The 166,896-nt window shown below is 55.7% G+C and carries 155 protein-coding genes, 3 tRNA genes, 1 rRNA gene and 1 other RNA gene; 82 read left to right on the forward strand and 78 right to left on the reverse strand.

The genetic code is table 11. The features are described 5' to 3' along the window. Nucleotides 1–8 precede the first annotated feature (8 nt). A tRNA-Thr gene (locus E0L20_RS18550) sits at nt 9–84 on the forward strand. Between the two features lie 43 nt (nt 85–127). Next, nucleotides 128–243 (forward strand): 5S ribosomal RNA (rrf, locus tag E0L20_RS18555). Between the two features lie 106 nt (nt 244–349). Here the strand turns inward: rrf and E0L20_RS18560 are convergent. The 7 genes from E0L20_RS18560 to E0L20_RS18590 form a co-directional block, all read right to left on the reverse strand. Then, nucleotides 350–1,108 carry an amino acid ABC transporter ATP-binding protein gene (locus E0L20_RS18560; protein WP_131635242.1) on the reverse strand — a complete coding sequence of 253 codons (759 nt, stop codon included), beginning with the start codon at nt 1,106–1,108 and terminating at the stop codon, nt 350–352. A gap of 7 nt (nt 1,109–1,115) precedes the next feature. After that, nucleotides 1,116–2,219, reverse strand: a complete 1,104-nt coding sequence (locus E0L20_RS18565) for an amino acid ABC transporter permease (protein ID WP_131635243.1) — start codon at nt 2,217–2,219, stop codon at nt 1,116–1,118. Nucleotides 2,220–2,228: 9 nt separating this feature from the next. After that, entirely contained in the window at nt 2,229–3,410 is a 1,182-nt protein-coding gene (locus tag E0L20_RS18570; protein ID WP_131635244.1) for an amino acid ABC transporter permease, read from the reverse strand. A gap of 67 nt (nt 3,411–3,477) precedes the next feature. Next, nucleotides 3,478–4,503 (reverse strand): amino acid ABC transporter substrate-binding protein, encoded by a 1,026-nt coding sequence (locus E0L20_RS18575; RefSeq protein ID WP_131635245.1) that lies wholly within the window; start codon nt 4,501–4,503, stop codon nt 3,478–3,480. Between the two features lie 472 nt (nt 4,504–4,975). Next, entirely contained in the window at nt 4,976–5,197 is a 222-nt protein-coding gene (locus tag E0L20_RS18580) for a lipoprotein (protein WP_006178893.1), read from the reverse strand. Between the two features lie 247 nt (nt 5,198–5,444). Continuing rightward, complete coding sequence (locus tag E0L20_RS18585; protein WP_131635246.1) at nt 5,445–8,558, reverse strand: efflux RND transporter permease subunit; 3,114 nt, start codon at nt 8,556–8,558, stop codon at nt 5,445–5,447. Between the two features lie 11 nt (nt 8,559–8,569). After that, nucleotides 8,570–9,709, reverse strand: a complete 1,140-nt coding sequence (locus E0L20_RS18590; RefSeq protein WP_131635247.1) for an efflux RND transporter periplasmic adaptor subunit — start codon at nt 9,707–9,709, stop codon at nt 8,570–8,572. A gap of 392 nt (nt 9,710–10,101) precedes the next feature. Here E0L20_RS18590 and envR point away from each other — a divergent pair, with 392 nt between their 5' ends. After that, nucleotides 10,102–10,803: an acrEF/envCD operon transcriptional regulator gene (gene envR, locus E0L20_RS18595; protein WP_131635248.1), complete on the forward strand. Its 702-nt coding sequence runs from the start codon at nt 10,102–10,104 to the stop codon at nt 10,801–10,803. Here envR and E0L20_RS18600 read toward each other — a convergent pair. The 14 genes from E0L20_RS18600 to acuI form a co-directional block, all read right to left on the reverse strand. Next, complete coding sequence (locus tag E0L20_RS18600; RefSeq protein ID WP_131635249.1) at nt 10,719–12,800, reverse strand: putative bifunctional diguanylate cyclase/phosphodiesterase; 2,082 nt, start codon at nt 12,798–12,800, stop codon at nt 10,719–10,721. The genes envR and E0L20_RS18600 overlap by 85 nt on opposite strands. 129 nt (nt 12,801–12,929) lie before the next feature. Beyond that, nucleotides 12,930–13,094, reverse strand: coding sequence for a DUF2556 family protein (locus E0L20_RS18605; protein WP_131635250.1), 165 nt, complete (start codon nt 13,092–13,094; stop codon nt 12,930–12,932). Nucleotides 13,095–13,273: 179 nt separating this feature from the next. Then, nucleotides 13,274–13,570, reverse strand: a complete 297-nt coding sequence (fis, locus tag E0L20_RS18610) for a DNA-binding transcriptional regulator Fis (protein WP_000462905.1) — start codon at nt 13,568–13,570, stop codon at nt 13,274–13,276. Nucleotides 13,571–13,593: 23 nt separating this feature from the next. Next, nucleotides 13,594–14,559, reverse strand: coding sequence for a tRNA dihydrouridine synthase DusB (gene dusB / locus E0L20_RS18615; RefSeq protein WP_006812176.1), 966 nt, complete (start codon nt 14,557–14,559; stop codon nt 13,594–13,596). A 330-nt stretch (nt 14,560–14,889) separates the two neighbouring features. Continuing rightward, nucleotides 14,890–15,630, reverse strand: a complete 741-nt coding sequence (locus E0L20_RS18620) for a carbonic anhydrase (protein WP_131635251.1) — start codon at nt 15,628–15,630, stop codon at nt 14,890–14,892. 138 nt (nt 15,631–15,768) lie between these two features. Beyond that, entirely contained in the window at nt 15,769–16,650 is an 882-nt protein-coding gene (gene prmA / locus E0L20_RS18625) for a 50S ribosomal protein L11 methyltransferase (protein ID WP_131635252.1), read from the reverse strand. Nucleotides 16,651–16,661: 11 nt separating this feature from the next. Beyond that, entirely contained in the window at nt 16,662–18,113 is a 1,452-nt protein-coding gene (panF, locus tag E0L20_RS18630) for a sodium/pantothenate symporter (RefSeq protein ID WP_131635356.1), read from the reverse strand. Then, entirely contained in the window at nt 18,103–18,345 is a 243-nt protein-coding gene (locus E0L20_RS18635; protein ID WP_006178860.1) for a YhdT family protein, read from the reverse strand. The genes panF and E0L20_RS18635 overlap by 11 nt, the downstream gene beginning before the upstream one ends. A 108-nt stretch (nt 18,346–18,453) precedes the next feature. Beyond that, nucleotides 18,454–19,803: an acetyl-CoA carboxylase biotin carboxylase subunit gene (gene accC / locus E0L20_RS18640; protein ID WP_131635253.1), complete on the reverse strand. Its 1,350-nt coding sequence runs from the start codon at nt 19,801–19,803 to the stop codon at nt 18,454–18,456. 10 nt (nt 19,804–19,813) lie between these two features. Next, complete coding sequence (gene accB / locus E0L20_RS18645) at nt 19,814–20,281, reverse strand: acetyl-CoA carboxylase biotin carboxyl carrier protein (RefSeq protein ID WP_131635254.1); 468 nt, start codon at nt 20,279–20,281, stop codon at nt 19,814–19,816. A gap of 21 nt (nt 20,282–20,302) precedes the next feature. Then, on the reverse strand, nt 20,303–20,755 hold the full coding sequence (gene aroQ, locus E0L20_RS18650; protein ID WP_131635255.1) for a type II 3-dehydroquinate dehydratase: 453 nt from the start codon (nt 20,753–20,755) through the stop codon (nt 20,303–20,305). Nucleotides 20,756–20,989: 234 nt separating this feature from the next. Further along, nucleotides 20,990–21,589 carry a protein-methionine-sulfoxide reductase heme-binding subunit MsrQ gene (gene msrQ / locus E0L20_RS18655; protein WP_131635256.1) on the reverse strand — a complete coding sequence of 200 codons (600 nt, stop codon included), beginning with the start codon at nt 21,587–21,589 and terminating at the stop codon, nt 20,990–20,992. Beyond that, nucleotides 21,590–22,591, reverse strand: a complete 1,002-nt coding sequence (gene msrP / locus E0L20_RS18660; protein ID WP_131635257.1) for a protein-methionine-sulfoxide reductase catalytic subunit MsrP — start codon at nt 22,589–22,591, stop codon at nt 21,590–21,592. It abuts the gene before it with no gap. Nucleotides 22,592–22,668: 77 nt separating this feature from the next. Continuing rightward, nucleotides 22,669–23,643: an acrylyl-CoA reductase (NADPH) gene (gene acuI, locus E0L20_RS18665; RefSeq protein ID WP_131635258.1), complete on the reverse strand. Its 975-nt coding sequence runs from the start codon at nt 23,641–23,643 to the stop codon at nt 22,669–22,671. A gap of 179 nt (nt 23,644–23,822) precedes the next feature. On the opposite strand from acuI, the gene csrD reads away from it, so the two are divergent. From csrD to tldD, 8 genes are all read left to right on the forward strand, one after another. Next, entirely contained in the window at nt 23,823–25,763 is a 1,941-nt protein-coding gene (csrD, locus tag E0L20_RS18670) for an RNase E specificity factor CsrD (protein WP_131635259.1), read from the forward strand. A gap of 280 nt (nt 25,764–26,043) precedes the next feature. Continuing rightward, nucleotides 26,044–27,087 (forward strand): rod shape-determining protein MreB, encoded by a 1,044-nt coding sequence (gene mreB, locus E0L20_RS18675; RefSeq protein WP_000913396.1) that lies wholly within the window; start codon nt 26,044–26,046, stop codon nt 27,085–27,087. Nucleotides 27,088–27,148: 61 nt separating this feature from the next. Further along, nucleotides 27,149–28,153: a rod shape-determining protein MreC gene (gene mreC / locus E0L20_RS18680; protein ID WP_131635260.1), complete on the forward strand. Its 1,005-nt coding sequence runs from the start codon at nt 27,149–27,151 to the stop codon at nt 28,151–28,153. Beyond that, nucleotides 28,153–28,641, forward strand: a complete 489-nt coding sequence (gene mreD / locus E0L20_RS18685) for a rod shape-determining protein MreD (RefSeq protein WP_131635261.1) — start codon at nt 28,153–28,155, stop codon at nt 28,639–28,641. The genes mreC and mreD overlap by 1 nt, the downstream gene beginning before the upstream one ends. A 9-nt stretch (nt 28,642–28,650) precedes the next feature. Next, nucleotides 28,651–29,244, forward strand: a complete 594-nt coding sequence (locus E0L20_RS18690; protein ID WP_131635262.1) for a Maf family protein — start codon at nt 28,651–28,653, stop codon at nt 29,242–29,244. Next, nucleotides 29,234–30,703 carry a ribonuclease G gene (gene rng, locus E0L20_RS18695; RefSeq protein ID WP_131635263.1) on the forward strand — a complete coding sequence of 490 codons (1,470 nt, stop codon included), beginning with the start codon at nt 29,234–29,236 and terminating at the stop codon, nt 30,701–30,703. The genes E0L20_RS18690 and rng overlap by 11 nt, the downstream gene beginning before the upstream one ends. Nucleotides 30,704–30,745: 42 nt before the next feature. Continuing rightward, a complete protein-coding gene (gene yhdP / locus E0L20_RS18700) occupies nt 30,746–34,546 on the forward strand; it encodes an AsmA2 domain-containing protein YhdP (protein ID WP_131635264.1) in 3,801 nt (1,266 codons plus the stop codon). Nucleotides 34,547–34,630: 84 nt separating this feature from the next. Further along, nucleotides 34,631–36,076 carry a metalloprotease TldD gene (gene tldD, locus E0L20_RS18705; RefSeq protein WP_131635265.1) on the forward strand — a complete coding sequence of 482 codons (1,446 nt, stop codon included), beginning with the start codon at nt 34,631–34,633 and terminating at the stop codon, nt 36,074–36,076. A 49-nt stretch (nt 36,077–36,125) separates the two neighbouring features. Here the strand turns inward: tldD and E0L20_RS18710 are convergent, their stop codons facing one another. Together E0L20_RS18710 and aaeR are read right to left on the reverse strand one after the other, a co-directional pair. After that, nucleotides 36,126–36,740, reverse strand: coding sequence for a YagU family protein (locus E0L20_RS18710; RefSeq protein WP_131635266.1), 615 nt, complete (start codon nt 36,738–36,740; stop codon nt 36,126–36,128). 218 nt (nt 36,741–36,958) lie between these two features. Continuing rightward, complete coding sequence (gene aaeR / locus E0L20_RS18715) at nt 36,959–37,885, reverse strand: HTH-type transcriptional activator AaeR (protein WP_131635267.1); 927 nt, start codon at nt 37,883–37,885, stop codon at nt 36,959–36,961. 179 nt (nt 37,886–38,064) lie between these two features. Between aaeR and aaeX the strand changes: the two genes are divergently transcribed. The 5 genes from aaeX (at nt 38,065) to E0L20_RS18740 (ending at nt 43,015) form a co-directional block, all read left to right on the forward strand. Further along, nucleotides 38,065–38,268: a p-hydroxybenzoic acid efflux pump operon protein AaeX gene (aaeX, locus tag E0L20_RS18720; RefSeq protein ID WP_003860416.1), complete on the forward strand. Its 204-nt coding sequence runs from the start codon at nt 38,065–38,067 to the stop codon at nt 38,266–38,268. A 7-nt stretch (nt 38,269–38,275) separates the two neighbouring features. Further along, nucleotides 38,276–39,208 carry a p-hydroxybenzoic acid efflux pump subunit AaeA gene (aaeA, locus tag E0L20_RS18725; RefSeq protein WP_131635268.1) on the forward strand — a complete coding sequence of 311 codons (933 nt, stop codon included), beginning with the start codon at nt 38,276–38,278 and terminating at the stop codon, nt 39,206–39,208. A gap of 5 nt (nt 39,209–39,213) precedes the next feature. Further along, nucleotides 39,214–41,181, forward strand: a complete 1,968-nt coding sequence (aaeB, locus tag E0L20_RS18730; protein ID WP_131635269.1) for a p-hydroxybenzoic acid efflux pump subunit AaeB — start codon at nt 39,214–39,216, stop codon at nt 41,179–41,181. A gap of 88 nt (nt 41,182–41,269) precedes the next feature. Then, nucleotides 41,270–42,724 (forward strand): NAD-dependent succinate-semialdehyde dehydrogenase, encoded by a 1,455-nt coding sequence (locus E0L20_RS18735; RefSeq protein WP_131635270.1) that lies wholly within the window; start codon nt 41,270–41,272, stop codon nt 42,722–42,724. An 18-nt stretch (nt 42,725–42,742) separates the two neighbouring features. Then, on the forward strand, nt 42,743–43,015 hold the full coding sequence (locus E0L20_RS18740; RefSeq protein WP_131635271.1) for a barstar family protein: 273 nt from the start codon (nt 42,743–42,745) through the stop codon (nt 43,013–43,015). Between the two features lie 60 nt (nt 43,016–43,075). On the opposite strand, the gene yhcN (E0L20_RS18745) is transcribed toward E0L20_RS18740, so the two are convergent. From yhcN (E0L20_RS18745) to argR, 3 genes are all read right to left on the reverse strand, one after another. Next, nucleotides 43,076–43,342 carry a peroxide/acid stress response protein YhcN gene (gene yhcN / locus E0L20_RS18745; RefSeq protein WP_131635272.1) on the reverse strand — a complete coding sequence of 89 codons (267 nt, stop codon included), beginning with the start codon at nt 43,340–43,342 and terminating at the stop codon, nt 43,076–43,078. 108 nt (nt 43,343–43,450) lie between these two features. Next, nucleotides 43,451–43,714 (reverse strand): peroxide/acid stress response protein YhcN, encoded by a 264-nt coding sequence (gene yhcN / locus E0L20_RS18750; RefSeq protein ID WP_131635273.1) that lies wholly within the window; start codon nt 43,712–43,714, stop codon nt 43,451–43,453. A 375-nt stretch (nt 43,715–44,089) separates the two neighbouring features. Continuing rightward, nucleotides 44,090–44,560: a transcriptional regulator ArgR gene (gene argR, locus E0L20_RS18755; RefSeq protein WP_003860428.1), complete on the reverse strand. Its 471-nt coding sequence runs from the start codon at nt 44,558–44,560 to the stop codon at nt 44,090–44,092. A gap of 389 nt (nt 44,561–44,949) precedes the next feature. On the opposite strand from argR, the gene mdh reads away from it, so the two are divergent. After that, nucleotides 44,950–45,888 carry a malate dehydrogenase gene (gene mdh / locus E0L20_RS18760; RefSeq protein ID WP_131635274.1) on the forward strand — a complete coding sequence of 313 codons (939 nt, stop codon included), beginning with the start codon at nt 44,950–44,952 and terminating at the stop codon, nt 45,886–45,888. Nucleotides 45,889–45,944: 56 nt separating this feature from the next. Here mdh and degS read toward each other — a convergent pair whose 3' ends face one another. From degS to zapG, 3 genes are all read right to left on the reverse strand, one after another. Continuing rightward, the gene (degS, locus tag E0L20_RS18765) at nt 45,945–47,012 is read right to left on the reverse strand and encodes an outer membrane-stress sensor serine endopeptidase DegS (protein WP_131635275.1); all 1,068 of its coding nucleotides are present in this window, start codon (nt 47,010–47,012) and stop codon (nt 45,945–45,947) included. A gap of 92 nt (nt 47,013–47,104) precedes the next feature. After that, complete coding sequence (gene degQ, locus E0L20_RS18770) at nt 47,105–48,472, reverse strand: serine endoprotease DegQ (RefSeq protein WP_131635276.1); 1,368 nt, start codon at nt 48,470–48,472, stop codon at nt 47,105–47,107. Nucleotides 48,473–48,643: 171 nt separating this feature from the next. Continuing rightward, on the reverse strand, nt 48,644–49,042 hold the full coding sequence (gene zapG, locus E0L20_RS18775; RefSeq protein WP_006178827.1) for a Z-ring associated protein ZapG: 399 nt from the start codon (nt 49,040–49,042) through the stop codon (nt 48,644–48,646). A gap of 189 nt (nt 49,043–49,231) precedes the next feature. Between zapG and zapE the strand changes: the two genes are divergently transcribed. From zapE to nanQ, 10 genes are all read left to right on the forward strand, one after another. Continuing rightward, a complete protein-coding gene (gene zapE / locus E0L20_RS18780; RefSeq protein WP_131635277.1) occupies nt 49,232–50,356 on the forward strand; it encodes a cell division protein ZapE in 1,125 nt (374 codons plus the stop codon). Between the two features lie 351 nt (nt 50,357–50,707). After that, nucleotides 50,708–51,136 carry a 50S ribosomal protein L13 gene (gene rplM, locus E0L20_RS18785; protein ID WP_131635278.1) on the forward strand — a complete coding sequence of 143 codons (429 nt, stop codon included), beginning with the start codon at nt 50,708–50,710 and terminating at the stop codon, nt 51,134–51,136. Nucleotides 51,137–51,151: 15 nt separating this feature from the next. After that, complete coding sequence (gene rpsI, locus E0L20_RS18790; RefSeq protein ID WP_003860436.1) at nt 51,152–51,544, forward strand: 30S ribosomal protein S9; 393 nt, start codon at nt 51,152–51,154, stop codon at nt 51,542–51,544. Nucleotides 51,545–51,852: 308 nt separating this feature from the next. After that, a complete protein-coding gene (gene sspA, locus E0L20_RS18795; RefSeq protein WP_003860438.1) occupies nt 51,853–52,491 on the forward strand; it encodes a stringent starvation protein SspA in 639 nt (212 codons plus the stop codon). 5 nt (nt 52,492–52,496) lie between these two features. After that, on the forward strand, nt 52,497–52,994 hold the full coding sequence (gene sspB / locus E0L20_RS18800; protein WP_131635279.1) for a ClpXP protease specificity-enhancing factor: 498 nt from the start codon (nt 52,497–52,499) through the stop codon (nt 52,992–52,994). A gap of 102 nt (nt 52,995–53,096) precedes the next feature. Further along, a complete protein-coding gene (nanR, locus tag E0L20_RS18805; protein ID WP_063442144.1) occupies nt 53,097–53,879 on the forward strand; it encodes a transcriptional regulator NanR in 783 nt (260 codons plus the stop codon). Between the two features lie 122 nt (nt 53,880–54,001). Beyond that, the gene (nanA, locus tag E0L20_RS18810; protein WP_063442146.1) at nt 54,002–54,895 is read left to right on the forward strand and encodes an N-acetylneuraminate lyase; all 894 of its coding nucleotides are present in this window, start codon (nt 54,002–54,004) and stop codon (nt 54,893–54,895) included. A 71-nt stretch (nt 54,896–54,966) separates the two neighbouring features. Continuing rightward, the gene (locus E0L20_RS18815) at nt 54,967–56,451 is read left to right on the forward strand and encodes an MFS transporter (RefSeq protein ID WP_131635280.1); all 1,485 of its coding nucleotides are present in this window, start codon (nt 54,967–54,969) and stop codon (nt 56,449–56,451) included. Further along, nucleotides 56,448–57,308 (forward strand): N-acetylmannosamine kinase, encoded by an 861-nt coding sequence (gene nanK, locus E0L20_RS18820; protein ID WP_131635281.1) that lies wholly within the window; start codon nt 56,448–56,450, stop codon nt 57,306–57,308. The genes E0L20_RS18815 and nanK overlap by 4 nt, the downstream gene beginning before the upstream one ends. Then, a complete protein-coding gene (gene nanQ / locus E0L20_RS18825) occupies nt 57,305–57,772 on the forward strand; it encodes an N-acetylneuraminate anomerase (RefSeq protein ID WP_131635282.1) in 468 nt (155 codons plus the stop codon). The genes nanK and nanQ overlap by 4 nt, the downstream gene beginning before the upstream one ends. 35 nt (nt 57,773–57,807) lie before the next feature. Here nanQ and E0L20_RS18830 read toward each other — a convergent pair whose 3' ends face one another. Then, nucleotides 57,808–59,226: a glutamate synthase small subunit gene (locus E0L20_RS18830; protein WP_119936799.1), complete on the reverse strand. Its 1,419-nt coding sequence runs from the start codon at nt 59,224–59,226 to the stop codon at nt 57,808–57,810. 9 nt (nt 59,227–59,235) lie between these two features. Further along, nucleotides 59,236–63,696: a glutamate synthase large subunit gene (gene gltB, locus E0L20_RS18835; RefSeq protein ID WP_131635283.1), complete on the reverse strand. Its 4,461-nt coding sequence runs from the start codon at nt 63,694–63,696 to the stop codon at nt 59,236–59,238. A 687-nt stretch (nt 63,697–64,383) separates the two neighbouring features. Here gltB and mnmL point away from each other — a divergent pair. After that, nucleotides 64,384–65,325 (forward strand): tRNA modification radical SAM protein MnmL/YtqA, encoded by a 942-nt coding sequence (mnmL, locus tag E0L20_RS18840; RefSeq protein WP_131635357.1) that lies wholly within the window; start codon nt 64,384–64,386, stop codon nt 65,323–65,325. Here mnmL and E0L20_RS18845 read toward each other — a convergent pair. After that, nucleotides 65,305–66,807 (reverse strand): helicase HerA-like C-terminal domain-containing protein, encoded by a 1,503-nt coding sequence (locus E0L20_RS18845; RefSeq protein WP_131635284.1) that lies wholly within the window; start codon nt 66,805–66,807, stop codon nt 65,305–65,307. The two genes, mnmL and E0L20_RS18845, sit on opposite strands and share 21 nt — an antisense overlap. Before the next feature lie 137 nt (nt 66,808–66,944). Here E0L20_RS18845 and E0L20_RS18850 point away from each other — a divergent pair, with 137 nt between their 5' ends. Further along, nucleotides 66,945–68,591, forward strand: coding sequence for a glycerone kinase (locus tag E0L20_RS18850; RefSeq protein ID WP_131635285.1), 1,647 nt, complete (start codon nt 66,945–66,947; stop codon nt 68,589–68,591). 92 nt (nt 68,592–68,683) lie between these two features. On the opposite strand, the gene ahr is transcribed toward E0L20_RS18850, so the two are convergent. The 5 genes from ahr to pepA form a co-directional block, all read right to left on the reverse strand. Further along, nucleotides 68,684–69,703, reverse strand: coding sequence for an NADPH-dependent aldehyde reductase Ahr (gene ahr, locus E0L20_RS18855; protein ID WP_131635286.1), 1,020 nt, complete (start codon nt 69,701–69,703; stop codon nt 68,684–68,686). Between the two features lie 83 nt (nt 69,704–69,786). After that, nucleotides 69,787–70,290, reverse strand: coding sequence for a GNAT family N-acetyltransferase (locus E0L20_RS18860; protein WP_131635287.1), 504 nt, complete (start codon nt 70,288–70,290; stop codon nt 69,787–69,789). Between the two features lie 123 nt (nt 70,291–70,413). Further along, nucleotides 70,414–73,269 carry a valine--tRNA ligase gene (locus tag E0L20_RS18865; RefSeq protein ID WP_131635288.1) on the reverse strand — a complete coding sequence of 952 codons (2,856 nt, stop codon included), beginning with the start codon at nt 73,267–73,269 and terminating at the stop codon, nt 70,414–70,416. After that, a complete protein-coding gene (gene holC, locus E0L20_RS18870; RefSeq protein ID WP_131635289.1) occupies nt 73,269–73,712 on the reverse strand; it encodes a DNA polymerase III subunit chi in 444 nt (147 codons plus the stop codon). The genes E0L20_RS18865 and holC overlap by 1 nt, the downstream gene beginning before the upstream one ends. A 117-nt stretch (nt 73,713–73,829) precedes the next feature. Then, on the reverse strand, nt 73,830–75,341 hold the full coding sequence (gene pepA, locus E0L20_RS18875; protein WP_010436084.1) for a leucyl aminopeptidase: 1,512 nt from the start codon (nt 75,339–75,341) through the stop codon (nt 73,830–73,832). A 266-nt stretch (nt 75,342–75,607) separates the two neighbouring features. Between pepA and lptF the strand changes: the two genes are divergently transcribed. The 5 genes from lptF (at nt 75,608) to mtgA (ending at nt 81,866) form a co-directional block, all read left to right on the forward strand. Next, a complete protein-coding gene (lptF, locus tag E0L20_RS18885; protein ID WP_131635290.1) occupies nt 75,608–76,708 on the forward strand; it encodes an LPS export ABC transporter permease LptF in 1,101 nt (366 codons plus the stop codon). Next, a complete protein-coding gene (gene lptG, locus E0L20_RS18890) occupies nt 76,708–77,790 on the forward strand; it encodes an LPS export ABC transporter permease LptG (RefSeq protein ID WP_131635291.1) in 1,083 nt (360 codons plus the stop codon). Before lptF ends, lptG begins: the two co-directional genes overlap by 1 nt. 135 nt (nt 77,791–77,925) lie before the next feature. Beyond that, entirely contained in the window at nt 77,926–80,259 is a 2,334-nt protein-coding gene (gene arcB / locus E0L20_RS18895) for an aerobic respiration two-component sensor histidine kinase ArcB (protein WP_131635292.1), read from the forward strand. Nucleotides 80,260–80,490: 231 nt separating this feature from the next. Then, entirely contained in the window at nt 80,491–81,144 is a 654-nt protein-coding gene (gene elbB / locus E0L20_RS18900; RefSeq protein WP_131635293.1) for an isoprenoid biosynthesis glyoxalase ElbB, read from the forward strand. Then, the gene (mtgA, locus tag E0L20_RS18905; RefSeq protein ID WP_131635294.1) at nt 81,141–81,866 is read left to right on the forward strand and encodes a monofunctional biosynthetic peptidoglycan transglycosylase; all 726 of its coding nucleotides are present in this window, start codon (nt 81,141–81,143) and stop codon (nt 81,864–81,866) included. Before elbB ends, mtgA begins: the two co-directional genes overlap by 4 nt. A 39-nt stretch (nt 81,867–81,905) precedes the next feature. Here the strand turns inward: mtgA and npr are convergent, their stop codons facing one another. The 11 genes from npr to E0L20_RS18960 form a co-directional block, all read right to left on the reverse strand. Continuing rightward, on the reverse strand, nt 81,906–82,178 hold the full coding sequence (npr, locus tag E0L20_RS18910) for a PTS phosphocarrier protein NPr (protein ID WP_003861872.1): 273 nt from the start codon (nt 82,176–82,178) through the stop codon (nt 81,906–81,908). Continuing rightward, entirely contained in the window at nt 82,175–83,029 is an 855-nt protein-coding gene (gene rapZ, locus E0L20_RS18915) for an RNase adapter RapZ (RefSeq protein WP_131635295.1), read from the reverse strand. Before rapZ ends, npr begins: the two co-directional genes overlap by 4 nt. A 45-nt stretch (nt 83,030–83,074) precedes the next feature. Beyond that, nucleotides 83,075–83,566: a PTS IIA-like nitrogen regulatory protein PtsN gene (gene ptsN, locus E0L20_RS18920; RefSeq protein WP_131635296.1), complete on the reverse strand. Its 492-nt coding sequence runs from the start codon at nt 83,564–83,566 to the stop codon at nt 83,075–83,077. Nucleotides 83,567–83,648: 82 nt separating this feature from the next. Next, the gene (gene hpf / locus E0L20_RS18925) at nt 83,649–83,936 is read right to left on the reverse strand and encodes a ribosome hibernation promoting factor (RefSeq protein WP_119936816.1); all 288 of its coding nucleotides are present in this window, start codon (nt 83,934–83,936) and stop codon (nt 83,649–83,651) included. A gap of 22 nt (nt 83,937–83,958) precedes the next feature. Beyond that, the gene (gene rpoN, locus E0L20_RS18930; protein WP_131635297.1) at nt 83,959–85,392 is read right to left on the reverse strand and encodes an RNA polymerase factor sigma-54; all 1,434 of its coding nucleotides are present in this window, start codon (nt 85,390–85,392) and stop codon (nt 83,959–83,961) included. Between the two features lie 47 nt (nt 85,393–85,439). After that, a complete protein-coding gene (gene lptB, locus E0L20_RS18935; RefSeq protein ID WP_131635298.1) occupies nt 85,440–86,165 on the reverse strand; it encodes an LPS export ABC transporter ATP-binding protein in 726 nt (241 codons plus the stop codon). A gap of 6 nt (nt 86,166–86,171) precedes the next feature. Then, nucleotides 86,172–86,726, reverse strand: a complete 555-nt coding sequence (gene lptA / locus E0L20_RS18940) for a lipopolysaccharide ABC transporter substrate-binding protein LptA (protein ID WP_131635299.1) — start codon at nt 86,724–86,726, stop codon at nt 86,172–86,174. Then, nucleotides 86,695–87,270 carry an LPS export ABC transporter periplasmic protein LptC gene (gene lptC, locus E0L20_RS18945; protein WP_131635300.1) on the reverse strand — a complete coding sequence of 192 codons (576 nt, stop codon included), beginning with the start codon at nt 87,268–87,270 and terminating at the stop codon, nt 86,695–86,697. Before lptC ends, lptA begins: the two co-directional genes overlap by 32 nt. Further along, on the reverse strand, nt 87,267–87,833 hold the full coding sequence (gene kdsC / locus E0L20_RS18950; RefSeq protein WP_131635301.1) for a 3-deoxy-manno-octulosonate-8-phosphatase KdsC: 567 nt from the start codon (nt 87,831–87,833) through the stop codon (nt 87,267–87,269). The genes lptC and kdsC overlap by 4 nt, the downstream gene beginning before the upstream one ends. A 14-nt stretch (nt 87,834–87,847) precedes the next feature. After that, nucleotides 87,848–88,834 carry an arabinose-5-phosphate isomerase KdsD gene (gene kdsD, locus E0L20_RS18955; protein ID WP_131635302.1) on the reverse strand — a complete coding sequence of 329 codons (987 nt, stop codon included), beginning with the start codon at nt 88,832–88,834 and terminating at the stop codon, nt 87,848–87,850. A 13-nt stretch (nt 88,835–88,847) separates the two neighbouring features. After that, a complete protein-coding gene (locus tag E0L20_RS18960) occupies nt 88,848–89,825 on the reverse strand; it encodes a calcium/sodium antiporter (protein WP_131635303.1) in 978 nt (325 codons plus the stop codon). A gap of 227 nt (nt 89,826–90,052) precedes the next feature. Here E0L20_RS18960 and mlaF point away from each other — a divergent pair, with 227 nt between their 5' ends. From mlaF to murA, 7 genes are all read left to right on the forward strand, one after another. After that, complete coding sequence (gene mlaF, locus E0L20_RS18965) at nt 90,053–90,865, forward strand: phospholipid ABC transporter ATP-binding protein MlaF (protein WP_131635304.1); 813 nt, start codon at nt 90,053–90,055, stop codon at nt 90,863–90,865. 7 nt (nt 90,866–90,872) lie between these two features. Beyond that, nucleotides 90,873–91,655: a lipid asymmetry maintenance ABC transporter permease subunit MlaE gene (gene mlaE, locus E0L20_RS18970; protein ID WP_131635305.1), complete on the forward strand. Its 783-nt coding sequence runs from the start codon at nt 90,873–90,875 to the stop codon at nt 91,653–91,655. 4 nt (nt 91,656–91,659) lie between these two features. Beyond that, the gene (gene mlaD, locus E0L20_RS18975) at nt 91,660–92,208 is read left to right on the forward strand and encodes an outer membrane lipid asymmetry maintenance protein MlaD (RefSeq protein ID WP_131635306.1); all 549 of its coding nucleotides are present in this window, start codon (nt 91,660–91,662) and stop codon (nt 92,206–92,208) included. 18 nt (nt 92,209–92,226) lie between these two features. Then, nucleotides 92,227–92,862 carry a phospholipid-binding protein MlaC gene (gene mlaC, locus E0L20_RS18980; protein WP_131635307.1) on the forward strand — a complete coding sequence of 212 codons (636 nt, stop codon included), beginning with the start codon at nt 92,227–92,229 and terminating at the stop codon, nt 92,860–92,862. After that, complete coding sequence (gene mlaB, locus E0L20_RS18985) at nt 92,862–93,155, forward strand: lipid asymmetry maintenance protein MlaB (protein ID WP_131635308.1); 294 nt, start codon at nt 92,862–92,864, stop codon at nt 93,153–93,155. The genes mlaC and mlaB overlap by 1 nt, the downstream gene beginning before the upstream one ends. Before the next feature lie 125 nt (nt 93,156–93,280). Further along, nucleotides 93,281–93,535, forward strand: coding sequence for a BolA family iron metabolism protein IbaG (ibaG, locus tag E0L20_RS18990; RefSeq protein WP_014071941.1), 255 nt, complete (start codon nt 93,281–93,283; stop codon nt 93,533–93,535). A 49-nt stretch (nt 93,536–93,584) separates the two neighbouring features. After that, entirely contained in the window at nt 93,585–94,844 is a 1,260-nt protein-coding gene (gene murA, locus E0L20_RS18995; protein WP_131635309.1) for a UDP-N-acetylglucosamine 1-carboxyvinyltransferase, read from the forward strand. A gap of 63 nt (nt 94,845–94,907) precedes the next feature. On the opposite strand, the gene sfsB is transcribed toward murA, so the two are convergent. After that, nucleotides 94,908–95,195, reverse strand: coding sequence for a DNA-binding transcriptional regulator SfsB (gene sfsB, locus E0L20_RS19000; protein ID WP_131635310.1), 288 nt, complete (start codon nt 95,193–95,195; stop codon nt 94,908–94,910). Nucleotides 95,196–95,422: 227 nt separating this feature from the next. Continuing rightward, a complete protein-coding gene (ispB, locus tag E0L20_RS19005; protein ID WP_131635311.1) occupies nt 95,423–96,394 on the reverse strand; it encodes an octaprenyl diphosphate synthase in 972 nt (323 codons plus the stop codon). 257 nt (nt 96,395–96,651) lie between these two features. On the opposite strand from ispB, the gene rplU reads away from it, so the two are divergent. The 4 genes from rplU (at nt 96,652) to cgtA (ending at nt 99,495) form a co-directional block, all read left to right on the forward strand. After that, on the forward strand, nt 96,652–96,963 hold the full coding sequence (gene rplU / locus E0L20_RS19010) for a 50S ribosomal protein L21 (RefSeq protein ID WP_095284390.1): 312 nt from the start codon (nt 96,652–96,654) through the stop codon (nt 96,961–96,963). 19 nt (nt 96,964–96,982) lie between these two features. Then, nucleotides 96,983–97,240: a 50S ribosomal protein L27 gene (gene rpmA, locus E0L20_RS19015; RefSeq protein ID WP_004385076.1), complete on the forward strand. Its 258-nt coding sequence runs from the start codon at nt 96,983–96,985 to the stop codon at nt 97,238–97,240. Nucleotides 97,241–97,335: 95 nt separating this feature from the next. Next, on the forward strand, nt 97,336–98,304 hold the full coding sequence (locus E0L20_RS19020) for a DMT family transporter (protein ID WP_131635312.1): 969 nt from the start codon (nt 97,336–97,338) through the stop codon (nt 98,302–98,304). 15 nt (nt 98,305–98,319) lie between these two features. After that, nucleotides 98,320–99,495 carry an Obg family GTPase CgtA gene (cgtA, locus tag E0L20_RS19025; protein ID WP_131635313.1) on the forward strand — a complete coding sequence of 392 codons (1,176 nt, stop codon included), beginning with the start codon at nt 98,320–98,322 and terminating at the stop codon, nt 99,493–99,495. A gap of 34 nt (nt 99,496–99,529) precedes the next feature. On the opposite strand, the gene pmrB is transcribed toward cgtA, so the two are convergent. From pmrB to dacB, 3 genes are read right to left on the reverse strand one after another with little or no spacing between them, the layout of a single operon-like run. Then, complete coding sequence (gene pmrB, locus E0L20_RS19030; protein WP_131635314.1) at nt 99,530–100,573, reverse strand: two-component system sensor histidine kinase PmrB; 1,044 nt, start codon at nt 100,571–100,573, stop codon at nt 99,530–99,532. After that, nucleotides 100,570–101,232 carry a two-component system response regulator PmrA gene (gene pmrA / locus E0L20_RS19035; protein WP_006178770.1) on the reverse strand — a complete coding sequence of 221 codons (663 nt, stop codon included), beginning with the start codon at nt 101,230–101,232 and terminating at the stop codon, nt 100,570–100,572. The genes pmrB and pmrA overlap by 4 nt, the downstream gene beginning before the upstream one ends. Before the next feature lie 2 nt (nt 101,233–101,234). Then, nucleotides 101,235–102,668, reverse strand: a complete 1,434-nt coding sequence (dacB, locus tag E0L20_RS19040) for a serine-type D-Ala-D-Ala carboxypeptidase (RefSeq protein WP_131635315.1) — start codon at nt 102,666–102,668, stop codon at nt 101,235–101,237. A gap of 227 nt (nt 102,669–102,895) precedes the next feature. On the opposite strand from dacB, the gene greA reads away from it, so the two are divergent. Beyond that, the gene (gene greA, locus E0L20_RS19045; protein WP_131635316.1) at nt 102,896–103,372 is read left to right on the forward strand and encodes a transcription elongation factor GreA; all 477 of its coding nucleotides are present in this window, start codon (nt 102,896–102,898) and stop codon (nt 103,370–103,372) included. 151 nt (nt 103,373–103,523) lie between these two features. On the opposite strand, the gene yhbY is transcribed toward greA, so the two are convergent. Then, nucleotides 103,524–103,817 (reverse strand): ribosome assembly RNA-binding protein YhbY, encoded by a 294-nt coding sequence (gene yhbY / locus E0L20_RS19050; RefSeq protein WP_003861814.1) that lies wholly within the window; start codon nt 103,815–103,817, stop codon nt 103,524–103,526. A gap of 127 nt (nt 103,818–103,944) precedes the next feature. Between yhbY and rlmE the strand changes: the two genes are divergently transcribed. The 6 genes from rlmE (at nt 103,945) to E0L20_RS19080 (ending at nt 109,539) form a co-directional block, all read left to right on the forward strand. Further along, a complete protein-coding gene (gene rlmE, locus E0L20_RS19055) occupies nt 103,945–104,571 on the forward strand; it encodes a 23S rRNA (uridine(2552)-2'-O)-methyltransferase RlmE (protein ID WP_010436004.1) in 627 nt (208 codons plus the stop codon). Between the two features lie 102 nt (nt 104,572–104,673). After that, nucleotides 104,674–106,608: an ATP-dependent zinc metalloprotease FtsH gene (ftsH, locus tag E0L20_RS19060; protein ID WP_010436002.1), complete on the forward strand. Its 1,935-nt coding sequence runs from the start codon at nt 104,674–104,676 to the stop codon at nt 106,606–106,608. A gap of 99 nt (nt 106,609–106,707) precedes the next feature. Further along, a complete protein-coding gene (gene folP / locus E0L20_RS19065) occupies nt 106,708–107,556 on the forward strand; it encodes a dihydropteroate synthase (RefSeq protein ID WP_131635317.1) in 849 nt (282 codons plus the stop codon). Continuing rightward, nucleotides 107,549–108,886, forward strand: a complete 1,338-nt coding sequence (gene glmM, locus E0L20_RS19070) for a phosphoglucosamine mutase (RefSeq protein ID WP_131635318.1) — start codon at nt 107,549–107,551, stop codon at nt 108,884–108,886. The genes folP and glmM overlap by 8 nt, the downstream gene beginning before the upstream one ends. A gap of 224 nt (nt 108,887–109,110) precedes the next feature. Next, on the forward strand, nt 109,111–109,443 hold the full coding sequence (gene secG, locus E0L20_RS19075; RefSeq protein ID WP_003861803.1) for a preprotein translocase subunit SecG: 333 nt from the start codon (nt 109,111–109,113) through the stop codon (nt 109,441–109,443). 9 nt (nt 109,444–109,452) lie between these two features. Then, a tRNA-Leu gene (locus tag E0L20_RS19080) sits at nt 109,453–109,539 on the forward strand. 151 nt (nt 109,540–109,690) lie between these two features. Here E0L20_RS19080 and argG read toward each other — a convergent pair. Next, a complete protein-coding gene (gene argG / locus E0L20_RS19085; RefSeq protein WP_006178761.1) occupies nt 109,691–111,037 on the reverse strand; it encodes an argininosuccinate synthase in 1,347 nt (448 codons plus the stop codon). 286 nt (nt 111,038–111,323) lie between these two features. Here argG and E0L20_RS19090 point away from each other — a divergent pair. The 12 genes from E0L20_RS19090 to mtr all read left to right on the forward strand — a co-directional run bounded on the left by E0L20_RS19090 (nt 111,324) and on the right by mtr (nt 125,120). After that, nucleotides 111,324–111,400 (forward strand) — tRNA-Met (locus E0L20_RS19090). Nucleotides 111,401–111,607: 207 nt separating this feature from the next. Then, nucleotides 111,608–112,060 carry a ribosome maturation factor RimP gene (rimP, locus tag E0L20_RS19095; RefSeq protein WP_014071903.1) on the forward strand — a complete coding sequence of 151 codons (453 nt, stop codon included), beginning with the start codon at nt 111,608–111,610 and terminating at the stop codon, nt 112,058–112,060. A gap of 28 nt (nt 112,061–112,088) precedes the next feature. Beyond that, nucleotides 112,089–113,591: a transcription termination factor NusA gene (nusA, locus tag E0L20_RS19100; RefSeq protein ID WP_131635319.1), complete on the forward strand. Its 1,503-nt coding sequence runs from the start codon at nt 112,089–112,091 to the stop codon at nt 113,589–113,591. A 24-nt stretch (nt 113,592–113,615) separates the two neighbouring features. Further along, nucleotides 113,616–116,303, forward strand: a complete 2,688-nt coding sequence (gene infB / locus E0L20_RS19105) for a translation initiation factor IF-2 (protein WP_131635320.1) — start codon at nt 113,616–113,618, stop codon at nt 116,301–116,303. Between the two features lie 212 nt (nt 116,304–116,515). Continuing rightward, entirely contained in the window at nt 116,516–116,920 is a 405-nt protein-coding gene (gene rbfA / locus E0L20_RS19110; RefSeq protein ID WP_003024988.1) for a 30S ribosome-binding factor RbfA, read from the forward strand. Then, nucleotides 116,920–117,870, forward strand: coding sequence for a tRNA pseudouridine(55) synthase TruB (gene truB / locus E0L20_RS19115; protein WP_131635321.1), 951 nt, complete (start codon nt 116,920–116,922; stop codon nt 117,868–117,870). Before rbfA ends, truB begins: the two co-directional genes overlap by 1 nt. Before the next feature lie 155 nt (nt 117,871–118,025). Further along, entirely contained in the window at nt 118,026–118,295 is a 270-nt protein-coding gene (gene rpsO / locus E0L20_RS19120; RefSeq protein WP_003861789.1) for a 30S ribosomal protein S15, read from the forward strand. Between the two features lie 242 nt (nt 118,296–118,537). Next, nucleotides 118,538–120,673: a polyribonucleotide nucleotidyltransferase gene (gene pnp, locus E0L20_RS19125; RefSeq protein ID WP_131635322.1), complete on the forward strand. Its 2,136-nt coding sequence runs from the start codon at nt 118,538–118,540 to the stop codon at nt 120,671–120,673. 108 nt (nt 120,674–120,781) lie between these two features. Then, complete coding sequence (nlpI, locus tag E0L20_RS19130) at nt 120,782–121,666, forward strand: lipoprotein NlpI (protein WP_131635323.1); 885 nt, start codon at nt 120,782–120,784, stop codon at nt 121,664–121,666. A gap of 107 nt (nt 121,667–121,773) precedes the next feature. Next, complete coding sequence (gene yrbN, locus E0L20_RS19135) at nt 121,774–121,854, forward strand: protein YrbN (protein ID WP_097397692.1); 81 nt, start codon at nt 121,774–121,776, stop codon at nt 121,852–121,854. After that, nucleotides 121,847–123,733: a DEAD/DEAH family ATP-dependent RNA helicase gene (locus tag E0L20_RS19140; RefSeq protein ID WP_131635324.1), complete on the forward strand. Its 1,887-nt coding sequence runs from the start codon at nt 121,847–121,849 to the stop codon at nt 123,731–123,733. Before yrbN ends, E0L20_RS19140 begins: the two co-directional genes overlap by 8 nt. Nucleotides 123,734–123,875: 142 nt before the next feature. Next, complete coding sequence (gene mtr, locus E0L20_RS19145; protein WP_131635325.1) at nt 123,876–125,120, forward strand: tryptophan permease; 1,245 nt, start codon at nt 123,876–123,878, stop codon at nt 125,118–125,120. 89 nt (nt 125,121–125,209) lie between these two features. Here mtr and E0L20_RS19150 read toward each other — a convergent pair whose 3' ends face one another. The 3 genes from E0L20_RS19150 to ubiU all read right to left on the reverse strand — a co-directional run bounded on the left by E0L20_RS19150 (nt 125,210) and on the right by ubiU (nt 128,177). Beyond that, a complete protein-coding gene (locus E0L20_RS19150) occupies nt 125,210–126,217 on the reverse strand; it encodes a luciferase-like monooxygenase (RefSeq protein ID WP_125915249.1) in 1,008 nt (335 codons plus the stop codon). Between the two features lie 78 nt (nt 126,218–126,295). Continuing rightward, on the reverse strand, nt 126,296–127,174 hold the full coding sequence (locus E0L20_RS19155) for a U32 family peptidase (protein ID WP_121424757.1): 879 nt from the start codon (nt 127,172–127,174) through the stop codon (nt 126,296–126,298). A 7-nt stretch (nt 127,175–127,181) separates the two neighbouring features. Beyond that, nucleotides 127,182–128,177, reverse strand: a complete 996-nt coding sequence (ubiU, locus tag E0L20_RS19160) for a ubiquinone anaerobic biosynthesis protein UbiU (RefSeq protein WP_131635326.1) — start codon at nt 128,175–128,177, stop codon at nt 127,182–127,184. Between the two features lie 220 nt (nt 128,178–128,397). On the opposite strand from ubiU, the gene ubiT reads away from it, so the two are divergent. Next, nucleotides 128,398–128,922 carry a ubiquinone anaerobic biosynthesis accessory factor UbiT gene (gene ubiT, locus E0L20_RS19165; protein WP_131635327.1) on the forward strand — a complete coding sequence of 175 codons (525 nt, stop codon included), beginning with the start codon at nt 128,398–128,400 and terminating at the stop codon, nt 128,920–128,922. Beyond that, on the forward strand, nt 128,916–129,419 hold the full coding sequence (locus E0L20_RS19170) for a GNAT family N-acetyltransferase (RefSeq protein ID WP_131635328.1): 504 nt from the start codon (nt 128,916–128,918) through the stop codon (nt 129,417–129,419). The genes ubiT and E0L20_RS19170 overlap by 7 nt, the downstream gene beginning before the upstream one ends. Here E0L20_RS19170 and E0L20_RS19175 read toward each other — a convergent pair. After that, nucleotides 129,406–129,735 (reverse strand): GIY-YIG nuclease family protein, encoded by a 330-nt coding sequence (locus E0L20_RS19175; protein ID WP_131635358.1) that lies wholly within the window; start codon nt 129,733–129,735, stop codon nt 129,406–129,408. The two genes, E0L20_RS19170 and E0L20_RS19175, sit on opposite strands and share 14 nt — an antisense overlap. 14 nt (nt 129,736–129,749) lie before the next feature. On the opposite strand from E0L20_RS19175, the gene E0L20_RS19180 reads away from it, so the two are divergent. Next, nucleotides 129,750–130,184, forward strand: a complete 435-nt coding sequence (locus tag E0L20_RS19180) for a YhbP family protein (RefSeq protein ID WP_131635329.1) — start codon at nt 129,750–129,752, stop codon at nt 130,182–130,184. Here E0L20_RS19180 and E0L20_RS19185 read toward each other — a convergent pair. After that, nucleotides 130,164–130,682 carry a type 1 glutamine amidotransferase domain-containing protein gene (locus E0L20_RS19185; RefSeq protein WP_131635330.1) on the reverse strand — a complete coding sequence of 173 codons (519 nt, stop codon included), beginning with the start codon at nt 130,680–130,682 and terminating at the stop codon, nt 130,164–130,166. The genes E0L20_RS19180 and E0L20_RS19185 overlap by 21 nt on opposite strands. A 128-nt stretch (nt 130,683–130,810) precedes the next feature. Between E0L20_RS19185 and E0L20_RS19190 the strand changes: the two genes are divergently transcribed. Both E0L20_RS19190 and E0L20_RS19195 read left to right on the forward strand, forming a co-directional pair. Beyond that, nucleotides 130,811–131,455 carry an NAD(P)H-binding protein gene (locus E0L20_RS19190; RefSeq protein WP_131635331.1) on the forward strand — a complete coding sequence of 215 codons (645 nt, stop codon included), beginning with the start codon at nt 130,811–130,813 and terminating at the stop codon, nt 131,453–131,455. 40 nt (nt 131,456–131,495) lie between these two features. Next, the gene (locus E0L20_RS19195) at nt 131,496–132,533 is read left to right on the forward strand and encodes a permease (RefSeq protein ID WP_131635332.1); all 1,038 of its coding nucleotides are present in this window, start codon (nt 131,496–131,498) and stop codon (nt 132,531–132,533) included. A gap of 50 nt (nt 132,534–132,583) precedes the next feature. On the opposite strand, the gene dolP is transcribed toward E0L20_RS19195, so the two are convergent. The 4 genes from dolP to E0L20_RS19215 are packed head-to-tail and all read right to left on the reverse strand — an operon-like array spanning nt 132,584 to nt 136,257. Beyond that, entirely contained in the window at nt 132,584–133,159 is a 576-nt protein-coding gene (dolP, locus tag E0L20_RS19200; protein ID WP_131635333.1) for a division/outer membrane stress-associated lipid-binding lipoprotein, read from the reverse strand. A gap of 9 nt (nt 133,160–133,168) precedes the next feature. Beyond that, nucleotides 133,169–133,759, reverse strand: coding sequence for a DnaA initiator-associating protein DiaA (gene diaA, locus E0L20_RS19205; protein WP_006178740.1), 591 nt, complete (start codon nt 133,757–133,759; stop codon nt 133,169–133,171). A gap of 21 nt (nt 133,760–133,780) precedes the next feature. Further along, nucleotides 133,781–134,176, reverse strand: coding sequence for a YraN family protein (locus E0L20_RS19210; protein WP_131635334.1), 396 nt, complete (start codon nt 134,174–134,176; stop codon nt 133,781–133,783). Beyond that, on the reverse strand, nt 134,134–136,257 hold the full coding sequence (locus E0L20_RS19215; protein WP_131635335.1) for a penicillin-binding protein activator: 2,124 nt from the start codon (nt 136,255–136,257) through the stop codon (nt 134,134–134,136). Before E0L20_RS19215 ends, E0L20_RS19210 begins: the two co-directional genes overlap by 43 nt. Nucleotides 136,258–136,319: 62 nt before the next feature. Between E0L20_RS19215 and rsmI the strand changes: the two genes are divergently transcribed. Both rsmI and E0L20_RS19225 read left to right on the forward strand, forming a co-directional pair. Continuing rightward, a complete protein-coding gene (gene rsmI, locus E0L20_RS19220) occupies nt 136,320–137,183 on the forward strand; it encodes a 16S rRNA (cytidine(1402)-2'-O)-methyltransferase (protein WP_131635336.1) in 864 nt (287 codons plus the stop codon). A 5-nt stretch (nt 137,184–137,188) separates the two neighbouring features. Beyond that, a complete protein-coding gene (locus tag E0L20_RS19225) occupies nt 137,189–138,169 on the forward strand; it encodes a Fic family protein (protein ID WP_131635337.1) in 981 nt (326 codons plus the stop codon). A gap of 19 nt (nt 138,170–138,188) precedes the next feature. Here E0L20_RS19225 and E0L20_RS19230 read toward each other — a convergent pair whose 3' ends face one another. The 9 genes from E0L20_RS19230 to kbaZ form a co-directional block, all read right to left on the reverse strand. After that, nucleotides 138,189–140,078 carry an alpha-galactosidase gene (locus E0L20_RS19230; RefSeq protein ID WP_131635338.1) on the reverse strand — a complete coding sequence of 630 codons (1,890 nt, stop codon included), beginning with the start codon at nt 140,076–140,078 and terminating at the stop codon, nt 138,189–138,191. A gap of 19 nt (nt 140,079–140,097) precedes the next feature. After that, a complete protein-coding gene (gene kbaY, locus E0L20_RS19235; RefSeq protein WP_045134778.1) occupies nt 140,098–140,970 on the reverse strand; it encodes a tagatose-bisphosphate aldolase subunit KbaY in 873 nt (290 codons plus the stop codon). A gap of 12 nt (nt 140,971–140,982) precedes the next feature. After that, complete coding sequence (locus E0L20_RS19240; protein WP_131635339.1) at nt 140,983–142,131, reverse strand: SIS domain-containing protein; 1,149 nt, start codon at nt 142,129–142,131, stop codon at nt 140,983–140,985. Nucleotides 142,132–142,377: 246 nt separating this feature from the next. Continuing rightward, nucleotides 142,378–143,511: an N-acetylglucosamine-6-phosphate deacetylase gene (nagA, locus tag E0L20_RS19245; RefSeq protein ID WP_131635340.1), complete on the reverse strand. Its 1,134-nt coding sequence runs from the start codon at nt 143,509–143,511 to the stop codon at nt 142,378–142,380. Next, on the reverse strand, nt 143,508–143,942 hold the full coding sequence (gene agaF / locus E0L20_RS19250) for a PTS galactosamine/N-acetylgalactosamine transporter subunit IIA (RefSeq protein WP_131635341.1): 435 nt from the start codon (nt 143,940–143,942) through the stop codon (nt 143,508–143,510). Before agaF ends, nagA begins: the two co-directional genes overlap by 4 nt. Before the next feature lie 16 nt (nt 143,943–143,958). Continuing rightward, nucleotides 143,959–144,837 (reverse strand): PTS N-acetylgalactosamine transporter subunit IID, encoded by an 879-nt coding sequence (gene agaE, locus E0L20_RS19255; protein ID WP_010435942.1) that lies wholly within the window; start codon nt 144,835–144,837, stop codon nt 143,959–143,961. Next, nucleotides 144,827–145,606, reverse strand: coding sequence for a PTS N-acetylgalactosamine transporter subunit IIC (agaW, locus tag E0L20_RS19260; protein ID WP_010435940.1), 780 nt, complete (start codon nt 145,604–145,606; stop codon nt 144,827–144,829). Before agaW ends, agaE begins: the two co-directional genes overlap by 11 nt. A gap of 10 nt (nt 145,607–145,616) precedes the next feature. Beyond that, nucleotides 145,617–146,090 (reverse strand): PTS N-acetylgalactosamine transporter subunit IIB, encoded by a 474-nt coding sequence (agaV, locus tag E0L20_RS19265; protein ID WP_010435938.1) that lies wholly within the window; start codon nt 146,088–146,090, stop codon nt 145,617–145,619. Between the two features lie 19 nt (nt 146,091–146,109). Continuing rightward, nucleotides 146,110–147,417 (reverse strand): tagatose-bisphosphate aldolase subunit KbaZ, encoded by a 1,308-nt coding sequence (gene kbaZ, locus E0L20_RS19270; protein ID WP_131635342.1) that lies wholly within the window; start codon nt 147,415–147,417, stop codon nt 146,110–146,112. Nucleotides 147,418–147,656: 239 nt separating this feature from the next. On the opposite strand from kbaZ, the gene E0L20_RS19275 reads away from it, so the two are divergent. Beyond that, a complete protein-coding gene (locus tag E0L20_RS19275; protein ID WP_131635343.1) occupies nt 147,657–148,460 on the forward strand; it encodes a DeoR family transcriptional regulator in 804 nt (267 codons plus the stop codon). A 113-nt stretch (nt 148,461–148,573) separates the two neighbouring features. On the opposite strand, the gene garD is transcribed toward E0L20_RS19275, so the two are convergent. Further along, nucleotides 148,574–150,145, reverse strand: a complete 1,572-nt coding sequence (garD, locus tag E0L20_RS19280) for a galactarate dehydratase (RefSeq protein ID WP_131635344.1) — start codon at nt 150,143–150,145, stop codon at nt 148,574–148,576. Between the two features lie 414 nt (nt 150,146–150,559). Here garD and E0L20_RS19285 point away from each other — a divergent pair, with 414 nt between their 5' ends. The 10 genes from E0L20_RS19285 to pflB all read left to right on the forward strand — a co-directional run bounded on the left by E0L20_RS19285 (nt 150,560) and on the right by pflB (nt 162,788). Continuing rightward, nucleotides 150,560–151,894, forward strand: a complete 1,335-nt coding sequence (locus tag E0L20_RS19285) for an MFS transporter (protein ID WP_131635345.1) — start codon at nt 150,560–150,562, stop codon at nt 151,892–151,894. A gap of 15 nt (nt 151,895–151,909) precedes the next feature. Next, a complete protein-coding gene (gene garL, locus E0L20_RS19290) occupies nt 151,910–152,680 on the forward strand; it encodes a 2-dehydro-3-deoxyglucarate aldolase (protein ID WP_131635346.1) in 771 nt (256 codons plus the stop codon). Nucleotides 152,681–152,700: 20 nt separating this feature from the next. Further along, the gene (gene garR, locus E0L20_RS19295) at nt 152,701–153,591 is read left to right on the forward strand and encodes a 2-hydroxy-3-oxopropionate reductase (protein WP_131635347.1); all 891 of its coding nucleotides are present in this window, start codon (nt 152,701–152,703) and stop codon (nt 153,589–153,591) included. 76 nt (nt 153,592–153,667) lie between these two features. Beyond that, entirely contained in the window at nt 153,668–154,813 is a 1,146-nt protein-coding gene (garK, locus tag E0L20_RS19300; protein ID WP_131635348.1) for a glycerate 2-kinase, read from the forward strand. Nucleotides 154,814–154,845: 32 nt separating this feature from the next. Continuing rightward, nucleotides 154,846–155,222, forward strand: an RNA gene (rnpB, locus tag E0L20_RS19305) — RNase P RNA component class A. A 664-nt stretch (nt 155,223–155,886) separates the two neighbouring features. Further along, nucleotides 155,887–156,807, forward strand: a complete 921-nt coding sequence (gene tdcA / locus E0L20_RS19310; RefSeq protein ID WP_131635349.1) for a transcriptional regulator TdcA — start codon at nt 155,887–155,889, stop codon at nt 156,805–156,807. Between the two features lie 100 nt (nt 156,808–156,907). Then, on the forward strand, nt 156,908–157,897 hold the full coding sequence (tdcB, locus tag E0L20_RS19315) for a bifunctional threonine ammonia-lyase/L-serine ammonia-lyase TdcB (protein WP_131635350.1): 990 nt from the start codon (nt 156,908–156,910) through the stop codon (nt 157,895–157,897). 10 nt (nt 157,898–157,907) lie between these two features. After that, nucleotides 157,908–159,239, forward strand: a complete 1,332-nt coding sequence (gene tdcC / locus E0L20_RS19320) for a threonine/serine transporter TdcC (protein ID WP_131635351.1) — start codon at nt 157,908–157,910, stop codon at nt 159,237–159,239. 30 nt (nt 159,240–159,269) lie between these two features. After that, entirely contained in the window at nt 159,270–160,478 is a 1,209-nt protein-coding gene (gene tdcD / locus E0L20_RS19325; RefSeq protein ID WP_131635359.1) for a propionate kinase, read from the forward strand. A gap of 15 nt (nt 160,479–160,493) precedes the next feature. Further along, on the forward strand, nt 160,494–162,788 hold the full coding sequence (pflB, locus tag E0L20_RS19330; RefSeq protein ID WP_131635352.1) for a formate C-acetyltransferase: 2,295 nt from the start codon (nt 160,494–160,496) through the stop codon (nt 162,786–162,788). Between the two features lie 39 nt (nt 162,789–162,827). On the opposite strand, the gene E0L20_RS19335 is transcribed toward pflB, so the two are convergent. From E0L20_RS19335 to E0L20_RS19350, 4 genes are all read right to left on the reverse strand, one after another. Next, a complete protein-coding gene (locus tag E0L20_RS19335; protein WP_131635353.1) occupies nt 162,828–163,799 on the reverse strand; it encodes a DUF3396 domain-containing protein in 972 nt (323 codons plus the stop codon). 12 nt (nt 163,800–163,811) lie between these two features. After that, nucleotides 163,812–165,026: a DUF3396 domain-containing protein gene (locus E0L20_RS19340; protein WP_131635354.1), complete on the reverse strand. Its 1,215-nt coding sequence runs from the start codon at nt 165,024–165,026 to the stop codon at nt 163,812–163,814. A 12-nt stretch (nt 165,027–165,038) separates the two neighbouring features. Further along, nucleotides 165,039–166,316: a VRR-NUC domain-containing protein gene (locus tag E0L20_RS19345; RefSeq protein ID WP_131635360.1), complete on the reverse strand. Its 1,278-nt coding sequence runs from the start codon at nt 166,314–166,316 to the stop codon at nt 165,039–165,041. After that, a partial coding sequence (locus E0L20_RS19350; RefSeq protein ID WP_131635355.1) for a DUF2345 domain-containing protein occupies nt 166,316–166,896 on the reverse strand: 581 nt, incomplete at its 5' end. The genes E0L20_RS19345 and E0L20_RS19350, both read right to left, overlap by 1 nt.

Below are 166,896 nucleotides of genomic sequence, written 5' to 3' on the forward strand. Positions count from 1 at the left end.
TTTAGCGTGCTGATATGGCTCAGTTGGTAGAGCGCACCCTTGGTAAGGGTGAGGTCCCCAGTTCGACTCTGGGTATCAGCACCACTTTATACTTAGGTTAAAGTTCGGCAAGAAGTAAAAGAATTTGTCTGGCGGCTTTAGCGCGGTGGTCCCACCTGACCCCATGCCGAACTCAGAAGTGAAACGCCGTAGCGCCGATGGTAGTGTGGGGTCTCCCCATGTGAGAGTAGGGAACTGCCAGACATCAAATAAGTGAGAAGGCCATCCAAAAGGATGGCCTTTTTGCGTTTGTGCGCTGAAAAAACGGTAGGCCGGGTAAGGCGGAGCCTCCACCCGGCAGAGCAAACGGCTAATGAATCACCTGCGACAGGAATGCTCGCGTACGTTCTGACTTCGGATGCGCAAAGAACTCATCCGGCGGTGCCTGCTCAACAATCTCCCCGCGATCCATAAATATCACCCGGTCGGCCACGGTTCGCGCAAACCCCATCTCATGCGTAACGCAGAGCATTGTCATTCCGGATTGTGCCAGCCCAATCATGGTATCCAGTACCTCTTTTACCATTTCCGGATCAAGCGCAGAGGTTGGCTCATCAAACAGCATAATTTTAGGTTTCATACACAATGAACGGGCGATAGCTACGCGCTGCTGCTGACCGCCGGATATCTGGCCGGGGAACTTATTGGCATGTTCTGCGATACGCACGCGTTCCAGGTAATGCATTGCCAGCGCCTCAGCTTCCTTTTTCGGCATCTTTTGTACCCAAATTGGTGCCAGCGTGCAGTTCTGCAGAACGGTAAGATGCGGGAACAGATTGAAGTGCTGAAAGACCATTCCCACCTCCTGACGTACACGTTCGATATTGCGGATATCTTCATTCAATTCGATACCATCAACAACGATACGTCCTTGCTGATGTTCCTCAAGATGGTTAATGCAACGAATGGTTGTTGATTTTCCCGAACCTGATGGTCCGCAAAGAACAATTCTCTCACCCTGCCTGACCTTGAGATAAATGTCTTTCAGTACGTGAAACTGCCCGTACCATTTATTGACGCTTTCCAGCGTAATCATCGCGTCGGCAGGTGTCATAGTAATCTGGCTCATAATATCCTCAATGCGGTGTACGCCCGGTGTTAAAGCGCTTTTCCAGATGCTGGCTGTAGCGCGACATGCTAAAACAGAAGATCCAGTAGACCAGCGCAGCAAAGACATATCCCTCGGTGGACATACCCAGCCAGACGGGGTCAACGGTCGCCTGTTGCACGCTGCTGAAGAGATCGAATAATCCGATGATGATCACCAGACTGGTGTCCTTGAAGAGGGCGATTATCGTGTTGACCAGACCTGGGATAACCAGCTTGAGCGCCTGAGGCAGGATGACCAGCCCCTGCGTTTTCCAGTAACCCAGCGCCAGAGATTCTGCCGCTTCGTACTGCCCTTTTGGCAATGCCTGCAGACCGCCACGAACCACTTCAGCAACATAGGCGGACTGGAACAAAATCACCCCGACCAAAGCGCGGATCAGTTTGTCGATGGTGGTACCTTCTGCCATAAACAGCGGCAGCATGACCGAAGACATAAACAGAACGGTGATAAGCGGTACGCCACGCCAGAACTCGATAAAGATGACGGAAAGTATACGGACCACCGGCATTTTTGAACGCCGTCCCAGGGCGAGTAAAATTCCCCAGGGAAGCGCACCTGCGATCCCCACTGAAGCGATAATCAACGTTAGCGTCAACCCGCCCCACTGGCGCGTTTCAACGCGTTCCAGTCCCAGGAAACCGCCATACAACAGCGCCCAGACAATAATCGGATAAACCACTGCCCAGGCGGCGATATAGCGTCCACGATGAGGCAATTTTTTCCAGAACATGACCGCGATAGAGGCCAGGCCAATAACCAACGCCAGATTAATCCGCCAGCGCTGTTCGTGCGGATACAATCCATACATGAACTGACCAAAACGCTCGTGAATAAATACCCAGCATGCACCCGCTTTAGTACAGTCAGCGCGGGTAGAACCTACCCAGTTAGCCTGCAGGAAAGTCCAGTTCAGTAGCGGTGGGATCAGTTCCCACATAAGCCACAGACAGACAATCGTCAGCAGGCTATTCCCCCAGCTGGAGAACAGATTTTTACGCGCCCAGAGAATAAAGCGTCCACCCGTCGAGCGGGCAGGACGCTGAGAGTACGACAATATTGCTTTTGTCATCATTGATCCTTAGCGCTCAACCAGGGCGATACGACGGTTATAAAGATTCATTACCAACGAGATTGCGAGGCTGATAACCAGGTAGACCGACATCGTGATCGCAATGGTTTCAATAGCCTGTCCCGTCTGGTTAAGCACGGTCCCGGCGAACAGCGACACCATATCGGGGTAGCCAATTGCGGCCGCCAGAGATGAATTTTTGACAATATTGAGATACTGACTGGTCAGTGGTGGAATGATGACGCGCAAAGCCTGCGGAATGATGACCTGACGAAGCGTCACCGTATGGGGTAAGCCCAGTGACCGCGCAGCCTCGTGCTGCCCATGGGGCACGGCCTGGATCCCGGCACGAATGATTTCAGCGATAAATGCAGAGGTATAAATTGAAAGCGCAAGCGTCAAAGCAGCCAGTTCCGGGATTAATACCATTCCTCCCTGGAAGTTGAAGCCACGCAGATGTGGGATTTCCCAGTGTAGCGCTGCACCAAATACCCAGTGCGCCAGTAACGGCAGGCCGATGATGAGGATTGTTGCTGTCGGCCAGGTCTTGCGGAGTTGCCCGGTTTTAACCTGATGCCTGCGATTATAGCGGTATAGCCCGGTGGAGATGGCACAGGCAACCATAACAGCGGCAATGAACGCGAGCACGCCCTCGGCTATCTGCGGAGAAGGAATATACAATCCGCGGTTGCTCAGGAAGAACAGATCGAATGCGTCAACGGCCTGGCGCGGTCCCGGGAGGTTACGCAGCACGGCGAAATACCAGAAGAAAATCTGCAGCAGGGGCGGGATATTACGAAACGTCTCAATGTAAACAGTGGAGAGTTTCCGCAGCAGCCAGTTTTCTGACAGCCTGGCCAGACCAATGAAGAATCCCAGTATCGAAGCGAAAACGATACAAAGCGCCGAAACCAGCAGCGTGTTGAGTAAACCCACGACAAATACGCGTCCATACGTATCGCCTTCCTGGTAATCAATAAGATGCTGAACAATGCCAAAGCCCGCGCTGCGATCCAGAAAGGCAAAGCCGGAGGTTATGCCGCGATTATTCAGGTTGGTGACGGTGTTGTGTATTAAATAAACGGCGACGACCACAACCGCGATGACGGCAATAATCTGGAATAGCCAGGCGCGGACCGCGGGATGAGAAAAGGATAGCGATCCTTTTACGGTTGAGCGGCGATGGGGCATAAAGAAACCTCGGTAACCATGACTCTGGACTGGGCATTGCAAATGCAATGCCCGTTACAGCGAATACTTAACGTACTGGCGGTGCGTATTGAATGCCGCCGTTGTTCCAGAGATTGTTCTGGCCGCGTTTGATCTTCAGCGGGCTTTCCGATCCCACATTGCGCTCAAAGATCTCAGCGTAGTTACCGACCTGCTTAACGATGTTATAAGCCCATTTATTATCCAGCTTCAGATCCTTGCCAAAATCACCTTCTTTACCCAGCAGGTGTGCCATATCAGGTGTAGAAGGATTCGCGGCTTTCTCATCGACGTTTTTCGAGTTGATGCCCATCTCTTCAGCGTTCAGCATCGCGAACAGGGTCCAGCGAACGATAGAGAACCAGTCTTCATCGCCACGACGGACGACCGGCCCCAGAGGCTCTTTGGAAATGACTTCAGGCAGGACAATCCATTCTGCAGGATTGCTTAGCTTGATACGCAATGCGTACAGCTGTGACTGATCGGATGCCAGCGTATCGCAGCGGCCAGACTCCAGGGCTTTAGCCGATTCATCGGAGCGATCGAATGTGACGGGGGTATACTTCATGTTATTCGCTTTGAAGTAATCCGCGACGTTAAGTTCGGTATCAGTACCGGCCTGAATACACACGGTCGCTCCATCCAGCTCTTTGGCACTTTTCAGGCCTGCTTTATTGTGCGTGAGGAAGCCGATACCGTCGTAATAGGTCACGCCGGTAAACGACATGCCCATGCCTGCATCACGGGAGGAGGTCCAGGTAGTATTGCGAGAGAGCATGTCAACCTCGCCAGACTGCAGCGCGGTGAAACGTTCCTTCGCCGTCAGCGGGGTATATTTCACTTTACTGTCATCGCCAAACACTGCAGCAGCGACGCCACGGCAGACATCAACATCAATACCGGTAAATTTGCCGTTCGCGTCGGCATAAGAGAAGCCAGGCAAACCGTCACTGATACCGCATTGTACAAAGCCTTTCTTTTTAACCGCATCCAGCGTCGTGCCTGCATGGGCCTGACCGGCTACTGCAAACAATACGCCTGCGGCGGCCAGGCTGGCTATCATCGTCTTTTTCATAATGCATCCTGTGTGGCGAAATTTATCGTTATAGAGGCGTTTTAATACGCTTTTACCTGTCTGTGGCTTTGGCCAACGTTTATAAAGCAAACGTAATGCCAGGTTTGCGCTCGATAAAATAAAGAACAAGTGAACGCATAATGCTGAGTGTAGACAGGGTTAAATAAATCGAATGCCCTCAAACGGTGCGAAATTCCAACCTGCGCCACAAATTAGAGCAAAAGTGAGATTAACGATAAGAAAAAGATGAAAGATAGTTTCTGACGTAATTATTGGCAGGGTATTAAATGTATTTAATAGGTGAAAATCATCACGCTAAATTATGAAAGTAAAATAGTTAAGCAAAAAGGCTGTGACCGAAAACTTAAATGGAATGAGCCGAGGGGGCGGAGAAATTAATTTTACTTATCTGAAATAATGCATGCTGGAAAGAGCAAAAGCGCGGACGGCGCCGCGCTTTCAGTGGATATTCTTATTTGGTCAGGGCGACGATACCCAGCGTCAAACCTGCGATAGCAGCGGCCCCGCCGGCAATCGCACCGGCCGTTTCCCAGTTATCCTGAGTGGTACCCTTCATACAGGTATTGGTATGAACCAGTCGGCCCTGATCGTCGTAAACCGGTACACAGGGAGAATCGTGCGCGCAACCAGCAAGCAGCGCAGCGAGTAGTGCAACGGAAATGAATCTTTTCATGATGTTACCTCAGTGTTTTTTCGCATTCGCTATAAAGCCTGAGCGGCTATTAACGAATTGATGACTATTTTACCACCGGTATAAGCTCACGCTGCATGGGGAATAATCTCAAATTATGTGGATTGTAAAAATCATGGAGAAAAGAGAGCTGTTCGAATCAAATCATGGAGAAAGTGTGGCGTCCGGGGATATTAATTCATTGAACCTGATAATAAAAAAGGCACCAAAGGTGCCTTTAAGTTATTCATTATTCCTTATGCCGGGTAAATCGGCGACGGACCACCACAAAGAAAACAGGCACAAAGAAAATGGCCAACAGAGTGGCGGAAAGCATCCCGCCCATCACGCCGGTGCCGACAGCGTTTTGCGCACCGCTCCCCGCGCCGCTGCTGATCACCAGTGGCATGACCCCAAGAATAAATGCGAGAGATGTCATCAGGATAGGACGCAAGCGCATACGTGAGGCTTCAAGCGTTGCTTCGATGATCCCCTTGCCCTCTTTATCCATAAGATCTTTGGCAAACTCAACGATCAGGATGGCGTTCTTGGCAGACAGGCCGATCGTTGTCAGCAGGCCAACCTGGAAATAGACGTCATTGTTCAATCCACGCAGAGAGGCTGCGAGGAGAGCACCAATGACACCCAACGGCACAACCAGCATGACCGAGAAGGGAATGGACCAGCTTTCATACAGCGCTGCCAGACACAGGAATACGACAATCAGCGAAATGGCGTACAGCGCAGGCGCCTGATTGCCGGAAAGTCGTTCCTGGAATGACATGCCCGTCCAGTCATAGCCGATGCCGGAAGGCAGTTTTGAGGCAAGGCTTTCCATCATGACCATGGCCTCACCGGTACTTTTACCCGGGGCGGATTCGCCAAGGATTTCCATCGATGGCATCCCGTTGTAGCGTTCCAGGCGAGGCGAGCCGTACACCCAGTGAGAGGTGCTAAAGGCTGAGAACGGCACCATTTCACCGTTTGCGCTGCGCACATAGAGATTATTGATGTCCCCAGGCAACATACGGAAGTGGGCGTCAGCCTGGACGTAAACTTTTTTCACACGCCCATGGTCGATAAAGTCATTCACATATGTTCCGCCGAGTGCCGTCGAGATCGTTTGATTGACGTCCGAAATACTGACGCCCAGCGCCTGTGCTTTCTCCTGATCGACATCCAGTTTGAACTGTGGGGTATCTTCCAGGCCGTTGGGACGCACGCGCACCAGCAGGTCAGGATGCTCTTTAACCATGCCGAGCAGCGTATTTCGCGCCTGAGTCAGCTGCGTATGCCCCAGGTTAGCCTGATCGATCAGCTCGAAGTCAAAGCCCGTTGCCGTACCCAGTTCGATAATGGCAGGCAGGTTAAATGGAAATACGAGTCCATCCTTTATCTGGCTGAACGCTTTAGTCGCGCGGCTAACAATCGATTCAACGCTGTTAACCGCGCCCGGACGCTCTTCCCAGGGTTTCAGGCTGACAAAAGCGATACCGGAGTTTTGACCCTGGCCGCTAAAGCTAAAGCCGTTAACGGTGAAGACGGATTCAACATTCGCCTTCTCTTTTGTCAGATAGTAGTCCTGAACCTGATCGAGCACCTGTTGGGTTCGCGTTTGCGTCGCACCGGCCGGGAGCTGCACCATCGTCATAAAGACCCCCTGATCCTCTTCAGGCAGGAAGGAGGTCGGCAGACGCAGAAACAGCACCGCCATACCGCCTACGATGATCACATATACCACCAGGTATCGCCCGGTTTTGCGAAGAATACCGCTCACGCTGTTGCTGTAATGCTCCACGCTCTTGTCAAAGAGCGCGTTAAACCAGCCAAAGAATCCCCCTTTTTTCTCGTGATGATCGCTGGAAACCGGTTTAAGCAATGTTGCGCAAAGAGCAGGCGTCAAAATCAATGCCACCAGTACGGACAGCGCCATCGCGGAGACGATAGTGAGCGAGAACTGGCGGTAAATCGCCCCCGTTGATCCGCCAAAAAAGGCCATCGGGATAAAGACCGCTGAAAGCACCATGGCGATACCCACCAGGGCGCCCTGAATCTGCTCCATCGACTTCTGCGTCGCTTCTTTAGGCGGCAGATTGTCCTCGACCATCACGCGCTCGACGTTTTCAACCACCACGATGGCATCGTCGACCAATAGCCCGATCGCCAGCACCATCCCGAACATCGTCAGGGTATTGATGGAGAAGCCAAACGCCGCCAGCACCGCAAAGGTCCCCAGCAGGACAACCGGCACCGCAATGGTGGGGATAAGCGTTGCCCGCAGGTTTTGCAGGAACAGATACATGACCAGGAAGACGAGAATGATTGCCTCAAACAGCGTTTTCACGACCTCATGGATAGATATTTTGACAAATGGCGTGGTGTCGTAAGGGTAAACAACCTTCAGCCCCTGCGGGAAGAACTGTTGGAGCTGTGCCAGTTTGCTCTTGATGGCCGCAGCGGTATCCAGCGCGTTCGCCCCGGTTGCCAGCTTAATTCCAAGACCGGTTGCCGCCTGACCGTTGATCTTGGTGACCATGTTGTAGTTTTCGCCACCTAACTCAATGCGCGCCACATCTTTCAAATGAACCATAGAGCCATCCTGGTTCACCTTCAGCGTTACGCGGCCAAACTCTTCCGGCGACTTCAGGCGGGTCTGCGCAATGATAGAGGCGTTCAACTGCTGACCCGGGACGGATGGGGTCCCGCCTAGCTGGCCAGCCGCTATCTGGTCGTTCTGCGTTTTCAGCTGGTTGATCACATCCAGCGGCGTCAGCTGGTATTTGTTCATGGCATTGCTGTCGAGCCAGATGCGCATCGCATACTGGGCACCAAACAGCTGGACATCACCTACCCCAGTGGTTCGGCTGATCGTATCCTTCACGTTAGAAGCGACATAGTCTGAGATGTCGTCCTGAGTAAGGTTTTTATTATCTGAAACAAAGCCTGCAACCAGCAGGAAGCTGCTGCTGGACTTCTCTACACCGATCCCTTGCTGTTGTACTTCTTGCGGCAGCAGCGGCATGGCGAGCTGAAGTTTGTTCTGAACCTGAACCTGGGCAATATCCGGATCGGTACCTGACTGGAAGGTCAGCGTAATCGTGACGCTGCCCGAGGAGTCGCTGGTGGAGGACATGTACATCAGGTTATCGATACCGTTCATATTCTGCTCGATAACCTGCGTAACGGTATCCTGTACCGTCTGTGCATCAGCGCCAGGGTAAGTCGCTGTTATGGCAACGGCGGGCGGTGCGATGGTCGGATACTGCGCGATAGGCAGTTTGAGAATAGCCAGCCCGCCCGCAATCATCAGAATGATGGCGAGAACCCAGGCAAAAACCGGCCTTTGAATAAAGAAATTAGCCATGCTGTCGCCCCTTAACTGGCTGGAGTAGCTGCGGTGTCGGGTGTCGCCACCACGGTGGCGCCAGGTCTGGCTTTTTGTAATCCGCTGACAATCACGCGATCACCGTTTTTCAATCCTTCCGTCACCAGCCAGCGATCGCCGACTGCCTGTGGGGCAACAACCGTACGTGACTCCACCTGGTTTTTATCGTTAACCACCAGAACGGTTGCGTCGCCGCGCGGTGTACGGGTCACCCCTTGCTGCGGAACCAGAATGGCATCCGGCTGTGTGCCTTCATCAATACGAGCCCGGACAAACATGCCTGGCAACAGCATGTGCTGCGGATTAGGGAAAATTGCGCGAAGGGTAATGGAGCCGGTGCTTTGGTCTACGGTGACGTCAGAGAACTGCAGCGTGCCCTTCAGGGGATAAGGCTGGCCATTTTCCATCAACAGCTCAACGGTACGGGTACCATCCCCTTTTTGCAGGCTCGTCTGCTTAAGCCGCATAAAATCGTTGCTGGACTGGGTGACGTCGACATAAATCGGATCAAGCTGCTGTACCGTTGCCAGCGCGGTTGCCTGCCCATTGGTGACAAGCGCGCCCTCGGTCACGCTGGATTTGCCAATACGACCATCAATTGGCGAGGTGACTTTGGTATAGGCGAGATTGATGCGTGCGCTTTCAACGCCAGCCCGTGCAGCCACGACGCTGGCATCGGCCTGCTGAGCGGTTGCCACCGCCTGGTCATACTCTTGCTTGCTGACATACTGCGTGCCGACCAGCGGGACGTAACGTTTCACCGTCAGATGGGCAATATTGGCTGCAGCCTGCGCCTTAACCAGTTCACCTTTGGCGTTGTCATACGCAGCCTTATACGTCGCAGGATCGATCTGGTAAAGGGAGTCACCCGCTTTTACATCGCTTCCCTCAGTGAAGTTACGACGCAGAATAATACCGCTTACCTGAGGACGAACCTCCGCAACACGGAATGCATCAGTCCTGCCCGGAAGCTCAGTTGTGACAGCCAGCGGAGCGCTTTTCACAATATGTACGCTGACCTGAGGCGCCTGCGGTTGTTGCTGTTGGTTTTCCTGCCCATCGCATCCTGTGAGCAGCGCGGCGCAGACAATAAAACCGGATATGGGTAAGAGTCTGAAATGATTCGTCATTACTGTTCCTTTAAATACCCATTAACCGATATTTCCGTGAATCGGTGACAGGGCAGGGGGACAAAAACAAAAATGTAGCTGCACATAATAATGAGGGTAATTAATGTTTTTTAATTTATACGTGCGAATGAATAGGAAGGAATGTAAAAATAGGAATCAGGCTCGACACATTCAGCCGGGGTCTTCTGGTAAACGAATCAAATAAATGGCGTGTGATAAACGTGATTCATATGTTTGGTGTATTTATTGCGATTGATATATTCGTCTAAATTATAAATTAAGTGAATTGACGTTTTTTGTGCAAAATTAAAACCTGTTTTGGTGAATACTTCATTCGACCCCACTGTATTTTCTGAGAATGCAGTCACCCTGTGAGTAACGAGTAGCATTTTATGGCGCGGAAAAAGAAAGAAGAGGCTCAAAAAACCCGGCAGCAGCTGATTGAAGCGGCTATCGGGCAGTTCGCTGCACGCGGCGTCGCTAACACCACGCTTACGGATATCGCCGATGCTGCCCAGGTTACGCGCGGGGCGGTTTACTGGCATTTCACCAGTAAATCAGAAATATTTAATGCTATCTGGGAACAGCAGTTACCGCTTCGTGAAATTATTCGTGACAGGCTTTTGCTATCAGAAAATGATAATCCCTTGTTAATGCTTCGTGAGCTGTTCATCACTGCATTGCAGTATATTGCGCGTGAGCCCCGTCAGTGCGCACTGTTGCAAATTTTGTATCATAAGTGTGAATTTAATAGCGATATGATTTCAGAGTGTGAAATCAGAAAACGCATTGGTTTCAACTTCAAGCATCTGCGCGCCATTTTGGAAAAATGTATTTCACATAACATCATTTCCTCTCAGGTCAACGTTGATCTTACGCTTATCGTTTTTCATGGTTTTTTTAGCGGAATAATTAAAAACTGGTTAATGAATAGCGACAGCTTCAATCTCTACCAGCAGGCACCCGCTTTGGTCGATAACATCCTGGCGACACTTCCGCTGACTGATGATTATGAGTCCGCGCCGGGCACCATTTCTCCCTGCGCGCAAAGCGCATCAATCGTCTCTGCGCTAACCGGTTTACCTAACAGATAGCCCTGAAGGGTGTTACAGCCAAGCTCCGTTAAAAACGTTTGCTGCGCTTCGGTTTCTACGCCCTCAGCCACGACTTTCAGGTTCAGCGTTTTTGCCAGCGCGACGATGGCTGAAACAATAGTGGCGTCATCACTTTCCCCGCTCAGCTCCTGCACGAAGGCACGATCGATTTTCAGCTCGCAGGCGGGCAAGCGTTTAAGGTACAGCAGGCTTGAATACCCTGTACCAAAGTCATCAATGGAGGCTTTTACACCGGCATTCGTAAGCTCTGTCAGCACCCGTACGCTTTCGTCAGGGTTGCTCATGGCCGTTGTCTCCGTGACCTCCAGGATGAGCATTTCCGGCGGCACGTGGTGACGCGCCAGACAGTCAAGCACCGTCTTAACCAGCGAGGGCTGCTCGAACTGCAGCGTCGACAGATTCACCGCCATTGACCAGTCCTGATGCCCCTGAAGATGCCATTCTCGTAACTGGCGACAGGCTTCGTTGATCACCCAGTTGCCAATGGGGATGATCTGGCCGGTTTTCTCAGCCAGAGGTAAAAACAGGTCCGGCGTCAGTAATCCCTGCTTCGGATGCTGCCAGCGTAAGAGCGCCTCAAAGCCGAGGACCGGGCCTGCCGGGGCATGGAATTTAGGTTGATAGACCAGGCGAAGCTCATCGCGCTCGATCGCAAGCCACAGGTCATTCATCAGCTGAAGGTGAGTCTGCGCCAGGGTATTCATGGAGGGCTGGAAAAAATGGTAGCCGTTTCGACCCATATGCTTGGTGTGGTACATCGCCGCATCTGCGTTAAACATCAGTTCGCGATCGGTTGTACCGTCGTGTGGGTAAAGCGCGATCCCAATACTGAGGGTCACGACCAGCTCATAAGGTTCTAGGCTGAAAGGGCTGTCTATGGCGCGAACCAGTGAGTTAGCCAGTGAGGCGGCATCGTCAGGGCCTTCCCCTTCTGCCAGCAGAACAAATTCATCACCGCCGATACGTGCAAGCGTGAACTGGCCCTTCAGGTGCTGCAGCAAGCGCTCCGTCACGGCGACCAGTAACTTATCACCCACATCGTGGCCGTAGGCGTCATTGATCGCTTTAAACCCGTCGAGATCCATGAACATTAGCGCAAACTGCGCATTTTCTCGTTCGGCCTTACTGATGGCCTGATCGAGACGGTCCTCCAGCAGGATACGATTCGGCAGGCGGGTTAACGTATCGTGCAGTGCCAGCTGAGCCAGTTCCCGGTTTGCTTCGGCAAGAGACGAAGCCAGTAATGAGGTGCGCGCCTGCAGGCGAGCATCCAGCATTGAAACGAGCAGTGAAATCCCTAGAATGGACAGGGCGACCACGCTGACCAATACGGCCAGCCAGCTGCCGTTAATGCCGTGGTGATGAGCCATGGTCGACATCGGAAACTGGGCGGCCTTCATGCCGGCATAGTGCATGCCGGCAATAGCGAACCCCATAGTGAGTGCGGCACCCAGACGCATCAACGCGACCCTGGCGGCCTCATGTCGAAGGCGGAACGTGAGCCAAAGGGCAACGAGTGAAGCCGCTAGCGCGATGGCGACAGAAATGACCACCCAGGTCGTATCCCAGATGATACCGGGCGTGACCTCCAGCGCCGCCATGCCGGTGTAATGCATCGCCACAATCCCGGTTCCCATCACCAGCGCCCCCGGCAGCAGTCGGCGTAAGCGCAACTGCTCGCAGCTGACAAGCCACAGGGCAAACATTGATGAACCAATGGCGATAACCATTGAGAGTACCGTCAGCGTGGCGTTGTAGCTCATGCTCATGGAGAGATCCATCGCCAGCATGCCGATAAAATGCATTGCCCATACGCCGATACCCATCGCAATGCCACCGCCGGCCAGCCAGATGCGGGCTGCAATACCCTGGCTCCCCGCGACGCGCGCGGCCATATTCAGCGCGGTATAGGCGGCAAGGATGGCGACAATAAAGGAGATGACTACGAGGATTTGGTTGTATTGGCTAACCAGCATGGTCTGTTCAACTCGAGTGTGAGGTTACGCAAGAGCGGTTGGGAAGGGCGAGACATTATCACCGTAAGATAATGACTAAAAGGGATTTAAATCCCTGTTTTTACTGGGTGATACAGGGGTGTCTACGGCTTAATCAAGCGCTGAGCAATTGACTAATTTTAGCGGATTCACGGAATTCATGTTGCGGCACTTGTCAGTTTCGGTGCTCATCAGCTCTATCCACTGCATCAGCAGCGCGTCGAACAGGAAAACTGAGATAGCAAACACAACCAGCCACCAGTATTTACGAATCATAGTGTCATTCCGGGAGAAGAGAGCCTGTAGGGTGGTGGAAATATACACGAAAAGCCGCGCTTGGAAAGCGGCGGAGGAGAAGGTTTACAAAGCGTTGACGGTTGCGGGCGAGGGGAATAAAAAAGGCGCTTCCCCATGCCGAAGAGCGCCTTTTTAAACAAGCATTTAACTGATTAGTATCAGTTCATGCCGTATTTTTTCAATTTCTTACGCAGAGTACCACGGTTGATACCCATCATCAGCGCAGCGCGGGTTTGGTTACCGCGGGTGTATTGCATCACCATGTCCAACAGTGGCTGTTCAACTTCAGCCAGTACCAGCTCATACAGGTCATTAACATCCTGACCGTTCAGTTGAGCAAAATAGTTCTTCAGTGCCTGTTTAACCGAGTCACGCAGGGGCTTTTGAGTCACCTGATCCTGGGAGTTAACGGTGGAAACGGTCAGTACGTCAGAATTTACGCGTTGTTCGAACATAGTTCTGTCAGCTCTTTATTTCATTACGCAAGATTTTCGAAGTATGCCTCCAACGCCTCCAGCTGTTCGCTGGCATCCTCTATGGCGTTGAATGTGCGCCGAAACTGGTCATTTGGAGCGTGCTCCTGGAGATACCAGGATACGTGTTTACGCGCAATTCGGTACCCTTTTGCCTGGCCGTAGTGGTCATGCAATTCCCGAACATGCGAACAAAGCAAGCGCTTAACCTCTGCCAGTGGCAGTGGGGCAAGCAGCTCCCCAGTGTCCAGATAATGCTGGATTTCCCGAAAGATCCAGGGTCTTCCCTGAGCTGCACGTCCTATCATCAGAGCATCAGCTCCCGTATAGTCGAGCACAGCTCTGGCTTTAAGCGGGTCAGTAATGTCACCATTCGCGATAATCGGAATGGAAACTTTCTGCTTAACTGCCCGAATGCTGTCGTATTCAGCTTCACCATTGAACAAACAGGCGCGAGTGCGTCCATGAATGGTCAGGGCCTGAATGCCACAGTCTTCGGCCAGTTGGGCAATCTCTACACAGTTACGGTGTTCCGGCGACCAACCCGTGCGAATCTTTAACGTAACAGGAACGTCCACCGCGCTGACAACCGCCGTCAGGATAGACTTCACCTGGTCGGGGTATTGCAGAAGGGCTGAACCTGCAAGCTTGCGATTCACTTTCTTGGCCGGGCAACCCATATTGATATCAATAATTTGGGCGCCACTTTCCACGTTGATACGCGCGGCATCTGCCATCTCTTCAGGTACGCTTCCGGCAATTTGCACGGTACGAATACCTGGTTCATCAACGTGCACCATCCGCAAACGTGACTTATCGCTTTCCCATACCTGCGGGTTAGACGACATCATCTCGGAAACGGTTAAACCTGCTCCCATCTCATAGCACAGCGTCCTGAACGGCCGGTCGGTAATACCTGCCATTGGGGCTGCGATCAGGCGATTTCTGAGCTGGTGGTGTCCGATGCGCATGAGTTAAGAAATGACCATACTGTGACTGCAAGGCGGCGTATATTACGCATTTTTTGCACGAGATGAAAGGCCAAACTTTGAACAATCCTCTGTTGTAGATCAAGGAATCGCCGGTCAATCATTCTGTTGAGAATTATTCACTATTTAAATCATTATGTTATACGAAACAGGTTATTTTATGGGCGCTTACAATTTCCCGTAACTTCTCATCATTTCTGAATAAATGCATCACTTGAGCGGCATAATCTGCTGTTTTTAGCAGCAGATTATGCCGGTTCTTTGCGATCTGTGTCGCATTTTAGAACATCATCTCAGTTCAGAAAATGGACATTATTCAACGACAACGCGGCCATGAAGTGACTGTACCGGACGGTTATTATCGTGATGCATCGTATGGGTGAATTTTGCCAGCTGCTCGGCCGAAAGCGTCAGCGGATGTTTGAGGACAATCCATGTCACCCCCTCTGAGCACGGCGGTGTGGTCAGGGAGCCGCTAAAGCGCCAGTAGGTTTTCTCTTTTGGCAGCAGCTTGTTGAGATCGAGATCCTGCGTAATGGAGACGTTCTGCTCCGCCTGCTGAGGCATGACCGCCCACAGCTTTTCAAGCTCAGGGTTCGCGGCACCTTTATCAAACATCACCGCAACGACCGCCAGTTCGCCGTTGGCATTTTTATGCACCAGATGCATTTCCATCGCGTATTTTTTACCGTGAACGGTGTTTTCGCTCGGCGCGTGGAAATGGAGCTGTTGTAACGTCCAGCTTTGCTTGTCGAGCGTGATGCTATCGCGCGTGTCGGCTTTTTCGCTCGCCTGGATCGTATGGCCATTGTTCGTCAGCGTCACGGGACCATCGCGGTAAGCCGTTTTCAGCGGGGAGAGATGGGCTTTGGCAGTCGAATCAATATTGATGGGGGACTGGTTCATCCCGCTTTGACAGGTCTTGTAGGCCTCATCCAGTTCGCCCCAGTGCTCCGGTGCACCTTCGCCTTCGTAGCTCCAGTGTGATGCGAAAGCAGAAGCCGAGATCATACTCAGCGCGAGCAGCGCTGCCTTGCCGGTAAAGTGATTCATAATATTCTTCCAGTGAATTGTTGTAATTCAAATCATGATTTATCATTATGATTTGTAGGGTTATTTTACCGGAGAATGGCTGGGGAAGTGAGAGATATCAGAGGAAAACAGGCGTGGTCAGATGACCACGCCAAATGCTTACTTTTTACGACCGGTAATGCGGCACCACTCTTCTTTCTCAACAACGGGGTCGAGTGCGAACAGCTCGGCATAGGCTTCACAGACGCTGTCTGCCTGGCTTGCCAGGATACCCGAAAGACCCAGCAGACCGCCCTCAACGGGCAGCACGCTGATTAACGGTGCCAGTTCACGTAACGGGCCTGCCAGAATATTCGCAACCACCACATCGGCTTTCATGGCTTCTGGCTGCGCATCCGGGAGATAAAGCTCCAGGCGCTCGGACACGCCGTTGCGCTCGGCGTTATCGCGGCTGGCCTGAATGGCCTGCGGATCGATGTCGATCCCGATGGCTTTTGCCGCGCCCAGCTTGAGTGCCGCAATGGCAAGGATCCCGGAGCCACAGCCAAAGTCGATCACCGTCTTGCCTTCCAGATCCAGGCCATCCAGCCATTGCAGGCAGAGCGAGGTTGTCGGGTGAGTGCCGGTACCAAAGGCCAGGCCCGGGTCGAGCATCACGTTGACCGCATTCTCGTCCGGGACGTCGCGCCAGCTCGGGCAGATCCACAGGCGCTTGCCGAACTGCATCGGGTGGAAATTATCCATCCACTCGCGTTCCCAGTCTTTGTCTTCCAGCTGTTCGATTTTGTGCACAAAGCCCGCGCCCAGCAGAGGATGATTTTCCAGAATCGCGACAACCTCTTTCATGTCGGTTTCCGCATCGAACAGGCCGATAACGTCGGTATCACCCCACAGGCGGGTTTCGCCCGGCAGCGGCTCAAAGACCGGCGTGTCATGCGTGTCCTGGAAGGTGATAGAAACCGAACCGGCCTCCATCAGCGCATCGCTCAGCTCTTCGGCGTTCGCGCCGGTTGTATTCAGTTTTAGTTGGATCCACGGCATGGCAAAACTCTTTATTTATCAGTAGAAATCATAGCGGGTTGCGGAACGGGCTGACCGAAACGGTTCCCCACCACAAACGCCAGTAAACTTAGCAGTAATGAAGGCACAATCGGATGGAAGCCCAGATACTGAATTTTAAATGTTGCGAGCACGGCGTAAAGCACGCCGCCGACAATCATGGCGCTCAGCGCGCCGGCAGCATTGGCGCGTTCCCAGTAGAGCCCCAATACCAGCGGCCACAGGAAGACGGCTTCAAGGCCGCCAAACGCGAGCAGGTTCAGCCAGATGATCATCTCCGGCGGACGCCATGCGGCAAGCAGAAGCAATGCGCCCAGAACCAGGGTAATCACCGCAGACATGCGCTTTAAGCGGCGTTCGTTTTCAACCTGCTCCGGGCGCAGGTTCAGGTAGAGATCTTTAATGATCGTAGCGGAACTTTGCAGCAGCTGAGCGTTAATTGTCGACATAATGGCGGCCATGGGCGCGGCGAGGAAAATCCCCGCGGCAAACGGCGGAAGCACCTTGACCATCAGGGTCGGGATCACCAGATCCGGCACGGTGAGGTCAGGAATAACCGCGCGCCCCAGCGCGCCGGCCAGGTGCATACCAAACATCAGGATGGCAACCACGATGGTGCCGATGATGATGCCTCTGTGTACGGCTTTGCTGTCTTTGTAAGAGATACAGCGCACGGCGGTATGCGGCAGGCCAATCACGCCAAAGCACACCAGCACCCAGAATGAGGTCATAAAGGTCGGAGAAAGAATGTCGTCCGCCGCCTGAGGAGAGACCAGTTTCGGGTCAATGGCTTCCAGCGTTTCGACGGCGTGGCTCAGGCCACCTGCAGCATGCACAATACCCACCAGCAGCACGATGGTGCCGATAAGCATCACCATACCCTGCATCGTATCGTTCAGCACGCTGGCTCGGAATCCACCAAACGCGGTGTAGAGGGCGATGCTCACCCCAAAGATAATCAGGCCTGTCTCGTAAGGTATCCCGGCGGCCGTTTCCAGCAGGCGTGCCCCGCCGATAAACTGTACCGTCATCGCGCCAATGAAGGCCACCAGCAGGCTTAAGCTTGCCAGCCACACCAGTAAACGGCTCTGATAGCGGGCAAACAGCATATCGTTCAGCGTCACGGCATTGTAGCGACGCGCCAGGATAGCGAATTTTTTGCCCAGGATGCCCAGGGAGAGCCAGACGGCGGGAAGCTGGATCATCGCCAGCAGCACCCAGCCTAGCCCGTATTTGTAGGCCGCACCGGGGCCGCCGATAAACGAGCTGGCGCTGATGTAGGTCGCGGTCAGCGTCATGGCCAGCACGACGCCGCCCATCGAGCGGCTGCCGAGGAAATACTCGTTCAGGAAACTACCTGTCGTGCGTTTTCGCATGGCGTAAACGGACAAACCAAACACCACTAACAGGTACGCGATAAGCGGCAGAATGACTTCAAGCTGCATCATCGTCCTCCAGCGGAATGTCGCGATAGATAAATTTCACCATTGCCCAGCAGAGCAGGATAAAGACCAGCGGTACCAGCAGGCAGGCCATTTCAAACCAGTGCGGCAGGCCGGTAATGCCAATAGCGGAGTCAGGTAAGTAAGCAGTTACTAACCATGCAGCAAGATAGAGAAGGGTCAGCCACAGCGCCCAGCGCGCTTCTTTATGGGCCTGAACAAAACGCTTGTCCATTTTTTGTCCCTTGTGGATGAAGAAAGCGGGGATTGTACATGATGGGGTGCGGCAATCCCCAGAAATAAAAAAGGCCGGATAATCCGGCCTTTTAGCGTCAATGCAATCTTACTTCTCGTGCAGACCGAGTTTTTTCTCAAGATAGTGGATGTTGGTGCCACCATTCTGGAAGTGCTCGTCGCTCATGATGCGCATCTGCAGATCGACGTTGGTTTTGATACCGTCGATGATCAGCTCCTGCAGGGCGTTCTTCATGCGGGCAATCGCCACGTCACGGTTCTCGCCGTAGCAGATAAGCTTACCGATCATTGAGTCATAGTACGGCGGTACGGTGTAACCGGCGTAAATATGAGACTCCCAGCGCACACCAAAGCCACCCGGCGCGTGGAAACGCGTGATTTTACCCGGGCTAGGCAGGAAGGTATTCGGGTCTTCGGCGTTAATACGGCATTCTACCGCATGGCCTTTCACCACAACTTCTTCCTGTTTGAGGGACAGAGGCTGGCCTGCAGCGATACGCAGCTGTTCTTTGATCAGGTCAACGCCGGTGATCATTTCGGTAACCGGGTGTTCAACCTGAATACGGGTGTTCATCTCAATGAAGTAGAACTCGCCGTTTTCGAACAGGAACTCAAAGGTACCTGCACCGCGATAGCCGATGTCGACACACGCTTTGGAGCAACGCTCGCCGATGTAGCGACGCAGTTCCGGAGTAATGCCCGGTGCTGGCGCTTCTTCGACCACTTTTTGGTGACGACGCTGCATGGAGCAGTCACGTTCTGCCAGATAGATCGCGTTACCCTGACCGTCAGCCAGCACCTGAATTTCGATGTGGCGTGGGTTTTCCAGGTATTTTTCCATGTACACCATGTCATTGCTGAAAGCCGCTTTCGCTTCAGCTTTGGTCATGGAGATGGACTGCGCCAGTTCAGCATCGCTGCGCACAACGCGCATACCGCGACCGCCGCCGCCGCCGGACGCCTTGATGATAACCGGGTAGCCAATGCGTTTAGCATGAGCACGGTTAGCATCCATGTCGTCGGTCAGCGGGCCGTCAGAACCAGGAACGGTTGGAACACCGGCTTTCTTCATGGCGGTGATTGCAGACACTTTGTCGCCCATCAGGCGGATGGTGTCGGCTTTCGGGCCGATGAAGATAAAGCCAGAGCGTTCGACCTGCTCGGCAAAGTTGGCGTTCTCAGAGAGGAAGCCGTAACCCGGGTGAATAGCCACCGCGCCGGTGATTTCAGCGGCACTGATGATAGCCGGGATATTCAGATAGCTTTTTACGGACGGAGCCGGGCCAATACAGACCGTCTCATCCGCCAGCAATACGTGTTTTAAATCACGATCCGCGCTTGAGTGCACGGCCACGGTCTTGATGCCCAGCTCTTTACAGGCACGAAGAATACGCAGTGCAATCTCGCCGCGGTTGGCGATAACAATTTTATCCAGCATGTGCGCCTCGTTACTCGATGACGACCAGCGGCTCGTCAAATTCTACCGGCTGACCACTTTCGACCAGAATCGCTTTCACGGTACCTGACTTGTCAGCTTCGATCTGGTTCATCATTTTCATGGCTTCAACGATGCACAGGGTATCGCCTACATTGACTTTCTGACCCACTTCGATGAACGCTTTCGCGTCCGGGCTCGGGGTGCGGTAGAAAGTACCAACCATTGGGGAACGTACGATGTGACCACTGATTTCTGCAGCTGCTGCAGGTGCGGCTTCTGCTGCTGGTGCAACGGCTGCGGCAAGCGCAGGCTGTTGTTGCATCATCGGCGCAGCGTAAGCTTGCTGCATTACCGGGAAGCTAGCGGCTGGGGCTGCACGGCTGATGCGTACAGACTCTTCGCCTTCAGAAATTTCCAGTTCGGAGATGCCTGATTCTTCAACCAGCTCGATCAGTTTTTTAATCTTACGAATATCCATGAGTGGGTTCCGTACTCTTGTTTAGTGTGATTGTGACAGGCGTTTTACCGCTGTCTGTAAAGCGTATGAATAACCGTCCGCACCCAGTCCACAGATTACGCCAGCAGCGATGTCTGACAGATAGGAGTGGTGGCGGAACGGCTCACGGGCGTGCACGTTGCTCAGGTGGATCTCGATAAACGGGATATTCACCGCAAGCAGTGCGTCGCGTATAGCAACACTGGTGTGCGTAAACGCGGCCGGATTGATCAGGATATAGTCCACATTGTCTTTAGCCTGATGAATACGGTCGATGATTGCGTACTCCGCGTTAGACTGAAAATGATCCAAATCCACATCCAGCGAGGCTGCTTCCGTACCCAGACGGTTAACAATTTCGCTCAATGTCAGCGTGCCGTACTTCTCTGGCTCACGGGTTCCGAGCATGTTCAGGTTCGGTCCGTTTAAAACTAAGATCTGGAATTTATCAGCCATTGTGCCGCTATCTCCTGCGATTCTCCGGTAAAAAACAAAATATACCTAAGAAGCGCGATTGTCACCTTTTCAGAGGCCAAAAACCCCTGTCAGGAAAACCAAAGTCGCACATTATAACGATTTCGTAGCATTTAGCAGCTAAATACTGGTCTTATCAGGGAAGATTATCAACCGCATTCCGCAAAAGATTCGCGGTTGATAAGTAATCTGCGGGAAAACGCACAGTTTCGCGTACTATCGGAACCACTGGCGGAACTTCTTGTAACGCCACGCTAAAAGCGCCACGGCCAGCAGCGCGTAAAGGATTGGCTGCGGGGATAAGATCTTCACTGACCATAGGTAATGAATGGGAGCGAGGATCGCGACAAGATAGACGACGTTGTGCAAAAGCTGCCAGCGTCTGCCCATTTTTCGCTGTGCATACTGCGTGGATGTCAGCGTAAGCGCCAGTAAAATCACCCAGCTCACGATACCCAGCGTCAGATAAGGGCGAGTCACCAGTTCGCGACCCAGCAGCGCCAGATTGTTAATACCCAACTCCAGCAGCGCGTAGCTGGTTAAGTGTATCGTTGCCCACGCAAAGCACCATAGCCCTAACAGGCGGCGGGTGCGTATCAATAATGGCTGCTTAGCGTAACGCGCCAGCGGTGAAACCAGCAAGGTTGCCAGTAAAAATTTCAGAGCCATCCTACCCGTAAAATGCTGGATATCCTTCGCCGGATCTGCGCTAAACGCACCGTGGCTGACGGCCCAGAAGAGCCAGATAAAAGGAAGCAACCCGGCCAGGTGCAGCAACACCTTCAGCCAGGTTATCTGCTTTGCGGTTAAGCGCACTTAGAAATTCTCCCGTAAATTCAGCCCTCGGTAGAGCGATGCCACTTCATCCGCATAGCCGTTAAACAGCAGCGTCGGCTGACGCTTCACGTCCAGCGCGCCGCCGGCGCCAATAAAGCGCTCCGTGGCCTGCGACCAGCGCGGATGGTCCACGTGCGGGTTCACGTTGGCAAAAAAGCCGTATTCGCCCGGCGCCGCCAGGTTCCAGGTGGTAGGCGGGCGCTCGCGGGTGAGCTTGATGCTGACGATGGATTTGATCCCTTTAAAGCCATATTTCCACGGCACGGTCAGGCGGACAGGCGCGCCGTTCTGCGGCGGGAGCGCTTTACCGTATACGCCAACGGTCAGCAGGGTGAGAGGATGCATTGCCTCGTCCAGGCGTAAACCTTCGACATAAGGATACTCAAGCCCGCCGCCGATAAACCTGTCCTTCTGGCCCGGCATTTCGTCCGGGGCGTAACGCGTCTGGAAGGAGACATATTTTGCGTTGCTGGTGGGTTCAACCATTGCCAGCAGCTTATGGAGCGGGAAGCCCACCCAGGGGACCACCATCGACCAGGCCTCAACGCAGCGCATGCGGTAGATGCGCTCTTCGAGCGGGAAGCGCGTGGTGAGATCGTGATGATCCAGCGTCAGCGGCTTCGCGACTTCACCGTCAATCTTCAGCGTCCAGGGATCGGTTTTCATACTGCCGGCGTTGGCGGCAGGATCGGCTTTATCAAGGCCAAATTCGTAGAAGTTGTTGTAGCCGGTCACTTTATCTTCCGGCGTCAGCGCCAGCGTGTTTTGCCATTGAGCCGGTTTCGTAAAGGTGAGCGGCGCGCCCGACGGCGCTTTCGGACGGTCGTTGCCCTTAAACCAGTCGAGCAGGTCGGCGTGAGCCGCAGGGGTAAGCGTCAGTGCCGTGGCGCTGATGCCAAGCATCTTCAGGATCTGGCGGCGCTGTAGCATAAAGACAGATTCGGACGTTACGTCGGCTTCCGTCAGTTTTGGGGTTTTCATGGCATCCTCCGTCAGGCGTTTTTCTAAGCATGACGGAGGAGAAGGGTTAGCGCGAATATGTCACGAAAATTTGAAGATTACGCCACTTTCACCAGCGCACGGCCGTGGAACTGGTTGTCCATGATCTTGCTGGCATATTCAGGAGCCTGGCTAAGGGTGATTTCGGTTGCGCTCTGCGCGTAAAACGATTCCGGCAGATCGCGCACCAGACGTTCCCAGGCCATCGTGCGGCGCGCTGCCGGGGTCATCACGGAATCGACACCCTGCAGGCGGACGTTGCGCAGGATAAAAGGCATCACGGTAGTCGGCAGGGCAAATCCGCCTGCCAGACCGCATGCCGCCACACAGCCGCCGTAGTTCATCTGCGCCAGCACTTTCGCCAGCACTTTGTCGCCAACGGTATCGACCGCGCCGGCCCAGAGCTGTTTTTCCAGTGGACGGGTTTCGGCAAACTCTTCGCGCCCCAGAATCCGGTTTGCGCCCAGCTGGCGCAGATAGTCATGGGTGCTTTCGCGGCCAGAGACGGCGACGACCTGATACCCCAGCTTATGCAGCAGCGTTACCGCGGTGCTGCCCACGCCACCGCTGGCACCGGTAACCACGACCTCGCCTGATTCAGGACGGATGCCGGCATCTTCCAGCGCCATTACGCACAGCATGGCGGTAAAGCCCGCCGTACCGACGATCATCGCTTTGCGGCCATCCATACCTTTTGGCATCGGCACCAGCCAGTCGCCCTTAACGCGGGCCTGCGTTGCCAGTCCGCCCCAGTGGTTTTCGCCTACACCCCAGCCGGTGAGCAACACCTGCTGTCCGGCATGGAAACGAGGATCTTCACTGCTATGCACGTGCCCAGCAAAATCGATCCCTGGAATCATTGGGAAATTTCGGATGATTTTACCTTTGCCCGTAATGGCCAGCGCATCCTTATAGTTCAGACTTGACCAGTCGATATCGACGGTCACGTCGCCTTCGGGCAGACGGCTCTCTTCAACGGCTTGCACCGAGGCAAGGGTTTTACCGTCCTGCTGTTCTAAGATCAAAGCCTGCATACGGGATCCTCATTACTCTGATTGGAAAATAATTTCTGAAGACTATACTCGCAGAATGAAACGTTATGCCGATTTAACGCAATAAATTGCCAGATACACCAGCTTTGGTAGTATGTCGCATCTTAAATGCAAGTTAGCGCTTACTCGCTACCCCATCAACCCACGGAGTAATCTCAAGGATGCGATTAACGACGAAATTCTCAGCGTTTATTACCCTGCTGACGGGACTGACGATTTTCGTCACGCTGATTGGCTGCTCCCTGAGCTTTTACAACGCCATCCAGGACAAACTGGTCAACCGGGTACAATCCGTTGCGTCGGTGATTGATACGCGTCTGATTACCACCTCGTTCCCGGAACTCTCCCGCGAGCTGGATGAGCTGATGGTGCCCGTTGATATTGTGCAAATAGACATTACGCAGGGGCAGCACAAGGTCTTCAGCCATGTACGCCAGAGCAGCTATCGGCCCGCAGGGGCGGTGAATCAGTACCGGGACGTGACGGTTCATTCGCTTAAAAATCCTGGGCTTGCGATACATATGGTCTACCTGGACCCTATGGCGAGCTACTTCCATTCGATGCTGACCACCGCGCCTCTTACCCTTGCCGTTGCATTCATTATTGTGCTGATTTTTCTGGCGGTTCGCTGGCTGCGTCGGCAGCTCTCCGGCCAGGAGCTGCTGGAGACCCGCTCCGTGCGGATCCTCAACGGCGAGCGCGGCCCGCAGGTGCGCGGCTCGGTCTATGAATGGCCTTCGCGCACCAGCAGCGCCCTGGATGTACTGCTCTCCGAAATCCAGTTTGCCAGCGACCAGCGTAGCCGCATGGACACGCTAATCCGCTCTTACGCCGCGCAGGATAATAAAACCGGCCTTAATAACCGTCTCTTCTTTGATAATCAGCTGGCCACGCTGCTGGAAGATCCTGAAAAGGTGGGCACGCACGGCGTTGTGATGATGCTCCGCCTGCCTGATTTCGATCTGCTGCGCGACACCTGGGGCCGGCGCGTGGCGGAAGAGAACCTCTTTACCCTCATAAACCTGATCTCCACCTTTATTATGCGCTATCCGGGGGCGCTGCTGGCACGCTATCACCGCAGCGATTTTACCGTGCTGCTCCCTCATCGCACCCTGAAGGAGTCGGAAAGCATTGCCAGCCAACTTCTCAAGGCCGTAGATGCGCTCCCGCAGAGCAAAATGCTCGACCGTGATGATATGGTGCATATTGGCATCTGCGCCTGGCGCGGCGGCCAATCGACAGAACAGGTGATGGAACATGCCGAAGCGGCCACCCGCAACGCCGTGTTGCAGGGCGCGAACGGCTGGGCGGTATATGACGATTCCCTGCCGGAAAAAGGGCGCGGGAACGTGCGCTGGCGTACCTTGATTGAGCAAATGCTGAGTCGCGGCGGGCCGCGCATTTATCAAAAACCGGCCGTCATGAAAAATGGCAATGTGCATCACCGCGAGTTGATGTGCCGTATTTTCGACGGTAACGAAGAGGTTATTTCTGCGGAATATCTACCGATGGTGATGCAATTTGGTCTTTCCGAAGAGTATGACCGTCAGCAAATTACGCGCCTGATACCGTTTTTATCGTTTTGGCCTGACGAAACCCTGGCATTACAGGTGACCGTCGAGTCGTTAATTCGCCCGCGTTTTCAGCGCTGGCTGCGCGATACGTTAATGCAATGCGAAAAATCGCAACGTAAACACATTATTTTTGAACTTGCCGAGGCAGATGTAGGTCAACACATCAGTCGGTTACGTCCGGTGGTTCGTCTGATCAATGCGCTCGGCGCACGCGTAGCCGTGACGCAGGCCGGTTTAACCCTTGTCAGCACCAGCTGGATCAAGGAGCTGGACGTGGAGCTATTAAAGCTTCACCCAGGGCTGGTAAGGAATATCGAAAAGCGTACGGAAAACCAGCTGCTGGTGCAGAGTCTGGTGGAAGCGTGCAAGGGAACGCAAACACAAGTATTTGCCACGGGCGTGCGCGCCCGAGGCGAATGGCAGATGTTGACAGAGCGCGGTGTTACGGGTGGTCAGGGGGATTTTTTTGCCTCCTCTCAGCCGCTTGACACCAATGTGAAAAAATATTTGCAAAGATACTCTGTTTGACCTGCCGTTTACTTTGTTTTCACGTAGAATATCGCGCCTGTAGCTTTGAGTATGACGAGCAAAAAGCCAGTGAACGACCTTTAACGGGTTACAAATGAAAGTGAGGGACGCACTGTTTACTCAGCCCTGAGGGAATCAGGGGATTAATTTGTAACAAAGGAAACGTACTGCACTAATTTTCACCGTAGCAGATGATTTTTGCGCCTTGTCGCTGCTGCGTGTGGTTGGTAAAGTAAGCGGATTTTGTTTTCCGCCCCAGCTTTCAGGATTATCCCTTAGTATGTTGAAAAAATTTCGTGGCATGTTTTCCAATGACCTGTCCATTGACCTGGGTACCGCGAATACCCTTATCTATGTAAAAGGACAAGGCATCGTATTGAATGAGCCTTCCGTTGTGGCCATTCGTCAGGATCGTGCCGGCTCGCCGAAAAGCGTAGCCGCGGTGGGTCATGACGCGAAGCAGATGCTGGGTCGTACCCCTGGCAACATCGCCGCAATCCGCCCAATGAAAGACGGCGTTATCGCTGACTTCTTCGTGACTGAAAAAATGCTTCAGCACTTCATCAAGCAGGTTCACAGCAACAGCTTCATGCGTCCAAGCCCGCGCGTTCTGGTGTGTGTGCCGGTGGGAGCAACGCAGGTAGAACGTCGCGCCATTCGCGAATCTGCTCAGGGCGCAGGCGCCCGTGAAGTGTTCCTGATTGAAGAACCAATGGCTGCGGCTATCGGTGCGGGTCTGCCAGTCTCCGAAGCAACCGGTTCGATGGTTGTGGATATCGGTGGCGGTACCACTGAAGTGGCCGTCATCTCCCTGAACGGCGTGGTGTACTCCTCTTCCGTGCGTATCGGCGGCGACCGCTTCGATGAAGCCATCATTAATTATGTGCGCCGTAACTACGGCTCTCTGATCGGTGAAGCCACCGCAGAGCGTATCAAGCACGAAATCGGTTCTGCCTATCCGGGTGATGAAGTTCGCGAGATCGAAGTTCGCGGCCGTAACCTGGCGGAAGGCGTTCCACGTGGCTTTACCCTGAACTCCAACGAAATCCTGGAAGCGCTGCAAGAGCCGCTGACCGGCATCGTCAGCGCGGTAATGGTCGCCCTGGAGCAGTGCCCGCCGGAACTGGCATCCGATATCTCCGAGCGCGGTATGGTTCTGACCGGTGGTGGTGCGCTGCTGCGTAACCTCGACCGCCTGTTAATGGAAGAGACAGGTATTCCTGTCGTAGTTGCAGAAGATCCACTGACTTGCGTCGCCCGTGGTGGTGGCAAGGCGCTGGAAATGATCGACATGCACGGCGGCGACTTGTTCAGCGAAGAGTAGTCATTGTGAAAGGGTAGCGCATCGCTACCCTTTCTCTCTGACGCGAGAATACGCATAGCCTATGAAGCCAATTTTTAGCCGTGGCCCATCGCTACAGTTTCGCCTTATTCTGGCGGTTCTGGTTGCGCTTGGGGTCATTATTGCCGATAGCCGCCTCGGTACGTTCAGCCAGATCAGAACGTACATGGATACCGCCGTCAGTCCTTTCTACTTTGTATCAAATGGTCCCCGTGAATTACTCGACTCCGTTTCTCAAACGCTGTCTTCGCGTGACCAACTCGAACTCGAAAACCGGGCTTTACGCCAGGAACTGCTGCTGAAAAACAGCGAACTGCTGATGCTGGGGCAATACAAGCAGGAAAACGCGCGTCTGCGCGAGCTGCTCGGTTCACCGCTGCGTCAGGATGAGCAGAAAATGGTGACGCAGGTGATCTCCACCGTAAACGATCCTTACAGCGATCAGGTGGTGATCGACAAGGGTAGCGTTAACGGTGTCTATGAAGGTCAGCCTGTTATCAGCGATAAAGGCGTTGTGGGCCAGGTCGTTGCTGTTGCTAAACTCACCAGCCGCGTGCTGCTGATTTGCGATGCCACCCATGCGCTGCCGATTCAGGTGCTGCGTAACGACATTCGCGTGATTGCAGCCGGTAACGGCTGTACGGACGATCTGCAGCTTGAGCATCTGCCGGCCAATACGGACATTCGCGTGGGCGACGTGCTGGTCACGTCCGGCCTGGGCGGACGCTTCCCTGAAGGCTACCCGGTAGCGGTTGTCTCCTCCGTGAAGCTCGATACTCAGCGCGCGTATACGGTGATTCAGGCACGCCCAACGGCGGGTTTACAGCGTCTGCGCTATTTACTGCTGCTGTGGGGGGCCGATCGTAACGGTTCCAACCCGATGACGCCGGAAGAAGTTCATCGCGTGGCAAACGAGCGCCTGATGCAGATGATGCCGCAGGTTCTGCCCGCGCCGGACTCCATGGGGCCGCCTGCGCCCGTGCCGGCGCCCGCTACGGGCATAACGGATGCGCCGCCACCGCCTAAAGTCTCGACTGGAGGGCAGTAGTGGCAAGCTATCGTAGCCAGGGGCGCTGGGTTATCTGGCTCTCGTTTCTCGTTGCCCTGCTCTTGCAGGTTATGCCCTGGCCGGACGACATCCTCGTTTTCCGGCCAAACTGGGTGTTACTCATTTTGCTCTACTGGATCCTTGCCCTGCCGCACCGCGTAAATGTCGGCACAGGTTTTGTGATGGGTGCCATACTGGATCTCATTAGCGGCTCTACGCTTGGCGTACGCGCGTTATCCATGAGCATTATTGCGTATCTCGTCGCACTCAAATTCCAGCTCTTTCGTAACCTTGCGCTCTGGCAACAGGCGCTGGTGGTGATGTTGTTGTCGCTCGCTGCGGATATCGTTGTTTTCTGGGCAGAGTTTTTAGTGATCAACGTCTCTTTCCGACCGGAAGTGTTCTGGAGTAGTGTAGTGAACGGTGTGCTCTGGCCATGGCTGTTCCTGCTGATGCGTAAAATTCGCCAGCAGTTTGCTGTGCAATAAAAGGTTTCTATGACGTCTTTGTATCTTGCTTCCGGCTCTCCGCGCCGTCAGGAACTCCTGACCCAGCTGGGCGTATCTTTTGAACGCATCGTTACCGGCATTGAAGAAAAACGTGCTGAGGGCGAAAGCGCTCAGCAGTATGTTTCCCGCCTGGCGCGTGAGAAAGCGCAGGCCGGCGTGGCGCAAACGCCGCGTGACCTTCCGGTGCTGGGGGCAGATACCATCGTTATCCTTAACGGTGAGGTGCTTGAGAAACCGCGTGATGCAGACCATGCGGCGCGAATGTTGCGCAAAATGTCCGGACAAACGCATCAGGTAATGACCGCCGTCGCGCTGGCGGACAGCCAAAACGTGCTGGATTGCCTGGTGGTAACGGACGTGACGTTCAGAGTGCTTACCGACGACGAGATTGCCGCTTACATTGCCAGCGGTGAACCGATGGATAAAGCAGGTGCATACGGTATTCAAGGGTTGGGTGGCTGTTTTGTCAGGAAGATAAATGGCAGCTATCACGCCGTAGTCGGCTTACCGCTGGTGGAAACGTATGAGTTGCTGAGCAATTTTAACTCACTGCGTGAGGGAAGGGATAATAATGACGGCTGAATTGTTGGTAAACGTAACGCCCTCGGAAACCCGTGTGGCCTATATTGATGGTGGCATCCTTCAGGAAATTCACATTGAGCGTGAAGCGCGGCGCGGAATCGTAGGCAATATCTACAAAGGTCGTGTCAGTCGTGTCCTGCCGGGTATGCAGGCGGCTTTTGTAGATATTGGGCTCGATAAGGCGGCCTTTTTACACGCCTCCGACATCATGCCGCACACCGAGTGCGTCGCAGGCGAAGAGCAAAAGCAGTTTGCCGTGCGCGACATTTCCGAGCTGGTGCGTCAGGGCCAGGATCTGATGGTGCAGGTGGTGAAAGATCCCCTCGGCACTAAAGGTGCCCGCCTGACCACCGACATCACGTTACCTTCCCGCTATCTGGTCTTTATGCCTGGCGCATCGCACGTTGGCGTCTCCCAGCGTATTGAGAGCGAAACCGAGCGCGAGCGCCTGAAAAAAGTGGTTAGCGCCTACTGCGATGAACAGGGTGGTTTCATCATCCGCACCGCGGCGGAAGGGATCAGTGAAGACGATCTGGCGTCCGACGCCGCCTATCTCAAGCGCGTCTGGACCAAGGTGATGGAGCGTAAAAAACGCAACCAGACCCGCTACCAGCTGTACGGCGAGCTGGCGCTCGCGCAGCGTGTCCTGCGCGATTTTGCCGACGCGCAGCTCGATCGCATTCGCGTGGACTCCCGCCTGACGTATGAAGCGCTGCTGGAGTTTACCGCCGAGTACATCCCGGAAATGCCCGGACTGCTTGAACACTACTCTGGCCGTCAGCCGATCTTCGACCTTTTTGATGTCGAAAACGAAATCCAGCGCGCGCTGGAGCGCAAGGTTGAGCTGAAGTCCGGCGGCTATCTGATTATCGATCAGACCGAAGCGATGACCACCGTCGATATCAACACCGGCGCGTTTGTCGGCCATCGCAATCTGGATGACACCATTTTCAACACCAACATTGAAGCGACGCAGGCCATCGCACGCCAGCTTCGTCTGCGCAATCTGGGCGGCATTATCATCATCGACTTTATCGATATGAATAATGAAGATCACCGCCGCCGCGTGCTGCACTCCCTGGAGCAGGCGCTGAGTAAAGATCGCGTAAAAACCAGCATCAACGGCTTTTCACAGCTGGGTCTGGTGGAGATGACCCGCAAGCGCACCCGCGAAAGCGTGGAGCACGTGCTGTGTAACGAATGCCCCACCTGCCACGGTCGTGGCACGGTAAAGTCGGTAGAGACGGTCTGCTACGAAATCATGCGTGAAATCGTGCGCGTCCATCACGCCTACGACTCAGACCGTTTTCTGGTCTATGCTTCCCCTGCGGTGGCTGAGGCGCTGAAAGGTGAAGAGTCGCACGCGCTGGCGGAAGTGGAAATTTTTGTCGGCAAACAGGTAAAAGTGCAAATCGAGCCGCTCTATAACCAGGAGCAGTTTGACGTCGTGATGATGTAAGACGCAGTTCGCTGCAAGACCAAGGCTGACAAGGAGAGATGCGTGAGGCGATTGCCGGGGATTTTACTGCTTACAGGGGCAACGCTGGTCGTGATTGTCGCGTTGCTCGTGAGCGGGCTGCGCCTCGTTCTCCCACATCTGGACAGCTGGCGTCCGCAGATCCTCGCAAAAATCGAATCTGCCACCGGCGTGCCGGTGGACGTCAGCCAGTTAAGCGCGAACTGGCAGAACTTCGGCCCGACGCTTGACGTCCGGGATATCAATGCCAGCCTGAAAGACGGCGGCTTTGTGAAAATTAAGCGCGTGACGCTGGCGCTGGACGTCTGGCAAAGCCTGCTGCATTTGCGCTGGCAGTTTCGCGACCTGACTTTCTACCAGCTTCAGTTTCTGACCAATACGCCGCTGCGCGGCGGTGACAGCAATCAGGGGCTGGAGACCAACCGCATCAGCGATCTCTTCCTGCGCCAGTTCGATCATTTCGATCTGCGCGACAGCGAAGTGAGCTTCATTACCCTTTCAGGCCAGCGCGCCGAGCTGGCCATCCCCCAATTGACATGGCTTAACGGCAAAGACCGCCACCGCGCCGAAGGGCAGGTGAACCTCTCCAGCCTGAACGGGCAGCACGGCGTAATGCAGGTGCGGATGGATCTGCGGGACGATAATGGCCTGCTTAACAACGGCAAGGTCTGGCTGCAGGCCGACGATGTGGATGTCAAACCCTGGCTCGGCGACTGGATCCAGCAAAACATGCAGCTGGAAACCGCCCGATTTAGCCTGGAAGGCTGGATGACCCTGACCGATGGGGAATTTTCCAGCGGCGATGTCTGGCTAAAGCAGGGGGGCGCGAGCTGGAAAGGTGAAAATCAGCAGCATCAGCTTTCCGTGGATAATCTCACTGCGCATGTGACCCAGGTGAAAGAAGGCTGGCAGTTTGCCATTCCGGATACGCGCATCACGATGGACAGTAAGCCCTGGCCACGCGGTGCGCTGACCCTGGCGTGGATGCCGGAGCAGGACGTGGGTGGCGTGGGCAGCAAACGTAGCGATGAGCTACGCATTCGCGCCAGCAATTTGGATTTGACCGCGATAGAGGGGCTGCGCTCGATGGCGGCAAAGATTTCTCCCGATCTGGGTGAGATCTGGCTGGCAACGCAGCCGAAAGGGCAGATCGATACCCTGGCGCTGGATATTCCGCTGCAGGCGACGGAAAAAACGCGTTTCCAGGCCGCGTGGAAAAGCCTTGCCTGGAATCAGTGGAAGCTTCTGCCGGGGGCCGAGAACTTCAGCGGCAAGCTGGAGGGCAGCGTTGAAAACGGCAGACTTACGGTCGATATGCATAACGCCAAAATGCCATATGAGACCGTGTTCCGCGCGCCGCTGGAAATTGAACAGGGGAACGCAACGCTTAACTGGCTGAAAAATGATAAAGGTTTTCAGCTGGACGGCCGCCATCTTGATGTGAAAGCCAAAGCGGTACACGCGCGTGGGGATTTCCGCTATCTGCAGCCTGAAGGTGAAGAGCCGTGGCTGGGGATTCTGGCGGGGATCAGCACCAGCGACGGTTCACAGGCGTGGCGCTACTTCCCGGAAAACCTGATGGGGAAAGCGCTGGTGGACTACCTGAGCGGCGCAATTCAGGGCGGTCAGGCGGATAACGCCACGCTGGTCTACGGCGGCAATCCGCATCTTTTCCCGTACAAGCATAACGAAGGTCAGTTCCAGGTGCTGGTGCCGCTGCACAACGCCACCTTTGCCTTCCAGCCGGACTGGCCCGCGCTGAAAAATCTCGATATCGAACTCAACTTTATCAATGACGGACTGTGGATGAAGGCCGACAGCGTTGCGCTGGGCGGCGTGACGGCCAGCAATCTGACGGCAAACATCCCGGACTACTCCAAAGAGAAGCTGCTTATCGATGCGGATATCAATGGCCCGGGCAAGGCGGTTGGGCCGTACTTTGAGGATACGCCGCTCGATGATTCGCTGGGAGCGACCCTCCAGCAGCTGCAGCTAGATGGCGATGTGAATGCTCGCTTACATCTGGATATTCCGCTGGACGGCGAGATGACCACCGCGAAAGGCGATGTTCGTCTCAACAATAATAGCCTGTACATCAAACCGCTCGACAGCACGCTGAAAAACCTCACTGGACAGTTCAGCTTCGTGAACGGCAACCTGAAGAGCGAGCCGCTCAAGGCCAGCTGGTTCAATCAGCCCGTCAATATTGACTTTTCCACCACCGAAGGGGAAAAGGCCTATCAGGTGGCGGTCAACCTGGACGCCAGCTGGCAGCCTGCCAGAATGGACGTTTTGCCGAAGCCAATCGCGCAATCGGTCGACGGTGCCGTTTCCTGGAACGGCAAGGTGGCTATCGAACTGCCTTATCACGCCGGAGCACGCTATAAAGTCGATATTACTGGCGACCTGAAAAACCTCAGCAGCCAGCTCCCCGCACCGCTGGACAAAAAGGCCGGGCAGCCGCTGCCGTTGAAGCTCAACGTTGACGGCAACCTCAATAGCTTCGAACTGACCGGCAGCGCAGGTGGAATGAACCATTTCAACAGCCACTGGCTGCTTAACCGCAAGCTGACTCTCGACAGAGCCATCTGGACGAGCGACAGTCGCACCACGCCGCCGCTGCCTGAGCAGAGAGGCATTGAACTTAACCTTCCGGCGATGGATGGTGCTGAATGGCTGGCGCTGTTCCAGAAGGGCGTGGGGCAAAACGTCGATCAAGCCGCCCAGTTCCCGCAGACCATCACCCTGCGCACGCCTGCGCTGACCCTGGGCGGACAGCAGTGGAACAATCTTAGCATTGTCTCTCAGCCGACGAGCAACGGCTCGAAGGTTGAGGCGCAGGGCCGGGAAATTAACGCCACGTTAAATATGCGCGATAACGCCCCGTGGCTGGCCGCGATCCGCTATCTCTACTACAACCCGACAGCCGCGAGCGGTAAAGACCCGGCGGCTGGCTCGTCGCCGTTCAGCAACGCTTCCCGCGTGGATTTCAGCGGCTGGCCCGATCTGCAGTTGCGCTGCGCCGAATGCTGGCTGTGGGGGCAAAAATACGGCCGTATTGACGGGGATCTTGCTATCAAAGGCAATACGCTGAGCCTGACCGGCGGGCTGGTCGATACCGGTTTTGGGCGCCTGACGGCTGCGGGCGAGTGGGTCAATAACCCAGGCGAGCAGCGCACCTCGCTGAAGGGCGACATTAAGGGTAACAGGCTGGACGCAGCGGCTAACTTCTTTGGCATCAGCACACCGCTTCGCGGCTCGTCATTCGACGTGAATTACGATCTTCACTGGCGCGCGGCGCCGTGGAAGCCAGATGAAGCGTCGCTCAACGGCATACTGAAAACCAACTTTGGTAAGGGTGAAATTGCCGACGTGAGTACAGGGCGCGCCGGGCAGATCCTGCGCCTGCTGAGCTTTGATGCGCTGCTGCGCAAGCTGCGCTTCGACTTCAGCGATACCTTCAGCGAAGGTTTTTACTACGATTCCATCCGCAGTACGGCGTGGATCAAGGACGGCGTGCTGCATACTGACAACACGCTGGTCGATGGCCTGGAAGCGGATATCGCGATGAAAGGTTCGGTGGATCTGGTGCGCCGCGAGCTGGATATGGAAGCGGTGGTGGCTCCGGAAATTTCCGCCAGCGTAGGCGTTGCGGCAGCCTTTGTGGTGAACCCGATCGTCGGTGCGGCCGTGTTTGCCGCCAGTAAAGTGCTGGGGCCGCTCTGGAGTAAAGTCTCAATCCTTCGCTACCGGATTACCGGGCCGATCGATAAACCGCAGATTAATGAAGTGCTGCGCCAGCCGCGCAAAGATGCACAGCAATGATTTGACGTGGGCAGGTAATTGCCTCACTCTCAATAAATACGATTTTTATACCGCCACGGGCGGCAACGAACGAGTAGCAATACGATGAGTCTGAACCTGGTAAGTGAACATTTGCTCGCAGCGAACGGCCTGAGCCATCAGGACCTGTTCTCCATTCTTGGTCAACTGACCGAACGCCGTCTCGACTACGGCGATCTCTATTTCCAGTCGAGCTATCACGAATCCTGGGTTTTAGAAGACAGCATCATCAAAGATGGCTCTTATAACATCGATCAGGGCGTTGGCGTGCGCGCCATCAGCGGCGAGAAAACCGGTTTTGCCTATGCTGACCAGATTAGCCTTGCCGCGCTGGAGCAGAGCGCGCAGGCCGCGCGTACCATCGTGCGTGACGCGGGCGATGGCCGCGTGAAAACCCTGGGCGAAGTGCAGCATTCTGCACTCTATACCAGCATCGACCCGCTGCAGAGCATGAGCCGCGAAGAGAAGCTGGACATCCTGCGTCGCGTGGATAAAGTGGCGCGCGCGGCGGATAAACGGGTGCAGGAAGTGTCTGCCAGCCTGAGCGGCGTGTATGAGCTGATTCTGGTTGCGGCGACCGACGGGACGCTGGCCGCCGACGTGCGCCCGCTGGTGCGTTTGTCTATCAGCGTGCAGGTCGATGACGACGGCAAACGCGAGCGCGGCTCAAGCGGCGGCGGCGGTCGTTTTGGCTATGACTGGTTCCTGGGCGATGTTGACGGCGAAGCACGCGCTGACGCATGGGCAAAAGAAGCCGTGAGCATGGCGCTGGTAAATCTTCATGCTGTCGCGGCGCCGGCGGGTTCATTCCCGGTCGTTCTGGGCGCGGGCTGGCCGGGCGTGCTGCTGCACGAAGCGGTCGGTCACGGTCTGGAAGGGGACTTTAACCGTCGCGGGACCTCCGTGTTCAGCGGTCAGATGGGGCAGCTCGTCTCTTCTGAGCTTTGCACCGTCGTGGACGATGGCACCATGCTGGACCGTCGCGGCTCGATTTCTATCGATGACGAAGGCACGCCAGGCCAGTACAACGTGCTGATCGAAAACGGCGTGCTGAAAGGCTACATGCAGGACAAACTCAATGCGCGCCTGATGGGCGTTGCGCCAACGGGCAACGGTCGCCGTGAATCTTACGCGCACCTGCCGATGCCGCGCATGACCAATACCTATATGCTGCCGGGCCAGTCCACGCCGCAGGAGATTATCGAATCCGTTGACTACGGTATCTTCGCGCCAAACTTTGGCGGCGGTCAGGTTGATATCACCTCCGGCAAGTTTGTGTTCTCAACCTCAGAAGCCTATCTGATCGAGAAAGGCAAAGTCACCAAAGCGGTAAAAGGCGCGACGCTGATTGGCTCCGGTATTGAGGCTATGCAGCAGATCTCAATGGTCGGTAACGATCTGAAGCTGGATAACGGCGTGGGCGTCTGCGGTAAAGAGGGGCAGAGCCTGCCGGTTGGCGTGGGCCAACCTACGCTGAAAGTGGATAACCTGACGGTCGGCGGTACCGCCTGATCTGAAAAAGCATGAAGAATGGCGCTACTTTCGGGGAGCGCCATTTTTTTTAGCGTAAATTGCCCAGCGGAATTTCAGGGTCCGGCTCGTGGGTAATGCGATTGCGTAAATCACGACGAATAATTTCGATCGACCAGAACCAGATCAGATGCCCTACGATCTCTGATACGTGCTCATACCACGGCAGCTCAAAGAGCGGCGGCGTCAGCCCCATGAGCGGGAAGGAGATCATATGGACAAAGAGCTGAGCTAATGCACCGGCCAGCAAGCCCTGCCACAGTTTAATTTTCGGGAAGACTTCAGCGACAACGCAATACCCTACGGCAAAGACGATAGAGAAAATAATATGCGTCACGCCGACGCTGTTAAATATATGCCCGGCGAACGTATAAACGGCGGCATTAGGATCGGCAATGCCCAGCCAGTCGCGCAGAAATATATAGGGAGGATTAAGGAAGTTGCGTGAGCAATCGATCTGGCCTGCCGCTCTCAATAATTGTTCCGGCCCACACGCGGCGGTGAATAAATCCGTCGGGCTACGTGGAGGCAGCGGCACTTCGGCTCCCCATTTGACAAAGGCGGAGACAACCCCTGCGATCAAGCCAATGAATGCAGCGAGACCGTAGCGTCTGCGCGAACGCGGTGTTTGTTCAAATAGATTCATTTCTTTTCCTTGTTTAACGTCATCCTGCTAAATACATTTTATTTTTCATGTTGGTAACAATAAAATAACAGCCTGAATATCAGGCTGCTTATACGGTAAAGGGCGGATGATAACGGTGTCAATTCGCTATTGTTGATAGTCAGCCGGTTTAAATGCTTAATTTGCGGAGGCTGTGCCCGGAAATATTCATGCCAAATATTATTCCCGGGACGATCTTATTATTCTTTTCGTCGACCTCGCATCCCCTGAAATAGCTCTGCGACGTCTACAAAATACTCGGTCAGATAGTTAATACAGACCTGCACCTTAAGCGGCAGTTTGTCCTTTTCGGTATACAGGGCGTAAACCGGGCGCGGATCGGACTGGTAGCGCGGGAACAGGATCTCCAGCTCGCCGCTGTTGATTTCGTTGATCACCCACATTAACGGCACGTAGGCGATCCCGGCGCCGGCAACCAGCCAGCGGGAGATGGTCATGGGGTCGTTTGTCACAAACCTGCCTACCGGCAGCAGTTTGGTGGAAAGCCCTTCCGGGGCGATCAGTTCAAACTCGTTATCCGGACGCACGCTGTACTCCAGCCAGGAGTGATTACTGAGATCGGCGGGTTTCTCAGGGATGCCATACTGCGCGAGGTAGCTTTTGGAGGCGCAGACCACCATCGGCATACTGCCCAGCCTACGCGAGAACAGGCTGGAATCCTGCAACGCGCCGACGCGGATCACCACGTCCAGCCCGTCGGCAATCAGGTCCGGAGCCGGGATGCCCGTCACCAGATTCACCGTTAACCCCGGATACTCTTTCAGCATATCTGCCGTCATGGCAGCGAGAACATTTTGTGCCATAGTTGAAGAACACCCGATGCGCAGCGTGCCGATGGGGGTGTTGTTAAAGGCGTAGAGCTGTTCGTGAACGTCCTGCACTTCAAGCAGCATTCGCCGACAGCCCTGATAGTAAATTTTACCCGCCTCCGTGAGGCCGATGCTGCGGGTACTGCGGTTGAGCAACTTCACCTGTAGCTCATCTTCCAGCTTCGAGACGGTCTGGCTGATGGAAGAAACGCTCATCTGGAGCTGGCGAGCGGCGGCGGTAAATGAGCCGAGTTCAACCACTTTGGCGAAAACGGACATGCGCTTTAAACGTTCCATTGTTAACTCTGGCTTAAAAGTGATTTAGATCACATATTATAGATAACAGCATAACAGTTACGTTAATATATTATTAATTACATAACGGCTGCGCCACTCTCGCCCGGCATTTCTTGCTCTCCTGCGGCGGCGCGTGCTTAAAAATTCTGTAGCCTGCACTCTCTCTAATCAAGGTCAACATGAGTCTGTTTCCCGTTATCGTGGTGTTCGGTCTGTCGTTCCCACCGATATTCTTCGAGCTTCTTTTATCACTGGCGATTTTTTGGCTGGTGCGCAAGGTGCTGGTCCCTACCGGGATCTACGATTTCGTCTGGCATCCTGCATTGTTCAATACCGCGCTGTATTGCTGCCTGTTTTACCTGATATCGCGCATGTTTGTCTGAGGTTGATGTGAAAACGCTAACAAGAAAAATCTCCCGCACTGCCATTACGATGGCGCTGGTCGTCCTGGCGTTCATTGCTATTTTCCGCGCCTGGGTTTATTACACTGAATCCCCCTGGACGCGCGATGCGCGGTTCAGCGCGGATGTCGTGGCGATAGCGCCCGACGTCGCCGGGCTTATCACCGCGGTTAACGTTCACGATAACCAGCTGGTGAAAAAAGATCAGGTGCTGTTCACCATCGACCAGCCTCGCTATCAAAAAGCGTTAGAAGAAGCTGAGGCGGACGTGGCCTATTACCAGGCGCTGGCTGCCGAGAAGCGTCGTGAAGCTGGACGTCGTAACCAGCTAGGCGTGCAGGCGATGTCTCGCGAAGAAATTGACCAGTCTAACAACGTGCTGCAAACCGTTCTGCACCAGCTTGCAAAAGCCGAAGCGACGCGGGATCTGGCGAAGCTCGATCTGGAGCGTACGGTGATTCGCGCGCCGTCCGACGGCTGGGTGACCAACCTCAACGTCTATACCGGGGAATTTATCACCCGTGGCTCTACCGCCGTGGCGCTGGTCAAACAGAACTCCTTCTACGTGCTCGCCTATATGGAAGAGACCAAGCTGGAAGGCGTGCGTCCTGGCTATCGCGCTGAAATCACGCCGCTGGGCAGCAATCGCGTTATTAAAGGCACGGTTGATAGCGTCGCCGCTGGCGTAACCAACTCCAGCAGCAGCAATGATTCTAAAGGCATGGCGACCGTCGATTCCAATCTGGAGTGGGTGCGTCTGGCCCAGCGCGTGCCGGTACGTATTCACCTTGATGAGCAGCAGGGCAACCTCTGGCCTGCGGGCACCACGGCGACCGTGGTGATCACCGGCGAGAAAGACCGCGATTCAAGCCAGGACTCTTTCTTCCGTAAAATGGCCCATCGCCTGCGCGAGTTTGGTTAATCGCCATGGGTATTTTCTCCATCGCCAGCCAGCATCTCCGCTTCGCCGTGAAGCTGGCGTGCGCCATCGTGCTGGCGCTGTTTATCGGCTTTCACTTCCAGCTGGAAACGCCCCGCTGGGCGGTGCTGACGGCCGCGATTGTTGCAGCAGGCCCCGCCTTTGCGGCAGGCGGTGAACCCTACTCTGGCGCAATCCGCTACCGCGGGATGCTGCGCATTGTCGGGACGTTTATCGGCTGTATTGCGGCGCTCACCATTATTATCCTGATGATCCGCACGCCTCTGCTAATGCTGATGGTGTGCTGTATCTGGGCGGGCTTCTGCACCTGGGTTTCTTCCCTGGTGAAAGTTGAAAACTCCTACGCCTGGGGTCTGGCTGGCTATACCGCGCTGATTATTGTCATCACCATTCAGTCCGAACCGCTGCTTGCCCCGCAGTTTGCCGTAGAGCGCTGCAGCGAGATCGTGATTGGTATCGTTTGCGCTATCGTCGCTGACCTGCTTTTCTCGCCGAGATCTATCAAACAGGAGGTGGACCGTGAGCTGGACGCGTTCATTGTTGCGCAGTACCAGCTGATGCAGCTTTGCATTAAGCACGGTGACAGCGAAGAGGTCGACAAGGCCTGGAGCGGCCTGGTGCGTCGCGCCCAGGCGCTGGAAGGCATGCGCAGCAACCTGAACATGGAGTCTTCGCGCTGGTCCCGCGCGAACCGCCGCCTGAAGGCCATCAACACCGTTTCGCTAACGCTGATCACCCAGGCGTGTGAAACCTACCTGATTCAAAACACCCGTCCTGAAGCGGTGACCGACACCTTCCGCGAGCTGTTCGATGAGCCGGTTGAAACGGTGCAGGACGTACACAGGCAGCTTAAACGCCTGCGCCGGGTTATCGCCTGGACGGGGGAGCGCGACACGCCGGTAACGATTTATACCTGGGTTGGCGCTGCGACGCGCTATCTGCTGCTGAAACGCGGCGTGATCGGCAATACTAAAATCAGCGCGGCAGAAGAAGAGGTGCTGCAGGGCGAGGTGGTGATCAAGGCGGAATCCGCCGAGCGTCACCATGCCATGGTTAACTTCTGGCGCACCACGCTGGCCTGTATGCTCGGCACGCTGTTCTGGCTGTGGACCGGCTGGACGTCCGGCAGCGGCGCAATGGTGATGATTGCCGTTGTGACCGCGCTGGCGATGCGTTTGCCGAATCCGCGCATGGTCGCCGTCGACTTCCTGTACGGGACAATAGCCGCACTTCCGCTCGGGGCCTTCTATTTCCTGGTGGTTCTGCCTTCGACCCAGCAGAGCATGCTGCTGCTCTGCATTAGCCTGGCGGTCATGGCGTTCTTTATTGGTATCGAAGTGCAAAAACGCCGTCTGGGATCGCTGGGGGCGCTGGCGAGCACCATCAATATTCTCGTTCTGGATAACCCGATGACGTTTCACTTCAGCCAGTTCCTCGACAGCGCGTTAGGGCAGCTGGTGGGCTGTTTCCTGGCGATGATGGTGATCCTGCTGGTTCGCGATAACTCTCAGGCGCGGACCGGACGCGTGCTGTTGAATCAGTTTGTGTCGGCTGCCGTATCGTCGCTGACCACCAACGCCGCACGCCGCAGGGAGAACCATCTTCCCGCGCTGTATCAGCAGCTGTTTTTACTGTTGAACAAATTCCCCGGCGACATCGCAAAATTTCGTCTGGCGTTAACGATGATCATTGCGCACCAGCGTCTGCGAAACGCGCCAGTGCCGATCAACGACGATCTCTCTGCGTATCACCGCCAGCTGCGGCGCACTGCTGACCATGTGATCTCCGCCTCCAGCGATGACAAACGCCGCCGCTACTTCACGCAGCTGCTGGAAGAGCTGGATATCTATCAGGAGAAGCTCAAGGTCTGGGAGGCGCCGCCTCAGGTGACCGAGCCGGTAGAGCGGCTGGTGTTTATGCTGCACCGCTACCAGAACGCCCTGACGGATAACTGATGATGGTAAAAAACCGACGCCAAAAGCGTCGGTTTTTTTGTGGCTATACTTAGTTCTGCATGCTCTTACATTCAGAAAGGGAGGACACATGACAACCCAGGCTCTGCAGGACAACATCCTTTTTCAGACCGGCTATCTGGTTAATGGCTTATGGAAAACGCTGGATACCACCTTTGACGTGCTGAATCCGGCAACCGGTGAGGTTGTTGCGAAAGTGGCAAAAGCGGGTAAAGCGGAAACCGAAGAAGCGATTGCCGCGGCGGCTAAAGCCTTCCCGGCATGGCGTGCCAAAACCGCCAAAGAGCGTTCGACGACCCTCTATCGCTGGTATGAACTGATTATTGAGAATAAAAGCTGGCTTGGCCGGTTAATGACCACCGAACAGGGCAAGCCCCTGAAGGAAGCGGAGGGCGAAGTCGAGTACGCTGCCAGCTTTATTCAATGGTTTGCCGAGCAGGCCAAGCGCGCCAACGGTGAAATTATTCCCCCCATTAAGCCCGGCTCCCGCATTCTCGCGACCCGCGAACCCGTCGGCGTGGTGGCGGCGATCACGCCGTGGAACTTCCCGATGGCCATGCTCACCCGTAAATTAGGCCCGGCGCTTGCCGCAGGGTGTACGGGGGTGATTAAACCCGCCAACAACACGCCGCTTAGCGCCTTTGCGCTGCTCACGCTGGCTAAACAGGCTGGCGTACCGGATGGCGTGCTCAACGCCGTGGCGGGCAATACGCATGAAATCAGCGACGCCATTATGGCGAGCCACGACGTGCGCAAGATCTCCTTTACCGGATCAACCTCGGTAGGCAAAACGCTGGTGCGTAACGCCGCAGAAACGATGAAAAAAGTCTCGATGGAGCTGGGAGGAAATGCCCCGTATATCGTCTTTGAAGATGCGGACATTGATGCCGCGGTGAAAGGGGCAATCGCCAACAAATTCCGTAACGCCGGGCAGGTCTGCGTCAGCGTTAACCGCTTCTATATCCAGGAAACCGTTTACGATAAGTTTGTGAATCAGCTTGCCGATGCGGTGAAGGCGCTGAAGGTGGGGAATGGCGTGGAAGAGGGCGTGGTGGTTGGTCCGCTGATCGAGTCCGCTGCCGTCGATAAAGTCCGCGAGCATGTTGAAGATGCCGTGGCCAAAGGCGCGACGGTGCTGGCCGGCGGTAAGCCACACGATCTTGGCGGAAATTTCTGGATGCCAACCGTGCTCGGCGATTGCCATGAGGGCATGAAGCTGGCAGAAGAAGAGACGTTTGGCCCGGTCGCGGCCTGCTTCCGTTTCACCTCGGAAGATGAAGTTATCCAGCGGGCTAACAATACGCCTTTCGGGCTGGCGGCCTATTTCTACACTCAGAATTTATCTCGCGTTTTTCGCGTCTCACAGGCAATTGAGAGCGGCATGATCGGCATTAACGAGTGCGCGGTTTCAACGGAATTGGGGCCGTTTGGCGGTGTGAAAGAGTCCGGGCTGGGCCGTGAGGGTTCGGTATTGGGTCTGGACGAGTTTCTGGAAGTCAAAACCCTTCACATTGGAGGGCTGTAATGGACAGGGCGGCTGGCAATGAAAATCTATACCTTTGATTTTGATGAAATCGACAGTCAGGAAGCGTTCTATCGTGAATTTGTCCGCGTGTTTAACCTTGAGCGGGAAAGCGTTACCAATCTGGATACGCTATGGGACGTGGTCACCGGCAATCAGTTACCGTTACCGCTGGAGATAGAGTTTATCCATCTGCCCGACAAGCTGCGCAGGCGCTTCGGCGCGCTGGTTTTATTATTCGATGAAGCGGAAGAAGAGCTGGAAGGTCAGCTGCGTTTTAACGCCCGGCATTAGTAAAAAAAGCCCCTGACCGGGAGGTCAGGGGCAAGTCGTATGATGAGATACGACGAGGGTTTATTTATACAGCTCAGCGGTTGCGTGCCAGTGATCGCCCTGATTCAGCTCGGTAACGCGATAGCTGCTTGCGCCCGCTTTTTCAGCTTTTGCTGCCAGTTCCTGACGGATATCCATCGGAGCGCCGGTAACGGACGTTACGGATACACTACCCATAGACTGCAGATTCTGTGCCTGGTCGGCATTTACCTGTTGTACGGCTGCGCTCGCGCCGAAAGAAAGAACGGATGCCAGGCCGAGGGTTGCGATGATTAATTTGGTTTTCATAGTCTTTGCTCCTGAAAAGGGTGTTCTCAACGGCGAGAAGGGTTGAACTGCTATTTTTATGCCTGGTGCCGTTGAGTGGATAATTAGGTCTTCTGGTATTACTAAAACTTATTTGTACAGCTCAGCGGTTGCGTGCCAGTGGTCGCCGGAACGCGCTTCGATGATGCGATAAGATGATGCACCCTGTTCATCCGCTTTTTTGTTCAGCATTTCATGCATGTCCATCGGAGAGGTGCTCACCGCGCCGACAGAAACAGTGCCGATTGCCTGGCGGGATTGCGCCTGATCCGCGTTAATAGAGTCAGCCGCAAACGCACCGAATGACAGGACAGACAGGACGCTCAGCGCCGCTACAGTAGTTTTCATGTTCATGATTCTTTACCTCGTCGAATTTTTTAGTGGGGTCTTGTTTCGTGACCCTCATCACAAAATCAAGTATACACTAATCACGCTAAAAATTAATACCAGACTAATTGTTTCACAGGTAATTACGTGTTAACGGCGGTAATTTTTATAACAAAAATGCATAAAAGTGGACGTTTTTTCGACATAATGTTGCTGTATATCTAATTAAATCATATGGATATGATAATTTGATTTTTTGTGCGATTTGTTGATTTGGCATTCATCAAATGAATGTTAATGGATGGTAAAAAGCACTATTTGTTAAAGTCAGAAGGGGAGAAAGCAGGGGAAAACCTGGCGGGAGCAGAACAAACCCCGCAGCTGCGCCACGGGGGGAGAGGATTACAGTTCCTGTTCGAACAGGACCAGAATCGCTTCGTAGAGATCTTTCACGGAGAAACCATTCGCTGGGGTTGTAAAGATGGTGTCATCGCCGGCGATGGTACCCAGAATGCCTTCCGCTTTACCTAATGAGTCCAGCAGGCGCGCGATAAGCTGCGCAGCACCAGGGCTCGTGTGGATCACCACCACGGCATCGTTATAGTCGATATCCAGCACCAGGTTTTTCAGCGGGCTGGAGGTGGTCGGCACGCCAAGTTCAGCAGGCAGGCAATAGACCATCTCCATTTTGGCGTTACGCGTACGCACCGCGCCAAATTTGGTTAACATGCGGGAGACTTTCGACTGGTTGATGTTATCGAAGCCTTGTTCCTGCAGCGCCTGAACAATTTCTCCCTGAGAACTGAATTTCTCTTCTTTGAGCAGCGCCTTAAACGCCTTCACTAATTCTTCTTGCTTAGACGAGCTTCGCATAAGTCACCCGGAATATGACGATAGAAACAACATTATTATGCATGTGGATGAATTTTTATGCAAATTATCTACCGAGCGGTAGGCTGAAATAATGTTATGAAAGGGAGTGATTTTATCAGAATTCGTTATCGGAAAACATGCCTGAGTCACGCCGCGCAAATAAGCTTAAAAGTAAATTAAATGTTATCAAAATGATGTTGTTTTGGTGGCTGGGCAGGGTGTATTGTAACCACCTCTTGATTCGTCACCCCCGACTGAACGTTTACGAGGGTGAAAAGCGTGTGACCTCTAATTATTTAGCTACGAAAATTGTAATTATTTACCTGCTGAATTATGGTCGCCGCAACGGAGTTGAAGATAATTAAGTTAACCATAATAAGGAGTTTAGGATGAAAGTCGCAGTCCTCGGCGCTGCTGGTGGTATCGGCCAGGCGCTTGCCCTACTACTGAAAACCCAACTGCCTTCAGGCTCAGAACTCTCCCTGTACGATATTGCCCCGGTTACCCCAGGTGTGGCGGTTGACCTGAGCCACATTCCGACAGCTGTGAAAATCAAAGGCTTCTCCGGTGAAGACGCGCGTCCTGCGCTGCAGGGTGCAGACGTGGTGCTGATCTCCGCAGGTGTTGCACGTAAGCCTGGCATGGATCGTTCAGACCTGTTCAACGTCAACGCGGGTATCGTGAAGAACCTGGTGCAGCAGATTGCAGAAATCTGCCCGAAAGCCTGCATCGGCATTATCACTAACCCGGTGAACACCACCGTAGCTATCGCGGCAGAAGTGCTGAAGAAAGCGGGCGTTTACGATAAAAACAAACTGTTCGGCGTCACCACGCTGGATATCATCCGTTCCAACACCTTCGTTGCTGAGCTGAAAGGCAAACAGCCAACTGAGGTTGAAGTGCCGGTTATCGGTGGTCACTCAGGCGTGACGATCCTGCCTCTGCTGTCGCAGATCCCGGGCGTGAGCTTCACCGAGCAGGAAGTGGCTGACCTGACCAAACGCATCCAGAACGCGGGCACCGAAGTGGTGGAAGCGAAGGCCGGTGGCGGTTCTGCAACGCTGTCTATGGGTCAGGCGGCGGCACGTTTCGGCCTGTCTCTCGTTCGCGCGCTGCAGGGCGAGAAAGGCGTTGTTGAATGCGCTTATGTAGAAGGCGACGGCGAACACGCCCGCTTCTTCTCTCAGCCGCTGCTGCTGGGTAAAAACGGTATTGAAGAACGTAAGTCTATCGGTACGCTGAGCGCGTTTGAACAAAACGCGATGGAAGGCATGCTGGATACGCTGAAGAAAGATATCACCCTGGGCGAAGAGTTCGTTAACAAGTAAAACGCACTTTCCCCGGTATAAAAAAACGGAGCTTATTGCTCCGTTTTTTATGGCCGTCAGTTGGTCGCCGGGTACTCCTGGATCGTCACCTGAATCGTCAGCTTCTTATCGTTACGCATAACTTCGACCGGGATAATTGAGCCTGGGCGTATTTCTGCCACCTGGTCCATGGTCTCGAGCGCCGATACCGCAGGCGTGCCGTTCACCGATACGATGACATCGTTGACCTGAATACCCGCGTTGGCCGCCGGTCCGCCCGGGGAGACTTCGTTAACCACGATCCCCTGAATCTGATCGATACCGCCGCCCTGCGTGTGCATCGGCGCAATCTCACGCCCGCCAATGCCGATATAACCGCGGATGACGCGGCCATCGCGGATCAGCTTATCCATAATCTTCGTCGCCAGCTGGAACGGGATCGCAAAGCCGATACCTTCCGGCGTCTCGCCGTCGTTGCTTTTATCGAAGGAGAGGGTGTTGATACCCATCAGTTCGCCCAGCGAGTTCACCAGCGCGCCGCCTGAGTTGCCGTGGTTGATAGATGCATCGGTTTGAAGGAAGTTCTGCCGCCCTGACGGGTTCAGGCCAATTCGACCGGTGGCGCTGATAATGCCCTGGGTGATGGTCTGGCCGAGGTTATACGGGTTACCGATCGCCAGCACCACGTCGCCAATGTGCGGCGTACGCTTGCGGTTAATCGGGATAGTCGGCAGACCGCCGGTGGCGTTGATTTTCAGCACGGCCAGGTCGGTCAGGCTATCGGAGCCGACCAGCAGGGCCTCAAACACGCGACCGTCCTGCAGCGCGACGATAATCTGGTCGGCATCGTTAATCACGTGTTTGTTCGTAATGATGTAACCGCGCTCGTCCATAATCACCCCGGAGCCGAGCGTGCGGATCTCCAGCTGATTATGGCTCGAACTATTAAGACCGCGGTTATAGACGTTAACCACGGCAGGCGCCGCACGGCGGACGGCCTGGTTATAGGTGGCCGGCGTTTCATCCGTGCTGTCAAACTGAGGGGCAGTCAGCTTGTTGAACTGGCGTAAAGAGGGCATAGCCACTAACAGCAGGCCAGCAACAATCAAACCGATAGCAATAGAACGAAAGAGCTTTAAAAGCATGATGCGCGTGTCGTTAATAAAGGAACGGTTTGCAGCATAGCATGAGTTATCCGGACATCACACGCAGCGGCGATGCCCGGCGTCGCAAATGCCTAGCGTAATAAAATATAGATAGAGTCGTTGCCGCGCATAATCTGCAGGGCAATGACCGTCGGTTTACCTTCCAGCACCTTGCGCATCTCCGCGATAGACTGCACGCGATTGCGGTTCACACCGATGATAACGTCATCCTGGTGCAATCCCGCCTGCGCGGCAGGGCTGCTCTTCTCGACGGTATCAACGGTAATCCCCTTGGTGCCGTCTTTTAGCTGGCCGTCGCTCAGCGTCGCCCCCTGCAGGGTCGGAGCGATAAGCTCCGCGCTGGCAGAGGAAGAGGTGCTCTTGTCCAGCGTGACCTCAACATCCAGCGGCTTGCCGTCGCGAATCAGGCCCAGCTTCACTTTGGCACCCGGTTCCGTGGTGGCAATACGGGAGCGCAGTTCGGCGAAGCTGCTCAGCGGCTTGCCGTTAAGGCTGACGATGACATCACCGGATTTCACGCCGGCTTTCGCCGATCCGGAATTGGGCAGCACTTCACTGATAAACGCCCCACGCTGCACATTGATGTTGAACGCCTTGGCGATATCCGCGCTCATCTCCATCCCTTTAATCCCCAGCAGCCCGCGTTTGACTTCACCAAACTGGATGAGCTGCTGAGACAGCGTTTTGGCCATATTGCTGGGAATGGCAAAGCCAATTCCGACGCTGCCGCCGCTCGGGGCGAGGATTGCCGTGTTAATGCCGATCAGTTCACCGTTGAGATTAAGCAGCGCACCGCCGGAGTTACCGCGGTTAATAGAGGCATCGGTCTGAATAAAGTTTTCCAGCCCTTCCAGATTCAGTCCACTGCGCCCCAGCGCGGAGACAATGCCTGAGGTGGCGGTCTGGCCGAGGCCGAACGGGTTACCGACGGCAACGGCAAAGTCGCCGACGCGCAGCTTGTCGGAGTCCGCAATGGCAATTTGCGTCAGGTTGCTCGGGTTTTGCACCTGCAGCAGCGCAATGTCGCTCTGGTCGTCGCCGCCGATCAGCCTGGCATCGAATTCACGCCCGTCATTCAGCTGGACGCTGATTTTATCCGCCTGGCTGATCACGTGGTTATTGGTCAGGATGTAGCCTTTAGCCGCATCAATGATGACCCCTGAACCGAGCCCTTCAAAAGGCTGCGCCTGCTGGTCGGGAGCGTCATCACCAAAATATTTTTTCAGTTCTTCAGGGACGCGCTGGCTTTGTCGCGCCGTGCCTTCCACCTGGACGCTGACCACGGCGGGCAACACTTTTTCCAGCATCGGCGCCAGGCTCGGAATGGCGGCTTGTCCGGGTACCTGCGACGGCAAAGCCGCACCCGCAGGGTAGGATGCCGAGAGAGATAACCCGACACTTAACGCTAACGCGCTCAACAGCTGGTTTTTTTTCTTCATTGATGCTGACTCTCGTATCCTGGAATGAAAGAAGAACGGCCCCAAAAACATCCTGATGTTATTGAATTTTAAACCGCTGAACAATGAGGTGTTTGACTAAATAATAGCTGGGGACGGAAAGAAAGGACGGGCGCAGTCGCTGCGCCCGTAAAATAAATTCAGGTTGTGCGATTAATCGCGTTTTGCACCACCGCGCAGCAGGCCTGACGCGCCGTCAGAATAGTCGCGAGGCATCTGAACAGGGGCCTGATCGTTACCGGCTTCTGAATCTGCCAGACGGTTGCGGAACGGGTTGGTTTCCGCCGTCATTTCCGGCAGCAGGCTGCTGGAGCTTTTCGCCATATGTTGGTACAGCTGACGATAGTCTGTCGCCATATTGTCCAGCAGCTCGGCGCTACGGGCAAAGTGGCTGACCAGCTCTTCGCGATACTCTTCCAGCTCGGCTTTGTTCTTTTCCAGTTCGTACTGCAGAGACTGCTGCTGACGCAATTTGCGATTACCGAAACGCATCGCCACAGCACCAATGATGATGCCGACGACTAAACCGATTAGCGCATATTCCCAGGTCATGAACTTCTCCCGTTGTCTTGTTGTTCCGTAGGGTGTTGGCTCGGCTCCTGCCTGTGCCTGATATTGCCACTATAACCGCTATTTCTGCAGAAGTGGAATCCTGACGTATCATCGCGTAGTGTAGAACGGCCTTTTTTTCATCAGTCACGCCTGCTGGTGAGGTTTAATTGAAGGAATAACAACAAGATTATGCAAAGCCTGTCCCCCGCATCGCGATACCAACACGCCCTGAAAGAGGGTTCACACCAGCCGGATGACGTTCAGCGTGAAGCGGTAAATCGTCTGGAATCGATTTACCAGTCGCTCACGGCCCAGCCCGCAGAAACCGTGCAGGGCGGGGGGCTGAAGGCCGCGTTTGGTCGCTTCCTCGGTAAGAAAGAGCCGCAGAAGACGCCACCTGTTCGCGGCTTATATATGTGGGGCGGCGTTGGGCGCGGTAAAACCTGGCTGATGGACATGTTCTATCAGAGCCTGCCCGGTACGCGTAAGCAGCGTCTGCACTTTCACCGCTTTATGCTGCGAGTGCACGAAGAGCTGACGGCATTGCAGGGTAAAAGCGATCCGCTGGAGATTGTGGCCGACCGCTTTAAGGCCGAAACGGACGTGCTTTGCTTTGACGAATTTTTTGTCTCCGATATTACAGACGCCATGCTGCTGGGCGGGCTGATGAAAGCGCTGTTTGCGCGCGGCATTACCCTGGTGGCGACGTCAAATATTCCGCCGGACGATCTGTATCGCAACGGTCTGCAGCGCGCGCGATTCCTGCCCGCTATTGATGCCATTAAACAGCACTGTGACGTGATGAACGTTGATGCGGGTGTGGATTACCGTCTGCGCACGCTGACCCAGGCCCACCTGTGGCTTTCGCCGTTGAACGCTGAAACTACCGCTCAGATGGATAAGCTGTGGCTTGCGCTGTCAGGGGCAAAACGTGATAACGCCCCGGTGCTGGAGATTAACCACCGTCCGCTGCAAACGCTGGGCGTAGAAAATCAAACACTGGCCGTCTCTTTTGCCACGCTCTGCGTAGATGCCCGCAGCCAGCATGATTACATTGCGCTCTCGCGCCTGTTCCACACCGTGATGCTGCTGGATGTTCCTGTCATGACGCCGCTGATGGAGAGCGAGGCGCGGCGATTCATTGCGCTGGTGGATGAATTCTACGAACGCCACGTTAAGCTGGTGGTCAGCGCAGAAGTTCCTTTATATGAGGTGTATCGGGGGGAGCGACTCAAGTTTGAGTTCCAGCGCTGCCTGTCGCGCCTGCAGGAGATGCAAAGCGAGGACTACCTCAAGCGCGAGCATATGCCGTAATAAATGCCGCCCTCTCCCCGTGGGAGAGGGGCTGGGGATGAGGGCATCAGGCCTTAACAAACGCCACCCTCTCCCTGTGGGAGAGGGGCTGGGGGTGAGGGCACCAGACCGCACCGTCTACCACCCCCGAAAAACCCATTCCAAATCACATTTAAGGGTCGATCTTTGACCTCAACTTCTCTATAATCTTGCGACCCCACGTTACGAGAAGGTTTTTTTCCCAAAACTTTCTATGTGTCGGCATTTGCTATTCGAAGGGGTAGGTTTGCCGGACTTTGTCGTGTGAGCCTCAACTGACTAAACGTTTGGGTGTTCACCAACGTGTAACTTATTTATTTGGGTAAGCTTTTAATGAAAACTTTTACAGCTAAACCAGAAACCGTACAACGCGACTGGTATGTTGTTGACGCGACCGGTAAAACTCTGGGCCGTCTGGCTTCCGAACTGGCTCGTCGCCTGCGCGGTAAGCACAAAGCGGAATACACTCCGCACGTTGATACTGGTGACTACATCATCGTTCTGAACGCAGAAAAAGTTGCTGTAACCGGCAACAAGCGCGAAGACAAAATGTACTACCATCACACCGGCCACATCGGTGGTATCAAAGAAGCGACCTTTGAAGAGATGATTGCTCGCCGTCCTGAGCGTGTGATTGAAATCGCGGTTAAAGGCATGCTGCCAAAAGGCCCGCTGGGTCGTGCTATGTTCCGTAAACTGAAAGTTTACGCAGGTAACGAGCACAACCACGCGGCACAGCAACCGCAAGTTCTTGACATCTAATCGGGATTATAGGCAATGGCTGAAAATCAATACTACGGCACTGGTCGCCGCAAAAGTTCCGCAGCTCGCGTGTTCATCAAACCGGGCAGTGGTAAAATCGTAATCAACCAACGTTCTCTGGAACAGTACTTCGGTCGTGAAACTGCCCGCATGGTAGTTCGCCAGCCGCTGGAACTGGTTGATATGGTAGAAAAACTGGATCTGTACATCACCGTTAAAGGTGGTGGTATCTCCGGTCAGGCAGGTGCGATCCGTCACGGTATCACCCGCGCTCTGATGGAGTACGACGAATCCCTGCGTTCTGAACTGCGTAAAGCTGGCTTCGTTACTCGTGACGCGCGTCAGGTTGAACGTAAGAAAGTGGGTCTGCGTAAAGCACGTCGTCGTCCACAGTTCTCCAAACGTTAATCACTTTCTGCTTACGCAGAACGATTGGCGAAAAACCCGCTTCGGCGGGTTTTTTTATGGATAATGCGCAGGTTATCCACAAAATCCATTCATCTATCTTCTCTTTTTCCACATTTCCAGAATCCCCTCACCACAAAGCCATCAAAATCTGGTAAACTATCATCCAATTTTCTGCCCAAATATCGGTGAATACTCGATTTTTGTTCGATTCTTGAACAATGTGTCTTCTCTGGGATGGGCGATATTTCATCTGGCTGGCCCCTGTTGGGCCGGTAGCAGTAAAATTCTGAATATACCTGGAGGTTTTCATGGCTGTCGCTGCCAACAAACGTTCGGTAATGACGCTGTTTTCTGGTCCTACTGACATTTATAGCCATCAGGTTCGTATCGTGCTGGCCGAGAAGGGTGTCAGTTTTGAGATCGAGCATGTGGAAAAGGATAACCCACCTCAGGATCTGATCGATCTCAACCCGAGCCAGAGCGTACCGACGCTGGTGGATCGCGAGCTGACCCTGTGGGAATCCCGCATCATTATGGAATACCTGGATGAGCGTTTCCCGCATCCGCCGCTGATGCCTGTTTACCCGGTTGCGCGTGGCGAAAGCCGCCTGTACATGCAGCGCATCGAAAAAGACTGGTACTCGCTGATGAACGTTATCGTCAACGGTTCCTCCTCTGAAGCCGATGCCGCACGTAAACAGCTGCGTGAAGAGCTGCTGGCAATTGCCCCTGTGTTTGGTCAGAAGCCATTCTTCCTGAGCGACGAGTTCAGCCTGGTGGATTGCTACCTGGCACCGCTGCTGTGGCGTCTGCCTACGCTGGGCGTTGAGTTCAGCGGCCCGGGCGCAAAAGAGCTGAAGGGCTACATGACCCGCGTATTTGAACGCGATTCTTTCCTGGCATCTCTGACTGAGCCAGAACGTGAAATGCGTCTTGGCCGAGGCTAATAACTGTGGAAATGTCACAACTTTCTCCACGCCGTCCGTATCTGCTGCGCGCCTTCTATGAATGGCTGCTGGATAACCAGCTCACGCCGCACCTGGTTGTGGATGTGACGTTGCCGGACGTGCAGGTTCCTATGGAATACGCACGTGACGGACAGATCGTGCTGAACATTGCACCGCGCGCGGTGGGTAATCTGGAGCTGGCCAATGACGAAGTGCGCTTTAACGCGCGCTTCGGCGGCGTGCCGCGTCAGGTTTCGGTTCCACTGGCTGCGGTACTGGCGATCTACGCACGTGAAAACGGTGCTGGCACCATGTTCGAGCCTGAAGCGGCGTATGACGAAGACGTTGCCAGCCTGAACGATGACAACGCATCCGATGAACGCGAAAGCGACACCGTGATGTCTCTGATCGACGGTGATAAACCGGATCATCACGACGACAATGACCCTGATGACGATCCGCCTCCGCGCGGTGGCCGTCCGGCGCTGCGCGTAGTGAAATAATCAAACAGGCCCTCAGGGCCTGTTTTGCTTTCTGCCCCTTTTCGCCCCCTCTAATTTCCTGTGTTATGATGAGCCGTTTTCCTTCTATGGCACCGGACTGCAATGAAACCGACCGATCTTAAAGCTGAAAACTCTGATGAAACTATTGGCCGCAGCCTGCATCGTCGTCCGCTGACGCGCAAAAAGCTGTCCGATATGGTGGAGGAAGAGCTGGAGCAGATGATCCGCCGCAAGGAGTTCGCCCAGGGAGAACAACTGCCCTCCGAACGCGAGCTGATGGAGTTTTTCAACGTGGGCCGCCCTTCGGTGCGTGAGGCGCTGGCGGCGCTAAAGCGCAAAGGGCTGGTGCAGATCAACAACGGTGAACGTGCCCGCGTCTCCATGCCTTCAGCCGATACCATCATCAGCGAACTTTCAGGCATGGCGAAAGATTTCCTGACCCAGCCCGGCGGCATTGCCCATTTTGAGCAGCTACGCCTGTTCTTTGAATCCAGCCTCGTTCGGTTTGCGGCTGAGTTTGCCACTGACGATCAAATCGCTCAGCTGACAAAAGCGCTGGAGATCAACAGCCAGTCTCTGGATGATAATGCCCTGTTTATTCGATCCGACGTCGATTTCCACCGCGTGCTGGCGGAGATCCCCGGCAATCCAATCTTCAACGCGATCCACGTTGCGCTGCTCGACTGGCTGATCGCCGCGCGTCCAAAAGTGCCGGATGCCGAGCTGTATAAGCATAATGAAGTCAGCTATCGCCAGCATATTGCGATCGTCGATGCGATCCGCCGCCGCGATCCGGATGAGGCCGATCGCGCGCTCCAGACCCACCTCAACAGCGTTTCTGCCACCTGGCACGCTTTCGGCCAACATTCAAAAGCCAAAAAATAACGATCCTTTAGTGAAGCAGATCGCAATATAAGCGTTCTGTATTCCACTGCTGCTTAATTGATCTGGTATAACAGGTATAAAGGTATGTCGTTATAACAAACACACGATTGATTGAGGTAACTATGGCAACGCAATTACGCGGCGTAATGGCCGCACTCCTGACCCCGTTTACTCAGCAGCAAATGCTCGATAAAGAGAGCCTGCGCCGTCTGGTGCAGTTCAATATTGAGCAAGGCATCGACGGGCTTTATGTGGGTGGCTCAACGGGAGAGGCTTTTGTGCAAAGCCTTTCAGAACGCGAGCAGGTAATGGAGATCGTGGCGGATGAGGCGAAGGGGAAAATTACCCTCATTGCCCATGTTGGCTGCGTCAGCACCGCAGAAAGCCAGCAGCTGGCAACTGCCGCCGCCCGCTTTGGGTTTGACGCCGTGTCCGCCGTCACACCGTTCTACTATCCCTTCAGCTTTGAAGAACACTGCGACCACTATCGTGCAATTATTGACTCCGCTGATGGTTTGCCGATGGTGGTCTACAACATTCCTGCGCTGAGCGGCGTTAAGTTAACGCTGGAGCAGATCAACACGCTGGTGACGCTGCCGGGCGTCGGCGCACTGAAGCAAACCTCTGGCGATCTCTTCCAGATGGAGCAGATCCGCCGCGCGCATCCGGATCTGGTGCTCTACAACGGCTACGACGAGATCTTCGCCTCCGGACTGCTGGCAGGCGCTGACGGAGGGATCGGCAGTACGTACAACATTATGGGCTGGCGCTATCAGGCGATCGCTAAAGCGGTTCGGGAAGGGGATAACGCCACCGCGCAGCGCCTGCAAGGCGAGTGCAACAAGGTTATCGACCTGCTGATCGGCGCCGGCGTCTTCCGTGGTCTGAAAACGGTGCTGCACTATATGGACGTGGTCTCCGTACCGCTGTGTCGCAAGCCGTTTTCACCCGTGGACGAAAAATTCGTGCCCGCGCTTAAAGCCCTGGCAGAGCAGCTCATGGCGGAAAAACGCTAACGCATTACGTAGGCCGGACAAGGCACAGCCGCCGTCCGGCAAAACGACAGAGAAATCGTCGGGAGAGTGAAATGAGTATATCTACCCAAAGCATCCCGTGGTACCGCCATCTTAGCCGCCCGCAGTGGCGCGCATTCTCCGCTGCCTGGCTGGGATATTTGCTAGATGGCTTCGATTTTGTACTGATTGCCTTAGTTCTGACGGAAGTGAAAAGCGAGTTCGGCCTGACGACGGTGGAAGCTGCGAGCCTGATTTCGGCGGCCTTTATCTCACGCTGGTTCGGTGGCCTGCTGCTGGGGGCGATGGGCGATCGCTATGGCCGCAAGCTGGCGATGATTACCAGCATTGTTCTTTTCTCCTGCGGCACCCTGGCCTGCGGGTTTGCGCCGGGCTACGTCACCATGTTTATCGCCAGAATGGTGATCGGCATGGGGATGGCGGGCGAATACGGCTCCAGCGCAACCTACGTAATCGAAAGCTGGCCAAAGCAGCTGCGCAACAAGGCGAGCGGCTTTTTGATTTCCGGTTTCTCCGTGGGGGCCGTCATCGCCGCGCAGGTCTACAGCCTCGTGGTCCCCGTCTGGGGCTGGCGCGCGCTGTTCTTTATCGGCATCTTGCCTATCGTTTTTGCCCTGTGGCTGCGCAAAAACATCCCGGAAGCCGAGGACTGGAAGGCGAAGCACGCTGGCAAAGCGCCGGTGCGCACGATGGTCGATATTCTGTATCGCGGTAAGTACCGCGTCATCAATATTGCCATGACGCTGTTTGCCGGCGCAGCGCTGTGGCTCTGCTTTGCCGGAGAGCTAAACAACGTTGGGATGGTGGTTATTCTGGGGCTGCTGTGCACCGTCGTTTTTATCAGCTTTATGGTGCAAAGCAGCGGCAAACGCTGGCCCACTGGCGTAACGCTGATGGTTGTGGTGCTGTTTGCCTTTCTCTATTCGTGGCCGATTCAGGCGCTGCTGCCAACCTATTTGAAAACGGAGCTGGCCTACGATCCGGCTACGGTGGCCCGGGTGCTGTTCTTCAGCGGATTTGGCGCGGCGGTGGGCTGCTGCGTAGGCGGTTTTCTTGGCGACTGGCTGGGCACGCGTAAAGCGTACGTCTGCAGCCTGCTGGCCTCGCAGCTGCTCATAATTCCGGTGTTTGCGATCGGCGGCGCGAATATCTGGGTGCTCGGGCTGCTGCTCTTTTTCCAGCAGATGCTGGGTCAGGGCATTTCCGGGATCTTACCTAAGCTCATCGGCGGCTATTTCGATACCGACCAGCGGGCGGCCGGGCTTGGATTTACCTATAACGTCGGCGCGCTGGGCGGCGCGCTTGCACCGGTGATTGGCGCTCTGCTGTCCCAGCGGATGGAGCTGGGAACCGCGCTGGGATCGCTCTCCTTTGGCCTGACGTTTGTCGTGATCCTGTTGATCGGCCTCGATATGCCTTCCCGCGTTCAGCGCTGGATCAGGCCGGAAGCGCTGCGTACTCACGACGCCATCGACGGTAAACCGCTGAGCGGAGCCTTTCCTGCGGGCGCGGTCAAACGCGAGGAGGTGATGAAATGACGACGCTGGCAATCGATATTGGCGGCACGAAGCTCGCTGCCGCCCTGGTTGAAGGGGACGTTATGTCGATGCGCAGGGCGTGCCCGACCCCCGGCAGCCGGACGCCGGGCGCGCTTGAGGAGGCGCTACGTGCCCTGGTTTTACCCCTGGTTAAGCACGCCGGGCGCGTGGCGGTGGCGTCGACAGGGATTATTCATAACGGCGTGCTCACCTCCATCAATCCGGCCAACCTGGGCGGCCTGGAGCACTTTCCGCTGGTCGCCTTTCTGGAAGCCGCCACGCAATTACCGGTCATGGCGGTTAACGACGCTCAGGCCGCCGCATGGGCAGAGTTTTGCGCCTTGCCCGAGAGGGACGATATGGTGTTCCTGACGGTTTCAACCGGCGTGGGCGGCGGCGTTGTACTCAATGGAAAACTTCAGACGGGCAGCGGCGGGCTGGCCGGGCATCTTGGGCATACGCTGGCCGATCCCGCCGGGCCGCTTTGTGGCTGTGGACGACGAGGATGCGTTGAAGCCATTGCCTCAGGCCGGGGCATTGCCGCTCAGGCGCAGGGCGAACTGGCAGGGCTGGATGCGAAGGCGATATTCAGCCGGGATACGCCGCAGGCCCGCGGGCTGGTGGCTAGTTCGGCACACGCGCTGGCGCGACTGATCGCCGACGTGAAAGCCGTTACCGACTGTCAGGTTGTCGTGGTCGGCGGCAGCGTGGGGCTGGCGGAGGGGTATCTACCCCTGGTGAAAGCCTGTTTATCGCAGGAGCCAGACGTGTATCAGGTGCCCCTTCGGGCGGCGCATTATCGCCACGACGCCGGGCTATTGGGCGCGGCGCTGTTAGCTACAGGAGACGCGTTATGATGATGGGAGAGCTGCAGTCACTGGCATCGTCGGGCCTGCCCGCCGCACTTGTGAATGCTCTCACGCTGGCGGTTGCCGCCCGGCCGCAGGAGAAAGCGCCGGGTCACTACGCACTGCAGGGTGATGATATCTTTATGAATGTTATGCAGTTTTCTACACAAGCTCCGGAGCTGAAAAAGGCAGAGCTGCACGCGGAGTATATTGATATCCAGCTCCTGTTAGCCGGTGAAGAGCGGATTCTGTTTGGCGTTGCGGAGTCCGCGCGCGGGTGTGAGGAAATGCATAGCGCCGAGGATTATCAGCTTTGCAGCCGCATCGAAGGGGAGCAGTCGGTAGCGTTAAGACCGGGGATGTTCGTGGTGTTTATGCCGGGGGAACCGCATAAGCCAGGGTGTATCACCGACTCGGCGGGAGAGATTAAAAAGGCCGTGGTGAAGGTTCGCGCCAGCCTGTTAACCGCATAAAAAAAGCCGGATGGTTTTCCATCCGGCTCGATCTTTTACACTTCCAGGTAGTTAAGAATACCGTCAGCCGCTTTGCGCCCTTCGGCAATCGCCGTCACCACCAGGTCGGAACCGCGAACGATATCGCCACCGGCGAAGATTTTCGGGTTGCTGGTCTGGAAAGCGTTATCGCTGCCTTCTGGCGCAATCACGCGGCCCTGCGAATCCAGCTCGACGCTGTGCTTCGCCAGCCACTCCATGCTGTGAGGACGGAAACCGAACGCCATCACCACGGCATCGGCAGGGATCACATGTTCAGAGCCTGCCACGATTTCCGCGCGACGACGGCCCTTCGCATCCGGCGCGCCCATCTCCGTGCGCGCCATCTTCACGCCGCTCACTTTACCGTTGGCATTCACTTCCACGCCCAGAGGCTGAATGTTGAACTGGAACTCCACGCCCTCTTCACGCGCGTTTTTCACCTCGCGCTTAGAGCCCGGCATGTTTTCTTCATCGCGACGGTAGGCGCAGATCACGTGGGCCGCGTTCTGGCGAATAGAGGTACGCACGCAGTCCATCGCGGTATCACCGCCGCCCAGCACCACCACGCGCTTGCCTTCCATGCTGACGAACGGCTCTTCGGCGGTTTCGCCGTAGCCCATAATCTGCTTGGTGTTGGCAATCAGGAACGGCAGAGCGTCAAACACGCCGGGCGCGTCTTCGTTCTCCAGGCCGCCGCGCATGGACTGATAGGTGCCCACGCCCAGGAACACGGCATCGTAATCCTTCAGCAGATCGTCGAGCTGCACGTCGCGGCCCACTTCCACGTTCAGTTTGAACTCGATGCCCATGCCGGTGAAGATTTCACGGCGACGGGTCATGACCTCTTTTTCCAGCTTGAAGGCCGGGATACCGAAGGTCAGCAGGCCGCCGATTTCCGGATGACGGTCAAAGACCACCGCCTTCACGCCGTTGCGGGTCAGCACGTCCGCACAGGCCAGGCCCGCCGGGCCCGCGCCGATGATGGCCACGCGCTTGTCGGTTTGACGCACGCCGGTCATATCCGGACGCCAGCCCATCTCGAACGCTTTATCATTGATATAGCGCTCGATATTGCCGATGGTCACCGCGCCAAACTCGTCGTTTAGCGTACAGGAACCTTCACACAGACGATCCTGAGGACACACGCGGCCGCACACTTCCGGCAGGGTGTTGGTCTGGTGAGACAGCTCGGCCGCTTCAAAAATACGTCCTTCGTTGGCGAGCTTCAGCCAGTTTGGGATGTAGTTGTGTACCGGACATTTCCATTCGCAGTAAGGGTTGCCGCAGGACAGGCAGCGGTCTGCCTGCGCTTTGGCCTGGCCTTCTGAAAACGGCTCGTAGATTTCAACAAATTCAATTTTGCGGATCTTCAGCGGTTTCTTTGGCGGATCAACACGCTGCAGGTCGATAAACTGGTATACGTTCTGGCTCATCTGAATTCCTTACTGCGCCTGCACGCGCAGCTCTGCTGCGCTACGACTACGGTGACCCAACAGGGCTTTAACATCGCTGGACTTCGGCTTAACCAGCGCGAATTTCGCAGAGAACGCCGGCCAGTTCGCCAGGATCTCTTCGCCGCGCGAAGAACCGGTATGCTGCACGTGTTCGGTAATCAAACCGCGCAGGTGTTCTTCGTGGATAGCCAGCGTATCAACGTCCAGCACTTCCACCAGCTCCGGGTTCACGCGCTTGCGGAACTCACCGTCTTCGTCCAGGACGTACGCAAAACCGCCCGTCATGCCCGCGCCGAAGTTCACGCCAGTTTTACCCATTACGCAAACAATCCCGCCCGTCATGTATTCACAGCCGTTATCGCCAATGCCTTCCACCACGGTGATAGCACCAGAGTTACGCACCGCAAAACGCTCGCCCGCACGGCCTGCTGCGAACAGGCGACCGCCGGTCGCGCCGTACAGGCAGGTGTTACCGATGATGCTCGCTTCGTGGCTGCGGAAGGCGGAGCCAACCGGAGGACGCACCGCCAGCAGACCGCCCGCCATGCCTTTCCCGACGTAGTCGTTGGCATCGCCGGTCAGGTACAGCTCAACGCCGCCTGCGTTCCACACGCCGAAGCTCTGGCCCGCCGTCCCGCTGAAGTGCGCGGTAATCGGGTCGGCAGCCAGCCCCTGGTCACCGTGCGTTTGCGCGATGTAGCCGGAGAGCGACGCGCCCACGGAGCGGTCGGTGTTGCGGATATCAAACCAGAACGTTTTGCTCTGCTTGTCGTCTACGTACGGCTTCGCCTGCTGAAGCAGCTGCGCGTTCAGCACGCCGTTGTCGAACGGCGGGTTCTTCTCGGTGCAGTAGACCGCTTTGCCAGGGTGCGGCTGCGCGGTTTCCAGCAGCTTGCCCAGATCCAGCTTCTGCTGCTTAGCGGTAAACCCTTCCAGCTCTTTCAGCAGGTCGGTACGGCCAATCAGGTCTACCAGGCGCTTCACGCCCAGCTGCGCCATCAGCTCGCGGGTTTCGCGGGCGATGAAGTCAAAGTAGTTGGTCACTTTGAACGGCAGGCCGTGATAGTGGTTCTTACGCAGCTTCTCGTCCTGGGTTGCCACGCCGGTTGCGCAGTTGTTCAGGTGGCAAATACGCAGGTATTTACAGCCGAGCGCAACCATCGGGCCGGTACCGAAGCCGAAGCTTTCCGCACCGAGGATCGCCGCCTTGATGATGTCGAGGCCGGTTTTCAGGCCGCCGTCCACCTGCAGGCGGATCTTGTGGCGCAGACCGTTAGCCACCAGCGCCTGCTGGGTTTCCACCAGGCCAAGCTCCCACGGGCAGCCCGCGTATTTCACGGAGGAGAGCGGGCTTGCGCCGGTACCGCCGTCGTAACCGGCGATGGTGATGAGATCCGCATAGGCTTTCGCCACGCCGGTAGCGATGGTGCCGACGCCCGGTTCGGAAACCAGCTTCACGGAGATCATCGCCTTCGGGTTGACCTGCTTCAGGTCGAAAATCAGCTGCGCTAAGTCCTCGATAGAGTAAATATCGTGGTGCGGCGGCGGGGAGATCAGCGTTACGCCCGGCACGGAATAGCGCAGTTTGGCGATGTACGGGGTAACTTTATCACCCGGCAGCTGACCGCCTTCGCCCGGTTTCGCACCCTGAGCGACTTTAATCTGAATCACGTCGGCGTTGACCAGGTACGCAGGCGTTACGCCAAAGCGGCCGGATGCCACCTGCTTGATGCGGGAGACCTTGTTGGTGCCGTAACGCGCAGGATCTTCGCCGCCTTCGCCGGAGTTGGAGTTGCCGCCGATGCTGTTCATGGCTTCCGCCAGCGCCTCGTGGGCTTCCGGGCTCAGCGCGCCGATGGACATCGCCGCGGTATCAAAGCGTTTGAACAGCTCGGTTGCAGGCTCTACGTCGTCAATGCTGACGGCTTCGTCACCCGGGTTCAGGGCGATAAGGTCGCGCAGCGTCGCCGCCGGACGGTTGTTCACCAGCTCAGCGTACTGCTGATAATCGCCGTATTCTCCGCTCTGAACCGCCTGCTGCAGCGTGCGCACCACGTCCGGGTTGTAGGCGTGGTATTCGCCACCGTGAACGTATTTCAGCAGACCGCCCTGATCCAGCGGCTTACGTGCCAGCCAGGCGCGTTTTGACAGGTTCACCAGATCCTGCTGGAAGTCAGCAAAACCGGCGCCGCCGATGCGGCTGATCACGCCCTGGAAGCAGAGGTTGGCGACATCGTCATGCAGGCCGACCGCTTCAAACAGCTTCGAGCAGCGGTAGGAAGCAATGGTCGAGATGCCCATTTTGGACATGATCTTATACAGGCCTTTGTTGATGCCGTTACGGTAGTTCAGCATCACCGCGCGGTAGGCTTTGTCGATGGCGCGGGTATCCACCAGACGGGCCAGCGTTTCATAGGCCAGGTACGGGTAGATCGCCGTCGCACCGAAGCCTAACAGCACCGCAAAGTGGTGCGGATCGCGGGCGCTCGCGGTTTCTACAATGATGTTGGCATCGCAGCGCAGGCTCTTGTCGACCAGACGCGTCTGGATTGCACCTACCGCCATTGGCGCAGGCACCGGCACGCGGTTTTTCGCGATATTACGGTCAGACAGCACCAGCAGCACGGTGCCGTTACGCACCATCTGTTCGGCTTTGTCACACAGCGCATTCACCGTCTCTTCGAGGGTCGCTTCGGTCACGTCGAAGGTAATATCGAGCGTGTCGGCGCGGTAGTGCTCCTCTTTCATGGTGGTGAGCTGCTTGAAATCGGAGTACAGCAGGATCGGCGATTTAAAGGTCAGACGGTGCGCCTGGCCTTCGGCCTCGCAGAAGACGTTCATCTCGCGGCCGATGCTGGTCGCCAGCGACATCACGTGCGCTTCGCGCAGCGGGTCGATCGGCGGGTTGGTCACCTGCGCAAACTGCTGGCGGAAGTAGTCGTAAATAATGCGCGGCTGGCTGGAGAGCACGGCAAACGGGGTATCGTCACCCATAGAGCCGACCGCTTCCTGGCCGTTTTCGCCGAGCACGCGGATAACAGAGTCCAGCTCTTCCGCACTGTAGTTAAACTGTTTCTGGAAGCTCGCGAGGGTGTCGTCGTCCATTTCGCGGCTGCCCACCTCTTCGTCCGGCAGGTCCTCGAACGGCACCAGGCGACGGACGTTTTTCTCCATCCACTCTTTATACGGATGACGGCTTTTCAGATCGTGATCGGTCTCGGCGGAGTGCAGGATGCGGCCGCCGCGGGTGTCGATAACCATCAGCTCGCCCGGGCCGACGCGGCCCTTCTCGACCACTTCGTCAGGCTGGTAATCCCAGATCCCGACCTCAGAGGCGCAGGTGATGAGCTTGTCTTTGGTGATGACGTAGCGTGCCGGACGCAGGCCGTTACGGTCCAGGTTACAGGCAGCGAAGCGACCGTCGGACATCACGATGCCCGCCGGGCCGTCCCACGGCTCCATGTGCATGGAGTTAAAGTCGAAGAACGAACGCAGCTCGGGGTCCATATCCGGGTTGTTCTGCCAGGCCGGCGGCACGAGCAGACGCATGGCGCGCACGATGTCCATCCCGCCCGCCAGCAGCAGCTCCAGCATGTTGTCCATTGAGCTGGAGTCAGAGCCGGTTTCGTTTACGAACGGCGCGGCATCGTGCAGGTCAGGGATCAGCGGCGTCTGGAACTTATAGGTACGGGCGCGGGCCCACTGGCGGTTACCGGTGATGGTGTTGATCTCGCCGTTGTGCGCCAGATAGCGGAACGGCTGTGCCAGCGGCCAGCGTGGAACGGTGTTGGTGGAGAAGCGCTGGTGGAACAGGCAAATGGCCGATTCCAGACGCAGGTCCGCCAGGTCCAGGTAGAAGCGCGGCAGGTCAGCCGGCATACACAGACCTTTATAGATGTTTACCAGGTTCGAGAGGCTACAGACGTAGAACTCTTTATCCTCCTGGAGACGTTTTTCAATGCGGCGGCGGGCGATAAACAGGCGGCGTTCCATATCGCGTGGACGCCAGCCCGCAGGCGCGTTGACGAAAATCTGTTCAATGCGAGGCAGCGAGGAGAGGGCGATTTCACCGAGCACCCCTTCGTTGGTTGGCACATCGCGCCAGCCGACAATAGACAGGGTTTCACGCTGAAGTTCTTCTTCGACGATGCGGCGTGAGGCGGCAGCCTTTTCAGTGTCCTGATTCAGGAACAGCATGCCGACAGCGTAGTTTTTGGCTAAACGCCAGCCGCGCTCTTCCGCCACGATGCGGAAGAAACGATCCGGTTTTTGCAGCAGCAGGCCGCAACCGTCGCCGGTTTTACCATCGGCAAGGATGGCACCACGGTGCTGCATACGGGCCAGTGCGTGAATAGCGGTACGCACTACCTTGTGGCTAGGTTCGCCTTCTATGTGGGCGATCAGGCCGAAACCACAGTTATCCTTCTCAAGGGATTTATCGTACAACATATCAGTGAACCTCCCCAGGCTCGTCGGGCTTCCCACTGAACTTTACCGTGGCGCACAGGCACAGAAAGAGCATGGCGACGGGGTTTGCGTTTCATACGCGGACCTCGCATTCGCCCTCTTAATATCCTTTTCGCGCAGGTAAACAAGTTTGAGGACTTGCTTCAGAGGGAATCTCAATTACTGCATAAATATGATGAGCAGGCTGCTCATCCAGAAAGCTTCCAGCGGATTTCCAACTTATCGGGAATTGGTACACAGGTCAAATGGCAATCTTATTTATACAAAAATGTGCTAAAGAGGTATTAACTATTTGTATTTAAAAGATATTTAACTATTTTTACAACCAGCAAACGCCCTGAAAAGAGCCTGCGTAGTGTGATCTGACTCACTATATGAAAGCGGTATTATCGATGTAGCGTGCTGAATAGCGGTTTTATGACAGAATAATAATCTGGATGGTGCTTCAGACCCGCATAAAATCACTGTTTTTCAGTGTCGGCGCTATAACTGAAAAAAACCATCCGAACATAAGGAAAAGTAATCACGACCGGCGTGAATGAAATTGCAGTAATCTTGATTATTTATTCAAATAGATAAAGGCCGTCCTGGGCGATTGATCCAGGTCATCGCCGACAGAGGCTAAAAATGGCAGGCTTGTCCCCTTTCTTCGGGACGGTCTATCAGATTATGCAGTTACAGAAATTAGTCAATATGTTTGGTGGGGATCTTTTGCAGCGCTATGGGCAAAAGGTTCATAAGCTGACGCTGCACGGCGGCTTTAGCTGCCCGAATCGCGACGGCACCATTGGACGCGGCGGCTGCACCTTCTGTAACGTGGCCTCCTTTGCTGACGAAGCCCAGCAGCATCACTCTATCGCGGAACAGCTTGCGCATCAGGCCAGCCTGGTGAACCGTGCGAAGCAGTATCTGGCCTATTTCCAGGCCTACACCAGCACGTGGGCGGAGGTGCAGGTGCTGCGTTCTATGTACCAGCAGGCCGTCAGCCAGGCCAATATTGTCGGGCTATGCGTGGGCACGCGCCCGGACTGCGTGCCGGACGCGGTGCTGGATCTGCTCAGCGAATACAAAGAGCTGGGCTATGAGATCTGGCTGGAGCTGGGGCTGCAGACCGCACATGACAAAACCCTGCACCGCATCAATCGCGGGCATGATTTCGCCTGCTACCAGCGCACCACGCGCCTGGCACGCGAGCGCGGGCTGAAGGTCTGCTCCCATCTGATCGTCGGCCTGCCCGGTGAAGGGCAGCAGCACGGCCTTGAGACGCTGGAAAGGGTAGTGGAAACCGGCGTGGACGGCATCAAGCTGCATCCGCTGCACATCGTTACGGGAAGCATTATGGCGAAAGCCTGGGAGGCCGGGCGGTTAGGCGGTATTGAGCTGGAGGACTACACGGTGACGGCGGGGGAGATGATTCGCCACACGCCGCCGGAGATTGTCTACCACCGCATCTCCGCCAGCGCCCGCCGCCCAACGCTTCTGGCACCGCTCTGGTGCGAGAACCGCTGGACGGGGATGCTGGAGATCGACCGCTATCTGCAGGAGCAAGGCGTACAGGGGTCGGCGCTGGGCCGCCCGTGGGTTCCCCGTCTACCGACGACGTCCACCTAACAGACTCCCCAGCATGCCGCGCACAATCTGATTGGTGACCTGCCGCGCGGCGCTTTTTGCCATGGTCTGCACTACGCCGTCGCGTTTTCCGCCGCGTGGCCCGGTGGTGCCGAACAAGATATCTTTTAGCCCGCCGAGAATGCCGTCATCCACGGCGACAGTCTGGCCTTTGGCGGCTGGGGCATCCTGAGATTCCGCTGTCGCCTGTACGCCCTTCTGCAACATCTCAAACGCGGACTCCCGGTCGACCTCGTCTTCGTACTTGCCGTAAACCGGGGAGTGGTTAATCAGGCCGTTACGTTCATCGTCGGTAACGGGTCCCATCCGCGAGCAGGGCGCGATTACCATGGCGCGTTCCACCACGGACGGGCTGCCCTTGGCATCCAGGAAGGAGATCAGCGCTTCACCGGTGCCCAGCGCCTGGATCGCGGTTTCGGTATCAAAGGCCGGGTTGGCGCGCATGGTTTGCGCGGCGGCTTTCACCGCTTTCTGATCCTTCGGCGTAAAGGCGCGCAGGGCGTGCTGCACGCGGTTGCCGAGCTGGCCCAGAACGTTATCGGGGATATCCGACGGGTTTTGTGAAACAAACCAGACGCCAACGCCTTTAGAGCGGATCAGGCGAATGACCTGTTCAATTTTATCCAGCAATACCTGCGGCGCGTCGTTAAACAGCAGGTGCGCTTCGTCAAAGAAGAACACCAGCTTCGGTTTTTCCAGGTCACCCGCTTCCGGCAGCTGTTCATACAGTTCGGAGAGCATCCACAGCAGGCTGGCGGCGTAGAGCTTCGGCATCTGGTAGAGCTTTTCTGAACTCAGAATGTTGATGATACCTTTGCCATTGCTGTCGGTGCGCATCCAGTCTTTGATATCCAGCATCGGCTCGCCGAAGAAGTGCTCGGCGCCCTGTTGCTCCAGCGTCAGTAGCCCGCGCTGAATGGCCCCAACCGAGGCGCTGCTGATGTTGCCGTACTGGTTCTGGAAGGACTTGGCGTTATCGCCGATGTACTGGGTAATGGCGCGCAGATCCTTGAAATCAAGCAGCAGTAACCCCTGATCGTCGGCAATGCGGAAGATGATATTCAGCACGCCGGACTGCACGTCGTTGAGGTTAAGCAGACGGGCCAGCAGCAGCGGGCCGAGATCGGAGACGGTGGCGCGCACCGGATGGCCTTTTTCACCGAAGATATCCCATACCACCACCGGATTGTTATGCGGCGTCCAGTCGGTGATGCCAATATTCTTCAGCCGTTCAAGCAGTTTTTCAGAGGCAGTCCCTTCCTGAGCCACACCGGTTAAATCGCCCTTTACGTCAGCCATAAAGACCGGCACGCCAATCTCTGACAATGATTCCGCCAGCTTTTGCAGGGTGACGGTTTTTCCCGTCCCGGTGGCGCCGGTGATCAAGCCGTGGCGGTTCGCCATCGCGGGCAGTAAAAACAGCTCTTTTTCCAGCGTCCGGGCAATTAACAATGGTGTACTCATGATGCACGTCCTCTCTTAGTCCTGGGTGCAGTATAGGCAACCTGACGGCAAAATGGCTGAGTAAATTGCTGACTTTGCGGCGCATTACCCAGCGCGGACTATGCTTTTGCATACGGTTCACAACATTTTGGGAAGCTATGTCCAGATTCTTTTTTAACGACCGCAAACAGCTGGTCAACGACGCCATTGAAGGTATTCTGATCTCGGCCCCGCGTGGCAACCTCGTCAAGCTTGATATCGACCCGGCGATTCGCGTGGTGGCGCGCGCCGACTGGGATAAAAGCCGCGTGGCGGTCATCTCCGGGGGCGGTTCGGGTCACGAACCCGCGCACGCCGGGTTTGTCGGCAAAGGGATGCTGACGGCGGCAGTGTGTGGAGACCTGTTTGCCTCCCCGAGCGTCGATGCGGTGCTAAATGCCATTGTGGCGGTGACGGGCGATCGCGGCTGTCTGCTGATTGTGAAAAACTACACCGGCGACCGTCTGAACTTCGGCCTGGCGGCTGAAAAGGCCAAACGCTACGGGCTGAAGGTCGAGATGGTGATTGTCGCAGACGACATCGCACTGCCGGATAACAAGCAGCCGCGTGGTATCGCGGGAACATCGCTGGTGCATAAGATTGCGGGCTATGCGGCAGAGCAGGGTAAATCGCTGAGCGACGTGCGGAACATTGCGCAAGAGGCCTGCGACAGCCTCTGGAGCCTGGGCGTGGCAATGCAAACCTGCAACCTGCCGGGCAGCGACGATGAAGAGGGGCGCATTAAGCAAGGCCACGTGGAGCTGGGGCTGGGCATTCACGGCGAGCCGGGTGCATCTGTGGTGGATACGCAAAACAGCAAGGAGATTATCGACACGCTGGTGAAGCCGTTAAAGGCGCAGGCGGGCGAAGGGCGCTTTGCGGTGCTGATTAACAACCTCGGCGGCGTCTCGGCGCTGGAGATGGCGCTGCTGACCAAAGAGCTGGCGCATTCGGCGCTGAAAGACGATATTGCGTATCTCATCGGTCCTGCGCCGCTCGTCAGTGCGCTCGACATGAAGGGGTTTTCGCTCACGCTGCTGAAGCTAAACGATCTCTTTGAAAAAGCGATTCACGCCGAGGTGGAGACGCTGGGCTGGCAAAAGCCCGTAGCGTTTGCGCCGTTGCGCACCGTTTCCCATAGCGCGATCCACGATCGTGTGGAATACACCCCGTCGAACAATCCGCAGGTGAGGGAGCACGTCTCTTCGGTGACGAAGACGCTAATCCAGCTGGAAAACCGCCTGAACGCGCTGGATGCCAAAGTGGGTGATGGCGATACCGGTTCTACTTTTGCGCAAGGCGCGAGGGATATTGCGCAGCGCCTGGAGGAGAACAATCTTCCGCTGAACGACGTCTCTACGCTGCTGCTGCTGGTGGGCGAGCGGCTGGCGACGGTGATGGGCGGATCGAGCGGGGTATTGATGTCGATCTTCTTCACGGCGGCGGGGCAAAAGCTTCACGATGGGCAGCCGCTGCCGGAGGCGCTGCTGAGCGGGCTGGCGCAGATGAAGCAGTACGGCGGGGCAGATCTCGGCGATCGCACGCTAATCGACGCGCTGCAGCCGGCGCTGGAGGCGTTGCGGAAAGGCGATATCGAGTCAGCGGCGAAGGCCGCGCAGCAGGGCGCGGAGGCCACGGCGAAGATGGCAAAAGCCGGAGCGGGGCGCTCGTCGTACGTGAATAAAGAGAATCTGGACGGCGTGATGGACCCGGGGGCGGTCGCGGTGGCAGAGGTGTTTAAGGCCATGGTAGAAGCAAAACGGTAACAACCGTTACCGTTTTTAGTGTTTGCGCCCTCTCCCAGTGGGAGAGGGTTGGGATGAGGGCAACAGGCCGCACATTCCCCGGCAATGTCATATCAAAAATCCGCTTTCAACACCACGCGGTAACGGGCCTTGCCGTCGCGCACGTGCTGGATCGCTTCGTTGATCTTCGACATCGGATACAGCTCGGTGGTTGGTGCCACTTTGGTGCGTCCGGCAAACTTCATCAGCTTGCGCAGTTCATATGGCGTCCCGGTCGCAGAACCGGAAATGCTGCGATCCCCGCCGATCAGGGTAAACGCCGGAACCGGCAGGGGCTTCATTACGGCACCCACGGTGTGGAAGTTACCGCCATAGGCCAGCGCTTCGAAGTACGGCTGCCAGTCGAGATCGACGTTCACGGTGTTGATGATCAGGTCAAACTGACCCGCCAGCGCGTTCAGCGCGTCCGGATCGCGGCTGTTCACCACTTTATCCGCACCCATCGCCAGCACTTCTTTCTCTTTCGCCGGGTTGGAGCTGAATGCCGTCACTTCGCAGCCCATCGCGTGCAGCAGCTTGATGGCGATATGCCCCAGGCCGCCAATACCGATCACGCCCACGCGGCTGGTGGCGGTGATATGGTGCATCAACAGCGGTTTGAAGACGGTGATACCGCCGCACAGCAGCGGCCCTGCGGATTCGATATCAATGCTGTCCGGCAGCGGGATGACCCATTGCCAGTCGGCGCGCAGCTTATCGGCGAAACCACCTTTGTTGAGAATGGTCGGCGTAGCCCCTTCGAGGCAGTTGATCTGGTTCCCGCTGATACAGGCGTCACAGTGGCCGCAGCTGCGTGCCGTCCAGCCAATGCCCACGCGCTGGCCAACCTTCAGCCCTTTGTCCTGCGCGGCGCTACCGAGCGCCACCACGCGGCCAATGACTTCGTGCCCGGCAACCAGCGGATAGCTGGAGAAGCCCCATTCGTTGTCGATCATCGAGAGATCTGAGTGGCAGATCCCGCAGTAATCAACCTGCACTTCGACGTCTTCTGCTTTTAGTTCGCCCGCATCGTACTCGTACAGCTCAAGTTCTGCACCCGCCTGCGGTGCGGCGTAGCTTTTTATCTTCGACATCGTGTTTCCCCCGTTATGGTGTGAACTGAGAGTGTAGAGCATTCAGTTTACAGCCGCTTAACAGAAGAGGGCAGGAACAAAATTTACAGACTTTTCAGCATTCTGACTTCGCAGTCAACGTGGCCGGTACAGCCCAGCGGCGCATCGATATGCTCAAAGCCCAGATGCTCATACAGGCCAATAGCCTCTTTGAGGAAGGCGGTCGTTTCGAGGTAACAGCGCTTAAAACCCTGGGTGCGCGCGTGCTCAAGGGCAACGAGGGCCAGCTTCTTCGCCAGGCCCTGCCCACGCACAGACGGCAGGAAATACATTTTCTGCAGCTCGCAGATGTCCGGCTCGCTGCAGCTGAGTGGCGCAACGCCACCGCCGCCTACGACCTTGCCATCCTGCTCAAGTATCCAGTAGGCGTGCCCCGGCTGGCTGTAGAGCTGGAACAGTTCGTCCAGGTTCGGGTCGGCAACCGTGTAGCCTTTGTCAGCGGTCAGGCCGTATTCGGCGGAAACGGTGCGGATAACGGCGGCGATAGCCCGGTTATCCTGCTCGGCGATCGGGCGCATTGTCGTCGCGACGGGGGTAATCACGCTCATAGCATTACTCATTACAAAGATTGACACACAACTGCTGTTAATAGCACCGCAGAAAGGGGAGTGCAAGCGAGGAGTTTTCAGGAAGGTTACCCCTTACGCCCTGAAGCGTAAGGGGTAAAAGCATTACAGGGCGGAAATAACCGCCTGCTGCTCAATCAGCTTGGTCTTCGCATCGGCGAAAGCAACCAGGCGTTCACGCTCTTTGGCGATGACCGCTTCCGGCGCGCGGGCGACAAAGCCTTCGTTCGCCAGCTTGCTTTCGATTTTACCAATTTCCACGTCGACTTTCGCCACTTCTTTCGCCAGACGCGCCAGCTCGGCGTCTTTGTCGATCAGGCCCGCCATCGGGATCAGCAGCTCGGCGCCGTCGATGATTTTGGTCACGGAAACCGGACCTTTGTCATCCGCAGGCAGCACGGTGATGCTTTCCAGACGCGCCATGGTTTTCAGGAAGGTGTTGTTCTCGCTGACGCGACGAACGGCAGCCTCGCTGCAGCCGCGCAGCAGCAGCTCAAGCGGTTTTCCTGGGGCAATGTTCATCTCAGCACGGATGTTACGTACCGCAACGATCGCCTGCTTCAGCCACTCGGTATCCGCAGACGCCGCTTCATCAACCTTCGCCGCATCGAATTCCGGGAACGGCTGCAGCATGATGGTGTCGGCGTTGATGCCTGCAATGACCTTCACGCGCTGCCAGATGGTTTCGGTGATGAATGGAATGACCGGATGCGCCAGGCGCAGCAGGCCTTCCAGAACGGTAATCAGCGTGTTGCGCGTGCCGCGCAGTTCCGCCTCAGTTCCGCCGTTCATTACCGGCTTCGCCAGCTCCAGATACCAGTCGCAGAACTGGTTCCAGGTGAATTCGTACAGGATGCCCGCCGCAATGTCGAAGCGGTAGCTGTCCAGCGCCTCACGGAACGCTTTCACCGTCTGGTTGAATTCCGCCAGGATCCAGCGGTCCGCCAGAGACAGGGTCATTTCGCCGCCGTTGAAGCCGCAGTCCTGATCTTCGGTGTTCATCAGCACGAAGCGGCTGGCGTTCCACAGCTTGTTACAGAAGTTACGGTAGCCTTCCAGACGCTTCATGTCCCAGTTGATGTCGCGGCCGGTAGAGGCCAGCGCCGCCAGGGTGAAGCGCAGGGCGTCAGTGCCGTGAGACTCAATTCCGTTCGGGAACTGCTTCTCGGTGCGCTTGCGGATTTTCTCTGCCAGCTGCGGCTGCATCATGTTGCCGGTACGTTTTTCCAGCAGGTCTTCCAGAGAGATACCGTCAACCATATCCAGCGGGTCGATAACGTTACCCTTGGACTTGGACATCTTCTGGCCTTCGTCGTCGCGGATCAGACCGGTCATGTAGACGGTATGGAACGGAACCTGCGGCTTGCCGTCTTCGTCTTTGATGAAGTGCATGGTCATCATGATCATGCGGGCAATCCAGAAGAAGATGATGTCGAAGCCGGAGACCATCACGCTGGTTGGGTGGAACTGACGCAGCGCGTCGGTGTTCTCAGGCCAGCCGAGCGTGGAGAAGGTCCACAGCGCGGAGGAGAACCAGGTATCCAGCACGTCTTCGTCCTGACGCAGCGCAACGTCCGCGCTCAGGTTGTTTTCCTGACGCACTTCGTCTTCGGTGCGGCCAACGTAGACGTTACCTTCGTTGTCGTACCACGCCGGAATACGGTGACCCCACCACAGCTGACGGGAGATACACCAGTCCTGGATGTCACGCATCCAGGAGAAGTACATGTTTTCGTACTGCTTCGGTACGAACTGAATGCTGCCGTTCTCAACCGCTTCAACGGCCGGTTTCGCCAGCACGTCGGCACGCACGTACCACTGGTCGGTCAGCATCGGCTCGATCACCACGCCGCCACGGTCGCCGTACGGCACGGTCAGATCGTGAGGTTTGATCTCTTCCAGCAGGCCGAGCGCGTCAACGGCAGCCACAATCGCTTTACGCGCGACAAAACGTTCCATCTTCTGGAACTCAGCCGGGATAGCGTTGGAGTAAACGTCGGACTCTTCGCCTTTGGTGTCGTACACTTCTGCGCTTTCGCGGATATCGCCGTCGAAGGTCAGAATATTGATCATCGGCAGGGCGTGACGACGACCCACTTCATAGTCGTTAAAGTCGTGCGCCGGGGTGATTTTCACGCAGCCGGTGCCTTTTTCCATGTCGGCGTGTTCGTCGCCCACAATCGGAATGCGGCGGTCAACCAGCGGCAGCACCACGAATTTGCCGATCAGGTCTTTATAGCGCGGATCTTCCGGGTTAACGGCCACGCCGGTATCGCCCAGCAGGGTTTCCGGACGGGTAGTCGCGACCACCAGGTAATCTTTACCGTCGGCGGTTTTTGCGCCGTCGGCCAGCGGATAGCGGATGTGCCACATGGAGCCTTTAGACTCGCGGTTTTCCACTTCCAGGTCAGAGATGGCGGTGCGCAGTTTCGGGTCCCAGTTTACCAGGCGCTTGCCGCGGTAAATCAGGTCTTCTTTGTACAGGCGCACGAAGACTTCTTTCACGGCGTTGGACAGGCCTTCGTCCATGGTGAAGCGCTCGCGCTCCCAGTCCACGGAGTTGCCGAGACGGCGCATCTGACGGGTAATGGTACCGCCGGATTCCGCCTTCCACTGCCAGATTTTATCGATGAACGCATCGCGACCGTAGTCGTGACGGGTTTTACCTTCTTCAGCGGCAATTTTACGCTCTACCACCATCTGGGTCGCGATACCCGCGTGGTCCGTCCCCGCCTGCCACAGGGTGTTTTTGCCCTGCATGCGCTGGTAGCGGATCATGGTGTCCATGATGGTTTGCTGGAAAGCATGACCCATATGCAAACTGCCGGTGACGTTCGGCGGCGGGATCATGATGCAGAAGGACTCTTTGCTTTCGTCGCCGTTAGGCTTGAAATAGCCCTGCTGTTCCCAGTGCTCGTAAAGCGGCTGTTCGATATCGCGTGGGTTGTATGTTTTTTCCATTATGTCCAGGTTGCCGTATTCAGGTTAAAACCAGCCAGGCGGTACGCTTTATAGCGTTCGCGCGCCAGTTGTTTCAAAGATTCTTCGTAAGGGACAAAGTCTACCACTTCTGTGAAAGCGGTGGCAAAATCTGCAAAGTCTATCCGCAGGCTAATCAGAATATCGCGCGCGCTGCTGTTGCGCTTCTGCGGCCAGGCAATTTCTACCGGTGCGCCGCCGCGCGGACCTTCGCCCGACAGGTTATGCGGCACAAAGCTCTCCGCCGGGCGCGCCCACAGCGCTTCATCAAGGCGAATCGCCTGCTGCTCATCTTCACAGGCGATCAACACGCGTTTGCCTGCGCGCCAACGTTCTGCGGCAATTTCACACACCAGCTGTTCGACGGCGCTGAGGCCATCCTGATGGGTGTCGTTGTCCAGAAGGTAGAACGTTGCATTCTTCATATATGGGGCTTCTTGTCGTGGATTTAAATGCAAAGCCGGGTGGCGCTACGCTTACCCGGCCTACGGTTGAGTGACGCTGTAGGCCGGGTAAGGCGAAGCCGCCACCCGGCGTTTACATCACTCGTCGCCGTTAAAACCCGCACGATTGAGCAGGAACTGCGACAGCAGCGCCACCGGACGGCCGGTTGCGCCTTTGGCTTTACCGGAGCGCCATGCGGTGCCCGCGATATCCAGGTGTGCCCAGTTGTACTTGCGGGTGAAGCGTGCCAGGAAGCAGCCCGCGGTGATCGCCCCGCCAGGACGACCGCCGATATTCGCCATATCCGCAAAGTTGGACTCCAGCTGCTCCTGGAACTCATCGCCCAGCGGCAGGCGCCACGCGCGGTCACCGGCCTGTTCGGACGCGCCGATCAGCTCGTGCGCCAGCGGGTTGTGGTTCGACATCAGGCCGGTGATGTGGTGGCCCAGGGCGATCACGCAGGCGCCGGTCAGCGTTGCCACGTCGATTACCGCTTCAGGTTCGAAGCGCTCAACGTAGGTCAGCACGTCGCACAGCACCAGACGGCCTTCGGCGTCGGTATTTAGCACTTCAACGGTCTGGCCGGACATGGTGGTCAGCACGTCGCCCGGACGATAAGCGCGGCCCCCAGGCATGTTTTCACAGCCTGCCAGCACGCCGATGACGTTAATCGGCAGTTGAAGTTCAGCCACCATGCGCATCACGCCATACACCGCCGCCGCGCCGCACATGTCGTACTTCATCTCGTCCATGCCTTCGGCAGGCTTGATGGAGATACCGCCGGAGTCGAAGGTCAGGCCTTTACCGACCAGCACGATCGGGCGCGCGTCTTCGGACGGGTTGCCCTTGTACTCGATAACGGACATCAGGGATTCGTTCTGAGAGCCGTTGCCAACCGCCAGGTAAGAGTGCATCCCCAGCTCTTTCATCTGCTGTTCGCCGATGACGCGGGTGATGACGTTCTTGCTGTAGGAATCCGCCAGCTGTCGCGCCTGAGAGGCCAGATACGCGGCATTGCAGATGTTTGGCGGCATGTTGCCAAGATCTTTCGCGGCTTTGATACCGGCGGCAATTGCCAGTCCGTGCTGGATCGCGCGCTCGCCGCTCGTCAGCTCGCGACGGGTTGGGACGTTAAAGACCATTTTACGCAGCGGGCGACGCGGCTCGCTTTTATTGGTCTTCAGCTGGTCGAAGCTGTAAAGGCTCTCTTTTGCCGTCTCGACTGCCTGGCGCACTTTCCAGTAGGTGTTACGGCCTTTAACGTGCAGTTCGGTCAGGAAGCAGACGGCTTCCATCGAGCCGGTATCATTCAGCGTATTAATAGTTTTCTGAATAACCTGCTTGTACTGACGCTCGTCCAGCTCGCGCTCTTTGCCGCAGCCAATCAGCAGAATTCGCTCTGACAGGACGTTCGGAACATGGTGCAGTAACAGCGTCTGCCCAGGTTTGCCTTCCAGTTCGCCACGGCGCAGCAGGGCGCTGATGTAGCCGTCGCTGATTTTATCGAGTTGCTCGGCGATCGGGGAGAGTCGGCGCGGTTCAAAGACGCCCACAACGATGCAGGCACTCCGCTGTTTCTCCGGGCTACCGCTTTTTACACTGAACTCCATGCACTACGCTCCTGAATCTTAAAGACAACGGCGGCGGCTACGGATAGAATTGAAACCTTTCGTAACTCATGTCCGCTGTTGTGGTGACTTCGTGTTAATCTTACGTTATTACGGTTTCGACACGTCAGAAAAAGTCCTGAAGCGTGAATCCGCCGGATGTTTTAATCTTAGCGATGATTTCGACGACTCAAGAGAATAAATGACGTTTAAGCCATGAAACAAGCGATTTTCCAGCAAAGAGACGGGTTTTTACGGGCGTATTTAAAGTGATAATCATAAGATATCTGGTGCGGGAGACGCTCAAAAGCCAACTGGCGATCCTCTTTATCCTGCTGCTGATTTTTTTCTGTCAGAAGCTGGTTAAGATCCTCGGTGCGGCCGTTGACGGTGAAATTCCTACGAATCTGGTGCTTTCCCTGCTTGGGTTAGGCGTCCCGGAAATGGCGCAGCTTATTCTACCGCTGAGCCTTTTCCTTGGCCTGCTCATGACGCTGGGAAGACTCTACACCGAAAGTGAAATCACGGTGATGCATGCCTGCGGCTTGAGCAAAGCCGTGCTGCTGAAAGCTGCTTTTGTTCTGGCGCTGTTTACCGGCATCGTTGCCGCCGTGAACGTTATGTGGGCGGGCCCTATGTCCTCTCGCCATCAGGATGAAGTCCTGGCCGAAGCCAAGGCGAACCCCGGTATGGCGGCATTGGCGCAGGGTCAGTTCCAGCAGGCAACCGACGGTAACTCCGTTCTGTTCATCGAGAGCGTCGACGGCAGCAAATTTAACGACGTCTTCCTGGCCCAGCTGCGCACCAAAGGCAACGCGCGCCCGTCGGTGGTGGTTGCCGATTCCGGTCAGCTTGCCCAGCGTAAAGACGGTTCTCAGGTCGTCACGCTGAACAAGGGGACGCGTTTCGAAGGCACCGCGATGCTGCGCGATTTCCGCATCACCGATTTCCAGAACTATCAGGCCATTATCGGCCACCAGGCCGTCGCGCTGGACCCCAGTGATACCGAGCAGATGGATATGCGCACCCTGTGGAATACCGATACTGACAGAGCGCGTGCAGAGTTCCACTGGCGTATCACCCTCGTATTCACCGTATTTATGATGGCATTTATTGTGGTGCCGCTGAGCGTGGTAAACCCACGTCAGGGCCGCGTGCTGTCGATGCTGCCGGCGATGCTGCTTTATCTCGTGTATTTCCTGCTGCAGACCTCGATTCGCTCTAACGGCGCGAAAGGGAAGCTGGATCCGATGATCTGGACGTGGGCGATCAACAGCCTGTACATCCTGCTGGCGCTGGGATTAAACCTGTGGGATACGGTGCCGATGCGCCGCATTCGTGCCCGATTCTCGCGTAAAGGAGCGTTGTAATGCAGGCGTTTGGCGTTCTCGATCGCTATATCGGTAAAACGATTTTCTCCACCATCATGATGACGTTGTTCATGCTGGTGTCGCTCTCCGGCATTATCAAGTTTGTCGATCAGCTGAAAAAAGCCGGGCAGGGCAGCTACGACGCGCTGGGCGCAGGAATGTATACCCTGCTCAGCGTGCCGAAAGATGTGCAGATCTTCTTCCCGATGGCGGCGCTGCTTGGCGCGCTGCTGGGGCTGGGGATGCTGGCACAGCGTAGCGAACTGGTGGTGATGCAGGCATCGGGCTTTACCCGTATGCAGGTTGCGCTCTCGGTCATGAAAACCGCGATCCCGCTGGTTCTGCTAACCATGGCGATTGGCGAGTGGGTGGCACCGCAGGGTGAGCAGATGGCGCGTAACTATCGCGCGCAGGCCATGTACGGTGGTTCACTGCTCTCCACTCAGCAAGGGCTATGGGCGAAAGATGGTAAAAACTTCGTCTACATCGAACGGGTTAAAGGCGATGACGAACTGGGCGGCGTAAGCATTTATGCCTTCAACGATGAGCGCCGTCTGCTGTCCGTACGTCACGCCTCATCGGCAAAATTTGATGCTGAACATAAGCAGTGGCGTCTGTCGCAGGTGGATGAGTCTGACCTGACGAATCCAAAACAGATCACCGGTTCACAGACGGTATCGGGTACGTGGAAGACCAACCTGACGCCCGACAAGCTTGGGGTGGTTGCGCTTGATCCCGATGCGCTGTCGATTAGCGGTCTGCATAACTACGTGAAGTACCTGAAGTCGAGCGGACAGGATGCCGGACGCTATCAGCTCAACATGTGGAGCAAAATCTTCCAGCCGATGTCGGTGGCGGTCATGATGCTGATGGCGCTGTCGTTCATCTTCGGGCCGTTGCGCAGCGTGCCGATGGGCGTGCGCGTCGTGACCGGTATCAGCTTCGGCTTCGTGTTCTACGTTCTTGACCAGATCTTCGGTCCGCTGACTCTGGTGTACGGCATTCCGCCGATTATCGGTGCGCTGCTGCCGAGCGCCAGCTTCCTGCTGATCAGCCTCTGGCTGCTGCTGAGACGTTCCTGACCTTCCTCTCCTCGCCCCCGTTTCTCCGGGGGCGAGGCTAATCTCCTGTTTCACCCCGCACTTTTTCTCACAACCTTCAACGCCTCGCCGTGAATTTGAGTATTATTGAGCGATAAAGTCGTGAAGGGATCTTCTATGAAGCAAATTCGAATGCTCGCCCAGTACTACGTCGACCTGATGATGAAGCTTGGGCTGGTGCGGTTCTCCATGCTGTTGGCCTTGGCGCTGGTTGTTCTGGCCATTGTCGTGCAAATGGCTGTCACCATGGTTCTGCACGGTCAGGTCGAAAGTATCGACGTGATCCGATCTATCTTCTTCGGCCTGTTGATTACCCCCTGGGCGGTCTATTTCCTGTCCGTGGTGGTTGAACAGCTGGAAGAGTCGCGCCAGCGCCTGTCTAAGCTGGTGGATAAGCTGGAGGAGATGCGCGAGCGCGATCTGAAACTGAACGTTCAGCTGAAGGACAACATTGCCCAGCTTAATCAGGAGATCTCGGATCGTGAGAAGGCAGAGGCCGAGCGCCAGACCACGCTGGAGCAGCTTAAAATTGAAATGAAAGAGCGTGAGGTCACGCAAATTCAGCTTGAGCAGCAATCCTCCTTCCTGCGCTCTTTCCTGGATGCTTCGCCGGATCTGGTGTTCTACCGCAACGAAGATAAAGAGTTTTCCGGCTGTAACCGCGCCATGGAGCTGTTGACCGGGAAAAGCGAAAAACAACTGATCAACCTCAAGCCGCAGGATGTTTATTCTGAAGAGGCGGCAGCAAAAGTGATGGAGACGGATGAAAAGGTCTTCCGCCACAACGTCTCGCTGACCTACGAACAGTGGCTGGATTATCCGGACGGGCGCAAGGCCTGCTTTGAAATCCGTAAGGTCCCGTACTATGACCGCGTGGGCAAACGCCACGGGCTGATGGGCTTTGGCCGCGATATTACCGAGCGTAAGCGCTATCAGGATGCGCTCGAGCGCGCCAGCCGTGACAAAACCACCTTTATCTCGACCATCAGCCACGAACTGCGCACGCCGCTCAACGGCATCGTAGGGCTGAGCCGTATTCTGCTGGATACCGACCTGACCGATGAGCAGGAAAAATACCTGAAGACGATCCACGTCTCGGCGGTGACGCTGGGTAATATCTTCAACGATATTATCGACATGGATAAAATGGAGCGTCGTAAAGTTCAGCTTGATAATCAGCCGGTTGATTTTACGAGCTTCCTCGCTGACCTGGAGAACCTCTCAGGGCTGCAGGCTCAGCAAAAAGGGCTGAGCTTCGTGATGGAACCGACCCTGCCGCTGCCGCATAAAGTGGTGACGGACGGCACGCGTCTGCGCCAGATCCTGTGGAACCTGATCAGTAACGCCGTGAAGTTCACCCAGAAGGGGCGGGTTGCCGTGCGCATTCGCTATGACGAAGGCGACATGCTGCACTTCGAGGTGGAAGACTCAGGGATTGGTATTCCGCAGGAGGAGCAGGACAAAATCTTCGCCATGTATTATCAGGTGAAAGACAGCAATGGCGGTAAGCCTGCAACCGGTACGGGGATTGGCCTGGCGGTGTCTAAACGTCTGGCGAAGAGCATGGGCGGGGACATCACCGTTGCCAGCCAGACGGGAAAAGGTTCAACCTTTACCCTGACGGTACATGCGCCTGCGGTCGCTGAAGAGGTTGAAGATACCTTTGAGAGCGACGATATGCCGCTGCCGGCGCTGCACGTGCTGCTGGTGGAAGACATCGAGCTGAACGTTATCGTGGCGCGCTCCGTTCTCGAAAAGCTGGGTAACAGCGTGGACGTGGCGATGACCGGTAAAGCCGCGCTGGAGATGTTCACTCCTGGCGAATATGACCTTGTTCTGCTGGATATTCAGCTGCCGGACATGACCGGGCTGGATATTTCTCGCGAACTGACGAGCAAGTATGCCGCCGAGGATCTGCCGCCGCTGGTGGCGCTGACGGCGAACGTGCTGAAGGACAAAAAAGAGTACCTCGATGCCGGTATGGATGATGTGCTCAGCAAGCCGCTGGCGGTGCCTGCCCTGACCGCCATGATCAAGAAGTTCTGGGATACCCGTGATGAAGAGGAGAGCACCATGACGTCTGTTGATAGCGCTAAAGCCCACACACTACTCGATACCGCGATGCTGGAGCAGTATATCGACCTGGTGGGGCCTAAACTGATTACCGATGGCCTGGCCGTATTCGAAAAAATGATGCCGGGTTATTTAAGCGTGCTGGAATCTAACCTGACCGCGCGCGATCGGAAAGGCATTGTGGAAGAAGGGCATAAGATTAAAGGGGCCGCGGGGTCGGTTGGGCTACGCCATCTGCAGCAGCTGGGCCAACAGATTCAGTCGCCTGATTTACCTGCATGGGAAGATAACGTAGGTGATTGGGTTGAAGAGATGAAACAAGAGTGGCAGAACGATGTGGCGGTGCTGAAAGCCTGGGTGGATGCCAGAAAAAAATGACCCCGGCTTAACCGGGGTGCGCGAATACTGCGCCAACACCAGGGAAATCGTGGCTGCGCCTGATTTTTTGTGTTGTTTTCGCTTGGACGCCGCCTGAATATTTAGGCCGCACGCAAATAAGATAGCAAATCTTAAATGGTTTGTTACATGAATCAGTGAAATGTGTGAAGCATAGCGTTTTAATCAGAATTATTAATGTGCCTCAGCACGTTGCATAGAAGGATCGTCATGATGAAAAAGATTGGTGTCGTGCTCAGCGGCTGCGGTGTTTACGATGGTTCGGAAATACACGAAGCCGTAATCACGCTGCTGGCATTATCGCGCCGGGGCGCTGAGGTGGTCTGCTTCGCGCCGGATAAAAACCAGGCGGATGTGATTAATCATCTTACCGGTGAACCGATGGCGGAAAACCGCAACGTGCTGATTGAAGCGGCGCGAATTGTCCGCGGAGATATTCATCCTCTGATTGAGGCTGATGCCGCCGAGCTAGATGCCTTAATCGTGCCGGGCGGCTTTGGCGCAGCCAAAAATCTCAGCACCTTCGCCACTCAGGGGGCGGAGTGCTGGGTCGATCCAGATTTAAAAGCGCTGTCACAGGCGATGCATGCGGCAGGCAAGCCGCTGGGCTTTATCTGTATCGCGCCGGCGATGCTGCCCGCTATTTTTGATTTCCCCCTGCGCCTGACTATCGGGACGGATATTGATACCGCAGAGCTTGTCGACGAGATGGGCGGCGAACACGTGCCTTGCCCGGTCGATGACATTGTGGTCGATGAAGACAACAAAATTGTCACCACGCCTGCGTATATGCTGGCGCAAAACATCGCTGAGGCCGCTGCGGGTATCGAAAAGCTGGTGGACAGAGTGTTGGTTCTCGCTGAATGAGCCGCAAATATTCCGCAGGAGCGTGGGTAAAACGTATCCTGCTTCGCATTGTGCTTGTGCTGGCGGTGTTCTGGGGCGGCGGGATTGCCCTGTTCGGCATTCTGCCGGTTCCCTTTTCCGCCGTCATGATTGAGCGTCAGGTCAGCGCATGGTTCACCGGTGATTTCAGCTACGTTGCGCATTCTGACTGGGTGAGCATGGATGAGATCTCTCCGTTCATGGGGCTGGCGGTGATCGCCGCAGAGGATCAGAAATTCCCAGAGCACTGGGGTTTCGACGTGGCCGCTATCGAGAAGGCGCTTGCCCATAACGAACGTCACGAAAACCGGGTGCGCGGCGCATCGACCCTTTCGCAGCAGACCGCCAAAAACCTGTTTTTATGGGATGGCCGAAGCTGGGTGCGCAAAGGGCTCGAAGCAGGGCTAACGCTGGGCGTCGAAACGGTCTGGAGCAAGAAGCGTATTCTGACCGTCTATCTGAATATCGCGGAGTTTGGCGACGGCGTATTTGGCGTTGAGGCCGCCTCACAGCGTTACTTCAATAAACCAGCCAGCCGTTTGAGTATGTCTGAAGCCGCGCTGCTTGCCGCCGTTCTGCCGAATCCCATCAAGTTCAAAGCCAGCGCTCCCTCGGGATACGTGCGGAGCCGTCAGGCGTGGATTATGCGCCAGATGCGTCAGCTGGGTGGGGAAGGGTTTATGGAGCGTAACAACTTAATGTAGGGCGGGTAAGCGCAGCGCCACCCGCCGAAAGGGCGAACGTTAGTCTTCGTCAAACCCGGCGTTGAACAGCGCAATCACCGCTGCCAGCGCCTCTTCTTCCTGCGGGCCGGTCGCCTCGACTTCGATCTGGCGACCTTTGGCGGAGTCCAGCATCAGCAGCGCAATCACGCTGTTGGCTTCCGCCTCGGTACCTTCATCGTTACGCAGCAGAACTTCAGCATCAAAACCCTGCATCAGCTCAAACAGCTTCATCGCCGGGCGGGCGTGCATACCCAGCTTGTTGGTGATCTCAACGGTCTGTTTTACGGTCATGTTTTGCGTTTTTCCAGCGTGCGATGACGGGACTGAACGTTCTTTCCGCGCGAGCGGAAATAGTCGGCCAGCTGTTCGGCGATATAGACCGAACGATGTTTACCGCCGGTACAGCCAATCGCCACCGTCAGGTAGCTACGATTGTTTGTTTCCAGCATAGGTAACCATAGCTCAAGGTAGCTTCGCGTCTGGTAGATAAAATTGTGTACTTCTGTGTGCCGGTCGAGGAAGGCCGCGACAGGCTTATCCAGCCCGGTCATTGGACGCAGTTTTGGGTCCCAGTGCGGGTTTGGCAGGAAGCGCACGTCGAAAACGTAATCCGCATCAATAGGGATACCGTGCTTAAAGCCGAAGGATTCGAATACCATGGTCAGCTCGCGCTCGCGCTTGCCCAGCAGGCGGGTTCGCAGCATTTCTGCCAGTTCGTGAACGGACATTTCGGAGGTGTCGACAATCAGATCCGCCCGTGACCGCAGCGGCTCCAGCAGATCGCTTTCCTGGTCGATGGCGCTTTCCAGGGAGAGGTTTTTACTGGAGAGCGGGTGCAGACGGCGGGTGTCGCTGTAGCGGCGGATCAGCGTGTTGCGATCGGCGTCCAGAAACAGCAGCTGCGGCGAGAACGCGTCAGGCAGGTTGCTCATCGCCTGTTCAAAGATCTCCGGCGATTCGGGCATGTTACGCACGTCAATGCTGACCGCTGCCGAGATCTGCCTGTCGGCCAGCGTCCGCGCCAGCTCCGGCAACAGCACCACCGGCAGGTTATCGACGCAGTAAAATCCCATATCTTCCAGCGCGCGCAGGGCGACGGATTTCCCCGACCCCGAGCGGCCACTGACGATCATCAGCACCATGTTCCGTTTCTCCTCAGGACAACAGATGTGAAAGCCATCTCCCGGTTATGCATCATCCTGATTGCCTTCTGCTTCAGTGATAATCTGGTAGAGCTCTTCATCACTTTGGGCTGAACGCAGTCGACGGCAAATGGTTTTATCAGCCAGGCGTTTAGCGACCAGCGAAAGCGTATGCAGATGGGTTTTTGTCTGGTCGGCGGGCACCAGCAGCGCGAAGAGGAGATCGACCGGCTGGTTATCGATGGCATCGAAGGCAATAGGCGTTTCGAGCTGCACAAACACGCCGACGGCACGCAGGGTGTCTTCTTCGAGCTTGCCGTGCGGGATCGCGATACCGTTGCCGATGCCGGTACTGCCCATTTTTTCACGGGTCAGGATAGCTTCGAACACCACCTGCGGCGGTAGGCCCAGCTGTTTTGCGGCCAGTTCACTGATGATCTCCAGCGCACGTTTTTTGCTCTGGCAGTGAACGCCACTGCGGGTACATTCCTGGTTAAGGACATTGCTCAGTTGAAGAGCCGAATCGTTGTTCATCATAATTTCACCTAAGCGCTAACTGTACAAATGGCCTGTTGTGTTTCACAACAGGCCGTCCTGCACCCGTTAACTGCCCGGACAATTAGTGTTGTTTCAGTTTATCTTTATGTTTATTGAGCTGTCGCGCAAGCTTATCAATCAAGCCGTCGATAGCCGCGTACATGTCTTGCCCTTCCGCACTGGCATGGAGTTCGCCCCCGTTAACGTGCAGGGTTGCATCCGAGATATGAGTCACTTTCTCCACTTTCAACACAATATAGACCTGATTGATCCTTTCGAAATACTGTTCGAGCTTCGCGAACTTCGTGTTCAGAAAATCGCGTAATGCCTCAGTAATCTCGACATTGTGTCCTGTGATGTTGAGCTGCATAGTGTCTTCCTTATCGGTTGTGTCAGACCAGTTGTTTACGCTGGTTAGACGGCGGAATGGATAAAGACTCTCGATACTTCGCAACAGTACGACGTGCCACCATAATACCCTGATCGGACAGCATGGTGGTTAACTTACTGTCACTCAGTGGCTTCGCGGGGTTCTCCGCTGCGATCAACTTCTTAACCAGTGCACGGATCGCCGTGGACGAGGCTTCGCCACCGCCCTCGGTGCTCACATGGCTGGAGAAGAAATACTTAAGCTCAAAAATACCGCGCGGACTGTGCAGATACTTCTGCGTGGTCACGCGGGAAATGGTTGATTCATGCATCTCGACGGCCTGGGCGATATCCGCCAGCACCATCGGCTTCATGTACTCTTCGCCCTGCTCAAAGAACGCCTGCTGCTGTTCGACAATACAGCGGCTTACGCGCAGCAGCGTATCATTTCGGCTCTCCAGACTTTTGATCAGCCATCGCGCTTCCTGCAGGTTGCTGCGAATATATTGATTGTCGGAGTCGTTACGCGCGCTGGTGCACATGGAGGCGTATTGCTGATTAATTTGCAGACGAGGAATGCTGTCTGAGTTCAGTTCAACGACCCAGCGGTCGTTGTGCTTTCTGACCAGGACATCCGGGATGACATACTCGGGTTCGCTGGTCTGGATCGACTGACCGGGGCGCGGATCGAGCGACTGGATCAGGTTAACCGCTTCTTTCAGCACCTCTTCCTTCAGGCGCGTGACGCGCATCAGGGTACGGAAATCGTGGTTAGCCAGCAGATCCAGATGATCGCTGATGATTAATCGGGCCTCATCAAGCCAGGGCGTGGTTTTGTCGAACTGCGAGAGCTGGATTAGCAGGCAATCGCGCAGATCTTTTGCCGCGACCCCGACCGGATCGAAGCGCTGGATGCGCTTCAGGACGGCTTCAATCTCTTCGAGTTCAATCTCGTCGTCGCCGATGCTTTCCAGAATATCGTCAAGCGTGACGGTCAAGTAGCCGGTGTCATCGACGGCATCGACAATTGACGTCGCAATTGCGCGGTCGGTGTCGGAGAAGGGCGTCAGCTCAACTTGCCACATCAGGTAGTCCTGCAGCGACTGGGTCGTTTCGCCCTGATAAACCGGCAGCTCGTCGTCCTGGTAATCTGCACGCGTGCCCGAAGGCGTTCCGGCGGTGTAGAGTTCATCCCAGCTGGCATCCAGCGGAAGCTCGTCCGGCATCTCTTTTTGTTCGAGCGCATCAACGGTATCGAGCGTTTCAGTGTCCTGCGATTGCTGAGTATCTACCTCGTCATGAAGATCGGTTTGCTCCAGCAGCGGATTGCTGTCCAGCGCCTGCTGGAGCTCCTGCTGGAGTTCTAACGTGGACAACTGCAACAGGCGAATTGCCTGCTGTAGCTGCGGCGTCATTGCCAGTTGTTGGCTGAGCCGTAATTGCAAACCTTGCTTCATGTTCAGAGCATTTTTCTCCGGTTCGGCGTTGTGTTACCTCTACCCTATCAGAGTCTGAAGTCTTCCCCAAGGTACACGCGCTTAACATGCTCATCTTCGAGGATTTGCTGCGGCGTACCGTGGGCGATCAGATGGCCCTGGCTCACAATGTAGGCGCGTTCACACACCGCCAGCGTTTCACGAACGTTGTGGTCGGTGATCAGCACGCCAAGCCCGCTGTCGCGCAGATGCTCGATAATACGTTTGATGTCGATAACGGAGATCGGGTCAACGCCCGCGAAGGGTTCATCCAGCAGGATGAACTTCGGGTTCGCCGCCAGCGCGCGCGCAATTTCAACACGGCGACGTTCACCGCCGGATAACGCCTGACCGAGGCTGTCGCGCAGGTGTTCGATGTGGAACTCCTCCATCAGCTCATTGGCGCGATCCTGACGCTGTTCGCTGGTCAGATCGTCACGAATTTGCAGTACCGCCATCAGGTTATCGTAAACGCTCAGGCGGCGGAAAATGGAGGCTTCCTGAGGCAGGTAGCCTATGCCACGACGCGCGCGCGCGTGCAGCGGCAGCAGGCTAATGTCTTCATCGTCGATGATAATGTTGCCCGCATCGCGCGGCACAATGCCGACGACCATGTAAAACGTGGTGGTTTTACCCGCACCGTTAGGGCCAAGTAGGCCCACGATTTCGCCGGAATTGACGGTCAGACTGACATCTTCCACGACGCGGCGGCCCTTGTAGGCTTTCGCAAGATTTTTTGCAGTTAATGTTGCCATAGCGAATTAGTTACTCTTCTTCTGTGCCGGGGCCTGGCCTTTGCCTTTGTCCTGCAGCTGGGACGGAACAAGCACGGTAGTCACGCGTTTGCCTTTCTCACTGGTGGCCTGCATTTTCTGCTCTTTCACCAGATAGGTGATCTTGTCGCCGGTGATATTGCTGTCCAGCTGCTCCAGATAGGCGTTACCGGTGAGGATAACCAGATCCTTCGCCAGTTCGTAATGCATGTGCGAGGCACGCCCTTTTACCGGCTTGCCGTTGTCCTGCATCTGGTAGAAGGTGGCCGGATTGCCATAGCCATCGATGATTTCTTTGCCCTGCTCGCCGCCTGGGCGGGTAACGACCACTTTGTCGGCGTTAATTTTGATCGTGCCCTGGGTCATGACGACGTTGCCCGTGAAGGTGACGACGTTACCCTGCATATCGAGCGACTGCGCGTCGGACTCGATATGAATTGGCTGCTCGGTATCACCCGTCACAGCAAAAGCGGGAAGACTGGCCGCCAGCATCGCACTGGCGATAATTACTTTAAGGCTGAGTTTGTTTGTTTTGAATTTCATAGGAGGTTCTAACCTTTTCAATCAGCTCGGCGTTTTTGCTGCGTAAGTTCCCGCGCATTCTCAGACCGCTGGAATTAAATGTAGTGCCATACAGTGTGACCAGATCCTGCGACGTGACATCCTGGGTCACCAGGTTGATCTGGGCATTATCCGTCGTAATTTTGCGCAGCTGCGAGTCAGGGGTCAGGGCGTTGACTTCAACGTGGCCGTACAGATACAGCATACGGTCGTTCGTCAGCTTTGCCCTGTCTGACTTAATCGACCACGTCGGCACTTTGTCCGTATCGAACGTGGTCATGACGGGCTGGGTAAACCAGGAAATACCGTCATCTGAAAAATATTCTACATGCTGGGCAATCAGCCGATAGTTCAGCGCCCCTTCAGGGCTGTAGACCACGGTGTCGCTGTGATCGCTTTTATAGGTCGGCTCGTTATTATTCACCACTTCTGTCTGCGTATCGTCACGATCGGCGAGATTCACGCCAATCAGGACCAGCGCAACAAGCGAAAGCAGAATGATAACCCAACGTCTGGTTTTACTCATATCGATTGCCCTTTGGCCTCATCAAGCTTGCCCTGCGCCAGCAGAAGCAGATCGCAGACTTCACGTACGGCACCACGGCCACCGTTAATATGGGTAACATAGTCAGCGCGCGGGATCAGCAGCGGATGCGCATCGGCCACCGCGATACTCAGGCCCACTTCCGCCATCACCGGCCAGTCAATCAGATCGTCCCCGACGTAGGCCACATTTTCCGGTGCGATAGCCAGTTTACCCAGCAGATCGTTGAAGGCGACCATCTTGTCGGATTGCCCCTGATACAGATGGGTAATGCCCAGCGTTTCACAGCGATCTTCTACCAGTTTAGCTTTTCGTCCGGTGATGATTGCAACTTCAATACCCGACGTGAGCGCGCAGCGAATGCCGTAACCGTCGCGAACGTTAAATGCTTTCAGCTCTTCGCCATTATTGCCCATGTAAATCAGGCCATCGGAGAGTACGCCATCCACATCCAGGATCAGCAGGCGAATATTTTCCGCCTTTGCCATCATGGAGGTACTCACCGGACCATAACAGGTTGCAAGGGATGCACCCGCATTACTCATTGTCTTATCCTTCATTACACTACGCCCGCGCGCAGCAGATCATGCATATGTACCACACCCAGCAATTGGTCGCCATCGGCAACCATGACGGAGGTGATATGACGGGACTGCATCAGGTTCAATACATCCACAGCCAGCGTGCCTGGACGCACGCGAATACCGCCTGTCGTCATGACGTCGGCAATGCCGAGCGTGCGGACATCCACCCCCATATCGAACACGCGACGCAGGTCGCCATCGGTGAAAATGCCCTGAATTTTCATCAGGTCATCGCATATCACCGTCATGCCCAGATTTTTACGGGTGATCTCCAGCAGCGCATCGCGCAGCGAAGCCTCTTTGCTGACGTGAGGGATCTCATCGCCCGTGTGCATAATATCGTTCACCCGCAGCAGCAGCTTGCGGCCCAGCGCGCCACCCGGGTGGGACAACGCGAAATCTTCCGGCGTAAAGCCCCGGGCTTCAAGCAGCGCAACGGCCAGCGCATCGCCCATGACCAGCGCAGCCGTGGTGCTGGATGTCGGCGCAAGACCAAGCGGGCAGGCTTCTTTGGGGACCTTCACACACAGGTGAATATCCGCGGCGCGCGCCATGCTGCTTTCGGGGCGGCTGGTCATGCAAATGAGCGGAACCTGCAGGCGCTTCAATACTGGGATCAGCGCCAGGATCTCATTGGACTCGCCAGAATTCGACAGTGCAATGACCACATCCTGCGGCGTGACCATCCCCAGATCGCCGTGCGCGGCTTCACCAGGATGGACAAAGAAGGAGGAGGTTCCCGTGCTGGCAAACGTCGCCGCCATTTTGCGTCCGATGTGACCGGACTTGCCCATTCCCATGACCACGACTTTACCGGCACAGTAGAATATCTTCTCACATGCCAGACTAAAATCCTGATTAATGTACTGATCTAACTGCGCCAGACCTTCACGTTCAATCTCCAGAACGTCTTTGCCTGCTTTCTGAAAGTCAAAACCCGGCTGCAATTCTACTTGCGACATAATGCGTTTCCGTTTACCCAGAGAGAAGAGGCGAGAGCCAGTACAGCATCGCCATCCATACGATAAATCCACCTGTCAGCAGCGCGCCTGCGCCTTTGCCTATCTGCTCTTTTCGCCGCCAGCAGAGCAGGGCGAAAATCACGCTGACCAGCAGCATCACACCGTAATCACGCGTGAAGGCCATAGGGTTAAATGGCCCCGGTGAAATCAGAGCCGGTAGCCCCATCACGATGGCGATATTGAAAATGTTGGAACCGATGATGGTGCCAATGGCGATATCGTCTTCGCCCTTACGTGCGCCAGCAATGGCCGTGGCCAGCTCCGGCAGGCTGGTGCCGATGGCAATCACGGTCAGGCCGATGGTCAGTTCGCTCATGGCGAAATAGTTCGCCAGCACCGTTGCGTTATCCACCACCATGCGCGTGGCCATCGGCATAATGATTAACGCAACGCCAAGCCAAAGCAGCGCGACGGGAAGCGTGCCTTCGCGCGGGAGTTCGGCAACGTGCTCGCGCGTCAGGCTGTCATGACCCTGTTTTTCAGCCTGCCGGGCGATTTTAACACTATAAAGTAGCCAGATGGCCGCCAGCGCCAGCAGGAAAATGCCGTCGCTGTAGCTCAGCACCCCATCATAAAATACGCAGCCTGCCAGCAGGCTTACGATTAACATTAGCGGCAATTCGCGGCGCAGAACATCAGAATGCACGCGAAAAGGATGCAGCAGCGCGGCAAGGCCTAAAATAAGCAGAATATTGACGATGTTAGAGCCGATCGCCGTGCCAATCGCGAGGTCAACCTGACCGTGCAATGAGGCGGTAACCGAGACGATTATTTCAGGAAGAGAAGTACCGACGCTGACAACGGTCATCCCGATGACAATAGGCGGTACGCCAATCAGACGGCACAGGATCGATGCGGCAAACACTAAACGGTCAGCACTGTAGACCACCAAAAGTAAACCAATTATTAACAGTGCTGTTGCTAAAAGCATCAAAAGTCCTTTCTTCAGGTATACTCGCCGGTCCACCGTGCAGAATTGCCGGCGCTGCATACAGTCTGAGACGTAACGAATTCCTAATTTTGACTTTATGCGCTGGAAAAGTAAAACAAATGCCAGCTTTCGCTAACCTCAAAGGCTAATATTCTGTAAAAATGTGGGGTTTAGGGCTGATTTAAGCGTTACGCTTCGCATGAGGCAGGGTAAGAAAGGAACCATAAATGAGCCAAACGATGGCGAATATAGTCGATGTCCGCGGTGTGAGCTTTTCTCGCGCCGACAGATTGATATTTGATGATATTTCGTTGACCGTACCGCGTGGCAAGATTACCGCCATTATGGGGCCGTCCGGGATCGGTAAAACGACTCTGTTACGACTCATTGGTGGGCAGATCCCACCAGACAGCGGAGAAATTCTTTTCGACGGGGAAAACGTCCCGGAGATGTCGCGATCGCGCCTGTATACCGTGCGTAAGCGCATGAGCATGCTTTTTCAGTCGGGAGCGTTATTCACCGACATGAACGTCTTCGATAACGTGGCTTATCCGCTGCGAGAACATACCCAGCTGCCGCCAGAACTGCTGAAAAGCACCGTGATGATGAAGCTGGAAGCCGTGGGGCTGCGAGGTGCGGCGAAATTAATGCCGTCTGAGCTTTCCGGCGGTATGGCACGTCGCGCCGCGCTGGCGCGCGCCATTGCGTTAGAACCTGATTTAATCATGTTCGACGAACCTTTCGTCGGGCAGGACCCTATCACTATGGGCGTGTTGGTTAAGCTCATCTCTGAATTGAACAGCGCGCTCGGCGTGACCTGCATCGTGGTCTCCCACGACGTGCCGGAAGTGCTGAGCATTGCTGATTACGCCTACATTGTGGCAGACAAAAAGATCGTTGCGCACGGCAGTGCTCAGGCGTTGCAGGAAAATTGCGATCCGCGAGTTCGTCAGTTCCTGGACGGCATTGCGGATGGACCCGTGCCGTTCCGCTATCCTGCGGGCGATTACCGTGATGATTTACTGGGAATAGGGAGTTAAGCCACTCATGCTGTTAAATGCGTTGGCCGCTCTCGGACACCGTGGCATAAAAACCATCAGGACGTTCGGGCGTGCCGGATTGATGTTATTCAACGCGGTGGTCGGCAAGCCGGAATTCCGTAAACACACGCCTTTACTCGTGCGACAGCTCTATAATGTCGGCGTGCTGTCGATGCTCATCATCATCGTTTCCGGTCTGTTTATCGGTATGGTGCTGGGGCTGCAGGGGTATCTGGTTCTCACCACCTACAGCGCGGAAACGAGCCTTGGAATGCTGGTTGCGCTCTCGCTGCTGCGTGAGCTGGGGCCGGTTGTCGCGGCGCTGCTGTTTGCCGGACGCGCGGGTTCTGCGCTAACGGCGGAAATCGGCCTGATGCGTGCGACCGAGCAGCTTTCCAGCATGGAGATGATGGCGGTCGATCCGCTGCGTCGCGTGATCTCGCCACGTTTCTGGGCCGGGGTTATTTCCTTACCGTTGCTCACCATCCTCTTTGTCGCCGTGGGTATTTGGGGCGGTTCGCTGGTTGGCGTGCACTGGAAAGGGATTGACGCCGGGTTCTTCTGGTCTGCTATGCAGGATGCGATCGACCTGCGAATGGATCTGGTTAACTGCCTGATTAAAAGCGTGGTGTTCGCTATTACGGTCACCTGGATTGCCTTGTTTAACGGTTACGATGCTATCCCGACGTCGGCGGGCATTAGCCGTGCTACTACACGTACTGTCGTACATTCGTCGCTGGCCGTACTGGGTCTGGATTTTGTGCTCACCGCACTGATGTTTGGGAATTGAGTTCATGCAAACGAGAAAAAATGAAATTTGGGTTGGCGTGTTTCTGCTGTTAGCCCTGCTGGCTGCACTGTTCATCTGCCTGCGCGCGGCGGATATCACTTCCGTTCGCACCGAGCCGACGTATCGTATCTATGCCACTTTCGATAATATCGGTGGCCTGAAGGCGCGCTCGCCGGTTCGCATCGGCGGCGTGGTGATTGGCCGCGTGACGGATATTACGCTCGATGAGAAAACCTATCTCCCGCGCGTCGCGATGGAGATTGAAGAGCGCTACAACCATATTCCAGATACCAGCTCGCTTTCCATTCGTACCTCCGGCCTGCTGGGTGAGCAATATCTTGCCCTGAACGTCGGTTTTGAAGACCCGGAGCTGGGAACGACTATCCTTAAGGACGGTAGCGTAATCCAGGATACGAAGTCCGCGATGGTGCTGGAAGATATGATTGGTCAGTTCCTTTACAACAGTAAAGGGGATGATAAAAACTCAGAAGCTGCGCCTGCGCAGAGTGAAGAGCATACCAACGCCGCACCGGCACCTGGTGCAGCGAATTAATTTCAGGAGAAGTCATTCATGTTTAAACGACTGTTAATGGTTGCCATGCTGGTCATTGCACCTCTTTCCGCAGTACATGCGGCAGACCAGACTAACCCGTACAAACTGATGGATGAGGCCGCACAGAAGACCTTCGATCGTCTTAAGAACGAACAGCCTAAAATTCGTGCTAATCCTGATTATCTGCGCGACGTGGTCGATCAGGAACTGCTTCCGTACGTGCAGATTAAATATGCGGGCGCGCTGGTTCTGGGTCGCTACTACAAAGATGCTACCCCAGCGCAGCGTGATGCCTACTTTGCCGCCTTCCGCGAGTACCTGAAACAGGCGTACGGCCAGGCGCTGGCGATGTATCACGGTCAGACCTATCAAATTGCCCCTGAACAGCCGCTGGGCGACGCGACCATTATCCCTATCCGCGTGACCATTAACGATCCTAACGGTCGTCCGCCGGTTCGTCTGGACTTCCAGTGGCGTAAAAACAGCCAGACCGGCCACTGGCAGGCGTATGACATGATTGCCGAAGGGGTGAGCATGATCACCACCAAACAGAACGAGTGGAGCGATCTGCTGCGCACCAAAGGTATTGATGGCCTGACCGCACAGCTGCAGTCTATCTCTCGTCAGAAAATTACGCTGGACGAGAAAAAGTAATGTCTCAGCAGCTTGGCTGGTCGCGTGAAGGCGAGGCGTTAAAACTGTCCGGTGAACTGGATCAGGACCTGCTGAACCCGCTATGGGATAAGCGTCATGAAGCCATGCAGGGCGTGACGCTCATTGACTTAAGCGACGTCACGCGGGTTGACACGGCTGGGATTGCGCTGCTGACCCATCTGATAGCGGAAGGGAAAAAGCAGGGTAAAAACGTCGCGCTTCACGGTGCGAGCGACAATGTTGTTACCCTGGCGCAGCTCTACAATTTGCCGCAGGACGTTTTGCCTCGTTAATATTTTCAGTGCGTTACTTCTGAAAGCCTCGACAGTTTCATCGTCGGGGCTTTTTGCTTGTTTAAGACTGCGCCACTTTGCTCTAAGATGTTGGGCTTGTTTTACTATCAGATGATTAAGAACCCATGGAAAATAATGAAATCCAGGCAGTGCTGATGAATGCACTCTCCCTTCAGGAAGCCCACGTCTCTGGCGATGGCAGTCACTTCCAGGTTATTGCTGTGGGTGAGATCTTCGACGGTATGAGTCGCGTGAAGAAGCAGCAGGCTGTTTACGCGCCGCTGATGGAATACATTGCGGACAACCGCATCCACGCCCTGTCGATTAAAGCGTTCACCCCGCAAGAGTGGGCACGCGATCGCAAACTAAACGGTTTTTGAGCTGAGGGCTATGCCCGCAGCACGGTTGAATTTATAAGAGAGCAATTACATGGACAAATTTCGTGTACAGGGGCCAACGCGTCTCCAGGGCGAAGTCACAATTTCTGGCGCCAAAAACGCCGCGCTGCCAATCCTCTTTGCCGCGCTGCTGGCGGAAGAGCCGGTAGAAATTCAGAACGTACCGAAGCTGAAAGATATCGACACCACCATGAAGTTGCTCACCCAGCTGGGTACGAAAGTCGAGCGTAACGGTTCCGTGTGGATCGATGCCGGCAACGTTAACAACTTCTCTGCGCCTTACGACCTGGTGAAAACCATGCGTGCGTCCATCTGGGCGCTTGGCCCGCTGGTGGCGCGTTTTGGTCAGGGGCAAGTCTCGCTGCCGGGCGGTTGCGCCATCGGCGCGCGTCCTGTTGACCTGCACATCTTTGGCCTTGAGAAACTGGGCGCAGAGATCAAGCTGGAAGAAGGTTATGTGAAAGCGTCCGTCAATGGCCGTCTGAAAGGCGCGCACATTGTTATGGATAAAGTGAGCGTAGGCGCAACCGTCACCATCATGTCGGCAGCGACGCTGGCAGAAGGCACGACCGTTATTGAAAACGCCGCGCGCGAGCCGGAGATCGTGGATACCGCGAATTTCCTCGTGGCGCTGGGTGCAAAAATTTCGGGTCAGGGCACCGACCGCATCACCATCGAAGGCGTTGAGCGCCTGGGTGGCGGCGTTTACCGCGTTCTGCCGGACCGTATCGAAACCGGTACCTTCCTGGTGGCAGCGGCGATTTCCGGCGGCAAGATTGTCTGCCGTAACGCACAGCCTGACACGCTGGATGCCGTTCTGGCGAAACTGCGCGATGCGGGTGCGGATATTGAAACAGGTGAAGACTGGATTAGCCTGGATATGCACGGTCAGCGTCCAAAAGCCGTAAATGTGCGTACTGCACCGCATCCTGCCTTCCCGACGGACATGCAGGCGCAATTTACCCTGTTAAACCTGGTTGCAGAAGGCACCGGGTTCATCACGGAAACCATCTTCGAAAACCGTTTCATGCATGTGCCTGAACTGATCCGTATGGGCGCGCATGCTGAGATCGAAAGCAATACGGTTATCTGCCACGGCGTTGAAAAACTGTCGGGTGCGCAGGTGATGGCGACCGACCTGCGTGCGTCCGCAAGCCTGGTGCTGGCGGGTTGTATTGCAGAAGGGACGACCGTTGTCGATCGTATCTACCACATCGATCGTGGCTATGAGCGTATCGAAGACAAACTGCGCGCGCTGGGTGCCAATATCGAGCGTGTGAAGGGCGAGTAATCGTTCCGGCACCCCCCTGCCTTGAAGGGCTGGGGGATTGCTGTTCCTGTCAAACCGGGTGTATCAGCTCTGATGCGCTTTCTTTGTTTTGCTCTGGCGCATCATGCGCGTTCTGTCGATAAACTCATGCGTAACAGGGTCGTGGTAGCGTGACGGCCAGATTATCCACGGGTGCGTGTCCAGCGCCGTCGCGATGATTAATTCTCCCTTTGGCCAGGGGCGGGTCAGGGCGTTTGCCAGCGTCGAAGAGCTTAAACCGCTGCGGCGCGATTCTGCTGCCAGCGATGTTCCTTTTTTGCGCAGTGCCGCAATAATGTCAGCGGAATGCCAGTCGATAAATTTCGTATCCATAAAGCTGTCCTTATGTTCGTATTCACCTGCGCCATTTCTCCTGAAATGACCGCGTTACTATAGCGCCTTCGAACACATGTTCTAAAAAGTTCGAGTTACTGGAAGCAATATTCAGAATAAGACATGGCTTTATTCATGCGGCCTGTAAGCCGATGATTTAACATGAATATGGAATTTACAGGAGCTTATTGGAGTTCCCCGTGACGCGCACGGGGAAGGGCGAGAAATTAACGATCGCGCTGAACGGCGATGTGGGCAAGACCAATTAGCGCCTCGCGCCACGGGCTGTCGGGAATAACCTGAAGTGCTTCGATGGCTTTGTCGGCCTCTTCCTCGGCACGCTGACGCGTCCATTCCAACGATCCGCAGATAGCCATTGTTTCCAGTACAGGTTCCAGAAGATGCCGACCATTTCCCTGTTCGATCGCTTCGCGGATCATTTTCGCCTGTTCAGGCGTGCCGTTGCGCATGGCATGGAGCAACGGCAGGGTCGGTTTACCTTCGTTCAGGTCATCGCCAACGTTTTTACCGAGCGTTTCGCCATCGGCGCTGTAATCCAGCAGGTCATCAATCAGCTGGAACGCGGTGCCAAGGTAGCGGCCATAATCCTGCAGCCCTTTTTCCTGCGCTTCCGTACAGCCTGCCAGGATGCCAGAACATTGCGCAGCCGCTTCAAACAGGCGCGCGGTCTTGCTGTAGATGACGCGCATGTAATTTTCTTCCGTGATGTCCGGGTCGTTGACGTTCATCAGCTGGAGGACTTCGCCTTCCGCGATCACGTTTACGGCTTCAGACATCACTTCGAGCACTTTCAGCGAGCCCAGGCTGGTCATCATCTGGAAGGCGCGGGTATAGATAAAATCCCCGACCAGAACGCTGGCTGCGTTACCGAAGGCGGCATTGGCCGTGGCTTTCCCGCGACGCATGTCTGATTCATCCACAACGTCATCGTGCAGAAGCGTCGCAGTATGAATAAATTCGATCAGGGCAGCGATCGTGACGTGGGCATTTCCCTGATAGCCAATGGCGCGGGCGGCCAGAATGGCAATCATCGGGCGAATGCGTTTACCGCCGCCGCTGACGATGTAATAGCCCAACTGATTGATCAGCTGAACGTCAGAGTTGAGTTGCTCCAGGATTGCTGCATTCACACCCGCCATATCTTGCGCGGTTAACTCGTTGATTTTTTCTAAATTCATCGCAAAAGCCGGGCTTTTTATCCTGTTTATCCCACACGATGTGGGTTCACAATGGGGTTGGGTTTATCAATAGTATTGCTGATTGTACTGAAAAAACCGCGCAGATAAACGTTACCGTACGTGTTGTGTTTTTTTTCTTCATGTATTGACGGTAGCACTTGTCAAAGGCTCGCGTTTTGCGTAATATTCGCGCCCTATTGTGAATATTTATAGCGCACTCTGATTCATACGAGGACGTGCGCGGAAGCGGAGTTTATATGTACGCGGTTTTCCAAAGTGGTGGTAAACAACACCGAGTAAGCGAAGGTCAGACCATTCGCCTGGAAAAGCTGGACATCGCAACTGGCGAAGCTGTTGAGTTCGCTGAAGTTCTGATGATCGCAAACGGTGAAGAAGTCAAAATCGGCGTTCCTTTCGTTGATGGCGGCGTTATCAAAGCTGAAGTTGTTGCTCATGGTCGTGGCGAGAAAGTTAAAATCGTTAAGTTTCGTCGTCGTAAACACTACCGTAAGCAGCAGGGCCACCGTCAGTGGTTCACTGATGTGAAAATTACTGGCATCAGCGCCTAAGACCTGAGGAGAGATTTAAATGGCACATAAAAAGGCTGGCGGCTCCACACGTAACGGTCGCGATTCAGAAGCTAAACGCCTTGGCGTTAAGCGTTTCGGTGGCGAATCCGTTCTGGCGGGTAGCATCATCGTTCGTCAACGTGGTACCAAATTCCACGCTGGCAACAACGTAGGTTGCGGTCGTGACCACACTCTGTTTGCTAAAGCAGACGGTAAAGTGAAATTTGAAGTTAAAGGCCCGAACAACCGTAAATACATCAGCATCGTTGCTGAGTAAGGTTTTCTCGGTCCGGTAACGGATTAAAGCCCCGCAACACGTTGCGGGGCTTTTTACATTGGAAACCCGGAAAATTTTCTGTAGGGAAAACGGGCATGAAGCAGCAGGCCGGCATTGGTATTCTTTTGGCGATCACCACCGCGATGTGCTGGGGTGCACTGCCAATTGCAATGAAGCAGGTACTGGAAGTGATGGAGCCACCAACGGTGGTGTTTTATCGCTTTCTGATGGCAAGCATTGGCCTCGGTGCCATTCTGGCCGTCAAAGGTAAGCTGCCACCGCTGCGCATCTTCCGCAAACCGCGATGGCTGGTATTGCTGGCAATCGCGACGGGCGGTTTGTTCGGTAACTTCATCCTGTTCAGCTCTTCCCTGCAGTACCTTAGCCCTACGGCGTCGCAGGTGATTGGTCAACTCTCACCGGTCGGTATGATGGTGGCCAGCGTCTTTATCCTGAAGGAGAAGATGCGCGGGACGCAGATTGTCGGGGCGAGCATGCTGCTTTGTGGCCTGGTGATGTTCTTCAACACCAGCCTCGTGGAAATTTTTACCCGCCTGACGGATTACACCTGGGGTGTGATTTTCGGTGTGGGTGCAGCAACGGTCTGGGTGTGTTACGGCGTCGCGCAAAAGGTGTTATTGCGTCGTCTGGCCTCACAGCAGATCCTCCTTTTGCTGTACACTTTGTGTACAATAGCATTATTGCCACTAGCAAAGCCGGGTGTGATTACCCAGCTTAGCGACTGGCAGCTGGCGTGCCTCATTTTTTGTGGGCTTAATACGCTGGTCGGTTATGGCGCGCTGGCCGAAGCAATGGCGCGCTGGCAGGCAGCGCAGGTGAGCGCGTTAATCACGCTGACGCCGCTGTTTACCCTGTTATTTTCAGATTTGTTATCAATGGCCTGGCCCGATGTTTTCGTCAGACCGATGCTCAACCTGTTGGGCTATCTCGGTGCGTTTGTCGTGGTTGCGGGCGCGATGTATTCCGCCATTGGCCATCGTCTTTGGGGGCGTTGGCGCAAAAATGAAGCGGTCGTAGTAGAAGTCCCCCGCTCAGGCGAATGAGTTACGGAGAGTAAAATGAAGTTTGTTGATGAAGCTACGATTCTGGTCGTAGCAGGTGATGGCGGTAACGGCTGTGTAAGCTTCCGTCGTGAAAAATATATTCCTCGTGGCGGCCCTGACGGCGGCGACGGTGGTGACGGCGGCGACGTGTGGCTGGAGGCGGATGAGAACCTCAACACGCTGATCGACTACCGTTTTGAAAAATCTTTCCGTGCTGAGCGTGGCCAGAACGGCCAGAGCCGTGACTGTACCGGCAAACGGGGTAAGGACGTCAACATTAAGGTTCCGGTCGGTACGCGTGTCATCGATCAGGGTACGGGCGAAACTATGGGTGATATGACCAAACACGGTCAGCGCCTGCTGGTTGCGAAAGGGGGGTGGCACGGTCTGGGTAACAGCCGTTTCAAATCATCCGTAAACCGTGCTCCGCGTCAGAAAACCATGGGTACGCCGGGCGATACGCGCGAGCTGCAGCTGGAGCTGATGCTGCTGGCTGACGTGGGTATGCTGGGTATGCCGAACGCCGGTAAATCAACATTTATCCGTGCGGTATCAGCCGCCAAGCCAAAAGTGGCGGATTATCCGTTTACCACGCTGGTGCCAAGCCTGGGCGTTGTCCGTATGGACCATGAAAAGAGCTTCGTCGTCGCTGATATCCCAGGTTTGATCGAGGGCGCAGCGGAAGGCGCTGGTCTCGGTATTCGCTTCCTGAAGCACCTTGAGCGCTGCCGCGTGCTGCTGCACATTGTTGATATTAATCCAATCGACGAATCCGATCCGGTTGAAAACGCCCGTATCATCGTGGGTGAACTGGAAAAATACAGCGAAAAACTCGCCGGTAAGCCGCGCTGGCTGGTCTTTAACAAGATCGACCTGATGGACAAAGCGGAAGCCGAAGCGAAAGCGAAAGCGATTGCTGAAGCAATGGGTTGGGAAGATAAATACTACCTGATCTCTGCGGCAAGCCAGGTTGGCGTGAAAGATCTTTGCTGGGATGTGATGACCTTTATCATCGAAAACCCAATCGTTCAGGCGGAAGAAGCGAAACAGCCTGAAAAAGTTGAATTCATGTGGGATGACTACCACCGCCAGCAGCTCGAAGAGCTGGAAGCGGAAGAAGATGATGAAGACTGGGACGATGACTGGGATGAAGACGACGAAGAAGGCGTCGAGTTCATCTACAAGCATTAATTCCTGCAAGAAGCCCCTGTTAAGGGGCTTTTTTTTAACCTAACGTCGACGGTAACCAGCAGCTGGCAATTAAACCGCCTTCTGCGGCATTCTCCAGCGTCAGTTTGCCGTGATGAAGCTGCACAATGCGTTGCACAATGCTCAGCCCTAGGCCGCTTCCGCCGTAGCGCTGATCGAGCCGGCGGAAAGGCTCGGTGATGGACTGACGGTGCGCTTCGTCAATGCCCGGGCCCTGATCGATGACGCTAACCTCTGTCCCGCCGTCCCGCTCGGTCAGCGTCACTTCAATCGTGGTTCCCGCAGGGCTATAGCGTCCGGCATTTTCCAGCAGATTACGCAGCATCAGGCGCAGAAGCACCGCATCACCCTGAACCGTCAGCGGGCTTTTGGCGGGCCAAATGACCGTGTGCTCTTTAGCTTCATGCTCAAGGCCGAGAGGGGTGATGATATTGTCTGTCCAGCTGACGGTATCGTAGTGGCCGCTGGCCATCGCTTGCCCGGCTCGCGCCAGCATGAGCAGCTGTTCAACGGTGTGCATCAGCTGATCGATGCGGCTGATTAACGGAGTAGCCTGTGCCGAACCCGACTGCGCCATGAGTTCCAGATGCAGCCTGATCCCGGCGAGAGGCGTCCGAAGCTCGTGGGCAGCGTCTGCGGTAAAGAGACGCTCCTGCTGAATGGTGTGATCCAGCCGCGCGAGGAGCTGGTTCAGAGAGGTGGTGACCGCGCCAATCTCCTCCATGTCGGAATACATAGGCAGCGGCGTCAGGTTGTCCGCAGAACGGTTCGCCAGGCTGACGCGCAGTTTATTCAAAGGGCGGGTTATCCAGGTCACCGCCCAGAAAGAGAAGAAGAGCGTAAAGCCCACCATCACCAGGGAAGGCACCAGCAGAGAGGCAATCGCCTCGCGGATCTCTTTCTCGACGTGATTGTTACGGGCTTTCGCAGACAGCGTTTCGCTGACCAGAAAGCCAATCTGCTCCCGGCTTTCGTGCCACAGCCACACGACGCTAATCAGCTGAAAAAAGAGAAGAATAACCGCCAGCAACACCATCAATCGCCGACGCATACTGTTCATTTCTGGCTCTCCAGGCGGTAGCCAACGCCACGGACGGTTTTAATACGATCCTTGCCGAGCTTGCGGCGCAGATTGTGAATGTGGACTTCAAGGGTGTTAGAGCCCGGATCGTCCTGCCAGGAGTAGATATCCTGCTGCAGCGTTTCGCGGTGTACGGTTTGTCCGCTGCGCATGATGAGGCGCGTAAGCAGTGCAAACTCTTTAGGCGTGACTTCAACCGGTTGGGATTGGCGCAGCACCTGCTGGGTTTGCAGATTCAGCGTAATATCGCCGTCGGTCAGCAGATTGTCGCTATGCCCCTGATAGCGGCGGATCAGCGCCCGCACGCGTGCCTGCAGCTCCGCAAGCGCAAAGGGTTTCACCAGGTAGTCATCCGCACCGGAATCGAGGCCATTAATGCGGTCTTCGATGGCATCGCGGGCGGTAAGGATCAGCACCGGATTTTCCACACCGCGGCGACGCCACTGGCTCAGCAGCGTAGCGCCGTCTTTATCCGGCAGGCCTAAATCGAGGATCACCAGGCTGTATTCGCCGCTTTGGATCAGCGCGTCCGCTTCTGCCGCCGTTGCGGCACAGTCGAGAGCATATCCCTCATTGGCTAAAGCCAGCGCCAGCCCTTCCTGTAATAACAGATCGTCTTCAACTATGAGCAGTTTCATCGCTAGTTATTCTGGTAGATGTCCTTATAAAGCCTGCTTTCGAAACGTACCAGCGGGATACGACGATTACGCTGGTCGGCCGGTTCGACGGCATAGCCGGAAAGATACTGCACGAATGCCATGCGTTGTCCGCTGGCGGTCGTGATAAAGCCTGCAAGGTTGTATACGCCCTGCAGTGAACCGGTTTTCGCCGACACTTTGCCATCCACTCCGGCGGCGTGAAGTCCTGCACGGTATTGAAGTGAACCGTCGTGCCCGGCAAGCGGCAGCATCGTAATAAAGTTTAGCTCAGTGTCATGTTGTGCAATGTACTGAAGCACTTGCATCATCGTTGCTGGGGAGATCAAATTATGACGCGATAATCCGGACCCATCGACGGCGATGGTATTACCAAGATCGATCCCCGCCTGCTGGCGAAGGATCTGACGTACGGCATCTGAACCCGCGCGCCACGTACCCGGGACGCCGAAACGGGCGTGACCAATCATGCGAAACACCGTATCAGCAATCATGTTATCTGACTTTTTCAGCATAATCTTAAGCAGATCGTGCAGTGGAGCCGATTGTTTGGTCGCAATAACGTTACCGGGCTGATTGACCTGGGTCTGACGGAGCAGGGTGCCGGAATAGGTTATTCCAGCCTGTTTCAGCTCGTCTTTGAGAATGGCGCCAGCATAGCCCGCGCCATCCTGTATGGCGAAGGCCAGCGGCAGCGGATCGGCACGCTGCGTCAGGCAGCCGGTGAGCGTGAACCGATTAAGATCGCCTGGCACCACGTCCAGCTCGCAATATTGCGCATCCGGGGAACCTTTCGCCAGCGTGCGAACCTGGCTGAACATCGTGACCGGGTAGTAAGACGCCACGCGGATAAATGCTAAATCATCCGGTTTCGGTGCGCTGTACAGCGAGACGGAAAAGCAGTTACGGTCAACGATAGCGGCGGCAGGCGGGGCGCTAAAGCACTGCGTCATATCGTTCCACGGCCAGCCGGGGGCTTTGTCATGGCTGGCAAAGATAGAGGTGTCGATCAGCACGTTGCCATCAATTTTCTGCACGCCAGATTTTTTCAGCACCGCCACCATGTTGCGGATATCCTGGCGCTTAAAGGTCGGATCGCCGCCAAAGCGGGCGATAAGATCGCCTTTCAGTTCGCCATCTGCCACGTTGCCTTTTGTCTCAAGGGTGGTGGTAAAACGAAAATCCGGCCCGAGCTGAAGCAGCGCGGCGAGCGCAGTGATCACCTTCTGGGTACTGGCAGGCAGCGCCATCTGTTGACTGTGATAGTCAATCTCTGGCGACTGCGCGCCAACCTTCTGCACCATCAGCGCAAGGTTAGCACCCGCGGGCAGCTGATTAATGTATTCATCAACATTCGCAGCCTGGACGGTGAACGTTATACTGGTAGTCAATCCGATGATAAAACTGGAAAATCGCATAATCTCGCGCTAACAACCCGAAAACAAACCGTCATACTACGGTGCATGGCACTGCAAAGTAAACGATGACCCATAGTGAACTTCGCGGTAAAATGCATATCAAAATGAAAATTGCTGCTGGCCTGGGGCTCCGCTCCCGGGTCGGTTTTCTTTTTGCTTCTTGCCCGCTCATGGGGGCAGGAGCAGGGAACACTGCTCCCAACAGGAATGTTTAAGAGGTATAACAAATGCAAGCTATTCCGATGACCTTACGTGGTGCCGAAAAACTGCGCGAAGAGCTGGATTTCCTGAAATCCGTGCGTCGTCCTGAAATCATCGCCGCTATCGCGGATGCGCGTGAGCATGGCGACTTGAAAGAGAATGCTGAATATCACGCCGCGCGTGAGCAGCAGGGCTTCTGTGAAGGGCGTATTAAAGATATCGAAGCAAAGCTGTCCAATGCGCAGGTTATCGATATCACCAAGATGCCAAACAATGGCCGCGTGATCTTTGGCTCTACCGTCAGCGTGTTGAACCTGGACAACGATGAAGAGCAAACTTATCGCATCGTGGGTGATGATGAGGCTGACTTTAAGCAGAACCTGATTTCGGTGAACTCCCCGATTGCTCGTGGCCTGATTGGCAAAGAGCAGGATGATGTGGTCATGATTCGCACCCCAGGCGGTGAAGTGGAATACGAAATTACGAAGGTTGAATATCTGTAATTCGCTTCTCCGCTAAGATGTTGATACATTGTAAAGAAAAGAAAAAGGCCGCATAGCGGCCTTTTATCAACTCAAGGAGCGTGGCATTTTGCTCACCTGCTGACAGAAATCCCTCGTTTTACACAGAAAATGTGTGCAATTCAGGATATCCTTAGCGTGGCAGCGAGATTTTGCGCTCTTTAGATGGGCGATAGAGCACCAGCGTTTTACCGATGACCTGTACGTTACAGGCGCCGGTTTCGCGCACGATGGCTTCCACGATCAGGTTTTTAGTGTCTCTGTCTTCAGAGGCGATTTTCACCTTGATCAGCTCGTGGTGTTCCAGCGCTTGTTCAATCTCGGCAAGCACCCCTTCGGTCAAACCATTGTTGCCAAGCATAACTACAGGCTTGAGCGGATGTGCCAGACCTTTGAGGTGCTGTTTTTGTTTAGTACTCAGATTCATCGTATATTTTTGCTTACGTTGGGATTGAAAACGGTTCATTCTACCGCCATCTCCCTTATATCGCCAAATAGCAGCGTAGAAATTTACGTCAAAGGTAGGCAACGATGAACCCGGACGGAAAAGTTAAATGACAGGTAAAAAGCGTTCTGCCAGTTCCAGCCGCTGGCTTCAGGAACACTTTAGCGATAAATATGTTCTGCAGGCGCAGAAAAAGGGGTTACGTTCCCGCGCCTGGTTTAAACTTGATGAAATACAGCAAAGTGACAAACTTTTTAAGCCGGGGATGACGGTTGTCGACCTCGGTGCCGCGCCTGGCGGATGGTCCCAGTATGCGGTAACGCAGATCGGCGGCGCGGGTCGAATCATTGCATGCGATCTTTTACCGATGGATCCCATTGTCGGTGTCGACTTCCTTCAGGGCGATTTTCGTGATGAATTAGTGCTGAAAGCGTTACTTGAACGTGTGGGTGACAGTAAGGTCCAGGTTGTCATGTCTGATATGGCACCAAATATGTGCGGAACACCTGCGGTGGATATCCCCCGCGGCATGTATTTGGTGGAGCTAGCGTTAGAAATGTGTCGTGATGTACTAGCGCCTGGTGGTAGTTTTGTTGTGAAGGTGTTTCAGGGCGAAGGTTTCGAGGAGTACCTTAAGGAAATTCGCTCCCTGTTTGCGAAGGTCAAAGTTCGTAAGCCGGACTCTTCCCGGGCGCGTTCCCGTGAAGTGTATATTGTAGCGACCGGGCGAAAATGATAACCGGTAGATTTCAGGCGAAAGTTTGAATGAAACTGGATATAGAGTATCCTGACGCTGTTTTTAACACAGTTGTAATGTGAGGTTAATCCCTTGAGTGACATGGCGAAAAACCTAATTCTCTGGCTGGTCATTGCCGTCGTGCTGATGTCAGTATTCCAGAGCTTTGGGCCCAGCGAGTCGAATGGCCGCAAGGTGGATTATTCTACCTTCCTGCAGGAGGTCAATCAGGACCAGGTTCGCGAAGCGCGTATCAACGGACGTGAGATCAACGTTACCAAGAAAGATAGTAACCGTTACACGACCTACATCCCGGTGAACGATCCTAAGCTGCTTGATAACCTTCTGACCAAAAACGTCAAAGTGGTTGGCGAGCCGCCAGAAGAACCGAGCCTGCTGGCTTCTATCTTCATTTCCTGGTTCCCGATGCTGCTTCTTATCGGCGTCTGGATCTTCTTTATGCGTCAAATGCAGGGCGGCGGTGGCAAAGGTGCCATGTCGTTCGGTAAGAGCAAGGCGCGTATGCTGACGGAAGATCAGATCAAGACCACATTTGCCGATGTCGCAGGTTGTGACGAAGCAAAAGAAGAAGTAGGCGAACTGGTTGAATACCTGCGCGAGCCGAGCCGTTTCCAGAAGCTGGGCGGTAAGATCCCGAAAGGCGTCCTGATGGTCGGCCCTCCGGGTACCGGTAAAACCCTGCTGGCGAAAGCGATTGCAGGTGAAGCGAAGGTGCCGTTCTTTACTATTTCAGGTTCTGACTTTGTTGAAATGTTCGTGGGTGTGGGTGCATCTCGTGTGCGCGACATGTTCGAGCAGGCCAAAAAGGCAGCGCCGTGCATTATCTTCATCGATGAAATCGACGCCGTAGGCCGCCAGCGTGGCGCAGGCCTGGGCGGTGGCCACGATGAACGTGAACAGACGCTGAACCAGATGCTGGTTGAGATGGACGGCTTCGAAGGTAACGAAGGTATTATCGTTATCGCCGCAACTAACCGCCCTGACGTACTTGACCCAGCGCTGCTGCGTCCAGGCCGTTTCGACCGTCAGGTCGTGGTCGGTCTGCCGGATGTTCGCGGTCGTGAACAGATTCTGAAAGTCCACATGCGTCGCGTACCGCTGGCACCAGACATCGACGCGGCAATCATTGCGCGTGGTACACCGGGCTTCTCCGGTGCGGATCTGGCTAACCTGGTCAACGAAGCCGCTCTGTTTGCCGCTCGCGGTAACAAGCGCGTCGTATCCATGGTGGAGTTTGAGAAAGCGAAAGACAAAATCATGATGGGTGCGGAACGTCGCTCCATGGTGATGACGGAAGCGCAGAAAGAGTCCACGGCATACCACGAAGCAGGCCACGCGATTATCGGTCGTCTGGTACCGGAACACGATCCGGTGCACAAAGTGACGATTATTCCACGCGGCCGCGCGCTGGGTGTGACCTTCTTCCTGCCTGAAGGCGACGCGATCAGCGCCAGCCGTCAGAAGCTGGAAAGCCAGATTTCGACCCTGTACGGCGGTCGTCTGGCAGAAGAGATTATCTACGGCGTGGAACATGTGTCTACCGGTGCGTCCAACGACATCAAAGTCGCGACAAACCTGGCACGTAACATGGTGACCCAGTGGGGCTTCTCCGACAAACTCGGTCCGCTGCTGTATGCAGAGGAAGAGGGGGAAGTATTCCTGGGCCGTTCCGTGGCGAAAGCAAAACATATGTCCGATGAAACGGCACGTATCATCGATCAGGAAGTGAAATCACTGGTAGAACGTAACTATGCGCGCGCACGCCAGATCCTGAACGACAATATGGACATCCTGCACTCGATGAAAGATGCGCTCATGAAATATGAGACTATCGATGCTCCGCAGATTGACGACCTGATGGCTCGCCGCGAAGTGCGTCCGCCAGCAGGCTGGGAAGACCCAGGCGCATCCAACAATTCTGACAACAATGGCACCCCGCGTGCGCCGCGTCCGGTCGATGAACCGCGTACGCCAAACCCGGGCAACACCATGTCAGAACAGTTGGGCGATAAGTAAGTCACTGCTGTTGACGCGTTTGTCTGTATCTCAAACCCTGGAGCTTGCTCCGGGGTTTTTCTTTTCTGTTAAACCACATTAATACCAGGGATTCTCGCCATGAAACTATTCGCCCAGGACTCGCATCTCGATCTCTCACATCCGCACGTGATGGGCATCCTGAATGTTACCCCTGACTCCTTCTCTGACGGCGGCACGCACAACACGCTGATCGACGCGGTTAAGCACGCAAATTTAATGATCAACGCGGGTGCCACCATTATTGATGTTGGCGGTGAATCGACGCGTCCAGGCGCGGCGGATGTTTCTGTAGAGGAAGAGCTGGCGCGTGTGGTGCCGGTGGTTGAAGCCATCGCACAGCGTTTCGAAGTGTGGATCTCTGTTGATACCTCTAAACCTGAAGTCATTCGTGAAGTAGCGAGAGTAGGCGCTCACATTATCAATGACATCCGCTCATTGACCGAGCCGGGCGCTATTGAAGCGGCAGCGGAAACCGGCCTGCCGGTTTGTCTGATGCACATGCAGGGTCAGCCGAAAACGATGCAGGAAGCCCCGAAGTATGACGATGTCTTTGCCGACGTGAATCGCTTCTTTAATGAGCATATAGCGCGCTGCGAGCGTGCCGGTATCGCAAAAGATAAATTGCTGCTCGACCCGGGGTTCGGTTTCGGTAAAAATCTTTCCCACAACTATGCGCTGCTTGCGCGCTTATCAGAATTTCATCAGTTCGGCCTGCCGCTGCTGGTGGGGATGTCGAGAAAGTCGATGATTGGGCAACTGCTGAACGTGGGGCCAAGCGAGCGTCTGAGCGGCAGCCTGGCGTGCGCGGTGATTGCAGCGATGCAGGGCGCGCATATTATCCGTGTCCATGACGTCAAAGAAACAGTAGAAGCCATGCGTGTGGTAGAAGCCACACTGGCAGCGAAGGAAAACAAACGCTATGAGTAATCGTAAATATTTTGGTACCGATGGCATCCGTGGGCGCGTAGGCGATGCGCCAATCACCCCTGATTTTGTTCTGAAGCTGGGCTGGGCTGCTGGCAAGGTACTGGCGCGTCATGGTTCCCGTAAGATCATCATCGGTAAAGATACCCGTATTTCAGGCTATATGCTGGAATCCGCGCTGGAAGCCGGTCTGGCCGCAGCGGGGCTTTCTGCTTCCTTCACCGGCCCAATGCCTACGCCCGCCGTTGCGTATTTGACGCGGACCTTCCGTGCGGAAGCGGGGATTGTTATTTCGGCATCGCATAACCCGTTCTACGACAACGGCATCAAGTTCTTCTCTATCGACGGCACCAAGCTGCCGGATGAAGTGGAAGAGGCGATTGAAGCCGAAATGGAAAAAGAGATCACCTGCGTCGACTCAGCCGAGCTGGGTAAAGCGAACCGCATTGTCGATGCCGCGGGCCGTTACATTGAATTCTGTAAAGGAACCTTCCCGAACGAGCTGAGCCTGGCGCATCTGAAGATTGTGGTGGATTGTGCAAACGGCGCGACCTACCACATTGCCCCGAATGTTTTCCGCGAGCTGGGTGCGAACGTGATCACCATCGGCTGTGAGCCAGACGGCCTGAACATCAACGAGCAGGTGGGAGCAACGGACGTTCGTGCTCTGCAGGCACGCGTGCTGGCGGAAAAAGCCGATCTGGGGATTGCGCTGGACGGCGACGGCGACCGCGTGATCATGGTTGACCACGAAGGTAACAAGGTCGACGGCGATCAGATCCTCTACATCATCGCGCGTGAAGGTCTGCGTCAGGGCCAGCTTCGCGGCGGCGCCGTAGGTACGCTGATGAGCAACATGGGTCTGGAGCTGGCGCTGAAGCAGCTTGGGATCCCGTTTGTCCGCGCGAAAGTGGGCGACCGCTACGTACTGGAAAAACTGCAGGAGAAGGGCTGGCGCATTGGGGCTGAAAACTCCGGCCACGTGATCCTTCTCGACAAAACGACCACCGGTGACGGCATTGTCGCGGGCCTGCAGGTTGTGGCCGCCATGGCGCGCAACCATATGAGCCTGCACGATCTCTGCAGCGGCATGAAAATGTTCCCGCAGATCCTCGTCAACGTGCGTTTCACAGCGGGTAAAGGCGATCCGCTTGAAAATGACAACGTGAAAGCGGTGATGGCTGACGTTGAAGCGGCCCTGGGCAATCGTGGCCGTGTACTGCTGCGTAAGTCAGGTACTGAGCCACTGATCCGCGTAATGGTGGAAGGTGAAGATGAAGCGCAGGTGACTGAATTCGCGCACCGTATTGCTGATGCGGTGAAAGCTGCATAAAATTTCACTGTAAGTGTTTAAAAAGGCGGCGCTTGCCGCCTTTGTTTTGAGCAATTAATGGCTTTTTGCTGTTTTTTTCCGCAGTTGATACAATGCGTCAAAAATGCCCTTGCGAAGGTGATTCGCTTTGGTTAGTATTCACACCCGCTTCAGTGGGAAACACGAAATCCTGCTAATTGGTCGAAGCATTGGTATGCGGCAAATCCGCAAGGAACAGGTTGATTATGTACGAAGCTCTTTTAGTTATTTTCCTTATTGTAGCCATCGCTCTCGTAGCGCTGATCATGCTGCAGCAAGGTAAAGGCGCTGATATGGGAGCCTCCTTCGGAGCAGGCGCTTCCGGTACGCTGTTTGGTTCAAGTGGTTCTGCGAACTTCATGACCCGCACTACGGCGATTCTGGCTACGCTGTTCTTCATCATCAGTCTGGTGCTGGGCAATATCAACAGCAACAAGACCAGTAAAGGAAGCGAGTGGGAAAATCTGAGCGCGCCAGCAAAAACTGAGCAGACTCAGCCAGCTGCACCGGCTAAGCCAACCAGCGATATCCCGCAGTAAGTATTCAGTACCGAGGTGGTGGAATTGGTAGACACGCTACCTTGAGGTGGTAGTGCCCTAACGGGCTTGTGGGTTCGAGTCCCATCCTCGGTACCAATATTCCAGAAGAAAGACGTCGAAAGACGTCTTTTTTTTTCGTCTGTATATTGTGCTGGCGGCCAAAATGGCGGGTGGCGCTGCGCTTACCCGCCCTACAAACACCAAAAAAAGGCGCCCTGTGGGCGCCTTTTGCATGTCTTGCTGTCGATTACTTCTTGTCGCTGTGTTCTAGGTTTTCAACCTGCGGCAGACCGTTACCGGAGCTGGCGGAAAGCAGGCCGTTCTCAACGTAGTTGAACAGCTTCTCACGGGTATCGGTGATGTCCAGGTTACGCATGGTCAGCTGACCAATACGATCGTCCGGAGAGAATACGGAATCACCTTTTTCCATGGTCAAACGCTCTGCTTTATAGGTCAGATTGTCAGACACGGTGTTCAGGATGGAGTAGTCATTGCCGCGACGCAGTTCCAGCGTCACTTCGCCGGTGATTGCGCTTGCTACCCAACGCTGCAGGGCATCACGCAGCATCAGCGCCTGCGGATCGAACCAGCGGCCCTGGTACAGCAGTTTGCCCAGCTGACGTCCATGCGAGTGATACTGCTCGATGGTGTCTTCGTTGTGAATACCGGTCAGCAGACGTTCGTAAGCAATGTGCAGCAGCGCCATCCCCGGAGCTTCGTAGATGCCACGGCTTTTCGCTTCGATAATACGGTTTTCAATCTGATCGCTCATGCCCAGACCGTGACGGCCACCGATGCGGTTTGCTTCCAGCATCAGCTCAACGTCGTCAGAGAAGGTCTTTCCGTTCAGGGCAACCGGATGGCCGCGCTCAAAGCGTACGGTGACTTCCTCCGCCTGGATTTTGACGTTTTCGTCCCAGAACTTCACGCCCATGATCGGGTTAACGATCTTCACGCTGGAGTTCAGGAATTCGAGATCTTTTGCTTCGTGCGTGGCACCCAGCATGTTGGAGTCGGTAGAGTAGGCTTTCTCAACGGACATTTTGTAATCAAAGCCGCAGGCAATCATGAATTCGGACATTTCATGACGGCCGCCCAGCTCGTCAATGAAGTCGGTATCCAGCCACGGTTTGTAAATCTGCAGTTCGGCGTTGGTCAGCAGGCCATAACGATAGAAACGTTCGATATCGTTGCCTTTATAGGTGCTGCCGTCACCCCAGATGTTCACGCCATCTTCTTTCATGGCGGCAACCAGCATGGTGCCGGTGACGGCACGGCCCAGCGGGGTGGTGTTGAAATAGGTCAGGCCGCCGGTGGTGTTATGAAAGGCACCACACTGAATCGCAGCGATACCTTCGGCGACCAGCTGCTTACGGCAGTCAATCAGGCGTGCGTTCTCTGCGCCATACTCCATGGCACGACGAGGGATCGCGTCATAATCTTCCTCATCCGGCTGTCCCAGGTTCGCAGTATATGCATAAGGAACCGCTCCCTTCTGGCGCATCCACAGCAGTGCAGCGCTGGTATCCAGGCCGCCTGAAAAAGCGATGCCAATACGTTGTCCTACGGGAAGATGCTTGAGAATCGTCGTCATATAATAAAACCCTGCTTGATTGACTGATTAGAGACCGCTTTCGCTCTCGATGCATGTTTATGCAAAATAAGTGAGTATTCATTTAATCATCTTTTGTCGATGACCGAAAGAGACTCGTGCGTTTTTTGTAAAATTTTCCCTCGGTTTGCCCTGGCGGAATCTGGGTTGACAGGTGGGGTCCACTATCAATATACTGGACGCCGATTTAACGTCCCGTCTTCGGTACCAAATCCCAGCATTATTTGCAAATTCTCATCAAAACGCGTAGAATTTGCCACGTTTCAGGCGCGGGGTGGAGCAGCCTGGTAGCTCGTCGGGCTCATAACCCGAAGGTCGTCGGTTCAAATCCGGCCCCCGCAACCACTTTCCCATAAAGTTCTTTTTCAAATATACTGTGAAGACTTAGAGCCTTCGTAGCTGGATTTGAAAAAATTCTTTCGGAGAGTGCTCCAGGCCACAGTTGTGGCTATAGGGTTCAGTTATCTAAAGCCCCGATTTGTCGGGGTTTTTTGTTATCTGACTACAGAATAACTGGGCTTTACGCCCTTTTTTTATGTATTGGGGGTGGGCTTGTCCACATTAGAGCAAAAATTAACAGAGATGATTACTGCACCGGTCGAAGCACTGGGCTACGAACTGGTTGGCATCGAATTCGTTCGCGGCCGCACATCGACGCTGCGCATCTATATTGATAGTGAAGATGGCATCAATGTTGATGATTGTGCTGATGTAAGCCACCAGGTCAGTGCGGTAATGGATGTTGAAGATCCAATCACTGTTGCGTACAACCTGGAAGTTTCCTCACCTGGCCTCGATCGCCCGATGTTCACGGCCGAGCACTATGTGCGCTTTACCGGTGAAGAAGTGGCCCTCGTTCTGCGTATGGCCGTACAGAACCGCCGTAAATGGCAGGGAATTATCAAAGCCGTTGATGGTGAAATGATCACGGTGACAGTCGAAGGCAAAGATGAAGTGTTCGCGCTGAGTAATATCCAGAAGGCGAACCTGGTTCCCCACTTTTAACAGTCTGGATTGAGGTGAAAAGCCCGCGATGAACAAAGAAATTTTGGCTGTTGTTGAAGCCGTCTCCAACGAGAAATCACTGCCGCGTGAGAAGATTTTCGAAGCGCTGGAAAGTGCACTGGCTACAGCAACCAAGAAAAAATACGAACAAGAGATCGATGTTCGCGTAGAAATCGATCGTAAAAGCGGTGACTTCGATACATTCCGTCGTTGGGTAATCGTAGAAGAAGTGACCCAGCCAACCAAAGAGATCACGCTGGAAGCGGCGCGTTACGAAGACGAAAGTCTGAACGTGGGTGAATATGTTGAAGATCAGATTGAATCTGTCACCTTCGACCGTATCACGACGCAGACCGCTAAACAGGTTATCGTGCAGAAAGTTCGCGAAGCCGAGCGTGCGCTGGTCGTCGATCAGTTCCGCGATCAGGAAGGCGAAATCATCACCGGCGTGGTGAAGAAAGTTAACCGCGACAACATCTCTCTGGAAATCAAATCCGAAGGGTTGCCGGGTAACGCTGAAGCGGTAATTCTGCGTGAAGATATGCTGCCGCGCGAAAACTTCCGCCCAGGCGACCGTATCCGTGGCGTTCTGTACGCTGTGCGTCCAGAAGCGCGTGGCGCTCAGCTGTTCGTGACCCGTTCTAAACCAGAAATGCTGGTAGAACTGTTCCGTATCGAAGTACCGGAAATCGGTGAAGAAGTTATTGAAATCAAAGCGGCGGCTCGCGATCCGGGCTCCCGTGCGAAAATCGCAGTAAAAACTAACGACAAGCGTATCGATCCGGTCGGTGCTTGCGTAGGTATGCGTGGCGCACGTGTTCAGGCGGTGTCTACCGAACTGGGCGGCGAGCGTATTGATATCGTTCTGTGGGACGACAACCCAGCGCAGTTCGTGATCAACGCAATGGCTCCGGCTGATGTGGCGTCTATCGTTGTTGACGAAGACAAACACACCATGGATATCGCGGTAGAAGCGGGTAACCTGGCGCAGGCAATTGGCCGTAACGGTCAGAACGTACGTCTGGCGTCACAGCTGAGCGGCTGGGAACTCAACGTAATGACCGTTGATGACCTGCAGGCTAAGCATCAGGCTGAAGCCCATGCGGCGATCGATACCTTCACCAAATACCTCGACATTGACGAAGATTTCGCCACCGTTCTGGTAGAAGAAGGTTTCTCTACGCTGGAAGAACTGGCCTATGTGCCAATGAAAGAGCTGCTGGAAATTGACGGTCTGGATGAACAAACCGTTGAAGCCCTGCGTGAACGCGCTAAAAACGCACTGACCACCCTGGCACTGGCTCAGGAAGAAAGCCTTGGCGATAAGAAGCCGGCTGATGACCTGCTGAATCTGGAAGGTCTTGATCGTGCGATTGCGTTCAAGCTGGCTGCCCGTGGTGTTTGTACGCTGGAAGATCTCGCTGAGCAAGGCGTTGATGACCTGGCTGATATCGAAGGTTTAACCGACGAGAAAGCCGGCGAGCTCATCATGGCCGCACGTAATATTTGCTGGTTCGGCGACGAAGCGTAATAAACTGTAGCAGGAAGGAACAGCATGACTGATGTAACTGTAAAATCGCTGGCTGCTGAGATTCAGACCTCCGTGGACCGCCTGGTACAGCAATTTGCTGATGCAGGGATCCCGAAGTCCGCTGATGACTCAGTGACCGCGCAAGAAAAACAAACCTTGTTAGCGCACCTGAACCGTGAACACGGCTCAACGCCTGACAAGCTGACGCTGCAGCGCAAAACGCGCAGCACGTTGAACATTCCTGGTACCGGTGGTAAAAGCAAATCGGTACAAATTGAAGTCCGCAAGACACGCACCTTTGTAAAACGTGATCCGCAAGAGGCAGAACGCCTTGCCGCGGAAGAGCAGGCACAGCGTGAAGCGGAAGAACAAGCTCAGCGTGAGGCAGAAGCAACTGCCAAACGTGAAGCAGAATTAAAAGCTGAACGTGAGGCCGCAGAAAAAGCGAAACGCGACGCAAGTGATAAAGTGAAGCGTGACGCTGCGGAAAAAGACAAAGTGAGCAATCAACAGACCGACGAAATGACAAAAACTGCCCAGGCTGAAAAAGCCCGCCGTGAAAATGAAGCTGCCGAGCTGAAGCGTAAAGCGGAAGAAGAAGCCCGCCGCAAGCTTGAAGAAGAAGCTCGCCGCGTCGCCGAAGAAGCGCGTCGCATGGCAGAAGAAAACGAGAAGAACGGCGTGAATACCGCTGAACCGACTGAAGACACCAGCGATTATCACGTCACCACTTCTCAGCACGCACGTCAGGCTGAAGACGACAACGACCGTGAAGTTGAAGGTGGTCGTGGCCGTACGCGCAGCACCAAAGCCGCGCGTCCTGCGAAAAAAGGCAACAAGCACGCTGAATCCAAAGCTGACCGTGAAGAAGCACGCGCTGCCGTTCGCGGCGGTAAAGGCGGTAAGCGTAAAGGTTCTGCTCTGCAGCAGGGCTTCCAGAAGCCTGCTCAGGCGGTTAACCGTGACGTTGTGATCGGCGAAACCATCACCGTTGGCGATCTGGCGAACAAGATGGCGGTTAAAGGCTCTCAGGTCATCAAAGCGATGATGAAACTGGGCGCAATGGCGACCATCAACCAGGTCATCGACCAGGAAACCGCACAGCTGGTTGCCGAAGAGATGGGCCACAAAGTTATCCTGCGTCGTGAAAACGAGCTGGAAGAAGCAGTAATGAGCGACCGTGACACTGGCGCAGCGGCTGAACCGCGTGCACCGGTTGTGACCATCATGGGTCACGTTGACCACGGTAAAACCTCTCTGCTTGACTACATTCGCTCTACTAAGGTTGCTTCCGGTGAAGCGGGTGGTATTACCCAGCACATCGGTGCTTACCATGTAGAAACTGAAAACGGCATGATCACCTTCCTGGATACCCCGGGACACGCAGCGTTTACCTCAATGCGTGCTCGTGGTGCTCAGGCGACGGATATCGTTGTCCTGGTCGTTGCTGCGGACGATGGCGTAATGCCACAGACCATCGAAGCTATCCAGCACGCGAAAGCGGCGCAGGTGCCTCTGGTTGTTGCAGTCAACAAAATCGATAAGCCAGAAGCTGACATGGACCGCGTTAAGAACGAACTGTCCCAGTACGGCGTTATGCCGGAAGAGTGGGGCGGTGAAGCGCAGTTCATCCCTGTATCTGCAAAAGCGGGTACCGGTATCGACGACCTGCTGAACGCTATCCTGCTGCAGGCTGAAGTTCTGGAGCTGAAAGCGATCCGTAATGGTATGGCGAGCGGCGCGGTGATCGAATCCTTCCTGGATAAAGGTCGTGGTCCGGTTGCAACCGTTCTGGTTCGTGAAGGTACGCTGAACAAAGGCGACATCGTCCTGTGCGGATTCGAATACGGTCGCGTTCGTGCGATGCGTAACGAACTGGGTCAGGAAGTGCTGGAAGCCGGTCCGTCCATTCCAGTGGAAATCCTGGGCCTGTCCGGCGTTCCGGCTGCCGGTGATGAAGTGACCGTTGTGCGTGACGAGAAAAAAGCGCGTGAAGTTGCACTGTATCGTCAGGGCAAATTCCGTGAAGTTAAGCTGGCTCGTCAGCAGAAATCTAAACTCGAGAACATGTTCGCGAACATGACCGAAGGCGAAGTTCACGAAGTGAACGTCGTTCTGAAAGCCGACGTTCAGGGTTCTGTGGAAGCGATCTCCGACTCCTTGCTGAAACTGTCTACCGACGAAGTTAAAGTGAAGATCATCGGTTCTGGCGTAGGTGGTATCACCGAAACTGACGCAACCCTGGCTGCAGCGTCCAATGCCATCCTGGTTGGCTTCAACGTTCGTGCGGATGCGTCTGCACGTAAAGTGATCGAAGCTGAAAGCCTGGATCTGCGTTACTACTCCGTCATCTATAACCTGATCGACGAAGTGAAAGCAGCCATGAGCGGCATGCTGTCTCCTGAGCTGAAACAGCAGATCATCGGTCTGGCTGAAGTACGTGACGTGTTCAAATCACCGAAATTCGGTGCGATCGCGGGCTGTATGGTTACCGAAGGTAACATCAAGCGTCACAACCCAATCCGCGTACTGCGTGACAACGTGGTTATCTACGAAGGCGAGCTGGAATCCCTGCGCCGCTTCAAAGATGACGTTAACGAAGTCCGTAACGGCATGGAATGTGGTATCGGCGTGAAGAACTACAACGACGTTCGCGTTGGCGATATGATCGAAGTGTTCGAGATCATCGAAATTCAGCGTACCATCGCTTAATCTTCGTCGGCTTTTGGGCCGCCACTGCGTTGGCTGCGCTCGTTCACCCCGGTCACATAGTTATCTATGCTCCCGGGGATTCACGAGCTTGCCGCCTTGTTGCAACCCAAAATCCTTAGAAGATTAACTAGCGTAGGCCGGGTAAGCGAAGCGCCACCCGGCAATAATTTAAAAAAGGGGCTTTAGCCCCTTTTTTGTCTGGAGAATTTATTATGGCGAAAGAATTTGGTCGCCCTCAGCGCGTAGCGCAGGAAATGCAGAAAGAGATCGCGCTCATTCTGCAACGTGAAATTAAAGACCCACGCGTGGGCATGATGACCACCGTCTCTGGCGTAGAGATGTCTCGTGACCTGGCCTATGCCAAAGTGTTCGTGACCTTCCTGAACGATCAGGACGAAGCCGCGGTGAAAAACGGTATCAAAGCGCTGCAGGAAGCCTCTGGCTTCATCCGCTCTCTGCTGGGCAAAGCGATGCGCCTGCGTATCGTGCCAGAGCTGACCTTCTTCTACGACAACTCGCTGGTCGAAGGTATGCGCATGTCCAACCTGGTGACCAGCGTGGTGAAACATGACGATGAGCGTCGTGTTAACCCAGCGGACGACAGCAAGGAGGACTGATGAGTCGTCCTCGTCGTCGCGGTCGCGACGTGCATGGCGTGCTGCTGCTGGACAAACCTCAGGGCGCATCCAGCAACGACGTGCTGCAAAAAGTGAAGCGTATTTTTAACGCCAACCGCGCGGGCCATACGGGTGCGCTGGATCCGCTGGCGACCGGTATGCTGCCGGTTTGCCTGGGAGAGGCGACAAAGTTTTCCCAGTATCTGCTGGATTCCGATAAGCGTTATCGCGTTATCGCTAAACTGGGCCAGCGCACGGATACCTCCGACGCGGACGGCCAGGTCGTGGAAGAGCGTCCGGTGACCTTCAGCGCGGAACAGCTTGATGCGGCGCTGGAAAGCTTCCGTGGTGACACCATGCAGGTGCCGTCGATGTATTCGGCGCTGAAATATCAGGGCAAGAAGCTCTACGAATATGCGCGTCAGGGCATCGACGTCCCGCGCGAAGCCCGTCCGATTACCGTGTACGAACTGCTGTTCATTCGCCATCAAGGCGATGAGCTGGAGCTGGAAGTGCACTGTTCGAAAGGCACCTATATTCGCACCATCATTGACGACCTCGGCGAAAAGCTGGGCTGCGGCGCGCATGTTATCTACCTGCGTCGTCTGGCCGTCAGCACATACCCGGTTGAGCGCATGGTCACTCTGGAGCATCTCCGTGAGCTGGCTGAGCAAGCTGAAGCGCAGGGAATTGCGCCGGCAGATTTGCTCGACCCGTTACTGATGCCGATGGACAGTCCGGCAGCGGATTTCCCGATTGTTAATCTTCCTTTAACATCGTCCGTGTACTTTAAGAACGGAAATCCGGTGCGGACCACGGATGCGCCGCTGGAAGGTCTGGTACGCGTGACCGAAGGTGATGAGGGTAAGTTTATCGGCATGGGTGAAATGGATGGCGAAGGGCGTGTTGCCCCTCGTCGCCTGGTCGTTGAATATCCGGTCGAAGCCTAACGGCGATTGCGGCTCACCTTGCGATAAGCAGGGGAGACGAGTAGAATATCGCCGCTTAACGATCTGCAAATTGTTTAACAATCGGCTGGTCGTATACTGGGATTGCTGAATTAGAGATCGGCATCCTTACATTCTTTATATTCTGGAGTTTGAAAATGTCTCTAAGCGTTGAAGCTAAAGCTAAAATCGTTTCCGAGTTTGGTCGTGGTACTAACGACAGCGGTTCTACCGAAGTTCAGGTTGCACTGCTGACTGCACAGATTAACCACCTGCAGGGTCACTTTGCAGAGCACAAAAAAGATCACCACAGCCGTCGTGGTCTGCTGCGTATGGTTTCTCAGCGTCGTAAACTGCTCGACTACCTGAAACGTAAAGATGTTGCACGCTACACCGCGCTGATCGAGCGTCTGGGTCTGCGTCGCTAAGTCTTGCGAGTTTCAGAAAAGGGGGCCTGATGGCCCCTTTTTTCAACCAGACGGCAGCAATTCACTGGAAACTATTGTATTGTTGCTATAAATGATCTTCATTGCAGAGGTTCGCGCGGCTAATGAGAGGCTTCACCCATGGGGGTGTCGGTTGTCATTAGTCGCGAGGATGCGAAGAAGGTCGGGTTAAATCGTCAGCACACCGGTGGTGTGCTGTCAAACATTTAAGAAAGGACAGAACTTTGCTGAATCCGATCGTTCGTAAATTCCAGTATGGTCAACATACCGTCACGCTGGAAACCGGCATGATGGCACGTCAGGCTACTGCTGCCGTTATGGTAAGCATGGATGACACTGCGGTATTCGTTACCGTTGTTGGCCAGAAAAAAGCTAAACCAGGTCAGGACTTCTTCCCGCTGACCGTTAACTACCAGGAGCGTACCTACGCTGCCGGTAAAATCCCGGGTGGTTTCTTCCGTCGTGAAGGCCGTCCAAGCGAAGGCGAAACCCTGATTGCGCGTCTGATTGACCGCCCGGTTCGTCCGCTGTTCCCGGAAGGCTTCGTTAACGAAGTACAGGTTATCGCGACCGTTGTTTCCGTTAACCCACAGGTTAACCCGGACATCGTTGCCATGATCGGCGCATCTGCTGCCCTGTCACTGTCTGGTATTCCATTCAATGGCCCAATCGGTGCCGCGCGCGTTGGCTACATCAACGACCAGTACGTGCTGAACCCAACTCAGGAAGAGCTGAAAGAAAGTAAGCTGGACCTGGTTGTTGCGGGTACTGAAGCGGCGGTTCTGATGGTTGAATCCGAAGCTGAACTGCTGAGCGAAGACCAGATGCTGGGTGCGGTGGTGTTTGGCCACGAACAGCAGCAGATCGTTATCCAGAACATCAACGACCTGGTGAAAGAAGCCGGTAAACCACGCTGGGACTGGCAGCCAGAAGCGGTGAACGACGCGCTGAACGCACGCGTTGCTGCACTGGCAGGCGCACGTCTGAGCGATGCATACCGCATCACCGACAAACAAGAGCGTTATGCTCAGGTTGACGTTATCAAATCAGAAACCATCGCGACGCTGGTTGCTGAAGATGAGTCCCTGGATGCTAACGAGCTGAGCGAAATTCTGCACGCTATCGAGAAAAACACCGTTCGTAGCCGCGTACTGGCAGGCGAGCCGCGTATCGATGGTCGTGAAAAAGACATGATCCGTGGTCTGGACGTTCGTACTGGCGTTCTGCCACGTACTCACGGTTCCGCGCTGTTCACCCGTGGCGAAACGCAGGCGCTGGTTACCGCAACCCTGGGTACTGCACGTGACGCACAGAACATCGACGAACTGATGGGCGAGCGTACTGACAGCTTCCTGTTCCACTACAACTTCCCTCCGTACTCCGTCGGTGAGACCGGTATGGTTGGCTCGCCGAAGCGTCGTGAAATTGGTCACGGTCGTCTGGCGAAGCGCGGCGTGCTGGCAGTGATGCCGGAAGCAGACAAATTCCCGTACACCGTTCGTGTGGTGTCTGAAATCACCGAATCTAACGGCTCTTCTTCTATGGCTTCCGTGTGTGGTGCCTCTCTGGCGCTGATGGATGCAGGCGTGCCAATCAAAGCCGCCGTTGCGGGTATCGCAATGGGCCTGGTGAAAGAAGGCGACAACTTTGTTGTTCTGTCTGACATTCTGGGCGATGAAGATCACCTGGGCGATATGGACTTCAAAGTCGCGGGTTCCCGCGAAGGTATCTCTGCGCTGCAGATGGATATCAAAATTGAAGGTATCACCAAAGAGATCATGCAGGTTGCTCTGAACCAGGCTAAAGGTGCGCGTCTGCACATCCTGGGCGTGATGGAACAGGCGATTAACGCGCCGCGCGGCGACATTTCTCAGTTCGCTCCGCGTATCCACACCATCAAGATCAATCCAGACAAGATCAAAGACGTTATCGGTAAGGGCGGTTCTGTAATCCGTGCTCTGACCGAAGAGACCGGCACCACTATCGAAATCGAAGATGACGGTACTGTGAAGATCGCAGCAACCGACGGTGAGAAAGCGAAATTCGCTATCCGCCGCATCGAAGAAATCACTGCAGAGATCGAAGTGGGCCGTATCTACGCGGGTAAAGTGACCCGTATCGTTGACTTTGGCGCATTCGTTGCCATCGGTGGCGGTAAAGAAGGTCTGGTACACATTTCTCAGATCGCCGACAAGCGCGTTGAGAAAGTGACCGATTACCTGCAGATGGGCCAGGAAGTCCCGGTTAAAGTTCTGGAAGTTGATCGCCAGGGCCGCATCCGTCTGAGCATTAAAGAAGCAACCGAGCAGTCTCCTGCTGCTGCGCCAGAAGCACCGGCAGCAGAACAGCAAGGCGAGTAAGGTTGCCATTTGCCCTCCGCTTTGCGGAGGGCCTATTATCAGGCAGGACGCCTTGTTAGCAGCCGGGGGACAGGACGTTCATCCAATAGTTGTCTTCGGGAGTGGGAAATGAAGCCTTTTTTGCGCTGGTGTTTCGTTGCGACAGCTTTAACGCTGGCAGGATGCAGCAACTCTGCCTGGCGTAAGAGCGAAGTCCTCGCAGTGCCATTGCAACCGACTTTGCAGCAGGAAGTGATTCTGGCACGCATGGAACAAATTCTTGCCAGTCGGGCTTTAACCGATGACGAACGCGCACAGCTTTTATATGAGCGCGGAGTGTTGTATGATAGTCTCGGTCTGAGGGCATTAGCGCGGAATGATTTTTCACAAGCGCTGGCAATCCGACCTGATATGCCTGAAGTATTCAATTACTTAGGTATATATTTAACGCAGGCAGGCAATTTTGATGCTGCCTATGAAGCGTTTGATTCTGTACTTGAGCTTGATCCAACTTACAACTACGCGCACTTGAATCGCGGTATCGCATTGTACTACGGCGGTCGTGATAAGTTAGCGCAAGATGATCTGCTGGCGTTTTATCATGACGATCCTAATGATCCTTTCCGCAGCCTGTGGCTTTACGTCGTTGAGCGAAAGCTCGATGAAAAGCAGGCCAAAGAAGCACTGAAACAGCGCTTCGACAGTTCGGATAAGGAACAGTGGGGATGGAACATTGTCGAGTTCTACCTGGGGAACATTAGCGAAGCAACGCTGATGGAACGCCTCAAGGCGGACGCAACGGATAACACCTCGCTCGCTGAGCATCTCAGTGAAACCAACTTCTATTTAGGTAAGTACTACCTAAGTCTGGGGGATAAGGACAGCGCCACGGCACTGTTCAAATTAGCGGTTGCTAACAACGTACACAACTTCGTTGAGCACCGTTATGCATTGTTGGAATTATCGCTCTTGGGCCAGGAGCAAGACGACCTGGCAGAATCGGACCAGCAATAGCTGACGACATAAACATCAGCCCGTAATCTTTTGATTGCCATCACCTTAACTGGTGAGGGCGTTGTTGTTCGTCAATACACCTACTTTGAGCCGGTTCACACTTTTCAATGAAAATTGCTAATCATTTTCACGATGAGCTAAGTAGACTGGCCGCCATTAATATCGAGGCACTTGTACTACATGGCTGAATTCGAAACCACTTTTGCAGATCTGGGCCTGAAGGCTCCTATCCTTGAAGCCCTTAACGATCTGGGTTACGAAAAACCATCTCCGATCCAGGCTGAGTGTATCCCACACCTGCTCTCTGGTCGTGACGTGCTGGGCATGGCCCAGACTGGTAGCGGTAAAACTGCAGCGTTCTCGCTGCCGCTGCTGAACAACATCGATCCGGACCTGCGTGCACCGCAGATCCTCGTCCTGGCTCCAACCCGTGAACTGGCTGTTCAGGTTGCAGAAGCTATGACGGAATTCTCTAAACATATGCGCGGCGTAAACGTGGTAGCCCTGTACGGCGGCCAGCGTTATGACGTGCAGTTACGCGCCCTGCGCCAGGGTCCACAGATTGTTGTCGGTACGCCGGGCCGTCTGCTGGATCACCTGAAGCGCGGTACTCTGGACCTCTCTAAACTGAGTGGCCTTGTACTGGATGAAGCAGATGAAATGCTGCGTATGGGCTTCATCGAAGACGTCGAAACTATCATGGCGCAGATCCCAGAAGGTCATCAGACCGCTCTGTTCTCTGCAACCATGCCGGAAGCAATCCGTCGCATTACCCGCCGCTTCATGAAAGAGCCGCAGGAAGTGCGTATTCAGTCAAGCGTTACCACTCGCCCGGACATCAGCCAGAGCTACTGGTCCGTGTACGGCATGCGCAAAAACGAAGCGCTGGTACGTTTCCTGGAAGCAGAAGATTTTGATGCGGCGATTATCTTCGTTCGTACCAAAAACGCGACTCTGGAAGTGGCTGAAGCCCTGGAGCGTAGCGGCTACAACAGCGCAGCGCTGAACGGCGACATGAACCAGGCCCTTCGTGAGCAGACTCTGGAACGTCTGAAAGACGGTCGTCTGGATATCCTGATTGCAACCGACGTGGCAGCACGTGGTCTGGACGTTGAGCGTATCAGCCTGGTTGTAAACTACGACATCCCAATGGATTCCGAGTCTTACGTTCACCGTATCGGTCGTACCGGTCGTGCGGGTCGTGCTGGCCGCGCGCTGCTGTTCGTTGAGAACCGCGAGCGTCGTCTGCTGCGTAACATTGAACGCACCATGAAGCTGACCATTCCAGAAGCTGACCTGCCAAATGCAGATCTGCTGGGCAAACGCCGCCTGGAAAAATTCGCCGCGAAAGTACAGCAGCAGCTGGAAAGCAGCGATCTGGATCAGTACCGTGCGCTGCTGTCGCAGATTCAGCCTACCGCTGAAGGCGAAGAGCTGGACATGGAAACCCTGGCTGCAGCACTGCTGAAAATGGCTCAGGGCGAACGTAGCCTGATCGTGCCGCCAGATGCGCCAATGCGTCCTAAGCGTGAATTCCGTGACCGTGACGATCGTTTCGAACGTCGTGGCGACCGTAATGACCGTGGCCCGCGTGGCGATCGTCCAGAGCGTGGTGGTGAAGACCGTCCACGTCGCGAGCGTCGTGACGCTGGCGAAATGGAACTGTACCGCATTGAAGTTGGCCGTGATGACGGTGTTGAAGTTCGTCATATCGTTGGCGCGATCGCTAACGAAGGCGACATCAGCAGCCGTTACATTGGTAACATCAAGCTGTTCGGTACTCACTCCACCATCGAGCTGCCTAAAGGCATGCCGGGCGAAGTACTGCAGCACTTTACGCGCACCCGCATCCTGAACAAGCCGATGAACATGCAGCTGATGGGTGATGCACAGCCTCGCTCCGATCGCGGTGGTGAACGTCGTGGCGGTGGTCGCAGCTTCGGTGGCGAGCGTCGTGAAGGCGGTCGTAGCGAAGGTCGCGGTGAACCACGTCGTTTTTCCGGCGAACGCCGTGAAAGCCGTGGCCCACGTCGTGACGAAGGCTCTAGCCGTCGCCGTGACGCGTAAGCCTTACGCACCTGACGTAAAGTAAAATATACAGCCCCGATAAATGCTATCGGGGCTTTTTTTATTTCTTTTGTACTCTTGTACTGGTACAGTGCTGCACATTAACATGCATCACCGCATTATTGACTGGAGAAATGGCTGTATGGCGACACTAACCACCACCCAAACGTCACCTTCGCTGCTTGGCGGCGTGGTGATCATCGGCGGTACCATCATTGGTGCTGGGATGTTTTCCCTGCCTGTGGTCATGTCCGGTGCGTGGTTCTTCTGGTCGCTGGCGGCGCTGGTGTTCACCTGGTTCTGCATGCTCCACTCCGGGCTGATGATCCTTGAGGCGAACCTGAACTACCGCATTGGCTCAAGCTTCGACACCATCACCAAAGATCTGCTGGGCAAAGGCTGGAACCTGGTGAACGGGCTGTCCATCGCGTTTGTGCTCTACATCCTGACCTACGCATATATTTCGGCGAGCGGCTCAATCCTGCATCACACCTTCTCAGAGATGTCGCTAAACGTTCCGGCGCGGCTGGCGGGGCTGTGCTTTGCGCTGGCTGTGGCGTTTATCGTCTGGATGAGTACCAAAGCGGTGAGCCGCATGACGGCGATCGTGCTGGGTGCGAAGGTCATCACCTTCTTCCTGACCTTCGGCAGCCTGCTGGGGCACGTGACGCCCGCCACGCTGTTTAACGTCGCGGAAGTGAATACCTCCTACACGCCGTACCTGCTGATGACGCTGCCGTTCTGTCTGGCGTCGTTCGGCTACCACGGCAACGTGCCGAGCCTGATGAAGTACTACGGCAAAGATCCGCGCACCATCGTGAAGTGTCTGGTCTACGGCACGCTGCTGGCGCTGGGGCTGTATGTGATTTGGCTGCTGGGGACGATGGGCAACATCCCGCGTCCAGAATTTATCGGCATTGCGCAAAAGGGCGGTAACATCGACGTGCTGGTGCAGGCCCTGAGCGGCGTGCTGAACAGCCGCAGCCTGGATCTTCTGCTGGTAGTCTTCTCTAACTTTGCGGTGGCGAGCTCTTTCCTCGGCGTGACCCTGGGGCTGTTTGACTACCTGGCGGATCTGTTTGGCTTTGATGATTCTGCCATGGGGCGCTTCAAAACCGCGCTGCTGACGTTCCTGCCGCCGATTGTGGGCGGCCTGCTGTGGCCGAACGGCTTCCTCTACGCCATTGGCTATGCAGGGCTGGCGGCAACCATCTGGGCGGCGATTGTACCGGCGCTGCTGGCGCGTAAATCACGTAAACGCTTCGGCAGCCCCAAATTCCGCGTCTGGGGCGGCAAGCCGATGATTGCGCTGATCCTGGTGTTTGGCGTTGGCAACGCGCTGGTTCACGTGCTGTCGAGCTTTAACCTGTTGCCCGTGTATCAGTAAGTCTTTTGTGCCGGATGGCGGCTACGCCTTTTCCGGCCTACGCGATCCCGTAGGCCCGGTAAGCGCAGCGCCACCGGGCGAAACAATGGCTACCCCACCAGCTCCTCTTTCACCTGCATCGCCAGGTCAAACGAATGCAAACGCGCCTGGTGATCGAAAATCTGACCGTTAACCATAATCTCATCCGCCTGCGTCTCGCGCAGTACCGCGTCCAGCCCGTGGCGCACTTTCGCTTTATCACCCACCAGCGACATGCTCAGCGCCTGCTGAACGCCATACTGTTCGGAGGCGGACCACAGCTGGTGCATATTCTCTACCGGCGGCGGAAGCTGGCCGGTCTCGCCGCGGCGCAGCTTCATAAACGCCTGCTGCATTGAGGTAAACAGGAATTCAGCGTCGCGGTTGCTGTCTGCGGCAATGATGTTAATACATACCATCGCGTACGGCTTCTCAAGACGCTCGGACGGTTTGAAGTTCGTGCGGTACAGATGCAGCGCCTGGTGCAGCATATCCGGCGCGAAGTGCGAGGCAAACGCAAACGGCAGCCCCAGCTGTGCGGCGAGCTGGGCGCTGTACAGGCTTGAGCCTAGCAGCCACACCGGGATCTTCTCACCGTAACCCGGTACCGGGCGCACGTGCGGGTTCGGATCGCGCGCGTCGAACCAGTCTACCAGCTCGGCCACGTCGCGCGGGAAGTTGTCGATATCACCGCTCATATGGCGGCGCAGGGCGCGCATGGTTGGCTGGTCGCTGCCCGGCGCGCGGCCAAGCCCCAGGTCAATTCGGCCTGGGTATAAGGTATTCAGCGTACCAAACTGCTCGGCGATAACGAGCGGGGCATGGTTCGGCAGCATCACGCCGCCGGAGCCCAGGTGCAGGGTAGTGGTATTTGCTGCAAGATAGCCAATCAGTACCGAGGTGGCAGCGCTGGCGATGCCTACCATATTGTGATGCTCGGCCAGCCAGTAGCGGTGATAGCCACGCTTTTCGGCCAGCTGAGCCAGATCCAGAGAGTGTGAAAAGGCTTCTCTTGCCGAGGAGCCTTGTGGGATCGGCGCCAGATCCAGCACCGAAAACGGAATGGTTTTGTCAGTCATAACAGCTCACTTTGTCGACGGTGAATCTTTAATACTGCATTAAAAAATGATAACCGTTGTTAACAAAGTGAGCCTTTTTTACGCCTGCAGCTCCAGCCCGGCGAGACGCTTCCAGTAACCGTTGCAGTCGCTGTTTGCCGTCAGCGGTAGCGGAGCGGCGCCATTTTCGTTGGCGCGGAAGGCGTCCAGCATCGCGAACACGCCGGTATCCAGCGGCGACAGCCGCACCATATCCACCAGCCCGTCCATCGACGCCAGCTCGTTGCCGAGGTTATAGACATAGCCGCTCATGGTCTGAATGCCGTTCAGGACAAACACCTGCTGGTTCTCCTGCGACAGCATGCTGCGCCCGTTCGGGTACTTGATGCAGCAGGTTTCGCATTCGTCTTTCGGACGATCTTCCGACCGCGCGGTAAAGCAGCGGGCGGAGTAGGCCAGCGGCAGATGGCCGTAGCTCAGCACTTCCACTTCGAACTGATTGCGTATGCCCAGCTCGTCGCACTGATTCAGCAGGTTTGCCAGCCAGTCGCGGGAGAGTTCTACCGGCATGCACCAGCGCGTCATTCCCTGCTTGAGCAGCAGGCGCAGCGTCACGGCGTTGTAGCAGTTCAGCGCATGACCCGCGACAAACGGCAGCTTACGCTCGGCGCACATGTTCACCACGCCGAGATCGCTCGCTTCCAGCAGGAACTCGCCGTTTTCGACGTAGCGCTTCAGCTCGCCCAGTTCGGAAGACGCCTGCACCAGCGCGAGCGTCGAGAGCACCACCTGCTTGCCGCTTCCGGCCAGGCTTTTCGCCATATCCAGCCAGTCGCCCACTTTGGTGGCGCGGCGCTTGCTGCACACCGCTTCGCCGAGGTAAATCACGTCGGCGCTGCTGGCGGCGGCCTGTTGGTAAAAATCTTCCAGCGTCTCTTTTGGCCAGTAGTAGAGCACCGGTCCTAATGAATATTTCATGATTATCTCACTGCCATTTACGGTGATACGCGCCAAGCGTGGTTTGCGTGCCTTCGGACATTGAACCGAGCGTCTCCATCCAGGCCGGATGCGGGGCGTAGTTCTGCGGGTCCGCCATGCAGCGGTCGATGGCCTGACGCCACACTTTCGCCACCTGGCTCACGTAGGCCGGGCTGCGCTGGCGACCTTCGATTTTCACCGAGGCGATATTGGCCGCCAGCAGCTCTGGCAGCAATTCCAGCGTGTTAAGGCTGGTGGGCTCTTCCAGCGCGTGGTAGCGCTCGCCGTCGACCAGATAGCGGCCTTTGCACAGCGTTGGATAACCCGCGTTTTCACCGTCCTGATAGCGATCAATCAGCACTTCATTCAGACGAGATTCCAGCCCCTGCGGGGTCTGCTGCCAGCGAACAAAGCGGGCAGGGGAGCAGGCTCCGACGGTATTCGGTGATTCACCGGTGAGATAAGAGGAAAGATAGCAGCGACCTTCAGCCATGATGCACAGGCTGCCGAAGGCAAAAACCTCAAGCGGCACTGGCGTGACGCGGGCGAGTTGCTTAACCTGATGAATCGAAAGCACGCGCGGCAGCACCACGCGGGCGACGTTGAAGTTTTGATGATAAAAACGCACGGCTTCTTCGTTGGTGGCGGATGCCTGAACAGAGACGTGGCGCTCAATATGCGGATAACGTTCTGCCGCATACTCAAGCATGGCGAGGTCGGCCAGGATCAGCGCATCGGCGCCGAGCTGCGCCGCCATATCCACCGCGCGCTGCCAGCGTGCGTAGCCGTCAGGATGGGCAAAGGTATTGATGGCAATGTGCAGCTTGCGGCGGTGCTGGTGAACGAAGTTAACGGCTTCCTGAAGCTTTTTCTCCGTAAAGTTGAGGCCAGCAAAATGGCGGGCGTTGGTGTCATCCTTCAGCCCGATATAGACCGCGTCGGCCCCATTTTCGATGGCCGCCTTAAGCGCCGGAAGGTTTCCGGCAGGGCAGAGCAGCTCCATAAATTATCCTGATGTTGTCGATCGCAGGGATCGCAAAATTGTTAACGAGCTGGGATTTTAATTAACCCATACGCGACAATTTTTGATTTAAGGCAGCTAATGGCGTATTGATGACACCAATAATGAGGTAAGCCGGACGTCGGTTTGTTGATTTACGCCGCTATGTTCTGGAATGGATGTGGCAAAATAGCGGGATTACAGATATCAGGGAGTAAAGCTCGTGCTGGAGAAACTGCGTTCACGTCTCGTACAATTTGGTCCATCAATGCTGAGCGTGCCGGTCAAGCTGGCGCCGTTCGCGCTTAAACGTCAGGTGCTGGAGCAGGTGCTGAGCTGGCAGTTCCGTCAGGCGCTGCAGGATGGCGAGCTGGAATTTCTGGAAGGCCGCTGGCTGAGTATCGAGGTGCGCGACATCGGGCTGCGCTGGTTTACCTCCGTTGAGAACGGCCAGCTGATCGTGCGCGAGTCCGCCGAGGCGGACGTGAGCTTTAGCGCAGACGCCAGCGATCTGCTGATGATCGCCGCGCGTAAGCAGGACCCGGATACGCTCTTCTTCCAGCGCCGTCTGGTGATTGAAGGCGACACGGAGCTGGGCCTGTACGTGAAGAATTTAATGGATGCCATTGAGCTGGAGCAGATGCCGAAAGCGCTGCGCGTGATGTTAATGCAAATGGCAGATTTCGTTGAGGCCGGGCTGAAAACCCCGCCGGACGGTAAACACACTTCAGTAGGTGAGCCATGCTGATTCGAGTCGAAATTGGGATTGATGCACCGGGTATCGATGCATTGTTACGCCGCTCTTTTGAGAGCGATGCGGAAGCCCAGCTGGTCCACGATCTCCGCGAAGACGGCCTGATCACGCTGGGGCTGGTTGCCACCGATGACGAAGGTCAGGTGGTGGGCTATGTGGCCTTCAGCCCGGTGATCGTTCAGGGCGAGGATCTTCAGTGGGTCGGAATGGCACCCCTGGCGATCGATGAAAACTATCGCGGGCAGGGTCTGGCGCGCCAGCTGGTTTATGAAGGGCTGGACTCGCTGAATGAGTTTGGCTATGCCGCGGTGGTTACGCTGGGCGAGCCAGAATTCTATGGCCGTTTGGGCTTTGAGCCGGCGGCGAAATACGATCTGCGCTGCCGCTGGCCGGGCACCGAATCCGCTTTCCAGGTCCATCGCCTGGCGGATGACGCCCTTAGCGGCGTGAACGGCCTGGTGGATTACCACGATCATTTTAATCGCTTTTAATCAGGCTCTCGCGTAGCGCTTCAAAAGAGCCGTCTCCGGTGACGAGGCGCTCTTTCTGGCGCTTCGTCAATTGCTTGATGCGGTACTCAAGCCTTAGCGCCAGCGATCTGTCGCCCACAGGTGCAGAAAAGGCGAGCCGTAATTCCCCTTTCCCCCGCAGCGCCTTAGCGCCTTTCCCCGTTTGATGCTGTAAAAAACGCCGCGCCACATCGGTGGTGATCCCGGTGTAGAGTGCGTTATCAGCGGTTCGGACAAGATAGAGAAACCAGCACACGGTAAACGGATTCAGTATGTTAAGGTGAACGCACCATAGCATGAGAGAGAACGAAAATGGAAACACTGGCCGCCATTAGCCGCTGGCTGGCGAAGCAGCATGTCGTGACCTGGTGCGTCTATGACGAGGGTGAGATGTGGTGCGCGAACGCGTTTTATTACTACGATCCGGAGCGCGTGGCGTTTTACGTCATGAGCGAAGACAAAACCCGGCATGCGCAGATGACCGGCCAGCAGGCGAAGATAGCTGGCACGGTAAACGGCCAGCCGAAAACCGTCGCACTGATCCGCGGGGTGCAGTTCAAAGGTGAAATCCGTCGGCTGGACGGAGAAGAGAGCGACGCGCGGCGTATACGCTACACGCGTCGCTTCCCTGTTGCGGCTGCGCTAAAGGCCCCGGTGTGGGAAATCCGCCTCGATGAGCTGAAATTTACCGACAACACCCTGGGCTTTGGCAAAAAGCTGCACTGGTTACGTCCCGAGCAGGCGTAGCGCTTCCCGGTTAAACGCCGGGAGATCGTCCGGGGTGCGGCTGGTGATCAGCTGGTCCTTGTCGTTCACGACCTCCTGATCGTAAAACTCCGCGCCCGCGTTTTTCAGATCGATAACGATCGGCTTCACGGCGGTCAGTTTGCGCCCGCGCACGACTTCGGCGCTGATCAGCAGCTGCGGACCGTGACAGATAGCAAACACCGGTTTGCCTGTTCCCACGAAGTCACGGGTAAACGTCACGAAGCGCTCGTCCCCGCGCAGGGAATCCGGTGAATGGCCGCCGGGTAACAGCAGGGCGTCGAAATCGGACGGGCTGACGTTATCGATAGACTCATCAATCGTCACGCTGGCTTCTCCCTTATGGCCTTTCACCGTTTTGCCCGCTTCTTTCTCAATGGTGATGACCTCATGTCCCGCCTTGCGGAACGCCTCTGCAGGAGAGGTGAATTCTGAATCTTCAAACTCGTCGGTAATCAAGACTGCGATTTTCTTGCCCATGCTTCCTCCGTTGTTTTGGGTTCAGACTGATTTTTCTCCGTTTGTGGTAAATACTTACCTGTAACAGACTTCTAAGTGTGGTAGACCACGCTGAGTTCGCAAACGGACAATTCTGTAAAGGGGATACGATGAGTCAGGTATTGATTACGGGCGCCACCGGGCTGGTGGGCGATCATCTGCTGCGGCTGCTGATTCAGGATCGCCATGTGAACTACATTGCTGCTCCGACGCGTCGCCCGCTGGCGGATATCTCGGGCGTCTTTAACCCGCACGATCCGCAGCTGACCGACGCGCTGGCGCAGGTGCAGGACCCGATTGATATCGCCTTTTGCTGTCTCGGCACCACGCGGCGCGAGGCGGGCAGTAAAGAGGCATTTATCCACGCCGACTACACGCTGGTGGTGGATACGGCGCTCACCGCGAAAAAGCTGGGGGCGAAGCATTTTCTGGTCGTAAGCGCCCACGGTGCAAATGCCAGCTCGCCTTTCTTCTATAACAAGGTGAAGGGCAAAATGGAGGATGCGCTGATTGCGCAGAAGTGGGAGCGCCTGACGATCGTGCGCCCCTCCATGCTGATCGGTCATCGCGACGAGCGGCGTTTTAACGAGTCATTTTTTGCGCCTCTGTTTCGTATCCTTCCCGGCAACTGGAAATCCATCGAGGCGCGGGACGTGGCGCGCGCGATGCTAAAAGAGGCGCTTTCTCCCTCGCAGGAAGGCGTGAACATCATCCCTTCGGCAAAACTGCGTGAAATCGCACAGGGCGAGGCGTAAACTCCCCCGGCTAATTAAATAACACTCTCCGGGGAATGCTATGACTGGTCAGTCTTCATCTCAGGCGGCTACGCCTTTTCAGTGGTGGAAGCCCGCACTTTTCTTTCTCGTGGTCATTGTCGGCCTCTGGTATGTGAAATGGCAGCCGTACTACGGCAAAGCCTTCACCGCTGCCGAAACGCACAGCATCGGTAAATCTATTCTCGCTCAGGCTGATTCCAGCCCGCTTCAGGCGGCATGGGATTACGCCATGGTTTACTTCCTTGCCGTCTGGAAAGCCGCCGTACTCGGCGTGATTCTGGGCTCGCTGATACAGGTGCTTATCCCGCGTAACTGGCTGGTGAAAACGCTGGGGCAGCCGCGCTTTCAGGGCACGCTGCTGGGGACCATTTTCTCCCTGCCGGGCATGATGTGCTCCTGCTGCGCCGCGCCCGTGGCCGCTGGGATGCGCCGTCAGCGCGTATCGATGGGCGGCGCGCTGGCGTTCTGGATGGGCAACCCGCTGCTCAATCCGGCGACGCTGGTATTTATGGGCTTCGTGCTCGGCTGGCATTTTGCCGCGATCCGCCTGGCTGCCGGGCTGGTGACGGTGCTGGTGGTGGCGACGCTGGTGCAAAACCTGGTGAAGGATAACGCGCCAGAGCCTGCGTCCGTTGAGCTGGAGATCGTCGAGCCGCAGGGGGGATTCTTTGCCCGCTGGGGCAAAGCGCTGTGGCAGCTATTCTGGAGCACCATTCCCGTTTATATCCTGGCGGTGCTGGTTCTGGGCGCGGCGCGCGTCTGGCTGTTCCCGCATGCGGATGGCGCTATCGACAACACGCTGATGTGGGTGGTTGCGATGGCCGTTGCAGGCTGCCTGTTTGTGATCCCAACGGCCGCTGAAATTCCGATTGTGCAGACCATGATGCTGGCGGGCATGGGAACGGCACCGGCGCTGGCGCTGCTGATTACGCTGCCTGCTATTAGCCTGCCGTCGCTCATCATGCTGCGTAAGTCATTCCCGGCGAAAGCGCTATGGCTGACTGCGGGGCTGGTGGCGTTGAGCGGGGTGATAGTGGGGAGTGTTGCGTTGCTGTAAAAAAAAGCCCGGTGGCGCTAGCGCTTACCGGGCCTACAGTAAGGTGTGGCTTACTTAATGTACGTAAACGCGGTGGTGACGTGCTTCACGCCGCTCACCCGGCTGGCGATATCCGCCGCCGCTTTCCCTTCACGTTCGGTCACCAGGCCCAGCAGGAACACTTCGCTGTTCTCGGTGGTCACCTTCACGTTAGAGGATTTCACCTGGTCGGAGCCCAGCAGCTGGGAGCGAACTTTGGTGGTAATCCAGGTATCGGATGAGGCGTCGCCCAGGCCAATTGGCTGGCCCTGACGCACTTCGTTAAACACTTCCGTTGTACCTTCTACGCCCATCGCAATTTGTTTCGCGCGTGAGGCCAGATCCATATTCGGTGCCTGGCCTGCCAGCAGCACTTTGCCCTGGTAGGCCGTCACGTTGATGCGCGCTTCTTTCTTGATTTGTTCGTCTTTCGACAGCGCGCTGTTGACGCGCAGTTCAAGCGTACCGTCATCTACCTGCGTTCCAACAGAACGCGGATCGGTTGCCGCTTTGGTACCCACTGCCGCGGTGCCGACAACGGCCGCTGCAATACATCCCTGAAGTAACAGTGCAGACGTTAGGACTGCGAGGGTCGATAAAGCCTTCATTAGTACTCCTTAATCATCCTGGTGAGGAAAAAGCGTGTTATCGATCAGATCGCATAAGCAGTTTACCGTCAGCATATGCATTTCCTGAATACGCGCGCTGCGGTGGGACGGAATGCGGATCTCCACATCCTGCGGCCCGAGTAGCCCGGCCAGTTCCCCGCCGTCATAGCCGGTCAGGGCCACGATAGTCATATCGCGGGTGACGGCTGCTTCAACGGCTTTGACGATATCCCGGCTGTTGCCGCGCGTGGAAATCGCCAGCAGCACGTCTCCGGCATGGCCCAGGGCGCGCACCTGCTTAGCGTAAATCTCGTCATGCAGACGATCGTTAGCAATCGCTGTTAAGACCACATTATCGGTATTTAGTGCAATGGCGGGTAAACTCGGTCGTTCTGTTTCAAAACGATTGATCATGCTGGCAGCAAAATGCTGTGCGTTGGCGGCTGACGTGCCATTGCCACAACAGAGGATTTTGTTGCCATTCAACAGGGACTGTACCAGCGTCATGGCTGCGCGAGAGATCGCGTCCGGGAGGGCTTCCGCCGCGGCAATCTGAGTCTGGATGCTTTCTGTGAAGCACACTTTAATTCTATCGAGCACGTTATCCCTTTTAAATCTTAATTATGCGTCTTCGCCAAAAGCGTTTTTAAGCCAGTCGATCTCATTTCCGGTGAAGGCTATCACATCGAACCGGCAATCCACAGTATCAAAACTCCCATTATGGCGGGCGAGCCACAAGTGGGCAGTCTGTAATAATTTTTGTTGTTTGGCGAACGTCACGCTGGCGGCAGCACCGCCAAAACGGGATGACTGTCGAAAACGCACTTCAACAAACACGGTGGTTTGACCTTCTTTCATAATCAGGTCAATTTCGCCGCCGCGTCCGCGGACGTTGGCGGCGACGAAGCGCAGTCCTTTGCCTTCAAGCCAGCGACGCGCTTTTAACTCCCACGCGTCACCGGTCTCTTTACGGCTTAACTGGCCGGGACGATTTGCCCCTGCTGGTATTTGAGCCATGATAACTTCCTGTTAATCACACAATCCTGAGTGGCGGTCAGATCGCCGGTATTGCCGTTAAGCTCAAAGCCCGGCACCTGGCGCATCTGGGTAAAGTGGTTTGCCAGTGCCCATGCATCGACACCCATCGCATACAGACGCGCCAGCGAGTAGTCGTTACGTACCGCGCCGAGCGCCTGCTGCATCAGCGCCGGGTTGCTGCCCGCCAGCATTGGGATTTCACTGTACTGAAGGCCATCCATCTCCAGACGGAAATCCGGGCCAGCGGTGCCCTGCGCGCTGCGCGAGCTGGCGTAGAGCGTTGCGCCGCTCTGGCTGCCGTTACGCATCGCGATCATTGGCTTAATGAAGGCAATCTCTTCCGGCGTGGCGACGATATAGGCCGCATCGACTTTACCACCCCCGCTAATTTGCGCGTCGGTAGGTGGAGCAGGAATGGTCAGGCCGCCGATGGTCACGCCCTGCTGCTGCGGCAGGCTTGCGGAGACCGGACTGCCGTTCAGCGCAATGCCTGCACCGCCGTTGACGCCTGCTCTCAGCTCAGAGGCCGAACCAAACTTCTGCTGCAGCACTACGCCGCCGCCGAGCGTTTGCCACTCCTGAGCAAAGGCATTTGCCACGCGATCGCCCAGCGTGCTGCGTGGGATGAGCAGCAGCGGAGCCTGCTTACCCTGCTCGTGAATGTGACGCGCCGCGTCGCGCGCTTCGTCTTCCGGAGAAAGCGCGAAGTAGCAGATGTTGGCGCGGTTTTGCACGTTCTCTGGCTGGTTGAGCGCCAGCACGTTCAGCGTGGTGCTGCTCTTCATCAGCTCTTCCACGTTGTTTTTCAGCAGCGGGCCGACAACGATGCTCGCGCCATCTTTTTGCACCTGGGCCAGTACCTGGTCAAGCGGCTGAGAGCTGGTGTCGTAGATTTTCAGCTCAGCGCCCGTCGCAGCGCTGGTGGTTGCCACGGTTTGTGGCTGGGCGACAGGCTGCTGTTCCGCTGGCGCGGTTTGCGGCTGCGGCTGTTCAGCCGTTGCCGGGGCAGGTGTTTCTGCCGGTGCCGGAGGAGCTGTCGCAGGCGTCGTTGGCGCGGTGACCGGGTTCTGCATGGTGCCCTGCGCAGGCGTTTGCGCCGTGGTCAGGTCGCTGGTCTCTGCGGCAGACGGGCTAACAACGTCATTCACGTTTGCTGCCTGAGCGGCCTGCTCCGGAACTGCGCTGCCGGACACGGGCATGATGCCATTTTTCGCCGCTTCAAAACCCTGCTGAATGGTGCGGCCAAATACCGCCGCCTGGCCGTTCAACGGCAGAAGCAGGGCGATTTTGCTGGTGGAGGCTGGCTTGAAGTTCTGCACGTTCACCAGCTGGGTTGGCAGCATTTTTGCGCCCGGGTTTTGCGGATAGCGGGTCTGCCAGTCGGTAATGCCGGCTTTCAGCATCTTTGGATCGCTGCGGTTGGTCAACCACATCTGCTGCAGATCCAGCCAGCCCTGCAGCACGTTTTCGTCTGCATTGATGACCAATGCCCGAGCCTGCTCCTGCGTCATGGACGCGAGCGCCTGCCAGGTCGCATCGATATTTTTCTGCTTGTCCGCACCGGCGAGCAGCGGCTCCTGTGCGATCAGGGCGCGCAGCAGCGTCAGGGAAGGGCGACCCTGTTCAGCGGTGATACCGGCCTGCCAGAAGCGAGCCTGCTGGTTTTTATCCAGCGCGCTGACGTCGATATTGCCGAGAATTTTCTTCGCGGACTCGTAATTTTTCAGCGCCACCTTCAGCTCGGCCGACAGCAGACCCTGCTCACGACGCTGGGTGTCGTTAAGATCCTGAGGCAGCTGGTTGAACAGTTCAGCGGCCTGCTGGGTTTTACCCTCTTTCAGCAGTGCACGAATGGCGAGTAATTGCCAGTTGATCCGGGTATCATTTGAGCTCTGCGACATTTGTTGCAGATAAAAACCAGAATCAGCCTGAGCCGAACCCTGCATATGGGCAGCGGTCTGGTCGGGTGCCTGGGTGCCACAGCCAGCGAAGATCAGGGCTGCCAGCAGGAGAGGCACGCTACGCGCGGCTTTTGTTCGAAGTAACGTTAAGGGTACCATACTGTATCCAGTGATTTTTTTTACGCAATGCTCAATATTAAATCGGCAATACGGACTAAACAATGAAACAACACGAAACGGCGGATAATTCTCAAGGCCAGCTTTATATTGTACCTACTCCTATCGGGAATTTGTCTGATATTACCCAACGTGCGCTGACCGTATTGCAAGCTGTTGATTTAATTGCCGCTGAAGATACTCGCCACACGGGTTTACTGCTGCAACACTTTGCGATAAACGCCCGCATGTTTGCCCTGCACGATCACAACGAGCAGCAAAAAGCCGAAACGCTGGTGGCGAAGCTCAAGGAAGGGCAGAACATTGCGCTGGTCTCTGACGCCGGTACGCCGCTGATTAACGATCCTGGCTACCACCTGGTGCGCACCTGCCGTGAAGCAGGCATCCGCGTCGTGCCGCTGCCGGGGCCGTGCGCCGCCATCGCGGCGCTGAGCGCGGCGGGTCTGCCGTCCGATCGCTTCTGCTATGAAGGTTTCCTGCCCGCCAAATCCAAGGGCCGCCGCGATGTCTTAAAAGAGCTTGAAGCTGAACCGCGCACCCTGATTTTCTATGAGTCAACCCACCGCCTGCTGGAAAGCCTGGACGATATGGTGACCGTCTGGGGAGAAGCCCGCTACGTGGTGCTGGCGCGCGAGCTGACCAAAACCTGGGAAACGATCCACGGCGCGCCGGTGGGCGAGCTGCTGGCGTGGGTGAAGGAAGACGAGAATCGCCGCAAGGGCGAAATGGTGCTGATTGTCGAAGGACATAAGGCACAGGAGGACGCGCTTCCTGCTGACGCCCTGCGTACGCTGGCGCTGCTGCAGGCAGAACTGCCGCTGAAGAAGGCCGCTGCGCTGGCGGCGGAAATTCACGGCGTGAAGAAGAATGCGCTGTACAAGTATGCGCTGGAGCAGCAGGGGGAGTAAGCCAGATGAGCCGCTATCAGCCTCCTTTTACCATCACGCCCGCAATCCTCAATCAGGTAGTTGAGATTGGTGAACTGATGGGGCATTGGGCGGCACATTCAGGTAGAACGTCGCCACTGCTGCGTAAAGAGAACCGCATTCGCACGATTCAGGCCTCGCTGGCCATTGAACATAACTCGCTGACGACCGGGCAGGTGACGGCAATCATGGACGGAAAGCGCGTACTCGCACCTGAAAAAGATATTCAGGAAGTACGTAACGCGATTCTCGCATATGAGGCGTTACCCGCATGGAAGCCGTGGAAACTCAGCGATTTGCTCAGTGCGCACCGATTATTGATGGTGGGTTTGGTCGACCGTCCCGGATCGCTCAGGGAGGGGGATGTCGGCGTATACCGTGGGGACCAGTTGGTCCACATGGCTCCGCCAGCCTCACAGATGAACCGCCTTATCGACGATCTTCTTTCCTGGCTTAGGCAAACCGATCTTCACCCGCTGATTGCCAGCTCGGTATTTCATTACGAGTTTGAGTTCATTCATCCCTTTTCGGATGGAAATGGCCGCATGGGACGGCTGTGGCAAACGCTGATCTTAAGCCAGTGGCGTGCAGAGCTTGCATGGCTGCCCGTTGAGACACTCATTCACTTCCAGCAAGCGCGCTATTACCAGATTTTAGGACAATGCGATCGGGCCAGTGATTGCACGGCATTCGTGGAGTTTATGCTGCAAAATATGACCGATGCTTTACGGGAAGGTATCGATATGACATCCGTTATGTCGGTACAAATGTCGGAAGAAATGTCGGAAAAGGAAAGCACCATCCTTGAGCTTCTTACTGTTCAACCGCAGATGACCGCTGCGATGCTGGCATCTATGCTGGGCGTCACTTCCCGAACCGTGGAACGCTATCTTTCGATCCTGCAGTCGAAAGGCAAATTAAAACGCCTGGGCGCAAGGAAGGGCGGAAGCTGGCAGGTCATGGCTTAACCTGCCAGCTGACGACGTTTTAGCTTTCTGGCACTGCCTCAAACACCAGCGTTTCCAGCGGCTGCAGCGTAATCACCACGGCATTTTTATACTCCCCTGGTACGGTTGAATTACGCCCGTACACCGCCTTCAAACCGTATTGCGTGGCACCACCCGTCGGGATCTCAAAATCTCTGGTCAGATCCAGGTAGTAGCTTTGCGGCTTATCTGACGGGTTACGCAAGCCGAGAATCGCTTTGTCCTTGTTCCAGGATGCCCAGCCGTAAACCTGCAGCGCGGTGGGATCGCCACCAATCCAGTGCGTGTCCACCAGCACGCCGGCGTTATCCCGCGACCACTTCGCGGCCTGTGCCAGGGTGTCCCACTTCGCCTTGTTGAGCATGGACGGGGTGATATACAGCTCCTGCAGCTGGGTGCCGGTCGCGAAGTAGCTCCAGACCTGATCGGCAAAGTCACCGTCCGTCTGGACTTTCTCCAGGCCGTAATAGGCATTTTCGGCGCTGACGATCCCGTGGTACATCAGCGAGTTCAGCGGGAACAGCGGGCCTTTGCGCACAATGGAGCGGTAGGTTTCGGCATCGCGATAGGTCATCCACTGCTGCACCGGCGTGCCGGGGCCGTACAGGTTTATGTCATCCCCCTGACGCCAGATTGAATCCGCGTAGAACAGCCAGGACGGGCTGGCGTCGGTGCCGGTCGTCAGGTTGATAAACAGATTCGGGTTAGCGCTGCGCATGTTATGCAGCAGAGCGATGGAGGCGTCAAAATCCGAGGCAAACGGGCTGCCCTGGATGTGCGAATTGGCATTGCCCATTCCGTCGAGCTTGAACGAGGTAATGTGCTCGTTTTTGATCAGCTTGATAATCTGTTCATTGAAGTTTTTAAAATAGTTCGGCCCGGACAGCGCCAGCTTCCCGTCTACCGTTTCGAAACCGTATTCCTTCGCATGCGAGACGCGCGTATCGCGCGGCTTGTTGTAACCGCCCCACGGCGAAAGCCACAGCCCGACGGAGCTGCGCAGGCTGTCGGCTTTCTCTCGTACCTTGCCAAAGCCGTTGCTGAATGCCGGGCCAAACAGCCAGCGTCCGGTAAGATCGTCCCAGCCGTCGTCCAGCAGGAAGGCGTCCAGCGCCACGCCGCGTCCGGTGATGAATTCCTTATTCCATTCATCCATGCGGCCAAGCACGTCCTGTTCGGAGTAGGGGGTAAAGAAACCGATATCCATCCAGCTGTTGTAGTGCAGGTAAGGCTTGTACGGGCGTGGACGCACGGCGTCGATGAACTGGTTCACGCTGCGGCGCAGCTGGCTGGTTTCGGGGAAGGTACCGAAATACGCGGTATAGCTCACCGGCGTCTCCGGCTGGATCGGCGTTTTTAATTCGACGTTGAGGTTGGTCGTCGCTTCATAGGCGTAGGTATTAACGATCGGCTTATCCGGCAGGATAAAGAACGAGTCAGCGATAATCGGCGAGCTGTTGATTGCCCCGTCAACATAAGGTGCCTGAGCCTGTTTTTTCGTCGGGAAGAAGGTAATTTTTGCCACGTTTCGCGGTTGCCCGACGGCAGCAAGCGTGTAGTCGATGCTGGCGTACTTCCCCTTCACCAGGTTTAACTTCACCGTTACGTTAAAGTCCGGATGGGTAAAGTCGATGATAATTGCACTGTCCTGCTTTTCGACGTGCTTGATTTTGAAATCAGCGGTGTGGATTTTTGTTTCATCCGGCAGCGTCAGAAAGAACAGCTCCTGCGGGGTGATGGGATGGTTGGCCGTAGTATCTTTCACCACCACCGTTGAATTTGCGTCATCAAAGGACAGAGCAAGCTTATCGTTGGTGAGCGTGTAGTTTGCCGCCATAGCGCTACAGGGAACGACAAGGGCAAGCATTGAGAGGGTGAGGTTTTTTTTCATCAGAATAAGATCCTTTTTGTTATGCTTCAGCCGGAAGCAGCAACCGATTTGCCGAGCCGCAAACGGCGATCTTGCTTCTGACCACCTCTTTCATGGCGTCCATGCCGACCCGCATGTAGAAGCGCGGATCGTTACCCTGCGGATTTTCGGCAAACCAGGCTTTAACCGCGTCAGAGAAGGCGATTTTCAGCTCGGTCGCCACGTTCACTTTGCACACGCCCAGCTCGATGGTGCGGCGTACAAACTCATCCGGCACATCGCTCGCGCCGTGCAGCACCAGCGGCACGGTGACCACTTCGCGGATCTCGGCCAGCCGCTGGAAGTCGATTTTCGGACGTTTGGTATAGAGGCCGTGCGCGGTGCCGATGGCGACGGCAAGGCTGTCTACGCCGGTCAGCTCGACGAAGCGTTTCGCTTCCTGCGGATCGGTGAGGAACGCGCTTTCGGCGTCCACGCTCATGTCATCCTCCACGCCGCCCAGGCGGCCCAGCTCGGCCTCGACGCTGCAGTCGTTGAGGTGGCAGAAATCGACCACCGACTTCACCAGCTTCACGTTTTGTTCAAACGGATAGTGGCTGCCGTCGATCATCGCGCTGCGCACGCCCGCGTTGACCTTGCGGCGAATATCGTCCAGCGATTCGTGGTGATCGAGGTGCAGCGCCAGCGGCATGTCGTAGGTGTGGGAGTACGCGCTGCACAGGGCGTAGATCTCTTCGAGCGCGATATGCTTAAAGGTGCCCGGCGTGCCCGCCAGGATCACCGGCGATCGCATTTCGCTGCACGCTTCGAGGATCGCCTGGATCGTCTCCGCGTTGTGGATGTTGAATGCCGGAACGGCGTAGCCTTTTGCCTGCGCGTCCTGCAGAAGGTATTTGGTAGAAATAATACTCATGATCCGATCCTCTTAAGCCTGCCACGGGTGAATAACAACGCCCTGCACCACGCGGTTGACCGTCCCGCTGGCGGATGGCGTATCGGGCGTATTGCCAACGCTGAGCGACTGGGTGAGCGCAAAGACCTGGGCATACATCAGGAAGCAGAACGCCTGTTCCATATCGATAAACGGACGGGAAGGCGGCAGCAGGATATGCGGGCCTGCTTCAATAACCGGATCGTTTTCAGCGGCGATGGCGACGACGCGCAGGGCCTGCCGATCGCGGCGCAGCTCGGCCAGCAGATCCAGATCGTACTGACGGGTATACGGATGGCTTGAGACATACACCACCACCAGCGTTTCGCTATCTACCAGCGACTTCGGCCCGTGACGGAAGCCCGTCGGGGAGTCGTAAAACGCCGCCAGCTTGCCCGCCGTCAGCTCCAGCACCTTCAGCGCCGATTCGCGCGCCGCGCCCTGCAGGCCGCCGCTGCCCAGATAGACAACGCGTTTCCACGCTTCATTGCCAAAGACGCCGTGGCTGAAATCACCGAGCGTAGTGAGGATCGCCTGACACCGATCGGCGACGTCGCGGAAGGTGTGGCTATTGATCGTTTCCGGAGCGAACACGGCCAGGCAGCTGGCCATCATGGTGGTAATGCTGCTGGTCATGGCAAACCCGCGATCGTGCGTTTCGGCAGGCATCAGCAGGGCATAGGCGTTATCGCTGTCGACCGCAGTTTGATACAGGCTTCCCGCCTCATTGCAGGTGATCGACAGGTGGTAGCACTCCGGCACGAACTGATTTGCCAGCTCGACGGCAGCGACGCTTTCCGGGCTGTTGCCGGAGCGGGCGAAGGAGATCAGCAGCAGCGGATGCGCAGGGCTGAAGTAGTCCATTGGATTGGTGACCAGATCGGTCGTTGGAACGGCTGTGAAGTTTTTCCCGGTGTGGCTGGAAAGCCATGGCGCAATGATGTCGCCGATAAACGCCGATGTGCCCGCGCCGGTCAGGACGATCCGCAGATCGCGCTTGCGCAGCAGCGGCGTCAGGAAACTGTCGATCGAGGATCGCAGGCTATCGATATTATTCAGTGAGCGGCTCCAGCTCGCAGGCTGCTGGCGGATCTCTTCCTCGGTCCAGGTGCCGGTTGTGGCGGCGGTAGTGGTTTGTTGCATAACTCATTCCTTAGTCGTGTGAATTCCACATCAGACGCTGGCAATCGTGTCGCTATCTTTCGTTTCGTTTCACTTGTTCACTTTAGCAGTTAAATAAAATCTATAGAAAAGAAATCGAAAGTTCAATGGGAGAAAAGAAATAAAACGAAAAGTGTGATCGCCAAAGGAAAGGCAATGAAGAAGGAAAGGAAAAGAAAGGCCTTACGATCTCGTTCCGTAAGGCCAACGGGAGACACAATGAAAGGGCTAAAGGGGAAGAGCCTGGCCCTGAATCCAGATCTTATTGAGGTGCAAACCCCCGTCCAGCGCGATGAGATTCGCGCGTTTACCCGGCGCTAACGAGCCGAGCTGGTTATCCATACCCAGCAGGCGGGCCGGGTGCAGCGTGGCCATATGAATCGCGTCTTCGGCGGTAATGCCCGTATGTTCCACCATATTGCGTACGGCGGCATCCAGCGCGAGCGTGCTCCCGGCCAGCCCGCCGGAGCCGGTTCGAACCACGCCGTTTTGCATCGAGACCTCTTCACCACAGAGCGTGTAGCGTCCGTCCGGCATACCTGCCGCCTGCATGGCATCGGTAATCAGCACCACGCGATCCTGCGCGCAGCAGCAGCACAAGCGCATTGCGCCCGGATGGACGTGGTGCCCGTCGGCAATCAGCTCCAGCCACGCCCGTTTGTCCGTAAGCCCTGCGCCGACCATGCCGGGTTCCCTGTGGTGCAGCCCCGTCATGCCGTTGTAGCAGTGAACCAGCCCGTCGGCACCCGCATCAAATGCCGCAAGCGTTTGATCGTAAGTGGCGGCGCTATGGCCCAGCATCACGCGTATGCCGCGCTGCTTTAGGTGGCGGATCGCCCGTAATGCGCCAGGTTTTTCCGGCGCGAGCGCCACTACCCGTAGCGTGCCCTGTGAAACGGCAACCAGCCTGTCCAGCTCGGCGATATCCAGCTCCCGGAACAGCTCCGGCGGATGCGCCCCTTTGTTCTGCGGCGTAAAGTAAGGTCCTTCCAGATAACTGCCCAGAACCTGCGCGCCGGGGCCGCCGGACTGAGTGCGCCGGGCGATGCGCATCAGCGCGGCGTGAATACTCTCCAGCGGCGCTGTCACGGTGGTGGGTAAAAATGCGCCCACGCCTTCGCGCGCTTTATGCATCGCCAGCGTATCCAGCACGTCGGGCGCATCGTCCATGACGTCTACGTCCGCGCCGCCGTGCACGTGCGTATCGATGTACGCCGGGCAAAGCAGCTCAGCATCGCGCGCCGTAACGCCTGCCGGGATAGGTTCAATCGCCGCAATCGTTCCGTTTTCAATGCGTAGCTGATGGTCGTCCAGCCAGCCCTGCTCCGTGAGCAAACGATGCGCGCGCAGCAGCTGGCTCATATTCCTTCCTCAGCCGGCGCTTCCTCGCGACAGCGTCCCAGCTCGTCCACCAGGCTGGTCAGCCCGCGATGCCCGCACTCCAGCGCCTGCCGCCGAAACGCTTCGCTGCTTAGCCCGTCGCGCTCCAGCACCATCTCCAGCAGCAGCTGCAGGTTGGTGCCGGTTATCACTTCGCTGCCCGGCCTTTGCATGGCGAGCGTTGACGCCACGCGGAACGGCGTGCCGCCCAGCAGGTCGGTAAGAAAGACAACATCGTGCTGCGCATCCAGCTCGCTCACCGCCTGCTCAAGCTGAGCGGTCAGCCGCGCGGTGGTGGAGCTTTCCGGAAAATCGACGGCGATGAACTGCGGCTGCTCGCCGAGGATCTGCTTCATTGCCTGCTCAAGCCCGCTGGCAAAGCCGCCGTGACCCGTCAAAATAATGCCTAACATCGCTACCTCTTTGCTTTTACAGGAAGTGACAGAACTTACCGACTACACCCAGCAGCACGGTGATACCAATCAGGCGCAGCGGGCTCCAGCCGCGGCGTACCAGCCAGAACATGGTCAGGGTATAGACCAGCGGCAGGAACGCGGGCATCAGCTTGTCGATCACGTCGGCCTGCAGTTTAACGACCGCATCACCCGCCTTGATTTCAAGCGTGGTATTGAGGCGGACGTAGGTGGCCACCAGCGCGCCGATCACCGTCATCCCGACGATAGACGCCGCGTGGCCGACCTTTTTGGTGTTGGCCTTAATCAGCGGAATGGCCGCGACGCCCATCCGGTACGCGTAGTGCGCCAGGCCAAAACGCAGGCCAAGGTGCACCACGTTAAACAGCACGATAAAGACCACCGCGCCCAGAATCGACCCTTGCAGCGCCAGGCTGGCGCCAATACCGCCGCAGATGGGCAGCAGGGTTAGCCAGAACATGGCGTCGCCAATGCCGCCGAGCGGGGCGCCGACGGCAATTTTGGTGCTCTGGATGCTGTTCACATCCTGCTTGGAGCGCTCCATCGCCAGAATAATGCCGATAACAAAGGTCACCAGGAACGGGTGGGTGTTGAAGAAGCCCATATGGCCTTTCATGGCGCGCGCCAGGTCCCGCTTGTTGGTGTGGATCTTTTTCAACGCGGGCAGTAAGCCATACAGCCAGCCGGAGGCCTGCATACGTTCATAGTTAAACGAGGCCTGCAGCAGCATGGAGCGCCAGGCCACGCGGTTAATATCCTGCTTCGTCAGCTCGGCACCGATGCTTTGGTCCTCGTAGACGTTTTCATTCACGCCGGTCAGGAGCGTCTCTTCGCTTTCAGACACGCCCGGCAACGTTGTTTGGTTAGATGCCATCTTCGAATTCCTCTTTCTGAGCGGCAGGCGCCGTCGGTTCAGGTGATTTGCGCATCAGGTCGATCAGCGCCATTGCCAGCGCGGCCGCCGCTATCGCCAGCACCGGGAGCTTGAGCCAGGCTGCAGCCACAAAGCCGATAATGAAGTAAGGGATATAGACGTTTTTCATCATGATCTTCAGCAGTACGGCGAAGCCGATAGCTGGCATGATGCCGCCCGCCACGCCGAGGCCGTCAATCAGACGCGCTGGCAGAACGTCAATGGCGGTTTTCGCATGTTCTGCACCGAAGTAGATCGGCAGGAACGCGCACAGAAAATAGAAGATGCCGAGCGCCAGCAGCGCCAGATAGTTGACCCGTTCAATGCCGCTGGTGTCGGCATTTGCCGCCATGCGGTCGCAGCGGGACATTACGCCGGACATTACCGAGAAGAGGAAGGTGATCCCCATTTGCACCGCAACGGCAAACGGCACGGCGACGCCAACCGCAACCTCCGGCTTCACGCCGGTGCTGATGGCAAAGGCGGTGCCCACGATGGTGCCGATAATGACGTTAGGCGGCTGCGCGCCCGCCAGGGGTGCTAGCCCCATCCAGACCAGCTCTAACGTCCCGCCGGTCAAAATGCCGGTATGCAAATCGCCCAGAATCAGGCCGACCAGCGGCCCGAGTACCACCGGGCGGTGCATGTGCGTTAAGCCGTTAAACATATCCAGACCGGCGATAAAGGCGAGTACGCCCAGCGCCAGCGCCTGCAACAGACTGATTTCCATTGTGAATCCCTCAGAGCAGTTTAAAGAGATCCAAAGCAGCTTCTGTTGGTACGCCCTGAACGAAGCATTCCACTCCGGCAGATTTCAGGCCGTTGAACGCGGCGATATCGTTCGCGTCGACAGAGACCGTTTTGGCAATTTGTTGTTTGCCATTGGCGTAGTGCATGTTTCCCACGTTGATACGGGTGATGGGCACGCCGCCCTTGACCAGCGTCAGAAAATCGGCGGGTGATTTGCAGACCAGCAGGATTTTCTGACGGTCAGCGGCGCGGTGAATGTTGTCGATCACTTTTTGCAGCGACCAGAAGCGCACGGCGATCCCCTCCGCGAGCACCATTTCCATCAGGTTTTGCTGTACCGGATCTTCAGCCACCTCGTCATTTGCTACCAGCACCAGGTTTGCCCCCGCAAACCCCACCCACTGCACGCCCACCTGACCGTGGATCAGACGTTCATCGATGCGGCATAAAACAATGTTTGGCATAGCGTTTTCCTCTTTTTAATTATGCGTTTTGAGTCGTTACGCCTTCGCAGGCGGCGTGGTACTGCTGAAGTATGTCCTGAATGTGGTTGATAATGAGTTCCCGTGGTGTCGACTTGAGAGCGCCCTCGCGAACTTTGCCGTACTGCAGCGGCAGATACTGGCTAATCAGCGGCAGCGGGATAGGTTCATCCGCCAGGTTGCGCACCAGTCGCTCAAAAGCATCGTCAATCTGGCTGTCCGGCCAGTAGTAGCGCACGCGGTCGGAGTAGCTGTAGCCGCGCGCCAGGCGTCGCGCGTTACCGTCACCGTGGTAGTGGCTTTGCCAGTATTCCGGGCGATCGAGCATGACGTTTTCCAGCACGTGGCGCAGGCCGGAGCTGGCTTTCGCAGGGAGCAGTTCCTCTTCAATGGCGGCCAGCGAGAACAGCGCCTCGCGCAGGGCGAAGGTCAGGGCAGGGCCAACTTTCAGAATGGCGAAGTGATCTTTCACCAGCTGGCGAAGCGCCTGCGGCGTCTGGTAATCGGTGGAGTGCGCTTCGAACACCAGCGTGTCGTAGGCTTCAACCATTTTGCTCAGCGCCACGGCTTTCTGCGGCTGATAATCACAGACGTGCGCATGGTCAAATTCAACGCCAGGTTGAACCACCAGGCCAATAATGCGCGGCCAGATGTCGTTTAACCCCTCTTTTTCGAACGCGTGGCGGTGAGCCTCAAGCGTGGCGCGGGCCGCGTCCGGCGTAGTGACCTCAAGCTCGGTGAGCGTCTCGTGTGCGCCGCCGGGAACCGGAACCTCCGTGCCGATAACGTAGACCAGATCGGTGACGCCGAACTGTTCGCGGCAGGTCGCTTCGGCAATCTTCGCCAGACGAGCCGCGCGTTCAGCAACGATGGCATCGGTTAACGGCACCGGATCGTCTTCGCAGGACATGCTGCAGTCGAGGTGGATCTTTTTGAATCCGGCGGCAACGTAGCTTTTGATGAGGTCGTCAGCATTGGCCATCGCCTGCTGTGCAGGCAGGTTTTGCCAGCGGTTCGGCCCTAAGTGATCGCCGCCGAGGATCAGCTGTGAGGTCGGAAAATCGAGCGACTCGGCCAGACGGCAGACAAACCCGTAAAAATCTTCGGGCGTCATGCCGGTATAGCCGCCAAACTGATCTACCTGGTTGGAGGTGGCTTCAATTAATAGCGGCGTTTGATGCGACTGTGCGTAACGAATTGCGGCTTCAAGTACCAGGGGATGTGCGGAACAGACGGCGTAAATCCCGTTTGCATTCCCCCGTTTATGTTGTTCCACCATGTGTGTCAGATGTTTCACTTTCCTCTCCATTTCGGATGGTGTTGATATTCATCTTTCGTTTTGTTTCATTTGATACTGCATCATGGTGTTATAAAAATAAAACGAAAGATAATAGTTTTCCGATCTGTTTCACAAAAGAAACATAATGAAAGGTTTCAGCGCCCGGTCGGCTTGCGTCTGGTCGCCAGACAGGGCTTGCATTCCCGTAAAAGAAAGGCCTTAATAGGCGAAACGAAATGAAACGAAAGTTTATTTATTAAGGAGCTCGTATGAGCAGCACCGACTCATCCGCGGAAAAGCGCATCACCGGCACCAGTGAAAGGCGAGAGCAAATTATTCAGCGGTTGCGGGCGCAGGGAAGCGTGCAGGTTAACGATCTTTCTCATCTCTATGGCGTGTCGACGGTGACGATCCGCAACGATCTGGCGTTCCTTGAGAAGCAGGGCATTGCCGTACGTGCCTACGGCGGCGCCCTGATATGTGAAGGCAATGCGACGGGCGCTGAGCCTTCCGTGGAGGATAAAAGTTCGCTGAATACGGCGGTGAAGCGCAGTATTGCGCAGGCCGCCGCTGAGCTGGTAAAGCCAGGCCACCGCATTATTCTGGATTCCGGCACCACGACGTTTGAAATCGCCCGCATGCTGCGCCAGCATACGGACGTGATTGCAATGACCAACGGGATGAACGTCGCCAATGCGTTGCTGGAAGCGGAAGGGGTAGAGCTGCTGATGACCGGCGGGCATTTGCGCCGTCAGTCGCAATCGTTCTACGGCGACCAGGCGGAGCAGTCGCTACAGAATTACCATTTTGACCTTTTATTCCTGGGCGTTGACGCCATCGATCTGGATCGCGGTGTAAGCACGCACAATGAAGACGAGGCCCGCCTGAACCGCAAAATGTGCGAGGTAGCGGAGCGTATTATCGTGGTGACGGACTCCAGCAAGTTTAACCGTTCGAGCCTGCATAAAATCATCGATACGCAAAGGATCGATATGATTATTGTCGACGAAGGGATTCCGGCGGAGAGCCTGGACGGGTTGCGGAAGAGCGGGATTGACGTGGTGCTGGTTTAAGAGGTTTTACACCTTTCCCCTCACCCTGCCCTCTCCCCATAGGGGCGAGGGTGAAAAGACCGCACCGAGCAGTCCCCTCTCCCCTATGGGGAGAGGGTTAGGGTGAGGGGCCATCACGTCACCGGTGCAGGATTAAACACCGCCAGCTGATTATGTAATCCCCACCGATCGGAGAAGGTTTTCTTCCTCCCGCTCGCCACGTCCAGAATGAAGTGGAACAGCTTCCAGCCCACGTCCTCAATGCTCTCTTCCCCGGTGGCGATGGTGCCCGCGTTGATATCCATTAAGTCATACCAGCGGTTCGCCAGCTCGGTGCGGGTCGCCATCTTAATCACCGGCACCGCCATCAGGCCGTACGGCGTGCCGCGTCCGGTGGTAAAGACCTGCACGGTAATGCCGGACGCCACCTGCTGCGTGCCGCAAACGAAATCGCTGGCCGGCGTTGCCGCGTAAATCAGGCCGCGTTTGGTGGGGCGCTGGCCCGGAGAGAGCACTTCCACAATCGCGCTCTGGCCGGATTTGGCAATCGAACCAAGGGCTTTTTCCACCACGTTTGCCAGGCCGCCCTTCTTGTTGCCCGGAGACGGGTTGGCGCTGCGGTCAGTTTGCCCCATATCGAGATAGTTATCGTACCAGGCCATCTCTTCCAGCAGGCGTTTGCCCACCTCTTCGTTGACGGCGCGCGGCGTCAGCAGGTGGATGGCGTCACGCACCTCGGTTACCTCGGAGAACATCACCGTCGCGCCGCAGCGCACAAAAAGATCGGACGCATAGCCCACCGCCGGGTTAGCGGTCACGCCGGAAAAGGCATCGCTGCCGCCGCACTGGGTTCCTACAACCAGGTCAGACGCCGGGCAGGTTTCGCGCTGGCGCCTGTTGAGCTTGTCCAGATGACGTTCAGCCACCTGCAGAATATCGTCGACCATCGATCTAAAGCCGACGTGGTGTTCGTCCTGCAGGCGCACGATGCTGGCATCGTCCACCGGAATGGCTTTCACATCCTCGGTGCCCTGCAGCAGGCGCTCGGGCTGCAGCTTTTCACAGCCCAGGCCAATCACCATCACCTCGCCGCCAAAGTTCGGGTTAAGGGCGATATTATGAATGGTGCGGATTGGCACCACCGCCGCGGGCGCGTTGATCGCCACGCCGCAGCCGTAAAGGTGGTTCAGGCCGACCACGCCGTCCACGTTCGGGTATTTCGGCAGCAGGTCGCGCTCGATGATTTTCACCACGTAATCCACCACGCCCGCCACGCAGTGCACGCTGGTGGTAATACCGAGCAGGTTCTTGGTGCCGACGCTGCCGTCCGCGTTGCGATAGCCTTCAAAGGTATAACCTTCCAGCGGCGGAAGCGGCTCGGGAACGCGGGTCGCCAGCGGCAGGGTGTTCAGCGGCGGTGCCTTGGGTAGCTCCACCAGCGACTCCTCAATCCAGCTTCCCTGCGGGATGGCGCGAACGGCATAGCCAATCACTTCACCGTAGCGCACGATTTCACCGTGAGCCGGGATATCCACCAGCGCGACTTTATGCCCCTGCGGAATATGCTCAATCAGTTCCAGCCCGTCCGGGAAACGGGTTCCCGCTTTTAAGCCGTTGTCGTTGACAATAATCGCCACGTTATCGGTGTCGTGTACTTTTATATAGAACGCCGTCGGCGATGCCTGTCGAATTTCAATGTCGGCCATTGTTCAGTATTCTCCAGCAAAGTGTCTGATAATTAATGCGGCCAGATGGATTTTTATTTTCTTATTATCGAAATAAAGATGCCGCTTCTTAAATAAAGAATGTCAGGACTTAGGGTATAAAAATGTGATCCGGATCACCCCCTAATGCGAGACATCATGCCCGTTAGCCCCTAATGCCTGATTCTGTGCATCAGCGCCCAGTGCTTTGTGCATATGCTCAAAATATTATTTATTTAGGCTGCGATAATTGAGCGTTATTACAATGTGCGAATACCGGGTGATGATTATACTGAATCACGATTTCATTGCGTCTGGTTAATTACCTGATATTGCCTGCTATCGATAAATAATCAGGGAATACTCCTTCATAAAAATTATAAATATAAAACTATCGATGTGCCCGAGGAAATAAACATGATTCTGGATACCGCTGTAGAATCGAAAAAGGGGATACCTACCCGTTATTTAATTCTGCTGATTATATTTATCGTTACGTCCATCAACTATGCTGACCGTGCCACGCTGTCGATTGCCGGCACCGAGGTGGCGAAAGAGCTGCAGCTGAGCGCCGTCTCGATGGGGTATATCTTCTCCGCCTTCGGCTGGGCCTACCTGCTGATGCAAATCCCCGGCGGCTGGCTGCTGGATAAGTTCGGCTCGAAAAAGGTTTACACCTACAGCCTGTTCTTCTGGTCGCTGTTCACCTTCCTGCAGGGCTTTGTGGATCTCTTCCCGCTGGCCTGGGCGGGCATTTCAATGTTTATCATGCGCTTTATGCTCGGCTTCTCGGAAGCCCCGTCATTCCCGGCGAACGCCCGCATCGTGGCGGCCTGGTTCCCGACTAAAGAGCGCGGCACCGCGTCTGCGTTGTTTAACGCGGCGCAGTATTTCTCGCTGGCGATCTTCTCTCCGCTGCTGGGCTGGCTGACCTTCGCCTGGGGCTGGGAACACGTCTTCACCGTCATGGGCGTGATTGGTTTTGTGCTGACCGGCGTATGGGTGAAGTACATCCATAACCCGACCGACCACCCGCGCATGTCCGGGCAGGAGCTGAAGTTCATTACCGAAGGCGGTGCCGTGGTCGATATGGACCACAAAAAGCCGGGTGCGCAGGCGGCGAGCGGCCCGAAACTCCACTACATCAAACAGTTATTGACCAACCGCATGATGCTGGGCGTCTTTTTTGGTCAATACTTTATCAACACCATCACCTGGTTCTTCCTCACCTGGTTCCCGATTTATCTGGTGCAGGAAAAAGGCATGTCGATTCTGAAGGTCGGTCTGGTGGCCTCCATCCCGGCGCTGTGCGGCTTTGCAGGTGGCGTGCTGGGCGGGGTGTTCTCGGATTACCTGATTAAGCAGGGCAAGTCGATAACGCTGGCGCGCAAGCTGCCGATTGTGCTGGGCATGCTGCTGGCATCATCCATCATCCTGTGTAACTACACCAACAACACCACGCTGGTGGTGGCCCTGATGGCGCTGGCGTTCTTCGGCAAAGGCTTTGGTGCCCTCGGCTGGCCGGTCATTTCCGACACCGCGCCTAAAGAGATTGTCGGCCTGTGCGGCGGTGTGTTTAACGTCTTTGGTAACGTGGCGTCTATCGCGACGCCGCTGGTAATCGGTTATCTGGTCAGTGAGCTGCATTCGTTCAACGCGGCACTGGTATTCGTTGGCTGTTCAGCGTTAATGGCGATGGTCTGCTACCTGTTCGTGGTAGGCGACATTAAACGTATGGAATTGCAGAAATAAGCAAAGGTATAAGCGATGAGTAACGATATCTTCCCGAACAAGTTTAAAGCGGCCCTCGCGGCGAATCAGATCCAGATTGGCTGCTGGTCTGCCCTGGCGAACCCCATCAGCACCGAAGTGCTGGGCCTGGCCGGGTTCGACTGGCTGGTGCTGGACGGCGAACATGCGCCAAACGATATCAGCACCTTTATTCCGCAGCTGATGGCGCTGAAAGGCAGCCACAGCGCGCCGGTGGTGCGCGTGCCGACTAACGAGCCGGTGATCGTCAAGCGCCTGCTGGATATCGGCTTCTATAACTTCCTGATCCCGTTCGTGGAGACCGAAGAAGAAGCGGTGCAGGCCGTGGCCTCTACCCGCTACCCGCCGGAAGGCATTCGCGGCGTGTCGGTGTCGCACCGCGCCAACATGTTTGGCACCGTGCCGGACTACTTCGCGCAGTCCAATAAGAACATCACCATCCTGGTGCAGATTGAGAGCCAGCAGGGCGTGGATAACGTCGATGCCATCGCCGCAACCGACGGCGTGGACGGCATCTTCGTTGGGCCAAGCGATCTGGCGGCCGCCTTCGGCCACCTGGGAAATGCGGGTCATCCGGAGGTGCAGCGCGCCATTCAGCACATTTTCGCCCGCGCCAAAGCGCACGGCAAACCGTGCGGCATTCTGGCCCCGGTTGAAGCGGACGCCCGCCGCTACCTGGAATGGGGCGCGACCTTTGTTGCGGTCGGCAGCGACCTCGGCGTATTCCGCGCCGCCACGCAGAAATTAGCAGACGCTTTTAAAAAATAACCATCATTGAGGAAAAAATTATGACGCTGAAAGTGGGCTTTATTGGCTTAGGTATCATGGGTAAACCAATGAGTAAAAACCTCATCAAAGCGGGTTACTCACTGGTGGTGTTAGACCGTAATTCAGACGCCGTGGCGGAAGTGATTTCAGCCGGTGCAGAAGCGGCCACCACGGCCAAAGCGGTTGCCGAGCAGTGCGATGTGATCATCACCATGCTGCCAAATTCCCCGCACGTAAAAGAAGTGGCGCTGGGCGAAAACGGCATCATCGACGGCGCGAAGCCGGGCCTGGTGGTGATCGACATGAGTTCCATTGCGCCACTGGCGAGCCGTGAAATTAGCGAGGCGCTGAAGGTGAAGGGCGTGGACATGCTGGACGCGCCGGTTAGCGGTGGCGAGCCAAAAGCCATCGACGGCACGCTGTCGGTGATGGTGGGCGGCGACAAGGCGATTTTCGACAAATATTACGACCTGATGAAAGCGATGGCGGGTTCCGTGGTGCATACCGGTGAAATCGGGGCGGGTAACGTCACCAAGCTGGCGAACCAGGTGATTGTCGCCCTGAACATTGCGGCGATGTCAGAAGCGCTGACCCTGGCCACCAAGGCGGGCGTAAACCCGGATCTGGTTTATCAGGCGATCCGCGGTGGCCTGGCGGGCAGCACCGTGCTGGATGCCAAAGCGCCGATGGTGATGGATCGTAACTTCAAGCCGGGTTTCCGCATCGACCTGCACATTAAGGATCTGGCGAACGCGCTGGACACCTCCCACGGCGTGGGCGCGCAGCTGCCGCTGACCGCGGCGGTGATGGAGATGATGCAGGCGCTGCGCGCGGACGGGCTGGGTACAGCCGACCACAGCGCCATCGCGTGCTACTACGAAAAACTGGCGAAAGTGGAAGTTGCTCGCTAATGACGTCCTGCCCGGTGGCGCTGCGCTTACCGGGCCTACGGTCCAGGCCGGATCCGTGCTGTAACAGGCTACAACTATGAAAATCGTAATCGCTCCAGACTCTTATAAAGAAAGCCTTTCTGCCACCGAGGTAGCTCAGGCGATAGAAAAAGGATTTCGGGAGATTTTTCCCGACGCACTTTATGTTTCTGTGCCTGTTGCTGACGGTGGAGAAGGTACGGTCGAAGCGATGATCGCCGCCACCCGGGGCACGGCACAGCACGCCGTCGTCACCGGCCCGCTGGGGGAAAAGGTCAACGCCTGCTGGGGGATGTCGGGCGATGGCAGCACCGCATTTATCGAGATGGCGGCGGCCAGCGGCCTGGCGCTAGTGCCCCCCGCGCAGCGTAACCCGCTCGTGACCACTTCACGCGGCACGGGGGAGCTTATCCTCAGCGCGCTGGATAAAGGCGCACGCAATATTATTATCGGCATTGGCGGCAGCGCCACCAACGATGGCGGCGCCGGTATGATGCAGGCGCTGGGTGCGAAGCTTACGGACGCCAACGGCACGGAGATCGGCTACGGCGGCGGCAGCCTGATGGCGCTTAACAGTATTGATGTATCAGGGCTGGATGCCCGGCTTAAGGGCTGCGCAATCCGCGTGGCCTGCGACGTCACCAATCCGCTGGTGGGGGAGAAGGGGGCATCACGCATCTTTGGTCCACAAAAAGGGGCGACCGAGGGGATGATCCTCGAACTGGACGCCAACCTCAGCCACTATGCGGACATGATCAAAAAATCCCTGCACATTGACGTTAAACACGTCCCGGGCGCAGGGGCCGCGGGCGGAATGGGAGCGGCCTTGATGGCTTTCCTCGGCGCGGAGCTCAAGAGCGGGATTGAGATTGTCACGCAGGCGCTTAACCTCGAAGAACATATCCACGACTGCACCTGGGTGTTGACGGGAGAAGGGCGCATCGACAGCCAGAGCATTCACGGCAAAGTGCCCGTTGGCGTAGCGAACGTCGCCAAAAAATACCATAAGCCGGTGATCGGCATTGCCGGTAGCCTGACGCAGGATGTCGGTGTCGTTCACCAGTACGGCATTGACGCGGTATTCAGCGTGCTGACCAGCATCGGCTCGCTCGAAGAGGCGTTTCGCAGCGCCTATGACAACATTTACCGCGCCTCGCGTAATATTGCCGCCACTTTACAGGTGGGGATGCACACCCAAGGGTGACAGCGGGGCGCAAACCCTCTATACTTCGCGCCGAAGCTGACCAGACAGTCGCCGCTTCGTCGTCGTCCCTTTCGGGGGAGACGGGCGGAGGGGAGGAAAGTCCGGGCTCCATAGGGCAGGGTGCCAGGTAACGCCTGGGGGGGAAACCCACGACCAGTGCAACAGAGAGCAAACCGCCGATGGCCCGCGCAAGCGGGATCAGGTAAGGGTGAAAGGGTGCGGTAAGAGCGCACCGCGCGGCTGGTAACAGTCCGTGGCACGGTAAACTCCACCCGGAGCAAGGCCAAATAGGGGTTCACATGGTACGGCCCGTACTGAACCCGGGTAGGCTGCTTGAGCCAGTGAGCGATTGCTGGCCTAGATGAATGACTGTCCACGACAGAACCCGGCTTATCGGTCAGCTTCAACTTTTTAAAGAACCCCGCTTCGGCGGGGTTTTTGCTTTCTGCACCATGATGCAATGTTTACAAACGAGACCAATTCTCAGTTTTGCGACATGAAGCACATTTCACTGTCTCGATGCTTAATGCATGCATTCATCCTCCATTGACGATCGCAATCACAAAATTTCCCGCTATAAAATGCGTTATTTGTAGTGTTTTGAGATTGTTAATATTGTTATTAAAATGGGCGTCATTGTTTTCTTATTTGATATGCATATATTGAAATCAAAAACATTTACCGCATGAATATGTGACCTGCTCCACTCTTTCCTTCATCATCGTAAAATTATTATTATCGTATTTGATAAATTACAAAAATGTTTTAAGTAAATAATGAATATTTATTAACCTTTAATTGTCTGAAAGTTAATCTTTATTGTTATTTAATATTTGAAGAAATTCACCGTGGTTATCGGCATAAAATAAATTTATTACTCCCTTTTTTGTTGATCAATATCAGCGTAATAGCGTATTTATATTTGTTTACTGTATTGATTTTAAAGGTTTTTATTGGTTTTTTGCAGCCAGCCGAATGAGTCCTAAAAGGTAAATTGTGAGTAACAGCACATACCCTCTTAAACACAATTAGGTAGAATCCGCTCCGTCATAGGGAAATAAGCGCAGAATATTATGAACACTATTATTCTACCGAAAACACAGCACCTCGTGGTATTTCAGGAAGTCATTAAAAGTGGCTCCATAGGTTCTGCGGCTAGACAGCTGGGCCTGACGCAGCCGGCGGTCAGCAAAATCATCAGCGATATCGAATCCTATTTCGGCGTGGAAGTGATGGTGCGTAAAAACACCGGCGTAAAACTCACTGCCGCAGGCCAGGTTCTGCTCTCGTACTCAGAGTCGATCACCCGCGAAATGAAGAATATGGTGAGCGAGATTAACAGCCTCAGTTTTAGCACCGTTATGGACGTCTCCTTTGGCTACCCGTCGCTGATTGGCTTCACCTTCCTCTCTGAGATGATCAAAAAATTCAAGGAAGTGTTCCCGAAAGCGCGCGTCTCGATGTATGAAGCACAGCTCTCGTCGTTCCTGCCCGCGATTCGCGACGGTCGTCTGGATTTTGCCATCGGCACGTTAAGCGACGAAATGCTGCTGCAGGATCTTCACGTCGAGCCGCTGTTTGAATCCGAGTTTGTGCTGGTCGCCAGCAAATCACGAACGTGCACCGGCCCGACGACACTGGCATTGCTCACGCACGAGCAGTGGGTGATGCCGCAAACCGATATGGGCTACTACAAAGAACTTCTGACCACCCTGCAAGACAACCACATCAGCATCGAAAACATCGTCCAGACCGACTCCGTCGTCACCATTTATAACCTTGTCCTGAATGCCGATTACCTGACGGTCATTCCCCGCGACATGATTGCGCCGTTCGGCTCCGACCAGTTTATTGTTCTGCCAGTGGAAGATGAATTGCCCGTGGCGCGTTATGCCGCGGTGTGGTCAAAAAATTACAGTATTAAGAAATCAGCGTCAGTATTAGTTGAGCTGGCGAAGCAATATTCGTCGATGAATATAGAAAGACGACGATGAATTTTTAGAACGTATTTTAAAAACACCCAGAGCTTATCTCTGTAACGCTCTGATACCCTGACTTTGCCTGAAAAGAATGAATTATTATAACGAGGATATTATGCACATTACCTACGATCTCCCGGTAACCATTGAAGATATTCAGGACGCTAGAAAACGACTGGCGGGAAAAGTTTATAAAACCGGTATGCCGCGCTCAAATTATCTCAGCGAACGCTGTAAGGGTGAGATATTCCTTAAGTTCGAAAATATGCAGCGTACCGGTTCATTCAAAATTCGCGGCGCGTTTAATAAGCTAAGCTCGCTGACCGATGCCGAAAAACGCAAGGGCGTTGTCGCCTGCTCTGCGGGCAACCACGCGCAGGGCGTGTCGCTCTCCTGCGCCATGCTCGGTATCGACGGCAAAGTGGTGATGCCGATGGGCGCGCCGAAGTCCAAGGTTGCCGCCACGCGCGACTACTCGGCTGAAGTGGTGCTCCACGGCGAGAACTTTAACGACACCATCGCCAAAGTGAGCGAAATCGTCGAGATGGAAGGGCGTATTTTTATTCCCCCTTACGATGATGCCAAAGTCATCGCCGGGCAGGGCACCATTGGTCTGGAAATTCTCGAAGATTTATATGACGTGGATAACGTCATTGTGCCTATCGGCGGCGGTGGCTTAATTGCCGGTATTGCCACGGCGATTAAGTCCATCAACCCGACCATTAATATTATCGGCGTGCAGTCTGAAAACGTTCACGGTATGGCGGCATCGTATCAGGCCGGTGAAATCATCAACCATCGCGTCACCGGAACATTAGCAGACGGTTGCGACGTTTCTCGTCCGGGTAATTTAACCTTCGAAATCGTTCGAGAATTAGTCGATGACATTGTGCTGGTGAGCGAGGACGACATTCGCAACAGCATGATTGCCCTTATTCAGCGAAATAAAGTCGTAACAGAAGGTGCCGGTGCGCTGGCCTGCGCGGCGTTATTAAGCGGCAAACTCGATCGCTATATTCAGGGCCGTAAAACCGTCTGCATTATTTCCGGCGGCAATATCGATCTCTCCCGTGTTTCCCAAATTACCGGCTTCGTTGACGCATAAAGGATGACCTATGAGCAACACAGAAAGCATTATCGTTGGCCAGACAAAAACGTCCACCTGGCGTAAGTCTGATACCACCTGGACGCTTGGCCTGTTTGGTACCGCGATTGGCGCGGGCGTGCTGTTCTTCCCCATTCGTGCAGGCTTTGGCGGCTTGATCCCCATCCTGCTGATGCTGGTTCTCGCCTTCCCGATTGCCTTTTACTGCCATCGGGCGCTGGCGCGCCTGTGTCTGTCCGGCAGCAACGTCTCCGGCAACATCACCGAAACGGTAGAAGAGCACTTCGGCAAGACCGGTGGGGTGGTGATCACCTTCCTCTACTTCTTCGCCATTTGCCCGCTGCTGTGGATTTACGGCGTCACTATTACCAATACGTTTATGACCTTTTGGGAAAACCAGCTCCAGCTGCCCGCACTGAACCGCGGCTTTGTGGCGCTGTTCCTGCTGCTGTTAATGGCCTTTGTTATCTGGTTCGGTAAAGACCTGATGGTGAAGGTGATGAGCTTCCTGGTGTTCCCGTTTATCGCCAGCCTGGTGTTGATTTCCCTGTCGCTGATCCCTTACTGGAACTCGGCGGTGATCGACCAGGTCAACCTGAGCGATATCGCCTTCACCGGTCATGACGGCATTCTGGTCACGGTGTGGCTGGGGATTTCCATCATGGTCTTCTCCTTCAACTTCTCGCCTATCGTCTCCTCGTTTGTGGTCTCCAAGCGCGAAGAGTACGAGCCGGAGTTCGGGAAAGAGTTTACCGAGCAGAAATGTTCCAAAATCATCGGTCGCGCCAGCCTGCTGATGGTGGCGGTGGTGATGTTCTTCGCCTTTAGCTGCCTGTTCACGCTCTCTCCGCAGAACATGGCGGAAGCCAAAGCGCAGAATATTCCGGTGCTCTCCTACCTGGCGAACCACTTCGCGTCGATGTCGGGAAGCAAATCCACGTTCGCAACGGTGCTGGAGTACGGCGCGTCCATCATCGCCCTGGTTGCCATCTTCAAATCCTTCTTCGGCCACTACCTGGGCACGCTGGAAGGGCTGAACGGCCTGGTCCTCAAGTTCGGCTACAAGGGCGACAAGAAGAAAGTCTCCATCGGCAAGCTGAACACCATCAGCATGATCTTCATCATGGGCTCCACCTGGGTTGTGGCCTACGCCAACCCGAACATTCTGGACCTTATTGAAGCCATGGGAGCGCCGATCATCGCCTCTCTGCTGTGCCTGCTGCCGATGTACGCCATCCGCAAGGCACCGGCGCTGGCGAAATACAAAGGCCGCACCGAGAACATCTTCGTTACCGTGGTCGGCCTGCTGACCATTCTGAACATCGTTTACAAACTGTTCTAACCCAAAGCTCAGGAAGAGCGGAGTCACATGATGATTGAGTTTCCGGTAGTACTGGTTATTAACTGCGGATCGTCCTCCGTTAAGTTTTCGGTGCTCGACGCAAGCAGCTGCGATGCCCTGATGACGGGGATTGCAGACGGTATCAACACCGAGAAGGCCTTTATTTCCGTGAACGGGGGTGAGCCAGTCGGACTGGCTCACCAGGACTACGAAGGGGCGCTGGCCGCCATCGCCCTGGAGCTGGAGAAGCGCGACCTGATGAGCAGCGTGGCCTTAATTGGCCACCGCATCGCTCACGGCGGCGACCTCTTCAGCGAGTCGACCCTGATTACGGAACAGGTTATCGAGCAGATCCGCCAGGTTTCCCCGCTGGCGCCGCTGCACAACTACGCCAACCTGGGCGGCGTGGAAGCGGCAGAGCGCCTGTTCCCGGGCGTGCAGCAGGTGGCGGTATTTGACACCAGCTTCCACCAGACGCTGCCCCCGCAGGCGTATCTGTACGGCCTGCCGTACCGCTATTTCGAAGAGCTTGGCGTGCGCCGCTACGGCTTCCACGGCACTTCTCACCGCTACGTCGCCGCGCAGGCGCATACGCTTCTCGGGCTGTCCCCCGATGACAGCGGCCTGGTGATTGCCCATCTCGGTAACGGGGCGTCCATCTGCGCGGTGCGCAACGGGGAAAGCGTCGATACCTCGATGGGGATGACGCCGCTGGAAGGGCTGGTGATGGGGACGCGCTGCGGCGACGTGGACTTTGGCGCGATGGCGTGGATTGCCCAGCAGACCGGCCAGTCGTTCGAGGATCTGGAGCGCGTGGTCAACAAAGAGTCCGGGTTGCTGGGGATCTCCGGCATCTCCTCTGATTTACGCGCGCTGGAGAAAGCCTGGCACGAGGGCAACGAGCGTGCGCAGCTGGCGATCCAGACCTTCGTCCACCGCATTGCGCGGCACATTGCGGGTCACGCGGCGTCGCTGCACCGTCTGGATGGCGTGGTGTTTACCGGCGGCATCGGTGAAAACTCGACGCTCATTCGCGAGCTGGTGGCAGAGCATCTGAAGGTCTTTGGCATCATTCTTGATGAAGCCAAAAATGCGCTTCCGGGCAGCGCGGGTGAGCGCGTGATCTCTACAGATGCCTCCCGCACGGCCTGCGCGGTGATCCCAACCAATGAAGAAAAAATGATCGCGCTGGACGCCCTCCGTCTTGGGAAGGTCATTCCGGCTGCGGCTTACGCCTGATTAAGCGAGAAACGCATGAAAGTAACAATCGATACGGGCGTCGCGCCCTACAGCGACGCATGGGCCGGGTTTCGCGGTGAAGAATGGAAAAACGCCGTTAACGTGCGCGATTTTATTCAGCATAACTACACCCCTTATGAAGGCGATGAGGCTTTCCTCGCGCAGGCGACGCCAGCAACGACGGCGCTGTGGCAGAAGGTGATGGTTGGCATTCGCCAGGAGAATGCTACCCACGCACCGGTGGATTTTGACACCAACGTCGCCACCACCATTACCGCCCACGGGCCGGGCTATATTGACCAGGAGCTTGAGACGATCGTCGGCCTGCAAACCGATAAGCCGCTCAAGCGTGCGCTGCATCCGTACGGTGGGATCAATATGATCCGCAGCTCGTTCGACGCCTACGGTCGCGAGATGGATCCGCAGTTCGAGTACCTGTTTACCGACCTGCGCAAAACCCACAACCAGGGCGTGTTTGACGTCTACTCCCCGGAGATGATGCGCTGCCGTAAATCCGGCGTGCTGACCGGTCTGCCGGACGGCTACGGGCGGGGGCGCATCATCGGCGACTATCGCCGCGTGGCGCTGTACGGTATCAGCTATCTGGTGCGCGAGCGTGAGCTGCAGTTCGCCGATCTGCAGGGCAGGCTGGAGCGCGGTGAAGATCTGGAGGCCACCATCCGCCTGCGCGAAGAGCTGGCGGAGCACAGGCGTGCGCTGCTGCAGATCCAGCAGATGGCGGCGAACTACGGCTTTGATATCTCCCGCCCGGCGATGAACGCCCAGGAAGCGGTACAGTGGGTCTATTTTGCCTACCTTGCCGCGGTGAAATCCCAGAACGGCGGGGCAATGTCGCTGGGGCGCACGGCCTCGTTCCTCGATATCTACATTGAACGCGATATGCAGGCGGGGCGGCTGAGCGAGGTGCAGGCGCAGGAGCTGATCGACCACTTCATCATGAAGATCCGCATGGTGCGCTTCCTGCGCACGCCGGAGTTCGACACGCTCTTCTCCGGCGATCCGATCTGGGCGACGGAAGTGATCGGCGGCATGGGGCTGGACGGCCGCACGCTGATCACCAAAAACAGCTTCCGCTATCTGCACACGCTGCACACCATGGGGCCCGCGCCGGAGCCGAACCTGACGATCCTCTGGTCCGAACGGCTGCCGATCGCGTTCAAGAAATACGCCGCGCAGATGTCGATCGACACCTCGTCCCTGCAGTATGAGAACGACGATCTGATGCGCGCCGACTTCAACAGCGACGATTACGCTATCGCCTGCTGCGTCAGTCCGATGATCATCGGCAAGCAGATGCAGTTCTTTGGCGCGCGAGCCAACCTCGCCAAAACGCTGCTGTACGCGATCAACGGCGGGGTGGATGAGAAGCTGAAGATCCAGGTCGGGCCAAAAACCGCTCCGCTGCTGGACGACGTGCTGGATTACGACACCGTAATGGCGAGCCTGGATCACTTTATGGACTGGCTGGCGGTGCAGTACATCAGCGCGCTGAACCTCATTCACTACATGCATGACAAGTACAGCTACGAAGCCTCGCTGATGGCGCTGCACGATCGCGACGTCTATCGCACCATGGCCTGCGGCATTGCCGGGCTGTCGGTGGCGGCGGATTCCCTGTCGGCCATCAAATACGCCACGGTAAAACCGGTGCGCGACCACACCGGTCTGGCGGTTGATTTCGTGATTGAGGGGGACTATCCGCAGTACGGCAACAACGACGATCGCGTGGACAGTATCGCCTGCGATCTGGTCGAGCGCTTTATGAAGAAAATTCAGGCGCTGCCGACATACCGCAACGCGGTCCCGACCCAGTCGATCCTGACCATCACCTCCAACGTGGTTTACGGGCAAAAGACCGGGAATACGCCGGACGGACGCCGCGGCGGCACGCCGTTTGCGCCAGGCGCGAACCCGATGCACGGCCGCGACAGAAAGGGGGCCGTGGCCTCGTTAACCTCGGTCGCCAAGCTGCCGTTCACCTACGCGAAAGACGGGATCTCCTATACCTTCTCCATCGTGCCGCAGGCGCTGGGCAAGGATCGGCTGGTGCGCAAAACCAACCTGGTGGGGCTGCTGGACGGGTACTTCCACCACGAGACCGCCATTGAGGGCGGGCAGCACCTGAACGTCAACGTGATGAACCGGGAGATGCTGCTGGATGCGATTGCCCATCCGGAGAACTACCCGAACCTGACGATCCGCGTGTCAGGCTATGCGGTGCGGTTTAACGCCCTGACGCGCGAGCAGCAGCAGGACGTGATATCGAGGACGTTTACGCAGGCGATGTGAGATATGTCATTTAGCCCCCTTTCCTGAAAGGGGGCGTTTCTAATCCAGCAGAGCGCTGGCATCGTCGAAGCGCCGGTACCACTTCATGGTCGACTCATTATTAAATTGGTGGTTCTCATATGACGAGTAAAAATGCAGCGAGCGGGGTTCATCGTAGCGAACCGGCTTGATGATTTGATTTATCTTCACCAGTAACGGGGGAAGGCCTTCTGTTTTCATCTCTCCTAGTGACGGAGGTAATTCACCGGCTTTCATAATTACCCCGTTGTTATAGGAGAGCTGGCTGATTTCCGGTGTTTTCGCCAGGTGCCGCGAGACGGCGTCTTCTCCGCCGAGTTTTTCCAGCCAGGGTTTACCCAGAATGGTGTACCAGCAGGCACCTTTCAGACCAATGACAGCAGCACCACCTTCCAGCGTACCAATGGAATCCACCATCACCCCGGAAAAACGCTGCGCCAGGGCATATTCATACGGAAACATGCGCTCAAAGGCGTAGGGCAGGATGAACGACAGCCCGGCATAGCCGCTTTCCACTTCGAAGGTATTGCACAGCCACAGCAGCCAGGATTCATACCGTTCCTTACCGTCCGGCTCTTTCAGCAGGGAGAGGGGAAAGACCAGTTTTATAACGGAGCGGTTATTTTCATTATGGAATACCCTTTCCCCCATGATAAGAATTCCGTAGTCCGAAGCCAGATATGACTCCGTCGCAGAACTTAGCACCCAGTCAAAAATTTCTTCAGGCGTCGAGTTTAGAATGGCCTGCTTCTGTCTGGCATAATTGTTTTCGGTGATTTTTGTCCATTTCTTTACCGGCAGCGTTTTCTTGAGATACGGCTTAAATTCACCGTAATAACGATCCACGCACTCCACCATTTTGCGGCGAACCTCCGGCGTATGACCGTTTCTAAAGAACACGGTGATAATCAGTCCGAGGTTCACCGCCGGGCTGCCGTCTTTATATTTCACCGATGCTTCCGGCAGCCATTTTTCGATATAGTCGAGTTCCATCTCTTGTTTCTCTTATTCCGGAATAATAAATACGCTGCCCTTATCGTCACGCTTAAGCAGCGACCAGCAGGCGCGGTGTTTTTTGCCGTACTTGTCTTCAAAGGCGGGCATCTGCTGCCCTTCCCGGGTCTGAATATACTCCGTTGTGCCGTTAACGATGGCGGCCCACTGTCCGGCGTGCGGGGCGGTTTCATCGGTCCAGCAGGTAATGCGTACCGGCTCAGATGAGGTTGCGGGCTCCTCGCTGTCCAGCAGGGCGCTGGCATCGTCGAAGCGGGCAAACCATTTCATGGAGGATTCTTCATCAAACTGGAGGTTTTCATATTCTGAATAGAAATGCAGCCCCTTATGCCCGTCATAACGAACAGGGAGAATAATCTGGTTTATTTTTACCAGTAATGGAGGAAGACCTTCCGTTTGCTTTTCGCCAAGTGGAGGAGGTAGCTCACCGGCTTTCATAATTACCCCGTTGTTATAGGAAAGCAGGCTGATTTCCGGTGTTTTCACCAGGCGCCGAGAGACGGCGTCTTCTCCGCCGAGCTTTTCCAGCCAGGGCGTACCCAGAATGGTATACCAGCAGGCACCTTTGAGGCCTTCAACCGCTTCCCCGCCTTCCAGGGTGCCCAGAGAGTCCACCATCACGCCGGAAAAACGCTGCGCCAGGGCATATTCATACGGAAACATGCGCTCAAAGGCGTAGGGCAGAACGAACGACAGCCCCGCATAGCCGCTTTCCACTTCGAAGGTATTGCACAGCCACAGCAGCCAGGATTCATACCGTTCCTTACCGTCCGGCTCTTTCAGCAGGGAGAGGGGAAAGATCAGCTTAATAACGGAGCGGTTATTTTCATTGTGGAAAATACGTTTTCCCATAATAAGAATTCCGTAATCCGGTGCCAGATATGACTCAGATGCAGAACTCAGTACCCAGTCAATAATTTCCTCAGGAGTGGAGTCCAGAATGGTATGCTTTTGTCTGGCATAATTGTTTTCGGTGATTTTAGTCCATTTCTTTACCGGCAGCGTTTTCTTGAGATGCGGCTTAAATTCACCGTAATAACGATCCACGCACTCCACCATTTTGCGGCGAACCTCCGGCGTATGACCGTTTTTAAAGAACACGGTGATAATCAGCCCGAGGTTCACCGCCGGGCTGCCGTCTTTATATTTGACCGACGCTTCCGGCAGCCATTTTTCGATATAGTTTAGTTCCAGATCCTTTAACATCCTCACTCCTTATTATTGTGCTGCCGCCAAGGTGGTTCCTGTTCCGAGGACCGCTGCCAGCGCCCCCCAGGCGCTTATCGCCAGGCGTACAATCAGTAAAAACGCGCCGATAATGGCTTCCGGGATGCCCAGCGTCACTACCAGCGCCCCGACGCCGACCGCCACCAGAATGACCCCTATGGCGATAGCTGCATCGGTCAGCACCTGCACCCAGTCCACCTGTTTTAACATCTCCAGCGTCATATCCGTTGCCTGCTGGATCTCCCGCCAGGCAGCACGTAGCTGTGCGTCCGTCCAGTAGGCCACTGTACGACCGGTCCGGCTCGCCCAGTGCCATGCCTGGCTGCCCTGCGAATAGACCCATTCGCCGCTGTCGTTCAGCCAGCCAGCAACTCGCTGGAGTTTCTGCTGCATCTCTTTTGACAGCGCATTCCAGCCCTCAGCGATGCCGCGAATGGCTCCTTCACTGAGATCGGCAACGGTATCACTGGCATGTGTCCATGGCTGGATTTTGGCAGGCACTGGTGCATTCGGCGGGCGTGGGGTGAAAATGGGGGGATAGAGGAATAGCGGCCAGTATTTCGCTCCACTTTTCACCCAGTTCTGTAGCGTCACGTTGACCACCTGATCGCTCCACTGCTGCTCCTGAGGGCGACAGTCGTGGATCTCCAGAATGGTCATTTTCTTACGGGCACCGCCAACAATCAGCATATAATCTTCGTACTGGCCTTGCTTAAACTCATCCTCCGGAAACTTCACCTCCACCAGCCGCTCCAGATTATCGGCGTGCAGGTTGCCTTCGGTATCCGCTCCAGCCAGCCCCGGCCAGCGGTCCTTCCTGTTCTTCACAATGATCACGTCCGGACGGCGATAAATACCTTTTCCCGATTCGGGGAAGGGGTTGGTGGTATGCCGCCTGCCCGGCCCTGTCTGCGTGCTGCTAAGATAAGGGCGGGGCGGCGTGGTGCGGATATCAAACGGTACTTCCGCTTTGTACCACCAGTAATATTTTGCCGCGATTTCATCTGCGCGGATAAGCCCGCTCATCATTAGCTGCTTCAGGCTCATCTGATAGCTTTTGCCGTTACGACGAACTTTTGCCGACAGGCGAGGAAAACGCATCGCATATTCCACCTTGATATGCAGATATTGACGGTTGTTCTCCGTCGGCAGCTGCGACTGCTTTTCCACCATCTCCACGCCTGTGGTGGTACAGTCCCACGGCTGGTTGTTTTTGCCTGAGGGGATATCGGGTGAATCAGGCGATGTGGGTAAATCTGGTAGTTCCATCATGGCTGCTCCCTGAGTTCAGTTTCCATTTGTTGCTCTGAGCCGTCACCAATAAACCACAGCATTTCCTGCGGCTGCGGTTTTTTCTGCACAACGTGTAGTTCGACATTTTCCTGAGTGCGGGTATAGACAGGCACCGTTTTCCCCTCTTCGTCGGTATAACCCGTCGCTATCTGTCCAGAAGGTGTTGTGAGTCTGTAAGGTTTTCCCGCCAGCAGGGTGCCGTGCTCATCCTGTAACTGGTAGATTGCGGAATAGATATACGAGGTGCCCAACCGGGGCATCTTTAATGGCATGTCTGACGCTGCTGCCGCCATCGTCCGCTTCACTTTGCGCATATACGTCGCCGTCGTGCCGTACTCGACTTTTCCCGCCTCCAGCCGCAGGTAGCTCCCCCCGCCGATAAGCGTGATGCGTTTTTTCCCGGCAAACGAGATGTCGCTCGCCGAGCTTATCGTCAGCTTCTTCTCTGCAAACAGCCTCATATTGCCGTTCTGCGCCTGCACCTCCACCGGGCCCTCGCTGGCCTTCAGGCTCAGTTGTCCGGTGCGGGCAAACAGACCGAGCTTTTCTCCGGCGA

This window comes from Enterobacter wuhouensis, from assembly GCF_004331265.1.
GTDB lineage: Bacteria > Pseudomonadota > Gammaproteobacteria > Enterobacterales > Enterobacteriaceae > Enterobacter > Enterobacter wuhouensis.

Coding starts and splice junctions, on each gene's coding strand:
- E0L20_RS18560 (WP_131635242.1), bottom strand. CDS start 1,108: ATGAGCCAGATTACTATGACACCTGCCGACGCGATGATTACGCTGGAA.
- E0L20_RS18565 (WP_131635243.1), bottom strand. CDS start 2,219: ATGACAAAAGCAATATTGTCGTACTCTCAGCGTCCTGCCCGCTCGACG.
- E0L20_RS18570 (WP_131635244.1), bottom strand. CDS start 3,410: ATGCCCCATCGCCGCTCAACCGTAAAAGGATCGCTATCCTTTTCTCAT.
- E0L20_RS18575 (WP_131635245.1), bottom strand. CDS start 4,503: ATGAAAAAGACGATGATAGCCAGCCTGGCCGCCGCAGGCGTATTGTTT.
- E0L20_RS18580 (WP_006178893.1), bottom strand. CDS start 5,197: ATGAAAAGATTCATTTCCGTTGCACTACTCGCTGCGCTGCTTGCTGGT.
- E0L20_RS18585 (WP_131635246.1), bottom strand. CDS start 8,558: ATGGCTAATTTCTTTATTCAAAGGCCGGTTTTTGCCTGGGTTCTCGCC.
- E0L20_RS18590 (WP_131635247.1), bottom strand. CDS start 9,709: ATGACGAATCATTTCAGACTCTTACCCATATCCGGTTTTATTGTCTGC.
- envR (WP_131635248.1), top strand. CDS start 10,102: ATGGCGCGGAAAAAGAAAGAAGAGGCTCAAAAAACCCGGCAGCAGCTG.
- E0L20_RS18600 (WP_131635249.1), bottom strand. CDS start 12,800: ATGCTGGTTAGCCAATACAACCAAATCCTCGTAGTCATCTCCTTTATT.
- E0L20_RS18605 (WP_131635250.1), bottom strand. CDS start 13,094: ATGATTCGTAAATACTGGTGGCTGGTTGTGTTTGCTATCTCAGTTTTC.
- fis (WP_000462905.1), bottom strand. CDS start 13,570: ATGTTCGAACAACGCGTAAATTCTGACGTACTGACCGTTTCCACCGTT.
- dusB (WP_006812176.1), bottom strand. CDS start 14,559: ATGCGCATCGGACACCACCAGCTCAGAAATCGCCTGATCGCAGCCCCA.
- E0L20_RS18620 (WP_131635251.1), bottom strand. CDS start 15,630: ATGAATCACTTTACCGGCAAGGCAGCGCTGCTCGCGCTGAGTATGATC.
- prmA (WP_131635252.1), bottom strand. CDS start 16,650: ATGCCGTGGATCCAACTAAAACTGAATACAACCGGCGCGAACGCCGAA.
- panF (WP_131635356.1), bottom strand. CDS start 18,113: ATGCAGCTTGAAGTCATTCTGCCGCTTATCGCGTACCTGTTAGTGGTG.
- E0L20_RS18635 (WP_006178860.1), bottom strand. CDS start 18,345: ATGGACAAGCGTTTTGTTCAGGCCCATAAAGAAGCGCGCTGGGCGCTG.
- accC (WP_131635253.1), bottom strand. CDS start 19,803: ATGCTGGATAAAATTGTTATCGCCAACCGCGGCGAGATTGCACTGCGT.
- accB (WP_131635254.1), bottom strand. CDS start 20,281: ATGGATATTCGTAAGATTAAAAAACTGATCGAGCTGGTTGAAGAATCA.
- aroQ (WP_131635255.1), bottom strand. CDS start 20,755: ATGGCTGATAAATTCCAGATCTTAGTTTTAAACGGACCGAACCTGAAC.
- msrP (WP_131635257.1), bottom strand. CDS start 22,591: ATGAAAACCCCAAAACTGACGGAAGCCGACGTAACGTCCGAATCTGTC.
- acuI (WP_131635258.1), bottom strand. CDS start 23,643: ATGCAGGCTTTGATCTTAGAACAGCAGGACGGTAAAACCCTTGCCTCG.
- csrD (WP_131635259.1), top strand. CDS start 23,823: ATGCGATTAACGACGAAATTCTCAGCGTTTATTACCCTGCTGACGGGA.
- mreB (WP_000913396.1), top strand. CDS start 26,044: ATGTTGAAAAAATTTCGTGGCATGTTTTCCAATGACCTGTCCATTGAC.
- mreC (WP_131635260.1), top strand. CDS start 27,149: ATGAAGCCAATTTTTAGCCGTGGCCCATCGCTACAGTTTCGCCTTATT.
- E0L20_RS18690 (WP_131635262.1), top strand. CDS start 28,651: ATGACGTCTTTGTATCTTGCTTCCGGCTCTCCGCGCCGTCAGGAACTC.
- rng (WP_131635263.1), top strand. CDS start 29,234: ATGACGGCTGAATTGTTGGTAAACGTAACGCCCTCGGAAACCCGTGTG.
- tldD (WP_131635265.1), top strand. CDS start 34,631: ATGAGTCTGAACCTGGTAAGTGAACATTTGCTCGCAGCGAACGGCCTG.
- E0L20_RS18710 (WP_131635266.1), bottom strand. CDS start 36,740: ATGAATCTATTTGAACAAACACCGCGTTCGCGCAGACGCTACGGTCTC.
- aaeR (WP_131635267.1), bottom strand. CDS start 37,885: ATGGAACGTTTAAAGCGCATGTCCGTTTTCGCCAAAGTGGTTGAACTC.
- aaeX (WP_003860416.1), top strand. CDS start 38,065: ATGAGTCTGTTTCCCGTTATCGTGGTGTTCGGTCTGTCGTTCCCACCG.
- aaeB (WP_131635269.1), top strand. CDS start 39,214: ATGGGTATTTTCTCCATCGCCAGCCAGCATCTCCGCTTCGCCGTGAAG.
- E0L20_RS18735 (WP_131635270.1), top strand. CDS start 41,270: ATGACAACCCAGGCTCTGCAGGACAACATCCTTTTTCAGACCGGCTAT.
- E0L20_RS18740 (WP_131635271.1), top strand. CDS start 42,743: ATGAAAATCTATACCTTTGATTTTGATGAAATCGACAGTCAGGAAGCG.
- yhcN (WP_131635272.1), bottom strand. CDS start 43,342: ATGAAAACCAAATTAATCATCGCAACCCTCGGCCTGGCATCCGTTCTT.
- yhcN (WP_131635273.1), bottom strand. CDS start 43,714: ATGAACATGAAAACTACTGTAGCGGCGCTGAGCGTCCTGTCTGTCCTG.
- argR (WP_003860428.1), bottom strand. CDS start 44,560: ATGCGAAGCTCGTCTAAGCAAGAAGAATTAGTGAAGGCGTTTAAGGCG.
- mdh (WP_131635274.1), top strand. CDS start 44,950: ATGAAAGTCGCAGTCCTCGGCGCTGCTGGTGGTATCGGCCAGGCGCTT.
- degS (WP_131635275.1), bottom strand. CDS start 47,012: ATGCTTTTAAAGCTCTTTCGTTCTATTGCTATCGGTTTGATTGTTGCT.
- degQ (WP_131635276.1), bottom strand. CDS start 48,472: ATGAAGAAAAAAAACCAGCTGTTGAGCGCGTTAGCGTTAAGTGTCGGG.
- zapG (WP_006178827.1), bottom strand. CDS start 49,042: ATGACCTGGGAATATGCGCTAATCGGTTTAGTCGTCGGCATCATCATT.
- zapE (WP_131635277.1), top strand. CDS start 49,232: ATGCAAAGCCTGTCCCCCGCATCGCGATACCAACACGCCCTGAAAGAG.
- rplM (WP_131635278.1), top strand. CDS start 50,708: ATGAAAACTTTTACAGCTAAACCAGAAACCGTACAACGCGACTGGTAT.
- rpsI (WP_003860436.1), top strand. CDS start 51,152: ATGGCTGAAAATCAATACTACGGCACTGGTCGCCGCAAAAGTTCCGCA.
- sspA (WP_003860438.1), top strand. CDS start 51,853: ATGGCTGTCGCTGCCAACAAACGTTCGGTAATGACGCTGTTTTCTGGT.
- nanR (WP_063442144.1), top strand. CDS start 53,097: ATGAAACCGACCGATCTTAAAGCTGAAAACTCTGATGAAACTATTGGC.
- nanA (WP_063442146.1), top strand. CDS start 54,002: ATGGCAACGCAATTACGCGGCGTAATGGCCGCACTCCTGACCCCGTTT.
- E0L20_RS18815 (WP_131635280.1), top strand. CDS start 54,967: ATGAGTATATCTACCCAAAGCATCCCGTGGTACCGCCATCTTAGCCGC.
- nanK (WP_131635281.1), top strand. CDS start 56,448: ATGACGACGCTGGCAATCGATATTGGCGGCACGAAGCTCGCTGCCGCC.
- nanQ (WP_131635282.1), top strand. CDS start 57,305: ATGATGATGGGAGAGCTGCAGTCACTGGCATCGTCGGGCCTGCCCGCC.
- E0L20_RS18830 (WP_119936799.1), bottom strand. CDS start 59,226: ATGAGCCAGAACGTATACCAGTTTATCGACCTGCAGCGTGTTGATCCG.
- gltB (WP_131635283.1), bottom strand. CDS start 63,696: ATGTTGTACGATAAATCCCTTGAGAAGGATAACTGTGGTTTCGGCCTG.
- mnmL (WP_131635357.1), top strand. CDS start 64,384: ATGCAGTTACAGAAATTAGTCAATATGTTTGGTGGGGATCTTTTGCAG.
- E0L20_RS18845 (WP_131635284.1), bottom strand. CDS start 66,807: ATGAGTACACCATTGTTAATTGCCCGGACGCTGGAAAAAGAGCTGTTT.
- E0L20_RS18850 (WP_131635285.1), top strand. CDS start 66,945: ATGTCCAGATTCTTTTTTAACGACCGCAAACAGCTGGTCAACGACGCC.
- ahr (WP_131635286.1), bottom strand. CDS start 69,703: ATGTCGAAGATAAAAAGCTACGCCGCACCGCAGGCGGGTGCAGAACTT.
- E0L20_RS18860 (WP_131635287.1), bottom strand. CDS start 70,290: ATGAGCGTGATTACCCCCGTCGCGACGACAATGCGCCCGATCGCCGAG.
- E0L20_RS18865 (WP_131635288.1), bottom strand. CDS start 73,269: ATGGAAAAAACATACAACCCACGCGATATCGAACAGCCGCTTTACGAG.
- holC (WP_131635289.1), bottom strand. CDS start 73,712: ATGAAGAATGCAACGTTCTACCTTCTGGACAACGACACCCATCAGGAT.
- pepA (WP_010436084.1), bottom strand. CDS start 75,341: ATGGAGTTCAGTGTAAAAAGCGGTAGCCCGGAGAAACAGCGGAGTGCC.
- lptG (WP_131635291.1), top strand. CDS start 76,708: ATGCAGGCGTTTGGCGTTCTCGATCGCTATATCGGTAAAACGATTTTC.
- arcB (WP_131635292.1), top strand. CDS start 77,926: ATGAAGCAAATTCGAATGCTCGCCCAGTACTACGTCGACCTGATGATG.
- elbB (WP_131635293.1), top strand. CDS start 80,491: ATGAAAAAGATTGGTGTCGTGCTCAGCGGCTGCGGTGTTTACGATGGT.
- mtgA (WP_131635294.1), top strand. CDS start 81,141: ATGAGCCGCAAATATTCCGCAGGAGCGTGGGTAAAACGTATCCTGCTT.
- npr (WP_003861872.1), bottom strand. CDS start 82,178: ATGACCGTAAAACAGACCGTTGAGATCACCAACAAGCTGGGTATGCAC.
- rapZ (WP_131635295.1), bottom strand. CDS start 83,029: ATGGTGCTGATGATCGTCAGTGGCCGCTCGGGGTCGGGGAAATCCGTC.
- ptsN (WP_131635296.1), bottom strand. CDS start 83,566: ATGATGAACAACGATTCGGCTCTTCAACTGAGCAATGTCCTTAACCAG.
- hpf (WP_119936816.1), bottom strand. CDS start 83,936: ATGCAGCTCAACATCACAGGACACAATGTCGAGATTACTGAGGCATTA.
- rpoN (WP_131635297.1), bottom strand. CDS start 85,392: ATGAAGCAAGGTTTGCAATTACGGCTCAGCCAACAACTGGCAATGACG.
- lptB (WP_131635298.1), bottom strand. CDS start 86,165: ATGGCAACATTAACTGCAAAAAATCTTGCGAAAGCCTACAAGGGCCGC.
- lptA (WP_131635299.1), bottom strand. CDS start 86,726: ATGAAATTCAAAACAAACAAACTCAGCCTTAAAGTAATTATCGCCAGT.
- lptC (WP_131635300.1), bottom strand. CDS start 87,270: ATGAGTAAAACCAGACGTTGGGTTATCATTCTGCTTTCGCTTGTTGCG.
- kdsC (WP_131635301.1), bottom strand. CDS start 87,833: ATGAGTAATGCGGGTGCATCCCTTGCAACCTGTTATGGTCCGGTGAGT.
- kdsD (WP_131635302.1), bottom strand. CDS start 88,834: ATGTCGCAAGTAGAATTGCAGCCGGGTTTTGACTTTCAGAAAGCAGGC.
- E0L20_RS18960 (WP_131635303.1), bottom strand. CDS start 89,825: ATGCTTTTAGCAACAGCACTGTTAATAATTGGTTTACTTTTGGTGGTC.
- mlaF (WP_131635304.1), top strand. CDS start 90,053: ATGAGCCAAACGATGGCGAATATAGTCGATGTCCGCGGTGTGAGCTTT.
- mlaE (WP_131635305.1), top strand. CDS start 90,873: ATGCTGTTAAATGCGTTGGCCGCTCTCGGACACCGTGGCATAAAAACC.
- mlaD (WP_131635306.1), top strand. CDS start 91,660: ATGCAAACGAGAAAAAATGAAATTTGGGTTGGCGTGTTTCTGCTGTTA.
- mlaC (WP_131635307.1), top strand. CDS start 92,227: ATGTTTAAACGACTGTTAATGGTTGCCATGCTGGTCATTGCACCTCTT.
- mlaB (WP_131635308.1), top strand. CDS start 92,862: ATGTCTCAGCAGCTTGGCTGGTCGCGTGAAGGCGAGGCGTTAAAACTG.
- ibaG (WP_014071941.1), top strand. CDS start 93,281: ATGGAAAATAATGAAATCCAGGCAGTGCTGATGAATGCACTCTCCCTT.
- murA (WP_131635309.1), top strand. CDS start 93,585: ATGGACAAATTTCGTGTACAGGGGCCAACGCGTCTCCAGGGCGAAGTC.
- sfsB (WP_131635310.1), bottom strand. CDS start 95,195: ATGGATACGAAATTTATCGACTGGCATTCCGCTGACATTATTGCGGCA.
- ispB (WP_131635311.1), bottom strand. CDS start 96,394: ATGAATTTAGAAAAAATCAACGAGTTAACCGCGCAAGATATGGCGGGT.
- rplU (WP_095284390.1), top strand. CDS start 96,652: ATGTACGCGGTTTTCCAAAGTGGTGGTAAACAACACCGAGTAAGCGAA.
- rpmA (WP_004385076.1), top strand. CDS start 96,983: ATGGCACATAAAAAGGCTGGCGGCTCCACACGTAACGGTCGCGATTCA.
- E0L20_RS19020 (WP_131635312.1), top strand. CDS start 97,336: ATGAAGCAGCAGGCCGGCATTGGTATTCTTTTGGCGATCACCACCGCG.
- cgtA (WP_131635313.1), top strand. CDS start 98,320: ATGAAGTTTGTTGATGAAGCTACGATTCTGGTCGTAGCAGGTGATGGC.
- pmrB (WP_131635314.1), bottom strand. CDS start 100,573: ATGAACAGTATGCGTCGGCGATTGATGGTGTTGCTGGCGGTTATTCTT.
- pmrA (WP_006178770.1), bottom strand. CDS start 101,232: ATGAAACTGCTCATAGTTGAAGACGATCTGTTATTACAGGAAGGGCTG.
- dacB (WP_131635315.1), bottom strand. CDS start 102,668: ATGCGATTTTCCAGTTTTATCATCGGATTGACTACCAGTATAACGTTC.
- greA (WP_131635316.1), top strand. CDS start 102,896: ATGCAAGCTATTCCGATGACCTTACGTGGTGCCGAAAAACTGCGCGAA.
- yhbY (WP_003861814.1), bottom strand. CDS start 103,817: ATGAATCTGAGTACTAAACAAAAACAGCACCTCAAAGGTCTGGCACAT.
- rlmE (WP_010436004.1), top strand. CDS start 103,945: ATGACAGGTAAAAAGCGTTCTGCCAGTTCCAGCCGCTGGCTTCAGGAA.
- ftsH (WP_010436002.1), top strand. CDS start 104,674: ATGGCGAAAAACCTAATTCTCTGGCTGGTCATTGCCGTCGTGCTGATG.
- folP (WP_131635317.1), top strand. CDS start 106,708: ATGAAACTATTCGCCCAGGACTCGCATCTCGATCTCTCACATCCGCAC.
- glmM (WP_131635318.1), top strand. CDS start 107,549: ATGAGTAATCGTAAATATTTTGGTACCGATGGCATCCGTGGGCGCGTA.
- secG (WP_003861803.1), top strand. CDS start 109,111: ATGTACGAAGCTCTTTTAGTTATTTTCCTTATTGTAGCCATCGCTCTC.
- argG (WP_006178761.1), bottom strand. CDS start 111,037: ATGACGACGATTCTCAAGCATCTTCCCGTAGGACAACGTATTGGCATC.
- nusA (WP_131635319.1), top strand. CDS start 112,089: ATGAACAAAGAAATTTTGGCTGTTGTTGAAGCCGTCTCCAACGAGAAA.
- infB (WP_131635320.1), top strand. CDS start 113,616: ATGACTGATGTAACTGTAAAATCGCTGGCTGCTGAGATTCAGACCTCC.
- rbfA (WP_003024988.1), top strand. CDS start 116,516: ATGGCGAAAGAATTTGGTCGCCCTCAGCGCGTAGCGCAGGAAATGCAG.
- truB (WP_131635321.1), top strand. CDS start 116,920: ATGAGTCGTCCTCGTCGTCGCGGTCGCGACGTGCATGGCGTGCTGCTG.
- rpsO (WP_003861789.1), top strand. CDS start 118,026: ATGTCTCTAAGCGTTGAAGCTAAAGCTAAAATCGTTTCCGAGTTTGGT.
- nlpI (WP_131635323.1), top strand. CDS start 120,782: ATGAAGCCTTTTTTGCGCTGGTGTTTCGTTGCGACAGCTTTAACGCTG.
- yrbN (WP_097397692.1), top strand. CDS start 121,774: ATGAAAATTGCTAATCATTTTCACGATGAGCTAAGTAGACTGGCCGCC.
- E0L20_RS19140 (WP_131635324.1), top strand. CDS start 121,847: ATGGCTGAATTCGAAACCACTTTTGCAGATCTGGGCCTGAAGGCTCCT.
- mtr (WP_131635325.1), top strand. CDS start 123,876: ATGGCGACACTAACCACCACCCAAACGTCACCTTCGCTGCTTGGCGGC.
- E0L20_RS19150 (WP_125915249.1), bottom strand. CDS start 126,217: ATGACTGACAAAACCATTCCGTTTTCGGTGCTGGATCTGGCGCCGATC.
- E0L20_RS19155 (WP_121424757.1), bottom strand. CDS start 127,174: ATGAAATATTCATTAGGACCGGTGCTCTACTACTGGCCAAAAGAGACG.
- ubiU (WP_131635326.1), bottom strand. CDS start 128,177: ATGGAGCTGCTCTGCCCTGCCGGAAACCTTCCGGCGCTTAAGGCGGCC.
- E0L20_RS19170 (WP_131635328.1), top strand. CDS start 128,916: ATGCTGATTCGAGTCGAAATTGGGATTGATGCACCGGGTATCGATGCA.
- E0L20_RS19175 (WP_131635358.1), bottom strand. CDS start 129,735: ATGCTATGGTGCGTTCACCTTAACATACTGAATCCGTTTACCGTGTGC.
- E0L20_RS19180 (WP_131635329.1), top strand. CDS start 129,750: ATGGAAACACTGGCCGCCATTAGCCGCTGGCTGGCGAAGCAGCATGTC.
- E0L20_RS19185 (WP_131635330.1), bottom strand. CDS start 130,682: ATGGGCAAGAAAATCGCAGTCTTGATTACCGACGAGTTTGAAGATTCA.
- E0L20_RS19190 (WP_131635331.1), top strand. CDS start 130,811: ATGAGTCAGGTATTGATTACGGGCGCCACCGGGCTGGTGGGCGATCAT.
- E0L20_RS19195 (WP_131635332.1), top strand. CDS start 131,496: ATGACTGGTCAGTCTTCATCTCAGGCGGCTACGCCTTTTCAGTGGTGG.
- dolP (WP_131635333.1), bottom strand. CDS start 133,159: ATGAAGGCTTTATCGACCCTCGCAGTCCTAACGTCTGCACTGTTACTT.
- E0L20_RS19210 (WP_131635334.1), bottom strand. CDS start 134,176: ATGGCTCAAATACCAGCAGGGGCAAATCGTCCCGGCCAGTTAAGCCGT.
- E0L20_RS19215 (WP_131635335.1), bottom strand. CDS start 136,257: ATGGTACCCTTAACGTTACTTCGAACAAAAGCCGCGCGTAGCGTGCCT.
- rsmI (WP_131635336.1), top strand. CDS start 136,320: ATGAAACAACACGAAACGGCGGATAATTCTCAAGGCCAGCTTTATATT.
- E0L20_RS19225 (WP_131635337.1), top strand. CDS start 137,189: ATGAGCCGCTATCAGCCTCCTTTTACCATCACGCCCGCAATCCTCAAT.
- E0L20_RS19230 (WP_131635338.1), bottom strand. CDS start 140,078: ATGAAAAAAAACCTCACCCTCTCAATGCTTGCCCTTGTCGTTCCCTGT.
- kbaY (WP_045134778.1), bottom strand. CDS start 140,970: ATGAGTATTATTTCTACCAAATACCTTCTGCAGGACGCGCAGGCAAAA.
- E0L20_RS19240 (WP_131635339.1), bottom strand. CDS start 142,131: ATGCAACAAACCACTACCGCCGCCACAACCGGCACCTGGACCGAGGAA.
- nagA (WP_131635340.1), bottom strand. CDS start 143,511: ATGAGCCAGCTGCTGCGCGCGCATCGTTTGCTCACGGAGCAGGGCTGG.
- agaF (WP_131635341.1), bottom strand. CDS start 143,942: ATGTTAGGCATTATTTTGACGGGTCACGGCGGCTTTGCCAGCGGGCTT.
- agaE (WP_010435942.1), bottom strand. CDS start 144,837: ATGGCATCTAACCAAACAACGTTGCCGGGCGTGTCTGAAAGCGAAGAG.
- agaW (WP_010435940.1), bottom strand. CDS start 145,606: ATGGAAATCAGTCTGTTGCAGGCGCTGGCGCTGGGCGTACTCGCCTTT.
- agaV (WP_010435938.1), bottom strand. CDS start 146,090: ATGCCAAACATTGTTTTATGCCGCATCGATGAACGTCTGATCCACGGT.
- kbaZ (WP_131635342.1), bottom strand. CDS start 147,417: ATGGAGAGGAAAGTGAAACATCTGACACACATGGTGGAACAACATAAA.
- E0L20_RS19275 (WP_131635343.1), top strand. CDS start 147,657: ATGAGCAGCACCGACTCATCCGCGGAAAAGCGCATCACCGGCACCAGT.
- garD (WP_131635344.1), bottom strand. CDS start 150,145: ATGGCCGACATTGAAATTCGACAGGCATCGCCGACGGCGTTCTATATA.
- E0L20_RS19285 (WP_131635345.1), top strand. CDS start 150,560: ATGATTCTGGATACCGCTGTAGAATCGAAAAAGGGGATACCTACCCGT.
- garL (WP_131635346.1), top strand. CDS start 151,910: ATGAGTAACGATATCTTCCCGAACAAGTTTAAAGCGGCCCTCGCGGCG.
- garR (WP_131635347.1), top strand. CDS start 152,701: ATGACGCTGAAAGTGGGCTTTATTGGCTTAGGTATCATGGGTAAACCA.
- garK (WP_131635348.1), top strand. CDS start 153,668: ATGAAAATCGTAATCGCTCCAGACTCTTATAAAGAAAGCCTTTCTGCC.
- tdcA (WP_131635349.1), top strand. CDS start 155,887: ATGAACACTATTATTCTACCGAAAACACAGCACCTCGTGGTATTTCAG.
- tdcB (WP_131635350.1), top strand. CDS start 156,908: ATGCACATTACCTACGATCTCCCGGTAACCATTGAAGATATTCAGGAC.
- tdcC (WP_131635351.1), top strand. CDS start 157,908: ATGAGCAACACAGAAAGCATTATCGTTGGCCAGACAAAAACGTCCACC.
- tdcD (WP_131635359.1), top strand. CDS start 159,270: ATGATTGAGTTTCCGGTAGTACTGGTTATTAACTGCGGATCGTCCTCC.
- pflB (WP_131635352.1), top strand. CDS start 160,494: ATGAAAGTAACAATCGATACGGGCGTCGCGCCCTACAGCGACGCATGG.
- E0L20_RS19335 (WP_131635353.1), bottom strand. CDS start 163,799: ATGGAACTCGACTATATCGAAAAATGGCTGCCGGAAGCATCGGTGAAA.
- E0L20_RS19340 (WP_131635354.1), bottom strand. CDS start 165,026: ATGTTAAAGGATCTGGAACTAAACTATATCGAAAAATGGCTGCCGGAA.
- E0L20_RS19345 (WP_131635360.1), bottom strand. CDS start 166,316: ATGGAACTACCAGATTTACCCACATCGCCTGATTCACCCGATATCCCC.